General features: G+C 70.6%; 138 protein-coding genes and 1 pseudogene (1 of these 139 only partly in view). 70 read left to right on the top strand and 69 right to left on the bottom strand.

Annotated features, from left to right (window positions below; genetic code table 11):
• The first annotated feature begins 647 nt into the window (after positions 1 to 647).
• The 3 genes from JMO03_RS12685 to JMO03_RS12675 all read left to right on the top strand — a co-directional run bounded on the left by JMO03_RS12685 (position 648) and on the right by JMO03_RS12675 (position 2,253).
• Positions 648 to 917, top strand: coding sequence for a helix-turn-helix domain-containing protein (locus JMO03_RS12685; protein ID WP_202843858.1), 270 nt, complete (start codon positions 648 to 650; stop codon positions 915 to 917).
• A gap of 100 nt (positions 918 to 1,017) precedes the next feature.
• Entirely contained in the window at positions 1,018 to 1,296 is a 279-nt protein-coding gene (locus JMO03_RS12680) for a helix-turn-helix domain-containing protein (RefSeq protein ID WP_202843855.1), read from the top strand.
• Between the two features lie 111 nt (positions 1,297 to 1,407).
• Positions 1,408 to 2,253 carry a protein NO VEIN domain-containing protein gene (locus tag JMO03_RS12675; RefSeq protein ID WP_238346154.1) on the top strand — a complete coding sequence of 282 codons (846 nt, stop codon included), beginning with the start codon at positions 1,408 to 1,410 and terminating at the stop codon, positions 2,251 to 2,253.
• 181 nt (positions 2,254 to 2,434) lie between these two features.
• On the opposite strand, the gene JMO03_RS21650 is transcribed toward JMO03_RS12675, so the two are convergent.
• The 5 genes from JMO03_RS21650 to aceE all read right to left on the bottom strand — a co-directional run bounded on the left by JMO03_RS21650 (position 2,435) and on the right by aceE (position 8,083).
• Positions 2,435 to 2,902, bottom strand: a complete 468-nt coding sequence (locus JMO03_RS21650; protein WP_425491844.1) for a very short patch repair endonuclease — start codon at positions 2,900 to 2,902, stop codon at positions 2,435 to 2,437.
• Positions 2,899 to 4,086: a DNA cytosine methyltransferase gene (locus tag JMO03_RS12665; RefSeq protein ID WP_202843849.1), complete on the bottom strand. Its 1,188-nt coding sequence runs from the start codon at positions 4,084 to 4,086 to the stop codon at positions 2,899 to 2,901. The genes JMO03_RS21650 and JMO03_RS12665 overlap by 4 nt, the downstream gene beginning before the upstream one ends.
• Positions 4,087 to 4,139: 53 nt before the next feature.
• Positions 4,140 to 4,343 carry a ribbon-helix-helix domain-containing protein gene (locus tag JMO03_RS12660; protein WP_202843847.1) on the bottom strand — a complete coding sequence of 68 codons (204 nt, stop codon included), beginning with the start codon at positions 4,341 to 4,343 and terminating at the stop codon, positions 4,140 to 4,142.
• 65 nt (positions 4,344 to 4,408) lie between these two features.
• Positions 4,409 to 5,098, bottom strand: coding sequence for a hypothetical protein (locus tag JMO03_RS12655; protein WP_202843845.1), 690 nt, complete (start codon positions 5,096 to 5,098; stop codon positions 4,409 to 4,411).
• Positions 5,099 to 5,389: 291 nt separating this feature from the next.
• On the bottom strand, positions 5,390 to 8,083 hold the full coding sequence (aceE, locus tag JMO03_RS12650) for a pyruvate dehydrogenase (acetyl-transferring), homodimeric type (RefSeq protein ID WP_202843843.1): 2,694 nt from the start codon (positions 8,081 to 8,083) through the stop codon (positions 5,390 to 5,392).
• 221 nt (positions 8,084 to 8,304) lie between these two features.
• On the opposite strand from aceE, the pseudogene JMO03_RS12645 reads away from it, so the two are divergent.
• The 6 genes and pseudogenes from JMO03_RS12645 to JMO03_RS12620 all read left to right on the top strand — a co-directional run.
• Positions 8,305 to 10,233, top strand: a pseudogene (locus tag JMO03_RS12645) (SpoIIE family protein phosphatase); the annotation flags it as partial.
• 102 nt (positions 10,234 to 10,335) lie between these two features.
• Complete coding sequence (locus JMO03_RS21525) at positions 10,336 to 10,770, top strand: ATP-binding protein (RefSeq protein WP_202843886.1); 435 nt, start codon at positions 10,336 to 10,338, stop codon at positions 10,768 to 10,770.
• Complete coding sequence (locus JMO03_RS12635) at positions 10,767 to 11,156, top strand: STAS domain-containing protein (RefSeq protein WP_202843841.1); 390 nt, start codon at positions 10,767 to 10,769, stop codon at positions 11,154 to 11,156. Before JMO03_RS21525 ends, JMO03_RS12635 begins: the two co-directional genes overlap by 4 nt.
• Before the next feature lie 205 nt (positions 11,157 to 11,361).
• Positions 11,362 to 13,170, top strand: coding sequence for a sensor histidine kinase (locus tag JMO03_RS12630; protein ID WP_202843839.1), 1,809 nt, complete (start codon positions 11,362 to 11,364; stop codon positions 13,168 to 13,170).
• Entirely contained in the window at positions 13,167 to 13,607 is a 441-nt protein-coding gene (locus JMO03_RS12625; RefSeq protein WP_202843837.1) for a response regulator, read from the top strand. The genes JMO03_RS12630 and JMO03_RS12625 overlap by 4 nt, the downstream gene beginning before the upstream one ends.
• Before the next feature lie 6 nt (positions 13,608 to 13,613).
• The gene (locus JMO03_RS12620) at positions 13,614 to 14,030 is read left to right on the top strand and encodes a response regulator (protein ID WP_202843835.1); all 417 of its coding nucleotides are present in this window, start codon (positions 13,614 to 13,616) and stop codon (positions 14,028 to 14,030) included.
• A gap of 429 nt (positions 14,031 to 14,459) precedes the next feature.
• On the opposite strand, the gene JMO03_RS12615 is transcribed toward JMO03_RS12620, so the two are convergent.
• The 5 genes from JMO03_RS12615 to JMO03_RS12595 form a co-directional block, all read right to left on the bottom strand.
• Entirely contained in the window at positions 14,460 to 14,996 is a 537-nt protein-coding gene (locus JMO03_RS12615) for an REP-associated tyrosine transposase (RefSeq protein ID WP_238346134.1), read from the bottom strand.
• 89 nt (positions 14,997 to 15,085) lie between these two features.
• Positions 15,086 to 17,404, bottom strand: a complete 2,319-nt coding sequence (locus JMO03_RS12610) for an NADP-dependent malic enzyme (protein WP_238346133.1) — start codon at positions 17,402 to 17,404, stop codon at positions 15,086 to 15,088.
• Between the two features lie 136 nt (positions 17,405 to 17,540).
• Positions 17,541 to 18,836 carry an alpha/beta fold hydrolase gene (locus JMO03_RS12605; RefSeq protein ID WP_238346132.1) on the bottom strand — a complete coding sequence of 432 codons (1,296 nt, stop codon included), beginning with the start codon at positions 18,834 to 18,836 and terminating at the stop codon, positions 17,541 to 17,543.
• Between the two features lie 28 nt (positions 18,837 to 18,864).
• The gene (locus JMO03_RS12600) at positions 18,865 to 21,975 is read right to left on the bottom strand and encodes a TonB-dependent receptor domain-containing protein (RefSeq protein ID WP_202843829.1); all 3,111 of its coding nucleotides are present in this window, start codon (positions 21,973 to 21,975) and stop codon (positions 18,865 to 18,867) included.
• Positions 21,976 to 22,012: 37 nt separating this feature from the next.
• Positions 22,013 to 23,341 carry a dicarboxylate/amino acid:cation symporter gene (locus tag JMO03_RS12595; protein ID WP_202843828.1) on the bottom strand — a complete coding sequence of 443 codons (1,329 nt, stop codon included), beginning with the start codon at positions 23,339 to 23,341 and terminating at the stop codon, positions 22,013 to 22,015.
• Between the two features lie 158 nt (positions 23,342 to 23,499).
• On the opposite strand from JMO03_RS12595, the gene JMO03_RS12590 reads away from it, so the two are divergent.
• Positions 23,500 to 26,145, top strand: a complete 2,646-nt coding sequence (locus JMO03_RS12590; RefSeq protein WP_202843827.1) for a hybrid sensor histidine kinase/response regulator — start codon at positions 23,500 to 23,502, stop codon at positions 26,143 to 26,145.
• 117 nt (positions 26,146 to 26,262) lie between these two features.
• Here JMO03_RS12590 and JMO03_RS12585 read toward each other — a convergent pair whose 3' ends face one another.
• The gene (locus JMO03_RS12585) at positions 26,263 to 26,901 is read right to left on the bottom strand and encodes a response regulator (protein ID WP_202843821.1); all 639 of its coding nucleotides are present in this window, start codon (positions 26,899 to 26,901) and stop codon (positions 26,263 to 26,265) included.
• A gap of 126 nt (positions 26,902 to 27,027) precedes the next feature.
• Between JMO03_RS12585 and JMO03_RS12580 the strand changes: the two genes are divergently transcribed.
• A complete protein-coding gene (locus JMO03_RS12580) occupies positions 27,028 to 28,257 on the top strand; it encodes a S41 family peptidase (protein WP_202843819.1) in 1,230 nt (409 codons plus the stop codon).
• Positions 28,258 to 28,263: 6 nt separating this feature from the next.
• On the opposite strand, the gene rsgA is transcribed toward JMO03_RS12580, so the two are convergent.
• A complete protein-coding gene (rsgA, locus tag JMO03_RS12575) occupies positions 28,264 to 29,400 on the bottom strand; it encodes a ribosome small subunit-dependent GTPase A (RefSeq protein WP_238346131.1) in 1,137 nt (378 codons plus the stop codon).
• A 278-nt stretch (positions 29,401 to 29,678) separates the two neighbouring features.
• Between rsgA and JMO03_RS12570 the strand changes: the two genes are divergently transcribed.
• The 3 genes from JMO03_RS12570 to JMO03_RS12560 all read left to right on the top strand — a co-directional run bounded on the left by JMO03_RS12570 (position 29,679) and on the right by JMO03_RS12560 (position 32,685).
• Complete coding sequence (locus JMO03_RS12570) at positions 29,679 to 30,947, top strand: aminotransferase class I/II-fold pyridoxal phosphate-dependent enzyme (RefSeq protein WP_202843812.1); 1,269 nt, start codon at positions 29,679 to 29,681, stop codon at positions 30,945 to 30,947.
• A 393-nt stretch (positions 30,948 to 31,340) separates the two neighbouring features.
• On the top strand, positions 31,341 to 31,997 hold the full coding sequence (locus JMO03_RS12565; protein WP_202843808.1) for an SGNH/GDSL hydrolase family protein: 657 nt from the start codon (positions 31,341 to 31,343) through the stop codon (positions 31,995 to 31,997).
• A complete protein-coding gene (locus JMO03_RS12560) occupies positions 31,990 to 32,685 on the top strand; it encodes a methyltransferase domain-containing protein (RefSeq protein WP_202843807.1) in 696 nt (231 codons plus the stop codon). Before JMO03_RS12565 ends, JMO03_RS12560 begins: the two co-directional genes overlap by 8 nt.
• 650 nt (positions 32,686 to 33,335) lie before the next feature.
• On the opposite strand, the gene JMO03_RS12555 is transcribed toward JMO03_RS12560, so the two are convergent.
• Complete coding sequence (locus JMO03_RS12555) at positions 33,336 to 34,106, bottom strand: polysaccharide deacetylase family protein (RefSeq protein ID WP_202843804.1); 771 nt, start codon at positions 34,104 to 34,106, stop codon at positions 33,336 to 33,338.
• A 99-nt stretch (positions 34,107 to 34,205) separates the two neighbouring features.
• Between JMO03_RS12555 and grxD the strand changes: the two genes are divergently transcribed.
• Positions 34,206 to 35,132 (top strand): Grx4 family monothiol glutaredoxin, encoded by a 927-nt coding sequence (grxD, locus tag JMO03_RS12550; RefSeq protein WP_202843802.1) that lies wholly within the window; start codon positions 34,206 to 34,208, stop codon positions 35,130 to 35,132.
• A gap of 166 nt (positions 35,133 to 35,298) precedes the next feature.
• Here the strand turns inward: grxD and JMO03_RS12545 are convergent, their stop codons facing one another.
• The 3 genes from JMO03_RS12545 to JMO03_RS12535 form a co-directional block, all read right to left on the bottom strand.
• Positions 35,299 to 35,835: a DUF924 family protein gene (locus tag JMO03_RS12545; RefSeq protein WP_202843884.1), complete on the bottom strand. Its 537-nt coding sequence runs from the start codon at positions 35,833 to 35,835 to the stop codon at positions 35,299 to 35,301.
• Between the two features lie 224 nt (positions 35,836 to 36,059).
• Entirely contained in the window at positions 36,060 to 36,470 is a 411-nt protein-coding gene (locus tag JMO03_RS12540; protein WP_337926413.1) for a GFA family protein, read from the bottom strand.
• A 39-nt stretch (positions 36,471 to 36,509) separates the two neighbouring features.
• Positions 36,510 to 37,286, bottom strand: coding sequence for an AMP nucleosidase (locus JMO03_RS12535; RefSeq protein WP_202843796.1), 777 nt, complete (start codon positions 37,284 to 37,286; stop codon positions 36,510 to 36,512).
• A 106-nt stretch (positions 37,287 to 37,392) separates the two neighbouring features.
• Here JMO03_RS12535 and JMO03_RS12530 point away from each other — a divergent pair, with 106 nt between their 5' ends.
• From JMO03_RS12530 to JMO03_RS12510, 5 genes are all read left to right on the top strand, one after another.
• The gene (locus JMO03_RS12530; RefSeq protein WP_202843792.1) at positions 37,393 to 38,778 is read left to right on the top strand and encodes an amidohydrolase; all 1,386 of its coding nucleotides are present in this window, start codon (positions 37,393 to 37,395) and stop codon (positions 38,776 to 38,778) included.
• Positions 38,775 to 40,079, top strand: coding sequence for an amidohydrolase family protein (locus JMO03_RS12525; protein ID WP_202843790.1), 1,305 nt, complete (start codon positions 38,775 to 38,777; stop codon positions 40,077 to 40,079). Before JMO03_RS12530 ends, JMO03_RS12525 begins: the two co-directional genes overlap by 4 nt.
• Before the next feature lie 159 nt (positions 40,080 to 40,238).
• Positions 40,239 to 41,180, top strand: coding sequence for a DegV family protein (locus JMO03_RS12520; RefSeq protein ID WP_202843788.1), 942 nt, complete (start codon positions 40,239 to 40,241; stop codon positions 41,178 to 41,180).
• Between the two features lie 59 nt (positions 41,181 to 41,239).
• Positions 41,240 to 41,581 (top strand): hypothetical protein, encoded by a 342-nt coding sequence (locus JMO03_RS12515; protein ID WP_202843786.1) that lies wholly within the window; start codon positions 41,240 to 41,242, stop codon positions 41,579 to 41,581.
• A gap of 10 nt (positions 41,582 to 41,591) precedes the next feature.
• On the top strand, positions 41,592 to 42,266 hold the full coding sequence (locus tag JMO03_RS12510; protein WP_202843784.1) for an adenine nucleotide alpha hydrolase: 675 nt from the start codon (positions 41,592 to 41,594) through the stop codon (positions 42,264 to 42,266).
• On the opposite strand, the gene JMO03_RS12505 is transcribed toward JMO03_RS12510, so the two are convergent.
• A complete protein-coding gene (locus JMO03_RS12505; RefSeq protein WP_202843782.1) occupies positions 42,253 to 43,086 on the bottom strand; it encodes an NAD(P)H-dependent oxidoreductase in 834 nt (277 codons plus the stop codon). The genes JMO03_RS12510 and JMO03_RS12505 overlap by 14 nt on opposite strands.
• 84 nt (positions 43,087 to 43,170) lie before the next feature.
• On the opposite strand from JMO03_RS12505, the gene JMO03_RS12500 reads away from it, so the two are divergent.
• Positions 43,171 to 44,064 carry a LysR family transcriptional regulator gene (locus JMO03_RS12500; protein ID WP_202843780.1) on the top strand — a complete coding sequence of 298 codons (894 nt, stop codon included), beginning with the start codon at positions 43,171 to 43,173 and terminating at the stop codon, positions 44,062 to 44,064.
• Positions 44,065 to 44,104: 40 nt separating this feature from the next.
• On the opposite strand, the gene JMO03_RS12495 is transcribed toward JMO03_RS12500, so the two are convergent.
• The 4 genes from JMO03_RS12495 to frmR form a co-directional block, all read right to left on the bottom strand.
• A complete protein-coding gene (locus tag JMO03_RS12495; protein WP_202843778.1) occupies positions 44,105 to 45,898 on the bottom strand; it encodes a methyl-accepting chemotaxis protein in 1,794 nt (597 codons plus the stop codon).
• 101 nt (positions 45,899 to 45,999) lie between these two features.
• Positions 46,000 to 46,836, bottom strand: coding sequence for an S-formylglutathione hydrolase (fghA, locus tag JMO03_RS12490; protein WP_202843777.1), 837 nt, complete (start codon positions 46,834 to 46,836; stop codon positions 46,000 to 46,002).
• A gap of 111 nt (positions 46,837 to 46,947) precedes the next feature.
• Entirely contained in the window at positions 46,948 to 48,057 is a 1,110-nt protein-coding gene (locus JMO03_RS12485) for an S-(hydroxymethyl)glutathione dehydrogenase/class III alcohol dehydrogenase (protein WP_202843775.1), read from the bottom strand.
• Between the two features lie 20 nt (positions 48,058 to 48,077).
• Entirely contained in the window at positions 48,078 to 48,353 is a 276-nt protein-coding gene (frmR, locus tag JMO03_RS12480; protein WP_202843773.1) for a formaldehyde-responsive transcriptional repressor FrmR, read from the bottom strand.
• 177 nt (positions 48,354 to 48,530) lie between these two features.
• On the opposite strand from frmR, the gene JMO03_RS12475 reads away from it, so the two are divergent.
• The 3 genes from JMO03_RS12475 (at position 48,531) to JMO03_RS12465 (ending at position 52,572) form a co-directional block, all read left to right on the top strand.
• Positions 48,531 to 49,781 carry a hypothetical protein gene (locus tag JMO03_RS12475; RefSeq protein ID WP_202843771.1) on the top strand — a complete coding sequence of 417 codons (1,251 nt, stop codon included), beginning with the start codon at positions 48,531 to 48,533 and terminating at the stop codon, positions 49,779 to 49,781.
• Positions 49,782 to 49,804: 23 nt separating this feature from the next.
• Complete coding sequence (locus JMO03_RS12470) at positions 49,805 to 50,680, top strand: DUF2272 domain-containing protein (protein WP_202843770.1); 876 nt, start codon at positions 49,805 to 49,807, stop codon at positions 50,678 to 50,680.
• Positions 50,681 to 51,033: 353 nt separating this feature from the next.
• Positions 51,034 to 52,572 carry a DUF1120 domain-containing protein gene (locus tag JMO03_RS12465; RefSeq protein ID WP_202843769.1) on the top strand — a complete coding sequence of 513 codons (1,539 nt, stop codon included), beginning with the start codon at positions 51,034 to 51,036 and terminating at the stop codon, positions 52,570 to 52,572.
• Positions 52,573 to 52,590: 18 nt separating this feature from the next.
• Here the strand turns inward: JMO03_RS12465 and JMO03_RS12460 are convergent, their stop codons facing one another.
• Both JMO03_RS12460 and JMO03_RS12455 read right to left on the bottom strand, forming a co-directional pair.
• Complete coding sequence (locus tag JMO03_RS12460; RefSeq protein ID WP_202843768.1) at positions 52,591 to 55,482, bottom strand: protein kinase domain-containing protein; 2,892 nt, start codon at positions 55,480 to 55,482, stop codon at positions 52,591 to 52,593.
• Positions 55,479 to 56,042 (bottom strand): ECF-type sigma factor, encoded by a 564-nt coding sequence (locus JMO03_RS12455; RefSeq protein WP_202843766.1) that lies wholly within the window; start codon positions 56,040 to 56,042, stop codon positions 55,479 to 55,481. The genes JMO03_RS12460 and JMO03_RS12455 overlap by 4 nt, the downstream gene beginning before the upstream one ends.
• A gap of 304 nt (positions 56,043 to 56,346) precedes the next feature.
• On the opposite strand from JMO03_RS12455, the gene JMO03_RS12450 reads away from it, so the two are divergent.
• The 3 genes from JMO03_RS12450 (at position 56,347) to JMO03_RS12440 (ending at position 58,776) form a co-directional block, all read left to right on the top strand.
• Positions 56,347 to 57,189, top strand: coding sequence for a right-handed parallel beta-helix repeat-containing protein (locus tag JMO03_RS12450; RefSeq protein ID WP_202843763.1), 843 nt, complete (start codon positions 56,347 to 56,349; stop codon positions 57,187 to 57,189).
• A 451-nt stretch (positions 57,190 to 57,640) separates the two neighbouring features.
• Positions 57,641 to 57,898, top strand: a complete 258-nt coding sequence (locus JMO03_RS12445) for a hypothetical protein (RefSeq protein WP_202843762.1) — start codon at positions 57,641 to 57,643, stop codon at positions 57,896 to 57,898.
• Between the two features lie 35 nt (positions 57,899 to 57,933).
• A complete protein-coding gene (locus JMO03_RS12440; RefSeq protein WP_202843760.1) occupies positions 57,934 to 58,776 on the top strand; it encodes a right-handed parallel beta-helix repeat-containing protein in 843 nt (280 codons plus the stop codon).
• A gap of 37 nt (positions 58,777 to 58,813) precedes the next feature.
• Here JMO03_RS12440 and ppc read toward each other — a convergent pair whose 3' ends face one another.
• Together ppc and JMO03_RS12430 are read right to left on the bottom strand one after the other, a co-directional pair.
• Positions 58,814 to 61,531, bottom strand: coding sequence for a phosphoenolpyruvate carboxylase (gene ppc, locus JMO03_RS12435; RefSeq protein ID WP_202843758.1), 2,718 nt, complete (start codon positions 61,529 to 61,531; stop codon positions 58,814 to 58,816).
• A 510-nt stretch (positions 61,532 to 62,041) separates the two neighbouring features.
• The gene (locus JMO03_RS12430) at positions 62,042 to 63,406 is read right to left on the bottom strand and encodes a glutamate--cysteine ligase (RefSeq protein ID WP_202843755.1); all 1,365 of its coding nucleotides are present in this window, start codon (positions 63,404 to 63,406) and stop codon (positions 62,042 to 62,044) included.
• 237 nt (positions 63,407 to 63,643) lie between these two features.
• On the opposite strand from JMO03_RS12430, the gene JMO03_RS12425 reads away from it, so the two are divergent.
• Positions 63,644 to 65,494 carry a glycoside hydrolase family 13 protein gene (locus JMO03_RS12425; protein WP_202843753.1) on the top strand — a complete coding sequence of 617 codons (1,851 nt, stop codon included), beginning with the start codon at positions 63,644 to 63,646 and terminating at the stop codon, positions 65,492 to 65,494.
• 105 nt (positions 65,495 to 65,599) lie between these two features.
• Entirely contained in the window at positions 65,600 to 66,295 is a 696-nt protein-coding gene (locus JMO03_RS12420; protein WP_202843750.1) for a VIT1/CCC1 transporter family protein, read from the top strand.
• 3 nt (positions 66,296 to 66,298) lie between these two features.
• On the opposite strand, the gene JMO03_RS12415 is transcribed toward JMO03_RS12420, so the two are convergent.
• Positions 66,299 to 66,874, bottom strand: a complete 576-nt coding sequence (locus JMO03_RS12415; protein ID WP_202843748.1) for a hypothetical protein — start codon at positions 66,872 to 66,874, stop codon at positions 66,299 to 66,301.
• An 81-nt stretch (positions 66,875 to 66,955) separates the two neighbouring features.
• Positions 66,956 to 67,561 carry a ribosome biogenesis GTP-binding protein YihA/YsxC gene (yihA, locus tag JMO03_RS12410; protein ID WP_202843746.1) on the bottom strand — a complete coding sequence of 202 codons (606 nt, stop codon included), beginning with the start codon at positions 67,559 to 67,561 and terminating at the stop codon, positions 66,956 to 66,958.
• A 147-nt stretch (positions 67,562 to 67,708) separates the two neighbouring features.
• On the opposite strand from yihA, the gene JMO03_RS12405 reads away from it, so the two are divergent.
• The 4 genes from JMO03_RS12405 to JMO03_RS12390 all read left to right on the top strand — a co-directional run bounded on the left by JMO03_RS12405 (position 67,709) and on the right by JMO03_RS12390 (position 70,982).
• Complete coding sequence (locus JMO03_RS12405; RefSeq protein ID WP_202843744.1) at positions 67,709 to 68,599, top strand: c-type cytochrome; 891 nt, start codon at positions 67,709 to 67,711, stop codon at positions 68,597 to 68,599.
• A 65-nt stretch (positions 68,600 to 68,664) separates the two neighbouring features.
• Positions 68,665 to 69,291: a thiol:disulfide interchange protein DsbA/DsbL gene (locus JMO03_RS12400; RefSeq protein WP_202843742.1), complete on the top strand. Its 627-nt coding sequence runs from the start codon at positions 68,665 to 68,667 to the stop codon at positions 69,289 to 69,291.
• Between the two features lie 61 nt (positions 69,292 to 69,352).
• Positions 69,353 to 70,207 (top strand): thiol:disulfide interchange protein DsbA/DsbL, encoded by an 855-nt coding sequence (locus JMO03_RS12395; protein WP_202843740.1) that lies wholly within the window; start codon positions 69,353 to 69,355, stop codon positions 70,205 to 70,207.
• A gap of 13 nt (positions 70,208 to 70,220) precedes the next feature.
• Positions 70,221 to 70,982 carry an endonuclease/exonuclease/phosphatase family protein gene (locus tag JMO03_RS12390; protein ID WP_202843738.1) on the top strand — a complete coding sequence of 254 codons (762 nt, stop codon included), beginning with the start codon at positions 70,221 to 70,223 and terminating at the stop codon, positions 70,980 to 70,982.
• A 186-nt stretch (positions 70,983 to 71,168) separates the two neighbouring features.
• Here the strand turns inward: JMO03_RS12390 and JMO03_RS12385 are convergent, their stop codons facing one another.
• Entirely contained in the window at positions 71,169 to 74,057 is a 2,889-nt protein-coding gene (locus tag JMO03_RS12385) for a TonB-dependent receptor plug domain-containing protein (RefSeq protein ID WP_202843735.1), read from the bottom strand.
• Positions 74,058 to 74,279: 222 nt separating this feature from the next.
• On the opposite strand from JMO03_RS12385, the gene plsB reads away from it, so the two are divergent.
• The gene (plsB, locus tag JMO03_RS12380; RefSeq protein WP_425491841.1) at positions 74,280 to 76,913 is read left to right on the top strand and encodes a glycerol-3-phosphate 1-O-acyltransferase PlsB; all 2,634 of its coding nucleotides are present in this window, start codon (positions 74,280 to 74,282) and stop codon (positions 76,911 to 76,913) included.
• Positions 76,914 to 76,955: 42 nt separating this feature from the next.
• Here the strand turns inward: plsB and JMO03_RS12375 are convergent, their stop codons facing one another.
• Entirely contained in the window at positions 76,956 to 77,162 is a 207-nt protein-coding gene (locus JMO03_RS12375) for a YdcH family protein (protein WP_202843728.1), read from the bottom strand.
• A gap of 134 nt (positions 77,163 to 77,296) precedes the next feature.
• On the bottom strand, positions 77,297 to 78,325 hold the full coding sequence (gene adhP, locus JMO03_RS12370; protein ID WP_202843727.1) for an alcohol dehydrogenase AdhP: 1,029 nt from the start codon (positions 78,323 to 78,325) through the stop codon (positions 77,297 to 77,299).
• 141 nt (positions 78,326 to 78,466) lie between these two features.
• On the opposite strand from adhP, the gene ttcA reads away from it, so the two are divergent.
• The 4 genes from ttcA to JMO03_RS12350 all read left to right on the top strand — a co-directional run bounded on the left by ttcA (position 78,467) and on the right by JMO03_RS12350 (position 82,422).
• On the top strand, positions 78,467 to 79,378 hold the full coding sequence (gene ttcA, locus JMO03_RS12365) for a tRNA 2-thiocytidine(32) synthetase TtcA (RefSeq protein ID WP_202843726.1): 912 nt from the start codon (positions 78,467 to 78,469) through the stop codon (positions 79,376 to 79,378).
• A 248-nt stretch (positions 79,379 to 79,626) separates the two neighbouring features.
• Positions 79,627 to 80,532 carry a recombination-associated protein RdgC gene (locus JMO03_RS12360; RefSeq protein ID WP_202843724.1) on the top strand — a complete coding sequence of 302 codons (906 nt, stop codon included), beginning with the start codon at positions 79,627 to 79,629 and terminating at the stop codon, positions 80,530 to 80,532.
• A 113-nt stretch (positions 80,533 to 80,645) separates the two neighbouring features.
• Positions 80,646 to 81,428: a M48 family metallopeptidase gene (locus JMO03_RS12355; protein WP_202843723.1), complete on the top strand. Its 783-nt coding sequence runs from the start codon at positions 80,646 to 80,648 to the stop codon at positions 81,426 to 81,428.
• A 472-nt stretch (positions 81,429 to 81,900) separates the two neighbouring features.
• Positions 81,901 to 82,422 (top strand): hypothetical protein, encoded by a 522-nt coding sequence (locus JMO03_RS12350; RefSeq protein WP_202843722.1) that lies wholly within the window; start codon positions 81,901 to 81,903, stop codon positions 82,420 to 82,422.
• Between the two features lie 74 nt (positions 82,423 to 82,496).
• Here JMO03_RS12350 and JMO03_RS12345 read toward each other — a convergent pair whose 3' ends face one another.
• Entirely contained in the window at positions 82,497 to 83,366 is an 870-nt protein-coding gene (locus tag JMO03_RS12345; RefSeq protein WP_202843721.1) for an alpha/beta fold hydrolase, read from the bottom strand.
• On the bottom strand, positions 83,366 to 84,352 hold the full coding sequence (gene hemH, locus JMO03_RS12340) for a ferrochelatase (RefSeq protein WP_202843719.1): 987 nt from the start codon (positions 84,350 to 84,352) through the stop codon (positions 83,366 to 83,368). The genes JMO03_RS12345 and hemH overlap by 1 nt, the downstream gene beginning before the upstream one ends.
• 183 nt (positions 84,353 to 84,535) lie before the next feature.
• Here hemH and JMO03_RS12335 point away from each other — a divergent pair, with 183 nt between their 5' ends.
• The 5 genes from JMO03_RS12335 (at position 84,536) to JMO03_RS12315 (ending at position 87,849) form a co-directional block, all read left to right on the top strand.
• A complete protein-coding gene (locus JMO03_RS12335; protein WP_238346130.1) occupies positions 84,536 to 85,387 on the top strand; it encodes a lipid-binding SYLF domain-containing protein in 852 nt (283 codons plus the stop codon).
• Between the two features lie 206 nt (positions 85,388 to 85,593).
• Entirely contained in the window at positions 85,594 to 85,833 is a 240-nt protein-coding gene (tatA, locus tag JMO03_RS12330; RefSeq protein WP_202843716.1) for a Sec-independent protein translocase subunit TatA, read from the top strand.
• Positions 85,834 to 85,857: 24 nt separating this feature from the next.
• Complete coding sequence (gene tatB, locus JMO03_RS21170; RefSeq protein WP_238346129.1) at positions 85,858 to 86,391, top strand: Sec-independent protein translocase protein TatB; 534 nt, start codon at positions 85,858 to 85,860, stop codon at positions 86,389 to 86,391.
• Complete coding sequence (tatC, locus tag JMO03_RS12320) at positions 86,375 to 87,139, top strand: twin-arginine translocase subunit TatC (RefSeq protein ID WP_202843714.1); 765 nt, start codon at positions 86,375 to 86,377, stop codon at positions 87,137 to 87,139. The genes tatB and tatC overlap by 17 nt, the downstream gene beginning before the upstream one ends.
• Positions 87,136 to 87,849, top strand: coding sequence for an RDD family protein (locus tag JMO03_RS12315; RefSeq protein ID WP_202843712.1), 714 nt, complete (start codon positions 87,136 to 87,138; stop codon positions 87,847 to 87,849). Before tatC ends, JMO03_RS12315 begins: the two co-directional genes overlap by 4 nt.
• Positions 87,850 to 88,009: 160 nt before the next feature.
• Here JMO03_RS12315 and JMO03_RS12310 read toward each other — a convergent pair whose 3' ends face one another.
• Both JMO03_RS12310 and tfpB read right to left on the bottom strand, forming a co-directional pair.
• Positions 88,010 to 88,927, bottom strand: coding sequence for a hypothetical protein (locus JMO03_RS12310; protein ID WP_202843710.1), 918 nt, complete (start codon positions 88,925 to 88,927; stop codon positions 88,010 to 88,012).
• 178 nt (positions 88,928 to 89,105) lie between these two features.
• Positions 89,106 to 90,920 (bottom strand): type IV pilus assembly ATPase TfpB, encoded by a 1,815-nt coding sequence (gene tfpB / locus JMO03_RS12305; protein WP_202843708.1) that lies wholly within the window; start codon positions 90,918 to 90,920, stop codon positions 89,106 to 89,108.
• A gap of 81 nt (positions 90,921 to 91,001) precedes the next feature.
• Here tfpB and glyQ point away from each other — a divergent pair, with 81 nt between their 5' ends.
• The 4 genes from glyQ to JMO03_RS12285 all read left to right on the top strand — a co-directional run bounded on the left by glyQ (position 91,002) and on the right by JMO03_RS12285 (position 100,176).
• A complete protein-coding gene (gene glyQ, locus JMO03_RS12300) occupies positions 91,002 to 91,901 on the top strand; it encodes a glycine--tRNA ligase subunit alpha (RefSeq protein ID WP_202843706.1) in 900 nt (299 codons plus the stop codon).
• A 144-nt stretch (positions 91,902 to 92,045) separates the two neighbouring features.
• A complete protein-coding gene (gene glyS / locus JMO03_RS12295; protein WP_202843705.1) occupies positions 92,046 to 94,319 on the top strand; it encodes a glycine--tRNA ligase subunit beta in 2,274 nt (757 codons plus the stop codon).
• A 144-nt stretch (positions 94,320 to 94,463) separates the two neighbouring features.
• Positions 94,464 to 96,245, top strand: a complete 1,782-nt coding sequence (locus JMO03_RS12290; protein WP_202843704.1) for an autotransporter assembly complex protein TamA — start codon at positions 94,464 to 94,466, stop codon at positions 96,243 to 96,245.
• Position 96,246: 1 nt separating this feature from the next.
• Positions 96,247 to 100,176 (top strand): translocation/assembly module TamB domain-containing protein, encoded by a 3,930-nt coding sequence (locus tag JMO03_RS12285; protein ID WP_202843703.1) that lies wholly within the window; start codon positions 96,247 to 96,249, stop codon positions 100,174 to 100,176.
• A 73-nt stretch (positions 100,177 to 100,249) separates the two neighbouring features.
• On the opposite strand, the gene JMO03_RS12280 is transcribed toward JMO03_RS12285, so the two are convergent.
• Positions 100,250 to 100,819 carry a type 1 glutamine amidotransferase domain-containing protein gene (locus JMO03_RS12280; RefSeq protein ID WP_202843701.1) on the bottom strand — a complete coding sequence of 190 codons (570 nt, stop codon included), beginning with the start codon at positions 100,817 to 100,819 and terminating at the stop codon, positions 100,250 to 100,252.
• Between the two features lie 178 nt (positions 100,820 to 100,997).
• Here JMO03_RS12280 and JMO03_RS12275 point away from each other — a divergent pair, with 178 nt between their 5' ends.
• Complete coding sequence (locus JMO03_RS12275; RefSeq protein WP_202843700.1) at positions 100,998 to 101,393, top strand: hypothetical protein; 396 nt, start codon at positions 100,998 to 101,000, stop codon at positions 101,391 to 101,393.
• A gap of 92 nt (positions 101,394 to 101,485) precedes the next feature.
• On the opposite strand, the gene JMO03_RS12270 is transcribed toward JMO03_RS12275, so the two are convergent.
• The 10 genes from JMO03_RS12270 to oleD form a co-directional block, all read right to left on the bottom strand.
• A complete protein-coding gene (locus JMO03_RS12270) occupies positions 101,486 to 104,098 on the bottom strand; it encodes a TonB-dependent receptor plug domain-containing protein (protein WP_238346128.1) in 2,613 nt (870 codons plus the stop codon).
• A gap of 250 nt (positions 104,099 to 104,348) precedes the next feature.
• On the bottom strand, positions 104,349 to 105,455 hold the full coding sequence (locus JMO03_RS12265; RefSeq protein ID WP_202843698.1) for a toxic anion resistance protein: 1,107 nt from the start codon (positions 105,453 to 105,455) through the stop codon (positions 104,349 to 104,351).
• Between the two features lie 4 nt (positions 105,456 to 105,459).
• Positions 105,460 to 106,215 carry a hypothetical protein gene (locus JMO03_RS12260; protein ID WP_202843696.1) on the bottom strand — a complete coding sequence of 252 codons (756 nt, stop codon included), beginning with the start codon at positions 106,213 to 106,215 and terminating at the stop codon, positions 105,460 to 105,462.
• On the bottom strand, positions 106,212 to 111,557 hold the full coding sequence (locus tag JMO03_RS12255) for a DNA repair ATPase (protein WP_202843693.1): 5,346 nt from the start codon (positions 111,555 to 111,557) through the stop codon (positions 106,212 to 106,214). The genes JMO03_RS12260 and JMO03_RS12255 overlap by 4 nt, the downstream gene beginning before the upstream one ends.
• 139 nt (positions 111,558 to 111,696) lie before the next feature.
• The gene (locus JMO03_RS12250) at positions 111,697 to 113,676 is read right to left on the bottom strand and encodes a flotillin family protein (protein WP_202843692.1); all 1,980 of its coding nucleotides are present in this window, start codon (positions 113,674 to 113,676) and stop codon (positions 111,697 to 111,699) included.
• A gap of 42 nt (positions 113,677 to 113,718) precedes the next feature.
• Complete coding sequence (locus tag JMO03_RS12245; protein WP_202843690.1) at positions 113,719 to 114,336, bottom strand: hypothetical protein; 618 nt, start codon at positions 114,334 to 114,336, stop codon at positions 113,719 to 113,721.
• A gap of 355 nt (positions 114,337 to 114,691) precedes the next feature.
• Entirely contained in the window at positions 114,692 to 116,368 is a 1,677-nt protein-coding gene (gene ubiB, locus JMO03_RS12240) for a ubiquinone biosynthesis regulatory protein kinase UbiB (protein ID WP_202843688.1), read from the bottom strand.
• A complete protein-coding gene (locus JMO03_RS12235) occupies positions 116,365 to 117,015 on the bottom strand; it encodes a ubiquinone biosynthesis accessory factor UbiJ (RefSeq protein ID WP_202843684.1) in 651 nt (216 codons plus the stop codon). The genes ubiB and JMO03_RS12235 overlap by 4 nt, the downstream gene beginning before the upstream one ends.
• Positions 117,016 to 117,110: 95 nt before the next feature.
• The gene (locus JMO03_RS12230; protein ID WP_149102795.1) at positions 117,111 to 117,269 is read right to left on the bottom strand and encodes a DUF1328 domain-containing protein; all 159 of its coding nucleotides are present in this window, start codon (positions 117,267 to 117,269) and stop codon (positions 117,111 to 117,113) included.
• Between the two features lie 452 nt (positions 117,270 to 117,721).
• Complete coding sequence (gene oleD, locus JMO03_RS12225) at positions 117,722 to 118,717, bottom strand: 2-alkyl-3-oxoalkanoate reductase (RefSeq protein ID WP_202843682.1); 996 nt, start codon at positions 118,715 to 118,717, stop codon at positions 117,722 to 117,724.
• A gap of 202 nt (positions 118,718 to 118,919) precedes the next feature.
• On the opposite strand from oleD, the gene JMO03_RS12220 reads away from it, so the two are divergent.
• Positions 118,920 to 120,035 carry a serine hydrolase domain-containing protein gene (locus JMO03_RS12220; RefSeq protein WP_202843680.1) on the top strand — a complete coding sequence of 372 codons (1,116 nt, stop codon included), beginning with the start codon at positions 118,920 to 118,922 and terminating at the stop codon, positions 120,033 to 120,035.
• On the opposite strand, the gene JMO03_RS12215 is transcribed toward JMO03_RS12220, so the two are convergent.
• Positions 120,019 to 121,617 carry a winged helix-turn-helix domain-containing protein gene (locus JMO03_RS12215; RefSeq protein WP_202843678.1) on the bottom strand — a complete coding sequence of 533 codons (1,599 nt, stop codon included), beginning with the start codon at positions 121,615 to 121,617 and terminating at the stop codon, positions 120,019 to 120,021. The genes JMO03_RS12220 and JMO03_RS12215 overlap by 17 nt on opposite strands.
• A complete protein-coding gene (oleC, locus tag JMO03_RS12210; protein ID WP_202843676.1) occupies positions 121,607 to 123,340 on the bottom strand; it encodes an olefin beta-lactone synthetase in 1,734 nt (577 codons plus the stop codon). The genes JMO03_RS12215 and oleC overlap by 11 nt, the downstream gene beginning before the upstream one ends.
• A 118-nt stretch (positions 123,341 to 123,458) precedes the next feature.
• Between oleC and JMO03_RS12205 the strand changes: the two genes are divergently transcribed.
• Complete coding sequence (locus JMO03_RS12205) at positions 123,459 to 123,887, top strand: YkgJ family cysteine cluster protein (RefSeq protein WP_202843674.1); 429 nt, start codon at positions 123,459 to 123,461, stop codon at positions 123,885 to 123,887.
• A gap of 281 nt (positions 123,888 to 124,168) precedes the next feature.
• Here JMO03_RS12205 and JMO03_RS12200 read toward each other — a convergent pair whose 3' ends face one another.
• Entirely contained in the window at positions 124,169 to 125,071 is a 903-nt protein-coding gene (locus tag JMO03_RS12200) for an alpha/beta fold hydrolase (RefSeq protein WP_202843672.1), read from the bottom strand.
• Positions 125,072 to 125,248: 177 nt separating this feature from the next.
• Between JMO03_RS12200 and JMO03_RS12195 the strand changes: the two genes are divergently transcribed.
• Positions 125,249 to 125,797 carry a biliverdin-producing heme oxygenase gene (locus JMO03_RS12195; protein ID WP_202843670.1) on the top strand — a complete coding sequence of 183 codons (549 nt, stop codon included), beginning with the start codon at positions 125,249 to 125,251 and terminating at the stop codon, positions 125,795 to 125,797.
• Positions 125,794 to 127,521 (top strand): GAF domain-containing protein, encoded by a 1,728-nt coding sequence (locus JMO03_RS12190; RefSeq protein WP_202843669.1) that lies wholly within the window; start codon positions 125,794 to 125,796, stop codon positions 127,519 to 127,521. The genes JMO03_RS12195 and JMO03_RS12190 overlap by 4 nt, the downstream gene beginning before the upstream one ends.
• Positions 127,522 to 127,559: 38 nt before the next feature.
• Here the strand turns inward: JMO03_RS12190 and JMO03_RS12185 are convergent, their stop codons facing one another.
• A complete protein-coding gene (locus JMO03_RS12185) occupies positions 127,560 to 128,567 on the bottom strand; it encodes a siroheme synthase (protein WP_202843666.1) in 1,008 nt (335 codons plus the stop codon).
• Positions 128,568 to 128,661: 94 nt separating this feature from the next.
• Between JMO03_RS12185 and JMO03_RS12180 the strand changes: the two genes are divergently transcribed.
• From JMO03_RS12180 to JMO03_RS12145, 8 genes are all read left to right on the top strand, one after another.
• The gene (locus JMO03_RS12180) at positions 128,662 to 129,237 is read left to right on the top strand and encodes an ANTAR domain-containing response regulator (protein ID WP_202843664.1); all 576 of its coding nucleotides are present in this window, start codon (positions 128,662 to 128,664) and stop codon (positions 129,235 to 129,237) included.
• Between the two features lie 5 nt (positions 129,238 to 129,242).
• Entirely contained in the window at positions 129,243 to 130,313 is a 1,071-nt protein-coding gene (locus tag JMO03_RS12175; protein ID WP_202843662.1) for a CmpA/NrtA family ABC transporter substrate-binding protein, read from the top strand.
• 528 nt (positions 130,314 to 130,841) lie between these two features.
• Positions 130,842 to 132,011, top strand: coding sequence for a nitrate/nitrite transporter (locus JMO03_RS12170; protein WP_202843881.1), 1,170 nt, complete (start codon positions 130,842 to 130,844; stop codon positions 132,009 to 132,011).
• A gap of 13 nt (positions 132,012 to 132,024) precedes the next feature.
• On the top strand, positions 132,025 to 134,481 hold the full coding sequence (nirB, locus tag JMO03_RS12165) for a nitrite reductase large subunit NirB (RefSeq protein ID WP_202843659.1): 2,457 nt from the start codon (positions 132,025 to 132,027) through the stop codon (positions 134,479 to 134,481).
• A gap of 2 nt (positions 134,482 to 134,483) precedes the next feature.
• Entirely contained in the window at positions 134,484 to 134,852 is a 369-nt protein-coding gene (gene nirD / locus JMO03_RS12160; protein WP_425491837.1) for a nitrite reductase small subunit NirD, read from the top strand.
• Positions 134,852 to 137,620, top strand: a complete 2,769-nt coding sequence (locus JMO03_RS12155; RefSeq protein ID WP_202843657.1) for a nitrate reductase — start codon at positions 134,852 to 134,854, stop codon at positions 137,618 to 137,620. The genes nirD and JMO03_RS12155 overlap by 1 nt, the downstream gene beginning before the upstream one ends.
• 79 nt (positions 137,621 to 137,699) lie before the next feature.
• The gene (gene cobA, locus JMO03_RS12150; RefSeq protein WP_202843876.1) at positions 137,700 to 138,464 is read left to right on the top strand and encodes a uroporphyrinogen-III C-methyltransferase; all 765 of its coding nucleotides are present in this window, start codon (positions 137,700 to 137,702) and stop codon (positions 138,462 to 138,464) included.
• Positions 138,465 to 138,744: 280 nt separating this feature from the next.
• Positions 138,745 to 139,485, top strand: a complete 741-nt coding sequence (locus JMO03_RS12145; protein ID WP_202843655.1) for a UPF0149 family protein — start codon at positions 138,745 to 138,747, stop codon at positions 139,483 to 139,485.
• 244 nt (positions 139,486 to 139,729) lie between these two features.
• Here the strand turns inward: JMO03_RS12145 and JMO03_RS12140 are convergent, their stop codons facing one another.
• The 4 genes from JMO03_RS12140 to JMO03_RS12125 form a co-directional block, all read right to left on the bottom strand.
• Entirely contained in the window at positions 139,730 to 140,899 is a 1,170-nt protein-coding gene (locus JMO03_RS12140) for a Fic family protein (protein WP_202843653.1), read from the bottom strand.
• Positions 140,900 to 141,068: 169 nt separating this feature from the next.
• A complete protein-coding gene (locus tag JMO03_RS12135) occupies positions 141,069 to 142,085 on the bottom strand; it encodes a 3-oxoacyl-ACP synthase III (RefSeq protein WP_202843651.1) in 1,017 nt (338 codons plus the stop codon).
• 335 nt (positions 142,086 to 142,420) lie between these two features.
• Positions 142,421 to 142,729, bottom strand: coding sequence for a DUF4156 domain-containing protein (locus JMO03_RS12130; protein ID WP_202843649.1), 309 nt, complete (start codon positions 142,727 to 142,729; stop codon positions 142,421 to 142,423).
• A gap of 144 nt (positions 142,730 to 142,873) precedes the next feature.
• Positions 142,874 to 145,729 (bottom strand): M16 family metallopeptidase, encoded by a 2,856-nt coding sequence (locus JMO03_RS12125; RefSeq protein WP_202843647.1) that lies wholly within the window; start codon positions 145,727 to 145,729, stop codon positions 142,874 to 142,876.
• Positions 145,730 to 145,859: 130 nt separating this feature from the next.
• On the opposite strand from JMO03_RS12125, the gene JMO03_RS12120 reads away from it, so the two are divergent.
• The 3 genes from JMO03_RS12120 (at position 145,860) to JMO03_RS12110 (ending at position 147,923) form a co-directional block, all read left to right on the top strand.
• Entirely contained in the window at positions 145,860 to 146,582 is a 723-nt protein-coding gene (locus JMO03_RS12120; RefSeq protein WP_202843645.1) for an SDR family oxidoreductase, read from the top strand.
• A gap of 16 nt (positions 146,583 to 146,598) precedes the next feature.
• The gene (locus tag JMO03_RS12115) at positions 146,599 to 147,102 is read left to right on the top strand and encodes a tRNA (cytidine(34)-2'-O)-methyltransferase (RefSeq protein WP_202843875.1); all 504 of its coding nucleotides are present in this window, start codon (positions 146,599 to 146,601) and stop codon (positions 147,100 to 147,102) included.
• A gap of 257 nt (positions 147,103 to 147,359) precedes the next feature.
• Positions 147,360 to 147,923: an outer membrane beta-barrel protein gene (locus JMO03_RS12110; protein ID WP_202843643.1), complete on the top strand. Its 564-nt coding sequence runs from the start codon at positions 147,360 to 147,362 to the stop codon at positions 147,921 to 147,923.
• Positions 147,924 to 148,618: 695 nt separating this feature from the next.
• On the opposite strand, the gene JMO03_RS12105 is transcribed toward JMO03_RS12110, so the two are convergent.
• The 5 genes from JMO03_RS12105 to JMO03_RS12085 form a co-directional block, all read right to left on the bottom strand.
• A complete protein-coding gene (locus JMO03_RS12105; RefSeq protein WP_202843642.1) occupies positions 148,619 to 149,644 on the bottom strand; it encodes an NAD(P)H-dependent glycerol-3-phosphate dehydrogenase in 1,026 nt (341 codons plus the stop codon).
• A 3-nt stretch (positions 149,645 to 149,647) separates the two neighbouring features.
• On the bottom strand, positions 149,648 to 150,181 hold the full coding sequence (secB, locus tag JMO03_RS12100; RefSeq protein ID WP_202843640.1) for a protein-export chaperone SecB: 534 nt from the start codon (positions 150,179 to 150,181) through the stop codon (positions 149,648 to 149,650).
• A 55-nt stretch (positions 150,182 to 150,236) separates the two neighbouring features.
• Positions 150,237 to 150,674, bottom strand: coding sequence for a rhodanese-like domain-containing protein (locus JMO03_RS12095; protein ID WP_202843638.1), 438 nt, complete (start codon positions 150,672 to 150,674; stop codon positions 150,237 to 150,239).
• 275 nt (positions 150,675 to 150,949) lie between these two features.
• Positions 150,950 to 151,342 carry a hypothetical protein gene (locus tag JMO03_RS12090; protein WP_238346127.1) on the bottom strand — a complete coding sequence of 131 codons (393 nt, stop codon included), beginning with the start codon at positions 151,340 to 151,342 and terminating at the stop codon, positions 150,950 to 150,952.
• A 91-nt stretch (positions 151,343 to 151,433) separates the two neighbouring features.
• On the bottom strand, positions 151,434 to 151,901 hold the full coding sequence (locus tag JMO03_RS12085) for a YiiD C-terminal domain-containing protein (protein WP_202843635.1): 468 nt from the start codon (positions 151,899 to 151,901) through the stop codon (positions 151,434 to 151,436).
• Positions 151,902 to 151,971: 70 nt separating this feature from the next.
• On the opposite strand from JMO03_RS12085, the gene JMO03_RS12080 reads away from it, so the two are divergent.
• The 4 genes from JMO03_RS12080 to JMO03_RS12065 all read left to right on the top strand — a co-directional run bounded on the left by JMO03_RS12080 (position 151,972) and on the right by JMO03_RS12065 (position 156,558).
• The gene (locus JMO03_RS12080; protein ID WP_202843634.1) at positions 151,972 to 152,796 is read left to right on the top strand and encodes a uroporphyrinogen-III synthase; all 825 of its coding nucleotides are present in this window, start codon (positions 151,972 to 151,974) and stop codon (positions 152,794 to 152,796) included.
• The gene (locus JMO03_RS12075) at positions 152,793 to 153,770 is read left to right on the top strand and encodes a uroporphyrinogen-III C-methyltransferase (RefSeq protein WP_202843633.1); all 978 of its coding nucleotides are present in this window, start codon (positions 152,793 to 152,795) and stop codon (positions 153,768 to 153,770) included. Before JMO03_RS12080 ends, JMO03_RS12075 begins: the two co-directional genes overlap by 4 nt.
• 91 nt (positions 153,771 to 153,861) lie before the next feature.
• Positions 153,862 to 155,115, top strand: coding sequence for a heme biosynthesis protein HemY (locus JMO03_RS12070; protein WP_202843632.1), 1,254 nt, complete (start codon positions 153,862 to 153,864; stop codon positions 155,113 to 155,115).
• A 192-nt stretch (positions 155,116 to 155,307) separates the two neighbouring features.
• Positions 155,308 to 156,558, top strand: coding sequence for an MgtC/SapB family protein (locus JMO03_RS12065; protein WP_202843631.1), 1,251 nt, complete (start codon positions 155,308 to 155,310; stop codon positions 156,556 to 156,558).
• A gap of 430 nt (positions 156,559 to 156,988) precedes the next feature.
• Here the strand turns inward: JMO03_RS12065 and JMO03_RS12060 are convergent, their stop codons facing one another.
• The 3 genes from JMO03_RS12060 to JMO03_RS12050 form a co-directional block, all read right to left on the bottom strand.
• Positions 156,989 to 158,869, bottom strand: coding sequence for an ATP-binding cassette domain-containing protein (locus JMO03_RS12060; protein WP_202843630.1), 1,881 nt, complete (start codon positions 158,867 to 158,869; stop codon positions 156,989 to 156,991).
• A gap of 89 nt (positions 158,870 to 158,958) precedes the next feature.
• The gene (locus tag JMO03_RS12055) at positions 158,959 to 159,723 is read right to left on the bottom strand and encodes a hypothetical protein (protein ID WP_202843629.1); all 765 of its coding nucleotides are present in this window, start codon (positions 159,721 to 159,723) and stop codon (positions 158,959 to 158,961) included.
• A gap of 3 nt (positions 159,724 to 159,726) precedes the next feature.
• Positions 159,727 to 161,004, bottom strand: a complete 1,278-nt coding sequence (locus JMO03_RS12050; RefSeq protein ID WP_202843874.1) for an acetyl-CoA C-acetyltransferase — start codon at positions 161,002 to 161,004, stop codon at positions 159,727 to 159,729.
• Positions 161,005 to 161,084: 80 nt separating this feature from the next.
• Here JMO03_RS12050 and JMO03_RS12045 point away from each other — a divergent pair, with 80 nt between their 5' ends.
• Positions 161,085 to 161,975, top strand: coding sequence for a hypothetical protein (locus JMO03_RS12045; protein ID WP_202843627.1), 891 nt, complete (start codon positions 161,085 to 161,087; stop codon positions 161,973 to 161,975).
• 95 nt (positions 161,976 to 162,070) lie between these two features.
• Here the strand turns inward: JMO03_RS12045 and JMO03_RS12040 are convergent, their stop codons facing one another.
• The 4 genes from JMO03_RS12040 to JMO03_RS12025 all read right to left on the bottom strand — a co-directional run bounded on the left by JMO03_RS12040 (position 162,071) and on the right by JMO03_RS12025 (position 166,250).
• On the bottom strand, positions 162,071 to 162,691 hold the full coding sequence (locus tag JMO03_RS12040) for a superoxide dismutase family protein (protein ID WP_202843625.1): 621 nt from the start codon (positions 162,689 to 162,691) through the stop codon (positions 162,071 to 162,073).
• Between the two features lie 49 nt (positions 162,692 to 162,740).
• Positions 162,741 to 163,328 (bottom strand): superoxide dismutase family protein, encoded by a 588-nt coding sequence (locus JMO03_RS12035; RefSeq protein WP_202843623.1) that lies wholly within the window; start codon positions 163,326 to 163,328, stop codon positions 162,741 to 162,743.
• Positions 163,329 to 163,757: 429 nt separating this feature from the next.
• Positions 163,758 to 165,164: a nitrogen regulation protein NR(I) gene (ntrC, locus tag JMO03_RS12030; protein ID WP_202843621.1), complete on the bottom strand. Its 1,407-nt coding sequence runs from the start codon at positions 165,162 to 165,164 to the stop codon at positions 163,758 to 163,760.
• A gap of 9 nt (positions 165,165 to 165,173) precedes the next feature.
• Positions 165,174 to 166,250, bottom strand: a complete 1,077-nt coding sequence (locus JMO03_RS12025) for a two-component system sensor histidine kinase NtrB (RefSeq protein WP_202843619.1) — start codon at positions 166,248 to 166,250, stop codon at positions 165,174 to 165,176.
• Positions 166,251 to 166,505: 255 nt separating this feature from the next.
• Between JMO03_RS12025 and JMO03_RS12020 the strand changes: the two genes are divergently transcribed.
• Complete coding sequence (locus JMO03_RS12020) at positions 166,506 to 168,245, top strand: EAL domain-containing protein (protein ID WP_202843618.1); 1,740 nt, start codon at positions 166,506 to 166,508, stop codon at positions 168,243 to 168,245.
• On the opposite strand, the gene JMO03_RS12015 is transcribed toward JMO03_RS12020, so the two are convergent.
• The 4 genes from JMO03_RS12015 to flgA all read right to left on the bottom strand — a co-directional run bounded on the left by JMO03_RS12015 (position 168,239) and on the right by flgA (position 170,938).
• Positions 168,239 to 169,492 (bottom strand): ATP-binding protein, encoded by a 1,254-nt coding sequence (locus JMO03_RS12015; protein WP_202843617.1) that lies wholly within the window; start codon positions 169,490 to 169,492, stop codon positions 168,239 to 168,241. The genes JMO03_RS12020 and JMO03_RS12015 overlap by 7 nt on opposite strands.
• Positions 169,489 to 169,836, bottom strand: coding sequence for a flagellar protein FlgN (locus JMO03_RS12010; RefSeq protein WP_202843616.1), 348 nt, complete (start codon positions 169,834 to 169,836; stop codon positions 169,489 to 169,491). Before JMO03_RS12010 ends, JMO03_RS12015 begins: the two co-directional genes overlap by 4 nt.
• A gap of 1 nt (position 169,837) precedes the next feature.
• Complete coding sequence (flgM, locus tag JMO03_RS12005; RefSeq protein WP_202843615.1) at positions 169,838 to 170,143, bottom strand: flagellar biosynthesis anti-sigma factor FlgM; 306 nt, start codon at positions 170,141 to 170,143, stop codon at positions 169,838 to 169,840.
• Between the two features lie 87 nt (positions 170,144 to 170,230).
• Positions 170,231 to 170,938, bottom strand: a complete 708-nt coding sequence (gene flgA, locus JMO03_RS12000; protein WP_238346126.1) for a flagellar basal body P-ring formation chaperone FlgA — start codon at positions 170,936 to 170,938, stop codon at positions 170,231 to 170,233.
• 784 nt (positions 170,939 to 171,722) lie between these two features.
• On the opposite strand from flgA, the gene JMO03_RS11995 reads away from it, so the two are divergent.
• A protein-coding gene (locus tag JMO03_RS11995) for a chemotaxis protein (protein WP_202843614.1) crosses the window boundary here: on the top strand, positions 171,723 to 171,837 show its beginning. The gene runs 806 nt beyond the window's last position; only the first 115 of its 921 coding nucleotides appear in the window; its start codon is at positions 171,723 to 171,725; the stop codon falls past the right edge of the window.

The raw sequence follows: 171,837 nt of genomic DNA, 5'->3' as shown, positions 1-171,837 counted from the left end.
TCCTCGCGGATGTGCTCGGCGCCGATGGTGATCACCGGCGAGGGCGAGGTGCCGCCGCGGATGCGGGTGCCGGTGACGGTGATCTGCTCAAGTTCCGTCGCGGCGGACACCTGCGACGACTGCTGAGACGGCACTTGATCTTGCCGAGGGGCCGAAGCTGGACGCGTGTCCTGCACGTCTGTGCGCTCGGCATCCTGTGCGTCTTCGTCGACTGTGCTCGCGGTCTCCGGCGTTTGCTGGGCTGCGACGCCGAAGGCCGGCAGGAGCGACAGGAGTGCGGCACTGAGGACGCCTCGGACCAGGCTGCCCTCCGTTCGATCCAGAAGGGTAAGTGTCTCTCGCCGGGCGTTGGATGTTCGGCCCGCATCGCGCCGGTACAACGTAGCGGGGCCAGCTATCTCGTCCTCCGCGCGGGGTGGCGCCTTCTTCCGATACCTGCCCGCCACGCCGCCCAGAACAGCAGCTCTCCTGTCGTTCAACATGCGATGCCTCCCGAACTTGGTCGTTCCCCATGCCGCCCCGGCACCAGCAGGGGCATAGGCTTGCCCACAGGTGCTGGAAGAAGCCCCTGGGACCAGCATATCTATTTTTCAGATATTTGAAAAGTAGATATAGGTTGGGTGTGGCCATCCGTCAGGGAAGCCACAATGAGCGCCAAGTCGATCTACAAGCCCGAGTACAAGGTCCTGCGCAGGCTGCTGTTCGAAATGCGGGACGCCGCCGGACTCAAGCAGAAGGAAATGGCCAGCAAGCTTCAGCGGCCGCAGTCCTATATCAGCGCCGTCGAGCGCGGTCGCCGCAGGATCGATCTACTGCAGCTGCGGGAGTACTGCCTCGCCTGCGACCAGGGTGTGGTCGACTTCGTCCGCCGGTTCGAGGACGAGATCGCAGCCGGGAGCGGCCAGCTTCCGCAGTGACCCGTAGTCCACAATCAGAGATACGCGATCAAGTATCTGTTTTTCGGATACCGAAAAACCAGATATAGGGTAGGTGCGGCCTGTATTTCCAGACGCCGCAATGCCCCCAAAATCGATCCACAAGCCCGAGTACCAGACGCTGTTGGAGATGCTGGCCGAGATCCGCAGCAAGGCCGGGCTGAAGCAGGCCGAGCTGGCCGCGCTGCTGGATCGGTCGCAATCCTATGTGAGCGATGTCGAGCGTGGGGGGCGACGGTTGGACCTGCTGCAGCTGCGGGAGTACTGCATCGCCTGCAACCAGGATCTGGTGACCTTCGTGAAGCGATTCGAGAAGGCCGTCGGCGGTGCACAGGGCGCGGGCAAACGCTCAAGCCGGTAAGCCGCTGGCAGATTGGCTGAGGGGAATTCGCCGCCGGCCACGCCCCTGGTCGACGCATCGCCCACCCGATACCCTGGCGCCGGTTGACGCCAAGGGAGATGACGAGTGGCAATGGGCGAAGACTGGTCTCGCGTGGAGGTAGAGGCCTGCGTGGCCGACTACCTGCACATGCTGGAGCTGGAGCTCAACGGCCAGCAGTTCAACAAGTCCGCCCGCGTCCAGGCGCTGATGCAGAAGCTGGACGGGCGCAGCAAGGCCTCGGTGGAGTACAAGTTCCGCAACATCAGCGCGTTGATGCAGGCGCTACAGTGGCCCACGGTCCGCGGCTACAAGGCGCTGGAGAACTACCAGTTGCTGCTGCTGGAGGTGCTGGAAGCGCAACTGCGGAACAGGCCGGCGCTGCAGGCCGCGGCGGAACACGCGGTGACGCGACCGGGAGCCGTCGCCGAGGCCGTGATCGATGCCCAGGCCTGGGTGCCGAAACCCAAGCCTCCAGGCCTAAAGGAAGCCCCGCCGCAGTACGCCCCGCGCTTCTCGCTGGCACGCCGCGACTACCTCGCCCGCGAAGCGCACAACCGATCACTGGGCAAGGCCGGCGAACTGTTCGTGATGGAGCTCGAGGCGCAGCGCCTGCATGCGGCCGGCAGCAAGGCGCTGGCTGACCGCGTCGAGCAGGTCTCCGAGACACAGGGCGACGGCTTGGGCTTCGACGTGCTGTCATTCGAGACAGATGGCCGCGAGCGCCTGATCGAGGTCAAGACCACGGCCTTCGGTGAACTCACGCCCTTCTTCGTGTCCCACAACGAGCTTGCTCGTTCCAACGCCGATGCCGAGCGCTACCATCTTTATCGCGTCTTCGATTTCCGTAACCGCCCACGCCTGTTCAACCTGCCTGGGGCCATCGAGGCTCACTGCCAACTGGATGCGACCACCTTCCTCGCGCAGTTGGCGGGATAGGTGTTGTGCCCTGCATACGCGATTAGCTTCCGTCGCGTAGCGACGGGTTCTCCCGCCAATAGAAGCTAATCGCTGCGAGCGGTGTTACCTACCTAACTCCCTATCAACCAGGTAAAGCTGGGAGATCGACTTGGCAGCTTTTCCTCGCACGAGCGCGAAAGGGAGAAGGCTGTCGCGCTTCTCACATGGCCAGCGCTTGTTTCAAGCGCCTCGCCAGCACGCCGGGATCGCGAGTCTTGCACTCCCAGATTGTGATTACTTTATAGCCGTCTCGTCTAAGTAGTCGTGCAACCCTGCGATCCCGCCTCACATTGGCATCGAATTTCGCCTGCCAAAACTCGCTGTTGCGCGATGGAATGGTAGCGCGTGCACAACCGGGATGACGATGCCAATAGCAACCGTGAACGAAGATCACGAACCGGCGCGTACGATTCGCGATGTCGGGCGACCCTAGCAGGCCACCATTTTCCACGGTGAACCTGATCCCCAACGCACGCAACGCCTCGCGGACGTTTAGCTCTGCTGCTGTGCCCGACCGGCGGACGCGCCCCATATGCTCGGATCGTTGGGCCGTAGTGACGAGGTGCGCGAGCGATCTACTCTTGAACGGTCTAGTTACCAGTCCCGCCGCACTCGATCCGGGACTCACTGCGCGACTCGATCCAGATGGCTTTCCAAAGCCGTAAGAAAGCCTTTGGGGAACCGCAGCTTCGCCTGGCGTGCACGTCCGAGAAATCCGCCTGTCGCCCTCGCAGAGAGAGGCGCAGGATCGTGCTTCAAGAATGTCTCTAGCGAGGGCGCCACACGCTCAACGGGCCATTCCGACGCCGCTACCCCCACTCGTCCATTCCCCACGTTCCACGCCGCCGCCGGCCAGCGCCGGCTGTCCTGCAGTGAGAAAGTCTCGAAATCAAGCAGGGCACCCGGCTTCCGCATGCGCCTTCCGACCCACGCCGCCGCGGGCACACTGACCGCATTGCCAACAAGCTTCCACCGCGCGCCCTTCTTCGCGACTTTCTCAGCGGCCGATGTCCAACCAGGAGTGAACCCCTGCAGACGCTCCGCGTCCCGGATGTCGGGTGTCACCACGCGACCATCAGGTAGCCAGATGGCTGGAGGCGACGGAATGCCGATCGTCGACCCTCCCTTTAGGGTGGGTACGGCATCCACCGCCCAACCGAGCCCGCGCAATCCTTCCGTCCAGTAGAAGCCGCAAGCCACAGGATGCCCATTGAGCTCCGGCTCGGACCGCGCGCCAGCTTCATCTGCGAACAGGACGTTGCGCGGGTCGTCTTCTAGACTGGCAACGAGATAGACGCGACGCCTGCGTTGCGGCAGTCCGAACGCACGGGAGTCCACTACGCGATAAGCCCACCTGTACCCCAGATCCTCTAGTCGCTCAGTGATGACATTCATGGCTTCGCCACGCCCGAGCTGCAGCATGAACGGCACATTCTCAAGCAGCAGCCAAGGTGTCCGGTGTGCCTCTATCAGGCGGAACACCTCGCCGACCAGGCCGGAGCGGGATCCCGTCAACCCTTTCGTGGTGCCTGCTTGCGACAGGTCTTGGCAAGGAAAGCCCGCAACTACGAGGGTCGTACCATCGGGCAGCCCCCGTAAGCTACGCACATCGTCGTGGAGATCGATGCCCGGAAACCTGTGCGACAGAACCGCCATGGCAGCGGGCTCGTTCTCGCAGAACAACAATGTTTCGTGGCCGGAACGGGACAGCCCTCGCTCGACGCCTCCGATCCCGGCGAAGAGCCCCACAACCTTGTGTATGGCTCCGACCGGGGTTCGTGTAGCGCCTGTCTTCTTTCGGCTCTTCAACATGAGTGGCATCTGGCCACGTGCCGATCTCGTGGAGGGAGACCCGACCGAGCACCTCATGCTCGCTCCTCACGATCAGCAACCGACGCCCACTGTTGAGTGACGTATCGCTCCGCCGCTTCACGCACAACCCAAGCGACCGAAACCTTCTTCGAGGCCGCGATCTTCTCAATCTCTGCGTATACGTCGGACGGAAAGCTCACCGAAGCGCGTGTCACGTCCGAAGTACGCAACCTGGGTTTAGAAATTGGATGTCGCATGGCAGCCTCAGCACAGTTTGCACCACATTACACCGTTGCGGTGCAATCAACAATACATTCGGCCTCTACCTATACGCGGCACACACTTGGCGGATGATGCGCGTGTACTGAATCGGGCTGTTCGACGCCGGCGCACTTACACCGGAAGCCAGCCGAATCGGCGACCCATCGTTTTTACATTCAATCGAGAGCGCACCGACAGCATCGTAACCGAGCAGATTTCTGTGATCCCGGCACAGCGGCACCGCGGTCTCCAGCATCTTAAGAACTGAGACAGCACTGTCCGGCTGGCGAATGGTCTCCACCGCACTTTCGGACATGAAGGAAGTCGCCGCGTTGACCAACGTGTACGACACTGTGGTGCACTGCGGGGCCGCTCGTTTAGCAAGATAGCCGGTAGCGAGGATCTCCGCGTGCAGTCTCGGAAGTGCGCCGATGTGTTTGGTCATGCATGCCTTCGCTTCCACGGCCACCGCGATTTCGGACACATCGTCCCGCGATTCCTCGTACACGGATCCAAACTCGGCGACTTGAGCTGTCTCGTCCGGTGTCAATACGATGCCGTAGCTCAAGCCCACTTCTAAGAACGTCCGTCTGGGCACGCGATCATTGCGGTTCCTAGGAACACGTGTCAGCACCAAGTCGAGCGTCTTGTTGATCGGCCCGACCATTTGGTGGTTGATCGCAAAGCCAATTCGTCCTGCCTTTCCGTCTTCGTAGAGCTTGTCGCAACTAATCAGGCAGTCGAGCAGCAATGTCCAACATGCGATCTTCGAATGTACATCGCTGCGGGGGTGATACTGCCAAGCCCGCTGACTCTTACCTCGCTGAGTAGGCACGCTCAGTGTTCTGACTAGGATGTCCGGACCCAGCATCGCAATCTCCCGCAGCCCACAATTCGTGGCCAGCGCAGCGTCGCCGTCAGGAACTCCTTCGTCAAGTTGCGCGCCGGAGCGGATTCCCTCTGCCAGAACAGGGGCGGGTCACCTCATCTGCAATGAACAAGGGCGGCCAAGGGCCGCCCTTCTATCCGAGCCGGTCGAAACTCAGACCCCCACCGGATTCGGCTTCTCCTGATCCAGCTTGTAAAGCTTGATCGCCCGGGCCGCGTCCTTCGCCGTCATCTTCCCGTCCTTCGCCAGCGCGTCGATCGCGGCGTGGGCAATGTAGTAGCGGTCCACCTCGAAGTGGCGGCGCAGGTTGGCGCGGGTGTCGCTGCGGCCGAAGCCGTCGGTGCCCAGCACGGTGTAGGTGCGCGGGATGAAGGCGCGCACCTGGTCGGTGAAGTTGCGCACGTAGTCGGTGGCGGCGATGACCGGGCTGGCGGGGCGGGACTCGATGCACTGCGTGATGTAGGCCTTGCGCGGCTTGTCCTCGGGATGCAGGCGGTTCCAGCGCTCGGCGTCGTAGCCGTCGCGGCGCAGCTCGGTGAAGCTGGGGCAGCTCCACACGTCCGCCACCACGCCGAAGTCCTTGTCCAGCAGTTCTGCCGCGGCAATCGCCTCGCGCAGGATAGTGCCGCTGCCCATCAGCTGCACGCGCAGCTCGCCCTTCTTGGGCTTGGCGCCGGCGTCCTTGAGGAGGTACATGCCGCGGATCACGCCCTCGGCCGCGCCTTCGGGCAGGTCGGGGTGGCTGTAGTTCTCGTTCATCAGGGTCAGGTAGTAGTACTCGTCCACCTGCTCCTCGATCATGCGCTTCATGCCGTGCTGCAGGATCACCGCCACCTCGCCCGCGAAGGTCGGGTCGTAGCTGCGGCAGTTGGGGATGGCGCCGGACAGCAGGTGGCTGTGGCCGTCCTCGTGCTGCAGGCCTTCGCCGTTGAGCGTGGTGCGGCCGGCGGTGCCGCCGAGCAGGAAGCCGCGGGCGCGCATGTCGGCCGCCTGCCAGGCGGCGTCGCCCACGCGCTGGAAGCCGAACATCGAGTAGTAGATGTAGAACGGCAGCAGTTGCAGGTTGTTGGTGGAATAGCTGGTGGCGGCGGCCATCCACGAGGCGAAGGCGCCGGCCTCGGTGATGCCTTCCTGCAGCACCTGGCCGGTGCTGTCCTCGCGGTAGTACATCAGCTGGTCGCGGTCGACCGGCTTGTACTTCTGCCCTTCCGGCGCGTAGATGCCGATCTGGCGGAACAGGCCTTCCATGCCGAAGGTACGCGCCTCGTCGCAGACGATGGGCACGGTGCGCGGGCCCACCTGCTTGTCGCGCAGGATGATGTTGAGCGACTGCACGAAGGCCATCGTGGTGCTCATCTCGCGCTCGCCGGTGCTCTTGGTGAGGCGTTCGAACACCTCGAGCTTGGGCGCCACCAGCGATTCGTCCGACTTGCGCCGGCGCTGCGGCACGAAGCCGCCCAGGGCCTTGCGGCGCTCGAGCAGGTACTGCACCTCGTCGGACTTCTCGCCCGGGTGGTAGAACGGGATGTTGCCGTCCTTCAGAAGATCGTCGTCGACCGGGATCTTGAAGCGGTCGCGGAACGCGCGCACGGCCTCGTCGTCGAGCTTCTTGGTGTTGTGGGTCGGGTTGAGCGCCTCGCCGGCGCTGCCCAGGCCGTAGCCTTTCACCGTCTTGGCGAGGATGACCGTCGGCTGGCCCTTGGTCTGCATGGCGTTGGTGTAGGCGGCGTAGACCTTGTGCGGATCGTGGCCGCCGCGGTTGAGGCGCCAGATGTCGTCGTCGGAGAGGTTGGCCACCATGGCCGCGGTCTCTTCGTACTTGCCGAAGAAGTTCTCGCGCGTGTAGGCGCCGCCGAAGGCCTTGCAGTTCTGGTACTCGCCGTCGACGGTCTCCATCATCAGCTTGCGCAGCACGCCCTGGTGGTCCTTGGCCAGCAGCGGATCCCAGTAGCTGCCCCAGATGGTCTTGACCACGTTCCAGCCGGCGCCGCGGAACTGGCTTTCCAGCTCCTGGATGATCTTGCCGTTGCCGCGCACCGGGCCGTCGAGGCGCTGCAGGTTGCAGTTGACGACGAACACCAGGTTGTCGAGGCCTTCGCGGCCGGCGATCGACAGCGCGCCGAGGCTCTCGGGCTCGTCGGTCTCGCCGTCGCCGAGGAAGCACCACACCTTGCGGTCGGTCTTGGGCATCAGGCCGCGCGATTCGAGGTACTTCCAGTTGCGCGCCTGGTAGATCGCGGCGATCGGGCCCAGGCCCATCGACACCGTGGGCACCTGCCAGAACTCGGGCATCAGCCACGGGTGCGGATACGAGGAGATGCCGCGGCCGTCGACTTCCATGCGGAAGTGGTCGATCTGCGATTCGCTGATGCGGCCTTCGAGGAAGGCGCGGGCGTAGATGCCGGGCGAGCTGTGGCCCTGGGTGGCGATGAGGTCGCCGGGGTGGTCGCCCTCGGGGCCGCGGAAGAAGTGGTTGAAGCCCACGTCGTAGAGCGTGGCCGAGCTGGCGAAGCTGGCGATGTGGCCGCCGAGGTCGCCGGGCTTGCGGTTGGCGCGCACCACCATGGCCATCGCGTTCCAGCGGATGATCGAACGGATCTTCCACTCCAGCGTCTGGTCGCCGGGCATCTTCGGTTCGAGATGCGTGGGGATGGTGTTGATGTATTCGGTGGTGGGCGCGAACGGCAGGTGGGCGCCGGCGCGGCGGGTGAGTTCCACCATGTCCTGCAGCAGCTGGTGGGCGCGCTCGGGGCCGGTGTGGTCGATGACCGCCTTGAGCGATTCGATCCACTCGCGGGTCTCGGTGGGATCGGGGTCGTTCTGCAGCACGTCGTTCAGCCAGTTCATCGCTTGCTCCGCCGCGGCCCGCTGGCCGCGCTGTGTTTTGGGGGAGTTTAGAGTCCCGATTCTAGCAGCCGGCCCCGGCGCGCCCGCGGCCGGCGCAGCGGGCGCGGGCGGGGCGCGACGCCGCTTCGGCGGGCGCCAGCGGACGGGTGCGTACGGACCGCCGCGGCGGGCGCGGCGCGGACTATGATCGGCGCCACGGGCATCCGCCGGAGGACCCGGGCATGGACAGCGAACACCCCCGCCGTACGGACCCGTTGCGCTGGCACCACAGCCTGCGCACGCGGATGTCGCTGTGGTCGGGCCTGCTCAACGCGGTGCTGGTGCTGGCCACCACGCTGGCCTTCTACGCCGGGGCGCGGCTGCTGATCGTGCACAACGCGCGGATCGAGGCGCGGGCGCTGACCGGGCAGACCGCGCGCAACCTCGAGGCGATCATCGACACGGTGCAGGTGAGCGGGCGCACGCTGGCCGCCGGCGCCACCGGCATCGGCCGCGAACCGCTGCACCTGCGCTCGCTGCTGCTGGCCAGCCTGGCCGGCGATCCGGACATCGCCGGGGCGATGGTGATCGTCGAGCCGGGGCGGCTGACGGGCGAGGATCCCGGCTTCACCTGGTACATCCGGCGCGAGGGCGCGGGGGTGGTGGAGCAGTCGGTGGAATCGCTGGGCTACGAGTACGCCACGATGCCGTGGTTCGTGCGCACGATGGCCGCGCCGCAGCCGTGGTGGTCGGAGCCCTACGCCAACGAGGCCACCGCCGGGGTCGACTTCACCACCTACAACCTGCCGCTGCGCCTGCCCGGCGACAGCGGCGTCGCGCCGGCGCTGGGCATGGTGAGCCTGGACGTGCCGGTGTCGCGGCTGCTGCGCGACATCCTCGAGGGACTGCCGGAGACCGCGGGGATCGTGCCGATGCTGTTCTCGCCCGAAGGGCTGGCGGTGGTGCACCCGCGCGACGACGTGCGCATGCGCATGCACCTGCGCACGCTGGTCGCGCAGGGCCGCGGCGACCTGGCGCCGCTGGTGCAGACGCAGGAGCGGCGGCAGCCGGTGGAGTTCGAGCACCGCGACGCCGGCGGCGAGGACTTCATCACCTTCGGCATGCCGGTGGGCGACAGCGGCTGGACCTTCGCCACCTCGGTGTCGGAGCTGTACATCCTGCGCCAGCTCAAGCAGATCGCGCTGTGGGTGGCGCTGATCGGCCTGCTGGCGCTGCTGCCGGCGCTGGTGCTGGTGCGGCGCTACACCGGGCGGCTGCTGGAGCCGATCGAAAACCTGACCGAGTCGGCGCGGCACTTCGCCGGCGGCGAGTTCGACTATCCGCTGCCGCATACCGGGCGGCGCGACGAGGTCGGGGTGATGGCGCGCGCGTTCAACGTGGCGCGCGGGTCGATCAAGCGCCAGTTGCGCGAGATCGAGGAGATGGCCGGGGCGCGGCAGAAGGCGGAGAGCGAACTGGGGATCGCGCGCCAGATCCAGCAGGCGATGCTGCCGCCGCCGCGGCTGTTCGAACGCGACGACGTGCGCGTTGACGTGCACGGCGTGCTGGAACCTGCGAAGGCGGTGGGCGGGGATTTCTTCCAGTACGGCGATTTCGACGGCGTGCTGTGGTTCGCGATCGGCGACGTCTCGGACAAGGGCGTGCCGGCGGCGCTGTTCATGGCCCGCACCGCCACCGTGCTCGAAGGCCAGGTGCGGCGCCACGCTTCGCCGGCCGCGCTGCTGGCCTCGGCCTCGCGCCGGCTGGTGCACGGCAACGACACCTGCATGTTCGCCACGGTGCTGTGCGGCCGTCTGGATATCGCCAGCGGGCACTGCGTGCTGGCCAGCGCCGGGCACGATCCGCCGGTGCTGCTGCACGCGGACGGGCGGGTCGAACCGCTGGCGCTGGAGACCGGGCCACCGCTGGGGTTCGAACCCTGCGATGCGTACCCGCAGTACACGTGCGAACTGCCCGAAGGCGCGACCCTGCTGGCGTACACCGACGGCGTGACCGAGGCCTTCGACGCGCACGACGAGGCCTACGGCGCCGAGCGCCTGCTGCAGGCGCTGCCGCCGGACGAGGACGCCGCGCGCACCTGCCAGCGCCTGCTGGCCGATGTGCAACACTTCGCCGGCGACGCGGCCCAGTCCGACGACATCACCGTGCTGGCGATCCGGCGCACGCGCGTTTCCGACACCGAGTCGACGCAGCCGCAGACGGAGACGGAGACGGCGGCCAAGGTGGACGCGCCGTTCGGCCCTCGACAGGAATTGCCCTTGCAAAAGACCATCGCCGGCGATCCCGCGCACATCGCCGAACTGACCGCGGCGGTGGAGTCGACCCTGGTCGAAGCCGGCGTGGACGACGCCCGCATCCACGACGCGCGGCTGATCGTGGAGGAACTGGCCTGCAACGCGCTGACCCACGGCGCCAGCGAGACCGGACCGCAACTGCGCCTGCGGCTGCAGCTCGAGGCGGCGCGGCTGGTGCTGGAGCTCGACGACGACGGGCTGCCGTTCGACCCCACCACGGCGCCCGCGCCGGACCTCGACGCGGAGCTCGACGAGCGTCGCGTCGGCGGCCTCGGCCTGCACTTGGTGCGGCAGCTCGCCGACAGCCTCGACTACCAGCGCCGCGAGGACCACAACCTCGTGCGCGTGACCCTGCGGCTGGACGCCGCGCCCGACCCCAAGGATCCCGCATGAGCACCCTGAACATCCGCATCGACCCGGCGCGCCGGGACGTGCAGACCGTCGCCGTCGGCGGGCGCCTCGACACCCACACCTACCTGCAGCTGGACGAGGCGCTGGCGCCGCTGCTCGAGGACCCGGCGATTCTCTCGCTGGTGCTGGACCTGCACGGGCTGGAGTACATCTCCAGCGCCGGGGTGCGTTCGATCTTCCGCGCGCGCAAGGCGCTGGCCACGCGCGCCGGCCGGGTGCTGGTGGTCAATCCGCAGCCGCAGATCCAGAAGGTGTTCGACCTGGTCAAGGCGGTGCCGCTGCAAGAGATCTTCTCCTCGACCGCCGAGGCCGACGCCTACCTCGACGCGATGCAGCGCAAGGTGCTCGAGGGCGACGAGGACGCCTGAACCGGGCGCCCTCTTCGCGCCGCGTACACGCGCGTCTGCGACGATGGCGCGCTTTTCCGGACAGGGTGCATGCCACCCGCGTCCGCCCCGGGCTCACGCTTGCCCTCCCGGATCGTGTCGGCAATGATCGCCATCGCAGGGGAGCGAGGCGCCAGTGGCGGCGTCCGGGTCCCCGTGCGCCCCGACCGGCCCTCCACTTCGCCCGATGCCCGCCTCCGTCTTGCCGCAACCGCTGTCGAACTGGCGCCTGCCCGCCCTGGGTCTGGCGATCGTACTGATCGTGGTCACGCCGTTCCTGGTCCTGCGCAAGGCCGCGGTGGACACCGACGCCGCCTGGGCGATGGTGGTGCACACCCACGAAACCGAAGCGACCGTGCACGCCCTGGCCGGGGACATGCGCAACATGGAATCTGGCGCGCTGTCGCTGGCGGCCGGCGTGGACAATGCGCTGCTGCGGGCGCGCGTCGGCGAAAGCCGGGCCCGGATCCCGGCGACCCTGCAGAAGCTACAGCGACTCACCCGCGACAATCCCGACCAGCAGCTGCGCATCGGCGCGCTGCAGACCAACATCCTGCTGCGCAAGGCCAACGCCGATCGCATCATCGACGCCGAGGCCGCGGACGTGACCGCCGCCGACATCGACGCGATGGTGGCGCGCTACCCGATCCACGAGCTGATCGAGGAAATCGTGGCGGAGGAACAGCGCCTGCTGTCGGACCGCCAGGCGCGCGCGGAGCGCGTCGAACAGCGCGCGCGGCTCGCGACCTGGGCGGCGATGGCCGGACAGTTGCTGCTGCTCGGCGGCGTGCTGGCGTATTCCACGCGCCAGATCGCGCACCGGCTGCGTGCGGAAACCGATGCCCAGCGCGCCAGCGCCCGCGCCAGCGTGGTGCTGGACACGGTGCGCGAGCCGATCGTGGCGATCGACGCCGCGCAGCGCGTGGTCATGCACAACGTCGCGTTCGCCGAACTGTACGGCGTGGACGGCGATGCGCGCGGCCAGCCGCTCACCGCGCTCGGCGACGGCGCGTGGGGCGACGAGCGCACGCTGCGACGGCTGGCCGACGTGCTCTCGCGCGGCCGCGAGCTGTGGGACCACGAGCAGGTGCAGCGCACCGCCGACGGCGTCGAGCGCACCATGGTGCTCAACGCGCGGCGCATGCCGCTGCCCGACCGCGACGACGCGGTGGTACTGGTGACCGTCAGCGACATCAGCGTGCAGAAGGCCAGCGACCGCCAGATCCGCGAGCTCAACCGCCAGCTCGAGGGCAAGATCGAGCAGGTCTCGGACGTGAACCGCGAGCTGGAGGCGTTCAGCTATTCGGTGTCGCACGACCTGCGCGCGCCGCTGCGCCACATCGCCGGCTTCGGCGACAAGCTCGGTCGCCATCTGGGCGACGGCATCGACGACAAGTCGCAGCACTACCTCGAGGTGATGGTGTCTTCGGCCAAGCGCATGTCGGCGCTGATCGACGACCTGCTGGTCTACTCGCGCCTGGGCCGCAGCGCGCTGCGCCTGCAGACGGTGGACATGCAATCGCTGGTGGCCGAAACCCGGGCGATGCTCGACGCCAACAACGCCGCCGAGGCGCCGGACCACCGGATCGAATGGCGCATCGCGCCGCTGCCGGTGGTGGTGGGCGACGAGAACATGCTGCGCCAGGTGTGGCTGAACCTGCTCGGCAACGCGGTCAAGTACAGCCGCGGCAGCGAGCCGGCGCGGATCGAGATCGGCTACGGCCGCGACGGCGACGACGCGCACCACTTCCAGGTGCGCGACAATGGCGCCGGCTTCGACATGCAGTACGCGGGCAAGCTGTTCGGCGTGTTCCAGCGCCTGCACGCGGCCAGCGAGTTCCCCGGCACCGGCATCGGCCTGGCCAGCGTGCGCCGCGTGCTCACCCGCCACGGCGGCCGCGCCTGGGCCGAATCCGAACCCGGCAACGGCGCCACCTTCCACTTCACCCTTCCCGCCGCGGGCGACCAGCCCGCCTCCAACGAGAGCAAGTCATGAGCGAACTGCGCACCATCCTGCTGGCCGAGGACAGCCCCCACGACGCGGAGATGGCGATCGATGCGCTGCGCGAGGCGCACCTGGCCAATCCGATCGTGCATGTCGAGGACGGCGTCGAGGCGCTGGACTACCTGCTGCGCCGCGGCAAGTGGGCCGACCGTCCCGACGAGGACCTGGCGGTGCTGCTGCTCGACATCAAGATGCCGCGCATGGATGGGCTGGAGGTGCTGACCGAGCTGCGCAAGACCGACCGCTTCAAGGCGCTGCCGATCGTGGTGCTGTCGTCCTCGCGCGAGGAAAGCGACCTCGCCCGCAGCTGGGACCTGGGCGTGAACGCCTACGTGGTCAAGCCGGTGGACGTGGACCAGTTCTTCGACGCGGTGCGCACGCTCGGCCGGTTCTGGGCGGTGCTCAACGAGCCGCCGAAGAAGAACTGAACGCGCATGACGACAGGATCCGGGCCGGACCCCGGGCCGGCCACGCCCGGCTGGCGCGTGCTGCTGGTGGACGATTCGCGCGACGATGCGGAGCTGGCCGAGTTCGCGATGCGCAAGGGCGGCCTGGCGGTGGACTGCCAGCGCGTCCACACCGGCGCGGCGCTGGCCGGCGCCCTGCGCGCGTTCGCACCGCATGCGGTGGTCTCGGACGTGAACCTGCCGGGGTTTTCCGGGGCCGAGGCGCTGGCGCTGGCGCGCGCGCACGATCCCGGGCTGCCGTTCGTGTTCCTCACCGGGGGACTGGCCCCCGGCGAGCAGCCTCCGGGTGCCGACGGCCTGCTGCTGAAGGACGACCTGGACGCGCTGCCCGATGTGTTGCGGCGGTTGCTGGGAAAGACGGCTCTGCAGATGCCGCCGGTCTGAGCAACTTCCCTGGCGAGACGCCGCGATCCCCGGGTGCGCTGCGCTTACCCGGGCTACGACATCGACGTAGCCCGGATAAGGCCGAAGGCCGCATCCGGGAATGAAGACCGATGCGGCCCGCCTGGTCCGCGCGACGCGCGCGGCGCTCCGATCCCCGGGTGCGCTGCGCTTACCCGGGCTACGACATCGACGTAGCCCGGATAAGGCCGAAGGCCGCATCCGGGAATGAAGGCCGATGCGGCCCGCCTGGCCCGCGCGATGCGCGCGGCGCTCCGGTCCCCGGGTGCGCTGCGCTTACCCGGGCTACGACATCGACCGTAGCCCGGGTAAGGCCGAAGGCCGCATCCGGGAATGAAGGCCGACGCGGCCCGCCTGGTCCGCGCGACGCGCGCGGCGCCGCGATCCCCGGGTGCGCTTCGCTAACCCGGGCTACGCGTCGCGTTCGCCCGTGCGTGCGGGCGGCTCGGCCTCGCCGCACCAGTCTTCCGGCAACAGCCCGAGCCGCACATGGCGATGGAAGCTCGAATGCGGCCACTCGGCGACCCGTGCGACCAGCCCGTGCTTGAGCGGGTTGGCGTGCACGTAGTCGACGTGCGTCGCCAGATCTCTCGCATCGCGGATGGTGTGCTCCCAGAACCGCGTCTGCCACGGCGTGGACGCAGCCGCGAGGCCTCGTGTGAATCCCTTCTTGATCTCGCGCCACAGTCCGGAATAGTCGCCATCCTCATCGCGCATGGTGATCACCGCATGCAGGTGGTCCGGCAGCACGACCACCACAGCGACTTCGTGCGCAACCCGTTCGCGAGCCCTCCGCCAGGACGTCCCGAGGAGGTCGATGTGGCGCACCAGCAGATCGCTCCGCCGGTCGCGCAAGGTGACCGTGAAGAAGAAGGTTCCGCCCGGAACGCGATTGCGGCGATAGCGCACCATGCGCACACGCTCGCATGGCCGCGCAAACACGGGCATCGGGGGGCGTGGAGCCCGCCGGTAGGGCGTTTGCCCGTGATCGGGTCGGAGATTTCCCCGGATGCGCTGCGCTTATCCGGGCTACGCGCCTACGCGCCGCGTTCGGACTGCATCTGCTTGCGGATCTGCGCTTCGACCGCGGCGATGGCGGTCATGTTGACCACGCGGCGCGGGGTGGAGGTCTGGGTCAACACGTGCGCGGGCTTGCTCATGCCCATCAGGATCGGGCCCAGCGCGACGCCCTCGGTCATCATCCGGATCAGGTTGTAGGTGATGTTGGCCGCGTCCAGGTTCGGCATCACGAACAGGTTGGCGCGCCCGTCGAGCGTGGTGTTGGGGAAGATGCGGCGGCGCAGGCCGTCGTCCCAGGCGGTGTCGCCCTGCATCTCACCGTCGACCTCGAGCTTCGGCGCGCGCCGCAGCAGGATCTGCCGCACCTCGCGCATCTTGCGCGCGCTCGGATCGTCGTGGCTGCCGAAGTTCGAATGCGACATCAGCGCGATCTTCGGCTCGATCCCGAACAGCTTGAGCCGGTACGCGGCCTGGATGGTGCTCTCGGCGATCTGTTCCGGCGTCGGGTCCGGCTGCACGTGGGTGTCGACGAAGAACCACAGGCCGCGGTCGTTGACCACGCCGGTCATCGCCGAGGTGCTCTGCACGCCCGGATCGAGCGGGAACACGCTGCGCAGGTAGCCGAGCTTCTTGTGGAAGCGACCGACCAGGCCGGTGATCATCGCGTCGGCCTCGCCGCGGTCGACCATGATCGCGGCGATCAGGGTGGTGCGCGAGCGCAGCATCGCCTTGGCCGCGTCCGGCGTCACGCCACGGCGCTCGGTGAGCGCGTGGTAGTGGCGCCAGTAGTCGTTGAAGCGCGGGTCGTCGTTGACGTTGGTGATCTCGAACTCCTCGCCCTCACGCAGGCGCAGGCCGAGGCGCTCGATGCGCATGGCGATGACCTCCGGCCGGCCGACCAGGATCGGGAACGCCAGGCCCTCGTCGACCACGGTCTGCACCGCGCGCAGCACGGTCTCCTCCTCGCCCTCGGCATAGACCACGCGCTGGCGGTCGCTGCGCGCGCGGTCGTAGACCGGCTTCATCACCAGGCCGGTGCGATAGACGAACTGGCCGAGCTTCTCGCGGTACGCGGTCATGTCCGCGATCGGGCGGGTGGCGATGCCCGACTCCATCGCCGCCTGCGCCACGCATGGCGCCAGCTGCATCAGCAGGCGCGGGTCGAACGGGCGCGGGATCAGGTAATCCGGGCCGAAGCTGGGGATCTCCTCACCGTAGGCGGCGCCGAGGTCGCTGGCCTCGCTCTTGGCGAGCGCGGCGATGGCGCGCACGCAGGCGAGCTTCATCGCCTCGTTGATGCCGGTGGCGCCGACATCGAGCGCGCCGCGGAAGATGTAGGGGAAGCACAGCGCATTGTTGACCTGGTTCGGATAGTCCGAACGGCCGGTGGCGATGATGCAGTCCGGGCGCACGGCCTTCGCCGCCTCGGGGAGGATCTCCGGATACGGATTGGCCAGGGCGAGGATGATCGGTTTTTCCGCCATCGCCGCGAGCATCTCCGGTTTGAGGATGCCGCCAGCGGACAGACCCAGGAACACGTCGGCGCCTTCGACGATCTCCGCCAGCGAGCGCTTGTCGGTGTCGCGCGCGTAGCGCGCCTTGTCGGGGTCGAGGTTGGCGCGGCCGCTGTGGATCACGCCCTCGCGATCGTAGGCGAGGATGTTCTCCGGCTTCAGGCCCAGCGCGACCAGCATGTCGAGGCAGGCGATGCCGGCGGCGCCGGCGCCGGCGGTGGCGAGCTTCACGTCCTCGATCCGCTTGCCGGCGATCTCCAGCGCGTTGACCACCGCCGAGCCGACGATGATCGCGGTGCCGTGCTGGTCGTCGTGGAACACCGGGATGTTGAGCCGCTCGCGCAGCTTGCGCTCGACGATGAAGCACTCGGGCGCCTTGATGTCCTCGAGGTTGATGCCGCCGAAGGTCGGCTCGAGGCTGGCGATGATGTCGACCAGCTTGTCGGGGTCCTTCTCGTCGACCTCGATGTCGAACACGTCGATGCCGGCGAACTTCTGGAACAGCACGCCCTTGCCTTCCATCACCGGCTTGCCCGCCAGCGGGCCGATGTCGCCCAGGCCCAGCACCGCGGTGCCGTTGGAGATCACCGCCACCAGGTTGCCGCGCGCGGTGTAGTCGCTGGCCTTGCTGGGGTCGGCGGCGATCTCCTCGCAGGCGTAGGCCACGCCCGGCGAGTAGGCCAGCGCCAGGTCGCGCTGGGTGAGCATGGGTTTGGTCGCGACCACCTTGATCTTGCCGCGCGGCGGCACGCGGTGGTAATCGAGCGCGGCCTGGCGGAATTCCTGCTCGCTTTCGGTATTGCGGGACTGCTCGTCGGACATCGTGGCTGGCCGTGTGCGGAACATGGATTCTAGCCGCTCGCGGCGGGAGGGACCCGCGATGCCGGCGGGCCGCGGCGACGCGGCCGAAGGGATGGCGCAACGCCCGCGGCGCGCGGGCACGCCGCCCGACGCGCGCCTACGGCGCCACGAACCGGCACGCGGTCCGGTCGCGTGCCGCGGCGAGGCAGGCGGCCTGGATCGCGGCGGCATCGGGGCGCACGCCCCCGTCCAGCCACGCCTCGAGCGCGCGCAGGGCGCCCCGGTAGGTCGCGTCGTGCAGGCGGCTGTGCTCGTGTTCGTCGGTCCTGGCCTGGGCGAGCAGGTGGCTGCGGCCCGCGGCGGCCACCGTGTCGCGATACGCGTCCAGCGCCGCGGCCGGGACCACCGGGTCGTGCGCGGCGTGGATCGTCAGCGTCGGCAGCACGATCCGCCCGGACAGGTCGGCGTCGTAGCCGAGCAGCGCGAGCGCCTGCGGATCGGCCGCGAAACGCTCGACGCCCGCATTCAGGGCCTCGTCGTCGCCCGAGCCGCGATAGACCGTGCCCGTGTTGTCGAACGGGTTGCGGCCGTGCAAGTGCCGCTGCACCAGGTCGCGGAAATGGAACGTGGCCCAGGCCAGGTGCGCGACCAGCTGCCGTTCCGTCACGCCGCCGACGGCGAGGATGTCCGCCAGCCGCGACGCCTGCTCCGGCGTGCGCCGCTCCGCGGCCCGCCCGACGCCGGTGCAGGCGTCGACCCGGCGCCGCAGTTCGTCGCGATCCATCTCCGATCCGGCCGGCAGGCCCTGCCAGGGCGGGTACTGCGGTTCGTCCGGCGCCGGGTGGTTGCGGCAGTAGTACTGGTACACCGCGCGCAGGTCGGCGCGGAAGCCGTAGGCACGGGTGCCGCCGGTGAGCACGCCATTGGTGGTCAGCACGGCGTCGTAGTTGGCGCGGCCGTCGGCATCGAGCGCGTACAGCTCGGCGACCTTGGCGGCGACGTTGCCGCCCCAGGACTGGCCGTGCAGCAGCGTGCGCTGCGGCCGGCCCCAACGGGCCACGAATGCGCGCCGGCTGTTGTCGACATCCTCGGCGGCGCGGCGCACGCCGTAGCCGGCGCGGCGATAGGTCGATCCGATCCAGGCGTGGCCCTCGCGCACCATCACCGCGAAGCGGTCGAGGTCCGCGGCCGAATCGCCATCCTCCGGCGCGGTGAGCCGTGGCCCACCGTGCGCATGGACGACCAGCCGCCGGTTCCAGTCGCGCGGGATCGCGGCCAGCAGCCAGGCGCCGTTGCCGTCGCGGGCGGCATGGCAGTCGGCCACGTCCGCCACCGCTGCCGGGCACGCCGTCGCGGCGAATGCCACGGCGCCGTCGCCCGGCCCCGCCAGGGCGGGCGCGGCCAGGCCCAGGGCCACGAACCCCGCCACCAGGCGCCGCTTCATCGCTTGCACGTTCGCTGCCCTCTCCATCGTCCGCCGCTCAGAACGAATGGCTGATGTTGACGTACCAGTAGCGTCCCCAGGGCTGGTCCACCGAACCGCGGTAACCGTTGTCGGCGAGCGACGGCCCCTCGTCGGTCGCATCGTTCACGCCCAGCCGGACCGCGGTGCCGCCTTCGAAGCGGTACTGGCCGTAGAGGTTGGTGGTCGTGCGCGAATCGACCACCCAGGGGTCGCCCGACGTTCCGAGCAACCCGGGCTGTTCGAACGCACTGCGGTAGCGCGCCGACACGCCCGCGCGCCACGGTCCCTGGCTCCAGGTGAAGGCGCTGGTGATCCTCCATTCCGGACGTCCGTTCTGGCCGATGAGATCGCTCGGGTCCGGCAGCGCGGTCAGCGGATCGATGATGCCGGCCTCGCGCGCGGCGTACAGCGCGTTGACCACCGGGCCCGGGTCGCGGGTGAACTCGGTGAGCTTGCTGGCGTTGAGGCGCACGCTGAAGTTGCCCAGGCGGGTGCGCCGCTTCTGCCAGTGCAGGGCGAAGTCGATGCCGGCCGCGGTCTGCGGCTGCAGGTTGATGAAGCGGTCGTTGATCGAGACCACGTCGCCGACCGGCGCCAGGCCGCTGCCCTCGAACAGGGCGATGTCCTCGGGCGTCGGCGCTGCGCGGTTCACCAGGGGATTGGAGCCGCCCTGCACCCGGTCGAGGTAGTCGAGGATCAGCGCGGTCTGGGCGCCGAGCAGGCCGACGATCTGTTCCTGCTCGATGCGCCAGCGGTCCACGGTCAGCGTGAACCTGCCTGCGGATTCCGGCAGGAAGGCCGGCTGGAACACGAAGCCGTACGAGAGGTTGGTGCTCTCCTCAGGTTCCAGGTCGGGGTTGCCCGCCACCAGCAGCGACGCCCCGGAGGTGTTCTCTCCGCAATCGGCCATCGAGGCCAGCGCGCCGGTGCGCAGCAGCGCCTCGCAGCGGACGTAGTCCATGCCGCTGGCCAGGCGTGCGTACTGGGTGGCGTGGGTCTGTTCGAGGTTGGGTGCGCGGAAGCCTTCGGAATAGGAGCCGCGCAGGCGCACGCCTTCCGCCAGGTCCCAGGCCAGCGCGATCTTGGGCTTGGCCACCGATCCGAAATCGGAGTAGTGCTCGTAGCGGCCGGCGAGCTGCATGTCGAGGCTGCGCACCAGCGGCACGCCCATGTCCGGCGACACCAGCGGCACGGCGAACTCGAGGTAGGCCGAATCGACCGTGCGCGAGCCGGAGGTGTCCGGGTTCGGGCTGACCGCGGCGACGTTGCTGGGATTGGTCTCGCCGGTGACCATGTCGGTGAAGGTGATGGTGCCGTCGAGGTTGGCGTCGCGGTCGTCGCGCTGGGTCTCGCGCCGCGCCTCGACGCCGAAGGCGATGCCGACGTCGCCGGCCGGCAACGCGAACAGGTCGCCGCGGTTCATCCGGAAGTCGGCCATGGTCAGGGTGGTGCGCGAGGTGCGCACCAGGTCCATCCGGATCGCGTCGGCCGACGCCTGCGAGCTCGGCGAACAGTCGCCCCAACTGGTGGTGTCGACGCAGCCGCCGCTGAACGGGTTGTACGCATCGGGTGTGGACAGCGCCAGCTGTCGCTGCAGCGCGGTCATGTCGACGTTGGTCGAGCGGTCCTCGGCCTCGGCCTCGGAGTACACCAGCGCGGTCTCCCAGTCGAACCCACCCCACTGCCCGCGCAGGCCGGCGAGCAGGCGCGCCTGGTAGTTCTCCACCACGACGTCCTGGAAGCCGACGTCGACGTAGCGGTAGTTGGTCAGCAGCACCGGCAGGCCCTCGTCGGGCACGTTGCTCAGGCCCGGCAGGCGGTTGGGATTGGGGGTGCCGTCGGCGAAGGCGACCGGGCCGAAGGGATTCCAGTAGTTGCTCGACGGGATCCACAGGCTGTTGAGGTTGACCACCGGCGGCTGGGTGGCGCGGCTGGTGGCCTCGTAGTAGCCGGCCTCGCCGAATAATTCGACCGCGTCGGTGAGGTCGTAGTGGCCGGTGAGGTGCAGGTTCAGGCGCTCGACCGAGGGGCGCACCGTGGTCCCGTGGCGGGTGTCGTAGCGCAGCTCGCGGTGGGCGTTGTTGAAGTTGGTGTTGCCCGTGACCAGGCACAGGTCGCCCCCCATGTCCACGCCGTTGCAGCCGAAGCCCGACGGCTGCACGTGGAACGCGCCCGCGGTGTTGGTCACCGCTGCGCCGTTGCTGCGGATCACCGGTCGCGGGCCGACGCTCAGCCGCGCCCACGGCGTGTGCGAGGACCGGCCGTCGAGCGCGTTGAGGCCGGCGAAGTCCGGATGGTCCTCGAACAGCGGACGCAGGTCGTCGGAACGGGTGAAGTCCTGGTCGTCCGCCCACAGCTTCGAGCGGCTGGTGAGGCTGGCGAACAGCGAGATGTTGCCGCGCTCGAAGCTCCTGCCGGTGAAGACGGAAGCGTCGAACTCGTCCATGCCGGTGCCCTCGGCGCTGCCGAAGCGGGTGTTGAAGGAGAATCCGTCGAACTCGCTCTGCAGCACCGTGTTGACCACGCCGGCGACCGCGTCGGCGCCGTAGATCGCGGCGGCGCCGTCGAGCAGCACCTCGACGCGGTCGAGCCCCGCTACCGGGATCGAGTTCGAGTTGAAGCTCTGCACCGGCACCGTGCCGGTGTCGGACGTGCCCTGGCTGGTGGGATGCTGCACGATGCGCCGGCCATTGAGCAGCACCAGGGTGTTGCCGACGCCGAGCGAGCGCAGGTTCACCGAGTTGACGTCGCCGCGCGCGGCGTTGCTGGTCTGCGGGTTGTTGGACGAGTCGAACAGCACATCGCCCATCTGCGGGATGTCGCGCAGCAGCTCGTCGCCCGATACCGCGCCGGCGGCGTCGATCTGCTCGGCGTCGATCACGACCACGGGCAGCGCCTCGGTGGTGGGTGCGCCGCGGATGTGCGAGCCGACGACTACGACCCTGTCGAGCTCCAGCGCCTCGTCCTGCGGCGCGGGATTCGCGGACTGGCCCGCTGAAGGCATGGCGGTCGCGTCGGCGGGCGCCGGCTGCGGCGGCGTCTGCGCCAGCGCGGTCTGGATCGCCGCGGCCAGCAGGGCGACGGCGACGGTACCGCATCTGGCTGCGGAACGATGGTGCTTGTGCATGTTGGCTCCTCCCTCGGGTGCGTGCCTGCGTCGCTCTTCAGTCGACGTCCAGCGATCTCGGATCGCCCGGCCCCGCGGCCGGGTCGGGCGCCGCGGCGAGCGGTTGCGACGGGCCGGACAACGCGCGGTCGAGCGCATCGTGGTCGAGCGCGTCCTCCCAGCGCGCGACCACCACGGTCGCCACCGCGTTGCCGATGAAATTGGTGATCGAGCGGCACTCGCTCATGAAGCGGTCGACGCCGAGGATCAGCGCCATGCCGGCGACCGGGATCGTCGGCACCACCGACAGCGTCGCCGCCAGGGTGATGAAGCCGGCGCCGGTCACGCCGGCCGCGCCCTTGGAGCTGAGCATCGCCACCAGCAGCAGCGTGACCTGCTGCCACAGCGTGAGTTCGGTGTTGGTGGCCTGGGCGATGAACAGCGCGGCCAGGGTCATGTAGATGTTGGTGCCGTCGAGGTTGAACGAGTAGCCGGTCGGCACCACCAGCCCCACCACCGACTTGCGGCAGCCGGCGGCTTCCATCTTCTCCATCAGCGACGGCAGCGCCGATTCCGACGACGAGGTACCGAGCACCAGCAGCAGCTCCGCGCGCAGGTAGCGCACCAGCTTCAGGATCGAGAACCCGCACAGCCGCGCCACCGCGCCCAGGATCACCAGCACGAACAGCAACGAGGTGATGTAGAAGGTGCCGATCAGCCAGGCCAGGTTGGCCAGCGACTCCACCCCGTAGCGGCCGATGGTGAAGGCGATCGCGCCGAACGCGCCGATCGGCGCCGCCTTCATCAGGATGTGCACCAGCTTGAACACCGGCGCGGTCAGTGCTTCGAGGAACGACAGCACCGGCTTGCCCGGTGCGCCGACCATCGCCAGCGCGATGCCGAACAGCACCGCGACGAACAGCACCTGCAGGATGTTGCCCTCGACGAAGGCGCCGACCAGGGTGGACGGGATGACGTCGAGCAGGAAGCCGACCAGGGTCATTTCGTGCGACTTCTGCACGTAGCCCTCGACCGCGGCCGTGTCCAGCGAAGCCGGGTCGATATTCATGCCCGCGCCGGGCTGCACCGCGTGCGCCACGAGCATGCCCACGACCAGCGCCAGGGTCGAGAAGAACAGGAAATAGACCATCGCCTTGGCGAACACGCGGCCGACCGTGCGCAGCTGGGTCATGCCGGCGATGCCGGTGACGATGGTCAGGAAGATCACCGGCGCGATGATCATCTTGACCAGCTTGATGAAGCCGTCGCCCAGCGGCTTGAACTGCTCGGCCAGCGCCGGCTCCAAGTGGCCCAGCAGCGCGCCCGCCACGATCGCCAGCAGCACCTGCACGTACAGCTGCCGGTACCACGGCAGCCGCGGCGGCATGAGGACATCGTGTCGGGGAACGGCAGGCATCGACGGGATCCGTGCGGAGTGCGGGCACCGTACCTGCCCGCGCACACCCTGCCGATAGCGCAATGGGACTAGTCGGCCGGAGCCGGCGAACCGTGCCGCCTCGGCCGCGGACCACTACACTCGCCCGGATGCGACGCGAATGGCGAGTCCGCCGCTGGTTGCCGGTCCTGCTGCTCGCAACGGGCGGCACCCTCGTCTTCGCCGTGCTCGGCCACGCCTGGGGCGAGCGCCGCGAGATCGACCGGCAGGCGGCGCAGTCGCGCGCGCAGCTCGCGCTGCACGCGCGCGCGCTGGAGCAGCTGGTCGACCGCTATCGCGCGTTGCCGCAGGTGCTCGCGCTCGATCCGGAACTGCGCGCCGCCGCGTCCGGCCCGGTCGACGAGGCGACGCGCCACCGGCTCAACCTGCGCCTGGAGGAAGCCAACCGCACCGCGCAGGCGTCGACCCTGACCCTGATCGATGCGCGCGGCACCGCGGTGGCCGCCAGCAACTGGCGCGAGCCCGGCAGCAACGTCGGCGAGCACTACGGCTTCCGGCCCTACGTGCGCCAGGCGCTCGCCGAGGGGCAGGGTCGCTTCTACGGGATCGGCGTCACCACCGGCGTGCCCGGCTACTTCCTGTCGGAACGGATCCACGGCGCCGGCGGCGAGGCGCTGGGCGTGGTGGTGATCAAGATCCAGCTCTCGGCGCTGGAGCGCGAATGGCTGCGCGTCGACGGCACGGTGATGGTCAGCGACCGCCACGGGGTGGTGTTCCTCGCCAGCCAGGACCACTGGCGTTATCGCGCGCTGCGGCCGCTGGACGCCGCGACGCTGCGCGAGCTCGATGCCACCCGCCAGTACGGTGCGCAGCCGCTGCGGCCGATGGCGATGCAACGCGCACGCGCGCTGGGCGACGACGTCATGCGGGTCCGCATCGCCGCGCCCGCACGCCAGGGCGAATGGCTGTGGATCCGCGCGCCGCTGCAGGAACCCGGCTGGACCCTGCACCTGTTGCGCGACCTGTCCGCGGCGACCGCCGCCGCCGCGCGGCAGGCGGCCATCGCCGCCGCATTGCTGTGGCTGGCGCTGGTGCTGCTGGGGCTGTTCGTGCAGCAGCGGCGGCGCATCACCGCGTTGCGCCAGCGCAACCGCGCCGAGCTCGAGGCGCTGGTGCAGCAGCACGCGCAGGAGCTGCGCACCGCCCGCGACGGCGTGATCGAAGCCGCGCGCCATGCCGACAGCGGCCTGAGCCGCCAGCTCGACCACCTGGCCCAGGGTGTCGCGATCATCGACGCCGACCTGCGCCTGACCGCGTGGAACCAGCGCTACCTCGAACTGTTCCGCTTTCCGCCGGGCTTCATCCACGTCGGCCGTCCGATCGAGGACGTGTTCCGCTACAACGCCGAACGCGGACTGCTCGGCCCGGGCCCGGTCGAGGACGCCATCCAGCGTCGCCTCGACCACCTGCGCAGCGGCACGCCGCATGCGCGCGAGAGCGAGAAGCAGGACGGCACCGTGCTGGAGATCCGCGGCAACCCGCTGCCCGACGGCGGCTTCGTCACCAGCTACGCGGACATCACCGGCTACAAGAACACCGCGCGCGAACTGCGCTCGCTGGCCGACGCGCTGGAGCGGCGCATCGCCGACCGCACCGCCGACCTCGAGCAGGCCCGCCACGACGCCGAACAGGCCAACCGCTACAAGACCCGATTCGTCGCCGCCGCGGTGCACGACCTGCTGCAACCGCTGAACGCCGCGCGAATGTTCCTCTCGGCGCTGCGTTCGCGGCTGCAGGCACCGGAGCAGTGCGAACTCTCCGACCACGTCGAGGCCGCGCTCGCGGCGCAGGACGCGGTGCTCACCAGCCTGCTCGACATCTCGCGGATGGAGGCGGGCACCCTGGCGGTGGACGTGCGCGCGTTCGCGCTGGATCCGCTGCTCGACACGCTGGCGCGCGAGTTCGGCATGCTCGCGGCCGCGCACGGCCTGGCGTTCGCCTACGTGCCCACGCGTCTGGCGGTGCGCAGCGACGAGGCGCTGCTGCGCCGCATCCTGCAGAACTTCCTCTCCAACGCGGTGCGCTACACCAGGCGCGGGCGCATCGTGCTCGGCTGCCGCCGCGACGGCGGGCACGTGCGGATCGAGGTCCACGACCAGGGGCCCGGCATCCCCGATCGCCTGCAGCGCGAGGTCTTCGAGGAATTCCGCCGCCTCGACGACGGCCACGGCGACCACCGCGGCGCCGGCCTGGGGCTGGCGATCGTCGAGCGCATCGGCCGCCTGCTCGGCCACCGCATCGACCTGCGCTCGCAGCCCGGCCGCGGCAGCGTGTTCGCGGTGAGCGTACCGGGTGCCGACGCAGCGGCGGTGGTGCCGGCTGCGCGCCCGGCCGAAACCGGGCCGCACGAAGACTGCCCGCTGCACGGTTGCAGGTGCTGGTGCATCGACGACGATCCACGCGTGTGCGAGGCCACGCGCGCGCTGCTCGAGCGCTGGGGCTGCGTGGTGCCGTTCGCGGGCGGACCGCAGGGCGCCCTGGCGGCGGCCGCGCCGGAGCGGATTCCGCAGGTCGTGCTGCTCGACGTGCGCATGGACGGGATCGACGGACCGGCGCTGTACGAGCAGCTCTGCACGCGCTGGCGGCAGGCGCCGCCGGTGGTCCTGGTCACCGCCGAGCGCGACGCGGCCCTGCAGCGCGAGGCGGCGGACCGCGGCTGGGGTTTTCTGCACAAGCCGGTGCGGGCACCGGCCCTGCGCGCATTGATGAGCCAGATACTGCTGCGACACCGATGACGTGCGCCCGCGGGCGTTGCTCCACGCACGAATCCGCGCACCAGGCGACCCGTGCGCATCGCCGGCGCAGGAGGCATGGCCACGGATGCGCCGGCACGCCCGCGGCGAGCGGGCCGCTCAGGCGACGCTTTCCGGCTCCAGCCCCTTCACCAGCACCGCCGCCTGGGTGCGGCTGTAGCAGTCGAGCTTCTTCAGGATCGCGGTGACGTGCACCTTCACCGTGTTCTCCGCCAGCCCGAGCTCGTGCGCGATCTGCTTGTTGAGCAGGCCGTCGGCCAGGCACAGCAGCACCCGGAACTGCTGCGGCGTGAGCTGTGCGAGTTTCGCCGCCAGCGCCGCGTCGGCCTCGGAGCGTTCGGCCGCCATCGGCGGGAACCAGGTGCCGCCTTCGAGCACCGCCGCCACCGCCTCGCCGATCGCCTCGGCCGGCGCCGACTTGGGGATGAACCCCGCCGCGCCGAACTGCTGCGCGCGGCGGATCACGCGCGGATGGTCGTTGGAGGAGATCACCACCACCGGCACCTGCGGATGTTCGCCGCGCACGTGCAGCAGGGCCGAAAAGCCGCGCGCCCCGGGCATCATCAGGTCGAGCAGCACCAGGTCCGCATGGGGATGGGCGACCAGCGCCTGCCCCAGCGACGGTGCGCTCGCCGCCTCCACCACGCCGGCCTGCGGCATCGCCGTACGCAGCGCGTGCAGGACCGCCGCGCGGAACAACGGATGGTCGTCGGCGACGAGGATCAGGGGGGAGGACATCGTCGCCAGTCTGCCATCGCCCCGGGTTCCGGCACTAACACCTTCCGGCTATGCCACCCGGGAACTCCCCCGGGGTCGCCCCCGGAGCGCCTCGACCGCCTCCAGGCGATCGCCTAACCTCGGCGCATGCGCCGCCTCCGTCTCGCCGCGCTCGCGACCGTGCTGCTGCTCGCCGGCTGCGCGAGCATTCCCTACGAACACGCCAGCCAGCACGACCAGCCGCCACCGGCCGTGCAGCCGCCGGACGGATCGCCCGAGCGCGTCGCCCTCAATGCACGGGTGTACGACGCCGTGGTGGACCACGTCGGCCGGCTGTTCTACCGCGGGGATTTCGATCGCGCGGGCTTCGCCGCCGACGCCGCAGCGCGCCGCGACGGCGCGATGGCACAGGCCGACGAGTCCGGGCTGCATGCGCGGATCGAGGAACTGCTCGACACGCTCGACGACGACCACACCTACGCCCTGTCCCCGACCGAGCGCGAGCGCGCGGCGGCGCGGCGCCAAGGACAGTCGCGCGCCAGCTACGGCCTGGTGCTGACCGAAATCGGCGAGGCGTTCGTGGTCTCGCTGGTGCGCGCGGACAGCCCCGCGGCCCGCGCCGGCGTGCTGCCGGGCTGGCAGCTGGCGTCGATCGAGGGGCAGCCGGTGGCCGTGTCGCCGCCGCCGGCCGAAGGGCACGTCGCCCGCCTGGAATTCGTCGACGACGACGGCGGCACGCGCAGCATCGAACTCGTCGCGCAGGCGATGTCGCCGTTGCCGCGGCGCGAATCGCGGCGGCTCGACGACGACATCGCCTACCTGCGCTTCGACGATTTCGACCGCGCCACGCACGACTGGCTCGCGCGCGAAATGGAACGACTGTCCACTGCGCCGCCGCGCGGCCTGATCCTTGACCTGCGTCGCAACGGCGGCGGCCTGACCCATTTCGCGGCGCTGGCGCACGCGCATTTCCACCCGCAGCGACAGGACTTCATGGTGCTGGAAGGGCGCCGGCTGGATCGCCGCATTTATGCGGCCGCCCCGGCGCACGCGTATGCCGGGCCGCTGGTGGTGCTGGTCGGTCCGGCGACCGCGAGTTCGGCCGAGCTGCTGGCGGCGCGGCTGCAGGAAACCGGTCGCGCAAGCGTGATCGGCGCGCGTTCGCGAGGGGCCGTGGTCGGCACGCGCGGCATCAACCTGCCCGATGGCGGACTGCTCTACGTCGGCATGTGGATGATGGCCACGGCCGGCGGGCAACGTCTGGAGAAGGTGGGCGTGACGCCGGATCTCACGCTTGCGGCGGACTGGCCGGCCGTGCGCGAAGGCCGCGACCCGGCGCTGGACGCGGCGCTGGAGGCGCTGCGCACCGGCGAATGAGCCGCGTCAGCGCCTGCCGGACCTGTCGCCCGGACCCTTGCCCGGTTTCCTGCCCGGCCCGCGCGTTTCGGCCTGCTGCGCCAGTCGCGATGCCAGGCGATCGGCGGCGCCGGCCACTTCGTCGCGCAGCTTGAGGTAGTTGGCCAGGCGCGCGGCGTCGATCGTGCCGGCCTCGACCGCGGCGCGCAGCGCGCACCCGGGTTCGCGTTCATGGCGGCAGTCGCGGAACCGGCACTGCTCCGCCAGCGCCTCGATGTCGCCGAAGCCGCCGTCGGCCATCGCTTCCTCGCCGGTGGGCTTGAGTTCGCGCATGCCCGGAGTATCGATCAGGCAGGCGCCGGACGGCAGCGCGATCAGCGCGCGATAGGTGGTGGTGTGGCGGCCGCGCGCGTCGTGCTCGCGCACCTGCGCGGTCTTCATCTTCTCCACGCCGAGCAGGGTGTTGGTGAGCGTGGACTTGCCTGCGCCGGACGAGCCCACCAGCACCGCGGTCGCGCCGGGCGGCAGCCAGGGGTCGAGCGCGGCGACGCTGACCGGGTCCTTGGCGTTGATCACCACCACCGCCGCGTTGGCCGAACCGGTGGTGGACGCGTGCTGCGTGGCGATGCCGGCGAGCGCGGCGAGCGCGGCGTCGACGTCGGCGCCGGGCAGGTCGGCCTTGGTCAGCACCACCACCGGCGCCACGCCCTCGGCCTGCACCAGCAGCAGGTAGCGCTCGATCCTTCGCGGGTTGAAGTCGCCGTCGAGCCCGCACACGATGAGCATGGCGTCGATGTTGGCGGCGATCAGCTGCTGGCCGTAGTGCTCGCCGGCCACGCCGCGCTTGATCGCGCTGCGCCGCGGCAGCAGGGCGACGATGCGCTTGCCCTCCTCGACCAGCACCCAGTCGCCGACCACCGGCCGGTCTTCGGCCGCGATCCGGCCCTTGCGGTAGCCCGAGGGGCGTTGCCACTCCGGCAGCGATTCCACGGGAAACGCGCTGTCGGTTGCGTCCGCAACCACGTAGCCGGAGCGGTGCTGCTCGATCACCCGCGCCGGCCGCGCCTGCGGATGCGCCGCCATCGCGTCCGCCCAGGGGCCCGGCCCGGGCGCGCCGACCCACGGCCAGCCGATCGCGCGCAGCGCGTTGGCGGCGGGAATCAAGCGCGGGCGCGGCGGATCGTCATGGCGCGATTCTAGGGCGTGGGCCGCGGATTGGCGTGACAGGCAGGCACGCCGGCCCGGATTTTCCGGCGGAAGCGGACTGCAGCCCGGCATGGCGCCGGCAGCCGGTGGGCGACGCGCGCTCCTGAACGCCACGAGCCGGTCGCCGCCACACGAGCGGGGCGCGCGGTCACGGAATGCGGCGCCAAGCGCCCCGGAACCGCACGACGGCGTATGATCCGCGGTTTCGCGGCCTGCCGCCGCCCACGTGCCGTGCCATGTCCGCCCCGAGCCTGCCCACCCGCGAACGCCTGTCCGAAGTCCGCTACGAGATCCGCGGCGAACTGGCCCGGCGCGCCCGCGAGCTCGAGACCCAGGGCCGCACCCTGATCAAGCTCAACATCGGCAACCCGGGCGCGTTCGGATTCCGTGCGCCCGAGCACCTGCAGCGCGCGATCGCCGACCACATCCACGAAACCGATCCCTACACCCACCAGCAGGGCCTGCCGGAGGCGCGCGAGGCGATCGCCGCGCACCACGTCTCGCGCGGCACGCCTTACGCCTCGCCAGAGCGCGTGTTCGTCGGCAATGGCGTCAGCGAGCTGATCGACATCTCGCTGCGCGCCCTGCTCAATCCCGGCGACGAGGTCCTGGTGCCCTCGCCGGACTACCCGCTGTGGTCCGCGGCGACGATCCTCAACGATGGCCGGCCGGTGTTCTACCGCTGCCACGAGGGCAACGGCTTCCTGCCCGATCCGGTGGAGATCGAGGCGCTGGTGTCGGCGCGCACCCGCGCGATCGTGCTGATCAATCCGAACAACCCGACCGGCGCGAACTATCCGCGCGAGCTGCTCGAGCGCATCGTCGCGATCGCGGCCCGGCACAACCTGCTGCTGCTGTGCGACGAGATCTACGACAGCATCCTCTACGACGACCACGCGTTCGTGCCGGTCGCGCCGATCGCGGGCGACGTGCCGTGCCTGTCGTTCGGTGGCCTATCGAAGGTGCACCGCGCCTGCGGCTGGCGCGTGGGCTGGGCGGTGCTGTCGGGCGATCCGAAGCGCAGTGCCGAGTTCCGCCACGCGATGGACCTGCTCGGCGCGCTGCGGTTGTGCGCGAACGTGCCGGGGCAGTTCGCGATCGAGGCCGCGCTCACCGGTGCCGACACCATCACCCCGCTGTGCCAGCCGGGCGGGCGCCTTTACGAATCGCGACGCGCGGTGATCGAGGCCTGCGAGGCCAGCGCGCACCTGAAGCTGGTGGCGCCGGCGGGCGCGCTGTACGCGTTCCCGGGCGTCGTCGGCGATGCCGCGCAGGGCTTCGACGACCACGCCTTCGCGCTGGAGATGCTGGAGGGCGAGGACGTGCTGATCGTGCCCGGCGCGAGTTTCAACGTGCCCTACCGCAACCATTTCCGGGTCACCCTGCTGCCGCAGCCGGACGTGGTGCGCGAGGTGTTCGCGCGCATCGACCGCGTGCTCGAGCGACGCGCACAGGCCCATGCACGGGTGGTGCCGTTGAAGAAGAAGGCGCGGCCGGCGGCGTGAGGCGGGTGCGCGGTGTCGCGGCAACGCGCCTGACGGCACGCCCCCATCCGCCTCCGGTCACTTCTCCCGCGAAGCGGGGAAGGAAGACAGACTTCGAGCGCCTTTCCCCGCGAAGCGGATGAAGGGAGACAGATTTCGGGCACTTCTCCCGCGAAGCGGGGTAAGGGAGAAAGACTCCCGCGCCCGGCTCCCTCTCCCGCTCGCGGGAGAGGGTTGGGGTGAGGGCCCGGCAGCATCGTCTCTCTTCGGGCTCGCCGTGCCTGATCGGGTTGGCGGGCGCGCAAGGACAGCTTCGAGCGGCGGACGGCCGGATTCCGGCCGACGCTACAATCGCGGTCCGTAGCCACTCCCGCCAGACCGGGGTGGGATGCACCCGACCGACCGGCTTCCCGCATGATCGATCAGCCAGCTTCCCCGCAGACCCGGGATGCCGCGCCGCTGCGATATCTCGCATTGGGCGACAGCTACACCATCGGCGAGGGCATCGACGAGACCGGTCGCTGGCCGGTGCAGCTGGCGCGCGCACTGCGCAACGACGGCATCGCGCTCGCCGACCCGCTCGTCGTCGCCGCCACCGGCTGGACCACCGACGAGCTCGACGCGGCGATCGACGCCGCGCAGCCGCCGACCACGTTCGACCTCGTCTCGCTGCTGATCGGGGTGAACAACCAGTACCGCGGCCGCAGCGTCGAGGAATTCCTTGCGCAGTTCGGTTCCCTGCTCGCGCGTGCGACCGGATACGCCGGGGGCCGCGCCGGGCGCGTGCTGGCGCTGGCGATCCCGGACTGGGGCGTGACCCCGTTCGCGATCCAGTCCGGCCGCGACCGCGACGCGATCGCACGCGACCTCGACGCCTTCAACGCGGCCGCGGCGGACGCCTGCGCCGCCCGCGGCATCGCCTTCGTCGACATCGCGCCGGTCAGCCGCGAGCGCGGCGGCGAGTTGGAGATGCTCGCCGACGACGGCCTCCACCCGTCGGCCGCGATGTACGCGCAGTGGGCGCGGCTGGCGCTGCCGGTCGCGCGTCGGTTACTGTCCGCGCATGGATGACCACGACGTGCGGCCGCTCGACGCCGCCACCGCAAAGGGAATTGCGCGTGCGTTCCTGCCGCAGCGCACGCTCGGCAACCGCCACGACTACTACTACACGCTGGCCAAGCTGCGCACCGACCCGCTGTACCCGGGCGTGCTCGCCGCCCTGCGCGGCAGCCGCGCGCCGCTGCTCGACCTCGGCTGCGGCCTCGGCCTGCTCGCGCACGCATTGCGCGGCAACGGCCAGGCGATGCCGTATCTGGGCGTCGACATCGATGCACCCAAGATCGACCGCGCGCGCCGCATCGCCGACCGCGTCGGGCTGGACGATGTCGCCTTCGACGTGGTCGACCTGGCCGCCGGCTATCCGCCGCACGCGGGCAGCGTCGCGATCCTCGACGTGCTGCAGTTCCTCACCCGCGAGCAGCAGGCCCTGCTGCTCGACGCGGCGATCGCGATGCTGGTGCCCGGCGCGACGCTGGTGATGCGCGCCGCGCTCGACGACGACGGCGCGCGCATCCGCCGCACCCGCGCCGGCGACCGCTTCGCAGCCCTGGTCGGCTGGATGCCCGACCGGCCCAAGCACTACCCGGAGGTCGGGGAACTGCGCGCCCGCTTCGACGCCGCCGGCCTGTCGGCCGACATCCGGCCCTGGTTCGGCAATACCCCGTTCAACAACTGGCTGATCGTCGCCCGCCTTCCGTAGGAGCGGCTCCAGCCGCGGCTCCACGCGGGCACTCGATCCTGGTGCGGATGTGCGGCTTCACGGCGCGGGCACGCTGCACCTCGACCATTCGCCGGCTGCCGCGGTCGCGCCTGAAGGCGCTCCTACACCAGATCCCCACCGTAGGAGCGGCTTCAGCCGCGACCCCACGCAGGCACGCGATCCGGCGTGGAGGTGCGGCTTCACGGCGCGGGCACGCTGCACCTCGACCCGTTCGCCCGCTGCCGCGGTCGCGCCTGGAGGCGCTCCTACACCAGATCCCGACCGTAGGAGCGGCTTCAGCCGCGACCCCACGCAGGCACGCGATCCGGCGTGGAGGTGCGGCTTCCCGGCGCGGGCACGCTGCACCTCGACCCGTTCGCCCGCTGCCGCGGTCGCGCCTGAAGGCGCTCCTACACCAGATCCCGACCGTAGGAGCGCCTTCAGCCGCGACCCCACGCAGGCACGCGATCCGGCGTGGAGGTGCGGTTTCCCGCCGCGGCACGCTGCACCTCGACCCGTTCGCCCGCTGCCGCGGTCGCGCCTGAAGGCGCTCCTACACCGGATCCCGACCGTAGGAGCGGCTTCAGCCGCGACCTGCGGTGCCGACGAGACGCCGTGGTTGCCGAGGCATTCGCGCCTGAAGGGCGCTCCTACATGTCGGGCAGCACGGCCCGGTAGCCGCGTGCGTCCAGCCGCTGCAGCAGCTGCGCGAGCATCTCCACATTGCGCCCATGCGCCGCGCCCTCGTGCAGCAACACGATCGCGCCGGGCGCGAGATCGCGTTCGATCTTGCCGAGCACGCGTTCGACATCGCCGTCGAGCGCATCGAACCCACGCGCGCTCCAGCCCACGCGCGCCAGGCCGGCCTCGTGCAGCGGCACCGACACGAACGGATTGGCATGCCCCACCACGGCGCGGAACCAGCGCGGCGCAGCGCCCGTGATCGCCGCCAGCGCCTGCTGGCAGCCTTCGATCTCGACGCGCATCCGCCGCGGGCCCAGCGCCCAGAACCGCGCCTGCGGATGGGTCAGGCTGTGGTTGCCGATGCCATGGCCGCGCGCGACGATCTCGCCCACCAGGTCGGGCCGCGCCGCGGCGCGTTCGCCGACCAGGAAGAAGGTGGCCTTCGCGCCATGCGCATCGAGCAGGTCGAGGATCGCCGCAGTGTCGCCGGAGGGACCGTCGTCGATCGTCAGCCAGACGCGCCGCTCGGCGGTGGGCAGCCGCGACAGCACCGGCCCGTACAACGCCACGTTGGGCGCCAGCACGCCCCACAGGCAGACCGCGTGCGAGGCGAGCATCAGCGTCAGCCCCACCGGCCAGCCCCAGCGCCACCACGCCCAGGCCACCAGCAACTGCGAGAGCAGCAGCAGGGGCAGCCAGGCATGCGGGTGGCGCGGCGGGCGGTGCGGGATATTCATGCGCGGATGATGCCACCCTGCGCCCCATGCAACGCCGTGTTGCGGCCGCCTCCCGCGCGATCGCGTTACCATGGTCGGCCCCGCGCCAAGGATTCCGCCATGTCCCTCGACCCCGCCGTGCGCGCCCGCATCGATGCGCTGCTGCAGGCCAACCGCGCCGTGCTGTTCATGAAGGGCGATCCGTCCGCGCCGCAGTGCGGTTTCTCGGCCAAGGCGGTGTCGGCGCTGGAATCGCTGGGCGCGGAATTCACCCACGTGAACGTGCTGGCCGATCCCGAGATCCGCGAGGGCATCAAGGCCTACGGCGACTGGCCGACGATCCCGCAGCTGTACGTCGACGGCGACCTTGTCGGCGGCAGCGACATCATCGGGCAGATGGTCAACAGCGGCGAGCTGCACACCGCGCTCGGCCTGCCGGCGCCGGACCGCACGCCGCCGTCGATCACGATCACCCCGGCCGCGCTGCAGATGCTGCGCCAGGCGATCGACGATGCCGGTGGCGAAGTCGCGGTGCAGGTGGACATCGACCGCGCGTTCCGCACCCGCCTCAACCTCGCCCCGGCCGATGCCGACGCCGTGGCCGTCGACGTCGAGGGCGTGCGCGTGCAGTTCGACCTTGCCGGCGCGCGCCGCGCGGACGGGTTGACCATCGACTTCGCCGACGACATGCGCGGCAAGGGCCTGGTGATCGACAACCCGAACGCGCCCAGGCCGGTGTCGCGGATCTCCCCGGCGGAGGCCGACGCGAAGATCCGCGCCGGTGAGCTGCTGCTGGTCGACGTGCGTCCGCCGGAAGAGCGCGCGATCGCCTCGGTCCCGGTGCCGTTCCGCACCTTCGACGACGGCCGCGCCGCGATCGAGGCCTTGCCCAAGGACACTGCGATCGCCTTCCTGTGCCACGGCGGCACCCGTAGCGGCCACGCCGCCGAGGAGTTCCAGGCGCTGGGCTTCCGCAGCGTGCACAACGTCGAGGGCGGGATCGTGGCGTGGTCGCGCACAGTGGATGCTTCGATCCCGGAGTATTGATCGCCGTGCGGACAGGTCGCGCCTGAAGGCGCTCCTACGGAGGCGGGAATTCGCGCCTGAAGGCGCCCCCGCGCAATCTCGACCGTAGGAGCGGCTTCAGCCGCGACCCACACCCTCATCTCGTGCCCATCGAAACCGCATGCGGTTTCGCCAAGGGCGCTGCGCCTCAGAACCCGCCGCCCTCATCCAGCCAGGCCTGTTCCTCCGGCGTGTTGGTCCGGCCCAGCACGCGATTGCGGTGCGGAAAGCGGCCGAAGCGCTCGATGACCTCCAGGTGCGCACGCGCGTACTTCGCGTAGCCGGCGTCGCCCAGCGCATCGAACAGCGCGACCGCGCGGTGCTGGTCGCCGAGCGCTTCGGAATGCTCGAACGGCATGTAGACGAAGGCGCGCAGCCCGGCATCGACCTGGGCATCGAGCCCGGCGTCGACCGTGCGGCGGGCGTAGTGCAGCGCCAGCGGATCGGTCGCGAACGCGTGCGCACTGCCGCGGAACACGTTGCGCGGGATCTGGTCGAGCAGGATCAGCAGCGCCAGCGCGCCGTCGCCGCTGTCCATCCAGTCCTCGTGCTCGCGCCGCGCGGCGGCGAAGTGCGCGTCGAGGAAGCGTTCTCGGCACTGCCCGTCGAACGCCCCGCCACCGTTGAACCACCTGTCGTAACCGGCTTCGCGCCAGAAGCCGATGACCTGCCGGATGTCGTTCATATCGTCCATGCGGTGATGATAGCGGCGACCGGCGGGATACGCGCCACGGCGTTCCGGGGCGTGCGACGATCTCCGGGGGGCAATCCCCGGGGGCGCTTCGCTTGCCCGGGCTACGTGTCCGGGTCGGAGGCGTAGCCCGGATAAGGCCGCAGGCCGCATTCGGGACAGTGCCTGGAGCGCCGACGTCCGATCCCCGGGTGCGCTTCGCTTACCCGGGCTACGGGTTACAGGAACGTCTGCTCGGCCGCCGATGGCGGATTCGACCAGTCGTCGTGGCGCCCATCCAGGAATCGTACCGGAGACGCCGCCAGCAACGCGTCGTCGACTCCGTCCAGGCATGCCAGCTGCACCGAGACGAAGGGCCCGCCCGTCTCGGGTACGTCGCTGCGATAGTACGGTCTTACCCCGCAAGTGCTGCAGAACGGCCAATGCACCACGCCGTTGCGCGTGTAGTCGGTCGTCGCCCCCGGGTTCCCCAGCGGGCGGAACGCGTCGGGCCGGACCCGGACGGACCAACTGCGGGCCTTGCGGCACATCGAGCAGTTGCACTTGCAGCCACCCTCGGCCAGGTCGAGGTCGACCTCGAACGCCACGGCGCCGCAATGGCAGCTGCCCCGATAGGTCTGGATCGCCACTCTCGTTCTCCTCGGAATTTCGGGCAGGACACGCGCAGGCTATTCGTCGAACCGCAGGTGCCGGACCGACTTGCCGTGGCGGCGGATCAGGCGCAAGGCCTCGATCCCGATCTGGATGTGGCGCTCGACGAACTCGGCGCTGACGTGCGCGTCCGAAGCCTCGGTCTTGACCCCTTCCGGGACCATCGGCTGGTCGCTCACCAGCAGCAGCGCGCCCGACGGGATGCGGTTGGCGAAGCCGGCTGCGAAGATGGTCGCGGTCTCCATGTCGATCGCCATGCAGCGCATCGCGCGCAGCCGCTTCTTGAACGCATCGTCGTGTTCCCACACCCGGCGGTTGGTGGTGAACACGGTGCCGGTCCAGTAGTCGTGGCCGAGGTCGCGGATCATGGTCGAGACCGCGCGCTGCAGCGCGAACGCCGGCAGCGCCGGCACCTCGGGCGGCAGATAGTCGTTGGAGGTGCCCTCGCCGCGGATCGCCGCGATCGGCAGCACCAGGTCGCCGAGCTGGTTCTTGCGCTTGAGGCCACCGGCCTTGCCCAGGAACAGCACCGCCCTGGGCGCGATCGCCGAGAGCAGGTCCATCATGGTCGCCGCGTTCGGGCTGCCCATGCCGAAGTTGATCATGGTGATGCCGTCGGAGGTGGCGCTCGGCATCGGCCGGTCGATGCCCACCACCTGCGCGCCGGTGAGCCGGCTGAAATGCCCGAGGTAGCCGCCGAAATTGGTCAGCAGGATGTGTTCGCCGAAGCCGTCGAGCGGCACGCCGGTGTAGCGCGGCAGCCAGTTGCCGACGATGTCCTGCTTGTCTTTCATGCCCGCCTCCTTTTTTGCGGCATTCTGTCACGCACCATGACCTTTGGCGGCTTGGCGCGCAGCGCGCGAGCCGCTACCGTCGGCCGATTCTCCCGGGGACCCCAGCATGATCCGACCCTTGACCGCCGCGCTGTGCGTGGCCCTGTTCGCCGGCTGCGCCACCACCGCGTCGAACGACGCGCCGTCGCCATCCGCCGAGGCACGGCCCGGCTCCGGCCAGGAAGCCTACGCCAGCACCTATCGCCCGATCGCGGCCCCGCCGGTGCTGATCGCCGGCGCGACCGTACTGACCGGCGACGGTCGCCGCCTCGAGGGCGCGGACGTGCTGATGCAGGACGGCCGGATCGCAGCGGTCGGCAGCGGGTTGACGGCGGGCGCCGATGCGGTGCGCGTGGACGGCCGCGGCAAGTGGGTGACGCCGGGCCTGATCGACGTGCACTCGCACCTGGGCGTGTATCCCAGCCCCGGCGCCAGCGCGCACAGCGACGGCAACGAGTCCACCGCGCCGGTCACCGCCCAGGTCTGGGCGGAACACTCGGTATGGCCGCAGGATCCGGGTTTCGGCGCCGCGCTCGCCGGCGGCGTCACCGCGCTGCAGATCCTGCCCGGCTCGGCCAACCTGGTGGGCGGGCGCGGCGTGACCCTGAAGAACGTCGCCGCCACCACCGCCCAGGGCATGAAGTTCCCCGGCGCCCCGCACGGGCTGAAGATGGCCTGCGGCGAGAATCCCAAGCGCGTGTACGGCCAGAAGGGCGGCCCGGCGACCCGCATGGGCAACGTCGCCGGTTACCGCGCGGCCTTCATCGACGCCCAGGACTATGCGCGCAAGCGCGGCAAGGACGCCGCGACCAAGCGCGATCTCAAGCTGGAGACCCTGGCTGGGGCGATGGACGGCGACATCCTCGTCCACATCCACTGCTACCGCGCCGACGAGATGGCGCAGATGCTGGACCTGGCGAAGGAGTTCGACTTCAAGGTCGCCGCCTTCCACCACGGCGTAGAGGCCTACAAATTGGCCGACCGGCTGGCGGCCGACGGCGTGTGCGGCGCGCTGTGGGCCGACTGGTGGGGCTTCAAGATGGAGGCCTTCGACGGCATCCAGGAGAACATCGCCCTGGTTGACCGCCCCGCGAACGGCTGCGCGATCGTGCATTCGGATTCGGACGAGGGCATCCAGCGGCTCAACCAGGAGGCGGCGAAGGTGATGGCGAACGCGCGCCGGGCGGGCATCGAGATCGCGCCCGAGCGCGCGATCCGCTGGATCACGCAGAACGCGGCGAAGTCGCTGGGCATACTCGACCGCACCGGCACGCTGGACGTCGGCAAGATGGCCGACGTGGTGCTGTGGAACGGCGATCCGTTCACCGTGTACGCGCATGCCGAGCAGGTGTACGTCGACGGCGCGCGCCTGTACGACCGCGCCGATCCGTCGCTCAGGCCGACCACGGACTTCATGCTCGGCCAGTCCGCCGCGCAGGGAGGTGTGCGATGAACCGCCTCGCCGTGCTGTTCGCGCTGCCGCTGGCCTGCGCGATCGCCGCGCCGGCCGCATCCGCCCAGGACGTGCTGATCCGCAACGCCACCGTCCATACCGCGACCGAACGCGGCACCCTGCAGGGCACAGACGTGCTGGTGCAGGGCGGGCGCATCGCCGCGATCGGCAGCGGCCTGGCCGCGGGCTCGGCGCAGGTGGTCGATGCCGGCGGTCAGCCGCTGACGCCGGCGTTGTTCGGCGGCATCACCGGCATCGGCATCGAGGAAGTCTCGGGCGAGGCGTCGACGCGGGATGCGTCGCTGGCACTGGGCGAGAACGCCAAGGACATGACGGTCCGGCCCGAGTTCGACGTCACCCTGGCCTACAACCCCGAATCGATCCTGCTGCCGGTCGCGCGGGTGGAAGGCATCGGCTTCACCCTGCTCAGCGCCGGCAGCACGGCCGGCGGCTCGATCATCGGCGGCCAGGGCGCGGTGGTGCGCCTGGACGGCAGCCCGGACCCGGCCGGGCCGAAGCTGCTGTTCGTCTCGCTCGGCGCCGGCGCGTCGAACCTCAGCGGTTCCTCGCGCGCAGGGCAGTGGATGCTGCTCGACCAGATGGTCGACGAGGCCCGCGGGCGCCTGTCCGGCGACTCCGGTTTCGCGCTGCTGACGCCGGCCGGTCGGGCCACGCTCAAGCGCTACCTGGATGGCGATGGCCGCATCGTGGTCGAGATCGACCGCGCCGCGGACATCCGCCAGCTGTTGCGCTGGTCGCGCAGGCACTCGCTGAAGATCGCCATTTCCGGTGGCGCCGAGGCGTGGAAGCTCGCCTCCGAGCTCGCCGCCGCGGACGTGCCGGTGTTCGTCGATCCGCTGGTCAACCTGCCGGGGAATTTCGACCGCCTCGGCGCCACCCTGGAAAACGCGGCGCGGTTGCGCGCGGCGGGCGTGCAGGTGGGCTTCACCCAGTCTGGCGATGCCTCGCACAACGCGCGCAAGGTGCGCCAGCTGGCCGGCAACGCGGTCGCCAACGGCCTGCCCTGGGAAGACGGGCTGGCCGGACTGACCCGGGTACCGGCGCAGGCGTTCGGCGTCGGCGACCGGCTCGGCACGATCGCGGTGGGCCGCAGCGCCGACCTGGTGCTGTGGACCGGCGACCCGCTCGATGTCGCCCACACCGCGCGCCAGGTCTGGCTGGGCGGCCGCGCGATCCCGATGCGCTCGCGCCAGACCGAACTGCGCGACCGCTACCTGCGCCCGGAGCCCTCGGCCGAAGGCGGCGCCCTGCCGCGCGCGTATCCCGCCAGGGTCGACTGAGAACGCGCCGCCCCGACCGGCGGCACGAATCCTCGGGAGCCCCTCCCCTCGCGGCGCGGGGCCGGTCCGTCGGCGCCACCGGGCTTTCTCCGTCCTTCAGGCCACCCCTGCGACAATCGCGCGCAGGCAGGGTGGCCGTGGCCGGCCGTGGGAGGACGCATGCGCATCGGTATCGTGGTCGACTCGGCGTGCGACCTGCCGCCCGGTTTTCTGGCCTCGAACGACATCGAGATCCTGCCGATCTCGGTCCGGATCGGCGACGAGTTGCGGGTCGACTATCGCGACGAGGCCGACACCCTCGCCTTCCTGCATTCGCACATCGCCGAACGCGGCGCCAGCGCCGAGACCATTCCCTTCGGCGTCGAGCAGATCCGCGACCTGTTCCTGCAGCGCCTGGTGGTCGACTACGACCACGTGTTCTGCATCACCGTGACGAAGACGCGCAGCCAGATCTTCGAGAACGCGCAGCAGGCCAGCTATGCCATCCTCAACGACTACAGGCCGGTGCGTGCGGCCGCCGGCCACAACACCCCGTTCGCGCTGCGCGTGATCGATACCCAGAACCTGTTCTCGGCGCAGGGCGTGCTGCCGGTGGAGGCGGTGCGCCTGCGCGCGGCCGGCGACGGCCCCGGCCGCATCCGCGCGCGCCTGGAAAACCTCGCGCTGCACACCTACGGCTACCTGGTGCCGCGCGACCTGTACTACATCCGCAATCGCGCCCGGCACAAGGGCGACCGCAGCGTCAGCCTGTTCAGCGCCGCGCTCGGCACCGCGCTCGACATCAAGCCGGTGCTGCGCGGCTGGCGCGGCGACACCGGGCCGGTGGCGAAGCTCAAGGGCTTCGATCCGGCGGTGCGGGCGCTGTTCGAGTTCGCCGCGCGGCGCGTGTCGGCCGGATTGCTGACGCCCACGCTGTGCCTGTGCTACGGCGGCGAGCTGGACGAGATGCGCGCGATGCCGGGCTACGAGGCGCTGCGCGCAGCCTGCACAGACCGCAACATCGAGGTCTTCGAGAGCGTGATGAGCCTGACCGGCATGGTCAACGTCGGCAAGGGCGCGGTGTGCGTCGGCTTCGCCGCGGATCCGCACGAGTTCGGCTGACACGCGGCGTCGACACCGCCGGCTGCTAGCCTGCAGCCTTCCCATCGCAACGAGACGCCATGGCCATCCGCTACCACATCCGCCTGCCCGAACCCGACAAGCTCGGCGCCAACGGCGAATTCGCGTTCCGCTCGAAGGGCGCGGAAGGGCTGGCGGAGGAACTGCAGGCCGCCCTGCGCAGCGATGCGCTGTTCCAGCGCTGGCGCGCGACGCAGGAGGATCCGGATGCGGTGGATCCGGCGCTGGGGGCGGTCGACCCGGCGACGCGGGTGCACGGCGAACAGCACGACCTGCACATCGACCTGACCGTCGAGACCGCGATCGCGGGCAGTGTCTTCAAGCAGCGCATGCGCCTGCTCGCCGGCAGCGCCTGGGAGCTGCGCAACGTCACCGCAGGCTGAGGCCGGCGTCGTGCGTGCGCAGGCGCTGCTCGCCTGGAGCGGCGGCAAGGACGCGGCCTGGAGCCTGCACGTGCTGGGCCGGGGCGGCGACGTGGAGGTGGTGGGGCTGTTGAGCACGGTCACGCGCGAGGATGGCCGCGCCTCGATGCAGGGGATCCGCCGCGAGGTGTTGCACGCGCAGGCAAGCGCGGCGGGGCTGCCGCTGCTCGAGGCGATGATTCCCGCCGCCTGCGACAACACCGTCTACGAAGCTGCGATGGCGGGGGCATTGGAGGAAGCACAGGCGCGCTGGCCGACCCTGCGCAGCATCGCCTTCGGCGACCTGTTCCTCGGGGACATCCGTGCCTATCGCGAACAGGCCTGCGCGCGCGTGGGCTGGCAGCCGCTGTTCCCGCTGTTCGACCGCGACACCGCCGAGCTCGCGCGCGAGATGATCGCAGGGGGCCTGCGCGCGACGTTGTGCTGCGTGGATACGCGGCAGCTCGATGCCGGCTTCGCCGGGCGCGAATTCGACCTGGCGCTGCTCGATGCGCTGCCGGCGGGCATCGATCCCTGCGGCGAGAACGGCGAGTTCCACACCTGCGTCCGCGACGGGCCGATGTTCGCCGCACCGATCGCGCTGCTCCGCGGCGACACCGTGCTGCGCGACGGGCGCTTCGCCTGTACCGACTTCAGCTTGACGTAGGGCGCGACGGACCCGCGCCGCAGGCGCCGGATGAATCCGCCGCCTGCGCGACGTGTATCGAGAACCCGACCCGATCGACGGCGAGATCGGGGCGCAGCGTCATGTCCGGAATGCGGTAGTCGCCCGCGTTCTGCGGCCGGAACGGGATCGGCGCGGTCTTCCCCAGGTCGTCGAGGCGTCGACCAAGCGCATCACGGACGGCCGCGAATCCTGCTTCGTCGATCCGCCCTGTCCGATAGACCACGAACGGAGGCAGCACGTCGAAGCCGGGGTAGTACAGGATCCCGTGCTGGATGGGAAACAGCAGATCGTCCATCGGCCCGTTGATGCCGCGCGGACCGTAATGGGATTCCCAACCTCCGGCGGTGACGACCAGCATCGCCCGCTTTCCTGCCAGCGTGCCTTCGCCGTAGCGGTCGCCCCAGCGCCGGTCGGAATGCTCGCCCACGCCGTAGCCGAAGCCGTACGCGTAAACGCGTTCCACCCAGCCCTTCAGGATCGCCGGCATCGAGAACCACCACATCGGGAACTGCAGGATCACCGCATCGGCCCAGCGCAGCTTGTCCTGCTCGAGTTCGATGTCCCTGCTCTGGGTGCCGTGCTCGAACGCATGTCTGGAATCGAGTTCGGGGTGGAAACGCGCCCCGGCCTGCCTGTCCGTGCTGTCGTCGGCGTCCAGCACCGCCTTCCAGTTCATCGCGTACAGGTCCGACAGCTGGACGGCGTGCCCGGCATCGCGCAGGCGTTCGATCGAGAAATCCCGCAACGCGCCGTTCAACGACCCGGGTTCGGGATGCGCATGGACCAGGAGAACATTCATGGGGGTGCCCGCTCTTGGAGAGCCGGCAAGGTAGGCAACCACCCGGTATATTGGAAATGAATTTCCAGTATTCCAGGTATTGCGATGAATGATCTCCGGCGGCTGGACCTCAACCTGCTGGTGACGCTCGACACCTTGCTCGCAGAGCACAACGTGACGCGGGCGGCGCAACGCCTGAATCTCTCCCAGCCTTCGGTCAGCGTGCACCTGGCCAAGCTGCGCGATGCGCTCGGGGACCCGCTGCTGTTGCCGGGGCCTCGTGGCATGCAACCCACCGCCAGGGCCGACGCGTTGCGCGAGCCGTTGCGGCAGGCGCTCGATGCGCTCGGGCGCGCTGTCGCGCCCGCCCATCCCTTCGATCCGGCCGGGGCGCTCCATACCTGGCGCATTGCGGCGACCGACTACGGCGAATCGACGATCGTGCTGCCGGCCTTGCGCGGACTGCGTTCCGCCGCGCCGGGCAGCCGCCTGGCGGTGCTCGAGCTGGTGCCGCCGCGGATCGCCAGGCAGGCCGAACAGGGCGAGATCGATCTGGCCTTCGATACCAGCGAGGGCGCTGCGCCGGGCCTGCGCCGTCGCGCGCTGTTCCGCGAGCGCTATGTGCTGGCGGGCCGCGTCGGCCACCCGCGCCTGAAGAGACGGCCGACGCCTGCGCAGTTCAGCAAGCTCGAACACGTCGTCGTGTCGCCCGATGGCGGTGGATTTCGCGGCGTCACCGATGAGGCGCTGTCGCAGGCGGGTCTGGCGCGCCGGGTCGTGCTCTCGGTTCCGCACTTCCTGTTCGTCATCTCGGCCCTGGTCGACACCGACCTCGTGGCGATGCTGCCTTCGCGCCTGGTTCGCGACCACCCCGGGCTGCGGGTCGTCGAGCCGCCGGTGGCCGTCCCCGGATTCGAGATGGCCATGCTCTGGCACGAGCGCCGCCATCGCGATCCCGCCCATCGCTGGCTACGCGAGCACATCGCCGGTTCGGTGTGACCGTGCGGGCCGGGCGACGCGTGCTCGCCCCCCGCGGCCGTCAGTCCAGCGTGTAGCCCACGCGAAAGCCGCCCCAGTGGCGCCCGCCGACGAACACCGGCACCGACAGGTCGAACATGATCTGCCCGGTGTCTCGGCGATACACCTGCAGCCGGTAGGGATCGGTATGCGCGCCGACGCTGCGGCCGACGCGGTCGGTGAAGATGCGCTTGGTGCGGTTGCCGACCAGGTCGCGCGCGGGGTCGCCGGTCAGCGGCTGGCAGAAGCGGTCGTTGTGGGTGGGCACGTAACCGTCGGGATTGGCGCTGATCGCGAACACGATCCAGGGATGCGCAGCGGCCACCGCTTCCTGCAGCGGCGGCAACAGCTCGTCGCAGAGTTCGTCGAACGCGGTTTCGTACTTTGCCGGCTCCACGCCTGCGATCGGCACGTAGTCGCGCGAGAACAGCGCCTCGTCCTCGATCCAGCCCTCGGCCAGCGCATCGGCGAAGGTGGCGCCGATCGCGGCGGAGGCGTCGCGCGCGAGCTCCAGCACGCGCGCATGGCGGGGCTCGCGCAGCGGATCGGGCGGCAGCCGGAACAGTCCGACGCAGTCGTTCAGCGCGCCGGCGCCGGCGCCGAGCGCCTCGCTGCGTTCGGCGACTTTGGCGGCATGTTCGAGGTTGCTGCGGCCGAGCTCGGCGACGCGTCCGACCGCGCGGTCGATGTCGGCGATCGCCACGCCCTGCTCGGCGATGCCGCCGGCGACGGTCTCGATCGCCGTGCTGGCGCGGCCCAGCAGGTCGCCGATGCCGCCCAGGACCTGCTCGGTCCGGCGCGCGGATGCGGCGCCTTCGCCAAGGGCGTCGCTGTTCTCGCCGATGATCCGGCGGACGTCGCGTGCGGCCTCGGCGGCGCGTTCGGCCAGGCGCCGGATCTCGGTCGCGACCACCGCGAAGCCGCGCCCCGCCGGGCCGGCGTGCGCGGCCTCGATGCTGGCGTTGATCGACAGGATGTTGGTCTGGAACGCCACCATGTCGATGACTTCGATGACGTCGTTGGCGCGCATGGAACTGAGCTGCACCGCGGCCATGGCCTCGGCCAGCGCATGCGCCGCGGCCGCGCCCTCGCGCGCGCTGTCGTCGGCGCTGGCCGCCACCGAGGTCACCGCGCGCAGGTCGCCGCCGATGCGGTCGAGCACCGTGAGCAGGCCGCGCGTGGACGCCACCACCGTCTCCAGCGCGTCGACCTGGGCCTGCGACTGGCGGACGAGTTCGTCGTTCTCGGCGACCACGTGCGGGACGTCGGCGGCCACCTGCATCGACAGGCCGACGGCCTGGCGGATCGCCTCGGCGAGGTTGCCGAAACCGGCCGCGAGCCGGCGTGCTTCCGGGCGCCCGGCATCTTCCGCATCCAGGGCCAGGTCGAGCTCGCAGGCGGCGAGGCGGTCGCCAACCCGGGCCAGCAGTTGCGCGGCAGGGGCCTCGTCGCCACCGGCTGTCGGGATCGCGGCGGCGAGCGCCGAACGCTCGCGCCATAGCGCCGCGGTTTCGGCGTCGGGCAGCGACAGCAGCCAGCCGCCGCCGTCGCGATCGTGCTGGTAGCACACCCGACGCGCCGGATCGGCGCCCGGCGCCACCCAGACGCCCTCTTCGCCGGACAGGTCCTCCGGCACCAGGCCCCAGACACAGTGGCAGGACAGCGCGTCGAGGTCCACGCCGGTGAGGTCGAGCAGGTCGACGGCGACGCGGTTGAGGGCCTGCACGCGTCCGTCGCGGTCGAGACGGATCAGCGCCACGGGCGCGTCGGGCAACGCCGGCAGGCAGGTGGCTGCACGATCCTCGAACGCTGGCATGTCCCCTCCGGAGGTTGCACCCTGTCGGTAACGGCCGCCGGCCGCCGGGGTTGAGGGCTGCCCGGCCAGGCGAACGGGCGGGACGCGCCCGGCGCGGCCCGTCAGGCCTGCAGCGCGCCCGCGTGATGGGCCAGGTGCTCGCCGATGAAGCTGGCGATGAAGTAGTAGCTGTGGTCGTAGCCCGGGCGCATGCGCAGGGTGAGCGGGTGCCCGGCGGTCTCGGCGGCGGCCTGCAGCAGTTGCGGGCGCAGCTGCGTGTCGAGGAATTCGTCGCCGCCGCCCTGGTCGACCAGCAGCGGCAGCTTCTCCGGCGCCGACTTCACCAGTTCGGTGGCGTCGTACGCCTTCCATGCCTCGCGATCGGGGCCGAGGTAGGCGCCGAACGCCTTCTCGCCCCAGGGCACGTTCGTGGGCGCGACGATCGGCGAGAACGCCGAGACGCTGCGGTAGCGGCCCGGGTTGCGCAACGCGACGACCAGGGCGCCATGCCCGCCCATCGAATGACCGCTGATCGCGCGCCGGTCGTCGACCGGGAATCCCGCCTCGACCAGCGCCGGCAGTTCGTCGACGACGTAGTCGTACATGCGGTAGTGGCGCGCCCAGGGCTGCGCGGTCGCGTTGAGGTAGAAGCCGGCGCCCTTGCCCAGGTCGTAACCGTCGGCGTCCGGCACGTCGTCGCCACGCGGGCTGGTGTCGGGCGCGACCAGGATCACGCCGTGCTCGGCCGCATACCGCTGCGCGCCGGCCTTGGTGATGAAGTTCTGCTCGGTGCAGGTCAGGCCCGAGAGCCAGTACAGCACCGGCAGCCGCGCGCCGGGCCCGCCCGCCTGTGGCGGCAGATACACGGCGAAGTCCATGCTGCAGCCGAGCACTTGCGATTGGTGCCGGTACACGTCCTGCCAGCCGCCGAAGCAGGCGCGGTGTTCGATGCGTTCCATGGGATCCGGGAATGGGGAATGGGGAATGGGGAGTATCTGGGCGGGAGTCGAAGGATCAGGACGGGAGAATCGTCAGTTACGGGCGATTCCCGATTCCCGATTCCCGCCCTTTCAGTAATGCACCACCGACCGGATCGACTTCCCGTCGTGCATCAGGTCGAAAGCACTGTTTATCTCGTCGAGCGGCATGGTATGGGTCACGAACGGCGCCAGTTCGATCTCGCCGCGCATCGCGTCCTCGACCATGCCGGGCAGCTGCGAACGCCCCTTCACGCCGCCGAACGCGGTGCCCATCCACTTGCGCCCGGTCACCAGTTGGAACGGGCGCGTGCTGATCTCCTGGCCGGCACCCGCGACGCCGATGATCACGCTCTGGCCCCAGCCCCGGTGCGCGCACTCCAGCGCCGCGCGCATCACGTTGACGTTGCCGATGCATTCGAATGAATGGTCGACGCCCCAGCCGGTCATCTCGACGATGACCTGCTGGATCGGCTGGTCGAAGTCCTTCGGGTTCACGCAATCGGTGGCGCCGAACTGCCTGGCCATGTCGAACTTCGACGGGTTGGTGTCGATGGCGATGATGCGCCCCGCCTTCGCCTGTCGCGCACCCTGGATCACCGCCAGGCCGATCCCGCCCAACCCGAACACCGCGACCGAATCGCCCGGCTGCACATTGGCGGTGTTGTGCACCGCGCCAATCCCGGTGGTGACGCCGCAGCCGAGCAGGCAGACCTGCTCCGGGTTCGCGCCGGGATTGATCTTCGCCAGCGAGACCTCTGCGACCACCGTGTACTCGCTGAAGGTCGAGCAGCCCATGTAGTGGTACAGCGGCTGGCCCTCGTAGGAAAAGCGCGAGCTGCCGTCGGGCATCACGCCCTTGCCCTGGGTGGCGCGCACCGACGTGCACAGGTTGGTCTTGCCGCTGGTGCAGAACAGGCACTGGCCGCACTCGGCGGTGTACAACGGGATCACGTGGTCGCCCGGCGCCACGCTGGTCACGCCCTCGCCCACCTCGACCACCACGCCCGCGCCCTCGTGCCCCAGCACCACCGGGAACAGGCCCTCCGGATCCTCGCCCGAGAGCGTGAACGCATCGGTGTGGCAGACGCCGGTATGGGTGATCCGCACCAGGACCTCGCCGGCCCGCGGCGGTGCGACGTCGATCTCGACGATCTTCAGCGGTTCGCCTGCGGCGAAGGCGACTGCAGCGCGTGATTTCATGAGGTTTCCTCCGGCATTGCTTACTTGAGATAGGAACGCACCAGCGCGACGGCGGCATCGATGCCGGCCTCGTGCTGTGTCGAGGTCCTGGCCGGCTGCGCGAATTCCTCGCGCAGGTGGCTTTCCAATACTTCCGACATCAGCCCGTTGACCGCGCCGCGCACCGCGGCAAGCTGCTGCAGCACCGGCGCGCAATCGGCCCCCGCCTCGAGCGCGCGTTCGAGCGCATCGAGCTGGCCGCGGATGCGCCGCACCCGCGCCAGCGCCTTCTTCTTGTCGTCGGGCGAATGCGGCACCGCGCCAGGACCTGTATCGGATACTGCCGGGGAGTATACGCGCCGTGTCGGCCAGCGGCCGTTTGCGGCGCGCCATGGGCAAGCGGCGCGAATCGCGGCCTGGACGAGGGTGCGTGTCCTGTCCGCGGGCCCTTCCGCGCATACCCCCGCATCCACCCGATGCACAGGACCCGTCCCATGCCCGCCTACCGCCGCACCCTGCCGCTCGCCGCGGCCATTCTGCTGGTCGTCGTTCCCGCCAGCGCGCAGAAGTCCGCCGTCGAAACCCAGGTCTGGATCGATGTCGCCACCCACTCGATGGCGGGCATGCCCGACCTCGGCATGCTGGGCGGACTCGCCGGTCGGATGCTGGGCGACCGGGACGTGCCGCAGGGTTACCCGCGCTCGCGCGGCCTGCCCGCCACGACCGGCAAGGTCCTCGACATCGCGATGCACAACTCGCTGCGGCCCGGCGTTGCGGCCGAACAGTTCGTGCCGGCCGGGCTGCAGGTCGGACGCTCGCTGCCGCTGGTGCCGCCGCTCGCCCCGCCCGGCCGCGACACGCCTGAGCCGGTGACGGTCGAGGACATGGAAGTGACGGTGCGCCAGTACTGGGGCTGCGGCGCGACGATCCGGCCCGGCCAGCCGAAGACGATCACCCTCCGGATCAGGCGTGGCCAGCTGGAAACCAGCGGCAGCATCGCGCCCAACCTGTTCGTGCCCGACCGCGACATCGACGTGGACCCGCGCTACGCGCTGTGGCCGAACATGAAGAATTCGAAGCGCGTGTCGGACCGATCGTCGATGGTCGGACAGCACCGCATCAGCGGCGATGGCGTGCCCGAGTCGCTGCAGTTCGACCTCGGCCCGGCCGCCGACTTCATGCCGCGCATCGCGCTGGAGACGCAGGGCGGACTGGCGGACGCGATCCAGCTCGGCTGGCAACCGGTGGACCGCGCGCGCGCCTACTTCGTCAACGGCATGGCGATGCAGGACGAGCGCAATTTCGTGGTGTGGAGCAGTGCCGAGGTCGCCGGTGCCGGGCAGGATCTGGTCAACTACCTCACCGGGTCGTACATCGATCGCTGGCTGGGGCAGAAGGTGCTGCTGCCGGCCAGCACCACACGCTGCACGATCCCGCAGGGCATCTTCAAGTCCACGCGCGCGGACGGTGAAGGCATGGCCTCGGTGAACATGATCGCCTACGGCCCCGAAACCAACATCACCTGGCCGCCGAGGCCGGCCGATCCGAAGGCGCCGTGGGATCCGGAGTGGAACGTGCGCGTGCGCACCAAGTCCACGACCATGGCGATGCTGGGCGTGGACATGGGCGACATGGGTGGCATGGACGGCATGCCGAACGAGACGGACGAGACGTCCGACGAACCGCCGACGGAAGAAGAGGGCAAGGGCAGGAAACTGCTCCGCGGATTGTTGCGCAGCTTCTGATCCGCGCCATCGACGGAACTTCCATGAGCCCGTTTCCCCGCATCGTTTCGACCCTCCTGCTGCTGGCGACCACGGCCCTGGCGACCGCTGCGCCCGCATCCGCCCGCGCCGCCGATCCGTGCCCGCAACTGCGCGCGCAAGCCGATGCGCGCGACGTGGCCACACGCATCGCCGCGATCGCCTGCCAGGAAAACCATGCCTGGTTCCGCGCGTTCATCGACGCGGACGGGCGCGCGGGCGGACTGGCCGTCTACGAAGCGGAGAACGACGTGCTCGCAGATGGCACGCCGGCCTGGCGGAAGGTCGCCGGCTACTGGAACGGCAGCGGCCTACCCGGCAGTTGCACCGCAGCGTCGTCCGCCTGCCGCAACTTCGTGGTCGATACGCCGTGGTCGGCGGCGTTCGTGTCTTGGGTGATGCGGCGTGCCGGCGTGCCGGGCTTCGCCGCGTCCGCGCGCCATTTCGACTACGTGCGCGCGGCCTGGCGGGAGGCGGGAGGCAGCCCCTACCGGATGGCCGCCCCGCACGCGGACGCGCCGGACGTCGGCGACCTGCTGTGCTACGTGCGCGCCAACGCGCACAGGCTCGGCCACGGCGGCCTGGTCGAACGGCTGGACGCGGGCGCGGGCCTCGCGATGCACTGCGACATCGTGGTCGCGGCCGAGGCCGGCGGCATGGCCTGGCTGGTGGGCGGCAACGTGCAGCAGGCGGTCACGTTGCGGATGTTGCGGCTCGACGCGCAGGGACGCTTCGCCGACCTGCCCCTGCGCGACGCGGCCGATCCGCCCTGCAGTCCCGATGCGCCGGCGCAATGCAACCTCAACCGTCAGGACTGGGCCGCGCTGCTGAAGCTGCGGCGGTCCGCGCCCGACTCGCTGCTGGCCGCGCGCTCGCCTTGAGCCGCCCTCGCGGCGCGCGCCGGACGATCGACATGACACACCGTCCAGGCTCGATCGCCGCATCGACGCGTGCGGTGGAGCCGGCAGGGTGAGCGCCGGCCCCGATGCGCGTCCAGGCCGGCGGCATCCACAGCAGGCCCCGTGCGTTCGCGCGGAAGTCCGGGAAGCAAATGTGCAACGTTGACTCGATTGGAGGATCGCGAGAGATGAAGACGAATCGACCGGGATCGATTCCGCCGCCGCGCGGCGTTCGCCACTTCGCATCGAGCCTGCTCCTCGGCATGCTCGCGGCGGCCTGTTCGCCATCGCAGCCGCAGGGGACGACGGGACGCGCGGACAATCGCGCTTCGCTCATGCCTTCGCACGCGCAGATCGAGACGTTCCGTGTCGAGGATGCTGAGCCGGCGTTGCGCAGCGTCGCGCCGTTCGACTACCTGGTGCACTACCGCCTGATGGAGGCCACCGGGATGGTGGACGCGCTGGGCGGCGCCGCCAGGGCCCTGGCGGCACTGAAGGCCCTCGGCGAACAGTACGAGCGCAGGATGCGGAGTGCGGAGATTCCGAGGCTGGTCCCGGCCGCCTTCGACGGCACAGGCCTCGACAGCGGTTTCGTCGGTCAGGGCATGGGCAGCTTCGCCGGGTTTCTGACCGGCGGCATGTTGACCGGCGTGGTGCAGGAGATGTCCGACGAGAAGCTGGCCGAGATCGCGAAGGAAGGGCCGCTGAAGATCGGCGACGAGAGCAACGGCATCCAGCTGACGTTCGACGAAAACGGCTCGACCGACCAGGAGATCACGTTCGATAGCAAGGTCGCCGAAGGATTGAGCGGCAGGATGAAGATCAGGATCCACGTGGACGCCTGTCCGGATGCGGAAGGCAAGCTCACCGTGAAGCTCGACGTGGATTCGCAGATGTCCGTGGACGGCAAACCCGGCGTGGGCGGGCACGTGCGCAGCGAATTCACGCTGGAGCGCTTCCTCGACGACGACGCGCAGCTGATGAAGGACAACGGCGCTGCCGCCGCGATGACCCTGTCGGCCAGCGGCAGCACATCGGGCAAGCAGCAATCCTTCGACCTGAGGATGGGTTACGGCCGCGAAAGGAACAGTGGCTACGAGGATTTCAGCAAGGAACGCGGCTTCGACATCTTCCACATGGACGAAGTACGGCATGCAGCCGGCCTGGCCGAACAGTCGTTCGTCTTCCAGCAACTGGTCGCGGAACTGATGCTGCGCGGCTCCAGCCACGGCAGCCCCTGGGAAAGCGGGCGCTGTGTGGAGCTGAAGATCACCAGCAGCCCGGGCAAGCGCAAGGGCATCCGCCCGAACACCGCGTTCGACCTCGAGGCGATGCCGCGCGCGAAGTCGGACGGCGCACCCGCGGGCGGCAGCGTGACCGCCACGCTCAGCGGTGGCGCAAGCCTGCAACCGGCAGGCGGCAAGGTGGCGGCGGACGCGAAATACGCCTACGCCGGCCCCGACAAGGCGGACGAGGACGCCAGCATCGCGTTCGAAGCGCGCAGCAAGCGTGGCGTGGGGCGTGCGACCCTGGAATTCGATACCCGGCGCAAGCGCGCCTACACGGCGTCGGGCGGCCTGGATGCCTTCTTCGGCACGGGCACGATCTGCGACCTCGGCGCCACCTTCACCATCAGCGGCGGCGGCAACACCGTGACCTTCATCCCGTCCAGCGAGGAGGGGGGCAAGTACACCTACCAGGGCAACATGGGCGGCATCGGCGTGTACGGCCACGGCACCTACACCGCATCGGCCGACGACCAGGGCGGACGCATCGTCGGCACCGGCAACGGCTGCGTGAAGACGCCGATGGGGACGCACTGCGCCAATGGGACCGAACACTACACGCTGGTGCCGACCACGCCCTGCGAGTAGTCCACTCTCGCGGCTGCGCTACATGCCCAGCCTGCGGGCCAGTGCTTCGGCCTCGGCGCGGCTGGCTTCCTGCGGCAGCACTGCCGCGCGCATCGGTGGCAACGCCTCCGCGAGGAGTCGGCGCGCTTGCGCCGCGTCGCCACGGGCCGCGATGTACCCGGCCAGTTGCGCGCGCGCCACGGCGACATCGGTCGCGCTGGCGGCCGATTCGAGGCGCTGCAACGCTTCGCGCTGGAGTCCCTCGGCGGCAACCGTATCCCCACGCTGCCAGGCAAAGCCGGCCTCGAACCGCAGGAAGTGGGCGAACTGCTCGTGCGTCTCCGGCACGCCACGCTTCGCCATCCGCGCACGCGCCTCCGCCAGCAGAGGCAGACCACGCGCCTGGTCGTTGCCGCGTAGCGCCAGGATGAGCTGCTGGCCCACCAGCAGCGCGTACTCCTCCGAATCTTCGCCGTCCAGGCGACGCGCGCGTTCGCGAAGGTCCAGCAGCAGCGCCCCCGCCTCCGAAAATCGCCTGTTCGCCATCAGCACGCTGGCATGCGCCCGTTCGATCGTGCGTCCGAACACATCGTCAGCGTCGACCTGTTCCTGTCGCAGGATGTCGATCGCCCGATCCGACAGGTCCATCGCCGCAGGATAGTCGCCGACCAGCACCTGCATCACCGCACGGTTGCTCGATGTCATCGCGCGGTTTCGAGGACCGTCGCCCGCACGCTCGGCCTCCCGGGCACCGCCTTCCATGGCTTCCAACGCTTCCCGATAGCGACCTTGCCGAAGCACGGTCTCGCCCAGCGTCTGCAGCAGCACGCTCAGGCTGCTGCCACCGAAACCACCGGTCTTGCCGGCGGACGCGAGCGCCTGTCGCACCACGTTCTCCGCCTCTCCCGCCTTGCCTTCCATCAACAGTCCGTTGACGAGGCCACGCAGCAAGGTCAACCGCACCGGCGAATCGGCCGGCACCTGGTGGGCATCGGCGAAGGCCAAGCCTTCGCGGCTCACCGACAGCTGGCGGCTGCGGTCGTTCTGGAAGTTCGCTGCGGTGCTGAGATCGGAATAGATGTCGAGTACCACGTCGACCGGCGGGTCCTGCATGCGCCTGGACAACGCCAGCGCCTGTTCGGCCCGCTGCCGGCACGCCTCCAGCCCGTACCGGTCGACGTGGCCGAGGGTGAGGTGCGCCAGCGAGCGCAACTGTTGTTCGGGATCGTCGGGCGCGAAGCGGGTGCGCAGCGCGACCGCCTGTTCGGCCACCGCGAACGCCTCCGCGTTGCGCTCCAGGAATCCCAGTGCGTCCGAGTAGGCGACCAGATCGTCCGCCAGCGCCAGCGCTTCCTCGCGCCGCGCAGGTTCGATGCCCGCCAGGCCCTCGGCGAACAGTTGCACGGCCACCTGGTTGTCGTTCATAGACTGGTACAGGCGACCCAGCATCCGTTGTACCGGCTGCCGGACCTGGGGGTCGATCGCGGTGCGCTGGTCCAGCTGCGTGCGCGCCTTGTCGAGCAGTTCGCGCACGCCGACTTCGCGGCTCAGGGCCTGCTCCGGCGCCGCCGCGCCGAGCGTATCGGCGAGGAACGCCAGCGCCTCGCGGGCGTTCGCGCTCTCGCGCCCGGCGATGCGCGCCTGTTCGCGCGCTTCGTGCGCCTGCCACAAGGCGACCCCGGTGCCTGCCAGCAACGCGGCGAAGACTGCGGCGGCGGATGCGGCCAGCACCCGGTTGCGGCGCAGCCAGAGCCGCACGCGCTCGCCGCGGCCCAGGCGCGCCGCCACCACCGGGCGATCGTCGAGCCAGGCGCGCAGGTCGTTGGCCAGCGCCTCGGCCGAGGCGTAGCGGGTGTCGGGCTCGCGACGCAGGCAGGCATGGACGATGGCGGCGAGGTTGCCGCGCAGCGCGCGGGCCAGCGAGCGGGGCGCATGCCCACGCGCTGCGGCGATATCCTGCGCAACCTGCCGCGCCGCCCGGGTGACCGGCTGCGGATCGCGCGACAGCGCCTGCAGCTGCCGCGCCACCGGCGTATCGGCGTCGACCCCGAACGGATGCGCGCCGCACAGCAGCCGGTACAGGACCACCCCGAGCTGGTACAGGTCGGTGGCAGTGGTGATGGGCGCATCGTGCAGCTGTTCGGGCGCGGCGTATTCGAGAGTCAGCGCACGGTCGCCGGGGGCGGTGGCGCCGGCGTCCTGCAGGTGGCGGGCGATGCCGAAGTCGAGCAGCTGGGCCTGGCCCTCGGCGGTCACCAGCAGGTTGGAGGGCTTGAGGTCGCGGTGCACCACCAGGTTGCGGTGCGCGTACTGCACCGCGTCGAGCACCTGCAGGAACAGCACCACGCGCTGGCGCAGCCCGAGCCCGCGTTCGTCGCACCAGCGGTCGATCGGCACGCCGTCGACCTGCTCCATGACGAAGTAGGGATCGCCCTCGCCGCTGAAGCCGCCGTCGAGCAGGGTGGCGATGTGCGGATGCTGCAATCGCGCCAGGGTCTGCCGCTCGCGCAGGAAGCGTTCGCGCGCCGCGGGGGTGTCGCTGCCGCTGCGTATCAGCTTCAGCGCGGCGCGTTGCGCGTACGCACCGTCGGCGCGTTCCACCGCGTACACCGCGCCCATGCCGCCGCGGCCGAGCACGCCGGTGATGCGCCACGCGCCGATGCTGCGGCCGACGGCGGTGGCGTCGCCGGCCGCGGGGTCGTGGCTGCGGTCCTCCAGCACCACACGCCACGACGCGGCGTCGCCGGAGAACGGTTCGTCGTGGCTGGCATCGGCGTCCAGCAGGGCCTGCACCTGCGAACGCAGCGCGGCGTCGCCAGCGCACGATGCGTCGATCCGCGCCTGTCGCTGCGCGGGCGGCAGGTCCACCAGCGCGTCGAAGATGGCCAGCGCACGACGGCGCCGGTCGGTGTCGCCGCCACCCCCGCTCACGATGCCAGCTCGGCCAGCAGGAACGCGCGCGCCTTGCGCCAGTCGCGGCGCACGGTACGATCGCTCAGCCCGAGCATCTGCGCGATCTCGGCCTCCTCGTAGCCGCCGAAATAGCGCAACTCGACGATCTGCGCCGCGCGTTCGTCGATCCTGTGCAAGGCCCCGAGCAGTTCGTCCAGCGCCAGCACCTCGACCACGCTGCGTTCGTCCGACCCCAGCCGCGCGGTCAGGGTCACGTCGGCCGCGCCGCCGCCACGCTTCTGCGCATGGGCGATGCGCGCGTGGTCCACCAGCACCTGGCGCATCGCGCGCGCCGACAGCGCCAGCAGGTGGTTGCGGTCGTTGGCGGACACGCGGGCGCCGCCGACCAGCTTCAGGTAGGCCTCGTGCACCAGCGCCGTGGTCTCGAACGCGTCGCGATGCCGCCGCAGTTGCAGTCGGGCGGCGCGCTTGAGTTCGTCGTAGACGGCGGCATAGGCGAGGTCCATCGCGCCCGCTTCGCCCGCGCGCGCCCGCTGCAGCAACTGCGTGACCGGCGCAGGGCCGGGATCGACCGCCATGACCTCGTCCCCGATTCCGTCGACGCGGCCCTGTCCGCGACGACACCCGATCTTCGCATACCGTCCCGCCCGGCCGGCAGTCCGACCGCAAGCGGCCCGCCACGTGCCTGCGGTTGGCGGTCCCCGCCGCGCCGTCGCGCGCGCGCGACCGGCATGCCAACGCCGGACGCGGCGGCCAGTCCGCGCCGCGCCCCGGCCCCGCTTTCAGGGGCGCGCTCCGGCGCGTCCTGTCGGACGCCCCTTCTTCGATGAGCTTTCCCCGAACCCGCCGGCAGCGTGCCGCGGCACGTCCTGGAGATCCGCCATGTCCCTGCGCTTCCTGCCGCTCGCCGCCCTGCTGTGGGCCGGCCTGCCCGTCCTCCCGCACCAGGCGCGCGCGGAGACCTTCAATACCTGCCAGGGGTTCATCACCACGCTGCCGGCGACGATCACCACCCAGGGCGTCTGGTGCCTGCGCCAGGACCTGTCCACCGCGATCACCAGCGGCGCGGCGATCACCGTCAACACCAACAACGTCACCATCGACTGCAACGACTTCAAGATCGGCGGCCTGGCGGCGGGCAACGCCTCGCTCGCGAGCGGGATCCGCGCCGTCAACCGGCAGAACATCGGCGTGCGCCGCTGCGCGTTTCGGGGCTTTCACACCGGCATCAACCTCGACGGGGACGCGGGCCACCTGGTCGAGGACAATCTCGCCGACAACAGCCTGATCTCCGGGATCAGCGTCTACGGCGAGAACAGCGTGGTGCAACGCAACCGCGTGTTCGACACCGGCGGCGGCTACTGGAGGACGACGGCCATCAACACCCGCGATGCCGACGTCCTCGACAACCTCGTCGCCGGCGTGTTCACCGCGCACGGGGCCGACGGCAGCGTGTTCGGGATCGAGGCCGGCGGCGCGGGCGTGGTGGTCCGCGGCAACAGCGTGCGCGGACTCACCGGCTGGAGCGGGTACGGGATCTGGGCGACGGTGATGGGCCGGATCAGCGACAACCACGTGGTCGCGAGCCCGGCGATCGATGGCTTCGCGATCTACGGCAACAACGACACGCTCGCCGGCAGCAGCCACTGCGCGGGCAACCAGACCGGCGGCTTCTCGATCGCGGTGCGCGCCTGCACCGACATCGGCGGCAACACCCACTTCTGACCACGCGCCCGGCCCGGGAGACCACCATGCGCCACCTCCGCCATGTCGCGTTCGTGCTGATCGCCACGGTGGGACTCTGCTCGATGCCCGGAACCACGCAGGCAGACACGCACGCGAGCTGCACCGGCTTCGTCGACAGCGTGCCGGCAGTGATCGCCTCCCCGGGCGTGTGGTGCCTGCGCGGCGACCTGACCACGCAGCAGGCCAGCGGCAGCGCGATCGTGGTGGCGACCGACGACGTCACGCTCGACTGCAACGGCTTCAAGATCGGCGGGCTCGGCGCGGGCCCGGCGACCGATGCCCGCGGCGTGGATGCCTCGCAACGCGACCGCATCGTCATCCGCAACTGCGGCATCCGCGGCTTCCGGGTCGGCATCCGCATGCTCGGGGGCGAAGCCGCGGTGCTGGAGCGCAACGGATCGACGGCAGCCGCGAAACCGGCATCGATTTCGTGGGCGGCAGGAGCGTGGTGCGCGACAACGTGGTGTACGGCACCGGCGGCAGACCGGGTTCGAACTCCAGCCGCGGGATCAGCGCCCACGGCGCCGACGTCGTCGGCAACCTGGTGTCCGGGGTCTGGTCCCATTACGGCGTCGGCGTCCAGGGCGACTCCGACAGCTCCACGCTGTGCAGTGGCAACACCGTCGGTGGCTTCGCCTACAACCAGTACCTGACCTGCCGGGACGGCGGCGGCAACCTGACGTTCTAGCCGCCGCCCGACGCACTCTCCATCGAGGAACCTCCATGCCGACGATCCTGCCCTGCTGGGCCCCGCTGCTGCTCTCGTGCGTCCTCGCGGGCGCGTCGACCGGCGCGCGCGCGGAGGCGTCCGCCACCTGCACCGGTTTCGTCGACAGCGTGCCGGCGACGATTTCCGCCCCCGGCGTGTGGTGCCTGCGCCGCGACCTGTCGACGGCGATCTCGGAGGGCGCGGCGATCACCATCGCCGCCGACGGCGTGGCGCTGCATTGCAACGATTTCAAGCTGGGCGGCCTCGCGGCCGGCCCGTCGTCGCGGGCGACCGGGATCCGCGCATCGTCGCGCCGCAACACGGTCGTGCGCCGCTGCACCGTGCGCGGCTTCCTGATCGGCATCAACCTCGACAATGGCGGAGAGCACGTGGTGGAGGACAACCGCCTCGACGACAACCTGTACGGCGGCATCCGGGTCAATGGCGAGCGCAACGTCGTCCGCCGCAACCGCGTCCACGACACGGGCGGCGGGACGGGGCAGGCCAGCGGCTACGGTCTCTTCGTCGGCGATGCCGAGGTCGTCGACAACGTGGTCTCCGGCGTGTTCGCGGTGCAGCCCGATGCCAGCACCACCGGCATCACCCTGTTCGGCGGCCGTGCCACCGGCAACCGGGTCCGCGGCCTGGCGGCAAGCGGCACCGGTTCGGCCATCGGCATCCTCGCCAATGTCGCCGGACGCATCAGCGGCAACCAGGTGGTCTCGGACGGGTCGACCAGCGGCACCGGCATCCTCGCCACTTCCGGTGGTGACGCGCAGTGCCGCGACAACCTCGTGGGCGGATTCGCCACGCCGATCGCGAACTGCGCCGATATCGGCGGCAACAGCAGTTTCTAGCGGTGCGATGCCCGCCTCGCCGCCGGCCTGCGCGGACTCAACCGGTGTTCTGGATTCCCGCCGAGATGCCGTTGACCGTGGAGACCAGCGCGCGCAGCAGGCCGTCGTCCTCGCGGCCACCCTCGCGCCAGCGCTTGAGCAGTTCGACCTGCAGCAGGCTCAGTGGATCGACGTAGGGGTTGCGCAGGCGGATCGAGAGCCGCAGGCGGTAGTCGTCTGCGAGGATCCGGTCGCGCTGCTTGAGCAGCAGGATCGCGTCGCAGGTGCGCAGGAACTCCTCGGCGATGCCCGGGTGGAAGGTGTCGTGCAGCGGGCCCGCCAGCTGCGAATAGCGCTCGAAGATGGCGAGGTCGGATTTGGCCAGCAGCATCTCGACGTCGTCGAGCACCGCGGCGAAGAACGGCCAGTCGCGCGCCATCTCGGCTATCGCGTCCTGGCCGTGGCGCTGCACGCCCTGGCACAGCGCGTGGCCGATGCCGTACCAGCCGGTGAGGCCGGAGCGGTTCTGCGACCAGGCGAATACCCACGGGATCGCGCGCAGGTTGTCGATGCCGCCCTCGCGCCGGCGCGAAGGACGCGAGCCGATCTGCAGGCGTTCGATCACGTCCACCGGCGTGGCGGCGCGGAAATAGTCGGGAAAGTCGGGATGCTCGTGCACCAGCGCGCGGTAGTGCGAGCGCGAGGCCTCGGCCAGCGCCTTCGCCATCTCCTTCCAGGATTCCTCGCGCGGATCGCGCGGACGCGGACGCAGGGTGGCGCGCAGCACCGCGCCGGTGGTCTGCTCCAGGTTGCGCAGCGCCAGCGCGCGGATGCCGTACTTGCGGTGGATCACCTCGCCCTGCTCGGTGACGCGCATCGAGCCGTTCACCGAGCCGCGCGGCGCGGCGATGACCGCGCGCTCGGTCTTGCCGCCGCCGCGGCTGACCGAGCCGCCGCGGCCGTGGAAGAACATGATCCGCACGCCGAACTCGTTGGCCAGTGCGGTCAGCTCCACCTGGGTGCGCTGAAGCGCCCAGCGCGAGGCGAACAGGCCGCCGTCCTTGGCGCTGTCGGAGTAGCCCAGCATCACCGTCTGCTCGTCGCCGCGCGCCGCCAGGTGGCAACGATAGGCCGGATCCTCGAACAGCGAACGCATCACGCCGGGCGCGGCCTTGAGGTCATCGACGGTTTCGAACAGCGGCGAGACGTCCAGCGGCACCGTGCCGTCCTCGACGCAGCCGGCCACGCGCGCCAGCGCCAGGACCGCCAGTGCGTCGGCCGCGCTGCGGCTCATGCTGATGATGTACAGGCCGATCGCGGCGACGCCATGGCTGCGACGCAGGTCGAGCACGGTGCGGAATACGTCGAGCGTGGACGCCAGCACGTCGCCGGGCGCACGCGGCGCGGACGGCGGCTTGTCGAGCAGCGCCCGCAGGCGCGAGGTGCGGTCGGCGGGCTCGCGTGCGGCCCAGTCGCCGTCGTCGAGCAGGTCGGCGAGCGCGGCATCGTGGACCGCCGAGTCCTGGCGCAGGTCGAGCGCGGCGAGGTGGAAGCCGAAGGTGCGCGCGCGCCACAGCACGCGCTGCAAGGCGAAGCGCCCGGCGTGCTCGCCGCGGTGGTGCAGCAGGCTGGCGTCGATCAGCTCTAGATCGGAGATGAACTCGCGTGCGCCGGCGTAGCCCGACGCATCCGATTCGGCGGCGAGCGCGAGGCGCGCCTTCATCAGGTCGATCAGGCGCCGGTAGGGCATGTCGGCCAGGCGCGGCCGCAGCCGCGACGCCGCCTGCGGCAGCCGGGTAATGTAGTCGTCGATGCGCGCGAGCACTGCCGCGTCCACTTCCACCCGGCCCTGCGACTGGGTGAGCGTGTTGCCCAGTGCGCGCAGGTCGGCGCGGTACTGCGCGATCGCCTGCGCCCGCTGCGCGTCGAGCGCGGCGCGGATGGTCCCGGCGTTGACGTTGGGGTTGCCGTCCATGTCGCCGCCCACCCAGGTGCCGAAGCGCAGCACCTGCGGCAGGGTGATGCGGCGCCCGTACACCGCCTCCACCGCATCGGCGAAGGCCTCGTAGTACACCGGCACCACGCGGTAGAGCATGTTCGCCAGGTAGTAGCCGACGTGTTCCACCTCGTCGGCGACCGTGGGCTTGTGCGCAGGCGTGTCGCTGGTCTGCCAGCCCGCGGTGAGCGATAGGCGGATGCGTTCGAGCGCGGCGCGGCGCTCCACCGGCGTGCGCGTGCGGTCGATGTCCTCGACCAGCCGTTCGACGATCTCGCGCTCCTTCTCCAGCATCACCCGGCGTACCGCCTCGGTGGGATGCGCGGTGAACACCGGTTCGACCCACAGCCGCGGCAACGTGGCGACGAGTTCTTCGAAGCTGACGCCATCGTCGCGCAGGTCGCGCAGCACGGCCTCGAAGCCACCCGGCTGCGGCTGGTCGCTGCTGCGCTCGTAGTCGCGGCGGCGACGGATGCGGTGCACGCGCTCGGCGAGGTTGATCGCGCCGAAGTAGGTCGAGAACGCGCGCACCACGGCCTCGGCATCGGTCAGCGGCACCCGGGCCATCTCCTCGACCAGCGCATCGACCGGCAGGCCCTGCTCGCGTCGCGCGATCGCGGCGCGGCGGATGCCCTCCACTTCGGCCAGCAGCGCCGGCGAACCCTGCTCGGCCAGCACCTCTCCGACCAGCGTCCCGAGCTGGCGCACGTCGTCGCGCAGCAGGGCGTCGGTCTCGGCGAATTCGAGTTGGTCGCGCAGCGGGCCGTCGGGAATATTCATCCGCAAGACGTTAGCGCGTTTCCTGCCGCAGTGCAGCATCCGTTGCCGGCGCAACCGTCGGTCCTGCCCACGTCCCGTCTGGCAGGACGCGCCCGCCACGTCTCGCAATGGCGGGGAAGGCCCGGACTGAAGCGACACGAGTGTCGGCAGGTACGACGCCAACCGCCAACTGACGGGCGACCGCAGCGGCGGCGGTATGTCACCCGCCCGGACTCGTCATCCCATTGTGTGTGTGTCATCCCGAGCGCAGCGAGGGATCTGGTCTCCGATTCACGGTGCGACTGCAGGCGCTGCGCGGCACTGGATTGGATCGATCCGCGTTCGCGCCTGAAGGCGCTCCTACAGGAGCGTTCGGGTGCTGCGAGCTGCAGTGTGGGGTCGGGTCAGGGGACGTGGGCAAACCGTAGGAGCGCCTTCAGGCGCGATTCGCCGGAAACCACATCCTCGCTGCGCTCGGGATGGCAAGCTTCGCGGGGCAAGCCACCCCTCACGCGCCAACCTGCGCGCGAATCAGTACGCGAACTCCCGGAACACGTGGTCGATGTCGCCCTGCCATGGCCCGTGGAACAGCGCCAGCTTGCGCTCGGCGGGCGTCTGACCGGCATCGACCACTTCCAGCAGCGGGGTGAGGAACTCGCGCTCGTCCTCGCCGCCCGCGTTGTGGCGCGCGCGCCGCGCGAGGCCGGCGGCGGCGATCTCCAGCGCCGCTCGCGACAGATCGCGCACGCTGCCGCCGCGGAACGGCAGGCCCAGCGCATGCCGGGGCACGCCGTCGCGCAGGGCGTGGCGCTCCTCGCGGCTGAAGTCCTTCACCAGGTCCCACGCGGCGTCGAGCGCCGCATCGTCGTAGAGCAGGCCGACCCAGAACGCAGGCAGCGCGCACAGCCGGCTCCAGGGACCGCCGTCGGCGCCGCGCATCTCCAGGTACTTCTTCAGCCGCACTTCCGGGAAGGCGGTGGTCATGTGGTCGTTCCAGTCGCGCAGGTTCGGCAGCGCGCCGGGGAGCACGTCGAGCCGGCCGGCGAGGAAATCGCGGAACGACTTGCCGGCGGCGTCGATGTATTCGCCGTCGCGATAGGAGAAGTACATCGGCACGTCGAGCAGGTAGTCGACGTAGCGCTCGTAGCCGAACCCGTCCTCGAACACGAAGTCGAGCATGCCGGTGCGGCCGGGGTCGGTGTCGGTCCAGATGTGCGAGCGGTAGCTGAGGTAGCCGTTCGGACGCCCTTCCGTAAAGGGCGAATCGGCGAACAGCGCGGTGGCGACCGGCTGCAACGCGAGCGAGACGCGGAACTTCTTCACCATGTCCGCCTCGTCCGCGTAGTCGAGGTTGACCTGGACGGTGCAGGTGCGGGTCATCATGTCCAGGCCGAGCCGGCCGACCTTGGGCATGTAATCGCGCATGATCCGGTAGCGGCCCTTGGGCATCCACGGCATGTCCGCGCGCCGCCACTTGGGCTGGAAGCCCATGCCGAGGAAGCCCAGGCGCAGTTCGTCGGCGACCGCCTTGACCTCGCGCAGGTGGCTGCCGACCTCGCGGCAGGTTTCGTGGATGTCGACCAGCGGCGCGCCCGACAGCTCCAGCTGCCCCGCCGGTTCCAACGTGACCGAAGCGCCATCCTTGAGCAGGGCGATGGTGTTGCCATGTTCCTGCACCGCCTGCCAGTCGAAACGGGTCAGTCCCTCGAGCAGCGCCTCGATGCCGCGCTCGCCCTCGAACGGCGGCGGCCTCAGGTCGTCGAAGCGGAAGCCGAACTTCTCGTGCTCGGTGCCGATGCGCCAGTCTTCGATCGACTTTTCGCCCGATGCGAGCACCGCCACCAGCTGGTCGCGGTGGGTGATCGGCGTGTCGCCGGCGTGGCTGGGACTCGACATGGGGGCGCTCGGACGGATGGAGGCGCCCGGCCCGGACGGCCGGCGTTCGCGAGGCGGCACTATAGAACGCCGGCGCGGCATGCGGCATTCCGGGGCTGGAACGCAGGCGCGCCACCGGTGCGCGCGATGCGGCGCGGCCACGCCACCCAATGCATACGAATTCATCCACGCACGTGTTGCCCGGCCTTCGCGCGCGCCTGTAGCCTCGCCGGCATCGCTGGCGGGGAAATGAAGAAGATGAGGCTGATTCGGCTGGCAATGCTGGGCTGCGCGCTGCTGCTGACAGCGATCGTGCCGGCGGGCGCAACCACCATCGAGCGGCTCGAACCGGGCAACTGGTGGGTCGGCATGCAGTACCGCCAGGTCGAGCTGATGGTGCATGGTCGCGGGATCGCGTCGCTGTCGCCGCGCCTGTCGCATCCGGGCCTGCGCATCGTCGAGGTGCAGACGACCGGCAATCCCAACTACCTGTTCGTCACCGTCGAGATCGGCGACGACACGGTGCCGGGCGCGCTCGAGATCGAGTTCCTCGACGGCGGCGAGGTCGTCGCGCGCCACCCGTGGCGGATCGATGCGCGCGAACCGGCGCCGCCGCGCGGCTTCGACGGCTCGGACGCGATCTACCTGGTCACGCCCGACCGCTTCGCCAACGGCGATCCGGGCAACGACAGCGTCGCCGGCATGCGCGAAGCCGCCGACCGCGCCGATCCCGACGGCCGCCACGGCGGCGACCTCGCGGGCATGCGCGCGCACCTGGGCTACATCGCCTCGCTCGGCTTCACCCGGCTGTGGCCGACGCCGGTGCTGGAGAACGACCAGCCCAGCCACTCCTACCACGGCTACGCGATCACCGACCTGTACCGCGTCGACCCGCGCATGGGCCGCAACGAGGATCTGCGCGTGCTGTCGCGCGAGGCGCGCGCGCACGGCATCGGTCTGGTGATGGACGTGGTGCTCAACCATATCGGGTCGGAGCACTGGTGGATGCGCGACCCGCCCAGCGATGACTGGATCAACCACGCAGGCCGCTTCGTCCCGACCAACCACCGCCGCACCACGATCCAGGATCCGCATGCCGCGCCCGGCGATCGCGCCGCCTTCACCGACGGCTGGTTCGTCGAGGCGATGCCCGACCTCAACCAGCGCAACCCGCACCTGGCGCGCTACCTGATCCAGAACACGCTTTGGTGGATCGAGTACGCGGGCCTGGCCGGCATCCGCGAGGACACCTTCGGCTATGCCGACACCGCGTTCCTGTCCGCCTGGGCGAAGGCGGTGATGGACGAGTACCCGGACTTCGACATGGTCGGCGAGGAATGGAGCGCGAACCCGGCGATCGTCGCGCACTGGCAGCGCGGCAAGGCCAATGCCTCCGGCCACGTGCCGCACATGACCAGCATGATGGACTTCCCGGTGCACATCGCCCTGCGCGACGCCCTGCTGCGGCCGGCCGGCTGGGAAGGCGACTGGATGCCGCTGTACGAGGCGCTGGCCAACGACTTCCTCTACCCCGATCCGGACGCGCTGGTGGTGTTCGCCGAGAACCACGACACCACGCGCCTGCTGGCGCATGTCGACGGCGACCTCGGGCTGTGGAAGCTCGCCCTCGCCTTCGTCGCCACCAGCCGCGGCATCCCGCAGTTCTACTACGGCTCGGAAGTGCTGCTGCGCGGACCGGCGCAGCGCCGCGACGGCGAGCTGCGCGCCGACATGCCGGGCGGCTGGAACGGCGATGTCGCCAGCGCATTCACCGGCGCGGGACTTTCGCCGCGGCAGCGCGAGGCGCAGGCCTTCGTGCGCACTTTGTTTGACTGGCGCCGGCGCGCGCCGGCGCTGCACGCCGGCAGTCTGACCCACTACGCGCCCGAGGACGGCGTGTACGTCTACTTCCGCCACGGCGAAGGCAACACGGTGATGGTGGCGCTCAACCGCAACCAGGCCGACACGCCGCTGGCGCTGGCGCGCTTCGCCGGTTCGCTGGGCGGTGCGCGCGCCGCCGTCGACGTGCTCGACGGACGACGGCGTCTGGCGCTGGACGACACGCTGCTGCTGCCGGCCAGGGCGCCGCTGATCCTCGAACTCGACTGACGCGGCGGTGGTGCTGCGCATGCGGATGCATGCGCTTCGCATTCCGTCTCGGCGCGGCCGTTTGCGCCAGAATCCGGCTTCCGCCGCCAGCGCCGGAGCGCCGCGATGACCAGCCGCCACCCCGAACGCCATCGCAGCCACCGCGCCGGCTGGCTGCGCGCGGCGGTGCTCGGCGCCAACGACGGGATCGTCTCGGTGGCGGGCGTGGTGGTGGCGGTGGCCGCGGCCGGCGCGCTGCACGAAACGGTGCTGGTCACGGGCGTGGCCGCGACCGTTGCCGGCGCGATCTCGATGGCGGCGGGCGAATACGTCTCGGTGCAGTCGCAGGCCGACACCGAAGCCGCGGACCTCGCGGTCGAGCGGCGGGAGCTGCGCGAGCAGCCGGTCGCCGAACTCGAGGAGCTGGCGGCGATCTACCGGCTGCGGGGGCTCGAACCCGCGCTCGCGCGCACCGTCGCCGAACAGCTCACCCGGCACGATGCGCTCGGCGCGCATGCGCGCGACGAGCTCGGCATCACCGAGGCCCTGCGCGCGCGTCCGCTGCAGGCGGCGTTGTCGTCGGCCGCGGCGTTCTGCGTCGGCGCCGCGTTGCCGGTGCTCTCGGCGCTGCTGTCGCCGCCGTCGCGGGTGCAACTGGTGGTCGCGGCCGCCACGCTGGCCGGACTGCTGCTGTCGGGCGCCGCGGCCGCCAGGCTCGGCGGCGCGCCGATGGTGCGCGGCGCGCTGCGCGTCGGTTTCTGGGGCGCGCTGGCGATGGTCGCCGCGGCCCTGATCGGACAGCTGTTCGACGTGCGCGCCTGAGCCCTACAGCGGCCGCAGGAACACCTGGAACGCCAGGTCGCGGGTGCCACCCGCGTCGAACAGTTCGATCCACCCCGGCGGATTGGGCAGGGCAATGAACCAGCCCTTGCCCGCCGGGTAGGGGTCTCCATGCGGACCGGGCACGACCACGCAGTCGGGCTTGCCCTTCACCCGCAGGGTCACCGCATAGGTCCCCGGCCCCACCAGCGCCGGCTTCGTGAACTCGATCATGCGCATGCCCACCGCGGGCGTGGGCAGCGCGTCGAACAGGTATCCGGTCAGCTCCTCGTAGGCCATGACGGTACCGTCGGGCATGCCGCCGGTGGTCTTTTCCAGGGCGACGCGCACGTCGGCCTTCGGATGGCAGTTCATCGGCACCATGACGTGGCTGACGTAACCCGCCCGCGTCACCTCGAACGACTGCGCCAGCTGCTGCTGCGCCGAGCTGCCCAGGGCCATCCATCCGCCCGCGAGGTCGAGGTTGACCTGTTCGGCCTCCAGTTCGGGCGGTGTCGCCATCGCCGTCGTCCCCGCCAGCAGCATTGCCGGCAGCAGCGCCATTCCAGTCCGCTTGCGCATGGATGTTCCTCCGCGGCGGCGACAGGCCGCCTCGTTCCCACATCCGTAATCGGGCGCCGCCGGGTGCCAACTCCCGCGTGGCTACAGCTCCAGCCAGCCCGCGACCACCGCCCGCAGCTCGTCGACGCCGGCCCGGGTTTCGCCCGAGAACGCCTGCACGCCGATGCTGTCGCCGTACGCCGCCGCCAGTTGCCGCCGCACCGTCTGGACGGTGTTGCCGGCGGCGCCGCGCGAGAGCTTGTCGGCCTTGGTCAGCAGCGCGTGCGCCGGCAGGCCGCGGCGCGCGGCGTAGCCGAGCATCTGCAGGTCGTAGTCCTTGAGCGGGTGGCGGATGTCCATCACCACCACCAGCCCGCGCAGGGCGAAGCGGTTCTGGAACCACTGGTCGATGAAGGCCTGCCAGTGTTCGCGCAGGGCCAGCGGCACCTTGGCGTAGCCGTAGCCGGGCAGGTCGACCAGGTACTTGCCCTCATGCGGCGGCAGCGCGAAATACACCAGCTGCTGGGTCCGTCCCGGGGTCTTGGACACCCGCGCCAGCGCGTTCTGCTGGCACATGGCGTTGAGCGCGCTGGACTTGCCGGCGTTGGACCGGCCGGCGAACGCGACCTCGGCGCCGCCGTCGGGCGGCAACTGCTTCGGGGTGTGGGCGGCCAGCAGGTAGCTGGCGCGCGCGAACGGGTTCGACATCGGCGTCCATGGGGCTCGGGGCCGGCATAGCTTCGCACGGGGCCGGCGCGGGCGCGGTTTGACCGCCCCGGTGGCGCGCCGCGATAATCCCCGGCCTTGCGGCTCCGTGTTCCGGGCCGCACTCCCCGATTTTCCGGAGCCCAGCCAATGCGCCACGCTCGCGCCTACGGTTTCGCCGGTCTCGTCGCCCTTGCGGCCGGCGCCGTCGCGTTCGCCCAGTCCATCGTCGAACCGCTGCCGGAGAACCCGCCGGTCGACGTCGCGCCGCTGGACGCCAGTGCGCTGGCCGCCCTGGCCAAGACCCAGGCCGGCGACGCCGAGCGCGGTGCGACCCTGGCCGGCACCTGCGCGGCCTGCCACGGCCTCGACGGCAACCCGCCCGAGGGCCTGCCGTACCCGCGCATCGCCGGCCAGAGCGAGCGCTATGTCGCCCAGCAGCTGGCGCTGTTCAAGAGCGGCGAGCGCAACACCGGCCTGGCGGCGGCGATGATCCCGTTCGCCGCGCCGCTGTCGGCGCAGGACATGCGCGACCTCGGCGCCTTCTTCGCCACCAAGTCCGCCGGCGCCGGCATCGCCGACGACGCCGTCGTTGCCGACGGCCGCTACCAGGGCATGAAGTTCTTCGAAATCGGCCAGCAGCTTTACCGCGCCGGCGACGGTGCCCGCGGGATCCCGGCCTGCATGGCCTGCCACGGCCCTTCCGGCGCCGGCAACCCGGGTCCGGCCTACCCGGCCGTCGCAGGGCAGGAAGCCGCCTACGTCGATCGCCGTCTGCAGGAATACCGTGCCGGCACGACCAGCCAGCAGGATCGCCACCTGTTCGACATCATGGCGACGATCGCCGCACCGCTGACCGACCAGGAGATCCAGGCCCTGGCCAGCTACCTGCAGGGCCTGCACGAGCGTCCCGATGCCGCCACCCTGGCCGCGATCGAGGCCGCCGGCACGGCCGCGCCAGCGCCGGCGCCGGTGCCCGCCGCGCCGACCGTCGAGACCCCCGAGGAACCGGCGCCCGATACCGGCGCGCAGGACTCCTGAGCCAGGCGCCGGCGCGCCGTCCGCCCGCGTCGGTCCGCGCCCGACCCGCCCGCTCGCGTCCCGCCATGCTGCGCCGCCTGCTCCTCCTGTGCCTGTGTGCGCTGCTGCCGCTGTCGGCACTGGCGCAGGCACCGGTGGAAGGCACCGACTATGTCCGGATCCCGGACGGGCCCCGCTGGAAGCCCGAGCCGGGCACGATCGAGGTCGTCGAGGTCTTCGCCTACCCCTGCGGCCACTGCGACCAGTTCCGGCCGATGCTCGCGGCCTGGAAACGCGCCGCCGGCAAGGATGTGCGGGTGCATCACCTGCCGGCGGCCTACGATCCTGGCAACGCCTACGCACGCGCCTACTTCGCGCTGCAGGCGCTGGGGCGCGCCGCCGAACTGCATCCGCGCCTGTTCGACGCGATCCATCGCGAGGGCAGCCTGCCGGCGCAAGGCGCCTCGACCGGCGAGATGGTGGCGTTCCTGGCCTCGGAAGGACTCGACCCGGCGCAGGTGGCCGCGGCGATGGGTTCGCCGGCGACTGACGAAAAGATGAACGCCGCACGCGCGTTCGCGGTGCGCAGCGGCCTGCAGGGCACCCCGACCCTCATCATCAACGGCAAGTACCGCGTCCAGGCGCGCACGCTGCGCGACAGCCTGCGCATCGCCGATGGCCTGATCGCGATGGAACGCGCAGTTCCGCGCTGAGCGCAGCGCCCATCACGGCCTGCGCTGTACGCTTCGCCCTCCACGCTCCAGGAACCTGCCGATGAACCTTCGTGCCGCCTCCCGCCTCGTCCTGATGCCTGCCGCTCTGGGGCTGCTGCTGGCCGCCTGCCAGCCGCAGGCGCCGGAGGAGGCCGCCGCCGCACCGGTGGCGCAAGCGCCCGCCGCCGACGAGACCGTCGTCGACGAGCCCGCGCTCGACCCGGCCGCGCCTGTCGACGAAGCGTCCGCCGAGGCCGTCGCCGGGCAGCCGGTCGAGCCCCCCGCCTCCGGCGACGCGCCGCAGGCGCCGGTAGCGCCCGTCCCGCCTGCGGCGGGCGGGGTCGTGTTCGCCACCGAAGGCGAGCACTACGACCTGATCCCGGGCGGACAGCCGTTCGAACCGCTCGACGGCAAGATCGAGGTGGTCGAGGTCTTCAACTACGTCTGCCCGGCGTGCGCGATGTTCCAGCCGCTGGTCAACACCTGGAAGGCGCGGCTGGGGCCCGACGTGCGCTTCACCTACGTGCCGGCGCCGTTCGGCGGCAACTGGGACCCGTTCGTGCGCGCCTACTACACCGCCGAGGCCATGGGCATCGCCGACAAGTCGCACGACGGCATCTTCAAGGCGATCCACGTCGACCGCAGCCTCAAGGGCGAGCGCGGCACCGATTCGGCGCAGGACATCGCCAGGGTCTACGCCCAGTACGGCGCCGACCCGGCGCAGTTCGCCAGCACCATGGCCAGCTTCACCGTGAACGCGAAATTCGGCCGCGCCAAGCAGTACATCGCCCAGCAGCGCGCGAACTCGACCCCGACGATGATCGTCAACGGCCGCTACCGGATCAAGGCGCGCAACTTCGAGACGATGCTGGAGAACACCGACCGCGTGATCTCGCAGGTGCGCGCCGGCGGCTGATGTCCCCAATCGCATGTCGACGCAACGGCTGAGGCTGCTCAGCGCGAACATCCAGGCAGGCTCCAGCACCCGGCGCTACAGCGACTACGCCACGCGCAGCTGGTCGCACGTGCTGCCCGCGGGCGGCAAGCGAACCTCGCTCGACGCGATCGCGCAGCTCGCCGGCGAGCACGACATCGTCGGCCTGCAGGAGACCGACCCGGGCAGCTGGCGCTCGGGCTTCACCAACCAGACCCACTACCTGGCCGAACGCGCCGGCTTCGACTACTGGAGCCACCAGCCCAATCGACGCGTCGGCAGCGTCGCCTCCAGCGCCAACGGCCTGCTCAGCCGGCTCGAGCCGGTGGAGGTGGTCGACCATTCGCTGCCCGGCCGGATCTCCGGGCGCGGCGTGCTGCTCGGGCACTTCGGCAATGGCAGCGAGGGGCTGACGGTCGCGGTCGCGCACCTGTCGCTGGGCGCACAGTCGCGCCGGCTGCAGCTCGATTTCATCGCCGAACTGCTGCAGGATTTCCCCAACGCGGTACTGATGGGCGATTTCAACTGCGTCGCCGACTGTCCGGAGATGGGCAACCTGTTCCGCACCACGCGCCTGCAGCCGCCCGCCTGCGCCGTGCACACCTTCCCCAGCTGGAAACCGCAGCGCGCGATCGACCACATCCTGGTCACCGATACCCTGCGCTGCGAAGGCCTGCGCGCGGTCCCCGCCGCGTTCTCCGACCACCTTGCGCTGTCGGTGAACCTGGAAGTGCCGGAGTCGGCGCTGCAGCGCTGAGCGCGATCTTCCGTCGCGGGGTCGGCGGCGGCATGGGAGTGTAGGAGCGCCTTCAGGCGCGACGCCGTTGCCTTGGGAGAAAAGCGTCGCGCCTGAAGGCGCTCCTGCGAGGGCATGCGGGGAGGGTGCCGGAGGCGGCAGCGGCGCGCGTCCCTGCGCCCGGTCGCCGCGTCGTCCCTTCGCCGGTCAGAACCCGAAACCGACCCGTGCGTACCAGAAGCGTCCCGGCAGGTCGTAGGTCGAGGCGTCGTAACCGTTGAGCGAGCAGCTCAGGCAGATCGGCGGATCCTTGCCGAAGACGTTGTTGACCCCGAGGGTGATGCGGAAGTCCTTCATCCACGCCTCGGGCGCCCAGGCCAGCTGGGCGTCGTGGTAGGTGGTCGAACCGAGGGCGTTGGTGTCGTTGGCGCTGTCGTCGCAGATGTCGAAGCCGTTGGCGCCGCCGCACGATTCGGTCAGCCGGTCGATGTAGCGCGCGCTCCACGCCGCCGACCAGCCGCCCCGGCTCCAGTTCGCCGACAGGGTGGAGGTGCGTTCCGGGATCGCGCTGTTGCTGATCTCGATCCCCGGCGCCCGCGGTTCGGCCTGCCCGGCCTCGTTGACCAGTTCGTACTTCGTCACCCAGGTGGTCTTCCAGTCGAAGGCCAGGCGGCCCCAGGCCTGTTCCGGCAGGCGCCAGCCGACGTCGAAATCCCAGCCGTCGGTGCGGATCGTGCCGACGTTGCCGAGGATGTTGTCGAAGCGGACGATCTGGCCGCGGTCGTTGCGTTCATAGAGGCCGCACGAGACCGGATCGCGGCCGAAGATGCAGCGGTTGAGGACGGTCTGCGCGTCCAGTGCCTGGATCGCGCCGTCGATGGTGTGGCGGTAGAAGGTCATCCCCAGGTCGAGCCGGTCCGACCAGGCCGCCGCATCGGCGAACGACGGGCTCCATACGCCGCCCAGCATCAGGCTGCGGCTGGTCTCCGGCTCCAGCTCGGCATTGCCGGAGGTGATCACCGAGATCTGCGGATTGGTCTGCTCGTAGCCGGGCGGAACGCCGTCGGCGACGCATTCGGGCGTGGTCGAGGCGGCGTTGTTGCAGGGATCGACCAGGGTCGCGTCGAAACGGCTCAGGGTGCCGTACAGCTCGCCGATCGACGGCGCGCGGAAGCCCTCGGCGAACGAGCCGCGCAGCAGGAACTCGTCGGCCACCTGCCAGCGCAGGCCGATCTTGCCGGTGTTGGTGCCGCCGAAGTTCGAATAGTCCGACCAGCGGCTGGCGAGGCTGAGGTCGAGGCTCTTGCCCAGCCAGCCGTCGCGCATCAGCGGGACCAGGAACTCGACATAGGCCTCGCGCACGTCGTACTCGCCGCTGGTCGGGCCCGAGGGCACCCCGTTGTACTCGCCGGCCACGGTCAGCGGATCGGGCTGGTACTCGCCCTCGTATTCGCGGTACTCGACGCCGGCCGCGAACGAGATCGCGCCGGCCCAGCCGTCGAACATCTCGCCGGTGAGGTTGGCGGAGAACAGGCTCAGCGCGTTGCTGCTGCGGTCGCGCACCACCGGCTGGATCCAGGCCAGCATCTCCGGCGTGATCGTGCCCGGGCCGCCGAACAGGTCGAGCGGCACGCAGCCGCCGATCGCGGCGCAGGCGGCGGGGTCGCCGAGCGCCTCGTTGATGCGGCGGATGTTGTAGCTGCCGTAGTTGGTCTGGTCGGCCTTGCTCTCGCTGCGCATGAGGTTGACATCCCAGTTCCAGGACCTCGCGCCGACGTCGAACAGGCCGTTGAGGCCGGCCGAGGCGTACCATGTCTCGACGTCCTGCTCGAAGCGGCGCGGGCCGCCTTCGACCGGCCGACGACCGAGCAGGAACAGGTTCGGCGCATCGCCCATCGTGGTCAGGTCGAAGCCGAACGGGTTGTACGGGTTCGCCGCGGAGATCACCAGCCGGGTTTCGGCCCATTCGTTGTAGACGCCGGCATCGGTGCCGAGGAAGAACGGTTCCGGGGCGGCCTGGTTGGCGGACTCGCGCTCGTTGTAGAGCACGCGCACGTAGCCGCCGAGGGTCGGGGTGAAGTCGAACTGCGCCTGGCCGAACACCGACTTGCGCTCGGAGGGCGTGAGCAGCAGGTTGTAGGGTGAGAAGTTGAAGCGGTCGGCGGTGGTGAAGCAGTGGAAGTCGTCGCTGCGTTCGCTGGGGCACGCCGGTTGCCCGCCGAGGTAGACCGGATCGGTGGCGCCCGTGTTGGGGGTGATGTTGTAGACGGTGCCGGTGTTCGGGTCCTGGAACACGAAGCGTCCGTGCGGCGTCGCCGAACTGCCGTTCGCCAGCCCGGTCCCGGGAACGGGCACGCCGGCCGGGCCGTATTCGATCGAGGAAATCTCGTCCTGCCGGAAGTACGACGCGCCCACGAACCAGCGCGCGCGTTCGCTGCTGCCGCCCCAGCCCAGGTCCACACCCCAGGTGTCGCCGCCGGCGAGGTCGGAGTAGTCGCCGTAATGCAGCTGCACGCTGGCCCCGTCCACGTCCTTGCGGGTGATGATGTTGACCACGCCGGCGATCGCGTCGGAGCCGTAGATCGACGAGGCGCCGTCCTCCAGCACCTCGATGCGCTCGATGATCGACAACGGGATGGTGTTGAGGTCGACCGCCGAGCCCACGCCCGACGCCGAGGATTCGTTGACCCAGCGGATCCCGTCCACCAGCACCAGCACGCGCTTGGCGCCGAGGTGGCGCAGGTCCACCGTGGCCGCGCCGGCGCCGACGCCGCCGCCGTCCGGCGGGAAGCCGAAGTTGCCCGAGGAGTTGAACTTGGTATTGAGCGCCGCACCGCTGGCGGTGAGGTTCTGCACCACCTCGGCCACCGAGGAGAAGCCGCTGCGGTCGATGTCCTCGCGGGTCAGCACCTGCACCGGCACCTGGCCCTCCATCTCGGCGCGGCGGATGCGGGTGCCGGTGACCTGGACGGTGTCGAGGGTGCGGGCGCCGGGCTCGGGGTCGGGCGCGTCCTGCGCGGCGGCACACAGCGGAAGGGCGGACAGCAGCAGGCACAGCCGCACGGAGGCGGTCAGCGGGTGGCGTTGGGGCGACATCGATCTCTCCTTGAAGGAAACGCAAGCGGAACAACCGGAAGACCGCACGCCCCCTCGTGCGATCCGCTGGTTGTAAACAAACCGTAAAACTCCGCAAGCCGTGTCGTCGCCTCTTGCTGATGCGCATCACGTTTTCAGGGCGGTTGAGGGAGATCCGTTCAGGCTTTCTTGACATCCCTGACGGGCTCGATCCATGCGGGGACGGGTCCACGCTTGGGCATAATGCGAACGATGCCCACCCAACCGAACCTGTTCGAGGCCGGCCCGCCCCCCGATGGCGACGGCGCCTCTCCGGGCGACGCGTCCCGCTCGCGCGCACCAGGCCTGCCGCCGCCGCACGTCGTGGCGCTGCAAAGCGGGCGGCCGTGGTGGGCGAAGCTGGCCGGCTGGGTGCTCCGGCCCTGGATCGCGCTGAAGATCGAACCGCAGTTGCCGCCGGACCTGGTCGACCCGCGTCCGGTCTGCTACGTGCTCGAGGACTACGGGCTGTCGAACGCGCTGATCCTCGACCGCGCCTGCCGCGAGACCGGCATGCCGGGGCCGCTGCGACCGCTGCCGGGCGACCCGCTCGGACGCAAGCGCGCCTACGTGGCGCTGTCGCGTCGCAATGCCGGCGGCGCCCTGGCGCTGGCCACCGGCCAGGCGCCGCCGAAGAAGACCCATTCCGAATCGCTGGCGCGCCTGCTCGACGCGCACCGCGAAGATCCGGCGCTGGACGTGCAACTGGTGCCGGTGTCGATCTTCGTCGGCCGCTCGCCGGACAAGGCCAGCGGCTGGTTCTCGGTGCTGTTCTCGGAGAACTGGGCGATCGTCGGCCGTTTCCGCCGGCTGCTGTCGATCCTGCTCAACGGCCGCGACACCCTGGTGCAGTTCGCCGCGCCGGTGAGCATCCGCGACCTGCTGGCCGAGGACCTGCCCCCCGAGCGCACGGTGCGCAAGCTCTCGCGCGTCCTGCGCACCCATTTCAACCGCCTGCGCGAGGCGATCATCGGCCCCGACCTGTCGACCCGGCGCCTGCTGATCGACAAGGTGCTGGCCTCGCAACCGGTCAAGGAGGCGATCGCCGACAAGGCCCGCCGCGACGGCAGCTCGCCCGAGGAGGCGTGGAAGGCCGCGCACGCGATGGCCTACGAGATCGCCGCCGACTACTCGCACCCGGTGGTGCGCTCGGCCTCGTTCCTGCTGACGGCGGTGTGGAACCGGATCTACCGCGGCGTGCTGGTCCACCACCTCGACCAGCTCAAGGCGGTGGCCCCGGGCAACGAGGTGGTCTACGTGCCCAGCCACCGCAGCCACATGGACTACCTGCTGCTGAGCTACCTGCTCTACACCAAGGGCATCGTGCCGCCGCACATCGTCGCCGGGATCAACCTCAACCTGCCGGTGATCGGCCCGCTGCTGCGCCGCGGCGGCGCGTTCTTCATCCGCCGCTCGATCCGGGGCTCGGCGCTGTACTCGGCGGTGCTGGCCGAGTACGTGGCGCAGCTGATCGCCGGCGGCTATTCGATCGAGTACTTCGTCGAGGGCGGGCGTTCGCGCACCGGCCGGCTGCTGCAGCCCAAGGGCGGCATGATCGCGATGACGCTGCGCGCCTACCTGCGCCAGCCCTCGCGTCCGGTGCTGTTCCAGCCGGTGTATATCGGCTACGAGAAGCTGATGGAGGGCAACAGCTATCTCGACGAGCTCAGCGGCAAGCCCAAGGAGAAGGAGTCGATCTGGGCGCTGCTGTGGAGCATCCCGAAGGTGCTGCGGCAGAACTACGGCCAGGTGGTGGTGAACTTCGGCGAACCGATCCCGCTCGCCGCCCTGCTCGCCGAGCACGCGACCGAATGGGACGGCCGACCGCTCGACGACGAGGACAAGCCCGACTGGCTGTCGCACACGGTCGATGCGGCCGCGCAGCACATCCAGGTCAACATCAACCGCGCCGCCGACGTGAATCCGATCAACCTGCTGGCGCTGGCGCTGCTGTCCACGCCCAAGCACGCGATGGGCGAAGGCGACCTGCTGGCGCAGATCGAGCTGTCGAAGACCCTGCTGGCCGAGGTGCCGTACTCGGAGCGGGTGACGGTGACGCCGCATTCGCCGCGCGAGATCGTCGCCCACGGCGAGGAGATCGGCGTGCTGCGCAGGGTGGCGCATCCGCTCGGCGACGTGTTCAGCGTCGGCGACGACGACGCGGTGCTGCTGAGCTACTTCCGCAACAACGTGCTGCACCTGTTCACCGCCTCGGCCTGGATCGCCTGCTGCTTCCAGCACAACCGGCGGATGTCGCGCAACACGCTGCTGCGCATCGGCCGCGCGGTCTATCCGTTCCTGCAGGGCGAGCTGTTCCTGCCGTGGGACGAGGACGGCTTCGCGGCGCGCATCGACCGCACCATCGAGGTGTTCGTGCGCGAGGGCCTGCTCGAGCGCGCCAGCGAGGACGACGGCGGCATCCTGGCGCGCAACGCCGGCCAGTCCGACGAGGTGTTCCGCCTGCGCGCGCTGGGCCATCCGCTGCAGCAGGCGTTCGAGCGCTACTACATCGCGATCTCGGTGCTGGCCAAGAATGGTCCCGGGACGCTCGGCGCCGGCGAACTCGAGAGCCTGTGCCAGCTCGCCGCGCAGCGCCTGAGCCTGCTGTACGCACCGGCCGCGCCGGAGTTCTTCGACAAGAGCCTGTTCCGCGGCTTCATCCAGAAACTGCGCGAGCTGGAGCTGGTCAGGCTCGACCAGAACAGCAAGCTGGTGTTCGACCAGCGGCTGGAATCGTGGGCCAAGGACGCGAAGGTGATCCTCGGCCGAGAACTGCGGCACACCATCGAGAAGGTCAGTCCGGAAGCGGTGAAACCGGAGCAGGACGCGGCGGCATAGGCGGGCAGTCCCACGCCCGGGATCGCGGATCCCGGACCGGCGCTACGCGGGCTCGTCGGGGATCAGCGCGCTTTCCAGGCGGGCGATCGCGTCCTTGAGCTGGAGCTTGCGCTTCTTCAGGCGCTTGATGGTCAGTTCGTCGCTGACGATGGTCGCCTGCAGGGTGGCGATGGCGGTATCGAGGTCGCGATGCTCCAGCCGCAGGTCGGCCAGCTTGCGGGAAAGTTCGGCGGGATCGGCGGGCTGCATCGTGACCAAAGCTTACACGCCCGCGTGGCACGGCGGCGCGGCGGGACGGCTGCCGGCGGACGCGCTGGCCACGCGTGTCGGGTCGAACGAACCGATGTATGCAACGGGGCGGGACCGGTGCCGTCGCGTTCCGGTCATGCCGCCATGTCCAGCACGATGCGGCCCTCGATCTCGCCCTTGTGCATGCGCGCGAAGATGTCGTTGATGTTCTCCAGCCGGTCCGCGGCCACGGTCGCCCGGACCTTGCCGTGCGCCGCGAATTCCAGCGATTCCTGGAGGTCGAGCCGGGTGCCGACGATCGAGCCGCGCACGGTGATGCCGTTGAGCACCATGCCGAAGATGTCGAGCGGAAAATCGCCCGGCGGCAGCCCCACCAGCGACATCGTCCCGCCCCGCCGCAGCATACCCGTGGCCTGGGCGAAGGCGCCGCGCGAGACCGCGGTGACCAGCACGCCGTGCGCGCCGCCGATTTCCTTCTTCACGAACGCCGCCGGATCGGTGTCGCGGGCGTTGACCGTGACCGTGGCGCCGAGGCGCTCGGCCAGCCGCAGCTTGGCGTCGTCCACGTCCACCGCGGCGACGTTCAGGCCCATCGCCTTCGCATACTGCACGGCCATGTGGCCGAGGCCGCCGATGCCGGAGATCGCGACCCAGTCGCCGGGCCGCGTGTTGGTGACCTTCAGGCCCTTGTAGACGGTCACGCCGGCGCACAGCACCGGCGCGATCTCGACGAAGCCGATGCCGTCCGGCAGGTGGCCGACGTAACCGGCATCGGCCAGCACGTATTCGGCGAAGCTGCCGTTGACCGAATAGCCCGTGTTCTGTTGCGACTCGCACAGGGTTTCCCAGCCACCGAGGCAGTGGGTGCAGAACCCGCAGGCCGAATGCAGCCACGGCACGCCGATGCGGTCGCCCTCCTTCACATGGACCACGCCGTCGCCGACCGCGACCACATGGCCCACGCCCTCGTGGCCGGGGATGAACGGCGGGCTGGGTTTCACCGGCCAGTCGCCCTGCGCGGCATGCAGGTCGGTGTGGCAGACGCCGCAGGCGGCCACCTTCATCAGCACCTGGCCTGCGCCCGGGCGCGGCACGTCCACTTCCTCGATCGCCAGTGGCTGGTCGAAGGCGCGCACCACCGCGGCTTTCATGGTCTTGTCCATTTCGTGCTCCAACGCTGGGGAAGGCCCAGTGTGCTCCGCTGCGTGCAGGAACGTGTTGATTCCGATCAAGAAAGACGGCGAAACGCGTCCCATCGCCGATCCGGGCAGCCGTGGCAGGGCAGGCACCGGTAAAATCGCGCCATGAGCACCGTGCTTCCCCTGCCGACGCCGACCCTGCGCCACGCCGACCGGCGAGAGGCGCACGAGGTCCACAAGCTGGCCAAGCGCCTGCGCCACCATGTGGGCAGGGCGATCGCCGACTTCGGCATGATCGAGGACGGCGACAAGGTGATGGTGTGCCTGTCCGGCGGCAAGGACAGCTACACCCTGCTCGACATCCTGCTGCAGCTGCAGCGCAAGGCGCCGGTATCGTTCTCGATCGTCGCGGTCAACCTCGACCAGAAGCAGCCCGGTTTCCCGGAACACGTGCTGCCCGACTACCTGCGCTCGCTCGGCGTGGATTTCCACATCATCGAACAGGACACCTACTCGGTGGTCAGCCGGGTGATTCCGGAAGGCAAGACCATGTGCTCGCTGTGCTCGCGGCTGCGGCGCGGCGCGCTGTACACGTGGGCGGCGGAAAACGGCATCACCAGGATCGCCCTGGGCCACCACCGCGACGATCTGGTCGCCACGTTCTTCCTCAACCTGTTCTTCCACGCCAAGCTCTCGGGCATGCCGCCGAAGCTGCTCTCGGACGACGGCCGCCACGTGGTGATCCGCCCGCTGGCCTACGTGCGCGAGGACGACATCGCCGCGTACTCGCAGGCGAAGGCGTTCCCGATCATCCCCTGCAACCTGTGCGGCTCGCAGGAGAACCTGCAGCGCAGGCAGGTCGGCCTGATGATGCGGCAATGGGAACGCGACACGCCCGGCCGGATCGAGACCATCGCCCGCGCCCTGGGCGACATCCGCCCGTCGCAACTCGGCGATCCGAAGCTGTTCGACTTCCTCTCGCTGGGCCGCCGCGATGGCGCCGCGCAGCCGGACGCGCACGCGTGGCTGACGGGCGAACCACCCGCGGCCGCGGCCGGCGATCGCGGCGGGGACTGACGTGCCCGAAGCTCACCGGCTCGATTCCCGCGCAGGCGGGAAGGTGTGCGCCACGCCGCGGGGCGCGGGTGATGCATCGGCGGTCGGTGCGGACCGGCGGACCGCCAGCCATGCGCCGCACGGGCATCCAGATCGATCCCCGCCTTCGCGGGGATGACGGCTTCGGCGCGATGGCCGCACCGCGTTCCGCCCGATTCCCGATTCCCGATTCCCCGTTTTGACCCCCTCCCCCACTCCCGGCCTCCCGAATGTTCTTCCGCAACCTCACGCTGTTCCGTTTCCCCACCTCGCTCGACCTCACGAAACTCGATGAACTGCTCGCCGACCACCCGCTCAAGCCGGTCGGTGCGCTGGAGCTGTCCTCGCGCGGCTTCGTCTCGCCGTTCGGGCGCGAGGGCGAGGCGCTCTCGCACCGCATCGGCGTTGCGATCTGGCTCACCGTCGGCGGCGAGGACCGGCTGCTGCCTTCATCGGTGGTCAACGACATGCTCGCCAAGCGCCTGGCCGAAGTGGAGGAGAAGCAGGGCCGCCGGCCCGGCAGCCGGATGCGCAAGCAGATGAAGGACGACCTGGTGCACGAACTGCTGCCGCGCGCCTTCGTGCGGCCCTCGCGCACCGACGCCCTGCTCGACCTCGACCACGGCGTGTGCGCGGTCGACACCTCCAGCCGCAAGGCCGGCGAGGCGGTGGTTTCGGAAATCCGCCACGCGCTGGGCAGCTTCCCGGCGCTGCCGCTCAACGCGGAAGTCGCGCCGCGCAACGTGCTGACCGGCTGGATCGCCGGCGACCCGCTGCCCGAGGGCCTGTCGCTGGGCGAGGAATGCGAGCTCAAGGATCCGGCCGAGCATGGCGCGGTAGTGAAGTGCCAGCGCCAGGAACTGCAGAGCGACGAGATCACCAAGCACCTCGAATCGGGCAAGCAGGTCACGCGGCTGGCGCTCACCCTCGACGACCATGTCTCGTTCGTGCTCGGTGAAGACCTGGTGGTGCGCAAGTTCAAGCTGCTCGATGGCGCGGTCGACCAGCTCGAATCGACCGAGCGCGAGGACGTGCGCGCCGAACTCGACGCGCGCTTCGCGCTGATGGCCGCCGAGTTCGCGCGACTGTTCACGGTGCTGGAGAAGGCGCTGAAGCTGTCGAAGGCGGACGCGTGAATCCCCGGCGCGCGACCTCGATCGCACCGCGGGCGATCGAGGAGGAGCCACCGGCGCACGCCGCGTTCTGCGCCGCGCGTGTGCAACGCGCCCGCAACCGCTAGCATCCGCGCATGCTGTCCCTGTTCCGACTGTCGCCTCCCGCACCCCGCAAGCCGTCGGGGCTGCAGCGCGACACCGTCGCCTTCGTATTGGCCGACGGCCGCCGCATCGACGTGCTGCGGGTGCGCGATCCGCGCGCCAAGCGCCTGCGCCTGAGCGTGGGCGAGCGCGGCGCGCGACTGACCCTGCCGATGCGGGCGAGCCTGGTGTCGGGCGAACGCTTCCTGCACGAACACCGCGATTGGCTGACTGACCAGATGGCGCGTCTGCCTGGCGACGCCCTGCCCCTGGTGCCGGGGGAAGCGGGCGTGCTGCCGCTGCGCGGCGAACGCCTGGCGCTGCACTGGGAAGCCGGGCGGGTCGCGCGCGTGGTCCGCGAGGGTGATGCGGCGACGATGCAGTTGCCGGCGCGCGCCGGCAGCGCGGCGATCGGCCGGGCGCTGCGCGACTTCTACGAAGCCGAGGCCCGCACCGACATCGGCCGCTGGCTGCCCACCTACCTGCCGGGGCTGCCGCGGCCGCCGGCGCGGATCCGGCTGCGGGTGCTGTCCTCGCAGTGGGGTTCGCTGGCCCCTGACGGCACCCTGACCCTGGACCTGGCGCTGGTGCTCGGACGTCCGTCGGCGTTCCGCTACGTGCTGGTGCACGAGTTGTGCCATCTGGTGCATGCCGACCATTCGAGGGCGTTCTGGCGGGAGGTGGAGGCCAGGTGTCCGGATTGGCGTGACGAGCGCACCTACTTCCACGCCGAGGGACGGCGACTCAAGGCGGCGCTGCACACCCTGCTGGGCTGAAGCCCCGCGCGGCTGTTCCCCATCCCCCGCGCGCGGCGGCGCGTTCCGCGAGCATGCGACGGTTGGTGTTCGGGGGCGCGGCGTGACGAGCGCACCTACTTCCACGCCGAGGGACGGCGACTCAAGGCGGCGCTGCACACCCTGCTGGGTTGAAGCCCCGCACGGCTGTTCCCCATCCCCGCGCGCGGCAGCGCGTTCCACGAGCATGCCATGGTTGGTGTTCGGGGGCGCGGCGTGACGAGCGCACGTATTTTCACGCCGAAGGACGGCGACTCAAGGCGGCGCTGCACACCCTGCTGGGCTGAAGCCCCGCACGGCTGTTCCCCATCCCCCGCGCGCGGCGGCGCGTTCCGCGAGCATGCGACGGTTGGTGTTTTGGGGGCGCGGCCCGTCGCGAGTGGCCGCCCTGCCACGTCCTCGCCGTTAACCGCCATGACCCGAGGCGCCTGCCCCAGGGCGCAGAGGGGGTGCGATGAGCATTGTCCGGAACCGTGGTGCCCGCCTGTGCGCGGCCGTGCTGGCCGTGGCCTTGGCGCTGCCCGGGTGCCAGCGGGCCGGCAATTCGATCGCGGAAACGGCCATCGAACGCGCCACCCGGGGATACGCCGACGCCGCGGACACGGCACCGTCGGGACACGGGACCGCCCGCGCCCTGCCGGGCGCCGATTCGCTGGCCCTGCCCGCGCACTTCCCGGACGATGTCTACCTGCCGCACGGCTACCGCGTGAACAGCGTGATGGACCTGCAGGACGTGAGCGTGCTCAGCCTGAGCGCGCCGGGCGAAGTCGGGTCGTTGTTCGTCGCTGCGCGCGACGCGATGCAGGCACGGGGCTGGAACCAGACCCTCGCGGCGCAACACTCCGTCGACACCGCGATGCTGGCCTTCGAGAAGGACGGCGGCGACGGCGCCCGCAGCGCGACGCTGTCGTTCAACCGCAACAACGGCGACGAGCGGGTGATCGTCGGCCTGCAGTTGCGGCAGCGCCGGCAGTAGCCGGGCGGTCGGAACGTGTCACGGGCCCCCGGCGACCGGGCTCCCGTCCTGCGCCCGGCCCCGCGCGCCCCGCCTTAGTCGCGCCGCGCCAGGAAGTCCCCGATCGCCGCGGCCACCGCCTGCGGCTGCTCCATGTGCAGGTGGTGCCCGCCCGGCAGCACCACCAGTTCGCCACGCGGCAGCAGGGCCGCGTGCTCGCTGCGCCGTGGTTCGGGCAGGTAGGGCTGGGGCGGATCGGCATGGATCACCCGTGTCGGGCATTCGATCCCGGCGATCAGGGCGCGCACCTGGGCTTCGGTCATGCGCAGCATGGTCGGCAGGGTCAGCCGCGGGTCGCTGCTCCATTCCCAGCCCCTGCGCGCGTCGTCCACCAGCACCTCGCGCACGCCGCGTTCGACCAGCAACCGCGCCGCGGCCTCGTCCATCGCGCCGGTCAGCGCCAGCGTGCGCGCGCGCACCGGCGTTTCGAGGTCGGTGAACACACGCAGGCGCTTGCCCGCCAGGGCGCGTCCGGCGGCGACGGCGTCGCGCAGGCGCCGCACCGTGTTCTCCGGGATGTCGGGCAGCGCGCCGAGCGCTTCGATCGCGACCAGGCGCTCGACCCGCTGCGGGCAAGCCGCCGCCACCAGGCTGGCGATGCCCGCGCCCATCGAGTGGCCGAGCAGGGCGAAGCGCTCCCAGCCCAGCGCATCGGCGGCGTCGAGCACGCTGTGCACGGCAGCGGCGAACGAGTAGTCGGCGCCCGGCGGCAGGTGCGCGCTGCGGCCGTGTCCCGGCAGGTCGATCGCCACCAGCTCGATGCCATGCAGGTGCGCGGCCAGCGGCACGAAGCTGGCGGCGTTGTCGAGCCAGCCGTGCAGGGCGAGCACGCGCGGCTGGCCCGGGTCGCCCTGGCGCAGGCCGTGCAGGCGCCCGAGCGGAATCTCGAGGGTGGTTTCGCGCATCAGGCCCCGGCGTCCGGCCACGCGGCGAGCTCGCGCCGCACCAGCGCGGCCAGCGCGTCGGCATGCGCCGGGGCGTCGTTGAGGCAGGGGATGTAGCGCATCGCGCTACCACCGGCCTCGACGAACAGCGTGGCGTTCTCCATCGCGATTTCCTCCAGCGTCTCCAGGCAATCGGCGGCGAAGCCCGGGCAGACCACGTCGACCTCGCGCACGCCCTCGGCGGCCAGCGCGCGCAGGGTGTCGTCGGTGGCCGGCCCCAGCCAGCGCTCGCGACCGAAGCGCGACTGATAGGCGAGCAGGTACTCCTCGGGCGCCAGTCCCAGCGCGCGCACGATCTCCGCGGTGCTGGCCTCGCACTGCGCCTGGTAGGGATCGCCCGCGTCCACCAGCCGCTGCGGCAGGCCGTGGAACGAGAACAGCAGCCGCTCGCCGCGGCCGTTGGCCTGCCAGTGCGCGCGGATGGCATCGGCGATCGCGGCGACCCACCCCGGGTCGGTGGCGTATTCGCGCACCACGCGCGCGGCCGGCGCACTGGGGGTGGCTTCGACCAGCGCGGCCACGGTGCCGGTGGTGGTGGACGAGTACTGCGGGTACAGCGGCAGCACCAGCACCCGGCGCACGCCGCGCGCGCGCAGTTCGCGCAGGCGCGCGGGCAGCGCCGGCTCGCCGTAGCGCATCGCGTGCGCCACCGCGACCTCCGGCAGCCGCGGCTGCAGCGCCGCCGCCAGCCGCCGCGTGTGCACGCCGAGCGGCGAACCGCCTTCCATCCAGATCTGCGCGTACTTCTTCGCCACCCGCTTCGAGCGCAGCGGCAGGATCACGCCGTAGAGCAGCGGCCACCACAGCAGCTTCGGGATCTGCACCACGAACGGATCGGAGAGGAATTCGCCCAGATAGCGCTTCACCGCCTGGGCCGTCGGCGCCTCCGGCGTGCCGAGGTTGACCAGGAGCACAGCGGTATCGGGTGCAGGGGCGGAGGTCGTCATCGCCATAGGATGGCAGGCTGCGCCGCACTTGGCACCGGCACCCGCCACGATGCAGCGCTCCATCCGCACAACTCATCCGCGATTCATCGCCCCGTCACTAGCCTGAGCCGTCGCCGCGACGCGGTGTCCAAGCCCCCGGAGTTGCAGATGCATCGTTCCCGTCCGACCCGTACGCCGAGCAGGATGTCGATCGCCTTTTTGCTGGCCCTGTCGCTGGCCACCGGCGGCGCGGTCGCCGGCCCGGAGGAGGACGCGCGCGCGCAGAACGCGCTGCGGGTGCTGACTGAGGTGCAGGCGATCCCCGAATCGGCGATCCCCGACAAGCTGCTCGACGAGGCGCGGGCGATCGTCGTCATCCCCGATACGCTCAAGGTCGGCCTGGTGCTCGGCGGTCGCCGCGGCCACGGGCTGCTGTCGGTGAAGTCTCCCGACGGCACCTGGTCCAGCCCCAGCTTCGTCAAGATCACCGGTGGCAGCATCGGCTTCCAGGCCGGCGTGCAGTCGTCCGACGTGGTGCTGGTGTTCCGCAACGACCGCAGCCTGGAATCGATCGTCAACGGCAAGGTCACGCTCGGCGCCGATGCCGGCGTGGCGGCCGGTCCGGTGGGCCGCAACGCCGCAGCCGCCACCGACGGGCAGCTCAAGGCCGAGATCTGGTCGTGGTCGCGGGCGCGTGGCCTGTTCGCGGGCGTGGCCCTGGATGGCGCGGTCCTGCAGATCGACAACGACGCCAACCGCGAGGTCTACGGTGCCAGCACCACGCCGCGCATGATCTTCGAGGGTCGCGCGCAGCGGCCGCCCTCCGACGCGGTGGTGGCGTTCCGCGACCAGCTGGAGGAAGCCACGGCCGCGGCGCGCGCGACGCGGGGCACGGATGGACAGTCGCCGGCCCCGCCCGCCACCGCCACCCTGGCGCCAGCGGATGCCGCCACCGCCCCGTTGTCCAGCGCGCCGGCGACCGATCCGCAGCCACAGCCGTTCGAGCCCGTGGAAGACAACCCCGCCATGGTCGAACCGCTGCCGGAAACGCCCTGATTCGGCGCCGCACGCGAAACCTCCGGCGCACCCGTAGGAGCGCCTTCAGGCGCGCGATGCTTTTATCGGGTATCGGGGACACATGACCAGGGAAGACGGGCCTCGCGCCTGAAGGCGCTCCTGCCACAGGGTGGGGAATCCGTTCGGGCCGCGTCGGCCGGCGTGGAGTATCCTGAGCGTTCCTCACGTTTCCCCGGGAACAGGCAATGGGTAGTTTCAGCATCTGGCATTGGCTGATCGTGCTGGTCGTGGTGCTGCTGGTGTTCGGCACCAAGCGCCTGCGCGGCGCCGGCCGCGACCTCGGTGAGGCGGTGAAGGGCTTCAAGAAGGGCATCGCCGACGACGACAAGCCGACCGGCGAGCTCGATCACCAGTCGTCGCAGCCACAGGAGCGCGAAGACACCGTGTCGGGCAAGCCCCGGCAGGACGACACCGTCTCGCGCTGAGGCCGCGGATCCGCGGTCGCCGCCATGTTCGACATCGGCTTCACCGAACTGCTGCTGGTCGCGGTGGTCGCACTGGTCGTGCTCGGTCCCGAGCGCCTGCCCAAGGCCGCGCGCTTCGCCGGGCTGTGGGTGCGGCGCGCGCGCGCGCAGTGGGTCTCGGTGAAATCCGAGCTGGAGCGCGAACTGGCGGCCGAGGAGCTCAAACGCAGCCTGCACGATGCCAAGCAGGCCGCCGCCGGCCTGCAGCGGACGATGCAGGAGACCGAGGCCGAGGTGCAGGCCAAGGTGCGCGCCGCCGAGGCCGAGGCGCGGCGCGAGATCGAGAGCCTGCGGCGCCAGGCCAGCCCCGGCCTGGCGGACCAGGACGCGACCGCCGTGACGGAGGCGACGACCGCGGCGGCGTTGGCCGCACCCGAAACACCGCAACGCGATGCGCCACAACCGGATGCGCCGCAAGCGGAAACGCGATCACCGCCGCGCGACGAGACACCGCACCAGCCCGACCTGCTCGCCGGCAGGCGCGACGACACGGACACGGACGATGGCCGCCAGCGCTGAGCACGACGACGGCGGCAGCAGCCTGATCGAGCATCTGGTCGAGCTGCGCACGCGCCTGTTGCGCGCGATCGTCGCGCTGGGGATAGCGCTGGTGGCGCTGCTGCCGTTCGCCAACCGGCTCTACGGCTGGTTCGCGCAACCGCTGCTGGACAAGCTGCCCGAGGGGGCACAGCTGATCGCGGTGGAAGTCGCCTCGCCGTTCTTCGCGCCGCTCAAGCTGGCGTTCTTCGCCGCGGTGATGCTGACCATGCCGTGGCTGCTGTACCAGGCCTGGGCCTTCGTCGCGCCGGGACTGTACCGGCGCGAGAAGAAGCTGGCGCTGCCGTTGCTGGTCTCGGCGGTGGCGCTGTTCTACGCCGGCTGCGCCTTCGCGTTCTTCCTGGTGCTGCCGATGGTGTTCGGCTTCCTCACCGCGGTCACGCCCGAGGGCGTGGCGATGATGACCGACATCAACGCCTACCTGAACTTCGTGCTGGTGATTTTCCTCGCCTTCGGCCTCAGCTTCGAACTGCCGGTGGCGCTGGTGATCCTGGTGCTGCTGGGCTGGGTGACGCCGGCGCAGCTGCGCGAATGGCGCGGCTATGCGGTGGTCGGCATGTTCGTGCTGGCGGCGATCATCACCCCGCCCGACGTGGTCTCGCAGTTGATGCTCGCGATCCCGATGTGCCTGCTGTACGAGGCGGGAATCATTGCCGCGCGCATGGTGGCACCGAAGCCCGATCCCGATATCGATACCGACGACGCGTGACGACGACGGCGCCGGGACTGTCCGTGGCGCCGGCCGCGTTCCTGCGGCGCTACGCGGCGTGGTCGCTGGACATTTCATTGCTGCTGGCGCTGGCGCTGCTGCTGTGCTTCACGCGCGTCCGGGACGGCGTCGCGCGCATCGCCGCCGCGCTCGACGCGATCGCACGGTCGATGGCGCAGGCCATGGCCGACCTGCTGCTGCACGGCGCGACGCCACTGGATCTCGCACGCGCCTGGCTGGACGATCCGCGCCAGCGCGCCGCGATCGCCGCGCTCTCCGATGCCCTCGCCGCCACCGTGTTCCCGCCGCTGCTGCTGGCCGCGCTGCTGGCGCTGGCCTGGTTCGCGGCATTCGAAGCCTCGGCGTGGCAGGCCACGCCCGGCAAGCGCGCGCTCGGGCTGCGCGTGGTGGATGCGCGCGGGACGCGCATCGGCATCGCACGGGCGGCCGCGCGGCACCTCGCCGGCGCGCTGTCCTGGATCACGCTCAACATCGGCCACCTGCTGGCGCTGGTGCCGCCGCGGCGCCAGGCCCTGCACGATCGCATCGCCGGGACCCAGGTGGCGCAGGATCCGCGCACCGGCGCGCGCCTGCCCGCATGGGCGACGATCTGGCTGGCGTTGCAGGGAGTCGCCGCCATCGCCGCTGCCGCCTGGCTGTTCCTCGCCGCGCACGCCGCGATGCAGCGGGCGTTCGACACCCTGCTATAGGAGCGCCTTCAGGCGCGAACCGGGATCGACATAATCCAGCGCCGCGCAGCGCCTGTAATGGATCGCGCCTGAAGGCGCGAACACGGATCGACGGAACCAGCGCACGAGACGCCCGCAACGGGTCGCGCCTGAAGGCGCTCCTACGGTTCCGGGGACGGGTTCAGAGTTCGACCTGGTTGTCCGGCAGCGGTGGCGGCGCCACCGGCTCGGCGCAGATGTCGCGCCACATGTGGTACATCACGCCGAACATCACCACGTACATCAGCATGATCATGCCCAGGTAGACCGGCGCCACCAGCAGCATCGCCAGCACCGGGTGCACCAGGCCGCCGACCAGCGCCAGCAGGCCGCCGACCAGCACCACCACCAGGATCAGCGCGAACAGCGCCACGATCGACAGCACCGCCATCACCACGATCGGCAGCAGGTTCTTCAGCGAACCGGTGAGGCCATCGCCGATCGCCGCCAGCACCCCGCGCCCGCCCAGCGCGACCTGGCCGAAGCCGATCGCGTAGGCGCCGCCGAGGAACAGGCCGAACAGCAACCCGAGCGCCATCACCATGCCCAGGCCCGAAGGAGGCGCGGGGATGTCGTCCGGCTGCACCGGCTTGCCGCCCGACTCCATGCTCAGCTGCATCAGCTGCATGTACCACTCCGGCAGGCCCTGGCCGAAGGTGCCGATGATGGTGCCGAAGACCAGCAGGTAGAGCGCAGTCATCAACAGTCCGAAACCGATCAGGCGCAACGCGTCGCCGCCCGTCTGGAATGCGCCGAACACCGCGACCGCACCCACCGGCCGGCCGTGTTCGGCGGCGTCGATCACGCGCAGCACGCCGCCGATCAGCAGCGGGAACACGATCATCGAGGCGAGCGTGGTCAGGCCCATCACGGTCAGCAGCGCATCCGGTCCGGTGCCGAACAGCGACGGCGCCACCAACTGCACGACGCTCGGCACCAGCGCCACCAGCGCCACCAGCGCGATCGCGCCGATCACCGCCTTCGGGTTGTTGCGCCCGAGGTTGACCGCCCGCGCCAGCCACGACCAGCCGTAGCCCGGCCCCATCGCCCGTGTCGACATCGCTATCCGTTCCGACTTCGAAGTGGCACCCGCCACGATGGCGACATGCTACTGCATCGCGTCTGCGACGCGGTCCGCCTACCGTGCGCACGGCCCCGCGGGCGGCGCCCGTCCACCGCCCGGTTCCCGCTGCTCCCGGAGTTCGGCACACACCCTCACCCGCCGCGGCATGCAGCACTCACTCCTGCGGCGGCAGCACCGTCAGCACTTCCTCCACCGTGGTCACGCCCTGGGCCACCTTTTCCGCGCCGGCCATGCGCAGGGTGCGCAGGCCTTCGCCGATCGCGGCGCGGGTGAACGCGGCCAGTTCCATGTCCGGGCGGATCAGCGCCCGCAGCAGCGGGGTGACCGGCATCAGTTCGTAGATGCCGACGCGGCCGAGGTAGCCGGTATTGCGGCATTCCAGGCAGCCGACCGGGCCGTTCACCGTGGTCGGCACCGGCGGCGCGTGCGGGCCGGGCAGCAGCGCGTGCCAGGCTTCAGGGCTGAGCTTCTTCGGCGCCTTGCAGTGCGGGCACAGCGTGCGCAGCAGGCGCTGGGCGAGGATGCCGTTGAGGGTCGAGGCGATCAGGTAGTGCGGCAGGCCGAGGTCGAGCAGGCGGGTGATCGCCGAGGGCGCGTCGTTGGTGTGCAGCGTGGACAGCACGAGGTGGCCGGTGAGCGAGGCCTGCACCGCCATCTGCGCGGTGTCGAGGTCGCGGATCTCGCCGATCATGATGATGTCGGGGTCCTGGCGCAGCAGGGTGCGCACGCCCTGGGCGAAGGTCAGGTCGATCTGGTGGTGCACCTGCATCTGGTTGAGTTCGACCGCGATCATCTCGATCGGGTCCTCCACCGTGCACACGTTGACGTCGCTGGTGGCCAGGCGCTTGAGGGTGGAGTACAGGGTGGTGGTCTTGCCCGAGCCGGTGGGCCCGGTGACCAGCACGATGCCGTGCGGCCGGTTGGTGAGCTCGTGCCAAGTCTCCGCCTCGTCCTGGTCGAAGCCGAGCTGCTCGATGCTCTTGAACGCGGTATCCGGGTCGAAGATGCGCATCACGCACTTCTCGCCGAACGCGGTGGGCATGGTCGACAGGCGCATCTCCACCTCGCGCCCGCCGGGCGAGCGGGTCTTGATGCGGCCGTCCTGCGGCCGCCGGCGCTCGGCCAGGTCCATGCGCCCGAGCACCTTGATGCGCGAGACCACCGCGGTCATCACCGGCGGCGGCATCTCGAACACCTTGTGCAGCACGCCGTCGATGCGGAAGCGCACCCGGCCCACGTCGCGACGCGGCTCGAGGTGGATGTCGGAGGCGCGCTGCTCGTAGGCGTACTGCAGCAGCCAGTCGACGATGTTGACGATGTGGTGGTCGTCGGCGTTGACGTCGCCGGCGCGGCCGAGTTCGACCAGTTGCTCGAAGCTCGGCGCCTGCGACGATTTCTCGCCGCCGCCGTCGGCCTGGGCGCCGCGCACCGAGCGCGTGACCCCGTAGAACTCCATGGTGTAGCGGTGAAGATCGAGCGGGTTGGCGACCACCATCTCGATCTCGCGCCGCAGCAGGCGCTGCACGTCCGCCAGCCAGTCCAGCGCCATCGGCTCGCTGGTGGCGATGCGGGCGCGGTCGGGCGTGACCTCCACCGGCAGGATGCGGTGGCGCCGCGCGTAGGCGTGGGACACCAGCTCGGTGACCTCGGCGACCTTGATCTTGGTCGGATCGATGCGCAGGTAGGGTTTGCCGCTGGCCCGCGCCAGCCACTCGGTCAGCGTTTCCAGCCCCAGCTCGCTGCCCGGCCGCTGCGCCGAAGGCAGCTTGAGGTTGGCCAGCAGCACCAGCGGGTGCACCGCATCGAGCCCGCGCACATGGCGCGCGCTGGCGCGGGCATGCTCGGCATCCTTCGGGGCGAGCATGCCGTCGGCGAGCAGCGCCGCGATCACCGCCTCCAGCGCCAGCTTGCCCGGAGGCAGGCGCGCGGTTGGCGGGACGGGGCGCGTGGCGAGCGGTTCGTTCAACATGGCTCCGTGCCGGAAAGCCCGGCCGCTGCGAGGTCCGCCGCTATACTAGCGCGCCCGCGAAAGCCCGGATCCGACGCCCAGATGACCGGCCCCACGTTCCAGGAACTGATCACCCGCCTCAACGCGTACTGGGCGGCGCAGGGGTGCGTGCTGATCCAGCCGCTGGACCTCGAGGTCGGCGCCGGCACCTTCCATCCCGCCACCTTCCTGCGCGCGCTCGGGCCCGAGCCGTGGAACGCGGCCTATGTGCAGCCCTCGCGCCGCCCCACCGACGGCCGCTACGGCGAGAACCCCAACCGCCTGCAGCATTACTACCAGTACCAGGTGGCGATGAAGCCCAACCCGGACAACATCGTCGAGCTGTACTTCGGCTCGCTGAAGGAACTGGGCATCGACCCGCAGCTGCACGACCTGCGCCTGGTCGAGGACAACTGGGAATCGCCGACGCTCGGTGCCTGGGGCCTGGGCTGGGAGGTCTGGCTCAACGGCATGGAAGTCACCCAGTTCACCTATTTCCAGCAGGCCGGCGGGCTGGAATGCAAGCCGGTGCTGGGCGAGATCACCTACGGCCTCGAGCGGCTGTGCATGTACCTGCAGAACTGCGACGACGTCTACGACCTGGTGTGGACGGTCGGGCCGCAGGGCGCGGTGACCTACGGCGACGTGTTCCTGCAGAACGAGCGCGAGCAGAGCGCCTACAACTTCGAGCATGCCGACGTCGCCGAACTGTTCCACCGCTTCGATGCCTGCGAGGCCGAGGCATTGAAGCTGGTGGAACTCGGGCTCCCGCTGCCGGCCTACGACCAGGTCTGCAAGGCCAGCCACAGCTTCAACCTGCTCGATGCGCGCCGCGCGATCTCGGTCACCGAACGCCAGCGCTACATCCTGCGCGTGCGCAAGCTGTCGCAGGCGGTGGCCGAGGCGTACCACGCACAGCGCGAGAAGCTCGGCTTCCCCGGGTTGAAGAAGATCGCCGCCTGACGTTCCTTCTTCCGCAAGCGGGAGAAGAGCTTGCCCCCGCGAAGGCGGGGGTGCCCGAAGGGCGGATGAGGGCATGCGCCCCCCGCCCTCACCCCGACCCTCTCCCGCTGGCGGGAGAGGGGGTATCACGCACAAGGTTCCGGAATGAGCGAACAACGTCCCCTCCTGATCGAACTGGGCACCGAGGAACTGCCGGTCAAGGCACTGCCCGGCCTGGCGCAGGCGCTGTTCGACGGCGTGCTCGCGGCGCTGGAGAAGCGCGGCATCGCGGTCGAGCGTGGCACGGCGGAACCGCTGTACACGCCGCGGCGGCTGGCGGTGCTGTTGCCGGGTGTGGCGATCGAGCAGCCGCCGCAGGCCTCGGAAGTCTTCGGCCCTTACGTGAACATCGCGCTCGACGCCGACGGCCAGCCGACGAAGGCGCTGCTGGGCTTCGCGGCGAAGGCCGGCGTCGAGTGGACCGCGCTCGAACGCGCCACCGACGCCAAGGGCGAGCGCTTCGTGCATCGCGCGGTGACGCCCGGCGCGCAGACCGCCAGGCTGCTGCCGGAGATCCTGCGCGAGGCCATCGCCGGCATGCCGATCCCCAAGCCGATGCGCTGGGGCGGCCACGATTTCGCCTTCGCGCGGCCGGTCCACTGGCTGGTGATGCTGCTGGGCAGGGACGTGGTCGAGGGCGAAGTGTTCGGCATCCAGGCCGACCGCATGAGCCGCGGCCACCGTTTCCTGCACGACAAGCAGGTCTGGATTTCCACGCCGGACGACTACGTCGAGGCGCTGCGCGGGGCGAAGGTGCTGGTGGATGCGCAGGAGCGGCGCGCGCGCATCGTCGCCGAAGTGGAGGCGGCGGCGAAGGCGGCCGGCGGTTCGGCGCGTATCGATGCCGACAACCTGCAGCAGGTGGTGTGCCTGGTCGAGTGGCCGAAGGCGGTGTCCTGCGCGTTCGAGGAGGAGTTCCTCGCGGTGCCGCAGGAAGCGCTGATGGCGACGATGGAGGCCAACCAGAAGTTCTTCCCGGTGCTCGACGACGCCGGAAGGCTGACCTCGCGCTTCATCGGCATCGCCAACATCGAACCGAAGGACGATTCGGAGATCCGCAAGGGCTACGAGCGCGTGATCCGCCCGCGCTTCGCCGATGCGAAGTTCTTCTTCGTCGAGGACATGAAGCAGGGCCTGGATTCGATGAACGCGGGCCTGGCGAGCGTGACCTACCAGGCGAAGCTGGGTACGGTGGCCGACAAGGTCGCGCGCGTGGCGGCGCTGGCGGAAGCCATCGCGCCCCGGGTCAGGGTGGACGCCGCGCTGGCCCGGCGCGCGGCGCTGCTGTCGAAGGCCGACCTGCAGTCGCGGCTGGTCAACGAGTTCCCCGAACTGCAGGGCGTCGCCGGCCGCCACTACGCGATGCAGGACGCCTCGCTGGCCGACCTGTCGCACGAGGATCGGGTGGCCGTGGCCAACGCCCTCGACGAGGGCTGGCAACCGCGCTTTGCGGCCGACGACATCGCGCTCTCGGCGCTGGGCAAGGTGCTGGCGATCGCGGAGCGGCTCGATACGCTGGCGGGCGGGTTCGCCTCGGGACTGAAGCCGACCGGCAACAAGGATCCGTTCGCGTTGCGGCGCAATGCGCTGGGGTTGGCGCGGACGGTGATCGAGAGTGGGTTTGATCTCAATGCACAGGAACTCACTAAAGACGCGTTGAACCGCGCGTACAACGCAGTGATCAATCACGCTCCGATTGAAGCTGGCTTGATTAAGAATCATCTGGCTACGACTGGCATCGTGGCCGAGGAGCTACCTCCCGAGAGCGCGAACATCGGGACGCGCCGATTCACTATTCCTGACCTCAGTTCGCACAGCAAGGAAATCTGCGACTTCATCCTCGACCGCCTGCGCGGGTACTACGCCGACAAGGGTGTGCCGGCCACGCACTTCACTGCCGTGGCCGCGCGCTTCGGCGTGGAGGCGGGACCGGCGGTCGCGCCTGAAGGCGCTCCTACGGGGCGGATCGTCTCGCTCTACGATCTCGACCGCCGCATCGACGCCATCGGCATCTTCGCCCAGCTGCCGGAGGCCGAGGCGCTGGCGGCGGCCAACAAGCGCATCCTCAACATCCTGCGCAAGGCGGACGAGGAGATCCCCGCGATCGAGGACAAGGCGCTGCTTCAGGAGCCCGCCGAACTCGCGCTGGCCGAGGCGGTGGAAGCCGTGTACGCCGAGACCGGCCACGCGCTGGCGAAGGGCGACTACGTCGACGCGCTCGCCCACTTGGCCCGGCTGCGGCCGCGGGTCGATGCGTTCTTCGAGGCGGTGATGGTCAACGTCGAGGACGCGGACCTGCGCCGCAACCGCCTCGCCCTGCTCAAGCGCCTCGCCGACCGCCTCGGCAGCGTCGCCGCGATCGAGCACCTGTCCGCCTGAGTCGACGCGCACGAACGGCGATGCGCTCCATCCCGACGTGCCACGACAGGGCTCCGGCGCGCCGGGACGAAGGCCGGCGACGACCCCGTCGCAGGGACGACGCCCGTTAATCGGGCCTTGACCGGGCTCCGGTATCCTTCGTCGATGCGCCTCCCCCACCGCATCCTCGCCATCGTCGCGCTGTGTCTGTTCGCGGCCGGCGCGGCACGGGCGGTCGAGGTCGGCACGGTCGAGATCCTCGGCCTGGACGAGGAGATGACGCAGAACGTGCGCGTCTCGCTGTCGCTGGTCGAGGCGATGGGCCAGGACCTCAGCGGCCGGCGGATGGGCTACCTGGTGCGCGAGGCCGAGAACGAAACGCGCGAGGCGCTGGAGCCGTTCGGTTTCTATTCGCCGACGATCGAGGTCGAGCGCAGCCGCGCCAACGGCAGCGTCTCGGTGACGATCCGGGTCGATCCGGGCGAGCCGGTGCGGGTGCGCAACTCGGACATCGCGATCCTCGGCGAGGGCGGCAGCGACCGCTACCTGCAGGCCGACGTCGAAGACTTCATCCCCTCGCCCGGCGCCACATTCAGCCATGCCGACTACGAGGCCAGCAAGATCCGCATCAGCCGCCGCCTGACCGAGCGCGGCTACTTCGACGCGGACTTCTCCTCGCGCCGGGTCGAGGTGACGCGCGCCGAGCACGCGGCGGACATCGAGCTGGTCTGGACCAGCGGCGACCGCTACGACATGGGCCCGACCCTCTTCGAGCAGGAGCGCACCATCATCCGCGACGACCTGCTGCAGAACCTGGTCTACTGGGAAGAGGGCGAGTACTACCATCAGGGCCGCCTCGACCGGCTGCGCACCTCGCTCACCCGGCTCGATTACTTCGGCAACATCGAGATCACGCCCGATCCCGCAAACGCGGTGGACAAGCGCGTACCGGTGACGGTCAAGCTCACCCCGGCCAAGCGCAGCGTCTACACCGCCGGCCTGAGCTACGGCACCGACAGCGGCGCCGGCGTGCGCCTGGGCGTGGAACGCCGCTACGTCAACATGCGCGGCCACAAGGCGCTGGCGCAGCTGGACTATGCGCAGAAGCGCAAGACGCTCACCCTGCAGTACCGCATCCCCGCCTTCGCCTGGCGCGACGGCTGGTACACGATCAGCGCGCAGGCCTACGACGAGCAGACCGATTACATCGACACCCGCAAAGTCGAGTTCGTCGCCAGCCGGAGTGGCCAGTTCAACGAGCACATCAACCTGGTGGCGTCGATCCACGCACTGCGCGAGCGCTGGCTCTACCAGGTCGCCGACAACGGCGTCCTGACGGAGCCGGAATACCGCTACGCCACCTTCACCTTCCCCTCGTTGCGTGCCGACTACATCAACGTCGACGACCGCATCTTCCCGCGCAGCGGCATCGGGGGCTCGCTGACCCTGCGCAGCGGCGTGGAGGGCGCCGGCTCCGACGCCAATTTCGCGCAGTTGCATGCCCGCGCGTCGACCTTCAAGGGCATCGGCGAGAACAGCCGCCTGATCGTCCGCGGCGAGGCGGGTTACACCTGGACCGACGCGCTGGTCGACCTGCCACCGAGCCTGCGTTTCTATGCCGGCGGGGACCGCAGCATCCGCGGCTACGAATGGCGCGAGGTCGGCCCGCGCATCGACACCGAGGAGGGCCGCTACGCGATCGGCGCGAAGAACGTGGTCACCGCGAGCGTCGAGTTCGAACACTATTTCCGCGGGGCCTGGGGCGCGGCGGTATTCCTCGACGCCGGCAGCGCATTCGACGGCACCTCGCCCGACTGGCACACCGGCATCGGCATCGGCGCGCGCTGGCGCTCGCCGGTGGGGCCGCTGAAGATCGACATCGCGCGCGGCCTCGACGATCCCGACTCGCCGTTCACCCTCGGCCTCAGCATCGGCGCGGAGTTCTGAGATGGCCTTACGCCGCAGGCCACGACTGCCCGACGACATCCCGCCCGAGGAGCGCGAGGCGCGCATCGCCGAGTTGCGCGAACGCAGGCGCAAGCGCATGCGCGTGCTGGCGATCCGCAGCGCGATCGGGACGGGCGCGCTGATGCTGCTCGCCGCGGCCCTGCTGTACTGGCTGCTGTCGACGTTCGGCGGTCGCGACTTCCTGCTCGCACGCATCGCCGCCGCCCTGCCCGACGGGACCGAACTGACCTGGTCGGGCGCGGAGGGACCGGCCTCGGGCCCGCTGATCGTGCACGACGTGCGCTACGTGCAACGCAGCTGTCCCGATGTCGACGGCGAGCCGGTGCCCTACGGACAGTGTGCCGATCCAACGGTGCTGACCTTCACCGCCAGGCGCGTCGTGCTCGATCCGGAGATCACCCCGCTCATCGGCAAACGCCTGCGCCTGGACGCGATGGACGTGGAAGCCGCCACCCTCGACCTGCCGCGCAGCGACACGCCGTTCGAGATGCCGACCTGGCCTGAAGTGCTGCCGCGCATCGACCTGCCGCTGTCGCTGGAGTCCGACGCGATCCGGGTCGACGGGCTGCGCGTCACCCGCGCCGGCGCACCGGTGATCGACATCGCCACGATCCGCGGCGGCCTCGACGCACGCCAGGGCGAGCTGATCGTCCGCGACCTGGTCGTCGACAGCGACCGCGGCCGCTTCGCCGCCGACGGCAGTTACGCGCCCGACGACCATTACCGCACCGACCTCACCGCCAGCGCCCTGCTGCCGGCGCCGTTCCCACGCCCGCGGCCGCGCGTCGGCCTGGTCGCGCGCGGCGACCTCGACGCGATGGACGTCGCCATCGTCGGCCACGTGCCCGACCCGCTGCGCGCGAACCTCACCCTGCGCGGCAAGCGCTGGACGCTGCGCGCGGATTCGGACGCGCTCGACCCCGGCCTGCTCTCGGGCAGCGGCGCGCCGGGCACACCGATCGCGTTCTCGCTCGCCGCCGACGGCGACGGCGGTGCGGCCGACCTGCAGGGCGAGTTCACCCGGGGCACGTTGCACGCGGTGCTGCAGCCGTCGAAGGTGAAGCTCGAGGACCAGGTGCTGGACGTGCAGCCGCTGGTGGTCGACATCTTCGAAGGCCGCATCACCGCCAGTGGCCACGGCGATTTCCGCGAGCCGAGCGCGGGCAGCTTCCAGCTCGCTGTCAACGCACGCGGCTTGCGCTTCGGTGGCGACCCGCAGGCCGCCGACCCCGAGCCCGCCACGCCGGCGCCGGTCATCGGCGTCGACGCCGACTTCGGCATCGCCGGACGCAGCGACGACTGGGCCGCCACCGGCAAGGCGACGATCGCGCGCGACGGGCTCGAGGCCACGGTCGACTTCAGGGGCCGCGGCGACCTGGAGAAGATCGCGCTCGAGACGCTGCGCGCGAGCATGCCCACCGGCACGCTCGACGCCACGGGCGAGGTCGCATGGGCGCCGGCGCCGGGCTGGCAGATCGAGGCGACCCTGGCCGGCTTCGATCCTGGCTACTTCGCACCGGGCTGGAACGGCGCGGTCGACGGCAGGCTCGCCAGCACCGGCGCCACGCGCGACGACGGCGGGCTGGATGTCGACGTCCAGGCGCGCGACCTGGGCGGCCGCCTGCGTGGCCGCCGGCTCGGTGGCGAGGCCTCGTTCGCGATGCAGGGCCCGGCGACCGGCCAGACCCGCATCGACTACGCCGGCGAGGCCGCGCTGACGCTCGGCGGCAGCCGCGTCGAGGGCAGCGGATTCCTGCGCGACACGCTCGAACTCGACGCGCGCCTGAGCCCGCTCGATCTGGCCGACCTCCTGCCCGATGCCGCCGGTACCCTGCGTGGCACGTTGCAGGCCCGCGGGCCACGCAACGCGCCGGACATCGAGGCCGATCTCACCGGCAGCGGCCTGCGCTGGGGCGGATACGCCGCGGCGTCCCTGCGCGCGCAGGGACGGCTGCCGTGGGCGCGCGGGGGCGGCACGCTGGTGCTCGAAGGCAGCGGCGTCGAGGCCGGCATCGCGCTCGACGCGGTGCGCATCGAGGCGGGCGGCGCGGTCGAGGACCTGCAGTTCGATGCGCAGGCGCGCAGCGAGGCGCTGGGTTCGCTCGCGCTCCAGGGCAGCGCGCGCAGGCGTGGCGAGAACTGGAGCGGCGAACTGTCCACGCTGCAGCTGGTGCCGACACGCGGCGCGGCCTGGCGGCTGCAGGCGCCGGCGCGTTACGCGCAGAATGGCGGCAACTGGTCGCTCTCGCGCAGCTGCTTCGCCGCATCCGGCGGCGGCTCGCTGTGCGCCGAGGCCGACTGGCCGCGTCGCGGCCTGAGCTTCAACGGAACGCAATTGCCGCTGGCGCTCGCGACGCCCTACCTGCCCGAGCGCGACGGCGGGCGCCCGTGGGTGCTGCGCGGCGAGATCGACCTGGAAGGCCAGCTGCGGCCCGCCGGGCAGGCTTGGCAGGGCAAGCTCGGCGTGCGCTCGGCCGAGGGCGGCCTGCGCAACAGCGAACGCTCGCGCCGCGATCTGCTGGCGTATCGCGACCTGCGGCTCGATGCCGATTTCACGCCCGCGCGCATCGAGGCGACGCTGGCCACCGTGTTCAACGAGGACGGCCATGTCCGTGCGCGCGTCGAAACCGGCTGGGACGCGACCTCGCCGCTGTCGGGCGAAATCGTCGCCGACACCGACGAGCTGACCTGGCTGGAACTGTTTTCGCAGGACATCGTCGAACCCACCGGTCGCCTCGAAGCCAACATCGAGCTCGGCGGCATCCGTTCGCAACCGGCGCTGGGCGGACAGGCGCGGTTGAGCGGGTTCAGCACCGAGCTGCCCTCGCTGGGCATCGTCCTCGAGCAGGGCGACCTGCGCCTGCTGGCGCAGCCCGGCGGCAGCGCGCGCATCACCGGCAGCGTGCGCTCCGGCGAAGGCGTGCTCGCCATCGAGGGCGGCCTCAACTGGCGCGACGCCAGCGCACCCCTGCTGCTGAACCTCACCGGCGAGGACGTGCTGCTGTCGGACACGCGCGACCTGCGCATCGTCGCCGATCCCGACATCGAGCTGCGCTATGCCGCGAGGCAGCCGCTGTCGGTGTCCGGCACGGTGACCGTCACCAGCGCGATGCTCGACCTGGAACGGCTGGACCAGGGCGTGTCGGTCTCTCCCGATGTGGTGGTGCTCGATCCGGTGGACCCGGAAGACACCGGCGCATCGCCGCTGCTGCTGGACCTGACCCTGGCGATGGGCGACGACGTGCGGCTGCGCGGTTTCGGCCTCGACGGAACCCTCGGCGGCAGCATGCGCGTGCGTGCGCAGCCCGGGCGCGAGATGACCGGCAGCGGCACGCTCGAGGTCGGCGGTCGTTACACCGCCTACGGCCAGAAGCTGCAGGTGACGCGCGGGCGGCTGAGCTTCAACGGACCGGTATCGGACCCGCTGCTCGACATCCGCGCCGAACGCGAGATCGAAGCGCAGGACATCACCGCCGGCATCAGCGTGACCGGGCGCGCATCCGCCCCGGAGGTGCAGGTGTGGACCGATCCGGCCACCGACGACTCGCAGGCGCTTTCCTACCTCGCGCTGGGCCGTCCGCTGTCGAACCTGTCGAACGCCGAAGGCCGGCAACTGGATGCGGCATCGGCGGCGCTCACCGCCGGCGGCAGCATGCTCGCGGGACAGCTCGGCGCACAACTTGGACTCGACAACGCCGGCGTCTCGGAATCGCGCGCGCTCGGTGGCAGCGTGCTCGGCATCGGCAAGCAGCTCTCGCCCCGGCTGTACGTCGGCTTCGGCGTCTCCCTGCTCGGCACCGGCCAGGTGCTGACGCTCAAGTACCTGCTGCGCAAGGGCTTCGATGTCGAGATCGAATCGAGCACGCTGGAAACCCGGGGCTCGGTCAACTACCGGCTCGAGCGCGATTGAAGCTGGGTCGGGCTGGAACCGGGGTGCCGGGATGGCGACCGGCAGCCCTCCCGGGACCGCCGGTCGCGCGGGATCAGGCCACCGAGCGTTGCTGGCCCCGGTGCCTGCCCTCCTGGATCTCCTCGACCAGCTTGGCGCAGAACGCGGGCAGGTCGTCGGGCGTGCGGCTGGTGATCAGGCCCTGGTCCACCACCACTTCCTCGTCCTGCCATTTGGCGCCGGCATTCTCGAGATCCCGGCGGATATTGGGCACCGAAGTGACGGTACGGCCCTCGAGCACATCCGCATTGGCCAGCACCCAGGGACCGTGGCAGATCGCGGCGACCGGCTTGCCGGCCTCGAAGAACGCACGGGTGAAGGCGAGTGCCTTTTCATCGATGCGCAGCGTATCGGGATTGAACAATCCGCCCGGGATCACAAGCGCGTCGTACTTGCCGGCTTCGGCGTCGGACAGCTTCACGTCGACATCGACCTGTTCGCCCTTGTCGAAATGCTTGAATCCCTGCACGGTCCCGTCTTTGGGCGACACGACGTCGACGGTCGCGTCGTGCTGCTTCAGCGCGCGCATCGGTTCGAGCAGTTCGGACTGCTCGAAGCCGTCGGCGGCGAGGATGGCGACGCGCTTTCCGGTGAGATGGGTCATGGCGGTGGCTCCGTTCGGGGGATGGAAGCCGCCACGCTAGCGCGCCGCCCGCGCAGGCAGCGCGAAGAACTCGTCCATGCCGCGTCAATGCGCAGGCGGTTCGCGCGCAGGGCTCGCGTCGTCCCGCGCCCGCGTTCATGATGCCGTCTCCCGCGAGTCCCCGAGTCATCCCATGCCCATGCCCCGGCGATCGATCGTGGCCCTGCGCAGCGCGCTCGCGTTCGCACTCGTGCTGGCCGCGATCCCGACCCTGAACCTGGCCGGCGGCTGGCTGTCGGGCGTCGCCGGACTACCCGCCGGCGGCACGCTGCGACTCGCGGCCGACCTGCTCTGGGTCTGCGTGGCCGGCGTTACCGGCGCCTGGCTGATGGTGAAGACCGCGGCCGTGGCGAAGACCGCGCACGCATGGGCGTTGTTCGCGATCTACCTGGGCGCAGGCCTGTACGGCGCACTCGCGATGTGGGACGACTTCCCGCGCTGGCTCACGATCGGAGCGGTCGCGCTGCTGCCGCCGCAGGTGTGGCTGGGCTGGTGGCTGGCGTGGGGTCGGGGGAACGCCGCCAGGCCGGCCTGACGCGGCCGCCATGGGCGCCCCCAACCCGCGGGAAGGGGCGAACCCCGACCCGCGCATTGCCGCGGCGCCTGCGACGCCGCTGCCGCCGCCGCTCAGAACTTCCAGCCCACGCGCGCGTAGTAGAAGCCGCCGTTGAAACCGTACGGCGAATGCACGGGATAGGCCGCGCCGGCGATCCCGCCCCAGGGGTTGTCGTCCGGCGTTTCGTCGAACAGGTTCTGCGCGCCGACGTTGACGTACACGCCGTTGGCGAACTTCCAGCCGACCTCGGCGTCGACGATCAACGCGCTGTCCCCGTCGATCGGCAGGCCGCCGTCCTCGGCGCTGATCACGCCGCTGTCGAGGTGGTCCTCGAACCAGGCGCCGTAGTAGCTCAGCCGCAGGTTGGCGTGGAACACCTCGCGCTGGTGCAGCACGCTGAAATAGCCCTTGGTGGTGGGCAGCGATTCCTCGATCTTGTACACCCGCGCCTCGTCGATGAAGTCGGCGTCGTAGCGATCGACTTCGGTGCGGTTCCAGTTGGCGGCCAGGGAGAAGGTCGTGGCCGCGCCGAACAGTTCGCTCTGGTAGCTGGTCACCACGTCCAGGCCGGTGGTGGTGGTGTCGAAGGCGTTGCCGAAGTAGGTCACCTCGCTCAGCGAGGCGGCTTCGGGTGCGCCCGATTCCACCAGTTGCTCGCGCTCCTCGTCGGTGAGGGCGAAATAGCGGCTCAGCGCAATCCGGTCCTCGGTCCGGATGCGGTAGGCGTCGGCGGTGAACAGCCAGGGCCCACTGTCGAAGACCAGGCCCAGGGAGAGGTTGGTCGATTCCTCCGGCGTCAGCGGTTGCGCGCCCTTGAGCTGGGCGATGATGTTGGTCGGCGGCAGGGTGGCGACGTCGCGCAGCTCGGTGCCGACGAAGGCGGTGGTGATCTGGCTGACGTTGGCCTGGCCGGGCGTGGGCGCGCGGAACCCCGTGCTGGCGGCGGCGCGCAGGGCGAATGCGTCGGTGACGTCGTAGCGCGCGGTCAGCTTGCCGTTGGTGGTGGTGCCGAAATCGTCGAAATCCTCGTAGCGCAGCGCCGCGGCCAGCAGGAAGCGGTCGGTGAACATCGCTTCGAGGTCGACGTAGGCGGCCCAGTTGCTGCGGCTCCAGGTGCCGGCGGTGCGCGGGCTGAAGCCGTTGAAGCCGTTGGAACCGATCGCGAAGCCCTGCTCGGTCAACGGACCGATGGCGGTCGAAGCCGCATCGCCGGCGCGGGTCTCGAACTCTTCATCGCGCCACTCCAGTCCGGCGGCGAGCCGCAGCGGCTCGCTGGTGAAGCCGGTGGCGATGTCCTTGCCGATGTCGAAGTTCACGCCGGTTTCGGTCTGCGTGTTGCCGCCCGGGCGGAAGAAGTAGCCCGCCGGCTGGGCCGGGCCCAGTGATGCATTGACCGTGTTGTACATGTAGAAGTCGATTTCGTTCCTGCCGTAGGTGGCGCTGACGTCCCACGACCAGCCGTCGCCCCAGATGCCGCGCAGTCCGCCGACCACCGACATGTCCTCCAGTTCGCCGCCGAAGCGCGGGGTGAAGCCGCCCGGGAACAGCGACAGGAACGAGAAGCAGTCGCCCGGCAACGCCGCCACTGCCGTGCTCACGGCCGCGTACGGCACGAGGTTGCCGTCGGGATCGCGCAGGGCGATGGTCGGGCAGGTCGCACCGCTCGGCGAACCCACCAGCAGCGTCTGCCCGCCGTCGTTGGTGTAGACGCCGGAGCGGCCGGTCGGACTGCGGTAGTAGAAGCCGCCGTCGATCTCGCGCTGCGCGTAGTTGCCGAACAGGTAGGCCTCGACGCTCTCGCCGGTGATCCCGAGGTTGGCGACGAACTTCGCATCCTCCTTGACCTCGGGCGAGCCCCAGATCTGCGTCGGCACCGGCACGTCCGGGTAGCCCGCGGCGATCGCCTCGGCGGCGTCGTCGCGCTGCACGCTGCGCGAGGTGGGATCGGCCTGGCGCCATTCCGCGGTGAGCGTGGCGAAGCCGCTGGCCGTCAGCGGCAGGCCGATCTGCGCGCTGTAGACCTGGGAGAAGCCGTCGCCCTCGTAGTATTCGCCGGCGAACGCTTCCACCGCGCCGCCCTCGTCGAGCCGCTTGAGGCTGAAGTTGAGCACGCCTGCGATCGCGTCGGATCCGTATTGCGCCGCCGCGCCGTCGCGCAGTACCTCGACCTGCTCCAGCGCCAACGAGGGGAAGACGGAGATGTCAGGCCCCTGCGAGCCGTCGGAGAGGCCATGGCCGAGGAAGGTGATCACCGCCGAGCGGTGGAAGCGCTTGCCGTTGACCAGCACCAGGGTATTGTCCGGCGGCAGGCCGCGCAGGTTCGCCGGGCGCACCAGGCTCGCGGCGTCGTCGATCGGGATGGTGCTGACGTTGAACGAAGGCACTACGACACGCAACTGGTCGAGCGCGTCGGTCGCGCCCTGGTTGCGGAATTCGTCGCTGCCGATGATGTCGATCGGCACGGCCGAGGACGAGACCGTGCGCGGCTTGTTGCGCGAGCCCAGGACCGAGACGGTGTCGAGCGTGGTCGCTTCGGAGCCGGCGGCGCCCTCGTCCGGCGGCGGCGGAGTCTGGGCCAGGGCGGTGCCGCCGGCGGCCAGGGTGGCGAGAACCAGGGCCGACCGGACTGCGGCGGCGAGAACGGTGGTCGGAATACGCGGCTTGCACTCTCCTGCGAGCATCATGGGCTGTGTCCTTGAGCGTGTATGGCGTCCCTGCCCCCCCGACCGGGACGGGAGGCCACGACGGCCTCCGGCTCAAGCATTAACGAGATTGCAACATTCCGATGCGGTGGGCATCACGCTTCCACCGGACGCTGCGGGTCCAAATCGTCTGGTTCCCTGTCGGCCCGTGGACCGACTGCCGGGATGGCTGCCATCGGCACCCCGGGGCCACCGCCGGCGCCAAGCGGGGATCCATGCGGTCGGATCGGCGCTACACGCCCGTCTGCGCCGGACCCGCCAGCCGCTTCTGCACGTCCTCGCGCAGTTGCGCCAGCTCGACCTCGGCCTGCCGGCGCTGCTGCATGCCCTCGCGGTGGATGTCGCGGACTTCCTCGACCGTCTGGATCAGCTGCTCGTGCACGTGCCGCAGGGTCGCGACGTCGATCACCGCGCGCTGGTTGGCCTTGGCGGTCTCGACCGATGTCTGCCGCATCAGGTCCGCGTTCTTGCGCATGATCTCGTTGGTGGCATCATCGATGGCGTTCGACAGTTCCACCGCGTTCTTCTGTTCGTCGAGCGAGAGCTGGATCGCGAACTGGCGCTTCCACGACGGGATCGTGATGTTGCGCACCGCGTTGAACTTCTCGATCAGCTGGATCGCGTTGGCTTGGATGATGCGGATCATCGGCAGCGACTGGTCGGCCGCATGCTGCATCACCGCCAGGTCGCCGACGCGCTTGTCGAGCAGGCGGATCGCGTTCTCGATCTCGGCGCGACGGGTGCGCGAATCGGGATCCTCCAGGCCGGCGAGCTTCTGCTGCTCTTCCACCAGTTCAGCCAGCCGCAACTTGCCGGCGGCGACGTGCAGGCCGAGCGCGCGGCGTTCGTCGAGGACGATGTCGTACATGCGGTCGAACTCGCCCACGCGCTGGCCCTGCGTGCCCTGCTGGCGGGCGACATCCTGCAGCAGCTGTTCGATCTGCCGGTTGGTGTCGCTGAACTTCTGCACCAGCTCGCCCTTGGACACGCGCAACCGGTCGATCAGGCCGCCGATCACCGGCAGCTTCGACTTGCCGGCGAAGCTGTCGAGGTTGAGCGAACGCGCGATCCGCACCACTTCGCCGAGCTTGTCGCCAGCCGCGTCGAGGTCGCGGTTGCGCACCTGGTCGAGCAACTGGCTGGAGAACGCCGAGGTCTTGCTGGCGGCATCGCGGCCGAACACGTGCAGGTTGCCCGGGGTGATGTCCTGCAGCGACTTGCCGATCTCGGCGATCGCGCCACGATCGGCTTCCACCAGGCCCAGGCCCTTGAGCGTGGATTCGTCGAGCACGGCGGAAGCGGGCACTAGGGCACTGCCGGCGGAGGGGTCCTGGTTCATGCGTTTACTCCCGTGCTTGCGGTGGTGCGGGTCGGGGATCGAGTGTACCGGCCATCGCCGCGACTTCGGATTCGATGGCGGCCTGGACATCGGCTGCCGCGATCGCGCGGCGGCCGCCGGCGCGGGCGGCGTCGCCCAGCGCGTGCTGGCGCCAGGCGGGCAGCAGCACGTCGCGGATGCGCTGGTAGCGCGCCAACAGGTCGAGGGTCTGGTCGCGCAACAGGGCGAGCTGGTCGGCGCCGATCGACCAGGACGCCTGCACCGTGTCCAGCTGCTGCAGGCGTTGCTGCAGGCGCTGCCGCGTCGAGGCCACGATGCCCTGCGTCGCGCCGGCGTCCGGATGCGCGTCGAGCCACGTGCGTGCGCTGGCGATGCGGGCGCCGATGCGGGCGACCGCCTCACCGACCTCGGCCTGCAGGGCGTGCTGCGCGACGCTGCGGTCGCGGAGCGCGCCCGCCTCGCGGTCGGCCTGCGCGAGCAGCACGCCGAGGCGGTCGCGCAGGTGCGCAGCTTCCGTTTCGGCATGCACGTCGCGCCCCAGCAGGCGTCCGAGCAGGCCGATGCCGCGACGCGACGCGCGCGGATCGTCCGCGAGCATCGCGCGTCGCAGTTCTTCCAGGCGTGTCACCAGCGCAGCGGCGGGCGCATGGTCGAGCGCATCGGCCAGGCGTGCTTCCAGTGCCTGGTCCAGCGCGTCCGCGCCGTAGCCGACCACGGCCAGCGCGTCGTCGAGGTCGACCGGCGGGACGCCTGTGTTCACGACGCGCCAGGCTTCCCGTCGGCGCGGAAACGCAGCTGCCGCAGCAGCTCCTCCAGTTCGATCTCCTGGGCGCTCTTCGCGCGCGGACGCCTGCCCGCGGCCGGCGCCGACGCCGGTACTTCGCCCAGCTTCGCGCGCAGCAGGTCCAGGATCTGCACCAACGCCGAGTTGAGCTGCGCCTGGCGTTCCTGCCCCTGCGAGAGATGGACCAGCACCGGTTCGAACGCGCCGCGCATGGCCTCGGGCAGTGCCTGCAGCCATTGGCCCGCTTCGGCGCCGCCCTCTTCGGCGCGGCGGACTGCGATGCCTTCGCGCAGCGATGCCAGCAACTGCTCCCACGGCACCTCCGGGGCGGTCTGCGCCGGCGCATTGCCCGGCGCATCGCGCAGCGACGACAGCCCCTCGGCGATGTCGGCCAGCTGCGCCACCACGCGCGCGCCGATGTCGGCATCCTCGCCGCCCATCGCCTTGTTGCGCAGGAAGTCGCGCTTGATCGCCGCCCAGCGCGCCGCCTGCGCCTCTTCCAGGGTGCCGCGCAGTTCCGCCAGCTTGAGCAGGTTCTCCTCGGCGCCGGTGGTCAGCAGCTGCGCCTCGCCGACGTAGTGGTCGGCGATCAGCTGCTGCAGCTCGGCGGCGTTCATCACCGGTGAGACCTTCTCCGCCAGCTTGTTCATGTTGCGGTAGCTGCCCTGCAGCCGGAACGGCGGCTCGCTGCGGTACCGGTCCGCCTGCGCCGCGCTGGCGATGTACTGCTGGTTGACGCGGTAGACGACGTCACGCACCTGCATCAGCCGCTGCAAGGTGGCGACGATCTCGTTGATCTCGGCGCCGCTGTAGGCATGGCCGAGGGCGTTGGTCGAGACCTCCTTGCCAATCGCCTTGTCGACCAGCAGGTAAAGATCGCCCATGTCACGCGTGGCCAGCGGCGCCAGCACCTGGTTCGAGGTCAGGCTGTTCTCGATGTAGCTGAGCTTGAACGCATCCTCCATGCCGCCGAGCACGTCGCCGAGGTTGTAGATGTCGGCGCGGTTGGCGAGCATGTCCGGGATCTTGAACACCTCTCCGGACTCGGTGTACGGATTGCCGGCCATGACCACGCAGAACTTTTTCCCGCGCATGTCGTAGGTCTTGGTCCGCCCCTTCCACACGCCTTCGATGCGACGCGTGCCATCGCACAGCGAGATGAACTTCTGCAGGAATTCGGGATGGGTGTGCTGGATGTCGTCGACATACAGCATGGTGTTGTTGCCCATCTCCAGCGCCAGGTTGAGCTTCTCCAGCTCCTGGCGCGAGGTGGCGTCGGGCGCCTGCGCCGGGTCGAGCGAACGCACGGCGTGGCCGAGTGCGGGGCCGTTGATCTTCATGAAAACCAGGCCGAGCCGGCTGGCGACGTATTCCATCAGCGTCGTCTTTCCGTAGCCGGGCGGCGAGATCATCATCAGCAGGCCCATCAGGTCGCTGCGCTTGTCCTCGCCGACCGTGCCCATCTGCTTGGCGAGGTTGTCGCCGATCACCGGCAGGTAGACCTCGTTGATCAGCCGGTTGCGCACGAAGGAGCTCAGGGGCTTCGCCCTGAATTCGGACAGCCGCAGCGACTCGCGTTCGCGCGTGGCGATCGCGTGGCGCACGGCCTGGTAGCGTTCGAAGCCGGGCACGAAGCCGCCGCGGTGCGCGTGCCAGCGGGCGAGGAAATCGTCGATCGACAGGGCCTGCCTGCCGTGCTGGATACGCGGATGCTCGCCGAGCAGCCCCTCCACCGTCGCCACCAGGGTCGAGTCGAGGATGCGGTGGCGCAGGTCGTGACCGGCCAGCCGCAATGCGATCGCCTCCGGCACGTAGCCCGACAGCGCGGCCAGCGCTGGATCGCGCACCATCGCCTGCAACCACTGCGCGACCAGGGCCCACTGCGCGGCCGGGCGTCCAGCCTGTTGCCGCAGCGACCGCTCGAAGCCCTCCGCCATGCCCGCTGCATGCAACTGCCCGTCCAGCGCCGCCAGCAACTCGCGCGCGTAGTGGCTGAAGCCGAACGTCGGGTCGCCCTCGCGCAGTTCCGCCAGCAGGTAATCGGCGCCGCTGGCCGCCGATACGCCGGCCAACGGCAGCCCCGATTCCCCGACGAACGCATCCAGCGCCTTGGCGATCTCGTCGCGCAACGCGTCCAGGCCATCGCGCGTGCCGAAGAGCCTGCGCACGGCCTCCGCCCCGGCGGTGCGCCCGGGCCACTCGCGCACGTCTTCGCGCCCGTGGTGCCGATGCCAGAACAGCAGCGCCAGCGCGCGCGCGGCCGGCGGGTGCACCAGGGTGCCGGCGCCGGTGTACAACGGCACCAGCGCCCGCAACAGCGCGGCGGCGTCGTGGTCGTGGATTCCCTTCTCGTAGCCCTCGCGATAGCGCGGCGCGGCGAAATCACGGACCAGCCCGTCGAGCGCGGCCGGATCGGCCAGCGCGTGCTCCAGCGCCGCCAGCTCGAGGCCTTCGCGCCCGTGCACCGCAGCGTCGAGGATCAGTCCGGCCAGGTATTCGGCGCGATACAGCGCAGGCGACTCGGAATCGAGCGAAACCTGCCACCAGTCGCGCACCCCATCGAGTGCGGGGTCTTGCAGCGCCTCGTAGTAGTCGGTGCCGGTCAGGTGCAGCGCCATCGCGTCGCCGCGCGGCAGCAGGGTCAGGTCCAGCGGCTGGGTGTTGACGCTGAAACGGTGGCGCGGGCCGAGCCGGATGACGTGGCCACCGTCCTCGAACAGGTCGCTGCGGTCGCGCAGAGCGCGCACCGCCTGGTCGCGCACGCCCTTGAGCCGGGACTCGACGTCGTCGGCCTTGACGCTGTCGCGATGCTGCCGCAGCCGCCCGGCCAGCTCACGCAACTTCAGGATCAGCGGATCGCCGGCGAAGAAGGCGTTGAGCTCGTCGAGCGTGACGAATCGCTCGGTGCGGCGGCCGAGTCCGTCGAGGATCCGCGTCGCGGCGTCGTGCACCGCCTGGGCCCTGCGCTGGCGTTCGTCGAGCAGTGCCTGCTTGCGGGCCTCGAACGCCTCCAGCAGTTCTTCGCGCTTGGCGATGATGTCGCCGAGGAACTGCTCGTGCTCGCCGAACTGTCCTTCCAGTTCTTCCAGCTGCACCAGAAGGCGCGAGAGCTGTTCGTCGGCACGCTCGGGGTCCGTGGCCAGCCCCAGCGCGCTGGCGATGGACTGCGAGAACAGCGAGAACTGCGCACCGAACTGGGCGACGGCCTCGGCCGATCCCAGGGTGCGCCGCTTCTGCTCGGCGCGCGCCCGGGCCTGGTTGAGCCTGGCGTAGACCGCCGAGATCGCCTCGACCACGCGCGTGCGCTGATTGGCATCGTCGACCCTGAGGCCGGCCATCAGCTCCGAGAGCAGGTCCAGCTCCGCGGACATCGCCTGCATGGCCTGGATCTGCTCGGACAGCAGTTTCGCGGTCTGCGCCTGCTGCACGGTCGAGTCGAGCGCCTGCAGGCGTTCGTTGAACGGCGCCAGCGCCTTGTCGCCGCCGAGGAACTCGCCGGTGGCCGCCCCGATCCGGTCGCGCTCGCGTTCCAGCGCCTCGCCCATCGCATCGATGGCGGCGTCATCGACATAACGGTACTCCCGCAGCGTGAGCAGGTGGCCACGCTGGCGCGCGATCTCGCCCAGCGCCGCGGTGAACTCGTCGATCTTGTTCCAGTTCTCCGGCTGCAGGCGCGAGAGCAGCGCCTTGTGCGCGGACACCGCCTCCGCCATGGCCGCCGCGGACTGGCGGCGGATGCCCTCCACTTTCTCGTACTCGTCGAGCACCGATTCGCCGGTGGCGCTGATCTCGTGCAGCAGTCCGGCCACGCCATCGCAGTGCGCGTCGTCGATCCAGTGGTGCGCGTCGAACAGGCGCCGGGTGCCGTGCACCAGCAACTGGTAGCGCTGCGGCGAGACCTGCGGGTTGTCGATCTCGCGGCTGAGCTCGAACAGGTCGGAGATGCCACGCACCAGAGCGGCGTTGCCGATCCGCCCCATGAAGCTGGTGCCGGCCGGGCGCTGCGCCGCGAACTCCTCGCTGAAGAACGGCGTCCGCCACACCTGCATCGGATGGATCCGGGTCGGCGCATCGCCCTCGGCGTGGAACAGCACCATGCCGCCGTTGCGCAGGAACGCGTAGCCGTGGCCGAACATCGGGTTCTGCAGTTCGCGGCGGATGGTGTTGTAGACGAACAGCGCCGAGCGCCCGGCCTCGCGCTCGTAGAACACGTACATCACGTCCTCGCCGTTGGGCGAGCGGATCGCGCGCTTGTAGCGCATGCCCTGCATCGCGGCGTCGAAGGCCTTGTGCTCGCCGTTCTGCAGGTAGTAGCCGCCGGGGAAGATGATCCCGTGGTCCTCGGGCAGCTGCACGCAGGCCTGGACGATGGCGTCGTTGCGCACGACGGTGCCGGTGAGCGTGTTGTAGATCAACCCGCGCCAGGCGCTTTCGCGGTACGGCAGGATCTTGAGCAGCAGCAGGCTGCCGACCCGGGCGAAATCGATCGCCGCGTCGTCGAGCGACTGGGTGCTGTCTTCGACCGGCTCGCTGAACACGCCGCGCCCGATCTCGGTGTTGTTCTCGACCTTGATCGTCAGGTCGCCGCCGGTGGTCTCGACGAACACGGTGTCGAGGATGTTCAGGTGCGGGAAGCGACCGGACACCATCAGGTCGCGGGTGGCGCGGGTCCATTCGAAGTCGAACGGCGGCGGCAGGCTGATATCGCGTTCGCCGCGCGAATCGATCCAGGTCAGTTCCCCGGTGTTGGAGATCGCCCAGCGGAACACGCGCACGTCGTCGCTGCGCTCGCCGATCTGGAACGCGGCCAGCAGCTTGCCATCGCGCTTGATCAGCTGCAGCAGGCGCGCGTGCTTGTAGTAGGCGTAGAGCTCGGTGAAGTCGCGGACGAACCCGGGGTCGGCGAGGAAGCTGCCGGCGTGGTCGACGGGGGCGACGTCGAAGCCCTCGCCGCTCTCGACCAGCCGGTACAGGCCGAACACATCCTCGATTCGGGTGGTCGTCTTCAGCCCGATGTAGACGTTGTAGCCGAACAGCAGCAGGTCGTCGCCGATCTGGACGATGTCGCGGCCGACGCAGTTGTTCTCGGTGCGGACGCGGAAGCGGCCGGCCACCTCCATGCGGCTGTCGCCGAATTCCTGCAGGCGCCTCGCGTTCAGGCCGTCGGCGATCCCGCGCAGACGTGCGCCCTGCTCGACCAGGCGGCGACGCAGTACTTCGTACGCACCACCGCGCGCGACCGCCTCGTCGGCCGCGGTCGTCGCGGTTGCGGTGCCGGCGCCGGTCGTGGCCTCGTCGGCCTGCGTGGGATCCGTCATCACCGGTCTTCATCCTGCCTGTGTTCGTGCGCCTTGCGTTGCTCCGCGACGCGATCGCGGCGGCGTCGCGCGCCCGGCCACGGGCCTTCCGCGACGCGCGACGCCACGCCAGTCATCACCCGCGAGTGCGGCGATGCCGTCATCCGGCCGTGGCCGGTGCGCCACCATCCGCCTTCGCCTTGCCACGGTCGATCCCGAGGTACTTCTGCATCAGCTCCTGCACCACCGGGCTCTTGTCGGCGAGGCCCTCGATCGACTTGCCCAGCGAGATCGCCCGTACCAGGCTGTCGAACATGCCGCCGTCGCCGCCGACCATGTCGATGTCGGCGTTGCGCAGCGCGGTGGCGATGATTTCGGCGTTCTCCTTGGAGATCTCCTTGCCGGCCTCGATCGACGCCAGCGCCTGCTTGAGGCTGGTGTCGAGCGCCATGCGGTATTCCTCGTGGCCGCGCGCGTCGTCGCTGAGCGCGTCGAGGGCCTGGAACTTCCGGGTCAGGCCTTCGGCCTCGGCGAACAGCTTCTTCCCGACCACGGTCGCTTCCGCCAGGCCGATCGATTCGGTAGCGGCCGCCCGGGCCCGGCCCATCTGCTCCTCGCCCTGCGCCTGCGCGCCGAGCTTCTCCGCCAGCACCTTGGCTTCCGCGGCACCCTGCTTGAGGTTGGCGTCGGCCATCGCATCGACCACACGCGCCTCGGCGATACCGACCTTCTCGATCGCCACCGCGCCGGCCTCCTTGACCTGGGCATCCGCCAGGCCCGGCGCCGCGCGCTCGGCGCGCACGCCCTCGGCCAGCAGCTTCTTGGCCTCGGCCTGGCGGCTGGCCGATTCCAGTTCCGCCTGGGCCAGGGTGGTGACCTCGACCGCCCTGTGCCGGGCCGCGGTCTCGCCGGCTTCGGCCTGCTTGACCTGTTCCAGCAGCGCCTGCTGCGCCTTGGCCTCGGCCTCGAGGATCGCGATCTGCTTCAGGCGTTCGGCCTCGGAGACTTCGCGCACCTCCTTGATGCGCTCCTCTTCCTGCGCCACGGTCTTGTCGATCGCGATGCGCTCGCGGGTGATGTTCGCCACGTCCATCTTGCCCTGCTCGACGACCTTGTCGCGCTCCACGCCCTGCAGCTGCACTTCACGGTCGGTGGTCACCTGCTCGAGCTGACGCGCGCGCGCCACGCGCTCGGCCTCGATCGCGACGGCGCGCTGCCTGTTCTGCTCGGCGACTTCCACCTCGCGCATGCGGTTCTGGTCGCGGATGTCGATCAGTTGCTGGGCCTCGATGCGGGCGGCCTCGGCCAGCTGGCGCTGCTCTTCCTGCACCTTCTGGGTCTCGGCGGTCTCGCGCGCGCGGATGGTCTCGATCTCGCGCTGCTGCCGCGCCTCGGCCTCGGCCTGCTGGCGTTCCAGCGCCAGCGTCGCCTCGCGGGTCTCGACGTTCTTCTTGGTGATCGCCAGGTGCTCGTTCTGCGACAGCTCGTTGGTGATCACGTTCTGCGACGCGGTCAGCTGGGTGATCTTGCGGATGCCCTCGGCGTCGAGGATGTTGCTCGGATCGAGCAGCGACTTCGGCGTCTGCTCGAGGTAGTCGATCGCGACGTCCTCGAGCACGTAGCCGTTGAGGTCGTTGCCGATGACCTTGATGATCTCGTCGCGGAACTCCTGGCGCTTCTCGAACAGGTCCGTGAAGTCGAACTTCTTGCCGACCGTCTTCAGCGCCTCGGAGAACTTCGCGTTGAACAGCTCGTTCACGGCGTGCTTGTCCGAGGCGCGGTCGGCGCCCAGCGCCTTGGCCACGCGCAGCACGTCGGCCTGGGTCTCGTTGACCCGCAGGTAGAAGGCCACGGCGATGTCGGCGCGCATGTTGTCGCGGCAGATCAACCCTTCCTTGCCGCGACGGTCGACCTCCAGCGTGATCAGGCTGATCCGCATCAGCTCGGCGCGGTACAGCACCGGGATGATCAGCGCGCCGGTGAAGTGCACCTTCGGCTCGGAGCTCATGTCGTTGACGATGAGCGCCGTGCCCTGGTCGACCTTCTTGTAGAAGGACTTGAAGATGATCGCCACCACGACCAGCAGGAAGACGACGCCGATCGCGCCGATCAGGAAGGGGCCCAGCAGTGCGAGTTCCATCGGTGCAGCTCCAGTCGGATCGTGTCCGGTTGCGTTGTCGGATTACGGATTGCGGTAGTCGCGCTCGGCCACCACCCGCCAGGTGTTGGTCTGCGCATCGTGTTCGATCAGGACCACGCGATCGCCGCGGGAGATCGTCGCCCCGCCGGCGTGGCGCACCTGCAGGACCAGGCCGGCGCCGCCATCGTCGAGGTCGGCCATGCCGTGGCCCGCGTCCACGCTCGGGGTGCGCACGGTCGCGACGCGCCCCGCCAGCGAGGCCTGCGGTGCCGGGCGCAGCCGCAGCACGAAACGCCGCAGCGGGCGCAGCACGAACGCGGTGAGCAGGATCGCCGGCACCGACGCCAGCAGCAGCACGCCGGTCCCCAGGCCGTAGCGCAGCAGGTCGGGCAGCGGGGCGAGCAGCAGCAGGTGGACGAAATAGGTGATGATCCAGGCGAAGAACGCCAGCACGCTCAGCACCAGCAGCGACGGCAGGCCGTCGAGGCCCAGCCTGGACACCATGCCGCCGGCTTCGCCGCCATCGCCGAAGTCCAGGTCCATGGCGTCGGCACCGACGATGCCGATCGCCGCCACCACCCAGAACAGCGCCAGCCCGCCGAGCAGGATGCTGTAGGCGAGCGTGGGATAGCCCAGGCTGGTTGTCAGGAAAAGCGTCACGTCCCCGGTCCCCCATGTGCCGCGGCGTTCGATGCCGTCCGGTGTCCCTTCCGTCGGTACCGCATGCCGCCGAGCGGCGCGGTCCGGCCTTGCATGATGCCAGTTTCCGGCCGCGTTCCATCCCATGACGCGGTCCAGGCCCGGATGTGACCGGATCGGTGGACCGGATCGGTCGGTGCAAGGGGTGATGCGTACAGGGCGGTGCAGGCGAGGCGGGCGACCGATGCGGGTCGCCGGCATCCGGGCGGGTGCGCGGACGCGCGCCACGCGGTGGCCCGGGGTGTGGAGGTGCGCCGCCACCCGTCGCGGCTGAAGCCGCTCCTACGGCGATGTTGTCTCGTGCGGGAGGGTGGTCCTACGATCTTCGCGGCAGGGCGGCGAGGATCGCCCAGAGGCCACCGATGCCGGCCACCCATGACGACAGCGGTACGCCCAGCAGCGCCGGGCCGCCGGCCTCGAGCGCGAACAGCACCGCAGCGGTGATCAGCAGGCCAACGCCCAGGATCGCCGCGACCACGCGCCGCTGCATCGCCTCGAGCGTGCGGGTGATCGCGACGATGTCCTGCGAACGCATCTTCAGTTCGTGCCGGCCCTCGACCTGCTGCTGCAGCCAGGCATGCAGCAGCCGCGGCACCTCGGGCGCGCGGGTCACGATCTCCGGCAGCCGCTTGCGGAATTCGGAGGCGAGCTTCTGCGGGCTGTAGCGTTCGACCAGGATGCGTTCGAGCACCGGCCGCGCCACCGCCCAGATGTCGATCTTCGGGTCGAGCAGGCGGCCGATGCCCTCGATGGTCAGCAGGGTCTTCTGCAGCAGGATCAGCTGTGGCTGCAGGGTCAGCTCGTAGCGCTGCGCGGTGCGGAACAGCTTGCCGAGCACCTCGCCAAGCGAAATCTCCGACAACGGACGGGTGAAGTACGGCTCGCACACCGCGCGCGCGGCGGCTTCCAGCTCGTCGATGCGGATCGTCGCCGGCATCCAGCCCGCCTGCACGTGCAGTTCGGCGATGCGGCGGTAGTCGCGGTTGAAGATCGCCATGAAGTTCTCGGCGAGGTAGTACTGGTCCTCGCTGGAGAGCTGGCCCATGATCCCGAAGTCCAGGGCGATGAAGCGCGGGTTGGCGCGACGCGCGGGGTCGGTATCGACCCAGATGTTGCCGGCGTGGGCGTCGGCGTGGAAGAAGTTGTCGCGGAACACCTGGGTGTAGAACACGCGCACGCCCTTGGCCGCGAGCGCCTTGCGGTCGATGCCGGCGGCGTCGAGCGCGACGATGTCGTCGCTGTTGATGCCGCGCACGCGCTCGAGCGTGAGCACGCGCTGCGCGGTATGGGTCCAGATCGGCTCGGGCACGTAGAGGTCGGGCGAGTCGAGCCAGTTGCGGCGCAGCACCGAAGCGTTCGCCCCCTCGCGCTGCAGGTCGAGTTCGGCGGCCAGGGTGTTCTCGATCTCGGCCACGATCTCGCGCGGGCGGATCTTGTCGGCATTGGGATGGGTGCGGTCGACCAGGCCGGCGAGGCTGCCGAGCAGGGCGATGTCGCCGGCGATCTGCTTCTCGATGCCGGGCCGCAGCACCTTGACCACCACCTCGCGAGCGGGCGCTTCGGCCACCGGGTGCAGGGTGGCCGCATGCACCTGCGCGATCGAGGCAGAGGCCAGCGGCACCGTTTCGAACGAGGCGAACAGCGTGGCGACCGGCGCGTCCAGCTCGTCCTCGACGATCGCGCGCGCCGCGTCGCCGTCGAACGGCGCGACCTGGTCCTGCAGCAGCGCCAGCTCGTCGACCATGTCCAGCGGCAGCAGGTCGCGGCGGGTGGAGAGGATCTGCCCGAACTTGACGAAGATCGGTCCCAGCTCCTGCAGCGCCAGGCGCAGGCGCGCGCCACGCGATTGCGCGGCGATGGTCGCGGACGCGCGCGGCACGAACGGCCGCATCAGCTTCAGCCAGCGCTCGGCCGCGGTGTCGTCGAGCAGGTCGTCGAGACGATAGCGCAGCAGCACGCGGCCGATGCGCGCGGCGCGCAGCAGGGTGTTCAAGCCGCCGCCCCGGTCCGGCCGGCGATGCGGGCCACGCGTGCGGCGAGGCGGTCGACGTCGTCGCGCATCGCGTCGACATCGTCGAGGAAGGCGTCGATCTCGGCCCGCGCCACCACGTCGCGCGACTCCTCGGTCACGTACTCGGCGGCGCTCTGCGCGAGGTTGTGGCCAAGCGCGCGTGCCTGCTTCAGCGCGCCACCCAGGGCGCTGGCCACCTGCACGCCGACGACCTCGCCGAAGACCGCGACGAACGGTTGCTGCCAGTCGGGATCGAAACGCTCGGCCAGGCGCTGCAGCTGGCGCGCCAGTTCCGCGTCGCCGGACACGCGCACCTTGCCGATGGCGGGTGCGTCGTCGCGCCGCAGGAACGGCAACTGCGACAGTACGCCGGCGATCGTCGCGCGCACCGCCAGATCGGGCTCGGCCGCGGCATCGACCGGACCGACCGCAAGGCGATCGCCGTCCACCCGCAGTTGCAGGGCGAGCGGCGGGGATTCCAGCGTCAGCTCGATCCGGCGACCGTCGAGCCGGGCGAGCGCGTCGCGCAAGTCGGCGTCGAGCGCGAGGGCGCGATCGAGGGCGACTTCGAGCGCGCGCCCGGCGATGGGCTTGATCGCGTCGAAAGGTGAGGGCGGGGACGAGGCCATGCGGCATTGTAGCGGCAGGCCCGCCGTGGCGATGCAACGAGAAAGGCCCGCCGATCGGCGGGCCTTCTTGACGTCGCGCGTGCGAGGCTGCCGGGCTATACCCGCTTGCCGCGCAGCAGCGAAACGATCGCCAGGATCACGAATACCACGAACAGGATCCAGGCGATGTTGGTGGCGGCGCCGGCGACGCCACTGAATCCGAGGACGGCGGCGATGAGCGCGATGACGAAGAAGATGACGGCGTATCTGAGCATGGAAGCGGTCTCCGTGGCGACGGCCGGGGGCCATAGGTTTGAGGGTGCAGGCAAACGCTACGCGAGCCCCGGTCGCGGCCGGGTGAGCGCCGGGTGAGGTCGTCGTGAAAGACCGCGCACACCGGAATGCCCCGTGCAGCGGCACGACGATCGCCGCCGTCCGCGCAACGCGCTGGTTGCTCGCAGGGCCTTCAAGATCCCGCGTCGGCTTCTCTCCGCTGTGGGCCCGCGCAGGGAGCCAGGAATCGCCTGCCGGGCGTTCCCGCGCTCAGTGGGCAGGCTGCAAGTACGAGGTCCCGCAACCTGGCCAGCTCCTCCCGATTGGAACCCGCGGCAGTCAGCCGAGGCCGCGCGTGGCTGGCGCCATCGAGTACCGCGCCTGGCCGGATACCGCTTGCGACACCCGGGGGAGGCGCGCCGCGCGCGAAAAACCTGATGCACCTGCGGTCCGGTCATCCCTGGTGCAAGGATGTCCGCAAGCGTTGCAGCCCTTCGGCGATCGTCACCCGCGGCACATAGCCGAAGTCGCGCGTGGCTGGCGCCATGGAGTACCAGTGCGTCGTGCTCAACTGCTCGGCAAGGAACCGCGTCATCGGCGGTTCTCCCCGCAGCCGCAGCAGCGGCCAAAGCGCCTCGCATGCGGCGCCGATCGCGTAGGCGACGCCGAACGGGATCGACCCGTGCACCTGCGGCGCGCCGGCGGCGGCGAGCAGCGCATTGACGATCTCGCGCGTGGGTTTCGGTTCCCCATTGCTGATGAAGTACGCGCGCCCGGCGCAGGCCGCGCCCGGCGCGAGGTGCTCGAACGCGTCGAAGTGCGCCTGCGCGGCATTGTCGATGTAGGTGGTGTCGATCAGGTTGTGGCCACCGCCGACGAAACGCAGGCGCCCCGCTTTCGCGCGTTCCACCAGCCGCGGCAGGATCTGCTGGTCGCCGGGGCCCCAGATCAGCCGCGGACGCAGCGCGACCGTGGCCAGGTCGTTGTCGTTCGCTGCCAGCACCGCTTTTTCGGCGATGGTCTTGGTTTCCGCGTACGGCGCCTTGAAGCCTTCGCCGTAGGGCACGGTGTCGGCGGTGCCGCCTTCGACCGGATGGGTGGCGCGATGGGTGACGCTCGGCGTGGACGTGTACACCAGCTTGCCGATCCCGTGTGCGCGACAGGCGTCGAGCACGTTCCGGGTGCCGGTGACGTTGGCCGAGTGGTAACTGTCGCGGCTCCCCCAGGCACCGGCTTTCGCGGCGTTGTGGAAGATCGCATCGAAACCGCTCGCGGCGGCGAGCACGGCATCGCGTGAGGCGAGGTCGCCGCGGATCTGGCGCACGCCGATCGCCTCGAGCGCGGGGTAGTGGCCGCGGTTGAAGCTGACGACCTCGTGGCCGCGTTCGACCAGGCCGCGGCACAGCGCCTGGCCGAGGAAACCGCCCCCTCCGGTGACGAGGATCCGCATTACCGACTCCACGCGATGACAGATCCACACGATAGCGAGCCGGGGTGGAATTGGCGACGCGAGGCTTGCAACGCCCGTCTTGCGACTGTCGCCGACGCCGCAAGCCACTGATCCGGCACGACTTCAGAAATCTTCATTCGGGCATCAGGCATTTCATTCCGGACCCCGTTGCAGTGGCGGCTTCCTCGACCGGAGTCGTCCCATGCACCTGCTGCCGCGCCTCGTCCTGCTCGCCGCGCTCGCCTTGCCGCCACTCGCCGCCTCAGCGGCGACGCTTCCACCGGAACCTGCCGACGACGACTGGCCGGTCGCCGATGCCGGCGGACGCGGCTGGAACACGGCGCGCCTGGCGGCGCTGGATGCCGCCATCGCCGGCGGCGAAGCGCCGGAGACCACGAGCCTCCTGGTCGTCCATCGCGGCACCTTGGTCCACGAGGCCTACTTCAACGGTGCCGACCGGCAGACCCTCCACAACACGCGCTCGCTGACCAAGACCGTGACCGCGCTGCTGGTCGGCAACGCGATCGACCGCGGCCTGATCGCCGGCGTCGACGGGCCGGTGCTCGACTTCTTCCCGGAGCGCACGCCCGGCAACCCCGGCACGTTCAAACGCGCCGTCACCATCGAAGACCTGCTGACGATGAGCGCGCAATGGGAGTGCGACGACAACAACAACTTCTCTGCCGGCCACGAGGAGAGGATGTACGTCAGCGCGGACTGGATCCAGTTCGCGCTGGACCTGCCAGAGCGCGGCTATGCCGCGTGGACCAGGCGCCCGGCCGACAGCCCGCATGGCCGCGCGTTCGCCTACTGCACGGCGAACGCGTTCCTGCTTGGCGCCATCGTCGAGCGCGCCAGCGGGGTGTCGTTGGCACGCTTCGCCAGGGAGGCGCTCGAAGCGCCTTTGGGCATCCGGGTCTCGCGCTGGCACCGGTCTTCCGAAGGTACCGGCATGGGCGGCGGTGGCACCGAATACCGCAGCCGCGACCTGGCGAAACTGGGACAGCTGATCGTCGATGGCGGCCGCTGGAACGGACGGCAGGTGGTTTCGGCGCAATGGGTGCGGGCGATGTCGCAGGTGCACGCGCAAACGCCGTTCGATGCCGACTACGGTTACCAGATGTGGCGGTTCCCGTTCACGGCCGGCGACCGGCCGCTGCATGCCTGGGCGATGTCGGGCAATGGCGGCAACTACGTGTTCGTCGTGCCGGAGGAACAACTGGTCGTGGTCATCACGCGCACCCGCTACAACCAGCGCGGCATGCATGCCGAGTCGCGGAAACTGTTCTCGGACTATGTCCTCAGCGCCCTGCCGTAGCGTCGGTTGCATCGTCCGGAAGGCGGCCGGAGGCCAGTACCGCGGCGCGCTCGGCGGCCAGCGCCTCGTCGATACACCGCAACGCGGCGTCGAATGCCGGCGCGTCGCGCAGGTCCGCGAACAGCGGCGACACACGCAGGTAGCCGGCGTCGCGGAAGCCGGCGGCCACTGCGGCATCGAGCGACCGGCCTGCCGCGTCGCGGTCGCCGGCCAGTGCATGCAGCAGCGCCGCCTCGACACCGTCGAAGGGATCGGTGCCGCGGGCGAGGCCGGCGCCGAGCGCGGCCGCGCGTTCGCGCAGTGCGGCGGCATCGGGTCGGCCTTCGGCACCGGCGGTCCAGGCGACGGACTCCGGGAAGCTCGCATGCGGCCTGAGCGCGTGCGCCCGTCCCGCGGCGTCGCGCGCGGCCGCGGTGTCGCCGCGCAGCAGCGCCAGTTCGGCGGCCAGCAGATGCAGGCCAGGGTGCTCGGTGCCGCGCGACAAGGCCTGGTCCAGCGCCGTCTGCGCCTCGTCGCTGCGGCCGCGCCCGTACAGGAACGTAGGCCAGGCCAGGTTCGAGAACACGTTGTCCGGATACAGCTGAAAGCTGCGCCGGTAGCGCGCCTCTGCCGCCGCGGCGTACCCCAGCAGATCGAGGTTGGACGCGATCTGCAGGTCCAGGAAGCGCACGCCAGCCGGCTCGCGCACCGCAAGGTTGGCGGCCAGCGCATCGGCGATCCGCCCCTGGCGCGCGTAGAGGTACGCGGCGGACGCACGGCTGCCGTCGGCCGCCGGATCCAGTTGCACCGCACGTTCGTAGCCGGCCAGCGCGGCGGGGATCTCGCCACGGCAGTCGTGTGCATAGGCGAGGGCGGCGTAGGCCGCAGCGGTCTTCGGCTGGCGCGCGATCACGGCGTCGGCCAGCGTCTGGGCCTGCACCGCGTCGTCTGCGCTGCCGTTGTACAGGCACAGGCGCGCGCTGTAGGCACGGCTGAGGCCGAGCTGCGCGTCCGTATCATCCGGGGATTCCTGCAGCCGCTGCCGGTACAGCGCGATCGCGCGCTCGTTGTTGGCCTGCTGGCCGATGCCGGCATAGTAGGCGGCGCGCTGCGACAGCGGCGAAACGACGGGCGCGTCGGATCGTGGCCACAGCCACCAGGCCAGCACTCCGAGCATCGGCAGCAGCGCGACAGCGGCCAGGCGCGAGGCGTGAGGCCTGTGTACTGATGACGCTGTCGACCGCGAATCGAGAGAAGGGGCCTCGGCCCGGGGCTCGCTGCACAGCTGGTAGCCCTGCCCGCGCACCGAGCGCACGTAGCGCGGCTGCCGGCCATCGTCGCCCAGTGCCTGGCGCAGCAGGCGCACGCGTTGGGTCACGGTTTCCTCGCCCACGTGCGCCGGCGCCCAGACCCGGTCGATCAGTTCGTCGAAGCCCACCACGCGCGTGCCCCGCCCGAGCAGGTAGTGCAGCAGGCGGAAACTCAGGCCCGCGACCTCCAGCACGCGCCCGTCGTCACGGACGACGCGTTGCCGCGCGACATCGATATGCAGATCGTCGAGACGCCATGACGCAGGCGACGCTTTGGCGTTCTCAGCCGACACGCGTCGCGGCCCAGGCCGACAGCGTCTCACGGGCGATCTTCGCGTTGTGGCGGATATCGACCGGAAAGCCGGGGTGGAACAGGATCAGGGTGATGCGTGCAGTGTGGACGAAGCCTTCACCGAGGCGTCGCAGCTCGTTGGCGATGCGCGCCTGCCCGGCCTGCGCCACGCCCGCGTTCGCTTCCACGCACAGCACCGGCACCTGCCGACCCGCGGGCCCGATCCCGACCAGCGCGGTGCGGTGCACCTCTGGATGCGTGTTGAACACCGGCTCCACCTGCTCGGTGTACAGCGGCCCGTCCGCGGTCTCGACCCGCTGCGACTTGCGGCCGCAGAACCAGAGCCGGCCATCGGCGTCGAAACAGCCGAGGTCGCCCATGCGGTGGATCACGCGCGTACCGCCCCCAGGCAGCGCCTCGACGATCTTCGCCAACCGCGTCTGCGCGTCGCGATTGAAGTAGCTGTCTGTCGCGCTGGGGCCCGCCACCGTGATCTCGCCGACCTCGCCGGGCGCGGCCAGAAGGTCTTCCGACCACGCCTCGATCGGATCGTCTCCGATGCTGATGATGCGCACCTCGTTCGGTGGCACCGGACGGCCGACGCACGTGCCGGCGCCGCGTTCGGTGCGTTCGCGCAGCGCCAGCAGTTCGCGGCCCTCGATCACCGCCACTGGCAGGCATTCGGTCGCGCCGTAGGGCGTCCAGAAGTGCGCATCCTCCGGCAGCAGGTCGAGCATCCTCGCCACCACATCGGGCGGCACCGGCGCGCCGGCAGCGGTCACCCGCCGCAGCGTCGGCAATGGCGCGCCGTGATCGGCCAGCACCCGCATCAGCGCCGGGGAGCCGAACAGCTGGTCGACGCCGAAGCGCCCGATCGCCGCGTGCAGCTTGCGCGGATCGGCCTCCGCCGGGCGGGTGGGATCCATGTCGGGGATGATCGAGGTCAGGCCGAGCGCGGGATCGAACAGTGCGAACGGCGGGAAGGTCGGGAAGTCGATGCCGCCGGGCGCGATCCCGAACGCGTCGCGCAGCATGTCGATCTGGGCGACGAAATGGCGGTGGCGGTAGACCACGCCCTTGGGCACGCCGGTGGAGCCGCTGGTGAACAGGATCGCGGCGACATCGTCGGGTTGCGTGTCCACCAGCTGCGGGCCGCTGGCTGCGCCCTCGCGCTCGATCCGCGCCAGTGTGGCATCGGCCAGCCACGCGAACCGGCCCGTGGTGATGCTGGTGCGCGCCGCTTTCGCCCAGCCCAGCAGCACGCGCGCGAACTGCGCCAGCGGGATGCCGATGAAGGCCTCCGGCCGCGCCTCGCCCAGGCACTGCTTCAGCGCGCGCCGGTCGATACCCGGATCTACCAGCACCGGCACCGCGCCGGCCTTGAACAGCGCGAACATCAGCAGGAAGAACTCCGGCGTCGGCCGCACCATCAACACGGTGCGGGTGCCGCGCACGATCCCGCGTGCGGCCAGGCCGGCGGCGATCGCGTCGCTGCGCGAATCGAGTTCGCCGTAGGTCAGCGAGACCGCATAGCGACCGTCGCGGCCGGGGCAGCGCATGGCGACCCGCTCCGGCGCCTGCGCCGCCAGCTGCGGCAGGGCGGCAGCAATGTTGCAGGGCGATGGCGCGCGCCCGGGCGAAGCCCTGTCGACATCGGCTGCGGCCCCCGATACCCGGCCGGGGATGGCCGGGCCGGTCGATCCGGCGTCGTGTTCCTGCACCATGCGCGGGGTCCGCGTTCGCGAGAGGCGCCATTATCGCCCCGGGGACCCTTGCGCACGGACGCGGCGCCGGGACAATGGCGCACCCTCCCCGCTCGCGCCGCGCAAGGCCCGGCTTCCCATGCACCCCTGCCTGACCTGCGGCGCCTGCTGCACGCAGTACCGCGTCGCCTTCCACTGGATGGAGTCCGACGAGGCGACACCCGGCGGCGTGCCGGCGGCGCTCACCGAGCGGCTCGACGCGCACCGCCTGTGCATGCGCGGCACCTATTCCGACCCGATCCGCTGCGTTGCGCTGGATGCGCGGATCGGCGCGTATTCGCGCTGCACGATCCATCCGCACCGGCCGTCGGTATGCCGCGAGGTCGAGGCCTCGTGGGAACACGGCCGCGCCAGCGACCAGTGCGACCGGGCGCGACTGGCGCACGGCCTCGAGCTGCTGGGCGTCGACGACTGGCGCTGGCGCGATGGGGCAGGCGACGGCCTGGACCGTGGCGATGGCAACGGCGACTGCACGCCGCCGACCGGACTACCGCCGCCGGCCGCCTGACCGGTCACGCGCGTGCCGTGCATGCGGGGCGGCCGAAGACCGGGAGCGCCATGGCCTGGCGACACGCACACCCGTTGCCCCGGGGATGGGTCGCGCCTGGCGCCGCTCCCGCACAAGGTGACGACCGGTTACCCGGCAACGGTCGCGCCTGAAGGCGCTCCTACCAGGGCAGCCTGACCTTCAGCCATGCAGGAGCGGCTTCAGCCGCGATCCGCGGCCCGCCGCCATTGCGCACAGGATCCCGAGAGACCTCGCGATCGCGATCGCGCCTGAAGGCGTTCCTACAGGGGATGGCGATCGAGGAAGGCGCGGATCTCAGGCACCAGCACTTCGTGCTTGTCTTCCAGCACGTAGTGGCCGGCGTCTTCGAAGGTGTGTACTTCGGCCTGCGGCAGCGCGGTGCGGAAACGCGCGAGGAAATCCCGGTCGAACACGAAGTCCTTCAGGCCCCAGCCGAGGAACGCGGGACGGTCGGCGTATTCGCCCAGTCGCCGCCCGGATTCGGCCACAAGCGGCCAGGCGCGATCGCGTTCGGTCAGCGGGATGTCCTGCATGAAGCGCACGGTCGAGATACGATTCTTCCAGCTGTCGTAAGGCGCGACGTAGGCGCGACGCACCTCGCGCGACATCATGCGCTCGACCCCGAATCGGGACGCGCCGGCGGAGAACGCGTTGAAGCCTCGGATCAACAGCTCGCCGACGTGGTAGTCGCGGCCGAGCGCGATCTGCCACGGCATCGGCTTGCCCGGCGGCATCGGGAACGCGGCGGTGTTGAGGACCACCAGGCGCCTGACCTGCGCCGTGTGCGACAGCGCCCAGCCGAAGCCGATCATGCCGCCCCAGTCGTGCACCGCGAGCGTCATCGGGCCGTCGACGCCCAGATGCGCGAGCAGCGCCGCCAGGTCGTCGACGCGCGACTGCAGGGTGTAGTCGTAGCGCGGCAGCGCGTCGGCATCGTCGTCGGGCTTGTCCGACAGGCCCATGCCGACATGGTCGGGCACGATCACCCGGTAGCGGTCGCGCAGTCCATGCACCAGGTGTCGCCAGCAATAGCTCCACGACGGATTGCCGTGCAGCGCCACCACCACCTCGCCGTCGCGCGGCCCCTCGTCCAGGTAATGCAGACGGATCCCGGGACGAACCTCGAAACGATGGCTGGCGAAGTCGTAGTCGGGGAAGGACACGGGTGCGGGACAGGTTCGTGAAGACGCGCATTGTAGCGAGGGCGCGGATTCGGTCGCCCTGCTCATCTTCCTGAACGCGTCGCGCGCGGCCCGGCGTCGCTGCAAGGTCGGGCCGGTATCCTGCGCCGCATCATCGGATCCAGCGCCCCGGGCACGACCACCAGACCGCAGCAAGGCATGGCGCGGATGCGCCTGCGCGAGGCCACCGCCGACCTGCACGCGCGGGTGGACGCGCTGTTCCCGCGCGGCCTGGATTCGGTCGCCACCTACCGCCGCTACGTGCTGGGCATGCACCGCTTCGCGACCGACTTCGAGATCGCGGTGGAGGCGACGCCGCGCCATTCGGCGTGGCTGGCCGGCGACCTGTCCTCGCTGGCGCTGGCGCCGCTCGCGGCCGAGGGCGTGCGCGCCCCGGCGTCCGGTGCGGCGACGCGGCTGGGCTGGAACTACGTGATGGCCGGCAGCGGCATGGGCGCGCGCGTGCTGTTGCGCGATGCGCAGCGGCTCGGCTTCGACCGCAGGCGCGGCGCCGGTTTCCTGGCGCGCCACGCGGCCGCGGAGGACTGGTCCGCGCTGCAGGCGCGGCTGTCGGCACTCGATGCCGGCGATGCGTCGCGCATGGCCCAGGCCGAGGACGGCGCGCGCAGCGCGTTTGCGCTGGTCCAGGCCTGTTTCGAGCGCAGCTTCGACCATCTTCCCGTTGCAGCCGACAAGGAGCGCGCATGACCCCCGAACTCGAACGCGCGCTGGACGCCTGCGCCAGCGAGCCGATCCACCTCCCGGGCGCGATCCAGCCGCACGGATACCTGATCAGCTGCCGGTTGCCGGACTGGTCGATCCACCATGTCTCGGCCAACATCGAAGCGCTCACCAGCGCGCCTCCGGAACAGATGCTGCGCCGTTCGCTGCGCGAGTTCATCACCGACGACGTGATTCAGACCATCGCCGAGACGATCGGGTTCGCCGAACCCGGCGCGCAGGCCCAGCGCGCGGCGGTGGCGAACATCGGCCCGCTGGCCGCGTTGTGCGAGGTCAGCGTGCACGTCGCACAGGGACTGGTGCACATCGAGATCGAGCCGCACGTGCGCGGCGCCGGCGAGCGCTCGCCAACGGTGGTGGCGCAGGCGATGATCACCCGGGTCGCGCAGGGCGGCGACGACGAAGGCTTCCACCAGCGCGTGGCCGAACAGGTGCGCCTGCTCACCGGCTACGACCGGGTGATGGTGTACCGCTTCCGCCACGACGATTCCGGCGACGTGGTGGCCGAGTCGCGCGACTCCGCGATGCCCGCCTACCTCGGCATGCGCTATCCCGCCTCGGACATCCCGCCGCAGGCGCGCCGGCTGTACCTGCACAACCGTATCCGCGTGATTCCGGATGCCCACTACACGCCGGTCCCGGTCCTGCCCGACCGCAGTGCGCGCGGCGAACCGCTCGACCTGGGTCAGCTGTCGCTGCGCAGCGTATCGCCCGTGCACCTGGAATACCTGGCCAACATGGGCGTGGGCGCGTCGATGTCGATCTCGATCGTCGCCAGCGGCCGGTTGTGGGGGCTGATCGCCTGCCACCATCGCGGCGTGCGCCATCTCTCGCCGGGCGTACGCGCCGCGGCCGACCTGTTCGGCCTGTTCGTCTCGATGCGCGTCGCCGCGCGCGAACAGCAGGAAGCGGCGGCGGTGGAGGACGGCGCGCGGGCCGTGCGCGATACCCTGGCGCTGCGCCTGGCGAACGCCAGCGATGCCCGCCTCGCGATCGCCGCCGAGCTCGACCTGCTGCGCCGCGCGGTCGCCTGCGATGGCGTGGCCCTGCTGCAGTCCGGCCGCTGGCATGGCGCCGGACGCACGCCGCCCGCCGAACGCATCCCCGACCTGCTGGCCTGGCTGGCGCGCGAGGCGCATGCGGCGGCCCCGGCGATGACCGACCGCGCCGAGGACTGGAACCCGGGCCCGGAGGCTGCCGACGGCATCGCCGGCGTGTTCGCGCTGCCGCTCGACCCGGGCAGCGACGAATGGCTGCTGTTCTTCCGCTGCGAGCAGATCGAGGACGTGCGCTGGGCCGGACGACCGGACGCACCGTTCGTGGTCGCCGGCGACGGCAGCCGGATCGGTCCGCGCGCGAGCTTCGCCGCGTGGCGCGAAACCGTACGCGGCAGCAGCGCGCCCTGGAGCGACGCCGACGCGCGCATCGCCCGCCGCCTGTGGCTGGTGCTGCGCGAGCACTACCGTCGTCCCGACCCGCAAGCGGAAGTCGGCGACCTGCGCGGCCACCGCAGCCGCCTCGACGTGCGCGACCACCGCAAGCGGCTGCTGCAGTTGTCGGAACTGCTGGACGGACTGGCCCACGTCAGCCCGGTCGAGACCGCGCGGTTGTCGGCGCGGATCGCGACGCTGGAAGAGGAATTGCAGGCGCTGGTGTCCTCCGCGGCCATGGCAGGCGGCGCCGGCGACTAGGGCCCGGCGACCCGGCGACGATCGCGGCCGCCCCGGGATCAGGTTGCGCCTGGCGCGTCGCCGTGGTCCGGGGCGACGCCGGCATGGATCTCGCATGGCCATTCCAGCCGCTGCAGCGTCTGCGCGAGTCTTGCAAACGGCGGTTCGCGGAAGCCGTCGCCCGGGCGCAGCCACACCACGTGATGTCCTGCGCGCGCATGCTCGGCCAGTCGCGCGCGGCAAGCCTCCGGATCCGTCGGCGCCGGCTCGCGCGGCGCATCCTTGCGCGCCAGCGCCAGCACCGCCGCGGCCACGCCCGCATCGACCAGTAGCACATCGGCCAGATTCATCGCCCGCAACGCGCCGAGGGTGAGGCGGGCCGGATCGCCCGGTCCGGTGCCGACCAGGCTGATGCGCCCGCCGGCCGGGGCGATGCGGGCCGGATCCAGCATCGCCGCGAAGGCGCGCTCCGCATCCTCCACACGGCCGGTGCGCAGCAGCGCGGGCACGGCGCCGTCGATCACCGCATCGAACCAGCGCCGGCGGCGGTCCAGGTCGGGCAGCCGTTCGCGGATGTTGTCGCGATGGCGCGCGAACAGCCCGGCCAGCGCGCCGAGCGAGGGATCGAGTTCGATCTCCAGCCGCTCGCGCAGCCGCCGCGCCAGCATGGGCGCCGCGCCGCCGGAGGAGATCGCCAGCTGCAGCGGCGCGCGGTCGATCACCGCCGGCACCTGGAAGCTCGACAGCCGCGCGTCGTCCACCACGTTGGCGAGCGTGCGCCGGGCGGTGGCCTGCGCCGCCAGCGCGGCGTTGAAGGCGCCGTCGTCGGTGGCGACCACAAGCAGCCACGCGGCGTCGATCCAGGCCGGGTCGAATTCGCCCTCCAGGCGGTCCAGCCGCCCTTCGACCAGCCAGCTCTGGAGCGTCGGGTGCAGGGCCCGGGCATGCACGCGGACCCGGGCCCCGGCCTGCAGCAGCGCCTCGATCTTGCGCACGGCGACCTCGCCGCCGCCCACGACCAGCACCTCGCGGCCGGCCAGATCGGCGAACAGGGGATAGAGCGGCATCGCGTCTCCCTTGGCAAACCTCGGCGCCAGCGCTTATGTTGCAAGGCAACATAGCGCCAACCCCTCCCCGCCGCCAGCCAGCCGCCGCCCGGGCATGCCACGGATCCTGCTGATCAACGACACCGCCAAGCCGATCGGCGACCTGCGCGATGCGCTGGTCGACGCCGGCCACGAGGTGCTGGGCGTGGTCGACGGCGTGAGCGCGCTGCTCAAGGCGGTGGAGACGCACCTGCCGGACGTGGTGATCCTCGACGTCGACTCGCCGTCGCGCGATGCGCTGGAGCAGCTGGCGATGCTGCACCGGCACGCGCCGCGACCGGTGGTGATGTTCTCGGCCAACGGCGACGAGCAGCTGATCCGCGCCGCGGTCGGCGCCGGCGTCGCCGCCTACGTCGTCGATGGCCTTTCGCCGTCGCGGCTCCATCCGATCATCCAGGTGGCGCTGGCGCGCTTCGAGCAGGAATCGCAGCTGCGCCAGCAGCTCGAGGGCGTGCAGCAGCAGTTGCAGGACCGCAAGCTGATCGACCAGGCCAAGGGCCTGCTGATGGAGAAACGCGGCATGAGCGAACGCGATGCCTATGCGGCGCTGCGGCAACAGGCGATGCGGCAGAACCTGAAGCTGGCCGACGTGGCGCGGCGGATCCTGTCGATGGCGGACCTGCTCGGATGACGCCCATGCCCACCGGACCGCTTCGCACCCTGCGCATCGGCTTCATGCCGCTGGTGGACTGCGCGCCACTGGTGGCGGCGGTGCGCCTCGGCCTCGACCACCGCCACGGCCTGCGCCTGGATCTGCGGCGGCAGGGATCGTGGGCGGCGGTGCGCGACAAGCTGCTGTCCGGCGAACTCGACGCCGCGCACGCGCTGGCCGGCATGGTCTACGGCATCGAGACCGGGATCGGCGGCCCGCAGGAACAGATGGCGGTGCTGATGGTGCTCAACCAGAACGGGCAGGCGATCGTGCTCGCGCCCGGGGCGGCGCAGCGGTTGCGCGCGGGCGCGCCGCTGCGCGAGGCGCTGGACGTACCGGCACGGCGGCCGGTCCTCGCCCAGACCTTCCCCACCGGCACCCACGCGATGTGGCTGTACTACTGGCTCGCGGCGCAGGGCGTGGACCCGCTGCACGAGGTCCAGGCCGTGACCCTGCCGCCGCCGGAGATGCCTGCGGCGCTGGCGCGTGGCGAGATCGAAGGTTATTGCGCGGGCGAGCCCTGGGCGGCGCAGGCCGAAACCCTGGGCGCCGGTACGCGCGTGATCCGCAGCGGCGAGCTCTGGCCCGGGCACCCGGAGAAGGTGCTGGCCTGCCGGCGCGCGTTCGCCGCGCTCGAACCCGACACCGCCACCGCGTTGACCGCGGCCGTGCTCGAAGCCTGCCGCTGGCTGGACGAGGATCCGCGCCACCGCGCGCAGGCCGCGCAGTGGCTGGCCGACGACGGCGCCATCGATCTCCCCGTCGCCTGCCTGTCCGACTGCCTGCTGCTGCCGTCCGGCGATGCCTGGGCGACCCGCCTGCGCTTCCACGGCGACGGCGACGTCAACTTCCCCTGGCTGTCGGACGGGCGCTGGTTCCTGCACCAGTTCCGTCGCTGGGGCTGGCTGCCGCCCGACGCCGGCGGCGACGACGCCCTGCTGGCCGAGATCCATCGGCTCGACAGCTACCGGCTGGCCGCGCTGCAGGTCGGGGTGCCGCTGCCACGCGGCGATTCGCGCGCCAGCCTGCTGTTCGACGGCATGCGCTGGGAATAGGCCCGGGCCGCGTCGCATTCCCGTCCCGCCGCTCCGCCCAAACACCCTGTAGGAGCGGCTTCAGCCGCGACCACCTGCCCAGATCGTGCGGGTGCACGCCCCATGGCGGCCCTGTCGCGCCTGAAGGCCCTCCTACGGGATCGCAGGCCACCGATCCGCACCGCATTGGTGCAGATCCCGCACAATTTCGGGGATATCGGTCTCGCCTCCGGTCGCCAATTGAACGCAACCGATTGAATCCAAAGCCCCCTCCACGCAGGGAGGGGCTGGCACGCATGTTGCGTTGCAATACAAGTCGGGCGCAAAGCCGCGTCCACGACAACCCGATTACGACCCGAGGCCAACGGCGGCCGAAGGTCGCCGACAACGGCGTCTCTCCGGCCCCCACCGGAGGACGCCGTTTTTCGTTTTCGCCCTTCCTTTTCCGGCGGCCCGCGCGGGTGTGGTTGTACCCGGCAACGGCGGCCTCCTCCCACGGAGAGTGCGCGGATGAATCGTTCCTTCTGGCAGGCCGGGCACACGCCCACGCTGCTGTCGGCCTTCCTCTATTTCGACCTGAGCTTCATGGTCTGGTACCTGCTCGGCCCGATGCAGGTGCAGATCGCCGAGGCGCTGCTGCTCGACACCCAGCAGCGCGCGCTGATGGTGGCGGTGCCGATCCTGTCCGGCGCAGTGCTGCGCCTGTTCCTGGGCCTGCTGGCCGACCGCATCGGCGCAAGGCGTACCGGACTGCTGGCGCAGACGCTGGTGATCGCGGCGCTGATGGTGGCGTGGACGCTCGGCGTGCACGGCTTCGGCCAGGTGCTGCTGCTGGGGCTGATGCTGGGCGTGGCCGGCGCCTCGTTCGCGGTGGCGCTGCCGCTGGCCTCGCGCTGGTACCCGCCCGAGCACCAGGGCACGGCGATGGGAATCGCGGGCGCCGGCAATTCCGGCACCGTGCTCGCGGCGTTGTTCGCGCCGCTGCTGGCGACGATGTTCGGCTTCCGCAACGTGTTCGGCCTGGCCTGCATCCCGCTGCTGGTGGTGCTGGTGGTGTTCGCGCTGTGGGCGAAGGACGCGCCGGTGCCGGTCGCGCGCAAGAGCCTGCGCGACTACGCGCACGTGCTGGTCGGCAACCGCGACTCGTGGTGGTTCATGTTCTTCTACGCGATCACCTTCGGCGGCTTCGTCGGCTTCGCCAGCGCGTTGCCGGGCTACTTCCACGACCAGTTCGGCTTCGAGCCGAAGATCGCCGGCTGGGCCACCGCGGCCTGCGTGCTGGCCGGCTCGGTGATGCGCCCGATCGGCGGCGTGATCGCCGACCGCATCGGCGGCACGCGCACCCTGCTCGCGGTGTACCTGTCGGTGGCGCTGCTGGTCGGTGGCGCCGCACTGGGGGTCGGCGGGGCCGCGGGCGTGGTGTTGTTGTTCATCCTCACGCTGCTGTGCCTGGGCGCCGGCAACGGCGCAGTGTTCCAGTTGGTGCCGCAGCGCTTCGGCCGGGAAATCGGCTTGATGACCGGACTGATCGGCATGGCCGGCGGCGTCGGCGGCTTCGTGCTCGCCGCGGGGCTGGGCGTGATCAAGCAGCACAGCGGCAGCTACGCGCCGGGACTGTGGCTGTTCGCTGGTATCGCCCTGCTCGCCTGGGGGCTGCTGCGCAGCGTCACCCACCAGTGGCGCAGCCGCTGGATGGCGCTCGGCACCGCACGCATCTGACCGGGACCCCACGATGAAGCAACCACGCCTGGTGGTGGTCGGCAACGGCATGGCCGGCATTCGCACGCTCGAGGAACTGCTCAAGCTGCAGCCGGACATGTACCAGATCACCGTGTTCGGGGCCGAGCCGCACCCGAACTACAACCGCATCCTGCTGTCGCCGGTGCTGGCCGGCGAGCAGGACTTCGACGAGATCGTGCTCAACCCGCTGTCGTGGTACGCCGAGCACGGCATCACCCTGCACCTGGGCAAGGAAGTCGCGCGGATCGATCGCGTGCGCCGCAAGGTCATCGCCAGCGACGGCACCGAAGCCGAGTACGACCGCCTGCTGCTGGCGACCGGATCGGTGCCCTTCATCCTGCCGGTGCCGGGCAAGGACCTGAAGGGCGTGATCGGCTACCGCGACATCCACGACACCCGCACCATGATCGACACCGCCAAGGTCAAGAAGCACGCGGTGGTGATCGGCGGTGGCCTGCTCGGACTGGAAGCGGCGAACGGACTGAAGCTGCGCGGCATGGACGTGACCGTGGTGCACCTCGCCGGCTGGCTGCTCGAGCGCCAGCTCGATCCGGTCGCCGGCGCGCTGCTGGAAAAATCCCTGGCGCAGCGCGGGCTGGCGTTCCGGCTCAACACCTCGACCACCGAGATCCTCGGCAACGAGGCCGGCGAAGTCGTCGGCGTCCGCTTCTCCGATGGCGAACAGGTGCCGGCCGACCTGGTGGTGATGGCCGCCGGCATCCGTCCCAACACCACGCTGGCGCAGGCCGCCGGGATCCACTGCAACCGCGGCATCGTGGTCAACGACACGCTGCAGACGTTCGATCCGCGCGTGTACGCGGTCGGCGAATGCGCGGCCCATCGCGGCGTCGCCTACGGCCTGGTCGCGCCGCTGTTCGAACAGGCGAAGATCTGCGCCAACCACCTGGCGACCTACGGCATCGGCATCTACAAGGGCTCGTCGGTCTCGACCAAGCTGAAGGTCACCGGCATCGACCTGTTCTCGGCCGGCGAGTTCATGGGCGGCGACGGCACCGAGGAGATCGTGCTCTCCGACCCGGCCGGCGGCCTGTACAAGAAGCTCGTCATCCGCGACGACAAACTGATCGGCGCCTGCCTGTACGGCGACACCGGCGACGGCGCCTGGTACTTCCGCCAGATCAAGGACGGCAGCCTCATCGGCGACCGCCGCGACACCCTGGCCTTCGGCGAGACCGCGCTGGGCGACAGCGGCACCGGCGGCCAGGACCGGGCCGCGAGCATGGCCGACGCCGACGAAGTCTGCGGCTGCAACGGCGTGTGCAAGGGCACGATCGTCAAGGCGGTGCGCGAGCAGGGCCTGTTCACCGTCGACGACGTGAAAAAGCACACCAAGGCGGCGAGTTCCTGCGGCTCGTGCACCGGCCTGGTCGAGCAGATCCTGATGAACTGCCTGGGCTCGAACTTCCAGGAAACGCCGAAGACCAAGGCGGTGTGCGGCTGCACCGACCGCACCCACGCCGAAGTGCGCCAGGCGATCCGCGAGCACCACCTGGTCAACCACGCCCAGGCCTACGCCTTCATGGAATGGCGCACGCCCAACGGCTGCGCGACCTGCCGGCCGGCGATCAACTACTACATGCTCTCCACCTGGCCGCGCGAGGCGGTGGACGATCCGCAGAGCCGCTTCATCAACGAGCGCGCGCACGCCAACATCCAGAAGGACGGCACGTTCTCGGTGATCCCGCAGATGAAGGGCGGCGTGACCAATGCCGGCGAACTGCGCCGCATCGCGGATGTCGCCGACAAGTACGCGGTGCCGATGGTCAAGGTCACCGGCGGCCAGCGCATCGACCTGCTCGGGGTGAAGAAGGAGGACCTGGTCGGCGTGTGGAAGGACCTCGGGATGAAGTCCGGCCACGCCTACGGCAAGTCCATCCGCACGGTGAAGACCTGCGTGGGCAGCGAGTTCTGCCGCTTCGGCACCCAGAACAGCACCCAGATGGGCATCGATCTCGAAACGATGCTGGCCAACATGTGGAGCCCGCACAAGGTAAAGCTGGCGGTCTCCGGCTGTCCACGCAACTGCGCCGAATCCGGCATCAAGGACGTGGGCATCATCGCGGTGGATTCGGGCTGGGAACTGCACGTCGGCGGCAACGGCGGGATCAAGACCGAAGTCGCGCGCTTCCTGTGCAAGGTCAGGACCGCCGAGGAGGTGAAGGAATACACCGGGGCGTTCCTGCAGCTCTACCGCGAGGAGGCCTACTACCTCGACCGCACCGTGCACTACATCGAGCGGGTCGGCCTGGAGTACGTGAAGCAGAAGGTGGTCGAGGACGCGGCCAGCCGCCGCGCGCTGTTCGAGCGCCTGCTGTTCGCGCTCGAAGGCCTGCCCGATCCCTGGGCCGCGCGTATCGCCGGCGGCACGCCGCGCGAGTACACGCCACTGAAACTCGCGCGGCCGATCGCCGTCGCACTGGAGGACTGAACATGTCCGGCATCGACGCCTGGGTGCGCGTGTGCCCCATCGACGAGATCCCCGTGCTGGGCGCGCGCGTCCTGCAGTGCGAAGGCGGCGACGACATCGCCCTGTTCCGCCCCGCCGCCGACCGCGTGTTCGCGCTGGCGGACCGCTGTCCGCACAAGGGCGGTCCGCTCTCGCAGGGCATCGTCAGCGGTGACAGCGTGACCTGCCCCCTGCACGGCTGGAACATCGCGCTCGACAGCGGCCAGGCGTGCGCGCCGGACGTGGGCTGCGCGCGGCGCTACGCAGTGGAACTGCGTGGCGGCTTCGTGTGGCTGTCGCTGGTGTCGATGGCGCAGGTCGACGCGGGCGCCGCCGAGGCGGCCGTCGCCTGATGGACGGCACCGGCGCCGCGGGCCTGCCGGTCGAACGCCGCAGCACGCGTTCGACCTGCTGCTACTGCGGCGTGGGCTGCGGCGTGATCGTCCACAGCGAACACGACGCGTCCGGTAGCGACCGCATCGTGTCGGTGGAGGGCGATCCACGGCATCCGGCGAACTTCGGCCGCCTGTGCAGCAAGGGACTGGCGCTCGCCGACAGCGCACGCAGCCTGCAGGGCCGCGTGCTGCAGCCGCAACTGCGCAGCACGCGCGGCGAACCGCGCCGCCCGGTCGACTGGGGCCTGGCGCTGGACACCGTGGCCGAGCGCCTGTCGCGCATCGTCGAGCGCCATGGCCCCGATTCCGTCGCCTTCTATCTCTCCGGCCAGCTGCTGACGGAGGACTACTACGTCTTCAACAAGCTGGCCAAGGGCCTGCTCGGCACCAACAACATCGACACCAATTCGCGCCTGTGCATGTCCAGCGCGGTCACCGGCTACAAGCTCGCCTTCGGCGCCGACGGCCCGCCGACCTGCTACGACGACCTCGAACACGCGAAGACCGTGCTGTTCGCCGGCAGCAACGCGGCCTATGCGCATCCGGTGCTGTTCCGCCGGCTGGAAGACGCGAAGGCGCGCGATCCGGACGTGCGCTGGATCGTGGTCGACCCGCGCCGCACCGACACCGCGGCGATGGCCGACCTGCACCTGGCGATCCAGCCGGGCACCGACGTGGCGCTGTTCAACGGCATGCTCCACCACCTGGTGTGGGAAGGACTGCTCGACCAGGGATTCATCGACGCGCACACCACCGGTTTCGGCGAACTCAAGGCGGTGCTGCGCGAGTACACGCCGCGCATGTCCGCCGAGATCTGCGGCGTGCCGGCGCAGGATCTGATCACCGCCGCGGAGTGGTTCGGCCGCAGCCCGGCCGCGCTGTCGCTGTACTGCATGGGGCTGAACCAGTCCGCGCACGGCACCGACAAGAACCTGGCGCTGATCCACCTGCACCTGGCCACGCGCCAGCTCGGCCGGCCGGGGGCCGGGCCGTTCTCGCTCACCGGGCAACCGAACGCGATGGGCGGGCGCGAGGTCGGCGGCATGGCGACGATGCTGGCCGCGCACCGCGAGATCACCGACGACACGCATCGCGCCGAAGTCGAAACGTTGTGGCAACTCGCGCCGGGCAGCCTCTCGCCGCGCCCCGGCCTGGCGGCGGTGGACCTGTTCGAAGCCCTGCACGGCGGCAAGGTCAAGGCGGTCTGGATCGCCTGCACCAATCCCGCGCACTCGATGCCCGACATCGGCCACGTGCGCGACGCGCTGCGGCGCGCCGAGTACGTGATCGTGCAGGAGGCGTTCGCCGACACCGACACCGTGCCGTTCGCCGACGCACTGCTGCCGGCCGCCAGCTGGGGCGAGAAGGACGGCACGGTGACCAATTCCGAGCGCCGCATCTCGCGCGTGCGCGCCGCGGTCCCCGCACCCGGCCAGGCGAAGCCGGACTGGTGGATCGCGCGCGAGGTCGCGCGACGGATCGAGGCGCGACTGGCCGCGCCGGGCGCCGCGCCGCTGTTCGAGGCCGACGCGCCGGAACCGATCTTCGACGAACACCGCATGCTGACCGTCGGCCGCGACCTCGACATCGGCGGGCTCGACTACGCGCGACTGGAACGCGACGGTCCGCAGCAGTGGCCATTCCCCGCAGGACACGCGACCGGCGAGGCGCGCCGTTACACCGATGGCCGGTTCGCCACGCCCGACGCACGCGCGCGCTTCCACGTCACGCCCTACAAGCCGGTGGCCGAACAGACTTCCGCGCGCTTCCCGCTGCGCCTGCTCACCGGCCGCCTGCGCGACCAGTGGCACGGCATGTCGCGCACCGGCCGCGTGCCGCAGCTGTTCGCGCACAGCCCGGAGCCCGGCCTGCGCATGCATCCGGAGGACGCCGCGCGGCGCGGGCTCGAGGCCGGCGTGCTGGTGCGCATCGCCAGCAAGCGCGGCGAACTGGTGCTGCCGCTGGAACTGTCCGACGAAGTCGGCTCCGGCACGGTATTCGCGGCGATGCACTGGAGCGGGCAGCACCTGTCCAGTGGCGGCATCAACGAGGTCAGCCTGCCCGCAGTGGACGCGCGCTCGCGCCAGCCGGAGCTCAAGCACGCGGCGGTGCGGGTGGAAAAAGCGGAGTTCGGCTGGCACCTGCTGGCCGCACGTCGTGGCGATGCGCTGGCGCTGCGCGCGGCACTGCAGCCGCTGCTGAAGGACTGCGGCTACGCCGGCGTCTCGCTGCATGCGGATCCCGCCTCGCAGGACGGCGGTGCCTGGCTGGTCATGCGCGCCGCGGCAACGGAGGCGATGCCGTCCGCATGGATGGAGTCACTCGAAACCGCGCTCTGCCTCGCACCAGGTCCCCACACGCTGGAATACCGCGATGCGCGCCGCGGCCTGCTCAAGCGTGTCGCCTGGCGCAGCGCGCACGAAGCGAACCTCATCGACGGCCTGCTCTGGGCCGATGCGCAGCCCGGTGGCGAGGCGCTGTTGCGCGCCGCGCTCGCCGGCGGCACCTGGCAGGGCCCGCGCCTGGCCGCGTTCTCGGCATCGGCCGTCCTCGCACGCGACCCGGTGGTGTGCGTGTGTCGCCAGGTCACCGAATCGGCGATCCGCACTGCCGTGCAGGGCGGCGCCGACGTGCCCGCGCTCAAGGAGCTACTCGGCTGCGGCACGGTCTGCGGCTCCTGCCTGCCGCAACTCGCGCGCCTGGCACGCGAATCGACCCATGCCTGACGTCCCGTCCACCCCGGAGGCCCCGATGAGCATGCCCGCCAGCAACGACCCGAATGCGTCGTGCCGCATTCCCGCCGACGTGGTGCTGCTGTCGGCAGGTCCCGGCGATCTCGAACTGCTCACCCTCAAGGCGGTGCGCGCGTTGGCCGCGGCCGAAGTGCTACTGCTCGACGAACTGGTGGATCCGGGCATCGTCGAGCTCGCGCCGCGTGCGCGCGTGGTGCGCGTGGGCAAGCGCGGTGGCTGCCGCTCCACGCCGCAGGCCTTCATCTGCCGGCTGATGCGCCGTTACGCGCTGCAGGGCCTGCGCGTGGTGCGGGTGAAGGGCGGCGACGCGCTGCTGTTCGGCCGCGCCGGCGAGGAGATCGCCTTCCTGCGCGCCGCCGGCGTGCCGGTGACCATCATCAATGGCGTCAGCGCCGCGTTCGCCGCCGCGGCCTCGCTGGGCATCTCGCTCACCCATCGCGAACATTGCCACGGCATCAGCTTCGTCACCGCCCACACCGCCGACCACGGCGAACCCGACTGGGCCGCGCTGTGCGCGACCGGCACCACGCTCGCGATCTACATGGGCATGCGCCGCATCGAATCGCTGGCCCGATCGCTGCTGCGACACCTGCCGTCAGACACGCCCGCAGCCGTGGTCCTGGCCGCGAGCCAGCCCGGCGAACGCCGCCTGCTCACCACCTTGCGCGACCTGGCCGCCGACGCCGACGCCCTCGCCTCCGGACCGCCAGGCGTGATTCTGGTGGGCAATGCGCTGGGCGAGGCGATGGCGTCGACCGGAGCGCCGGCGGACGCATGCCGCCCGGCATCGGTTCGCGGCATCGTGCGTCGCGGTTGAAGCCCCTCCCGCGGAGGTGGCGGGGAGTCGCGGCTGAAGCCGCTCCTACGCGGGGAACTGCTCGGGTAGGCGCGTATTCAGGCGCGACCCGCTCCCCAACGCCGCGGGCCGTCGCGGATGCGGGGCCTCCGCGCACCGGTTGCACCCGGTGGCGCCCTTCGCCTTCTTCCTCGCGCTTCCTCGCGCAGGCGCCAGGCTTCGGACGTTCGCCACCAGGCGCAAGCGAAGGCCCGCGACCTGCAGGGACTACCATGCACGCCTCACCCCACCGCCTGCCGTCATGTCCCTGCCTGCCACGCCTCCGCCCTTCCTCGACGACGAGCAGATCGAGCGCCTGTCCGAACTGCTCGAGCAGCGGGCCGTCCCGTTCAAGGGATTCAACCTCGAAGCGCTGGATGGATTCCTGTCGGCCCTGGCGGTGTCGCCGTCACCGGTGCCGCAGGACGAATGGGAACCAGTGGTCTGGGGCGGCAAGCCGCCGCGCTGGGACAGTCCCGAGGAGGCCACGCAGGTGCAGCAACTGCTCGCGGCCCACTGGAACATGTGCGCCGCGCGCGTGCGCCACGGCGAGGACAGCCTGCCCGACCACCTGGCGCCGCTGATGTGGCTGCCCGAGGATCCGGAGCTCACCGGCGAGGAGGCACTGCGCGAGGACGAACTCGACGTCGGCCACGACTGGGCGCTGGGCTTCTTCGAAGGCGTGGCGCTGCGCGAGTCCGAGTGGGACCGCTGGCTGGACGAGAACGACTGGATGGAAGAGATCTTCGACTTCCTCGACCGCCTGGCCAGCGGCGAGGTCATGGACCCGGACGACCCGACCGCCGCGGCCACGCCGCTCGCCTACCGCGAACGCCTGTCGATCGTTTCCAGCCTGCCCGGCATGCTGGCCGACCTCAACCACCACCGGGTGGAGGCGCTGACCCCGCGCGAGCCGATCCGGCGCGACGCGTCGCCGGGCCGCAACGACCCCTGCCCCTGCGGCAGCGGGAAGAAGCACAAGCGGTGCTGCGGAGCGCATTGAGCCTGCGCGAAACCTTCCTTTCAAAGGACCCGTGCGCGTCAAACACCGCGTGCGGCGCGCCGTCCACATACCGGCGCTCCCTTAGCCGGTGACTCGATCTCGAACTCAGGTACGAATGCCAGGTTGTGGCTGCGAGCGCAGCCCTTGGACAGGTCCTTGAAGGTCTCGCGCACGACCACTGCCACTGACCCGGCGCAGGCGCGAGAGATCGTTGAGAGCAGTTTCGACATGTGCCGGGACGCTGTCAGAGCGGCTGCGCCCCCTCGCTGAGGATGTCCAGGTATTGACTGTAGGCGAACACCCGGTGCCTTTGCTGACCGGTGACCTCGTTGACGATCTCCAGGTCCTGCAGCGCTCGCACGGCGGCGCGGATGGTGGGCGGACTGAGCGGGATCTGTGGCACAGCCTGCGGCACGCTCAGCACCACGCGGCGTGCAAACTGATCGAACACCAGGCTGATGTTGCCTGCGCGATTACCCAGTGCGGCGATCCGCGCGCGGTCGTGTGCCAGCAGTGCCAACAAACGTTGTGCGGTGTCCACCGCCTGTTGCGCGGTTTCGGCGACGCCGTCGAGGAAAAAGCCCAGCCAGCCTTCCCAGTCGCCTTGCACGCGCACGCTGTTCAACCTGTCGTAGTAGTCCGCGCGCCGTCGCTTGAAGTACAGGCTGAGGTACAGGCTGGGTTCGCGCATGACGCCTTCGTTGCACAGGATCAGCGCGATCAACAGGCGACCGAGCCGGCCATTGCCGTCGCCGAAGGGATGGATCGTTTCGAACTGCACGTGGGCCAACGCCGCCTTCACCAGCGGCGGCATGCGTTCGGGTGGTTCGTGCAGGAATCTCTCCAGCGCCGCCAGGGCATCGGGCAGGGCCTCTGGCGGTGGCGGCACGAAGTGCGCCAGGGCCGGCGACGCGCCGCCGACCCAGACTTGTCCCTTGCGGAACTCGCCCGGCTGCTTGGTGGCGCCGCGACCACCGCTCAGCAGCAGGGCGTGCATCTCGCGGATCAGGCGCAACGACAGGGGAAAGTCGTCCTCGCGCAGGCGGCGCAGGCCGTGCTTGAGCGCGGCCACGTAGTTGGAAACCTCCTCCACGTCGTCGATCGGCACCCCCGGCGCGGCGTCGGCCTCGAACAGCAGCAGGTCCGACAGCGAGGACTGGGTGCCCTCGATCTGCGAAGACAGCAGTGCCTCCTTGCGCACGTACTGGTACAGGAACAGTTCCGGGTCCGGCAGCATCAGGGTGGTGCCATCAAGCCGGCCAAGCGCCTGGTCGGCGCGTTCCTTGCGTGCCACCAGGTCGGCACTGGAGAAGTCCAGTGGCGGTACGGGGGGCAGCGGATCGGGAACAAAAGCCTGGTAGCGGCTACCGGCAAGCGAGCCGGTGACATAGTGGCCCGTGGTCCGTTCAGGCATGTCTATCTTTCCTTGCAGCGGCAAATCGCCGGGTCAAGGAAAGATAAGTAACACTTTTTTTCCCAAGTTTCGAGTGAGGCGGCGAGAAAGAAAACTTCCTGTGCCATCCCCGGACACGACAAGGGCCGGACAGACCGGCCCTCGCGTCAGACCCTCGTGGCAGGGGGCGTTACCAGACCACCTCGGCCATCGAGCAGTTCAGGCCGGAACCGATGCCCAGCAGGGCCACGCGGTCGCCCTTCTTCAGCCGGCCCATTTCGCGCAGCTTGCTGAGCACGATCGGCACCGAGGCCGGGCCGATGTTGCCGTGCTCGCCGAAGATGGTCATGACCTTCTTCGGGTCGATGCCGATGGCCTTGGTGAAGGCGGCGGTGTGGACCTTGCTGACCTGGTGGATGACGAACTGGTCGAGTTCCTCCACCACCCAGCCCAGCGCCAGCTTGGCGGCGCCGAAGGTCTTCTGCGACAGCTTGATGCCCTCGATCAGCAGCATCCGGGTATCGGTGACCATGCCGTCCAGGTTGCCGCGGCACAGCTTGTTCCACTCGGTCGCGGCGCGGGTCACGCCGCCGCGGTAACGCGGCGCGCCGGGGGCGAGTTCGGCGCGCGCCATCACCATCGCCGCGGCGCCGGAGCCGAGGGTCAGGGTGGCCAGTTCGTTGCGGAACTGCTCCTCGGTGGCGTCGGCGCTGGTCAGGCGTTCGAGGGTCTTTTCGTAGGCCAGGTCGGCGGTCTCGCCGTCGACGATCAGGGCGTAGTCGATCTCGCCGCGCTCGATCATGCGGCTGGCGATGTCCATGCCGTTGATGAAGGCCAGGCAGGCGTTGGCGACGTCGAAGTTCTGGCAGGTGTCGGGCAGCCCCAGGTTGCCGGAAACAATGCTGGCGGTGGACGGCTCGAGGTAGTCGCGGCTGACCGAGGTGTTGACCAGCAGGCCGACCTTGTCCGGGTCGATGCCGGCATCGGCCAGCGCCTTGACGCCGGCCAGGGTCGCGACCTCGGACGCCTGCACGCCTTCGTCCCACAGGTAGCGCGAATGGATGCCGGCGATGTCGCCGAGCACGTCGGTCTTGATCCCGAGGCGGTCCAGGGTCGGCTTCAGGCGGGCGTTGATCTCCGCGGAAGACAGCCGACGCGGCGCGTCGATATGGGCCAGGCCGGCGATGGCGACGTGTTGGAAGAGCATGGGCGTGGCGCCGGGGGACAAGACGGAGCCGTATAGATTAGCGCCTTCGGGACCCGGACGCATGGAACTGGCTGAACCGGATGCCGGGCAGGCCGGGACGGCGGGTTCAGGAGCGCGGTCGGACAGGGTCGCGGCGACTCCGACCCTCACCCCAGCCCTCTCCCGCAAGCGGGAGAGGGAGTTACACCCGATGCCCTGTCCCTTCCCCCGCTTGCGGGGCATTGCGCCCTTTACGGGTGGAAGGTGCCGAAGGCGGATGGGGACCGCGCCGCAGGCGCGGTGCGGGATCGCAGCAGTTCCGCGCCTCTATGCCCCAGGCCCTCTCCCGGCAGCGGTCAGCGGGCGCAGCGCCAGGCGGCGAAGCGCTGGCTGCCGCCGGCCGGATCGGCCAGCGGGTGGATGGTGTCGGCCTGCAGGCCCGGGGCCTCATTGCGGGCCAGGGTCTCGAGCTCGTCGCGGACCTTGATCGGGTTGCGCTCGATGAAGGCGATGCTGTGCTTGACGGAGACCTCGACCTCGCCCCGCTTCTCGCAGCCGGTCGGCGGGCCGGAGACCACCTTCACGGCTCCGGCCCCGGGGGCCATGTGCACCCAGGTGCAGGCGGACAACGCGGACAGCAGAACGGCGGACAGCAGGACGCGCATCGGGATCACCTCGGTAGGGAAAGCGCTACGCCCGCCATTGTGGCGGGCCTCGCGGGGCGTGGGTGTGGGTGGCGACAAGCGGGTAACGCCTCCATTCATTGTCTTCGCCCACGGGCCCGGCCCGCCTGCCATCGCGCGCTCGGGTCACTCGGGCCGGGCGGGCTCCCCATCGGCGTCGATCACCTGCACCTCGCCCAGGCCCAGCGCGCGTACCGGCGCCTCGGTCTGCTCGAGGTCGCCGACCACCACCCAGGTCAGGGCCTCGGGACGGAAGGTCCTGGCGGCCTCGGCCACCTGCGCCGGGGTGATCGATTCGACCTCGGCCTTGCGCCTGAACACGTAGTCGTCGGGCCGATCGAAGCGGACGATGCCGCCGATCGTGTTCATCACCGACCACGCGGTTTCGTAGGCACCGGGCAGGCTCAGGGTCTGGATCGCGCGCACGCGTTCGACCTCGGCCTCGCTCGGCGGCCGCTGCCCGCTGGCGAACTGCGCCAGTTCGCGCTGGATCTCCGCCAGCGACTCGCCGGTCTTGTCGATCTGCACCGGCGCCGAAACCATCCAGCGTCGCTGGCCCAGCGCGCCACCGAGGGAACTGCGGGCGCCGTAGGACCAGTGTTTGTCCTCGCGCAGGTTCATGTTCAGGCGCGCGGTGAAGTCGCCACCGATCACGCCATTGGCCATCTCCAGCCGCACCGCACCCGGGTCCTTGGTCGACGGCACCACCTGCGCCGCGAAGATGTTGGCCTGCACCGCGCCGGGCTGGTCGATCAGAAACACCCGCGGCGCCTCCGGCAGCGCGACCTGCGGCAGGTCCACCGCCTCCGGCGCGACGCCTTCGCCGGCCCAGTCGCCGAAATGGCGCTCCAGCGCCGGCACGATCTCGGCCAGCGTGGTATCGCCGACGACGATCAGCGTGGCGTGCTCCGGGCGCACCCACTGGCGATGGAAGGCGAGCAGGTCGTCGCGGCCGAGCGCGGCGATCGAGGCCTCGGTGCCGCTGCCGGGCGCGCCGTAGGGATGGGTCTGTCCGTAGAGCAGCGCCGGCAGCACCCGCATCGCCATGCCCGCCGGCTGCGCCTTCTGCTGGCGGATGCCGGCGATCCAGGTGGCCCGGACGCGTTCGATCTCGGCCGGGTCGAAGTTCGGCCGCCGCACCATGTCGGCGAACAGCGCCAGCGACGGGTCGAGGTTCTCCTTGAGCGCGGAGAGGTAGGCGTTGCCGCCGTCCTGCGAGGCGCCGGCGCCGAGGCTGGCGCCGAGCGCTTCGGCGCGGCTGGCGAACACCAGCGAGCCGATGCCCGCCGCGCCCTCGTCGAGCAGTTCCATGGCGAAATCGGCCACGCCATCCTTGCCGTCGGGATCGCTCCCGTAGCCACCGTTGAATTCGTAGCTGACCTGCACCACCGGGATCTCGTGGCGCTCGGCGAGGATCACCCGGGTGCCGTTCTTCAGGTTCGCGCGCTGCAGCGAAGGGAACTTGAGTTCGGGAAAGCGCGTGGTCTTCGGCACGCCGAGGCTGCGGTCGACCGCGCTCGGGGTGGTGGCGTACTTCGGATCCGGATCGGGCAGGTCGAACGGCGCCGGCGTGCCGGCCGGCTCCTCGGCCAGCGCAGTGCGCTCGCCCGGCTCGACCACGATGGTGTGGCTGCCCTCGGCCAGCCATCGCGCGCCGACCGCCATCAGGTCGCGGGCGCTGGCCGCCTCGACGTTGGCGAGCTGGTCGCGGAAGCAGCCCGGATCACCTTCGTACACGGTGCATTCGGCCAGCACGTCGGCCTTGCCGCCGAAGCCGCCGATGCGCTCGATGCCGCGGATGAAGCCGGCGCGGATCATGGTGCGGGCGCGCTCGAGTTCGTCCGCGGTGGGGCCCTCGGCGACCAGCCTGGCGATCTCCTCGTCGATGATCGCCTCGACCCGTGCAGGGTCGACGCCGTCCTTGACCGTGGCGACGATGTAGAAGTTCGAACCCAGCTGCGAGGCGCCGGCCATCGCGCTGATGTTGTCGACCAGCTTCTCGCCGTGCAGCAGGCGCGTGTCGAGGCGGGACGACTTCGCGCCGCCGAGCACGTAACCCAGCACCTGCAGGCGGTCGAGCTCGACGCTGCCGGCCGGCGGCACGTTCCAGACGCGGTAGATGCGCGGCTGCGGCACCTTGTCCTGCATCACCTCGCGGGTAGTGGCCGCGCGCTTGCCGACGTCGGTCTCCGGCTGTGCCATGGTCGGGCCAGCGGGGATGTGGCCGAAGTACTTCGCCACCTTGTCCTTCGCGGTGGCCGCGTCGATGTCGCCGGCCAGCACCAGCACCGCGTTGTTGGGGCCGTACCAGGCGTGGAACCACTGCTTCACGTCGTCGAGCGACGCGGCGTTGAGGTCGTTCATGGACCCGATGACGCTGTGGCCGTAAGGATGCTCCGCGGGATACAGCGCGCGGGTCAGCTTCTCCCACACCTGGCCGTAGGGCTGGTTCTCACCCTGGCGCTTCTCGTTCTGGACCACGCCGCGCTGTTCGTCGAGCGCGGCCTGGTCGATCGCGCCGAGCAGGTGGCCCATGCGGTCGGATTCCATCCACAGCGCCATGTCGAGCGCGGTGGTGGGCACGTTCTGGAAGTAGTTGGTGCGGTCGGTGTTGGTGGTGCCGTTCTGGTCGGTGGCGCCCACGGCGCGGAACGGGTCGAAGAACTCGCCGTCGTGGTGTTCGCTGCGCTGGAACATCAGGTGCTCGAACAGGTGCGCGAAGCCGCTGCGCCCGGCCGGTTCGTCCTTGCTGCCGACGTGGTACCAGATGTTGACCGCGACGATCGGCGCCTTGCGGTCGGTATGGACCACCACCCGCAGGCCGTTGGGCAGGGTGAAGGTCTCGAAGGGAATGTCGACCGGGGCCTCGTTCGCGGCGAGCGCGGGCAACGCGACCAGCCCGCCTCCCAGCCCAAGGCCGAGGGCGATCGACAGCAGCGCGAGGCGTGCGGGACGGCTGAGCGAGGCAAGGGCGGTGGGCATGCGGGAATCCTGGTGCGGGTGGATGCATGGCATGGTAGTCGAGCCGGCGCAGCCGCCCCCGGGCCGAAAGTCCCGGCACGGCCGCCCGGCGACGACGCCACCTGCACCCGCGCCGACGGAGACTGCGCCCATGCCCGACCGCCATGCCCTCGTCACCGGCGCCAACCGCGGCCTCGGCCTGGAATTCGTCCGCCAGTTGCTCGCCGCCGGCGATCGCGTGGTGGCCGCCTGCCGGCGCCCGGGCAAGGCCACCGCGCTCAACACCCTGGCCGGCGAGCACCCCGGGCGGCTGCACGTGCTGCCGCTGGACGTGGCCGACCCGAAGTCCCAGGCCGAACTCGCGCGCGAACTGCCGCTGGTGCTGGGCGAAGACGACGCGGGCGCGCCCGGCCGCATCGATCTGCTGGTCAACAATGCCGGCGTGCTGCATTCGGGCGAGCGCTTCGGCACGCTGACGGCGGCGAACTTCGAGGACAGCTTCCGCATCAACGCCCTGGGCCCGCTGCTGCTGACCCAGGCACTGGCGCCGCTGCTGGCCGATGGCGCGAAAGTGGTCAACCTGTCGTCGGAACTGGGCTCGATCGCCGCGACGAAACGCTTCGGCACGCCCAGCTACAACCTCAGCAAGGCCGCGCAGAACATGGCGACCGTGCTGCTGGCACGGGCCCTGGCCGAGCGCGCCATTGCCGTGATCGCGCTGCATCCCGGCTGGGTCCGCACCGAGATGGGGGGAACCGGAGCCGAACTCGAACCGGCCGAGGCGGTCGCCGGCCTGCTGCGGGTCGTCGCCGGCGCGACGCCCGCCGACAGCGGGCGCTTCTTCGACTGGACGGGTGCGCCAGTGGCGTGGTGATCCGCACCGTGGCCACCTGCGCGACAATGCGCGCAATGCCGCGACCGGCCACCCCGTGTTCGACCTGCTGCTCTACCAGCCCGAGATCCCGCCCAATACCGGCAACGCGATCCGGCTCTGCGCGAACACAGGCGCCCGGCTGCACCTGGTGCGGCCGCTCGGCTTCGGCCTCGACGACCGCGACCTGCGTCGCGCCGGGCTCGACTACCACGAGTACGCGACCCTGCGCGTGCACGATTCGCTCGAAGACGCTCTCGCCGCGATTTCGCCGCCGCGCCTGTTTGCGCTGAGCACGCGCAACAGCGTGCGCTACGACGCGCCGCGCTACGCGGCGGGAGACGCCTTCCTGTTCGGGCCCGAAACGCGCGGCCTGCCCGACGACCTGCTCGCGCGCATTGCGCCGGAGCATCGCCTGCGTCTGCCCATGCAGCCGGGCAATCGCAGCCTCAACCTGTCCAACGCGGTGGCCGTCGTCGCGTTCGAAGCCTGGCGTCAGCTCGGTTTCCCCGGCGGCGCCTGAGCCCCGGCCCGAGGAGCCCGGGGCGTCCCACGACGTTCAGCGCGCCTGCGCCGCCAGTGTCCCCGTGGGGATCCGCGCAGACCAGATCGATTCCAGAAAGTTCCTGAACCGATCAGTTCAGTATTCAGTTCCGGTTGCGGCGACTTGCCCAGAATGCGCGTGCCGCCCCGGGTGGAACCGTTTTCCCCGACGGTCAATCCCCTCCCTCTCCACCCGGGCGCGGTCTCCACCAAAACTAGAAAAAGAGGCAATCCCCGATGAAGCGTCCCTTCCTGCTGGCACTGGCCGTTGCCGCCGCCGTGCCGTTCGCTGCCTCCGCCGCCGACGGCGTGTCCTACAACTACGTCGAGGCCGGCTACGCCGCCACCAACCTCAGCGACGGCCTGCCCGACGCCGACGGTTTCGGTGCGCGCGCCTCGATCGCGTTCCACCCCAATTTTCACGTGTTCGGCGACTACACCAACCAGGAGTTCGACGGCACCGGCATCGATGCCGACCAGTGGCGCGTCGGCCTGGGCTACAACCACGAGATCTCGCCGCGCGCCGACCTGCTGACCCGCGTGGCCTACGAGAAGGTCGACTTCGGCAGTCTCGGCGACGCCGATGGCTGGAGCGTCGAGGCCGGCGCCCGCGGCGCGCTCACCAGCAACTTCGAGGGTTATGCGCTGGCCGGCTACGAAGACGGCGACCAGACGGATGGCGACTTCTACGGCCGCCTCGGCGCCACCGTGAAGTTCAACCAGAACTGGGGCCTCAACGGCGACGTGAAGTTCAGCGACGGCGACACCGCCTGGTTCGTCGGTCCGCGATTTACCTGGTAAAGGTTGGCAAAGCGCGCGTGCGACCCCAACTGTTGAGGAAGCACTGGCAACACGATACAGAGCTGTAAAGCGACGTCGCCCCTCCCTCTCTCCCGACGTCGCACCCTGGCCCGGCCGGCAACGGCCGGGTTTTTTTGCTCTTTCGCACGTATCACGAGGCATGCAGGCGGAAGCGTGGAGGCTTCGGTCCGCGCTTCTTTGCACCTCGTTGCGACCTGACGGGTCAGTCCGTGGTCGGCAGGCCTTCGCGGCGAATGTCCTCCGGCATCCGCTGCCACGGATGCCTCCTCCTCGATTTCGCCGCGAAGGCCTGCCGACCACCACGGACCAGGCTTGCGGAGGGTATCCGCCAAGCCGCGGTTCGAAGCACAACGTTGCGCTGGATGGCCAGTTTCCGACTCCCGGGTGCGCTTCGCTTACCCGGGCTACGTGCGAACGGGATCGCCGCTATTTCGAGTCGCCGCGCATTCGTGACGTCGGGTGCGGGCGTCCTTAGGGGACGAAATCAAGGAGGAGGCGACGGCCGGCGGCCGTTGCCGGGGGACATTCGTCCACAAGGGCGCCCGTACCCGGCGCCTCGTGCACCACCACACGCCTCGCGCTGCACATGGAAAAGGGACCAGGATGACGCTTCCGCATACCTTGCGAACGCCTATTGACCCGAACGCGATGGACCAGGCCGAGTCGAAAAGCATCTAGTCGAACAGCGCCTGCGGGTACTCCGCCTTGCGCTCGCGCGCCATCAACCGCGCAAGACCCTCGGCTGGCGTGATGTCGCCATGCAATACGGCGCGGACGTTGCTGGAGATCGGAAGCTCGATCCCGTGGCGCTCGGCCAGGCGCATCACCTCGTCGGCGGTCTGTACCGATTCGACCACCTGTCCGATCTCGCGCACCGCCTCGTCCACGCGCTTGCCGCGCCCCAGCGCCAGGCCCAGGCGGCGGTTGCGCGAGAGGTCGCCGGTGCAGGTCAGCACCAGGTCGCCGAGGCCGGCCAGGCCCATCAGCGTCTCCGGGCGGCCGCCGATCGCGGCGTTGAGCCGCAGCATCTCGTTGAGGCCGCGGGTAATCAGGCCGGTGCGCGCGTTGAGGCCGAGCTCCATGCCGTCGGCGACGCCGGTCGCCACCGCCAGCACGTTCTTCATCGCCCCGCCCAGCTCCGCGCCGCGCATGTCGCTGCCGGTGTAGGCGCGGAACTCCGGGCCGTGCAGCACGTCGGCCACCTGCTGCACGAACGCCGCATCGTCGCCCTGCACGGTCAGCGCGGTCGGCAGGCCCTGCGCGACCTCCTTCGCGAACGAAGGCCCGGTGACCACCGCCAGCGGCACGTCCTCGCCCAGCACGTCGGTCGCGACCTCGTGCAGGAACCGCCCCGACCCCGGTTCGAATCCCTTCGCCGCCCAGGCCACGCCGGCCTGCGCCGGGCGCAGCGGCGCCAGCGCCTGCAGGGTCTGCGTGAACGCGTGCGAGGGCACCACCACCAGCACCAGGTCGACCCCGCGAAGCGCGGCGGCGAGGTCGGTGGTGGCGCGCAGCGATGCCGGCAACGGGATGCCGGGGAGATAGCGCGGGTTCTCGTGGCGCTGGTCGATCGCCTCGGCGACCGCGGCGTCACGGCCCCACAGCGTGGTGGGGAACCCGTGGCGCGCGATCAGCGCCGCAAGCGCGGTGCCCCAGGATCCGGCACCGAGGACCGCGACCGAGTCGGCCGGGGTCGCCATGGCTCAGGCGTTGCCGGCCGTCTCGCTGCTGGCCAGGTCGCCGTTGCCGGCTGCCTGCTGCGACTGGCGCTGGCGCAGGCCTTCCGCGTACAGCGCGTCGAAGTTGATCGGCTGCAGCAGGAACGGGGCGAAGCCGCCGGCCTGGATCAGGTCGCCGATCAGCTGCCGCGCGTACGGATACAGCACGTTCGGGCACTGCGTGCCGAGCAGGGCGTCGGTCACGTTCGGCTCGAAGCCGGTCAGACCGAACACGCCCGCCTGCTGCACCTCGACCATGTAGACCGAATTGCCTTCGCCTTCGCCGGCGGTGCAGGTCAGGGTGACGCCGAGTACCACCTCGAACGCGTTCTCGCCCAGGCGCTGCACGCGCTGGTTCAGGTTCATGTTGATCTGGGGAGCGTTCTGCTCGTTGAAGACGTGCGGCGCCTTGGGCGACTCGAACGAGACGTCCTTGACGTAGATCTTCTCGACGCTGAACTGCGGACCGTTGGGCTGCTGCGCCGGTACGGCGCCGCCATTGAGGGCTTGCTCGGACATCCTGGGACTGCTCCGGTATCTGGTTCGGAAAGGGGGCGATTATCGCACTTCGGGCTCAGCCACGTCCCTTGGCCAGCGGCAGGTCGGCCTGCTGCCAGCCGCCGATGCCGCCTTCGAGGATGTAGACCTTCTCGAAACCGGCCTTCTTCAGGCGCTTGGCCGCATCGCCGGCGGTGTAGCCGGTCTTGCACACCAGCACCACCGGCAGCGCTTTCGCCGCCGCGAGCTTCTTGTTCTCGGGGTCGAACTGGCTCATCTGCACGTTCTTCGAACCGGGGATGTGGCCCTTGTCGAAGTCCGCGATCGGACGCAGGTCGACCACCAGCGCGTTGTCGCGGTTGACCAGCGCGGTGACCTCGGCCGGACGCACCGCCTTGAACGGGCGCAACAGGCCGAAGATCTCGTTCAGGATGATGCCGCCCGTCAGCCCGACGAAGATCAGCGACAGCATCTGTTGGCGGCCGGCGAAGGCCAGCAGTTCCTGGAAGTCCACGGCGGATCGGCGGTGCGGGAGGGGACGGGATTGTCGCACAGGGGCGGGGCGTGGGCGGAGCTGGCCGCTGCCCTGGCTGTCAGCAGCCTCGACCACAGCCCTAGCCAATCGGGGGCAGCTTTCGACGCGCCTTGCCATGTCATGAGAATCAAGAGCTTCCGTCCGCCTGCGGCGAGCGGAAGCTGTTGCCATTTCAATCCTTGCAAAGGCCAGCCAGATCTGGCGCGACCGCCGCCTCGATCGAAAGAGAACGCGCGATCAGCCCGTCAATCCGCTCACTCCCCCGCCCAGAAATCCGGCAGCCCCCCGGTGATCCACCACGCCTTCTTCTCCGCGTCGTAGCGCCACTGCTCGGTATAGCGCATCGTGCGCTCGGCCATGGTGTGGCGGTTGATCACGCCGATCTCGATCTCGCGTAGTGCCTCGGTCTCGCCCGGGCTGGAAGCGAGGTCGCGATAATGCGAGACCTGCACCTGCTTGTAGCGCTCGAACTGCAGCTCGCTCATCGGATGCGCATCGCGGTACACGGGATCGACCAGGTTCCATGCGCCCTCGAAATCGCCCCAGCGGATCGCCGCGGAGAACGTGTACTGGGCGCGTTCGAGCGCCGACATCTGTTTGCCGGTACTGGCGCAGCCCGCGAGCAGCAACACGATCGCGCACGCCATCCACCCTTGCCGCCATCGCCGCATCGACCTGCTCCCCGGTTTCGCTGACGCCATGCTAGCAGTCCGCCGGCGCGGCAGGCGGGGCGCGGCCTCAGTCCGGCTTGAGGATCGCGGCATAGCGCGAACGCGCCTGGGTGGCGACGCCGCCGTCGGGCAGCAGCACGTGCGAGTCCAGTGTGGCCCGCGCCCGGCCGCGGCTGCGCAAGGTGGCGAGGAAGGTGTCCCAGGACGCCGCCTCGTCGAGCCACGCCTCGGCGCGCAGGTCCGCGAGCAGCGGCGTCAGGTAGCGCACCTGGGAATCGGCGACATAGACATCGGCACGCAATCCCGCCTGTTCGATCTTCATCGTGGTCAGGCTCCAGGCCGCGAGCGTCATCAGCGACACCAGGCTGCCGCCGAACGCGCTGCCCTTGTCGTTGACGTTGGCCGCGAGCGGCGCCTCGAGCCGGAGGCGGTCGTGCGCACAGCCGGCGATGCGCAACCCCAGCGCGCGCGCCGGGGGCATGGCGAGCAGTTGCGCTTCCATGGCGCGCAGGGCGTCGTCCGGGAGTTCGGTCATGCGGGGAAGCACCGGCAGGAGGGGAGCGGACCGCTTGCGGCGTGCGGGGCCAGGCACCAAGCTGGCGACCATGTCGCCGGATGCCGCCACGCCGAAGCTGCGCGAATGCTACGTGATCTCGCTGCGACCCGTCGGCAACCATGCGCCGATGCGTCGCGCCGCTGCCGCACACGGCGCGCGCGTGCTGGCGCTGTCGCCGTGGCGGATCGAGCCGCGCCGCGATGCCGCGGCGCGGGCGGCGCTGCGCGAGGCGCTGCGTGCGGACATCGTGTTGTTCACCAGCCCGGCCGCGGTGCGCGCGGCCACCGCGCTGCAGCGCCTGCGCGCCCGGCGCGGACAGGCCTGGCTGGCAGTGGGCGCGGGCACGGCCTCCGCGCTGCATCGCGCCGGGGTCGCCGACGTCGCCGCACCCGAGCGCATGGACAGCGAGGGTCTGTTGGCGCTGCCCGCGCTGGGCACGGTGCGCGGGCGCCGCGTCGGGCTGGTCACCGCGCCGGGCGGACGCGACCTGATCGCGCCCGCGTTGGCGCAACGCGGAGCGCGCATCTTCCGCGCAGAGGTGTACACGCGCATTCCCGTAACGCCGACCCCACGGGCCCTGGCGCGCCTGCGTTCGCTCGATGCCCCCTTGTGCCTGGCGCTGAGCAGCGGCGAGGCGCTGCGAATGACCCTCGATGCGCTGCCCGCCGACCTGCTGCCACGACTCGGGCGCGCCCGCGTGCTCGCCGCCAGCGAACGGCTGGCGCAGCTGGCGCGCACATCGGGCTTCGCCGACGTGCGGGTCGCCGCCGATGCGCGACCGCGCTCGCTGCTGGCCGCGGCCGGTCTCGCCCCTGCGCGACGTTCTAGGGCATCGGATAGCATCCCCGCACCGCACCGCCCGCCGCGTCGATGAGCGACCTCCCTGCCCCCGCCCCGCCACGCAGACGACGCGGCGCCAACCTCGCGTGGCTGCTGGTGCTCGCGCTGCTGGTGCTGGTGCCGGTCGGATTCGTCGGCTGGCAGCGCTGGAACGCGACCCTGGACGCGCGGACGCAGGCTGCGCAGGCCGATCGCCAGCGCATCGAATCTCTGGAGGAGCGCGTCGCATCGCTGCGTCGCGACCAGCGCGCGCAGACCGCGCGGCTGCAACAGGCCGAGGCGACCAATCGCCTGCTGCGCGAGGAACTGATCGGCCTGGGCCAGCGCGCGGCCTTGCTCGAGGAGAGCGTGCAGCGCCTCGCCGACCCCGAGCGCAACGCCGCGCAGGCGCTGCGCCTGGACGAAGTGGAACTGCTGCTGGCGCAGGGCCAGCAGCGGCTGCAGCTCGCGGGCGACGCCGACGGCGCCCGCCGCGCCTACGCCCTGGCCGCGCAACTGCTCGATGGCGTGGCGGATCCGGCCTGGCTCGATCTGCGCCAGGCGCTGGCACAGGAGCGCGCCGCGCTGGAGGCCCTGGGCGAGGATCCGAAGGCGCTCGCGGCGGGCCGCCTCGAGGCGTTCGCCGCCGCCCTGCCCGCGCTGCCGCGGCAGGCGCCGGCTGCCGACCCCGCCCCCGCGTGGTGGGAGCGCGCGTTCTCGAAGGTCGTCGACGTGCGGCCCAGCGCGGCTGCGGTCGCGGTCGATCCGGCCGATCGCGCCGCCGGCCTGGCCGCGCTGCAGCTGGAGCTGACCCTGGCCCAGGCCGCGATCGAGCGTCGCGACGAGGCCGGCTATCGTGCGGCGCTGGCCCGCGCCGACGGCTGGCTGCTGCGGCTGTGGCCCGACTCGGCCGAGCGCGTGCGCCAGCGTCGGGCGCTGCAGGCGCTGCGCGAGCGCCCGCTGACGGTCGAACTGCCCGCGCTCGGCTCGACGCTCGTCCAGTTGCGGCGGCAGCGCAGCGCCCGCTGAGCGACCGTTCAGGCACTGCACACGGCCTCAACGCCGTCCGCGCGAGGCTGGGGCGCGGGCCGATGGGCCCAACCGATAGAAGGAGCCCACGATGAACCTGTTCCGCAACCTGCTGCTGTGGCTGGTGCTGGCCCTGGCCGGCGCCCTGGTCGCGCAACTGCTGCTGTCGCAGGACCCGGGATACGTGCTGGTGCGCTGGCGCGGCTACGACTACACCACCACCGTTCTGGTGGGGGCGGCGCTGTTGTTCGCCGCCGCGTTCGCGCTGTGGCTGCTGTGGGCGCTGCTGTCGCTGCCGTTCCGCGCCTGGGGCAGGCATCGCGACACCCAGGCGCGCACCCGCGTCGGCGACGGCTTCGACGCCCTGCACCAGGGCCACTGGACGCGCGCGGAAAAGCTGCTGGCGCAGGCCGCCGAAGACGAACGAGTGGAGGCGGCCGCCCGCATCGGCGCGGCCGAGGCCGCACTGGCGCGCGGGGACGCGGCCGCCGCGCGCGCGCACCTGGAGGCATTCGACGAGCGCCACCCCGCCTCGCGCGCGATCGCGTCGGCCGAACTAGCGCTACGCGACCAGCGCCCGACCGATGCGCTGGTCGCGCTCGACGCGCCGGCGGCGCAGCCGCTGCCGCCGCGGGGACTGGCCTTGCGTGCCGAGGCACTGGGCAGCAGCGGCCAGGCGGCGCAGGCCTGGGGGCTGCTCGGCGCGTTGCGCCAGCAGCATGCCTGGCCCGAGGCGGTGCTCGCCGAACGCGAGCTGGTCTGGGCCGAAGCTTCGTTGCGCGAGGCGGCGGATGCCAACGCGCTGGCCGAGCGCTGGGACGCGCTGCCCAAGGCATTGAAGGCCGAACCGGCCGTGGTCGGCGCCTATGCCGCGCGCGCCGCCGCGTTCGGCTGGGAAGAGGCCGCGACCGGCAGCATCGAGCACGCGCTCGACACGCGCTGGGACGAGGCGCTGGCCACCCGCTACGGTCTGTTGCCGGTCGGTCGCATCGAGCACCGTCGCGCGCAGTCGGCGGCCTGGCTCAACGCACACCCGGCCAGCCCGGCGCTGCTGCTGACGCTGGCGCGGTTGTCGCAGGCCAGTGGCGACTGGCCACAGGCCGAGGCGTACCTGCACCGCGCACTGGCACAGGGCGGGGGCGCGGACGTCTGGGAGGCCCTGGGCCACGGCTATGCCGCAGCCGGCGACGACGCCCGGGCACGCCAGTGCCATGCCAATGCGCTCGCCGCCGGGCGCGGCGAAGCGGTGACGCCGCTGCCGGCGCGCGAGCTGCACCAGCAGATCGCGGACGAGGCGGTGTTCGAGGACCGCGACGAACATGGCGTGCCGAGGCTGCGGGGTTGATCGAGCATGGCGGGCAAGGGCGCGTCTCCCGCTGGCACGTGCCTCATCGCAGGTTCCTCATCGCAGAACGGCGGGCAGCGATGAATCGGGAGGCGTGCACCGCAACCGTGGCCGCGCCGGGCCACCGTGCGTCAGCGCGCCCGCGACGCGACGCCACCCGGATGCCGCGAACTCGCGTGGCATAGTGCCGCGATGCCCGATGCCGCCGACCTGCCGCTGCTGTCCCTGACCACCGCGCTCGGCGCGGGCCTGCTGATCGGCCTGCTCTACGAACGCCGCAAGGAGGACGACCCGGCGATCGCCGCGGGTCTGCGCACGCACACGCTGGTGGCGCTGGCGGGGGCGATCGCACTGTGGATCGGGCTGCCTGCCTTCATTGCCGTCCTGTTGCTCGCGGGCATCTTCACCGCGCTGAGCTACCTACGCACCAGCCAGACCGATACCGGCATCACCGCCGAGGTCGCGCTGCTGTGCAGTTGCCTGCTCGGCGGCCTGGCGATGCACGAACCGGGCGCCGCGGGCATGCTGGCGGTGCTGGTCGCGATCCTGATCCAGGCCAAGGCGCGCCTGCACCACTTCAGCCGCGAGGTGATCAGCAACCGGGAGATCGCCGACGGCCTGGTGCTGCTCGCGTTCGCGCTGATCGTGCTGCCGCTGTTGCCGGACGAGCCGATCGGTCCCTATGGCGCGCTCAACCTGGCCACGGTCTGGAAGCTGGTGGTGCTGGTGATGGCGGTCGGCGCGCTCGGCCATGTCGCGCTGCGCGTCATCGGCAGCCGCTGGGGCCTGCTGCTGTCGGGGTTCTTCTCCGGCTACGTCTCCTCCACAGCGGCCACCGCCGGCTTCGGCCAGCGCGCGAAGGCCGAACCGGCGCAGCTGCATGCGGCGATCGGCGCGACGTTGCTGGCCAACCTCGCCTCGCTCAGCCTGTTCGTGCCGATCCTGCTCGCGGTCGCCCCCGCGCTGCTCCCGGTCGTCGCCCTGGTCCTGGCCGCAACCGCCGCGGTGCTGCTCGTCGGTGCGCTGCTCGGCGTCCGCCGCAACGGCCGGACCGAAGCGCCGCCGCCCTCCGCCGAAACGCGCATGTTCCGCATCGGCCACGCGATCGGCCTGGCCGCGCTCATCGCCGGCGTGCTGGTGGTCTCCCACGTCGCCGGGCACTGGCTGGGGCCGAATGCGGCGCTGGCCACGGCGTTCCTGACCGCGCTCGCGGAGCTGCAGGCCGCCACCGCGACCGTGGCCACGCTGTTCCGCGACGGCACCATCGACGCACGCCAGGCGCAGTGGGCGGTGGTCGGACTGATCGCCGCCAGCTCGATCGCCAAATCGGTGGTCGCCTTCGTCAGCGGCGGCAGGGCGTTCGGCATGCGCATCATGATCGGATTGCTGGCGGCGAGCGCCGCGGCCATCGCGGTCGCGCTGTTCGACGCGTCCCCCTCGTAGCGGCGGAGGCCGCCGTATACCGTCGCCCGGGAAAGCGCAGCGCATCCGGGTAGGCCGCGAGGATCCCGGATGCGCTGCGCTTATCCGGGCTACGCGAACGATGCGGCCGGCACCACCTCAGCTTGCCTCGAGCTCCGCCCAGCGCGCGTAGGCAGCCTCGAGTTCGGACTGCAGCTTCGTAGCCCGGATAAGCGCAGCGCATCCGGGGAGTCCGCGGAGCCCCGGATGCGCTTGCGCTTATCCGGGCTACGCGAATGATGCGGCCGGCACCACCTCAGCTTGCCTCGAGTTCCGCCCAGCGCGCGTAGGCAGCCTCGAGTTCGGACTGCAGCTTCGTAGCCCGGATAAGCGCAGCGCATCCGGGGAGTCCGCGGAGCCCCGGATGCGTTGCGCTTATCCGGGCTACGCGAATGATGCGGCCGGCACCACCTCAGCTTGCCTCGAGTTCCGCCCAGCGCGCGTAGGCGGCCTCGAGCTCGGCCTGCAGTTGCGCCAGCGCGAGGTTGGCGGCGGTGATCGCGCCACCTTCCTGCTGGAAGAACGCGGGCTGGGCCATCGCCGCGGTGCGCGCTGCGATGTCGGTTTCGAGCTGTTCGATGCGCGCCGGGAGCTGTTCGAGTTCGCGCGCCTGCTTGTAGCCGAGCTTGCGTTTTGGCGGGGTCGCCGCGGCGGATGGCGTGGACGCTACGGCCGACGCCTCGACTGTCGTGGCCGCGGCCACGGCCTGCGTCGCAGCCGACGGCCGCTGTCGGAGCCAGTCCGAGTAGCCGCCGACATACTCGCCCAGCCGCCCTTCGCCCTCCAGCACCAGCGCGCTGGTCACCACGTTGTCGAGGAAATCGCGGTCGTGGCTGACCAGCAGCAGGGTGCCCGGATAGTCGCCGAGCAGTTCCTCGAGCAGTTCCAGCGTTTCGACGTCGAGGTCGTTGGTCGGCTCGTCCATCACCAGCAGGTTCGACGGCTGCGCGAACAGGCGCGCCAGCAGCAGCCGGTTGCGCTCGCCGCCCGACAGCCGCGTGATCGGCGCGCGTGCGCGCTCGGGCGTGAACAGGAAATCCTGCAGGTAGCCCACCACGTGCCTGCGGCTGCCGTTGACCTCGATGAAGTCCCGGCCTTCGGCGACGTTCTCCAGCGCATTGCGGCTGTCGTCGAGCTGGCTGCGATGCTGGTCGAAATAGGCGATCTGCAGGCCCGTGCCCAGCTTCACCTCACCCTGCTGCGGCACCAGTTCGCCCAGCAGGATCTTGAGCAGCGTCGACTTGCCGGAGCCGTTCGGGCCGATGATGCCGATGCGGTCGCCGCGCAGGATGGTGGTGGAAACATCGTCCAGCAGCACGCGCCCGTCGTAGGCCTGGGTGACGTGGCTGGCCTCGATCACCTTCTTGCCGGAGTTGCGCGCACTGGCGACCTCCATCTTCACGTTGCCGGCCAGTTCGCGCCGCTGCGCGCGCTCGCGGCGCATCGCCTTGAGCGCGGTCACGCGGCCCTCGTTGCGGGTGCGGCGCGCCTTGATGCCCTGGCGGATCCAGACTTCCTCCTGCGCCAGCAGCTTGTCGAAGCGCGCGTTCTCCTGTGCCTCGGCGTGCAACCGCTCCTCGCGCCGGCGCAGGTAGTTGTCGTAGTCGCCCGGCCAGCTGGTGACGCGGCCGCGGTCGATCTCGACGATGCGCGTGGCCAGCGCGCGCAGGAAGCTGCGGTCGTGGGTGACGAAGACGATGCTGCCGCCGAACGACTTGAGGAAGCCCTCGAGCCAGGCGATCGCCTCGATGTCGAGGTGGTTGGTGGGCTCGTCCAGCAGCAGGATGTCGGGGTTGCGCACCAGCGCCTGCGCCAGCAGCACGCGGCGCTTCATGCCACCCGACAGCGCGCCGAAGTCGGTCTCCTCCGGCAGTTCCAGCCGCGCCAGCACCTGCTGCACCCGGCTGTCCAGGTCCCAGCCGTGCTGCGCCTCGATCTGCGCCTGCGCCTCGCCCATCGCCGCCATGTCGCCGTCGTGCAGCGCATGGTGATAGCGCGCGAGCAGTCGGCCGAGATCGCCCAGGCCGAGTGCTACCACGTCGAACACCGTGCCCTGCGTGTCCTGCGGCACTTCCTGCGCCATGCGCGCGACCACCACCCCGCCCTGCACCCGGATCTCGCCGTCGTCGGGGCGTAGTTCGCCGGCCATCAATCGCATCAGCGTGGACTTGCCGGCGCCGTTGCGGCCGACGATGCAGACACGTTCGCCGGGTTCGATGGCCAAGTCGACGTGTTCGAGCAGGAGCGGACCGCCGACGCTGAAGTCGACCCGCTGGATCTGGAGGAGGGACATGGCGATATTCTACCGGCGCCGTCCCGGTCGCGGCCTACATGCCGAGCAGCCGGCACGACATTCGGAGCGCGCCGGGCTGCGGCGCGACTTCAACGCAGCGGGCGCAACGACTCCACGACGTCCGGCGGCAGGCGCGACGATGCGGTCGAGCGCGCGGCGACCAGGGCATCCTGCGCATCGAGGACATGCAGGAGATAGCCGCGCAACCACTCAGACTCGAAGTCGATGGCTGCGTGGGCGATGCGTGCCCGCGCGAACGTCGCCGCGGCAGCATCGAAACGTCCCAGGCGCCGCTGCAGTTCGCCGATCAGCATCCGGCACTGCAGGCCTTCCTCACCGGGCCCGTCGGCCTGCGACTGTCCGCAAGACTGTTCGTGCGCGGCAAGTGCGGCGGCGGCATAGCGCCGGTAGCGCGCGGCGTCCGTGCCCGCCTGCCATGTCGCCTTGAGCAGCGCATCGGCCCGTTCCGCGACCGGCATGCCGAGTCGCTCCATCAATGCCGCAGCCCGGAAGTACGAGGCCTCGTCCTCGGCGACCATCCCGCGGTATCGCGCGCCTTCGACGTAGGCGGCCAACCGTTGCAGTTCGCCGGCAGAGAACTCGTCCTTGAACATCACGAATCCGTTGCCGGGACAGACCGGGAGCGGCCAGGGTGCCGCCGTGGGGCCGTAGGGCCGCAAGTCGAAATCCTGGCCGAACTGGGTGCCCGATCCCGCCATCGACTGCGAGAACACCTCACCACCGATCGGGCAGGTGAATTCCTGCGTCAGGATCGTGAGCGCCTCCGCGCGCGGCACGGCCAGCGCCAGGATGGCGGCAACGGACACTGCGCCGAACAACCTGTCCGCGCGCATCGTTCAGCGCTCCAGGATCGCCACCACGCCCATGCCGCCGGCGGTGCAGATCGAGATCAGCGCACGGCCGCCGCCACGTTCCTTCAGCTGCCTGGCCGCGGTGGCGACGATGCGCGCGCCGGTGGCGGCGAACGGATGGCCGGTGGCGAGCGAGGAGCCGAGCGGGTTGATCCTCGCCGGGTCGATCCGGCCCAGCGGCGCGTCCAGGTGCAGGCGGCTGCGGCAGTAGTCCTCGCTCTCCCACGCGCGCAGGGTGCACAGCACCTGCGCGGCGAAGGCCTCGTGGATCTCGTAGAAGTCGAAGTCCTGCAGCGTGAGATGGTTGCGCGCGAGCATCTCGGCCACCGCCACGGTCGGTGCCATCAGCAGGCCCTCGCCGTGCACGAAGTCGACCGCGGCCACCTGCACGTCGCGGATCCGGCACAGCACCTCGTGCCCGTGCGCGGCCGCCCAGTCCTCGCTCGCCAGCAGGCAGGCGGCGGCGCCGTCGGTGAGCGGGGTGGAGTTCGCCGCGGTCAGGGTGCCGCGGCCGGAGGTCTTGTCGAACGCGGGCTTGAGCGTGGCCAGCTTCTCGAGCGAGGTGTCGGGCCGCAGGATGTTGTCGCGCGCGACGCCGCGGAAGCTCACCACCAGGTCGTCGAAGAAGCCGCGCTCGTAGGCCGCGGCCAGCTTGTGGTGCGACGCCACCGCCAGTTCGTCCTGCGAATCGCGCGAGATGGCCCATTCCTTGGCCATGTCCTCGCAATGCTCGCCCATCGACTTGCCGGTGCGCGGCTCGGCCACGCCGGGGAAGTCGGGCTTCAGTTCGCGCAGGCGGAAGCCCTTGAACGCAGCGATCTTGTCCTTCGTGGTCTTCGCCGCGTTGGCGGCGAGCAGGCGCCGGCGCAGCGACTTGCCGTAGACGATCGGCACGTCGGAGGTGGTGTCCGAGCCGCCGCCGATGCCGCACTCGATCTGGCCGGTGGCGATCTTGGTCGCGATCAGGTTGATGCTGTCGAGCGAGGTGCCGCAGGCGCGCTGCAGGGTGATGCCCGGGGTGAGCGCGGACAGCCCGGAGGACAGCGCGGCCTCGCGGCCCAGGTTCCAGTCGCTGCTGTGCTTGATCACCGCGCCCATCGCCACTTCGCCGAGCTGCTGCCCGTGCAGGCCGAACTTCTCGACCAGGGCGCCGAGGGTGCGCACCGACATGCCGAGGTTGCCCACGTCCGAATAGGCGGTGTTCTGGCGGCAGAACGGAATGCGGACGCCACCCAGCACGGCGACGGGACGACCTTGCAGCATCGCGGGAACCTCGTTCGGAGCGGACCCGTCACGCACGACGGGCATAATCGCGAGTCTAACGTACCGCTGCGAATGGCCCGATGAACGAGCATCACACCGCCGCGGCGCCGCCCGCGGGCAACGTCGCCGGCGTGCTCGCGCTGGAACTCTCGCCGGGCAGCGCGCCTGCGCGCGATGCACTGCCCCAGGCCGACGCCGCCCGCTTGGTGGCGTTGCTGGGCCGCGACCTCGCCACGCTGGAACCGCAGGTCCGTGCGCTCGACCTGTGCCTGGCCGCGGCGCACTTCGATCCGGCCGAGGCGCTGCGCCCGGGCTGGCCGTTGCATCGGCGCTTGCTCGAACTGCGGCAGCGCGCGCCCGGTGGCGATGCTACACCGCGCCTGATCGCCTTCGGCGCCGACGCCATGGGCGCCATCCCGCTGCCGCTGGTCGCCGATCCGACCCTGCGCGGGGGCAGCCTGCGGGTGCTGCCGTTCCTGCTGCACGGCGATCCCGACGTGGCGCAGGCCGTGGGCGAGGCGTTCGAGGCGCGGCTGCTGGACAGCGGCATGGCGCAAGCCGACACCGCGCTGCTGCTGCAGGACGCGTTCGGTGCGCGGATCGAGCATGCGCGCTGCCTGACCGTGCACGACCTCGCGGCGATGGTCGCGCTGCAGTACGAGCACCTGGGGCTCGCCCCGCTATGGCCGCTGATCGAGACCGCGCTGCTCTCGCCGCAGCGTGAGGCGATCCTCGACGCGCCACCCGAGCCGCTCGCGCGCTATGCCGCTGGCGAAGTGCGGATGGCGCTGTTCGCGCCCGCGGCATGGCGCGCGCGCCATTGCCCCGGCAGCGACGACGAGGACCGGCTGCGGCGGCTGTTCGCCGGGTTCGAGGCGCGCCAGCGGCAGTTCGCCGCCGTGCTGGGCGCGCACGGCATCGACGTCACCTTCGTCGATGCCGCCGCCGACGTGGACGCCGTCGACCTGTAGGAGCGGCTTCAGCCGCGACAGGGCCGGCCATGCGGTCCGGCGAACGGGGACGGCGCGTCCGAAGCGCTGCTACGGAAGCGAATCGCCCGGTCGCGTCAGGTCCCGACGATCACGCCGCAGGCCAGGCGCGCGCCGGCGTTGCCGGTGGGCTGGGTGGCGTAGTCGTCGGGATCGGCATGCACGATCACGCCACGGCCGATGACCTCGGTGGACTCGCCGTCGCCGAGGGTCGCGCCGCGCAACAGGGTGTCGACCGTGGCCACGCCCTGGTCGTTGGCGACGATGTTGTCGCTGTCCCCGGCATGGTGCTCGCCTTCGCCGACGCGGCCGTGCGCGGTGGAGGCCGGGTTGAAGTGGCCGCCGGCGCTGCTGCCGTCCGGTGCGCTGCAATCGCCGGTTTCATGGACGTGGAAGCCATGCTCGCTCCCGGGCGCGAGGCCGGTGACCTCGCCGGTGACGCGGATGCCGCCGTCGACGATGGCGAACTGCAGGCGTCCGGCGACCTCGTTGCCCTCGGTCGGCGCGAGCGTGGCGGTGGCGGTGGTCGAGACGATGTTGTGGATCTCGCCGGGCGCGGTGGTGTCGGTGGCCTCGACGCCCTCGGCCATCGGCACGGCCGGTTCGGGCGACGCGGTGGCGTCCTCGGCCGGGACCTGCGGCTGGCAGGCTGCAAGCCACAGGACGGCGGGCAGGATCAGCAACGGTGCCTTGCGCATGGGATGCGTCTCCTCGGGGGGGTGGAGGGTCCGCAGCCTAGTCGCCGCGTCATTCACCCGCGGTGATGACGCCGCAGGCCACGCGCGCGCTGATCGCGCCCGGGGTGGCGCCGAGCACCAGCAGCGAGCGGCGCAGGATGTCGTTGTCGGCACCGCCGCCGAGCACCGCGCCGCGCACCAGCAGGTCGACCGTGGCCACGCCGTCGGGGCCGGCGACGATGCGCCCGGGCGCGGCGCCGACCGCGCCATCCTGGCGCGCACCGGCCATCGGATCGTGGTAGCGGCCGGCGCTGCGCGCATCGACCGCGCTGCAGTCGCCGCGTTCGTGCACCTGCAGCCCGTGCGCGCCGTTGCGCACCAGCCCCCCGACCTGGCCGCGCACGCGCACTCCCTCCTCGGCCTGGGTGAGCAGCATGCGCCCGCTGACCAGGCTGCCGGAAGCCGAGGCGAGGTTCGCGACCGCCCTGGACACGGTGCCGGTCTGCGCGATCTGGCGTGGCGGCGGCGGGGCCGACGCAGGCGTGGGCCCCGCCGCGGAGCGCGGCGCGGACGCGCACGCGGACAGCAGCAGCGCAGCGGCCATCGCGAGCGCGGCGGAAAGGGATCGAGCGGACGTCGCGTGGATGGTGTCGGGCATGGGGGCGTCGGTCGGCCCGGGACGCGCGGATTTCGCGGCGTCGGGCACGCAATGCGTGGGCGTTCGAGCGTAGCCGGGAATCCGAGGCCGGCCAAGGCGCGCGGCGTGGCGACGGTTTGGCTGGATGCAGGTTTCTCTACGAGTGCCCGTGGTCGCGGACGCACGGCGCATTTGCGGACATGCGGGCCTGATCGGGTTGCGATGGTCGCACGTGTGGACGGGCGGTGGCGTAGCCCGGGTAAGCGAAGCGCACCCGGGAGCTGCCGCCCGTCCCGGGTGCGCTTCGCTTACCCGGGCTACGCGGGAAGGTCGATGCCGTCCCCCGGTCACGATCCGTTATGTCTGTGTCCGGGCGACGTCACGACGCACCGGGCCGGATTGCAGACCCGGGTGCGCTGCGCTTATCCGGGCACGGTGAAGGGGCGTCGCTCAGCCGCGGCGCGGCCGCCGGCTGGCACCGAGCTTGCGGGTGACGGTGTTGCGGCCGAGCCCGAGCCGGGTCGCGGCTTCGGTGCGGCGGCCGCCGGTGTGCTCCAGTGCGGCCTCCAGCAGGGCGTGGTCGAAGCGCTCGCGGGCGCGGGCGTGCAGATCGGCCGTGCCGGCGGCCAGCTGTTCGCGCGCCCAGGCCTTGAGCACGCCGTCCCAGTCGGCGCTGGCCTGGTCGCCGGCCTGCAGCATGCCGTCGAGGTCGGAGCTGGTGATGGTGTCGGCCGGCGCCAGCGCGGCGAGCCGCCAGCACAGGTTTTCGAGCTCGCGTACGTTGCCCGGCCAGCCGTGCTGCAGCAGGCGCTCGAGCGCGGCCTTGCCGAAACGCTTGGGCGGCGCGACGAACTTCTCCGCGGCCTCGTGCAGGAAGCGCTCCGCGAGGGCCGGCACGTCGCCGCGGCGCTCGCGCAGCGGCGGCAGGCGCAGGCGCACCACGTCCAGCCGGTGCAGCAGGTCGGCGCGGAAGCGGCCTTCCTGGACCAGCGTTTCCAGGTCCTGGTGGGTGGCGGCGATCACGCGCACGTCGACCCGGATCAGCTCGCGCCCGCCGACGCGGAAGAACTCGCCCTCGGCCAGCACCCGCAGCAGCCGGGTCTGCAGCGAGGCCGGCATGTCGCCGATCTCGTCGAGGAACAGGGTGCCGCCGTGGGCCTGCTCGAAGCGGCCGATATGGCGACGGGCCGCGCCGGTGAACGCGCCGGCCTCGTGCCCGAACAGTTCGCTTTCCAGCAGTTCGGCCGGGATCGCGGCGGTGTTGAGGGCGACGAACGGCTGCCGCGCGCGCGGCGATTCGCGATGCAGCGCGCGCGCCACCAGTTCCTTGCCGGTACCGGTCTCGCCGGTGATCAGCACCGTCAGCGGCGCCTGCGCCAGGCGCCCGATCGCACGGAACAGCTGGCGCATCGCCGGCGAATCGCCGACCAGCACGTCGCCCGCCGGCTCGACCTCCGGCGCGGCTTCCGCGCCCGCCTCCGCGCGTTCGCCGAGCACCCGCGCGGCCAGTTCCACCGCCTCGTCGAGGTCGAAGGGCTTGGACAGGAATTCGTGCGCGCCGCCGCGGAACGCACCGGCGGTGCTGGCCACGTCGGTGTAGGCCGACATCACCACCACCGGCAACTGGGGATGCGCCTGCTTGATCTTCTCCAGCAACTGCAGGCCGTCGTCGCCGGGCATGCGCACGTCGGTGAACAGCAGCTGCGGCGCCGGCCGCGACCTGAGCGCGTCGAGCGCGGCCTGCGCCGAATCGAAGCCCGAGACCTGGTAGCCCGCGTCGCTGAGCGCGGTCGCGAGCACGAAGCGCACCGAGCGGTCGTCGTCGACCACCCACACCGAAGCACCCTCATCCGACATCGATCCTCCTCATGGCGTCGTCTCCGTCGCGGCAGGGCCGGCTGCGGCATGGCCATCGTCTTCGGAGAGCGGCAGCAGCAGCGTGAACACGGTATGGCCCGGCCGCGAGCGATAGGCCAGCGAACCGCGATGTTCGCGCGCCACCTGCTGCGCCATCGCCAGGCCCAGGCCGCTGCCGTCGGCGCGTCCCGACACCAGCGGCAGGAAGATCTGTTCGGCCAGCGCCTCGGGCACGCCGCGACCGTCGTCGCCGATCTCCATGCGCAGCGCCAGCGGATGCACCTGCTCGCCGATGCGCACCCCGAACTCGGCGCGCGTGCGCAGGCTGACGTTGGCCGCGCCGGCCTGGATTGCATTGCGCACCAGGTTCCAGACCGCCTGGGTGAGGCGGTCCGGGTCGCCGTGCAGCGGCGGCAGGCTGGGGTCGTAGTCGCGCACCAGGCGCACGGCCCAGCCGGCTTCCTGTTCGGCCAGCCGCACCACCTGCTCGAGTACGCCGTGGATATTGAGCGGCTGGTGCGGCTGCGGCGGCGCCGGCGACATCAGCTGGTCCACGAGCTGGGTCAGCCGCTGCACCTCGGCGCCGATCAGCGCGACCAGCTCGCGCGAGTCCGGATCGGCGGCGCGACGCCCGAGCAGCTGCGCCGCCCCCTTGAGGCCGGCCAGCGGATTGCGCAGCTCGTGCGCCAAGCCCTTGAGCGCGGCCGACAGCGCCAGCGGCAGCGCCCGCGTCGGATCCTCGCCGGGGAACTCGTCGACCGGATGCGCCTCGAGCAGGGTGCCGCCGTCGGCCTCGCGGGTCAGCCAGACGTCGGCGAAGCGCGGTTCGCCGCCGAGGAACGCCAGCGCCACCCGGCGCAACCGGCGCGGCCCGTCGGCGTCGTCCATCACCTGCAGCGCCTGGCGCAGGCTGTCGCCCTCGGCCTCCAGCGCCACCAGCGGCTGGTCGGGCAGCCGTTTCTGGCTGACCCCCAGCCAGCGTGCGAACGCCTGGTTGCAGAGCGTGACCCGGCCGTGGCGGTCGGCCCGCAGCACCGGCGTGACCAGTGCGTCGAGGGCGGGATCGAAGACGAGCGGCGGCGACATTGCACCAATATAGTGCAACTTGCACCGGCTGGGCAGCGCTGGACGCCGCCGCCGGGGCCGACGAAGGCGGACACGACGCTCACCCTCCGCCGTTTCCGACTGACGTCCGGCAGAACGGTCCACGCCATCCCGATCACCGGCATGCGCCTCCCGATCGACCGCGCAGCAAGGCGAATACGGGACCGGGGTCGCGATAGGGCGCACGCGCACGACGCGACGCGATAAGCGGCCGCATCGACGGGATACCCTTCCACCATGAATGTCGGCTATCACGAACCCAGCGGCGTCCCGGTCGATCAGGTGACCTCGCTGTACCGGCTCGGCGCCGGCGGACCCAGCCTCCCGGCTGTACTGGCCGCGGCACGCGCCAGCCGCCGCAGCGTGGCCCTGCTGCACGTCGATATCGACATGCTGCAGCTGGTCAACGTCAACATGAGCGAGGCGGTCGGCGACCAGGTGCTGGCTGCGGTCGCGCAACGGCTGCGCAAGGCGATGCCGCAGGCGGCCTCGCTGTGGCGCCTGTCCAGCGACGAGTTCATCGCCTGCATCGCCTATCGCGAAGGCGAGCCGAACGGCGAGGCGCTGGCCGAACTGTTCCGCGATGCGCTGGAGGGGCCGCTGTCGATCCCCCCGTTCACGCTGCCGGTGACGGTCTCGATCGGCATCGCGGTGTTTCCCGACCACTGCGCCGACGCCGCGGCGCTGCTGGCCAGCGCCGAGCGCGCTCTGCGCGAGAGCAAGCGCGCCGGCCACAACAACGTCGGCCTGTATTCGGCGACGCCGGCCAAGGCCGCGTCCGAGGGCGGCTTCGCCGACCGTTTCGTCGAGGCGCTCGACAATGGCGAGATGCGCCTGTACTTCCAGCCGCAGGTCGCGGCCCAGGACGGCGGGCTGATCGGCTTCAGCGCGCTGCTGCGCTGGGACTCGAGCCACAACGGCCTGTTGCGGCCGAACCGCTTCCTGGGCAGGGTCGAGCGCGCCGGGCTGTCGAGCCGGCTGGGGCTGTGGGTGATCGACGCGGCGATGCAACAGCTGGTCGCCTGGCGCGAGCGCGGCCTCGACTACCTGGCCTTGTCGGTGCACCTCGACGGCATGCTGCTGGCGCGCGCCGACTGCCTCGACACCATCGGCGAACGCCTGCACCGGCACCAGTTGCGGGCGGCCTCGCTGGAGTTCGAACTGCCGGAAAGCGCGCTGGCGCTGGATGCCCATCGCATCCACGACACGCTCAGCGGGCTGCGCGCCCTGGGCGCCACGCTGACGGTGCAGGACTTCGGCAAGGGCGGCCTGAGCTTCGCGGCGCTGGCGCAGTACCCGCTGGACCGGCTGCAGATCGGGCGCAGCTTCATCCGCAACGTCGCCAGCGACCCGCGCAGCGCCGCGATCGTGCGCGGCATCATCGCCATGGGCCATCGCCTGGGCATGAAGCTCACCGCCAAGGGCGTGGAGACCGAGGCCGAACTGGGCTTCCTGCGCCGCAACCACTGCGACTTCTTCCTCGGCCACCTGTTCAGCCCGCCGCTTCCCGCGGAAGTGCTCGATCCGCTGGTGCAGCGCCGGTTCCTGCTGCCCTCGGCGTTCGCCGACACCCACCCCGAGCGCACCCTGCTGCTGCTCGACGACGAGGACAACGTGCTGCGCTCGCTGGTACGGCTGTTCCGCCGCGACGGCTACAAGGTGCTGACCGCCAACAGCGTGCGCGAGGCCTTCGACCTGCTGGCCAGCAACAGCGTGCAGGTCATCGTCTCCGACCAGCGCATGCCCGACATGAGCGGCACCGAGTTCCTGGCCAAGGTGCGCGACCTGTACCCGGATACCGTGCGCATGGTGCTGTCGGGCTACACCGACCTGGCCACGATCACCGAGGCGATCAATCGCGGCGCGATCTACCGCTTCCTGACCAAGCCCTGGAACGACGACGAACTGCGCGGCCACATCGAGGCCGCCTTCCGCTCGCACGAGCGGCACGCCGACGGCGCCTATCCCGGCTATTGATCCTGCGTGTCGGCGGCGGCCGGCTGCACCACCGGCAGCACCACGCGGAACGTGCTGCCGACGCCCACCTCGCTGGTGACCTCGATGCGGCCGTGGTGCTTGGACACGATGCGGTAGGCGATGGCCAGGCCCAGGCCGGTGCCGCGTCCGATCGGCTTGCTGGTGTAGAACGGGTCGAAGATGCGCGGCAGCGCCTCGGCGGGGATCCCGCAGCCGTTGTCGGCGATGCTGATCCAGGCCTCGCCATCCTCGGCGCCGGTGGCGATGACGATGGTGCCGCGATTGTCGATCGACTGGCCGGCATTGATCAGCAGGCCCATCAGCACCTGGTTGATCTCCGACAGGTGGCATTCGACCAGCGGCAGTTCGCCGTAGTGCTTCTCCACCCGCACCTTGTACTTGAGGTCGTTCCAGACGATGTTGAGGGTGGACTCGAGGCCCTTGTGCAGGTCAGACGGGCGCATCGGGTCGCCGCGGCCGAGGTAGGAGAACTCCTTCAGGTCCTGCACGATCTTGGTCACGCGCTCGATCCCCTCGCGCGATTCGGCCATCAGCTTCGGCAGGTCGCCGAGGATGAAATCGATGTCCAGGCGCTCGCGCTGGACACGCACGTCTTCGCGCTCGGACGCCGGATCCGGCGACTGCAGCGCCGCGTCCTGGCGCTCGATCAGCGCGAACAGCGCACCGATGTACTCGTGCAGCGTGCCCAGGTTGGAGTGCACGTAGCCGATCGGGTTGTTGATCTCGTGCGCGACTCCGGCGGCGAGCAGGCCGATGGAGGCCATCTTCTCCGACTGCAGCAATTGTTCCTGGGCACCGGCGAGCCGGTGGTGCGCGGCCTGCAGTTCGTCGTGGCGCTGCTGCAGTTCCGCCTGGCGCGCGTTGCGCTGGGTGACGTCGTCGACGGTCACGAGGTTGCGGTCGATGCCGTCGCCCATCCCCTGGCCGTTGCGCACCACGATCTCCAGCACGATGCCCGACGGCACGGTGACCTCGCCCGCCCAGCGGCCGCTGTCGCGCGCCCGTTCCCAGGCGCCCGCGGGCAGCAGCGCGAGCAGCTCCTCGGCGCCCTGGCCCGGCAGTGCGCGCTCGGCCAGCGCCCGGGCGGACGGATTGGCATGGAGAATCCGACGCTCGCCGTCGAGCAGGATCACGGCATTCTCCGATGTGCGGAACGCCCAGTGGATGTCGCCGTCGCCGGACGGTGCGGTGTCGCCGTCTTTCCTGTCGTTACCCTGTGCGCTCATCCCACTCCCAGACAGCGCGCCTGGGGTCTGGCGCCGGGCTGTCCACGCGAATCGTACACGCCGGTGGATTCGACGCGGCCGATATGGCGCAGCGCCCAACCCACCTCGCGCCGGCGCCGCGACAGCAGCACGCCATTGGCCTGGTTCTGCAGGCGCAACGCCTCCAGGCGCTCGGCAGCGATCACCCCGGGCTGCGCCGACTCGGCGCGCCGCAGGGCGCTGAGCTTGTCGGCCGTCGATGCCAGGAGGGCATCGACATCGTTCTCCAGCAGGGCCCTGCGCTCGGCGTCCAGCGCCCGTTCCAGCGCTTCGAGCGGATGGTCGGTGGCGGCCGCGGCGTTCATGCTAGCCCCCGAGCTGGCGCTCGAGATCCAGCATGCGGGTCGCCACCGCCTGCGCGTCGATCTGGTAGCTGCCGTCGGCGAGCGCCGCCCGCAGCGCATTGACGCGCGCAAGGTCGATCCCGGCGGGGCCGGTGCCGAGCTCGCGCTCCAGCGCCTGCAGTCCTTCGGCCTCGCCGGTGAGGCGGATGCTCTCGGCGGCGGCCACGGGGGCGCTGCGTTCGGCGCCTGCGCGCGCCGCGGGAAGCGGCCGGCTGGCCGCCTCGGGGGGTCGCGCGACCGGCCCGGTGCCGTCGATCTTCTGGGTCATGGCGTGCTCCTGGGGATGCCTGTTCGAGCACTGTAACGGCACCCCCCGGAGGAACTTGAACCCGGTCGCACATTGGCTTTTCGAGGGTCACGGCAGCAGCTCGACCACGCCCTCGGCGACCAGCCGCCCGCGCAGGACCCGGCGCGAGGACACGTTCTCCACCCCGATCCGGCCCCCGGCCTGCGCCGGTCCCAGCGCGCGCCCGGGCATCCGTACCTCGACCCCGCCGGTGCGCGACACCAGCATCACCGGGTCGCCACGACGCAGCGGGGTGCCCAGCGACAGGTCGTCCTCGGTCGGGACCACGCCGGGGCCCATGGCCCGGCTGGGCACGCGGCCGACGAGGGTCGCCGGGTCGACGAACGTGGCCCCGCCCTCGGCGCCGATGTCGCGCCGCTGCACGACCAGTTGTTCGGCCGTGATCGGCACGCCGGCGGCGGCCGGGGACCGCAGCACCACGACTTCGGCCTCGCGGCGGACGCGCACCGGCACGTACAGGCGCCAGCCGGGCTGGTCGTCGCAGCGAACCTGGGCGGTGGTGGGTCCCGTGGCCACGGCCTGCAGCGGCTGCTGGCAGCGCCTGAGCCGCAACGAATGCGCCAGCACCGCCTCGGCGGATTGCGCATCGCCGGCCCCGAGCGCGCCGATCGCCGCTTCGGAAATCGAATCCAGCGGCTGCATCTCCTGCCCCCAGGCCGGATTCAGCGCTCCGGCCAGCGCCAGCAGCAGCACCATCGCGATCCAGGCGACAGCGCGCCTGGCTTGACGCGACGAATGGGAATCGGCGGCGGGCATGGTCACTCCTGCGGATCGGCTTTCGCCGGAGAGGCTGCAAGTACCATGCCGCCGCGAACGGCGTGATCGCCGTGAATGGCGCTGCGGTGACGGCTGCGGCTTCGGACGGGGCCGCGGCACCGCACAGGGAGGTGGCGCACCGCTCGGGCAGACGTCCATGTCCGCACTCGCGGCCGCGGCACCTCCCTGTGCCGCTTGCACCACCTCCCTGCGCGGTACCGCGGCCTGGCGACTGCGGGATCCCCGCCTTCGTCCAACGACGGAACGGCGCGCAACCAAGACATGCGAGGACGCGCGGGAGTCTCGACCGGGAGGGGAGCGGTTAGCGGTCGCCCCCGGACACGGCCATCGATTCCTCGCTGACCAAGGCTGCGCCCAGTGATGCGGACGAATTCCAAGCTTCGGTCCGCTGATCCGTCATCACTCCGTCCCCCAATGCGCTGCGAATGGAGCACCTGCCACTGGTCCACCGGCGCTGGCAGGAGCCCAAGTTTGGCGAGGCACGTCCGGCTCCTCATAGCGCAAGGCCCCTGCTGACCGGAGCCATGACAGTGACGGCCGACAAGCCGCGCCCCGGTGGTCGGGTGCCGCGGCAGGCGCGCCATGGATGGCGCGCGCCCGAGTCAGGGCACGATGCCCTGACCGAGGGAAAAGCGGCACCCGGCCGCCGGGGCGTGGCGTCCATCCGGAGACCCGGGACGCTTCCCCGAAGAAGGCAGGGGGGCCGGAATCAACAAGCCCGCACGCCCTCAAGATCCGCCCGCCGCGGCCGACACCCTGTTCCATGAGCCAGGACCTGCTTGACCGCATCGACCAGCGCACCCGACTGGCCGGCCACAACCGGCTGGCGCTGCTGCTGTTCCGGCTGGGCAGCCGTCAGCTTTTTGGCGTCAACGTAT

It is taken from the genome of Luteimonas saliphila, from assembly GCF_016774335.1.
Classification (GTDB): Bacteria; Pseudomonadota; Gammaproteobacteria; order Xanthomonadales; family Xanthomonadaceae; genus Luteimonas; species Luteimonas saliphila.
Note: the sequence above shows the minus strand (reverse complement) of the source record. Positions and strands in the feature narration are given on the sequence as shown.

Excerpts from the sequence above, each read along its gene's own strand:
- JMO03_RS12685 (WP_202843858.1), top strand. The coding sequence starts at position 648 with ATGAGCGCCAAGTCGATCTACAAGCCCGAGTACAAGGTCCTGCGCAGG.
- JMO03_RS12680 (WP_202843855.1), top strand. The coding sequence starts at position 1,018 with ATGCCCCCAAAATCGATCCACAAGCCCGAGTACCAGACGCTGTTGGAG.
- JMO03_RS12675 (WP_238346154.1), top strand. The coding sequence starts at position 1,408 with ATGGGCGAAGACTGGTCTCGCGTGGAGGTAGAGGCCTGCGTGGCCGAC.
- JMO03_RS12665 (WP_202843849.1), bottom strand. The coding sequence starts at position 4,086 with ATGTTGAAGAGCCGAAAGAAGACAGGCGCTACACGAACCCCGGTCGGA.
- JMO03_RS12660 (WP_202843847.1), bottom strand. The coding sequence starts at position 4,343 with ATGCGACATCCAATTTCTAAACCCAGGTTGCGTACTTCGGACGTGACA.
- aceE (WP_202843843.1), bottom strand. The coding sequence starts at position 8,083 with ATGAACTGGCTGAACGACGTGCTGCAGAACGACCCCGATCCCACCGAG.
- JMO03_RS12635 (WP_202843841.1), top strand. The coding sequence starts at position 10,767 with ATGAGCACCCTGAACATCCGCATCGACCCGGCGCGCCGGGACGTGCAG.
- JMO03_RS12630 (WP_202843839.1), top strand. The coding sequence starts at position 11,362 with ATGCCCGCCTCCGTCTTGCCGCAACCGCTGTCGAACTGGCGCCTGCCC.
- JMO03_RS12625 (WP_202843837.1), top strand. The coding sequence starts at position 13,167 with ATGAGCGAACTGCGCACCATCCTGCTGGCCGAGGACAGCCCCCACGAC.
- JMO03_RS12620 (WP_202843835.1), top strand. The coding sequence starts at position 13,614 with ATGACGACAGGATCCGGGCCGGACCCCGGGCCGGCCACGCCCGGCTGG.
- JMO03_RS12615 (WP_238346134.1), bottom strand. The coding sequence starts at position 14,996 with ATGCCCGTGTTTGCGCGGCCATGCGAGCGTGTGCGCATGGTGCGCTAT.
- JMO03_RS12610 (WP_238346133.1), bottom strand. The coding sequence starts at position 17,404 with ATGTCCGACGAGCAGTCCCGCAATACCGAAAGCGAGCAGGAATTCCGC.
- JMO03_RS12600 (WP_202843829.1), bottom strand. The coding sequence starts at position 21,975 with ATGCACAAGCACCATCGTTCCGCAGCCAGATGCGGTACCGTCGCCGTC.
- JMO03_RS12595 (WP_202843828.1), bottom strand. The coding sequence starts at position 23,341 with ATGCCGCCGCGGCTGCCGTGGTACCGGCAGCTGTACGTGCAGGTGCTG.
- JMO03_RS12590 (WP_202843827.1), top strand. The coding sequence starts at position 23,500 with ATGCGACGCGAATGGCGAGTCCGCCGCTGGTTGCCGGTCCTGCTGCTC.
- JMO03_RS12585 (WP_202843821.1), bottom strand. The coding sequence starts at position 26,901 with ATGTCCTCCCCCCTGATCCTCGTCGCCGACGACCATCCGTTGTTCCGC.
- JMO03_RS12580 (WP_202843819.1), top strand. The coding sequence starts at position 27,028 with ATGCGCCGCCTCCGTCTCGCCGCGCTCGCGACCGTGCTGCTGCTCGCC.
- JMO03_RS12570 (WP_202843812.1), top strand. The coding sequence starts at position 29,679 with ATGTCCGCCCCGAGCCTGCCCACCCGCGAACGCCTGTCCGAAGTCCGC.
- JMO03_RS12565 (WP_202843808.1), top strand. The coding sequence starts at position 31,341 with ATGATCGATCAGCCAGCTTCCCCGCAGACCCGGGATGCCGCGCCGCTG.
- JMO03_RS12560 (WP_202843807.1), top strand. The coding sequence starts at position 31,990 with ATGGATGACCACGACGTGCGGCCGCTCGACGCCGCCACCGCAAAGGGA.
- JMO03_RS12555 (WP_202843804.1), bottom strand. The coding sequence starts at position 34,106 with ATGAATATCCCGCACCGCCCGCCGCGCCACCCGCATGCCTGGCTGCCC.
- grxD (WP_202843802.1), top strand. The coding sequence starts at position 34,206 with ATGTCCCTCGACCCCGCCGTGCGCGCCCGCATCGATGCGCTGCTGCAG.
- JMO03_RS12545 (WP_202843884.1), bottom strand. The coding sequence starts at position 35,835 with ATGAACGACATCCGGCAGGTCATCGGCTTCTGGCGCGAAGCCGGTTAC.
- JMO03_RS12535 (WP_202843796.1), bottom strand. The coding sequence starts at position 37,286 with ATGAAAGACAAGCAGGACATCGTCGGCAACTGGCTGCCGCGCTACACC.
- JMO03_RS12530 (WP_202843792.1), top strand. The coding sequence starts at position 37,393 with ATGATCCGACCCTTGACCGCCGCGCTGTGCGTGGCCCTGTTCGCCGGC.
- JMO03_RS12525 (WP_202843790.1), top strand. The coding sequence starts at position 38,775 with ATGAACCGCCTCGCCGTGCTGTTCGCGCTGCCGCTGGCCTGCGCGATC.
- JMO03_RS12520 (WP_202843788.1), top strand. The coding sequence starts at position 40,239 with ATGCGCATCGGTATCGTGGTCGACTCGGCGTGCGACCTGCCGCCCGGT.
- JMO03_RS12515 (WP_202843786.1), top strand. The coding sequence starts at position 41,240 with ATGGCCATCCGCTACCACATCCGCCTGCCCGAACCCGACAAGCTCGGC.
- JMO03_RS12505 (WP_202843782.1), bottom strand. The coding sequence starts at position 43,086 with ATGAATGTTCTCCTGGTCCATGCGCATCCCGAACCCGGGTCGTTGAAC.
- JMO03_RS12500 (WP_202843780.1), top strand. The coding sequence starts at position 43,171 with ATGAATGATCTCCGGCGGCTGGACCTCAACCTGCTGGTGACGCTCGAC.
- JMO03_RS12495 (WP_202843778.1), bottom strand. The coding sequence starts at position 45,898 with ATGCCAGCGTTCGAGGATCGTGCAGCCACCTGCCTGCCGGCGTTGCCC.
- fghA (WP_202843777.1), bottom strand. The coding sequence starts at position 46,836 with ATGGAACGCATCGAACACCGCGCCTGCTTCGGCGGCTGGCAGGACGTG.
- JMO03_RS12485 (WP_202843775.1), bottom strand. The coding sequence starts at position 48,057 with ATGAAATCACGCGCTGCAGTCGCCTTCGCCGCAGGCGAACCGCTGAAG.
- JMO03_RS12475 (WP_202843771.1), top strand. The coding sequence starts at position 48,531 with ATGCCCGCCTACCGCCGCACCCTGCCGCTCGCCGCGGCCATTCTGCTG.
- JMO03_RS12470 (WP_202843770.1), top strand. The coding sequence starts at position 49,805 with ATGAGCCCGTTTCCCCGCATCGTTTCGACCCTCCTGCTGCTGGCGACC.
- JMO03_RS12465 (WP_202843769.1), top strand. The coding sequence starts at position 51,034 with ATGCCTTCGCACGCGCAGATCGAGACGTTCCGTGTCGAGGATGCTGAG.
- JMO03_RS12455 (WP_202843766.1), bottom strand. The coding sequence starts at position 56,042 with ATGGCGGTCGATCCCGGCCCTGCGCCGGTCACGCAGTTGCTGCAGCGG.
- JMO03_RS12450 (WP_202843763.1), top strand. The coding sequence starts at position 56,347 with ATGTCCCTGCGCTTCCTGCCGCTCGCCGCCCTGCTGTGGGCCGGCCTG.
- JMO03_RS12440 (WP_202843760.1), top strand. The coding sequence starts at position 57,934 with ATGCCGACGATCCTGCCCTGCTGGGCCCCGCTGCTGCTCTCGTGCGTC.
- ppc (WP_202843758.1), bottom strand. The coding sequence starts at position 61,531 with ATGAATATTCCCGACGGCCCGCTGCGCGACCAACTCGAATTCGCCGAG.
- JMO03_RS12430 (WP_202843755.1), bottom strand. The coding sequence starts at position 63,406 with ATGTCGAGTCCCAGCCACGCCGGCGACACGCCGATCACCCACCGCGAC.
- JMO03_RS12425 (WP_202843753.1), top strand. The coding sequence starts at position 63,644 with ATGAGGCTGATTCGGCTGGCAATGCTGGGCTGCGCGCTGCTGCTGACA.
- JMO03_RS12420 (WP_202843750.1), top strand. The coding sequence starts at position 65,600 with ATGACCAGCCGCCACCCCGAACGCCATCGCAGCCACCGCGCCGGCTGG.
- JMO03_RS12415 (WP_202843748.1), bottom strand. The coding sequence starts at position 66,874 with ATGCGCAAGCGGACTGGAATGGCGCTGCTGCCGGCAATGCTGCTGGCG.
- yihA (WP_202843746.1), bottom strand. The coding sequence starts at position 67,561 with ATGTCGAACCCGTTCGCGCGCGCCAGCTACCTGCTGGCCGCCCACACC.
- JMO03_RS12405 (WP_202843744.1), top strand. The coding sequence starts at position 67,709 with ATGCGCCACGCTCGCGCCTACGGTTTCGCCGGTCTCGTCGCCCTTGCG.
- JMO03_RS12400 (WP_202843742.1), top strand. The coding sequence starts at position 68,665 with ATGCTGCGCCGCCTGCTCCTCCTGTGCCTGTGTGCGCTGCTGCCGCTG.
- JMO03_RS12395 (WP_202843740.1), top strand. The coding sequence starts at position 69,353 with ATGAACCTTCGTGCCGCCTCCCGCCTCGTCCTGATGCCTGCCGCTCTG.
- JMO03_RS12390 (WP_202843738.1), top strand. The coding sequence starts at position 70,221 with ATGTCGACGCAACGGCTGAGGCTGCTCAGCGCGAACATCCAGGCAGGC.
- JMO03_RS12385 (WP_202843735.1), bottom strand. The coding sequence starts at position 74,057 with ATGTCGCCCCAACGCCACCCGCTGACCGCCTCCGTGCGGCTGTGCCTG.
- plsB (WP_425491841.1), top strand. The coding sequence starts at position 74,280 with ATGCGAACGATGCCCACCCAACCGAACCTGTTCGAGGCCGGCCCGCCC.
- JMO03_RS12375 (WP_202843728.1), bottom strand. The coding sequence starts at position 77,162 with ATGCAGCCCGCCGATCCCGCCGAACTTTCCCGCAAGCTGGCCGACCTG.
- adhP (WP_202843727.1), bottom strand. The coding sequence starts at position 78,325 with ATGGACAAGACCATGAAAGCCGCGGTGGTGCGCGCCTTCGACCAGCCA.
- ttcA (WP_202843726.1), top strand. The coding sequence starts at position 78,467 with ATGAGCACCGTGCTTCCCCTGCCGACGCCGACCCTGCGCCACGCCGAC.
- JMO03_RS12360 (WP_202843724.1), top strand. The coding sequence starts at position 79,627 with ATGTTCTTCCGCAACCTCACGCTGTTCCGTTTCCCCACCTCGCTCGAC.
- JMO03_RS12355 (WP_202843723.1), top strand. The coding sequence starts at position 80,646 with ATGCTGTCCCTGTTCCGACTGTCGCCTCCCGCACCCCGCAAGCCGTCG.
- JMO03_RS12350 (WP_202843722.1), top strand. The coding sequence starts at position 81,901 with ATGAGCATTGTCCGGAACCGTGGTGCCCGCCTGTGCGCGGCCGTGCTG.
- JMO03_RS12345 (WP_202843721.1), bottom strand. The coding sequence starts at position 83,366 with ATGCGCGAAACCACCCTCGAGATTCCGCTCGGGCGCCTGCACGGCCTG.
- hemH (WP_202843719.1), bottom strand. The coding sequence starts at position 84,352 with ATGACGACCTCCGCCCCTGCACCCGATACCGCTGTGCTCCTGGTCAAC.
- JMO03_RS12335 (WP_238346130.1), top strand. The coding sequence starts at position 84,536 with ATGTCGATCGCCTTTTTGCTGGCCCTGTCGCTGGCCACCGGCGGCGCG.
- tatA (WP_202843716.1), top strand. The coding sequence starts at position 85,594 with ATGGGTAGTTTCAGCATCTGGCATTGGCTGATCGTGCTGGTCGTGGTG.
- tatB (WP_238346129.1), top strand. The coding sequence starts at position 85,858 with ATGTTCGACATCGGCTTCACCGAACTGCTGCTGGTCGCGGTGGTCGCA.
- tatC (WP_202843714.1), top strand. The coding sequence starts at position 86,375 with ATGGCCGCCAGCGCTGAGCACGACGACGGCGGCAGCAGCCTGATCGAG.
- JMO03_RS12310 (WP_202843710.1), bottom strand. The coding sequence starts at position 88,927 with ATGTCGACACGGGCGATGGGGCCGGGCTACGGCTGGTCGTGGCTGGCG.
- tfpB (WP_202843708.1), bottom strand. The coding sequence starts at position 90,920 with ATGTTGAACGAACCGCTCGCCACGCGCCCCGTCCCGCCAACCGCGCGC.
- glyQ (WP_202843706.1), top strand. The coding sequence starts at position 91,002 with ATGACCGGCCCCACGTTCCAGGAACTGATCACCCGCCTCAACGCGTAC.
- glyS (WP_202843705.1), top strand. The coding sequence starts at position 92,046 with ATGAGCGAACAACGTCCCCTCCTGATCGAACTGGGCACCGAGGAACTG.
- JMO03_RS12290 (WP_202843704.1), top strand. The coding sequence starts at position 94,464 with ATGCGCCTCCCCCACCGCATCCTCGCCATCGTCGCGCTGTGTCTGTTC.
- JMO03_RS12285 (WP_202843703.1), top strand. The coding sequence starts at position 96,247 with ATGGCCTTACGCCGCAGGCCACGACTGCCCGACGACATCCCGCCCGAG.
- JMO03_RS12280 (WP_202843701.1), bottom strand. The coding sequence starts at position 100,819 with ATGACCCATCTCACCGGAAAGCGCGTCGCCATCCTCGCCGCCGACGGC.
- JMO03_RS12275 (WP_202843700.1), top strand. The coding sequence starts at position 100,998 with ATGCCCCGGCGATCGATCGTGGCCCTGCGCAGCGCGCTCGCGTTCGCA.
- JMO03_RS12270 (WP_238346128.1), bottom strand. The coding sequence starts at position 104,098 with ATGATGCTCGCAGGAGAGTGCAAGCCGCGTATTCCGACCACCGTTCTC.
- JMO03_RS12265 (WP_202843698.1), bottom strand. The coding sequence starts at position 105,455 with ATGAACCAGGACCCCTCCGCCGGCAGTGCCCTAGTGCCCGCTTCCGCC.
- JMO03_RS12255 (WP_202843693.1), bottom strand. The coding sequence starts at position 111,557 with ATGACGGATCCCACGCAGGCCGACGAGGCCACGACCGGCGCCGGCACC.
- JMO03_RS12250 (WP_202843692.1), bottom strand. The coding sequence starts at position 113,676 with ATGGAACTCGCACTGCTGGGCCCCTTCCTGATCGGCGCGATCGGCGTC.
- JMO03_RS12235 (WP_202843684.1), bottom strand. The coding sequence starts at position 117,015 with ATGGCCTCGTCCCCGCCCTCACCTTTCGACGCGATCAAGCCCATCGCC.
- JMO03_RS12230 (WP_149102795.1), bottom strand. The coding sequence starts at position 117,269 with ATGCTCAGATACGCCGTCATCTTCTTCGTCATCGCGCTCATCGCCGCC.
- oleD (WP_202843682.1), bottom strand. The coding sequence starts at position 118,717 with ATGCGGATCCTCGTCACCGGAGGGGGCGGTTTCCTCGGCCAGGCGCTG.
- JMO03_RS12220 (WP_202843680.1), top strand. The coding sequence starts at position 118,920 with ATGCACCTGCTGCCGCGCCTCGTCCTGCTCGCCGCGCTCGCCTTGCCG.
- oleC (WP_202843676.1), bottom strand. The coding sequence starts at position 123,340 with ATGGTGCAGGAACACGACGCCGGATCGACCGGCCCGGCCATCCCCGGC.
- JMO03_RS12205 (WP_202843674.1), top strand. The coding sequence starts at position 123,459 with ATGCACCCCTGCCTGACCTGCGGCGCCTGCTGCACGCAGTACCGCGTC.
- JMO03_RS12195 (WP_202843670.1), top strand. The coding sequence starts at position 125,249 with ATGGCGCGGATGCGCCTGCGCGAGGCCACCGCCGACCTGCACGCGCGG.
- JMO03_RS12190 (WP_202843669.1), top strand. The coding sequence starts at position 125,794 with ATGACCCCCGAACTCGAACGCGCGCTGGACGCCTGCGCCAGCGAGCCG.
- JMO03_RS12185 (WP_202843666.1), bottom strand. The coding sequence starts at position 128,567 with ATGCCGCTCTATCCCCTGTTCGCCGATCTGGCCGGCCGCGAGGTGCTG.
- JMO03_RS12180 (WP_202843664.1), top strand. The coding sequence starts at position 128,662 with ATGCCACGGATCCTGCTGATCAACGACACCGCCAAGCCGATCGGCGAC.
- JMO03_RS12175 (WP_202843662.1), top strand. The coding sequence starts at position 129,243 with ATGCCCACCGGACCGCTTCGCACCCTGCGCATCGGCTTCATGCCGCTG.
- nirB (WP_202843659.1), top strand. The coding sequence starts at position 132,025 with ATGAAGCAACCACGCCTGGTGGTGGTCGGCAACGGCATGGCCGGCATT.
- nirD (WP_425491837.1), top strand. The coding sequence starts at position 134,484 with ATGTCCGGCATCGACGCCTGGGTGCGCGTGTGCCCCATCGACGAGATC.
- JMO03_RS12155 (WP_202843657.1), top strand. The coding sequence starts at position 134,852 with ATGGACGGCACCGGCGCCGCGGGCCTGCCGGTCGAACGCCGCAGCACG.
- JMO03_RS12145 (WP_202843655.1), top strand. The coding sequence starts at position 138,745 with ATGTCCCTGCCTGCCACGCCTCCGCCCTTCCTCGACGACGAGCAGATC.
- JMO03_RS12140 (WP_202843653.1), bottom strand. The coding sequence starts at position 140,899 with ATGCCTGAACGGACCACGGGCCACTATGTCACCGGCTCGCTTGCCGGT.
- JMO03_RS12135 (WP_202843651.1), bottom strand. The coding sequence starts at position 142,085 with ATGCTCTTCCAACACGTCGCCATCGCCGGCCTGGCCCATATCGACGCG.
- JMO03_RS12130 (WP_202843649.1), bottom strand. The coding sequence starts at position 142,729 with ATGCGCGTCCTGCTGTCCGCCGTTCTGCTGTCCGCGTTGTCCGCCTGC.
- JMO03_RS12125 (WP_202843647.1), bottom strand. The coding sequence starts at position 145,729 with ATGCCCACCGCCCTTGCCTCGCTCAGCCGTCCCGCACGCCTCGCGCTG.
- JMO03_RS12120 (WP_202843645.1), top strand. The coding sequence starts at position 145,860 with ATGCCCGACCGCCATGCCCTCGTCACCGGCGCCAACCGCGGCCTCGGC.
- JMO03_RS12110 (WP_202843643.1), top strand. The coding sequence starts at position 147,360 with ATGAAGCGTCCCTTCCTGCTGGCACTGGCCGTTGCCGCCGCCGTGCCG.
- JMO03_RS12105 (WP_202843642.1), bottom strand. The coding sequence starts at position 149,644 with ATGGCGACCCCGGCCGACTCGGTCGCGGTCCTCGGTGCCGGATCCTGG.
- secB (WP_202843640.1), bottom strand. The coding sequence starts at position 150,181 with ATGTCCGAGCAAGCCCTCAATGGCGGCGCCGTACCGGCGCAGCAGCCC.
- JMO03_RS12090 (WP_238346127.1), bottom strand. The coding sequence starts at position 151,342 with ATGGCGTGCGCGATCGTGTTGCTGCTCGCGGGCTGCGCCAGTACCGGC.
- JMO03_RS12085 (WP_202843635.1), bottom strand. The coding sequence starts at position 151,901 with ATGACCGAACTCCCGGACGACGCCCTGCGCGCCATGGAAGCGCAACTG.
- JMO03_RS12080 (WP_202843634.1), top strand. The coding sequence starts at position 151,972 with ATGTCGCCGGATGCCGCCACGCCGAAGCTGCGCGAATGCTACGTGATC.
- JMO03_RS12075 (WP_202843633.1), top strand. The coding sequence starts at position 152,793 with ATGAGCGACCTCCCTGCCCCCGCCCCGCCACGCAGACGACGCGGCGCC.
- JMO03_RS12070 (WP_202843632.1), top strand. The coding sequence starts at position 153,862 with ATGAACCTGTTCCGCAACCTGCTGCTGTGGCTGGTGCTGGCCCTGGCC.
- JMO03_RS12065 (WP_202843631.1), top strand. The coding sequence starts at position 155,308 with ATGCCCGATGCCGCCGACCTGCCGCTGCTGTCCCTGACCACCGCGCTC.
- JMO03_RS12060 (WP_202843630.1), bottom strand. The coding sequence starts at position 158,869 with ATGTCCCTCCTCCAGATCCAGCGGGTCGACTTCAGCGTCGGCGGTCCG.
- JMO03_RS12055 (WP_202843629.1), bottom strand. The coding sequence starts at position 159,723 with ATGCGCGCGGACAGGTTGTTCGGCGCAGTGTCCGTTGCCGCCATCCTG.
- JMO03_RS12050 (WP_202843874.1), bottom strand. The coding sequence starts at position 161,004 with ATGCTGCAAGGTCGTCCCGTCGCCGTGCTGGGTGGCGTCCGCATTCCG.
- JMO03_RS12045 (WP_202843627.1), top strand. The coding sequence starts at position 161,085 with ATGAACGAGCATCACACCGCCGCGGCGCCGCCCGCGGGCAACGTCGCC.
- JMO03_RS12040 (WP_202843625.1), bottom strand. The coding sequence starts at position 162,691 with ATGCGCAAGGCACCGTTGCTGATCCTGCCCGCCGTCCTGTGGCTTGCA.
- JMO03_RS12035 (WP_202843623.1), bottom strand. The coding sequence starts at position 163,328 with ATGCCCGACACCATCCACGCGACGTCCGCTCGATCCCTTTCCGCCGCG.
- ntrC (WP_202843621.1), bottom strand. The coding sequence starts at position 165,164 with ATGTCGGATGAGGGTGCTTCGGTGTGGGTGGTCGACGACGACCGCTCG.
- JMO03_RS12025 (WP_202843619.1), bottom strand. The coding sequence starts at position 166,250 with ATGTCGCCGCCGCTCGTCTTCGATCCCGCCCTCGACGCACTGGTCACG.
- JMO03_RS12020 (WP_202843618.1), top strand. The coding sequence starts at position 166,506 with ATGAATGTCGGCTATCACGAACCCAGCGGCGTCCCGGTCGATCAGGTG.
- JMO03_RS12015 (WP_202843617.1), bottom strand. The coding sequence starts at position 169,492 with ATGAGCGCACAGGGTAACGACAGGAAAGACGGCGACACCGCACCGTCC.
- JMO03_RS12010 (WP_202843616.1), bottom strand. The coding sequence starts at position 169,836 with ATGAACGCCGCGGCCGCCACCGACCATCCGCTCGAAGCGCTGGAACGG.
- flgM (WP_202843615.1), bottom strand. The coding sequence starts at position 170,143 with ATGACCCAGAAGATCGACGGCACCGGGCCGGTCGCGCGACCCCCCGAG.
- flgA (WP_238346126.1), bottom strand. The coding sequence starts at position 170,938 with ATGCCCGCCGCCGATTCCCATTCGTCGCGTCAAGCCAGGCGCGCTGTC.